Below are 230,686 nucleotides of genomic sequence, written 5' to 3'. Positions count from 1 at the left end.
TGTGGAAATAAGTTTTAGATAGGAGTTCTTATGGTCTGAAATGAAGTTGAAATTTTTATTCAACGTAGTTGTCTCAATCTGGAAACGTTTTATATAATAGGTTTTACTACCACCATCGAAGTATATAGCAGACAGCACTTTATCTGGATCAAACTTTTCGATCAACACGATATTTGGAGCATCATACCTATTAGTCAATTCAAAGGTGGTCAGCTCATAATCTCCATTTTTATAGCAAACCAAAATCCTGTCATCACCTAGGAAATTACCAATTAACTCTCCCCGCTCATCCGTATTCAATCTACCAACAACCGAATCATAGTAAATATTCAATCCACCCAAAGTAGAAACTCCTTCCATTTTCAACTGGATTTTCCGAATCGGGTATCGGGTGAGAATATTGCCTCCTGCTCCCCTTCCTTTTATATCTATGGTAGCAAAGTCAAAATCAAAAACCTTGACTCGGGCTTTGGCTCCCTGAGTCAAATAAACAGTAATGATCTCCGCCTCGCCGTTTGGATTTGCAGTAAGGTAAAGGTGCTTACTTCCTTTAGTTCCTTTGGTGAGCAAATATTCCTTATCGCGGGTAACAGCCAGAACCTGAAACCGCTTCACCATCGCACGACCGGTAGATCCATCTAGATAGATATAATTATAAACCATTCGCTCATCTCCTTTTCGGAATACAGCTACATGCAGAATATCCTTGCCCATAAAATTCTTCTCCTGGATTTTGGACACCATGCAAACACCATCTTTCCGAATCACGATGATATCATCCAGATCAGAACAGTCACATACAAATTCATCTTTTTTGAGCCCGTAGCCCACAAATCCGTCGGCCCGGTTCACATACAATTTGGCGTTGGATGCCGCAACAGTATTTGCTTGTATAGCATCAAATGTTCTGATCTCTGTCTTACGCTCACGTCCTTTGCCATATTTAGTCAATAGGTTTTCGTAATAAGCAATCGCATAATCAGTCAAATGCCTCAGGTGATGATTGACTTCCTTTAATTCATCTTGAAGACGCTTCATCAACTCATCAGCTTTGAAGGTATCAAATTTGGAAATACGCTTGATCTTAATCTCTGTGAGTCTAACCAAATCATCTGTTGTGATCTCTCTGTAAAAATCAGGTTTGTATGGGTCTAAACCCTCATCGATAGCCTTTAATACATCATCCCAAGTCGTACACTCTTCGATGTCTCTATATATCCTGTTTTCTATGAATATTTTTTCCAAAGAAGAGAAAAGAAGCTTCTCCATCAATTCGGCCTTACGGATTTCTAGTTCCCGCTTGAGAAGAGATTTGGTCTGTTTGGTATTATATTCCAGGATTTCATTAACTGTGAGAAAAACCGGAGTATCCTTGATAATCACACATGCATTTGGCGAAATGGATACCTCACAATCTGTGAAAGCATACAGAGCATCAATCGTCACATCAGGAGAAACTCCAGGTGCCAATTGAATTGCTATCTCTACATCCTTAGCTGTATTATCGACGACCTTCTTAATCTTGATCTTACCCTTATCGTTAGCTTTCAGAATAGAATCTATCAGAGAATCAGTAGTCACACCAAATGGTATATCCTTTATTAATAGAGTTTTACTATCCTCCTCTTCAATTCTTGCCCTAACTTTTACTTTTCCTCCTCGAAGACCTTCATTATATTCAGAAAAATCAGCAAATCCACCTGTGATAAAATCAGGGAGAACATTGGTCTTATTTCCCTTTAATACCTCAATAGATGCCAAAATCAACTCACAGAAGTTGTGTGGAAGAATCTTCGTGGAAAGCCCAACTGCTATACCTTCCACACCCTGAGCAAGCAAAAGTGGGAATTTGACAGGAAGAGTTACTGGTTCTCTTTTTCTCCCATCGTAAGAAAGTTGCCACTCTGTAGTCTGGGCATTAAATAACACTTCCAAAGCAAACTTTGACAGCCTCGCCTCAATATATCTGGCAGCTGCAGCACGATCCCCTGTCCGTACGTCTCCCCAGTTACCTTGAGTTTCTATCAAAAGGTCCTTTTGACCCATATTTACTATAGCATCGCCAATTGAAGCATCGCCATGCGGGTGAAATTGCATAGACTGACCGATGATGTTAGCAACCTTGTTAAATCGCCCATCATCCATCTCTTTCATGGCGTGCATGATTCTTCGCTGTACAGGTTTCAGACCATCTTCTACAGCAGGGACAGCACGCTCCAGTATTACATAAGAAGCATAATCCAGAAACCACTCCTTATACATTCCTGTCACCGGGACAGAATTGTGCAGGGAATCATCTCCATTCTTAGGTAAGTTGTTTTCTTCACTCATAGTATTGTCCAGTATTTATAAAGTTGAAAGCCTCAACAACTTTCCAAATCTTAATCAATCAGCTCAACTTTTTGCTTCATTAATCTATGCCGCTTCGTTTTCTTCGTCCTCAACTTCAGCCTTCTTAGGATCTTCCAGAGCCAAGTCTTTTTCGATTTTAAGGTTTTTGATGATAAAGTTTTGACGGTTAGGCGTGTTTTTGCCCATATAAAAAGTAAGCAAATCAACAATCTTGGTTTCCTTGTTGAGAATGATAGGTTCCAAGCGAATATCTTCGCCAATAAATCCTCCAAATTCGTCTGGAGAAATCTCCCCCAATCCCTTAAATCGGGTGATTTCAGGCTTGTTGCCAAGTTTATGAATAGCCCGCTGACGCTCCTCATCAGAGTAGCAATAGATCGTTTCTTTCTTGTTTCTTACCCTAAATAGTGGTGTCTCCAAAATAAATAGGTGTCCATTCTTAACCAAGTCAGGGAAAAACTGCAAGAAATAAGTCATAATTAACAGACGGATATGCATGCCATCGACATCTGCATCAGTCGCGATTACAATTTTCCGGTAGCGCAAACTTTCTATCCCATCTTCAATATTCAAGGCATGTTGAAGAAGATTGAATTCCTCATTTTCATAAACCACTTTTTTGGTCATCCCAAAACAATTTAGTGGCTTTCCGCGAAGAGAAAATACTGCTTGAGTCTGCACATCACGTGATTTGGTGATAGATCCTGAAGCTGAGTCACCTTCCGTTATAAACAACATGGTGTTGTTTTTAACTTCTTCATTTGCTTTAGGATCATCGTAATGCACTCTACAGTCCCTCAGCTTCTTATTATGAAGATTGGCTTTTTTCGCCCGATCATTCGCCAGCTTTTTAATGCCTGAAATCTCTTTCCTTTCACGCTCAGATTGAAGGATTCTTTTCAAAAGAGCATCCGCTACTGCAGGATTTTTATGGAGGTAATTATCCAGCTCAGTCTTCAGAAAATCATTAATAAAGGTTCGGACAGTCGGCCCATCCGGCCCTACGGACTGAGAGCCCAGTTTGGTTTTGGTCTGAGATTCAAATACAGGCTCCTGCACACGTATTGAAATCGCAGCCACCACACTCTGACGGATGTCAGATGCATCGTAATCCTTTTTGAAAAACTCTCGAACAGTCTTCACCACTGCCTCCCGGAAAGCTGCCAAATGCGTCCCTCCTTGCGTAGTGTATTGACCATTTACGAAAGAATAATATTCTTCACCGTACTGATTGGAATGAGTAAGCGCCATTTCAATATCATTCCCTTTTAAATGAATGATAGGATAGCGCTGACTTTCCTCATCTATTTTATTGGAAAGCAAGTCAAATAAACCCCTGTCAGAAAAGTATTTTTTACCATTATAATTAATCGTAAGACCGGCATTCAGATAAGCATAATTCCAGATTTGGTTTTCCAGATATTCAGGGATGAAGTGGTAATTTTTGAAAATCCCTCCATCAGGAATAAAAACTATCTTGGTGCCATTACGGTCCGAGGATTTAACAATAGGTGCATCATTTACAAGAATTCCTTTTTCGAATTCTGCGACTTTAGTCTCACCTTCTCTGTACGCCTGAACTTTAAAGAAATCCGACAAAGCATTCACCGCTTTGGTACCGACCCCATTTAATCCTACAGACTTTTGAAAAGCTCCGGAATCATACTTTCCCCCAGTATTTATCTTAGAGACACAGTCGATGACCTTTCCTAAAGGAATACCACGACCATAATCACGTACTTCCACCTTGTGCTCAGTAATCTTCACTTCGATCGTTCGACCATACCCCATCATATGCTCATCGATGGAGTTGTCAAGCACTTCCTTCACCAGTACATAGATACCGTCATCCTGCGCGCTTCCATCGCCAAGTTTACCTATATACATTCCCGGTCGGAGTCGGATATGCTCCCTCCAATCCAAGGATTTAATACTATCTTCTGTATATTTTACTTCTCCAGCCATGTTTTTAATTAATACTTAATGTGCTCAAGACTTATTTTTCACCTGATTAAATTTCCCCATAAGAATTGCTATCAAACCAACTCCCCAAACTACAAACAACCCTGGGAATAGATAAAGAAAGAAACTGTATTGACTTGCTGCTATTTCTTCCTGATTGTTGATGGCATGGATATAGAGAACTAGCATGCCCAAGCTCATATTGAGAATACCTCCGAATGAATAGAACCACCCCAAGAAATAATCCCGAAACTTATCCCCTAGCGGGAAAACCCGCGTTAGTCCTTGATGACTTTTAGTTTCAAGCAACTTTGGAGGAAGCAAAACAATCACATTCATTATAATAAAAATGGCAATCATTCCATAAAAAAAAGTGCCTTTACTTAGCTTTTCGGGCGATAAACCATTTTCGCTAAAATTGTAACTCACCTTCTCAGGCAGAGCAGAATAGAAATAAAGAAGAAAGAAAATGAATAGGGCAACACTGAGGAAATAAAAGGCTTTTCCGAATCGGTAATACATAATTGAGGGGAATTGAATGCGCTAATATAAAGGATTTGGTCAAACTGAATCCGACTTATCATTGTTCGTTTTATCTTTATCTTTGACAGATTGCTTCGCAAAAACGCCCAAAATAATGAACATCAGTCCAGTAGTGCTAGCGATTCCTATGTATTTCATTCTGATGGCTGTAGAAATGATTGCACTCAGATTCCAAAAACATCCCGGATATCGGCTAAATGATGCTATTACAAACATCAATTGTGGAGTAATCTCGCAAGTCACCGGTGTATTTATCAAAATCCTTTCAATTGGTATATACACACTGATCTATGAGCATCTTTCGTTTTTCACCATTTCCAACAACTTTTGGACTTTCCTACTGCTCTTTTTTCTATATGATTTCTGCTACTATTGGGCTCACAGGATGAGTCATGAGATTAATCTATTTTGGGGAGGCCATGTGGTGCATCATTCCAGTGAAGAATACAATTTGTCTGTGGCACTTCGCCAAAGCAGTACACAAACTATTTGGACGTTTTTCTTCTATTTCCCACTTGCACTTTTAGGTTTTGATCCAGTCATGCTGGTACTGGCTTCTGGCATTAATCTGCTTTATCAATTTTGGATTCATACAGAAGCTATTGACAGAATGGGGTTTTTGGAGAAATTTATGAATACCCCCTCCCATCATAGGGTTCACCACGGTCGAAATCCAAAGTATATCGACAAAAACCATGGAGGTACTTTTATCATATTTGACAAATGGTTTGGCACTTTTCAAAGGGAAGAGGAAAAGCCAACCTACGGAATCACTACTCCTGTGCGAAGCTGGAATCCTCTGTGGGTAAACCTAGCTCACTATGCCAGCATGAAAAATGAGCTGCAGCAAATCCCGCATTTGTCAGACAGAGTAAAATATCTTTTTAATAAACCTGGATGGTTGCCAGAATATTTAGGTGGTTACAGAGCTCCAAAAGAAATAGAATATGATTACCAAAAGTTTGACACTGTTGTTCCAGCATCACTGAATTGGTATGTTTTTGCTCAATATATTCTTGTTCTACTACTTACAGGTTTTTTCCTTTTCAAAGTTGACAGCTTCACGTGGCTACCGAAATTATTTGTGAGTTTGATTATAATTTGGAGTACGGTGAGTTTTTCTGGAGTTTTTGAAAAAAGAGGCTGGTATGTACCTCAGGAAGTAATAAGAATTCTGGCTTTTGTAGCCGTTGTCTTTTTCTTGGTCCAATCTCTCCTACCTTTGCAAATTCTAGTGGGAGTTTTAAGTTTTTATTCATTTGCCTCCTTCCTTTGGCTTTGGAAAAATCACCAAATCAACTCTCAAATCCCTACTGATTCTCTATAGAATGCGTCCAATTTCCCGAATTTTCACCTCCTTTTTTATCATCATTCTTGCATTTTCCTGTAGTCAAAAAAGGGATACCGGAAGCATGAATATGGAAAATTGGAAGTCTGACCATTATGGCTGCAAAGGATTGAGAATTCAGGACCTCGAAGAACTTGAAAGATTGAAACATTCTTATTTGGGAGTAGACAACCAAGCTTTGATCAAAACATTCGGTCGTCCGGACCGGGTAGAGTTGGTGGATAAGAGCCAGACTTTTTTCTTCTATTTTCTTGAACCCAGCGGTAATTGCGATGGTGTAAAAATAGAAAAAGAACCCCTGAGAGTTCTTTTTCGACTAAATGCTATAAGTAAAGTTTCCGAGGTGACTATTACAACCCAGAACCCATAAAACACAGCGCTGCTGCTCCGAGCGTTCCTGCGTTGTTCTCTAAAGTTGCTTTTTTCAAAACTAAGTCCTTACCATAATACTGGGAAAGGTATTGTTTGATCGTTCGATCTAGTGTAGGCATCATATACTCTAAACCTGCAGAAATGCCTCCTCCAAAGTATACATCCGTGACATCCAAGATGCGTATAGCTGATACAATCGCTTCTCCCAAAATCCTTGCAACCTCCTCAAAAACCATGAGTGATACGGGATTTCCAGCTTTCGCAGTATCGACAAGCAAGTGAGTTCCAAGTTCAGCTCCTACCAATACACCGGCTTTCTCTGGATAAGCATCGATGAGACGGGCCATAATATTTAATATCCCCTGTCTTCCGATCAACGTCTCCAATCTAGCAGCACCTTTAGAGAGCATATGTCCCATTTCCATTGCGTTTCCTCGGGAGCCTTTAAAAACTTCTCCATCCAGCACCAAGGCACTGCCAATTCCAGTTCCCATAGTGATAAAAAGGAAGTTTTGGGATGGGTCATCTTTTCCAAAATAAAACTCTCCGATAGCGGCTGCTGCTGCATCATTTTCTAGGGAAAATTCATGTTTTGGATATTTTGCTTCTAGATTCTTCTTTAGATTATACCCGTTCAACGTTGGGATGGCAGGAATTTCAATAGCAGTAGTTCTGTCTTTAGAAATCATGCCTGGGAGGCCTATTCCTACTTGTTTTACTGTAGGATATTTAGCTAGATATTTCTCCAAACCTGCTATAAATGCAGGTCCAAAACCTTCAGGATGATCACGATAAGAAGTGGTATCTTCTTTCACAAAGTCTAAAATATTGCCTTCTCTGTCTACAAGGCCGATTTTCAAGTGAGTTCCCCCCACATCCACTCCAAGGAAATGTGCTTCCTGATTTTGCATAGTATTATCAATAGGTTTACGGTTTCAAAAAAGCAAAAGAAAAGTATTACTTCCTATATTCCTTCCCAATCTGCTGGAAAATTTTGAAAACTGCTGGACAAACAAGTGTATTTTTAAGGGAAAGCTCTAAAATACCGTGCATTTTTTTACGATTGGTATGCGGATACTCCCGGCAGGCCTTTGGTCGGTCTTCATAGACCAAACACTTACTATCTTCTCCAAGAAAAGTACAGGGAGAAGAATTTAGCACAAAATCTCCCTCCTCATCACGATGTAAATATTCATCGATGAAAGCACTGCTTTTCATCCTAAAAACTTTTGCTAATCTATCAATATCTGTATTGAGAAATATGGGGCTTGTGGTTTTACAGCAATTTGCACAATCCAGACAGTCTATTTCCTCAAAAGCCTCTTCATGAAGCTTCTCGAATGTCTCGTCCAAAATTTTTGGCTTCACTTTTTTAAGTCTGGCCTTCAGTTTTTGGTTAGAAGAATATTCTGATTTGCTTTCTTTTCTGAAATTATTAAGGTCAATTTCCAATTTCTCTGGAAGTTAAATAAGGTACACTAATAATTATCGGTAAATAATTCTTTCATAAGCTATAGATATTCAGTATCTTAATAAACAATTAAACCCATATAGCTATGAAAACTCATCCTTCAGAATTGTATTTCTACCATTCTCCGTCGCAGCTTGTAGATAAGCAAACCCTAGCTTATGCCAAGTCAATTTCGCCATTCGTGAATAGAATAGATCTAAGCAAAGAGAGGCTCACTCCTACTCAATGGAATAGTCTTTTACTAAAACTCAACCTCAGAGCGAAAGATTTACTCAACAGAGCTCATCCGGATTATCAGCAATTTATTGCAGGAAAAAACTGGGATGACGAAAGTTGGCTGAATATCTTGATCAAATCACCAAACCTGATCAAGGCACCCATCGCCAGTCTCCGAAATAGAGCCATTCTCTGCATTACGCCTACGGATATTCTTAAGCTTAATTCGATGCATTTAGTCTGATTCCATCAGGTTCTATTTGGATCATTCTTGCTTTGTACAATTGTCCTATGCATTGTTTGAAATGCTTCTTGCTCATGCCAAGTTGCTGCTGGATTTCCTCAGGAGCGGATTTATCGTGCAAAGGTAAAAAGCCTTTAGCCTCTAATATGGTAAGTATTTTTTCCGATCCTTCGTCGTATTTCACACGACCAGGAGGCAATAATTGCAAATCCAATTTCCCGTCTTCACGGTTCTTTTTGATGTAAACCTTTCTTTTCTCACCAAGCTCCAGAGGTTGGAAAACTTCATTTTTAAAAAGTAAGCCTTCGAACTCATTATCGATTAGGACTTTGAAACCCAGATCAGTTTCTTCGAAAATCACTCCTTCGAGCTCCTTTCCTTCTTCCCAATCCATTGGAGCCAAGCGTAGAAAATCTCTATACTTATTGACTCCAATTAATCTATTGGTCTTAAAATCAACACAAACCTTAACCAAGTATTTTTGACCAACTTCCATGTTTTTACCCATTTCTGATTTGGGCACAAAAAGATCTTTTGGCAATCCCCAATCCACGAAGGCACCGAATGAGGTAACTTCCTTGGCTTCCAAAACTGCAAATTCATCCAATAGTGCCAGCGGCTTTTGTGTGACAGCCACAGGACGGTCTTCACTATCTGTGTATACAAACACCTCGATTAAGTCCCCTTCTTTTTCCTCTCCAAGAAGGTATCCTTTTGGTAGTAAAAGTTCTTCTCCGGAACTCAGAGCCAAGTAGGCCCCGAAGTCTGTAAATCTATTGATGGGTAGTTTTGAGATTAAACCGAGTTCTTTCATGCTCCAAAGGTAGCTATTAATCGCATTTTGAAACTGAAGTTTTGCGACAAACAAAGTCGGACATCGAAAGTTAAAAAATTGGATTTGCTGGCAGTCGGAATTAGCTTTGAACTCTTCAACTGGTAAAATCCGTTGATTTTAAACCCAAATCCTAACTTTACACATCATCACCCCAACATGAAAAATATCTCAGTAATAGGCTCCGGCACCATGGGAAATGGCATAGCTCATGTCTTCGCCCAGCATGGATACGCGGTTAGTTTGGTCGACATTAAGCAGGAATTTCTTGACAAAGCTGTTAGCACCATTGCTAAAAATCTGGATAGACAAGTTAGCAAAGAGCTCATATCGGAGGAAGATAAGAAAGCCACGTTAGCAAGAATAGAGGTCTTCACCGACCTTAAAGCTGGAATAAAATCCGCCGATTTGGTAGTGGAAGCTGCCACTGAGAATATGGAAATTAAACTAGATCTATTTCGACAAATTGATCAATACAGTCCTGATTCAGCTATTCTAGCTAGTAATACCTCCTCGATTTCTATTACGAAAATAGCCGCTGCTACCAAAAGACCTGAACAAGTTATTGGAATGCACTTCATGAACCCTGTTCCGGTGATGAAGTTGGTGGAAGTGATCCGTGGGTACGCAACTTCTGATGAGGTCACAGCCAAGATTATGACTTTATCCAGCAAACTTTCTAAAGATTCTGTGGAAGTCAATGATTATCCAGGCTTTGTGGCAAATAGAATTTTGATGCCAATGATCAATGAAGCGATCTATTCTTTATTTGAAGGTGTGGCGGGCGTAAGTGAAATTGATACCGTAATGAAACTTGGAATGGCGCATCCGATGGGGCCATTGCAGTTGGCTGATTTTATTGGATTGGACGTTTGTCTTTCTATCCTTAAAGTCCTTCATGAGGGTTTTGGAAACCCAAAATATGCTCCCTGTCCTTTATTGGTAAATATGGTGCAGGCTGGATACAAAGGAGTGAAATCCGGTGAAGGCTTCTATAAATACACGGCTGGAAGCAAAGATTCAATTGTGTCTCCTCGCTTTTCAAAATAAGAACTCATGCACATTGCTGTATCTGGAAATATAGGTAGCGGAAAGACTACGCTCACCGAAAAACTAGCCAAACACTATGGTTGGAAAGCTGAATTCGAAGCTGTAGATAATAACCCTTATCTTACTGATTTTTATGAAGATATGAAGAGGTGGTCCTTTCATCTTCAGGTTTATTTTCTCAATTCCCGATTCAATCAAATCAAGAAGATTCAAGAAAGTGACACGCCTACTATTCAGGATAGGACGATCTATGAAGACGCTTATATTTTCGCGGCTAATCTTTATAAAAGTCAGCTTATGGCTGAGCGTGATTATGCAAATTACCTCAGTTTATTTGACAGTATGATCGCTCACGTGAAAGCTCCGGATCTGCTGATTTACCTCAAAGCTGATATTCCCAAATTGGTAGGTCAGATCGAAAAAAGAGGTAGAACCTATGAGACAACTATGCGGATAGATTACCTGAAAAACCTGAATACACACTATGAAGAATGGATTGCTGGCTATAAGGAAGGTAAACTATTGATCATAGATGTGAATAACCTTGACTTCGTGGAGAATCCAGCCGATTTCTCATTCGTGGTGGAAAAAGTAAATCGGGAAATTTTTGGGTTGTTTTCTTAATTGGATTATCTATAAAACGAAAAAGAGTTGGTTTGAAAACCGACTCTTTTTCGTTTAGGATTGATATTTCCTATTAAACCAATTCAACAGCATCGCCCGTTGTTCCTCCTTAGGGTTAATGAGAAGTTGATCCAGTCGCTTTAAAGATCCTCCAGTCATTAGTGTTTCGAATGGTGTAATCCTAAAAAGTTTATATCCATGAATTCTGGTTTGCAAGTCAAATTGAGCATCATTATAAGCCGTAAGCTTCCATCCTATTGCTCCATTACCCGAAAAATCCCCTGGCTCACTTGCTTCACCAAAACAATGCTTAGCTATAGGAGCTCCATTCCAGATTCTTTGCTGTAATCCTACTTTCAGACAATCCTTTTCGTAAGTCCGGCAAAGACGTTTTTGCATTTCAGAAAAAGGGAAATTCAACTCCGTGTAAAGCTCTGACCTGAAAGTAACTAGTCGATATCTATTGAAGTGAAATTCCTCATCATACACGAACAAATTCCTTCCAATTTTGAAATCAAACTTTAATTTCTCCAGCAAAGGAATTTTCCCAACTCCTCCCAGATCTTCATAGATCTCGGCTAGCCAATTCTGACCTTTTTGATCCAAATATTTTGATACTATTTCTAATTCAAAATCCCGCTCAAAATCCACCTCCCCCTCACGTAAAATGAGGTCAAGTTGGCGGGTCATTAAGTTATCCATTGACTTGGTATTTTCTCGGCAGAACTGCCGATTGAGTGTATTCTATTTTACTTGAATAGCAGACGCTATTTTTTTACATCCTTTTCCAAGTCATCCTGTATCCGCTGTTCCAGATTTCTTTTGGAGCCAGGAAATGTCGTTCTCTGGGAAATATCGTATCCAATCCAACACATGATCAGCATGAAAATCACAAATAGGATCAAAAATATCTTCTTATTCCTGGGCATTTGGTAGTTAATTTCTGACTCGAGTTTGATGCAAAACTAATTAATCAAAATAAATGTCTCAGCAATAATCATGAATTATTGAAAGACCTTGTCTAAAAATTATACTTTTTCAAAATTGTGTTTAATTTTATGAACTTTGTTCCAAATGCAATTTTTATAATTTAAAACCTTTTCGTCCTACCATGTATCAATTCATAAGTGAGCAATCAATTTATCATTATTTTGGCGAAGACGAGCCTGATATGATCAGGGAGATGGTTCAGATTATCTTGGACACCAATATCAAGGATTTAAAAGAACTGGATATTTTTTACGATCAAAATGACTTTCAAACCGTCAAAAAAAGATGTCATAAAGCAAAACCAACTATGAGTTATATTGGAGCTCAGAAAACAAAAAAATTGTTGGAAGAAATAGAAAATAACCCGGATGATTATCATACCCTGTATGCAAGTCTTAAAACCCACCTTGCAGGCATAGAAACTGAGCTCGATCAGTTTATAGAGGCCCTAAATTGATTACAGAATAAACAAATCCTTAAAATTATGCAGAGAAAATTACTGTTTCTGCCATTGCTTTTTATTACCCTTATTCAAGCAAATGCGCAGTCAACTTTAAGTGTAGATTATATTATGCGCGACCCGAGTTGGATGGGAACCTTCCCTTCCAACGCCACATGGAGTGATGATTCGCAGACAATATATTTCCGGTACAATAAAGATTTAGACCCTGCTGATTCTCTTTATAAAATTAATCTTTCGGATAAGTCCACTGTCTCTAAAGTCGGCTGGGGAGAATTAAAGTCAAACGAGCGGAACGATTCAGATTTTAATTCGGATAAATCATTAAGTGTTTACCAGTTGGATAAAAAATTAATGCTGGAAAACATGAAAGATCATACTTCCGATGTGCTGATCGAGTGGCCCGAAAACTTCTCTGACCCGAAGTTCCTTGCCAACGATCAGGAAATAGCATTTGCCTCCAAAAGCAACATTTACATTTGGAACCGGGCTTCTAAAACTGTAAGAAAAGTCACTAACATTTCCACTGAATCTAAGCCAAAAGAAAAGTCCAAAGACGATGCTAAAGTAGAATGGCTAGAATCAGAAAATCTCGAACTCTTAAATGTGGTGAATGAGCGGAAAGAAAAGGATAAAATGAGAAGAGAATATCGGGAGGATTTTGCTAAATCAGATAAGGAAGAATTTGTCTACTATACTGAAGGCAAATCACCAGTTAACCTGCAATTATCACCTGACGGAAATTACGCTACATTTTCTATCTATAACTCAGCTAATAATAAAAACACCAAAGTTCCTGATTATGTAGATGCTTCAGGGTACACCACAGATCTCAACGCGCGCTCCAAAGTAGGAAACGATCCCACTAAAATTGAAATCGGAATTTACGATCTTAACCGCGACACTGTTTATTTTTTGACCACATCTGATCTTACTGGTATCACAGATTTACCTGATTATGTAAGAGATTATCCCGATAAGACCTGGGAGAAAAAAGAAAGAGATGTAATGTTGTCCTCACCATATTTTTCTCCTGATGGAAAAAAAGCAATTGTAAACATCAGTTCGGTAGACAACAAAGACCGTTGGATTGCTGCAGTGGATTTGGAAACCGGAAAGTTAAAAACTCTTGATCGTCAAAGAGATGAAGCTTGGATCTCGGGCCCAGGAATTGGTCGATCTTTTTATGGTGGAACTTTGGGCTGGCTTCCTGATAATAAGAATATTTATTTTCAGTCTGAAGAAACGGGATATTCTCACCTATATCTACTGGACGTAACTACCGGAGAAAAGAAAGCTCTGACTTCAGGTAACTACGAAGTATTTGACCCTTTTCTATCTAAAGATAAAAAATCATGGTACCTGACTACATCTGAAGTAGATCCCGGAGAGCGCCATTTCTATAAAATGCCTCTTATGGGAGGTAAAATGGAAAAGCTTACTTCAATGACTGGCAATAATGAAGTCACCCTTTCTCCAGATGAAAAAAAACTTGCAATCATTTATTCTTACAGTAATAAGCCTGCTGAACTTTATCTCCAAGATAATAAGTCAGGTGCACAAGCCGTCCAACTAACTGAAGGACAGAGCGAGGAGTTCAAAGCTTACAATTGGAGAGACCCACAGATAGTTAAGTTCACGGCTGAAGATGGAGCACAAGTACCTGCGAGGCTTTACTCCCCAGATCCAGCTAAAAAGAATGGGGCAGCTGTAGTTTTTGTACACGGAGCAGGATATCTGCAAAACGTTCACAAATGGTGGAGCAGCTATTTTAGAGAATACATGTTCCACAATCTATTAACTGATTTGGGATATACAGTCTTGGATATTGATTATCGTGGATCAGCTGGCTATGGACGTGACTGGAGAACTGGAATTTATCGTCACATGGGTGGAAAAGACCTTTCTGATCAAGTGGATGGCGTAAAATACCTAGTTGCTTCTCATGGGATAGATCCTGAACGAGTTGGTTTGTATGGAGGAAGCTACGGTGGATTCATTACGTTGATGGCACTTTTCAATGCTCCGGAAACATTTAAATCCGGAGCAGCACTTCGCTCAGTGACAGACTGGGCTCATTATAACCATGGCTATACAGCCAACATTTTAAATACTCCTGAAGAAGATCCAATTGCTTATAGACGCTCTTCCCCTATTTATTTTGCCGAAGGTTTGAAGGGAAATCTATTAATGGCTCATGGTATGGTAGATGTAAATGTGCATTTTCAAGATGTAGTGCGGCTTTCTCAACGATTAATAGAGCTAGGCAAAGACAATTGGGAAATGGCTATTTATCCGGTGGAAGATCACGGATTTGTAGAACCCAGCTCGTGGACGGATGAATACAAAAGAATTCTCAAACTATTCAATGAAACGCTGATTGAGGAATGAAAATAAGAATTAATAAAGTACTATGGCTGATCGCAGGATCAGCCATATTTGTTCAGGCCTGTACCAAGTCAAAAATTCTCTCTCCAAGGGTAGTTGGAGAAATCTCCGAGAATGCAATGGTGGTGTCTGCACGTGAAGAAGCTTCAGCTATTGGTCTCGGCATAATTCAGAAGGGAGGTAATGCTTTTGATGCGATGATGGCAACCGAAATGGCTTTGGCAGTTACCTATCCTTTTGCTGGTAATCTTGGTGGTGGTGGATTCATGGTTTATCGTTTGGCAGACGGTTCTACAGGCGGGCTTGATTATCGGGAAAAAGCTCCAAAAGTTGCGAGTAGAGATATGTATTTGGATGAGTCTGGGGAGGTGATTCCTGATATGAGTACCAAGGGTGCTATGGCTTCAGGAGTTCCTGGTACTATATCTGGCATATTTGCTGCCCAGGCAAAATTTGGAAAACTTACTCCTGCTGAGATTCTTCAACCTGTAATTGATCTGGCAGAAAGAGGTTTTGTAGTGACTCAAAATCAAGCTGATCGGCTCTCAAGAATCCGAACTACTCTTATTGAAGTAAATGGAGAGCAGACATTTTACGGGAAAGAATTCTCAGCCGGTGATACTATTAAAAATCTAGCCCTGGCCAAAACTCTCAGAAGAATAGCCACAAACGGATCTGAAGAATTTTATTCCGGAGAAACAGCAAAAATCATTTCTTCACACATACAAAATCTTGGTGGGATAATCACTGGAGAAGACTTGGCTGAATATGAAGCAGCATGGAGGGACCCGATTACCTTTACATACAAAGGATTGAATATTATTTCTATGTCACCGCCCAGTTCAGGAGGAATTACCATAGCTCAAATCATGAAAATGGCTGAGCCGTACAATTTTGAAAAATTTGGGCATCATAGTGAAAAACATATTCAAGTATTAGTAGAAGCTGAAAGAAGAGCTTATGCTGACAGGAATTTCTATCTGGGTGATCCTGACTTTGTCGATATTCCAGTGGCGAAACTTCTTGATTCTGTTTATTTACAAACACGGATGAAAAATTTTAGCTTTCAGCAAGCGACTAAGTCTGCGGATATAGCTGAAGGTCAATTTTCCTTTACAGAGAGTATGGAAACAACCCATTACTCTATTGTGGATGAAGAAGGAAATGCAGTTTCTGTCACCACCACTCTGAATGGTGCTTATGGTTCGAAAGTTTATATTGATGAACTTGGGTTCTTTATGAATAATGAAATGGACGATTTTAGCTCAAAAGCCGGAGTCCCTAATATGTTCGGCCTTATTGGTGCGGAGGCCAACAGTATCGCGCCAGGTAAAAGAATGCTGAGCTCTATGACTCCTACGCTAGTGGAGAAGGATGGGAAACTTTGGATGGTCGTAGGCACGCCTGGAGGTTCTACCATCATTACTTCTGTGGTTCAAACTATAATGAACGTGCACGAATTCGGAATGGGAATGCAGGAAGCCGTTAATGCACCACGATTTCATCATCAATGGCTGCCTGATATAGTTAGCTTTGAACCCGAATCTTTCAGCTCTACTCTGATAAAAGGATTAAAATCGAAAGGATATTTAATTCAGGAAAACAATAATCCTATCATCGGAAAAGTAGATGCTATTCTTGTACTGCCAGATGGAAAACTGGAGGGAGGAGCAGATCCAAGAGGAGACGATAAGGCCGTTGGATTTTAAAAAAGACGGACACTTTCCGTTTATCTTTAATTTCAACCAAAAATCACAAAAAAAGTTAAATCACGAACTTTTAAGTGGATAAAACGGTATGACCACAAGCAATGACAAGAAAAGGTCTTGCTGCTCATACGGAGAGTAAGGCTTTTCTCTTTTAGTTTAGTTGACTACGTCATTGTGAGGGAAGGTTTCTGTGGAAGCCTTCCCTTTCTTTTTTATGGGTTAAAACAAAAAAGAGTTCCGGACATCCAGAACTCTTTTCAAGGTTTGGGCGAAAGAGTTTTTCACCCTCACAAAATTAACTCATCAACAATTCTATAATCTGGGCGGGTGCTTGCACACCATCAACTTTGTCATCCTCGATCTGCTTTCTTAATTCATATTCTAATTCGAATATCAATCCGTCCACAAATACTTTATCCATTCTCAGGTCACTGCTAAAAGATGCGTATTTTCTTTTTCCTGTGAGGTCAATTCCATATTGATGGAAGACCTTTGATATTTTGCGTAAATCTGTATAATTCTTCATTGGGGATATAGTTTAAACCCTTGCTGATCTTGCAAATCAGCAAGGGCATTTAATTCAATTTTTGCTTAGACGTAAGCGGCAGCTTCGGATTCAAACTCTTCCACATTAGTATCTTCCAGTTCGATGTGCTTCTTATCTCCTTTTCCGATTTTCACCATAAATCTGTCAAACAAGTAATAGATCACCGGAACCACGACCAAGGTCAGGAACATCGATGAAAGCAAACCACCGATAATTACCCAAGCCAAGCTATTTTTCCATTCAGCACCTGCACCGGTAGCCAAAGCAATTGGCATCATACCAATCACCATCGCTATGGTAGTCATCAGGATTGGACGGAATCGGATCTTAACTGCTTTCTCCAAAGCTTCTCTCACTTCCACTCCAGCCTCTTTCAACTGATTGGTGAAATCCACCAAAAGGATTGCATTCTTAGCTACCAATCCCATTAGCATGATCAGACCCATGATAGAGAAGATACTCAATGTGCCTTTAGTCAGTGCCAAAGCAAGCAAGGAACCAATCAATGCCATAGGAAGTGAGAACATCACCACCAAAGGATATACATAAGAATCATACAAGGCCACCATGATCAGGTAGATCAAAATGATCGACGCCAACAAGGCGATTCCCAAGGATCCGAAACCTTCAGATTGGTTTTTCATATCACCGTCATAGTTGATCTGCACTTGCTGAGGAAGATCCATTTGATCAATTGCTGCAGTCAACTGTGCTCCCACTGTTCCTGAAGGGACACCAGCTACCTGAGAAGTGATTTTCACAGAAGAAACACGGTCTCTTCGCTCCAACTTAGTTGGACCCTCAGACTGGTTCACTTTTGCAAACTGCTCTAACTTTACCAGTTTTCCACTCCTGTTTAAGAAAGTAAGGTTCTGCACATCTGAGATTGACTTTCTGTCAAACTCATTCAGCTTCACAAGAATATCATACTCGTAGTCACCATCTGTATATTTAGAATCGTCGTTACCGTTGAAAGCAACTTGAAGCGCTCCACCCACCATATCCATGGAAAGTCCAAGCTCATTCATTTTATAGCGATCTACTTCTACCCGGATTTCAGGGTTACCGTCTTCCAGCGAACTTTCAATTTTTCTAGTACCAGTCAAACCAGCAAGAATTGCTTCGATCTTCTCTGATACTACGCGGATAGAATCTTTATCTGGACCGGAAACTATCACCTGAATCGGCGCATCATTCGCAGTACCCATGATAGAAATCGGAACTCCAGTATATTCAGCTCCCGTGATATTTTCCTCTAGGTAATTCTCAAGGTTTCTTGCATAATCAGGACCTGTCATAGATCTATGTTCCGGACCCACCAGTTTCACCAAAATCTCAGATGTAAATGGAGATGATTGTGATCCTGTAAACTGACCAGAAGCTACACCAACAGTGGTAAACACTTCAGTAACTTCAGGTAATGTTCTTAAGTAATCTTCGACTTCACGGGTTTTGAAGTTGGTCTGCTCAAGTGTCGCGTCTTTTGGAAGCTCTAATCTGAGTAGGAATTCTCCCCTATCTCCTTCAGAAACAAACTCGGAACCGATAAAACCTTGGATCACAAGAAAGAAAGAAGATATAAACAGTACGAAAGTGATTCCAAGCAAAGCGATTTTATGAGCAAATCCCCATCTCAATAAGTCAACAATCCAATCTACAAATCCATCTAGCCCAGCTTCAAAACCATAAATGATTTTCCCGAAGAAGGAATTCTTATCCAAATGCTCCAGCTTGGAGAATCTGGACGTGAGCAGCGGAATCAATGTAAATGCTACGAGTAATGAAATCAAAGTAGCGGTTGCTACAGTAATACTGAACTGAGCCAAAATACCTCCGATCAATCCACCTGTCATAGCCAATGGCACGAATACCACGATGATTACCAAAGTAATTGAAACAACTGTTGCGCCAATCTCACGGATACCGTCGTAGGAAGCCTGGGCTATTGTCTTACCCATTTCCAGGTGACGGTAGATGTTTTCAATCACCACAATCGCATCATCCACCAGGATACCTACCACGAGCGAAAGTGCCAGTAAAGACATCAAATTCAATGTAAAGCCTGCCAAGAACATCACCGTGAATGTTGCTACGATAGATGCCGGCACAGCCACCATTACGATGATTGCATTTCGAATACTGTGAAGGAATAATAGCATAATCAAAGCCACCAACACAATCGCAATAATCAAATCTTTGATCACATCATTGGCTGCCTCCAAAGTAAACTCGGAAGTGTTTTGGGAAATCTGGAAGGAAACGCCTTCTGCGCTGTAAGTTTGCTCCAAGTTGTGAAGCTCGTGCTCCAAAACCTCAGCAACTTCCACCGCATTAGCATCAGATTGCTTTTGAACAGTCAAACCAATCGCTGATTTACCGTTTAGTCTAGTGAGAATTTCCTCGTCCTTATAAGAATCTGCCACCTCGGCAACTTCTTTCAATTGAATAGGAGATTCATCATCCCGGTATGCAATAACCAAGTTTTCGATATCCTGAATGTTCTGGAATTTACCCGCAAGACGGATCAAAACCTGGCCTTCATTATCCTTCAATCGTCCAGTAGGAAAATCGAGATTACTAGCATTGATAGTCTGTGCTACCGAAAGCGGAGAAATCCCATATCCGTCCAGCTTGTTTCTATCCAAGTTTACTTTGATCTCCCGCTCAGTACCACCCAGCATATTAATTTGGGCAACACCTTTAATCTGAGCCATTGATGGTTGAATCTTGTTTTTCACCAGATCATAAAACTCCGAAGGCTTAAGATCAGAATAGACAGCCAATTGCATAATCGGTAAATCACCTAAGTCGAATTTGCCCAAACTTGGAGGATCGGCATCATCAGGGAGATCTCCCAAAATGGCATTGATTTTACGCTGTGCGTCCTGCATGGAGTAATCCACATCTTCGCCCGCATCAAGTTCTATCGTAATGATAGAAATACTCTCCTGAGAGATAGAATTCATAGATTTAATTCCTTCCAAAGAAGCTACTGCATCCTCAATTTTCTTCGTCACGGAAGTTTCCACTTCCGATGGAGCTGCACCAGGATAGATGGTAGAAATGGTTACCACATTGGATTCCATCTTTGGTAAAAGCTCGTAAGACAGTTGCGAGTAGGAAAAAATCCCAAGCAAAGTCAGTACGGTGAACAGTACGACCACCATGGTCGACCGTTGAATCGAAATTTTAGTGATTTGCATAGTTTACTGAACTTTGACTTTTGTTCCTTCTTTCACATTGATCAAACCGGAAGCGATCACTTCGTCACCTGCTTTCAAGCCGTCCAAAATTTCAACAGTACCATCATCTAAAGGATTGATTTTAACTGGCTGGTAAACTGCTACACCGTCTTTGATGAGGTAAACTCCAGGATCTTTCAAGCTTCCAGCGATAGATTTTCTGTCAATTTTCAGCACTTTCTCTTCCTGGGAAAATTCAAATTGTGCTGTCCCAAACATTCCTGGCTTGATTTGATCTTGATTTTTACTGTTCATGATCAGTTCCACTTCGTACTTGAAAGAAGCATCCGCCTTGTCCGAGATGAAATTTACTTTTCCTGTAAAATCCTGATTGGACATTGCATTCACTCTGACAGCGATCTCATCACCTTTGTTCACTTTGGCGATTTCGCTTTCAGTCACATTCACAGATAGTTTCAAAGGATTCTTATTGATGATATCTGCCAGAGGCATTCCCGGGCTCACCAAGGTTCCCATTTCATAGTAGTCTTCGTTAATGAAGCCTGCGATTGGAGCAGTCACCTGCGTATCGTCCAATCTCTTTTTCAAAGCGGACAATTGAGCATCTGCGATTTTGAAAGCATTTTCGTTTTCTTCCAATTGCTTTTTAGTAATTGCATCAGTAGCTGCTAGATTTTCAAAACGCTTCAAATCCTTCTCAGCCTGATCTCTATTAAGCTTAGCGATGGTGTAATCAGAGCGGATCAATCGATCATCAATCTGAACAATCAAATCACCTTTGCGCACGTAGTCTCCTTTTCTTCTTTGGATCTTAACAATCGCTCCGGAAGTCTCAGACATCAATTTCAATTCCTGAGAAGGTTCAAAAATGCCGTTTGCTTCAAAATTTCGGTTAACGGTCTTCTCCTCCACTTTTTCCACAGTCACAGAGATGTATTCACTGGACTTCATGGCTAGCGTGGCAGACTCATTCATTTCCTGCTTATTATTGTAAAGCGTGAATGCTACTGCTCCTACACCGACTAGAAGAAGTGCTATGATTATTATTTTTTTCATCGTTGGTATGAGTTTTCTATTACAGTAAAAGATTTTTGATTTTTCCAGTAGAGTTCAAAATCTCCAGTTGAGCGATTCGAACCTGTATGATCTGATTGTTGTATTTTGCTTGCGCTTCCCGCTGTGTAGTCTCCGAATCGAGTAAATCAGTTAGCGGGCTAAGCCCTTCTTTATATAGCAAAGTGGTTTCTTCAAAAACGTCATTTGCCAAATCCAGATTGCTATCCAACGAAGCAAGGGTATTCAAAGAATTGTAATATTTATTCAGTGCATTTTTGTATTCCAATTCTGCGGCATCTTCAGCCTGAAGACGATCCAAGTTTAATTGCTGAGCACTCACCTTAGATTGCGCAGCTTTGTATTTGGTCTGCATCCCATCGAAAATCGGTATCTGCAATTTCAATCCGATTAAAAAACCTTGATACCAGACTTTGTTTTGGCCTAAGAAATCAAAATCCTGAGAAAATGCATTTTTATTGAAATCCGCAAATCCGACTAACTGAGGCTGATGTCCTGCTTTTATATTTTTGTATTCATACTCATTCAATTGCTCCTGCACTCCCAAAACCTGGATATCTTTTCTGTCAAAAATGTTAAAATCCTGAACCTCAAAGTCTTTTACTTTCTGGTCCATATCGGCCACTGACTGATCCAGATTGATCTCAGTATCCACAGGAATTCCCATCAACAATTTCAAGTATCCTTCTTGTTGATAGATACCGATCTCTAAGTTTTCAAGCTCACTTTTTATTGAAGTTAGATTGACCTTCACTCGATTTAAATCGACTTTACGTGCCAGGTCATTGTCATATTGCGACTGAAGGATTTTTTCCAGACTCTCCAGCTGATCTATGTTTGCCAGCAAATTCTCCCTCTGAAGTTCCAGCTGAATCACTCCCAAAAAATTCATGGAAATCTCGTGGATTACATCTTCCTCGGATTGCTCCGCCAGAATGCGGTAAAACTCTTCTCCAGTTTTTGCAGCTTTCAAACCTATTAAATAGGAATTGCTGAAAATCAACTGATTCAATTCGAACCCAGCTTTCAGAGACTGAGGTACGCCAAGAGAAATCACCTGAATCTCATTTGGGTCTCCTCCAAAAATCCCTCCTGGCACCGCCTGAGGAAAAACATCCAGAAAATTGTTGTATTGACCATAAGCAGAGAACTGGGGAAGACCAGCGCCTCTGATCTCGTTTCTCTGATACTTAGCCTTTTCCTCGTCCAGAATAGCCTTCTTCAGCGTGCGGTTGTTTTCCAATCCAATCTGGATACTCTCCTTTAAAGTAAGTGTATCCGGAAGATCAAATTCCTGCGCCGCCTCTTGTCCCATGGCTACCACTGGAGCCAATAAGAAAAATGCATAGGTTAAATACTTCTTTAACATGTTATTGAATAATAGTTGGTTATAAAATTTATAGTTGGTTCTGTTTTTTCTAAACTTACTGAATAAATTTTTTTAGGCTTGTTGCCGTTTAAATCGTTCAAATAATGCAGGAATCTCCTTTTTGAAAAAACCCAAGAAATCAGAGAAGTCTTTCATTTTGCAATTGAATTCGTGATTCTTTTCTGTCCTCACTTCCAGCACCTCATCGATGAACTTTTGGATCTCAGCGATGTTCTCCAATTCTTTGGCAAAGTCCTCTCTCCAGTCACTTAGTTTCAATGCAAAATATCTTTTTCGATCACCAGGCCTTGTAGAATAAACACATCTGTCTTTTGCCTGAAGGAAAGTCAAAGCATTGCTAACTGCACTTTTACTAACGCCGAGTTGCTCCACGATTTCATCAAAAGAAACCTCTCCATCTTCATGAATCAAAAGCAGACCTATAATTCTACCTACTAGCGGTTGCATTCCTTTATGCTCATGGAAAACACCAATTCTTTCGATCAGCTCCTTATGTCTTTCAGTTAATATCATGCTTGATTTATTTGGGTTATGGGCTTGTAACGGGACAAATGTAATGAAAGTTCAGTTAGTTCTGCAAATACAGAACAAAAAAAATTATATTTCTTTATTCACTTTTTATTAATAGTACAATTCAACTTCCAAATCCTTTATACCAGAAAATACATTCCTATTATTTCCATTATAAACAATAGCATATATCTTACTTACTGAAACAGTAAACCTTTCCATAGAATATTCCATGCTGCAGCTAATAGAAAATTCAAAGCAGTACCACTCCAAAACTGCAATTATTGATTTCCATGACAATTATTCCTATCAAAATTTATTAGACAGAAGTCATGGTGTAAGTGATGTTTTATTGGGTGATAAACCAGACCTCCAAGAAGCAAGGGTAGCATTTATGATATCCCCAGGAATAGATTACGTAGCCGCGCAATGGGGAATATGGAGAGCCGGAGGAATTGCCGTTCCGCTTTGTATCACCTACCCTCTACCCTCCCTTGTTTATGTAATAGAAGATACTGAAGCGGAATATTTGATCGTAGGCCCTGAATATATTTCTATTCTAGAATCTTATAAATCAGATCCGAAGATACGTTTTATAGCAACCGAGTCTTTCAGCCAAAATGGAAATGCCGCTCTGCCAGAAATAAGTAAAGAACGTGGAGCAATGATTCTTTACACTTCTGGCACCACTTCTCTCCCAAAAGGAGTTTTAACAACTCATGCGATCATAGAATCGCAAATCAGCACACTAGTACAGGCTTGGCAGTGGTCATCTCAGGATCATATTCTTGAGATTCTCCCACTTCATCATGTGCATGGTATTATAAATGTGCTTTGTTGTGCCTTATGGTCTGGCGCGACAGTACAGTTCCTTAATCCCTTCAATGCCGCAGAAGTATTTAAGATATTCCTGGAAGGCAAACTCAATGTTTTCATGGCAGTCCCGACTATCTACTTCAAATTGATTTCTGAGTTTGAAAGCATGGAAAAAACTGAGCAGGAAGAACTCTCGATCGCTATGTCCCAATTTCGCTTGATGATCTCAGGCTCTGCAGCTCTGCCGGTTTCTGTAATGGAAAAATGGAAAGAAATATCGGGACACTATCTGCTGGAACGGTATGGAATGACCGAAATAGGTATGGCAATCAGTAATCCTTACGAGGGAGAACGACGGGCAGGACATATTGGTCAACCTCTGCCTCAAGTGGAAATCCGAACTGTAGACGAAAACAATGATACTGTTCAGGCTAATGAACCTGGCGAAATTCAAGTGAAAGGTCCTGGTGTGTTTAAGGAATATTGGGGCAAACCTGAGGCTACAGCAAAGAGCTTCACCAAGGACGGCTGGTTTAAAACCGGGGATATTGTGGTATTGGAAGATGGCTATTATAAAATTCTCGGAAGGGACTCCATAGATATAATCAAATCAGGCGGATACAAAATTTCGGCTTTGGAAATAGAAGAAGTATTGCGAAAACATATTCAGATAGATGACTGTGGTGTAGTAGGAATTCCTAATGATGAATGGGGTGAACTGGTAGGAGCTGCGCTGGTGAGTAAGGAGAAAATTAACCTTGAAGAACTTAACCAATGGATGCGGGAGCGCTTACCTTCTTACAAAACTCCCAGAAGTTACATTTTCATAGACGAACTACCACGAAATACCATGGGTAAAGTCACCAAGAATGATCTGAAAAAACTTTTCTGATGCTGATTTACGGCTTGGCACTTCTCTCCTTTTCTTATCTACTTGGTCAGTGGCTTGGGGAGCTTTTGGGGAAACTTATTGGAATCAACTCAAACGTGGGTGGAGTTGGCTTTTCAATGATCATACTAATGCTTCTAACAGAGCTTTATGAGCGAAAAGGCTGGTGGAAGCATGAAATGATTTCAGGAATTGATTTTTGGAACAAAATGTATATTCCTGTCGTGATCGCCATGGCGGCCAGTCTGAACGTCCAGGCTGCTATCTCGAGCGGCAAGTTGGCAATAGTTGCTGGTATTATTCCAGTCATTCTTGCCTTTGCACTTTTCCCAGTATTAATTAAAGCTTTTGATCGGAACTGATGGAAGAGCTGCTTAAAGTATTTGACAAGAATGCATTAATCGTAGGATTTCTTGTCATAGGAATTATCACCTATTCATCGGATTTATTTTCCAAGAAAGTATTGAAGAGTAGAATTCCTGGCTCTGCCATTGCAATTTTTATGGGATTGGTATTGGGTTATTTGGGAGGTGTAATTAATGGCGGTGAAAAAGGATTGTCAGATATTCCCATTTTTCGCGGAGTGGGAGTTTTGGGAGGCTCAATGTTTCGGGACTTTGCTATTGTTGCCACAGCTATTGGAGCAAGTTTTCTCCTCATCAAAAAATCAGGACTACTTGGATTAATTTCTTTGATTCTAGGAATCTTGATCTTCTTCATATCAGGAGTGGCAATGGCTTGGCTGTGGGGATACCGAGATGCGGTAAGCTTGGCAACCATTGGTGCTGGCGCATGTACCTACATCGTGGGTCCAGTTACTGGTGCAGCGTTGGGTGCCAGTTCGGAAGTGATTGCCTTGAGCATTGCAGCCGGTGTGGTAAAAACGATTGCTGTAACAATTTTCACCCCCGTTTTAGCCGAAAAAATAGGACTTAATGACCCTGGATCTGCCATGGCATTTGGCGGAATCATGGGAACATCCAGCGGAGTCGCGGCTGGATTAGCGGCTACCAACCCCAAACTTGTTCCTTATGGAGCTGTCACAGCAACTTTCTATACCGGGCTGGGATGCTTGCTTTGCCCTTCCCTCCTTTATTATTTGGTTGAAATCCTATTTTAGCCCAGATGGTCTTTATCAACAGGCTGCTTTAATAATTCATCTCCGAATATTTTTCTCCGATGATTTTCACCCCAGATGTGAAGCGCATTGATTACATCTTTGAGTGTCTCTCCATATTGAGTCATTGTGTACTCTACAGTTACAGGAAAAGTATCGTAGACCTTCCGCTTCACCAATTGATTTAATTCTAAATCACGTAGTTCCTTAGATAGCATGCGATCGGTAATGCCGGGCACCTGCCTGGAAATTTCCGAAAAACGCTTGTAGCCATGGAGCAAAGCCACGATGATTGGCAGCTTCCATTTTCCATTCAAAACATCCAGCGCATCTTGAACTGGACGAATTATACCTGTGCATTGGCTATGATTTGACTTATCTAGCTTCTCCATAAGACATTTAAATGAGCTTTAACTTAAACTATACCAAAGTATAGTACTATATGTTAGTATAGTACTTACAAATCTATAGTTAATTACGATAAGTTTGTAAAAAACTTTACAATCATGAAAAATAAAATCATCTATTGGACTTCCACAGCACTTGTATCATTAATGATGCTTTTCAGTGCTTATGCCTATTTTACTGATCCTAATATATCTGAGGCATTCATCTCCATGGGATTTAAGGATTTCTTTCGCATCGAATTAGGAATTGCAAAAATCCTTGGAGTGCTTGCACTGCTAATTCCATCCATTCCGTATGTTATTAAGGAGTGGGCTTATGCTGGATTTGGGATCACTTTTATCTCAGCGTTTATTGCGCACTCCGCAAATGGACATCCGACATCGGCTATAATTATTCCTTTAGTCGCACTGGCATTTTTGGCTGTTTCCAGAATATTTCTTACAAAAATCAGTTAATAAACCTCTATCACATAAAAGTATCCTATGATTTCTCATAGGATACTTTATGAATTGATTCTTATAGGGTTGAGAACTAAAATTGAATCGAATACATTTGATGATAAACTTACCATCTAAAACATGTCTCAGATTCACGTCAAAAATATGGTTTGCCCAAGATGCATCTCATCAGTGTCTGAGATCTTAAATAAGCTGGGGCTTGCCTATTCTTCAGTGGATTTAGGGAAGGTAGTGTTGAATCATTACCCTAGTGTTGCCCAGAAAAAGCAATTGGCAGAAGCACTTGATGCTGAAGGATTTGAGCTTTTGGAAGAAGGGAAATCCACATTGATTTCTCAGATCAAAAGTATATTGATAGAACAGATACAGCATTCTAGCGAAACGATTACAGAAAATTATTCCAGTTTTATTTCCGAAAAACTTCACCATGAATACACTTACTTGAGTAAGCTTTTTTCCCAAGTAGAGGGTATTACAATAGAGAAGTTTATCACCAAAGTGAAAATTGAGAGAGTTAAGGAATTGATTTTTTATAAGGAAAAAAGTCTTTCAGAAATTGCAGATCTGCTCGGATACAGCAGTGTTGCCTATCTTTCTTCACAGTTTAAAAGGGAAACCGGAATGACGCCGACAGCTTTTAAGAATCAGGTAAATCCTACACGGAGAAGTCTGGATGAAATTTGAAATCCTAGAAATTATTATTGAATTAAACTTCAAAAAGTTTTAATAACGGAACACTCTCAGACAACTTATTTAGATGACCTACTTCTGGAAAATTTCTACTTTTAACCCTTACAAATAGTATTTTTTTTCAGAATGTATGACCGTGTTACTAAATAATTTCTAAAGCCACTTATCACTATTTGTTTTTTTATGACGAAAGAAAATTCGTTACTTCGAAAATCAATAAAGTAACCCGAGCTAAATTGTCTTTATCTAATCCCGATAATTTACAAGAGCTATCATCCGAAAACTTATGGGAAGATCTCCGCTCCGGTGATAGGTATGCCCTGGAGGCAATATATAGGCTGTATATTAAAGACCTATTTAGTTTTGGCATGAGTCTTCATGCTGATGAGGCTATAGTAAAAGATGCAATCCAAGACATTTTTATTGATTTATGGAACTACCATGTAAATCTTGGTAGTGATGTAGTCGTGAAGCAATATTTATTTAAATCACTCTCTAACCGTATTCACAAAGAACTGGGAAAAAACTTCCGAAGATCAAGCATGAATTGGTTAACAGAACAGGAGTCGATTGTAATTTCTATAGAGGATCAACTGGTCCAGCATCAAACAGAAAACGAAATCACAAGTCAGATGTATGGTGCTATGAGAAGGTTGCCCATACGTCAGAAAGAAGTAATTCAGTATTTATTTTTTGAAAAGCTAAGTTACGAGGAAACGGCCAAGCTACTGGAGATTAACATCCGGTCAACATACACCCTTGCATGGAAAGCAATCAATGCGTTGAAAAAGGCAATCACTGTCGTTACAGCAATTTTTCTTCTCTCATAGCCTTAAGAAAATCACACAGAATTATTGATTTCATTGCGTTTTTCGCAATCGATTACGGGATTTTCTAAATGAAATGTAATTGTTAAAAAAAATTAAAATTTTGAAGGATAACTTTCCACACTTCGCTCCTTAATGTACTGAAACGGTTCATTATGGATAAATCAAATTTCTCGGTAGAAGATTTAGTATTAGACTGTGACTTCAGAGATTGGATACTGTCTCCAAACAAACAAAGAAATCTTCGTTGGGAGTCTTTTATTGAAAAGAACCCAGGAAAAATCCATGATATTGAGTTGGCCAGGGAACTGGTATTGAATTTTCCTAAGAAAGTTTACAAGATCAAAGAGGAGGACATCTCAGTACTCTGGAATAAAATTGATGACCGGTTAAATTCCGATTTTGCCAAAGAGCCAATAACGCCTTCTATTCCCCTAAATTCCCAATCCACAATTGAGCGATATGGAAGAATATCGAAAGAAAGAAAATTCAATTTTGCATTACTTAAGATAGCTGCCGTAATTCTCTTGACAGGATTTTTAGGTTTTCTTTACTTTTCGCTTCCTAAAGTAAAATCAACAGATAAAATCAACTGGCTTACTTACAGCACCAAACCAGGAATCAAATCTTCTGTAACATTAAGCGATGGCACTGTAGTCAAATTGAATGCTGGAAGTAGCATTCGTTACGTTCAGAATTTTGTTGGAGAAACCCGGGAAATTTTTCTTGAGGGCGAAGCATTTTTTGAAGTTGCCCACGATACTTTAAAACCCTTCATTGTCCATACACAGGATATAGCTACCAAAGCGCTGGGCACTTCCTTTAACATCAAAGCAAATAACTCCGAGAAAATCTCAATTTCCTTAATTACAGGAAAAGTAGAAGTCAAATCCCAGGATGTAAAAGAATTCCTGGATTACCTCAGTCCTGGAGAACAAGTTGTCACTTTACCAAAAGGGAATATGTGGGAAAAGGAATCTTTCGAAGAGGACCTAGTGCTAGCATGGCTAAATCAAACCATCATTTTTGATGACACTCCTCTACCTGAAGCGATCAAAATGCTAGAAAACTGGTTTGGTGTGCAAATCACATTGCTCAATTATACCGAGCAGAATCTGACCCTTTCGGGTAAATACAAAGGCGAAACGTTGAAGAATATATTGGATGGACTTAGCTACACAGCTCGGTTTAACTACGAAATAACCGGAAAGCAAATCAAAATAAATTTCAAACAATAACCCCCGCTTATCTATGCTGAAAAAAAAGAAGAATGTAAATGTGAAAATGACTGAAGATGCGTCAACATCTCCAGTCTGAGGTAGCTGAAAACTCAATGGTGAGCTTTCAGAATTTTAAGAATAAACCACACAATAGTTTAAACCAAATTGAAAGTAATGAAAAATGACAAAAGGTTACAGATAATTACTGTATCTAAGAGATTTTTCCAAATAATCTTAGTGCAATGCCTTACCATGACGGTTCTTTTTGCTAATACAGCAGAGATTCAGAACAAAAGAATGGATGAGGTCCCAGTGAGCATGCATCTTCGCGATGCCACTATCGAAGAAGCATTCAAGCAACTTGAATCCGCTTCTGGCTTTAACTTCGTTTACACTAATAAGGAAGTAAAAGGAATACCTAAGGTAGCCATGCAGGTTAATACCAACGTTTTTGATGCATTGGTATATCTATCTAGGCAAACAAGATTAGAATTCAAGCAGATCAACGAGAACATAATTGTGAGAAAAAGGGAAGTCTATGTTCCTGAAACTGCAGTAACAATAGAGGAAGCTGCAGCGATTACTGTGACCGGAGTTATAGTTGATGAATCAAATATGCCTCTTCCTGGTGTGACTGTGGTAGAAAAAGGCACAACAAACGGAACAGTAACTGACATTGACGGTAATTTCAGTCTTGATGTCGCATCGGCTGAATCAACCTTGAGCTTCTCATTCATTGGAATGGAGACTATCGAAATGGTAGTTGGGGAAAGGAGAACCTTCAACATTACATTGATGGATGATGTACAGTCATTAAATGAGGTAGTAGTAATTGGATACGGTACGCAGACTAAAAGAGAGATTACTTCCGCGGTGGCCAATGTATCAAGTGAGGAATTTGTACAGACAGGTGTGCGCTCTCCTATGGAACTAATCCAAGGTAAAGTAGCTGGTTTAAATATCGTAAGAACTCAAGGTAATAACCCAAATGCAGGCACTGGAATCCAACTGCGTGGTCTTACATCTGTTATAGGTACTACGCAACCATTAATCGTTATTGATGGTATCCCGGGTGGTAATCTCGATCTATTACAGCAAGATGATATAGCAACTTTCGATGTATTGAAAGATGGATCTGCAGCAGCTATTTACGGTACGCGAGGTAATGCAGGTGTGATTTTGATCACTACCAAAAAAGGTAAATCAGGCCAAGCTAGATTTGATTACTCTACTTATTTCCAGAGAGAATTTGTGGATAGAAGACCCGATAATCTAACTGCTTCTGAATACAGAGATCTTATCACTCAAGGTTTGATTAGCGAAAACAACGATCTAGGCGCATCTACAGATTTATATGATGAGCTTTTGAACAAAGAAAACCTTAGCCAGTATCATAATTTTTCTGCATCTGGTGGAAGCAATAATAGCAACTATCGCGTGTCGTTCTTCTTCAACGATGCTGAAGGTATTGCAAAAGAAAATAGCAGAAAGCAGTACGGAGGTAGAATGAGTTTTAGCCAGACGGGTCTTGAAGATCGTTTGACATTAGCAACCAACATGGCTGTCAACATGTTCGATGCTAATTTGCTAGGCGGTGGTGGTGGAGATTTTGAGCAAGCAATTCAAAGAAACCCTACTGCTCCTATCTTTAACGCCGATGGCTCCTTTGTAGAGACCGAGGCATACAATAATTACAATCCACTTTCTCGCTATGCAAATAGAATTAGTGAAAGAAAGCAGATGAATTTATCTGGTGATGTGAGATTGACTCTTGAAATTCTGGATGGTTTGACGGCTTCTGTATTCGGAGCACATCAGCGACTAAGCTACAATGACAGATATTATCAATCCATGAACGACTTTGCCAATAGACCATCTTCGGATTATCAAGGTACTGGCTACGCATCTAAAGCGAATCATGTGGATTGGAATAACACTTTGGAAGCAACTATTAACTACAAGACTAACTTCAACCAAGAACACAACCTAGATCTTATTGGAGGTTATAGCTACCAATATTTCACCACTGAAGAATTCAGTGTAAACAATAGCGGTTTCACTACGGATGGCTTCTTGGATTGGAACTTAGGAGCAGGTTCTGCGATCAATAATACTTTACTTCCTAGACCGGGAATGAGATCGTTCAAGGATGACAATACACTTATCGCCTTCTTTGGAAGAGCAAGTTATTCTTACAAAGACAAGTATTTTGCCCAAGCTACCTTAAGAAGAGAAGGTTCTTCGAAATTCGGAGAAAACCATAAATGGGGTAATTTCCCAGCTGTATCCGTTGGATGGTCATTGACCGAAGAAAGCTTCCTAAGCAGCAGTTCCGCTGTAAACAACCTTAAGATGCGTTTGGGATACGGTGTCACTGGTAACCAAGGTATCGGAAATTACCTATCCCTAGTAACTTTGGGTACTGGAGGTGTTTATCCTCAGGAAGGTGTTTACTACCAAACTTATGGTGCGGCTAGAAACCCTAATCCAGATCTAAGATGGGAGAAAAAGAAAGAGTGGAACCTTGGTTTTGACTTCTTACTTTTCTCTAACAAGCTAACTGGTTCATTAGACTTTTATACCAGAAATACGGTAGACTTGTTATATGATTATACTGCTCAGCAGCCGGCATTTGTGAAGGGATCATTGCTAACAAACGTGGGAAGTATAAACAATAAAGGGATTGAGCTTTACTTAAGCTCAATGATTATGGAGAAAGGTGATTTCTCTTGGCAGATGGATTTGACAGCAAATACGCAGATTAATGAAATCACTTCCCTTTCCAACGATGTATTTACAGTTTCTTGGCTTGAAACAGGAGGACTTCCTAGTCCGGGCAACTTGGGTAACGCAATCCGAGTGGAAGAAGGAGGAGCAGTAGGTAATTTCTACGGAAAGAAATTCGCTGGATTCAATGAGGATGGTAAGTGGTTATTTTACAAAGCTGACGGTTCTACTGGAACAGCTGGAGAAATGAGTCAGGAAGACTTGACTATTATCGGAAACGGAGTACCTAAGTACATGGCTTCCCTGAACAATGTATTTAGATATAAAGGATTTGACTTCACAGTATTCTTCAGAGGCAAGTTTGACTTTGACATCCTGAATACGAAAGAATTGTATTTCGGGAATAAAAGATGGTTGCCAAATAATTTGCTTTCTAGCGCAGTAAATAAAAATGCTCAGTTGGATGACGACCCTCAGTATTCCGATTATTATTTGGAAAACGGGTCTTTCGTAAAACTAGACAACATCACTTTGGGCTACACATTTAAGGTGGGTGGTAAATACGTGAAAAACCTTCGTGTTTATGCTTCCGGACGTAACATTGCCACTTTCTCTGGGTATTCTGGACTGGATCCTGAACTTCAGGATGTAGGTTTTGAAACAGGTATTGATGGTAGAGGATTCTATCCTCGTACCAAGAGCTTCACACTAGGTCTAAATGTTGGATTTTAATTAAGGAAAAATCATGAAATCGAGCATGACTCACAGATTGTGATAACAATTAATGTATGTAAGATTTTATGTGACCGTAAAAATTAAGTACAAAAACATGAAAAAATATTTCAATAAATTATCCGCTGCCCTCACCCCTGTTGCCTTGCTGGCTACGGTATCCTGTACCGACTTGGATGAGACGATCTACAGCGAACTATCAAAAGATAATTTCTACAATAGTAAAGTAGAAATAATGCAAGGTGTGCTGAGACCATTCACCCACATGCAAGCATGGCTTGCTCCTACAGGGCAAAGTGGCTATTATTACCATGGAGAGTCAGCTGCTGATCAGATAGCTTGGCCTCAAAAAGGTCGCCATGGATATGATGGTGGAGACCATGTAAGACTTCATAGACATGAATGGACGCCACAGGAGAATCGTCTGAGAGGCTCTTGGGGCTTAATGTGGGAAGGTTTGGGCTATGTAAATGCACTCTTGGAGGATTTTGAAGACGTGGATTTTGAAGCCGCAGGTCTTACCCAAGTAGAAAAGGAATCTATTATAGCTGAAGTAAAAGTCATGCGCGCATTCCATTACATGAAGATTATGGACATGTGGGGTAATGTGCCAATAGTGACTTCAGTAGGTCAACCAACAAATCCTGAAACACGTCCTAGTGCTGAAGTATTCCAGTTTGTGGAAGAGGAGCTTTTGGCAAATGTGGAAAAATTGCAACCACTTTCTCAAGCCTTAGTGGGAAGAGTAAGTAAAGCAGCGGGATATGCCATGCTTTCTGAACTCTACCTTAATGCTGAGGTTTGGTCTGGCACTCCTAGATATGATGAGTGCATCACTTACTCTGATAAAGTAATCAACGGAGAGGGCGGTAGCCTAATGGGCAATATGAGACTCGACCCATCTATTTTGGGGCCATTCTCTAATCAAAACCAATTCTCTCCTGAGAACATTTTCCAGTTCGCATTTAGCAGAGATGGAGGTTTTACTTTCAACTGGTCTGGATTTTTCTTTGGATACAGTAACATGTCCCGCGCACTGGATGTAACTTACAGTGGATGGAATGCTTTCGTGGTAATCCCTACTGCATTTGATGCATTTAAGGAGAATGACATGAGAAAACAAGAGTGGTTCCTATTTGGACCGCAGACAGATTATGATACTGGCGAACCGATTCTAGGAACTGAAGAGTGGGCTGACCAGCCATTAGTCTATGTAAATAACATAAGAAGAAATTCAGAAGGAGCTACGGGTGAAGGTTCAATGACTGAAGGCGAAGAAAATTCAGGTGCACGATTCAATAAGTACAGATCTGGAACTTCAGACGAAGAAGGCACATATTGGGAGAATGATTATGTGATCTATCGATTGACAGAAATCTATTTCAACAAGGCTGAAGCACTCATGAGAAAGAATGGGGGTGCTCCAACTGCCGAAGCTTTGGAACTGGTAAATGAATCAAGAAAAAGATCATTTGATGAGGCTGACTGGGCAACTGAAGCTTATACCGCTAGTACACTAACTATGGATGAACTACTTGCAGAAAGAGGAAGAGAGTTTATCTTTGAAGGTAAAAGAAGAACTGATTTGATCAGATTCGGTGAATTTACATCAGGAAACTGGTGGGATAAGGATGCTTCTGAACCGACTAGAACGCTATTCCCAATTCCTCATATTCATCTATCTTTGAATCCTAACTTGACTCAAAATCCAGGTTATTAAACTTATATAACCCGGCTTAAAGAAGAAGTTTTGTAGGAAAGCATTTGCTTTCCCGCAAAACTTCTTCTTTTGTAATATCCTTTGTAACCTATATGTATTTAATTAACCCCTCAAATTAACATGATTTTGAAAAAACATGTTTGCTTGATAGGTGCTGCTCTGGCCTTTCAGATCGGTTCCTTGCAAGCGCAGCAAAATCCTGTCAAGCTTGACCTTAATTCCTTTGAAGGAAATAAAGGCAGCTGGACAGAAGTAGGAAAAGTCTGGGCTGACCCGACAGTTCCTAATGAACTCCAATCCGCTAGTGGCACAGGAGTTATCGCAAATCTTCCAGAGAAGAAAAAACCAGGTGTAGACATCGTATCTAAAGAAAAGTACGGAGACGTTGATCTTTCTTTGGAATACATGGTAGCGCCAGGCTCTAACTCCGGTGTCTATCTCCAAGGAAATTACGAGATTCAAATACTGGATAGCTGGGCTAATTCCACTACCAAACCAGGCGATAACGGTGGAATCTACCAACGCTGGGACGAGAGCAAGCCTGATGGCCAAAAAGGTTACCAAGGTTATTCTCCCCGCCAAAACGCAAGCAAAGCTCCAGGCGTGTGGCAGAAATTGGAAGTATCTTTCCAAGCTGCAAAATTCGATGATTCCGGCAAGAAAATCGAAAATGCAAGATTCCTTTCAGTAAAACTCAACGGTGTAACAATCCACGAAAACCTAGAAGTCTTCGGCCCTACCCGTGGTTCAATGACAGGTGAAGATGTAGCTGAAGGCCCACTAAGAATCCAAGGTGATCATGGTGCTGTAGCTTTCAGAAACATTGAAGTCACTCCTTTCAATGCCCAGGCTCCTACTGTATCTAATGTGAGCTTTGAAACTTTCCAAGGTTCTATAAACAACTTGGAAGAACTAGCAGGAAAAACAGCAGTAGCGAAAGGAAATGTAGCTTCACTAAGTGAAGTTCCAGCTTCTGTATCTGATGTCAATTTGACAAAATACTCTGCAAATCTTAATGTAGCCGAAGCTGGAGAATACCAGATTACGCTACAAGTTCCAGGAGGATTGGCAGGATTTGCTTTGGGAAGTGAAAGTATTTCCAACCTTTCTGACAGAGGGGTAAGAGTCAATAAGCAATTGAAAGCAGGAGATAATCCTATTCAAATCATCGCTTCCAAAAATAGAAACTGGTCAGTGGATGGTTTCAACTTATCTATTTCCGGCCCAGGACTTAGAAACACTGATCTTTTAGTATCAGAGGCTGGTGCATACCAAGAAACAGATCCGATTTTAGTAGATGTAGATGCTACCCCTGTTTTGCGAAGCTTTAGAGACTATCCAGGCTCCAAAAGATTGGCTCACGTAGTTTCCGTTGCTAGCAAGGAAAAAGTAAACTATGCTTATGACATGGAAACAGGTACGCTGATCCAAGTTTGGAGAGGTGAATTCCTGGATGCCACTCCTATGTGGAATAGCAGAGGAAATGGTGTTTCCGTGCCTCGAGGAGTAGTTGTCAATCTAGCTGCTCCAGCTATCAATGCGCTAAGTAGCGATTACTCAGCTTCTGAAGAATTCAGAATTAAAGGTTACCAACTAATGAATGGTTCTGAGGACATTGTTTTCTCTTACCTCCTATCTGGTGACCCTGTGAAGGATGAAATCAAAGTAATGGAATCCGGAAAAGGAATCAGCAGAACTGTATCAGGTATTTCCAATGGATTTTACAAAGTAGCAGCAGGCGAAGAAATCCAAAAGATCAACAAGGGCTATTACTTACTGCCTGAAACCGGTGTATATCTGCAATACGATGAAGCTACCTACGGAGCTCCCGTGTCGCACTCAACTGATGGTACTGCCGGAATTTTCTTGCCTGCAAAGGGAAATATCGTTTACAATCTTCTCTTTTAATCCAGCGCGAAATGAACACATTACTTAAGAATAAATTTATAAAAATCGCCTTTGGAATAGCCGCTGTTTTTCAGCTGATGCCTGGGCAAGTAGATGCACAGGAATCCCCTAAAGAGGAGGATTTCTTTAAAATCATGCGGGTAACCGCTCCAGAAGGTACACTTTTGGAAGTTGGTGGTTTGACCGTTTTGCCAAATGGCGATCTAGGGGTAGCTACTCGTAGAGGCGACGTATTTATTGTAGAAAACCCTACTAGCTCTAAGCCTTTCTTCAGAAAATTTGCTTCAGGTCTTCACGAAATCCTAGGACTTCATTACGAAGACGGAGCATTTTATATGGCTCAAAGAGGCGAATTGACCAAATTGGTTGATACCGATCAAGACGGTACTGCCGATTTGTACGAGACAGTATACGCTTGGCCAATTTCTGCACATTACCACGAATATAGCTTCGGTCCTAAAGTAGGTCCTGACGGTTCTTTCTTCGTTTCTGCAAACGTCGCTTTTGGCGATCAGGAATGGTGGAGAGGCGAAAGCCGTGTACCAATGAGAGGCTGGATCATGAAAATCAACCGTGACGGAAGTATGGAACCTTATGCAACTGGAATGAGATCTCCAGCTGGTTTGGGAATGCTTGGAGACAAATTAGTTTATACTGAAAACCAGGGTGATTACATGGGTTCAGGTGGACTTTGGTTCATCGACAAAGGTGATTTTACTGGTCACCCGGCAGGCTTAGCTTGGACTGGACGTCCGGACTCTCCTTTGAAATTGACTACTGAAGAATTCAACAAAGTAGTTGATCCACAAAAAGTGCCTAATGGAACTGGTGGATTCGAAAAACCTGAGAATGTAATGGACGCTCCATACATCACCATGGCTCAAGCGAAGGAAAAACTTCCTGATTTGAAACTTCCAGCAGTTTGGTTGCCTCATGGTATTCAGGGAATTTCCAACTCTGAACCTATAGTAATTCCTGAAGGAAACTTCGGTCCTTTCGGAGGTCAGGTTTTGGTAGGTGACCAAGGTCAAAGTAAGATCATGCGACTTACACTTGAAGAAGTAAATGGCGTAATGCAAGGTGCTTCTATAGATTTCAGATCTGGTTTCCAGTCTGGTATTTTGAGAATGGCTTGGGCTCCGGATAAGTCTTTGTTTATCGGTGAGACCAACCGTGGCTGGGGGTCTGCAGGTGAGGCGAATGAAGGCCTTCAGCGTTTAGTTTGGAATCACAACATTCCTTTCGAGATGAGAACTGTTAAGGCTCAGCCTGATGGTTTCTTGATTGAATTCACTAAGCCAGTGAATAAAGCCACTGCTGAAGACTTGACTTCTTATGCTGTGGAAAGCTTTACTTATAAGTATCACCCAGTTTATGGTAGCCCACCAGTTGACAATAAAACGCTAAAAGTTTTGGGTGTAGAAGTTGCTGCCGATGGCATGTCAGCTAGAATTGCTGTTCAAGGATTGAGACCATATTACGTGCACAAGATCAGCCTTAACGGCGTGAGAGCTGTGGACGGAAGCTTCTCTTTGGTTCACCCTGATGCTTATTATACGTTGAACAGCATTCCTTCGGGAGCTAAAATGGTGATCAAAACGCCTGCTCCAGAGCCTAAGAAAGAGGTGGTAGCTGCTGCAAAGCCTGCACCAATTAAGGCTACTTCAATTCCTTCTGCGATTCCTTCAGATGCTGAGATCAAAACTCTTTTGGCTAAAAACACCTGTTCAGCATGTCATATGAAAGACAAAAAGGTAATTGGCCCAGCATATCAGGATGTGGCAAAAAGAAGATATTCTGACGAAAGAATCGTGGAATTGATCTATAATCCAGAACCTCAAAACTGGCCGGATTATGCGACTGAAATGCCTCCAATGGCTCAGGTGTCTAAGGAAGATGCAATGAAAATCGCTAAATGGATTAATTCCTTGAGATAATATTAGTCCACAGTCGACGGTCAACTGTTGACAGAAGTTTAGAAAAAGGTTTAGCGAAATACTTCGCTAAACCTTTTTTTTGTTTTTCAAACACCCTCCTATAAAATCCCTTAGACGGTTGTGGACTATGATCTGTTGACTTTTAACTACACAAAATCTTATAACTTTTCCACATAATTCCATAACACTTCCCGTCCTGAGTCTCCCTAAGTTTGTATTGTCAATCAAAGACAAAGAACTATGGCAGAATCAAATCAAGTAATACATAAAGAGACTTTCCCAGTAACTGGCATGACCTGCGCCGCTTGTGCATCCAGCGTGGAAACTATTTTGTCCTACACTGAAGGAGTAAAGTCCGCTCAGGTAAACTTTGCCAGTAATACAGTATTAGTAGAATACACAGACGAAATCAACCCGGAAGGCTTAAATGAAGCACTTACTGCAATTGGCTACGGGCTAATTACCGAGAAAGAGAATGTAGACGAAACGGTTTCAACCAATCAAAAAGAGCACTATGCCGAGCTAAAAAAACACACGATTGGTGCAGCTATTTTAACTCTTCCAATTTTTATCATTGGAATGTTTTTCATGCATTGGAAACCCGGAACATGGATTTCTTTGGCCTTGGCTATTCCAGTTCTTTCTGTTTTTGGAAGAAGATTCTTTATCAGCGCATGGAAGCAAGCCAAAAATAAAAGTGTCAATATGGACACACTTGTTGCTTTGAGTACTGGTATTGCATTTCTTTTCAGCTTTTTCAATACCGCTTTTCCAGAGTTTTGGTTAAACCGCGGTTTCAAACCTCATGTCTATTACGAGGCGGCAACGGTTATTATTACCTTCATTTTGTTTGGAAAAATGCTGGAGGAAAAAGCAAAGTCAAAAACTTCCTCGGCACTGAAAAACCTAATGGGTCTACAACCCAAGACTTTGAAAGCCTTGATTGATGGAGTTGAAAAAGAAATTCCCATTTCTGAAGTGCAAAAAGGTTTTGAAATCATCGTTCGTCCTGGGGAAAAAATACCTGTAGATGGAAAGGTAATTTCCGGAAATTCCTTTGTGAATGAAAGTATGATTAGTGGAGAACCTCTGGCTGTGGAGAAGTCTGAAAATGATAAGGTTTTTGCGGGCACTATCAATCAAAAGGGAAGCTTTCATTTCATAGCTGAGAAAGTTGGGAGTGAAACGCTACTTTCTCAAATCATCAAACGCGTACAGGAAGCTCAGGGAAGTAAGGCTCCAGTTCAGAAACTGGTAGATAAAATTGCTTCAATTTTTGTCCCTACAGTTATAGCAATTTCTATTCTGACCTTTGCAGTCTGGATGATCGTTGGTGGAGAAGATGCATTATCCCACGCGATTCTTAACTCAGTTGCAGTTTTGGTTATCGCATGTCCATGTGCTTTAGGTCTGGCCACTCCAACTGCCATCATGGTTGGAATCGGGAAAGGCGCTGAAAACAACATTCTAATTAAAGATGCGGAAAGCCTGGAAATTGCTCATAAAGTCAATGCAATCATCCTCGACAAAACCGGCACAATCACTGCCGGAAAACCAACTGTCTCCAATATTCGTTGGGAAACAGAAGAGTTAAAATCCAAATTTGCTCCTATCCTACTCGCGATTGAATCAAAGTCAGAGCATCCTTTGGCAGATGCAGTCAGTAAGAAATTGACAGAAGAAGGATTCAAAGCTGTGGAGATAAAAGACTTCCAAAGTCTAACTGGAAAAGGTGTAGAAGCAAAGGCAAATTCAGGCGAATCCTTTTATATCGGAAACTTAAATCTTATCCAATTGCATGGAATCAAAATAAATCCTGAATTGGAAACTGAAGCAGAAAAATGGAGTAATGAGGCCAAAACCGTGGTTTTCTTTGGTAATGAAGAATCTGTATTAGCAATAATTGCAATTTCTGATGAAATCAAACCTAGCTCAAAATCCGCAATTCAAAAGCTTAAAGAAAAAGGAATCGATGTATACATGCTTACCGGTGACAATCAACAGACTGCTACAGCTGTTGCCAAGCAAGTTGGTTTGACTGACTTCAAAGCTGAGGTGATGCCTTCTGACAAATCTGATTTCGTAAAAGAGCTTCAGGCCAAAGGCAAAATTGTAGCTATGGTTGGCGATGGAATCAACGATTCAGAGGCATTGGCTCAGGCAAATGTCAGCATAGCAATGGGGCACGGGTCAGATATTGCTATGGATGTAGCCAAAATGACCATCATTTCTTCAGACCTAGAGGTCATACCAAAAGCATTAAATTTATCCGATCTCACTGTGCGTGGAATAAAAGAAAACCTCTTTTGGGCATTCATTTACAACCTCATCGGGATCCCAATTGCAGCAGGAATTCTTTATCCAATCAATGGATTCTTACTCGATCCAATGATCGCAGGAGCAGCCATGGCTTTTAGTTCGGTGTCTGTAGTATTGAATAGCTTACGGTTGAAAGGGAAAAAAATATAGTTGTTGGAGTACTATGTCCAAAGTAGCAAGTACCAAAAATCATGGACAGAAAACTTTACACCCTTACCGCTATCAAACCTTCGAACTAATTTTCCAATATTTCCATTTTAAAATCTTACAATTCCATAAAAATGAAAACTCAAAAATTCAAAACCAACATCAACTGTGGCAACTGTCTCGCAAAGGTCACTCCTATTTTAAACGCTGAACCGAAGATCAATTCATGGTCAGTTGACTTACAAAGTGATGATAGAATTCTCACTGTAGAATCTGAAAATCTTACAGCTGATGACGTATTCAAGACAGTCTTAAAAGCCGGATTTATCGCAAAACCAGAATAATGCATTTTGGAGTTTATAATGATAGGCTAAACCGAATGGTTTCTTAAAGTTTCGAAACTGATAGTAAAAGGAGTATTAATTGGATACACCAGCTATTGCCTTTTCTACTTGATCTAAGAGATTAGTAAGAGGCTTTGATGAAATCACTAATGAAAGCTGATTCAGTAGTAATTTAAATTCTCTTCTTATCATTCGATCTTCCTTTCCATAATCCCAAATAGGACAAATCGCCCTTTCAAAAAGGTCATCAAAACTTAATTCATTTCGATAAATTTTAAATGGACCTCCCTTATCCGAAAGTACTGATGGAGGAAAGTGAACTGCTCTATATCCCAACAAATCTACTATGGCTCTAAAACTGATTATTGCTGTCCCAGGATCATTAATTCCCGGACTTAATGCTTTGAGAGCAATCTCAGAAAGTTGCCTAAATCCGTATTCATAATTCCGTTCTACTGACTCCTGATTACTGAGTATAATTCCCAATAAAGCCTCCTCCATTTGGTCATCCTCCAGCTTTCTACTACACTTGGCGATAGGCTGACCACGTAAGATATAAGTGCCAATGGGATGGACAGAAAGCATGCTACATTCATTTTCAGATAAGAATTTCAGCATTTCCTTATCGTCAAAACCTTCAAAAATTCCAGATTGGGAAGCTCTTACTATTGAATGAGCAGCAAAATCACGTTCTACACTATCTTCCAGAGATTCAATGCAAAAATGCTTCATTCCATCAAAAGTGGAAGTTTTAATCCGTTCAATAATGACGTCATATTTGACTGACTGCGTGATGTAATGAAGAAAATATATGAAAATGAAAATATCAATTACTGTGATTACAGTCAGCAAGAAAATGCTCAGCGAAGGAATCTGAAAAGCATCTTCAGTCTCTCTAATGGTACTGAAAAGAAAAAAAGTAAAAATGATAGTTCCGATATATATTCCAAGTACGATTTGCTGAAATCGGTTGCCTATGAGCTTGTCCAAAACCCGATTGCTCATCTGAGAAGCCGCCTGATTCAGCACAATCATCACCATGGAAAAGCTGAAAACAGTAAGCGAGATTATGCCTCCAGCTATAGCACCTAATATACTGCGGGCAGTGGAAGGATCTTTGATTGACAGCCATGGAATGTCCGATTTGATTTGCTGGCCAGTGTCAGTTAGATCAAAGGAAAAAATCAAAGCTGCAAGAACTAGAAAACCCAAGCTTATAAATCCAGGGATAAAGGCAATGCTTGAAACGAAAGTCTGATACTTAGAAATAAGCCAATGTCTTATTTTATCCATGTGTTTAAATTAGTAATAGCTGTTGAATTAATTCTAAAAAAGAAATGAATTTGAATCTGTGGATGTCGTGGCAAAGCAAACGAAAAAATTGCGCCTAAAAGGAAATAACTGTTTTTTTCTGCCGCTAAGAATGACTAATTATTTCATGAAAGTAAATAAATATGTTTCATTGAATTTAAAAATCCCTGAACTTCTTTTGATTCAATTTTCATCCTTAGCCACTATTTTCGAAATTCTATGAGGAATGAATACCTTTAATTCCTGAAAACTTATAAAAACTTCAACCAGCATAATGAAAGTCTTTCTCATTTTCTTTCTTTTCCTATTCACAGCACAGGCTTTTTCCCAACAGGCACCAATTCTCCCAATCGTGAAATCCAGTATAAAAGGAATAAATATCTACGGAAAAACAGTTGACAACCAAACCCGTTGCCAGCACTGGCATTCGGATCTTGATGTGATTGCCATCAAATTCAAATGCTGTGAGAAATATTACCCTTGCTTTTCCTGCCATGAAGAAGAATCTGATCACAAACCAGAAGTTTGGCCGAAAAATGAGTTTGATACAAAGGCGATTTTATGTGGAGTATGCGGGTCAGAATTGACCATCTCCGAATATCAAGCTAGCGGAAACACCTGTCCGAATTGCACGGCTGCTTTCAATCCCGGATGCAGCAAGCATTATCATCTTTACTTTGAAACTGACACAATTAAAAAGTGATTGGCTAAACCTCTCCAAGTATAATTCGTAACTTTAAACTGTTGAAAAAATTCATTTCCATAGCGCTATCCTTTCTGTTACTATTTTCCAGTATTGGTATAGCAAAAAGTTCTCATATCTGTATGGGTGAGGAAACTATGAATGAATTTGGCTTGGTCACCAAACATCTGAATTGCGGAATGGATAGTGAAATTTCCAAAATCCCTGAACATTCAGAACGAAGTTTTGACTCCACAGAATGTTGCCAAAATCAGTTTGAATTATTACAAAACGATGTGGAGCAAAGCCAAAAAGACGTTCAACTAACAGCTGCTTATCTTATTTTTATAACTGCATTTTCACAGTCTTTTATTTTCGGAGTTGGGCCCGTTCCTTCCGAAACCTTTCCCCGCAGCTTATCATCCCCACCCCTGATAAAACAGGACTTTACTATTCTGTATCAGACATTCTTGATTTAATCTTTTTTTGATCATCAGGTCTTAGACCTTGATCAAGCTGGGTGCCTAGTCGCACAGCTTAACTTCTGTTTTCACCTTACAGGATATAATTATTTCAATTCAAGTTCCCACTTGAAAAAACGTAAAAATCAACTTCTTATGAAAAGTAACAGCTACGTGAAATTCGCAGCGATGATGACCGTTTCCTTTGTCATCATGTACGCAGTAATGTTTTTAAACGCGGATATATTCGAGCATGTCATGCTCAGCACCACCAGAACCTACATGACCATTTTAATGGTCGCCCCTATGGCCATTTCCATGATACTTTTTATGTGGAAAATGTACGAGAATAAAAAAATCAATTACATCATCCTGACTAGTGCCGTAATCATCTTTATAGGTACACTGGCAATGCTGAGAAACCAAACTTTAATAGCTGATGTGCAATGGATGAAAGCGATGATTCCCCATCACTCTTCGGCCATAATGGTAAGTCAAAAAGCGCATCTTGCAGATCCAGAAGCTCAGAAACTTGCGGAAGATATCATTAAAGCGCAAAAGGAGGAAATCGCGCAGATGCAGGAAATGATCAAGAGATTAGAAGCGAAAAACTAAGATGATGAACATCAAACTATACTCATATATTGGAACATTCCTGCTCTTTATTTCAATTTTTGGAAGCGTACACTCTACCAAAGCAGAACAGATCCCGACGGATACAGCTACCTATACGCTGACATTAAAAAAAGACATGATGTCAAAAGCAGGAAAATCAGTGCCTGCGATGACTGTAAATGGGGGAATTCCGGGACCAACACTCACTTTTCAGGAAGGTGGCTATGCGGTAATCTATGTAAAAAACGAAATGGACGTTGAGACATCTGTTCATTGGCATGGAATACTATTGCCTAATTTCTATGACGGTGTTCCCTATTTGACTACACCTCCAATCATGCCTGGGGAAACACAGAAGTATGAGTTTCCGCTAAAGCAGGCAGGGACGTACTGGTATCATTCTCACACCATGCTTCAGGAGCAAAGTGGAGTTTATGGATCCATTGTAATTGAGCCGAAAGAAAATACCTTGGATTATGATGACGATTTGGTCATTCTGCTTTCCGATTGGACCAATCAAAAGCCCATGAATGTGATGAGGAATCTTAAGCGAGGTAACGAATGGTACAATATCAAAAAAGGAACAGCAACCCCATTAAATCAAGTGATTCGCAGAGGAGGATTTGGAGCGCAGCTGAACTTCTGGAAACAGAGGATGGAAGGTGCTGACATCGCTGATATTTATTACAATGCCTTTCTAAATAATGGCCAGGAAACGACTGAATATCCTGAGTTTAAACCTGGGGAAAAGGTCCGGGTTCGATTTATCAACGGTGCTGCTTCTTCACAATTTTGGTTGACCTTTGGAGGAAATGATCCTTTACTGGTAGCAGCGGATGGACTTGATGTGGAGCCTATCGAGCACAACAAAACCTTCATAGCGATTGCTGAAACATACGATTTTATAGTCACCATTCCTGATTCCGGTAAAATAGAAATAAGAGCCACTGTTCAAGATGGATCAGGCCAAACATCTACCTACTTGGGAACTGGAGAAGTACTTGCTGCCCCAAACGTAATGCGTCCCGACAAAATAGGTATGATGATGGAAATGGCTGAAATGGATATGAAGATGGGAGCCCCAGCTATGAAGTATAAGCCATCTGAAGAAGAACCAAAAGAAATGATGGACAAGTGGGGAATGAAGATGGATCATGACATGAATATGGATGAGATGGACCATTCGAAAATGGATCATACTGAAACGGAAATGGATCACTCTAAAATGGATCATTCTAAAATGAAAATGGAGGAGAAAAGCGCTGCAGATTCATCGGGTAAAAACACTATGGAAGGTATGGATCATTCCAAAATGGACCATAGTCAACCTATGGATCAGCCTATGGAAATGGAAGCTTCTATGGATCAAATGCCGGGAATGGACATGTTTGCTGAGTATAATTACGATTATCTGAAATCTCCCGAAAAAACCAGCTTTCCCGAAAATGAACCGGTCAATGAAGTTCTCCTGAATCTTACTGGGAATATGTGGAGATACATCTGGAGCATGAACGGGGTACCGCTCACTGAAGCGGACAAGATCAAGATCGAAGGAGGAAAGGTGACCCGAATCACATTGAATAACTTAACGATGATGCACCATCCCATGCACCTGCATGGTCATTTTTTCAGAGTGATCAATGACAAAGGTGAGTATTCCCCACTAAAGCATACGGTGAATGTACCACCGATGCAGAAAATTACCATAGAGTTCGAAGGGACAGAAGATGGCGATTGGTTTTTTCACTGTCACGTGCTGTATCATATGATGGGAGGAATGGCGCGAATATTCTCCTATGAGACCCCTAGAGATCCAAGGTTGAAAAATTTCCCACTCAAAAAACTCATCAATGAAAGTGATGAATATTTCAATTGGGGTACTGCCGAAATTGCTTCCCACATGACAGAGCTTAATTTGGTTTCATCCAATATTAGAAATCAGTTTAATTTGAATCTGGAATATGGATACAATCAGAATTTTGAAGGAGAAGTTACCTACGAACGTTATCTATATGACTATTTCAGGGTTTTCGCTGGTGTAAATGTAGAAAATGAGTTACCTGAGAGTTTGGATGAGATTAATACAACTGCGATAGTTGGGATTCGATTCCTTACTCCTTATTTGTTCAATCTGGACGTAAGACTGGACCACAAACTTCGTCCTGAATTTCGGATTGATAGGGAGATCATGATTTTCCCGAAGACAAGCATTTTCGGAAGTTATGAGTATCAAATGGATTTTGGATGGACTGATTCCCTTCCAGAATCTGGCGCAAACTCTAACTACCGCGGCGAAACCACGTGGTCAGCCGGTGTGGAATACATATTCTCAAGAAACTTCTCAGTGATGGGAAGCTATGACAACCGTTTTGGTGCCGGGGGTGGATTGACAATCTTATTCTAATTTTATAATTCAGAACCATAAACATCATATAAAATCAATTCTTAAATCAAATGAAAAACCTAAGAACTCCTTTTGCACTTTGTTTAGTCACTGCTCTATCGCTTGCCTGCTCAAGTAAATCGACTGAGGATCAGTCTAACCAAAATGCAGCTGAGAATTATGAAATTCAAGAAGCCACTCCAGTCGAAACTCCTCAAAGCAACATTTCCACTATCGCTTTTAAGGATGAATCAACTACCCAAATCTTCAACTCCTACTTAGCTTTGAAAGATGCTTTGGTAGAAACTGATGGTGAAAAAGTGAATGAGGAAGCAAAGAAGCTAAACCTATTACTAGCTGATGAAAAATACAATTCCATTAATTCTGATGTGCAGAAAATCATGGAAACCACTGATCCGAAAATTCAACGCGAATCCTTCGAAAGTCTTTCAGAGCAAATGATTTTATTGGCTAAAAGTAGTGAGCTAATTTCAGGAAACTTGTTCCTTCAGCATTGCCCAATGGCAAATGGAAACAAAGGAGCTAATTGGTTGAGTCTTTCTGAAGAAATCAGGAATCCATATTTCGGAGACAGAATGCTGAAATGTGGTTCTGTAACGGGGAAGATTTGATATTTCAGGGAATGTATGGGCGAAAGATTTTTCGCCCATCTTTTTTCATAAAAATGATCTAATAGCAAACATAATTGCAAAGAAGTAAGCTAACAAAAAAGTCCGCTCTCTGCGAAATCCTCTGTGCCCTTAGCGGTTAAAAGCTAATCTGAAACAGTAAATCTCACTCCCAAAAACCCTCGTACCCCCTGATTTGGTGCAAATACATAAGTTGGATCAAAGGTTAAGGCATTAGGATTATTTGGTGTCGGGACGACAGAACCATTCGGTGCAAACACTACATCTTTATCAAACGGATCAAAAGCCCGGGCAATACTATTATTCGGAGGAGTGAAGTTCAATAGGTTTTTAACTCCACCGTAAATCTCCCATTTCTTTCCAAGCGATTTGGTTAGTTGAATATTCTGAATGCTGTACCAAGGAGAAAAATCTGGTCTATCGTCTAAAGGTCCTAACAATGGCAAACGCATAGGGCTATATACATTTCCCGTATAATCCATAGTCAAACCCAATCTAAAGAATTCATAACCGACCGACCAAACACCAGAAAATCGCTCGGTAAGCAACTGTCTCGTTCTGACTCCTTCTTCCACAATGCTCACGTCCATGAGCGTTCCCCCAGTTGTGATTGTCAGCCCATTTGCCCAGGCAAGATCCATGTTCAGTGAAACTCCTTTTGATACCGCTGATCCATCCAGATTTGAATAAATTATCTGATTTGGATTCGTCTTATAGTCCGGGACAATTCGATTGGTGAAATAGGTATAAAAAGCTGATCCATCCATGCCAATAAAAGTCCCGTTATCTGAGTATATTTTTTTTACCAGGTTGGCATTTACATTCCAACTTTGCTCAGGCTTCAGTTCTTCTGTAAAGATAACCTCCCGAGCTCCGGTAAGCGCCGCATGATCCTCCGTGAATACATTTGCGACACGAAAGCCATTTCCCGCAGAAAGCCTAAAAACTGTGCTTTTGTCATCCGAGGACAATTTGTAATTCACCCGTGGAGAAAAAATAGAGCCATGAATAGAGTTGTAATCGTAACGTACTCCCAAAAGCAAACTTTGATTTGAAGTCAATTTGATTTCATCCTGAAGAAATGCACCCGGCAGGTGAATAACAGAAGGCTCATTACTATCTGAAATCAGATCAGAAGTTGCAGTGGTATTGTCATCATAAAACGTATAGCGATAAGCCAATCCAAGTAATAGACCGTGCCGCTCAGCTGCTTTTGACCATGTCAATTGTCCAAAACCTATGTATTGGTCAGCTTTAAATACAGTAGTTCCATAAACCGAGTTTTGATTGTGACCATTTACTGAGAACTGGAAATTCAAGGACTCTGAAGTTGGCAATTGCCATGTCCCAAAAGTTTCCCAACGACTAGTATAAATACTCTCTCCATAAACCTCATCTCCTCCCCGATTGGCACTACTCCAGCCCATCTGTCCACCCCAGCGATCCTCATACACATATCTTCCAGCCATGGTAAAAAGCCTATTGGCAGGTCTTTGAACATTGATTTTCTGGAAAAAAGATATTCGTTTAGAAAGGGTAACATCCGTAAATCCATCTTCATTTTTGTCGATAGGATTATCGTAGTAAAAAGCATTTACTCCTGTCAGGGACTGAATATTTTTTCCCCAATTTGATCTCATACCTAAGTCCAGATTCATTTCAGCCCACCCCGTCCCAAAGAAATCCGCAGAAACCAGGGGAGCTAATTCAGGTTTTTTGGTGATTACGTTAATCAGACCTCCAACAGCCTCCGAACCATATAGTGTGGAAGCAGGGCCTTTCACTACTTCTACTCTATCGATCAAAGCCTGAGGAATTCCAGTCAAGCCATAAACAGTAGCCAACCCACTCACTATCGGCATACCATCGATCAATACCATAGTATAAGGGCCTTCCAAACCATTGATATGAATATCTCCTGTGTTGCAAACATTACAATTAATCTGGGGCCGGACGCCATTTACGTTCTGCAAGGATTCAAATACTGAAGGTGTGGGATTTGCTTTGAAAAAGTTAGCTGAATACACTTCTACCGGTACTGGACTATCCAATTTAGATACTTCCTGCATGGTGCCGCTGACAACCACCTCATCCAATCCCCCATCCATTTCTTTTAAAATAAACACGAGTGAGGAGGTTTTTGAATTAGGGATTTTGATTACCTGCTGTGCCGTCTGAAAACCTACCATGGAAGCCTGAACGATGAAATTTCCAGTTTCAGGAATATTTATAGAAAAGCTTCCCGATGAATCTGTCACCGCCCCAATTGATAAGCCTTTCACGTAAACATTAGCAAATTCTACAGGCTCACCTTCAAACAGGACAGTGCCTTTGAGTAAATAATTTTGTGCAACTGAATCCAAAGAAAGCAGAGAAGTGATTAATAAAAAGATGTATTTATACTTCATAAACTGGCAGTTAATCTAGAATTAGATACGACAAATTTACATTGTTAGACTTATCTAACAAAATTGTTTTAAAAAATAATTCAGCATATTTGAATACTAAAGCAATAGAACATGGCATCACAAACTGAAGAGAACTATCTGAAATCCCTTTTTAATTTGGCAAATGATAATAATGAGGTCAATATCTCGGAACTAGCAGCCCAAATGCAAGTTAGCATGCCAACTGTAAACAGTATGGTGAAAACTCTTCAGAAAAATGGTTGGTTAATTTATGAAAAGTATAAGCCGGTTACTTTAACACAAAAGGGTAAAAAAGAAGCTGCTCTTATCATTCGAAAACATCGGTTGACTGAAATGTTTTTGGTAAATAAAATGGGTTTTGGATGGGAGGAAGTACACGAGATTGCTGAGCAGGTGGAGCATATACATGCACCAAAATTCTTTGAGCGAATGGATGAAATGATGGGATTCCCGACCATAGATCCACATGGATCTCCTATTCCCGATAAGCAAGGGAGAATTCAGGAGATCAATTACATCCCTCTGAGCAAGTGTACCAAAGGACAGCAAGTAAAACTGGCTGCTTTGACTAATTCATCCACCCACTTTCTGGAATTCCTGAATAGCAGAGACCTTCAATTAGGTACTGAACTCACAATCAAGTCCGTAGAGTCATATGATCAGAGTATGGTAGTTTCCTATCAAGATCATGATTCAGAAACTTTAAGCGAAAAGGTTTCGGAAAGACTTTTGGTTAAGGTTATTGGATAATTAATCTATTATAATTGATTCATTACTCAAAAATAAAGTCAGCTGATTCAGGTGCCATTGAACTCCATTTGATCGGTGATTCTTCCACTTTTTCCAATAAGCAAAACTTTATAGTGTTACCTACATCCTTCCTTTGGTCAAATATTTGGTACATTCTAGTCAAACCAATTTTTAAACCATGATCATTGACGTACATACCCATATTAATAATTACCATGAAGACCGGGTCGTTTCCCTGGAAGACTGCCTCAATAAATTGACTCACACAATGGAAGAAAATGAAGTGGATTATTCGCTCGTTCTCACTTCTTACAAAGTCAACGAACACCGGCCAAGTACACAAAAGGTGGTGGAGGCTATTGCAAACAGGAAAAACTTAGGAGTGGTCGCGGGAATTAGTTACTTGAACTACAATCATCACGACTTAAGGGAAATTGCCGAATACCTGGAATCCGGTTTGATCAAGGGGTTAAAACTTTATCCTGGATATGAACCGTTTTATCCTAATGATACACGCATGAAAGTGGTCTATGATATGGCTATCGAGTATGATGTTCCTGTTATGTTTCACTCGGGAGACACCTATGCGCCCACAGGGCGTGTAAAATATTCCCATCCTATTCACCATGATGATTTGGCGGTGGACTATCCGGAATTGAAAATTGTGATCTGTCATGTAGGTAACCCTTGGATCAAAGATTGCATGGAAGTCACGTACAAAAACAAAAATGTACATGCTGATTTTTCAGGACTTGTATTGGGAGATTTTTCAGAAAAGTTTGAGCGCTGGATGAAAAATGAACTCGAGCAAATGATCACATACGCTGGAAACCCAAAGTATCTTCTGTATGGTACAGATTGGCCTATTTCTTCGATGAAATCCTACCTGAATTTTATGAAGAACTTGGATTTACCTCAGGAAAAGAAGGAGTTAATCCTCTGGAAAAACGCTGCCGACTTATTCAAAATTGATGTGAATAACATCAAGTAGAATTGCAAATTGCTTTGGGTTCTTCTAGGTGACTTCTGGAAAAATTCAATTCTACTTCGAGTATGCAGACTTAAACTCAAAGAAATTCAGCCTCCAGACTTCCATACCTAATATTAATTAAAGCGAATTTCAACAAAAGAATTTCGATTTCTCCTATCCTGATAACCGAGACTTGTATGTCCCATTCCGCGAAGATCCCGGATAAAGAAAAAACCACCTGCCGAGAACTCAACAGGTGGTTTTTTAATACAATAAAGCCCCGTTTTAACGGACCTCTTTTTTATAATCAGTTACTAGGTGTTTAATAAAAAATTCCATCATTCTGTCTCTGTTCAAAGCCGTGTGACCTCCGTCAGGTGCAACCTGTACTTCGATGCTTTTTCCAGCATCCTGGAAAGCTTTGATCAGCATTAATGAATTGGATGGATGAACATTGTTATCAGCAGTTCCAAAGAAAATCAGCAATTCACCCTGAAGTTGATCTGCTTTGTTCATCAAGCTGAATCTATTATAACCCTCCTCATTGTTATCCAACGTGCTCATGAATCGCTCAGTGTAAATATTATCATACAATCTCCAGTCGGTTACCGATGAATTGGCCACTGCAGCATGGACTAACTCCGGGAATCTAAGCAGCATAGAAACGGCCGTTGTTCCTCCGTAAGACGTTCCATAAACTCCTACTCTATCTTTATCGAAATACGGTCTGTCATGAAGCGATTTGATGCCTTCAGCAAAATCATCCATTTCCACCAAACCCAGGTTTCCATACAACTGATCAAGCAATTCCTTTCCACGACCTCTTACGTTTCTTCCATCAATATTTAATACCAAGAAACCATATTCTGTCAAGGGATCCGGAAGTGTAAAATTCTCCCTGAATGCGTTGGTAGCAGGTCCACCATAGTTACTTAGGATCACTGGATATTTTTTGGTTGAGTCAAAATCAGAAGGATAATGAATCATGCCATGAAGTTCAGTCACTCCGTCTTTGGAAGTAAAGGTGAATACCTCCACTTTTTTCAAACCTAATTCTTCGAACTTACTCATATCGCTTTTTGCCAATTCAGCCACTACTTTTCCTTTGGCATCCAGTAAATTCGTAAATGGAGGAATGTCGTGAGTCTGTGCAACATCCACGAAATGTTTTCCGTCAGGAGAAATCGTTACAGAATGATTTAAAGACGGATCTGTCAAGCGAGTATCTTTCTTTCCATCCAATTGCACACGGTGAAGCTGCATTAACATGTGGTTTTCACCACTACGAGCCATATAGTAAAGCATTTTGGCATCCTCGTCTACCTTAACAATATTGGATACTTCGAAAGGATGGGAAGTGATCGCATTGACGAGTGTACCGTCAAAGTTGTACAGGTAATAATTATTAAAACCGGATCTTTCGGAAGCCCAGATGAAATGCTCACCATCCGCCAGGACTTCCATTTCCGGAGAATTCTCTACGAAACTTGGAAGCCATTCTTCGCGGATTACAGTTCTGCTTTTTCCTGTTTCAGGATTTGCCGCACGAAGTTCAAGAATATTCTGGCGTCTATTGGTACTGTGGAAAAGCAATTCTTCTCCATCAGGAGTCCAGGACACGTCATAAATATAAGTTCCCAAATCACCGTCACTGTATGGCTTTCCATCTCTGATATCCAGCTCAGTCACTTTTTTGGTAGCCACATCGTAGACCATCAGATCAACAGGGAGATTTGGTTCCCCTACTTTAGGATACGCTTCGATCTCAAGGGAATCATATAAACTCAGTTGATCCAAAAGCACATAATACTTTTTCACATCCTTCTCCACAAATTTGTAGAAGGCAATCTTGCTACCGTCCGGAGACCACCACATCGCCGTGTTTTGTCCCAGTTCTTCACCGTACACCCATGTAGCAATGCCATATTTCACCTGATTTTCCTCGTTACCATCAGTAGTGATCTCGACCACATTACTTCCATCAGCATTGCTTAGGTACATATTGCGATCCTTGGTATACGCTTTATACTTTCCGTCAGGAGACTCCGCTGAGTCAAACTGTCGACCGCGTGCAGGACGATTCCAAGCTCTTCGCTCAGGTGCCGGTGCATCTCCTATCTCAGTTACTTTTTTGGTCTTTAATGAATAAGACTGAAGTTTTCCGTCTTCCTCATATTCAAAGGATTTGCCGTCCTCAGCCCATTTTACGTTGAGGCTTCCTGGTTTTACTGCTGATCGAAGTTGAGGAGCTATAGTCTGATATTGCTCATAGCCAGGCATGCTTTTTAGCTTGTCCTGAGCCTGCGAAACAGAAATGGTTGTAGCCAAAGCTGCCGCCATCGTGAGGAGGAGCTTATTATTCATATACTATTTGGGTTAGATTTATTCGAGTTGCGATGATACTATTTTTAGCTGTAAAAAGCAGGGAAAAATACATGTAAGGCAATTAAACCCTCATTCAATAAGGTATATTTTCACCTTCTCCCGGAAAAATAGAATTATTGATGAAATCCACATCATCAAGAAATCACCTATAAAAATGCATCACATCTACCCTATTCCTAATTCTTAACTACTTTTTTTTGTATCACCCGGAAGTCCAGGATTTTCTTCAAGTTCTTTTATAGTCCAATATTCACTTCTGTCTTTGTAGGCTTCTCTTACATTCCCTACTACCCCTCTCCAGACTGTTCCAGAACTATTCAGCTCTGCCCGGATGTAGCTTAGGATATCTGAAATTTCCTCATTGTTATATTGGGCGACAGGTGCCATAGGCCCATTATATGTCTTTCCATCTACCGGACCTGTCAATCCATGCAATAAAATTTTGGTAGTCGTGATTACGTCTCCCTGCACTCGGGGAGAACCAACAAGTGACGGAGCTAACTGATCTTTTCCCTTTCCGTCTGCGCCATGGCAAGCAGAGCAAAAATCCTGGAATATCTTATACCCATTTGTAATCTGTATTGCACCTTCTCCTTTGAGTTTATGCTTTTCTTTTAAAGCTTCTAATTCATCAAAGGAAGGATTAAGGTTTTCTGCTGTTGTCAGTCGTAGAACTTCATTCTCAGCGTGATTATCGCTTATATACCTCACCATTTCCTGTGTGACGTCGTTGTCTTGTCTAGCACTCAAGACTAACTGCTGTAGCACTTCTGGATGTTCGTCAGTCTTTAATTCATCAAGAGCTTTTAAAATATCGGGATCTCCAGATTCCAAATAAGGTTCAGAAATCCGGATAGCAGCAACTCTTACTCTGTAATCCTCATCTTTCATAGCTTCCAGAAGGATCTCTTTATCTGCTGCATGCATGCCATCCAATGTCCAAAGTGCATGTAGCCTCTCTATGCCATAATTCAGCTTTGGATTGAAAAGCTTTCTTAAAAAATTTTCATTCCCCAATACAATATCTTTCAGAGTCTGTACTACGTATTGGTCATTTTTGATGACGAGCAATTTCTGCGCATTCATTCTCCACCAGCCATTCGGATGCCCTAGGTAATTAATAAGTTCCTTTGATGACTTTTCTAATAATCTAGGTTTTTCCCCGAGAGACATTTCTTCCTGATAAACCCGGTAGATTCTTCCTCTTTGGTAAAACTTATCATAGCCCCGCTCATCAACTATTCCTCTCAGATAACTTCCCTTGCCTACCCAAGTTCCTTCCTGGATTATCCCCCGGTACATATCTGCAATGTAAAGACTCCCATCAGGTCCGGTTGCAGTGAAAACGGGACGGAATAATGGATCGGTAGATGCCAAAAATTCAGTTTGTTCGTATTTATTTTCCAAGACTATTTTTCCGTCCACATGATTGACTTTTGCTCGTCTGATCAATCTTCCTACTGGTTCAGGAATAAATAAATCCCCATAGGCGCCTGGCATTTTATCTCCCAGATATACTTCCTGTCCAGAAACTCCAGTAAAGCGATTTAATGTATTGTCCTCAGGCCTCATTCTCTTCGATCCTCCTTGGGCATCAGGGTTGCCTACTATTGGCCATGGTTCCATAAAGCTCTCCTCGTATTTCCCTTTCAATTCCATTGGCCCATATTTTGGATGCTGTTGAAATCCCAGCGCCGGAACTTCAGCTCCTGCTCTGGAGAAAAACAGGCGCCCTACTTCGTCCTGTGTAAGCCCATACTGTCCGGGAAGAGGTGAAGAAAGTGTGTCTCTTATGATTTTGTCCCCTTCGAATTTATACCTAAAAGGCTTATTCGAAACATACATCCAGTTATCAATGCTCCAAAGTAAATTCGCATCCTGGTGCTCTAAATTTCTGTTGTCTCGAACAGTGTCCTCAAGCAAGAGTATTTTTTCATCAGCAACTCCATCTCCATTGGTATCTCTATAGCTATAAAGATTTCGGTTGTATGTCTCTCCTATAATGACGCGATCATCCAAAGGCAGAATAATCCTTGGAAGAACCAGACTATCCAAAAAAACTGAACTTTTATCCATCACACCATCTCCGTCGGTGTCATCCAGCAGCATTACCTTACTCCATGGCTCATTTTCATCCGTCGCATCAGCATCCTGCATGTAGGTATTCATTTGAGCCACATACATTCTCCCGTTGCCATCCCAAGCGAATGCAATGGGTTCAGCAATCATAGGTTCACTAGCTACTAGTTCTACTTTATATCCTTTAGGAACATGAATCCTGTCCCTCGAATCTTCGGGAGATAGAACTTTGAGTTCTGGATTGGCATCTATTTCGGGCTTCTCATAAATCTCATCCAAATAGACTTTATCGGAATTTTGGCAGGCATAAAAAATTAAAGAAAGCCCGAGCAGGTAGAGCAGTTTTTTCATCAGGATATTTTGGGTTTCAGGTATGGGTAATTAACCTATATCGTAAAACTTAGATTAATCACCTTCCAATATAAGATACTTTCAAACGTATTAAAAAGTCTTCTTAGGTCACATTCCTTGAAATGGAAGGATTTTTTTTTAGTGGTAAAAAATAAATATTTACTGACTTTTCCGCTTAGCCATAATTGAATTTCCCTCCTCACTAAATCTGCATATATTGGTTTGACAAATTTAAAAACCCGCAATAATCTAATTTATGGAATATAGAAAGTTAGGAAACACTGGATTGGACTTATCAATCCTTGGATTTGGAGCGTCACCTATGGGTGATGTTTTCAACGTTTCTGACGAAAAAGACGGATATCGTGCTGTCCACTATGCAATTGATCATGGTGTGAATTTTTTCGATGTTTCTCCCTTTTATGGCGTTACTCTAGCGGAAAAGCGACTGGGAAACGCACTCGAAGGAAAGCGCGATCAAGTTATTTTGGCTACAAAATGTGGGCGCTACGATTTACAGGAATTTGATTTTTCTGAAAAGCGCATCTTGAAAAGTGTGGACGAATCACTCTCCAGGTTAAAAACAGATTACGTCGATCTACTGCAATTACATGACATAGAGTTTGTAGACAAAGAGCAAATTCTAAATGAAGCCTGGCCGACTTTGATCAAACTCAAAGAATCCGGCAAAGCCCGATTTATAGGAATTACAGGTTTACCAGTTAACTATCTCGCAGAAATTACTAGAATTATAGCTGTAGATACAGTCTTGTCATGGGCACATTACAATTTGCTGGAAGATGAAATCAACCGCGAATTAGTACCACTTTCTAAAGAAAAAGGCTTTGGCTTGATGAATGCTGCTCCGCTAATGCAAAGAATACTTTCAGATGCACCGCTGCCTGAATGGCATAGATCTCCGCAAGCAATGAAGGATATGCAATCGCAGTTACTTTCTCTATGTGCTCAATATGGAGTGAAGCTCAGTGATGTGGCCATTCGTTATGCATTAGATCATCCCGATATTACTACCACAATTGTTGGGATGTGTGATCTGGACACCATCACCCAAAACGTAAGTGTACTTGATTTCCGAATTCCTGATGGGCTTTTAGAAGAAATCGAAACACTCGTCGCTCCTGTCAAAAACCAAATGTGGTACGAAGGAAAGACGGAGAATAATATTTAAGAAAAAAGACGGAGGACGGAAGACGGAAGTGGCGCTTATTCTCATTTTGCTACAAATAGAAGCATAAGCGACATAGAATCTGGTAAACTCTAGTGATGTGCTACTTCGGTCATCCGTCATCGGTCTTCCAGCCAGATAAGCAACGAAATAATCTTAATGGCATATTGAAAACTAACAAGCATCAATTAAACCTAAACCTCATGAAAGCATTAGTACTTACAGATATCGGAAAAACAGAACTACGGGAAGTAGCAAAACCCACCCCAAAGGCTGGACAAGTTCTCCTAAAAGTTGGAATGGTTGGCTTTTGCGGAGGAGATTTGAATTCTTACCGAGGCCTTTTTCCGCTACAGGAATATCCAAATGTTTTAGGCCATGAGGTTGGTGGAACCATCGAAGAACTGGGCGATGATGTGACTGAAAGCATAAAAGTCGGAATGAAAGTGACGGTTTATCCTTACTTGAATTGCGGAAAATGTATCGCTTGCCGCAAGGGTGCTAGAAATGCCTGCAAGGAAAATAAAACCATGGGCGTCCGCCGTCCAGGTGCCATGTGTAGATACATTGCTTTGCCTTGGCAAGATGTATTTCCTTCGGAAAAATTGTCCTTACGTGAGCTAGCTTTGGCTGAGCCATTAACTGTTGGCTTTCACTCCGTAAATCGTGCAAAGGTTACAGCTCAGGATCGCGTGGCAGTTATCGGATGCGGAATAGTAGGTTTAGGAGCTGTGGCATCTGCTGTCAATAAAGGCGCGGAAGTAATCGCAATTGATCTGGACGACGCCAAGCTAGCGATAGCAAAGAAAATCGGTGTAAAACATACCATCAATCCAAAGAAAGTAGACCTACATCAAACGCTCCAGGATATGACAACTAATGATGGTCCTGACGTGATCATCGAAGCGGTGGGAAGTCCCATTACCTACCGACAGGCTGTAGAAGAAGTTGCTTTTACTGGCAGAGTTGTCTGCATTGGCTATGCAAAAGCACCCGTGGAATTCAATACTTCCCTATTCGTTCAAAAAGAAATAGAAATTTTTGGTTCGAGAAACTGTACCACCGAATTCCCTGAAGTTATCAGCTATTTGGAACAAGGAAAATTCCCAGTGGATGAAGTAATCAGCAAAGTGGTGACCATCGACGAGTCTGAAAAAGCACTTGCAGATTGGGCGTTAGACCAGCAAGGGATAATTAAAATAATGATTGATTTTGACAAATAATAAAATGATAAAATCCTGCGTAACGATTGCCTTAGTACCACAAATCAAAACTGGACCTTGGATATTTTGGGAGGATCTCGAAGCTGGAATGGAAAAAGCGTCCAAACTTGGATTCGATGCAATTGAACTTTTCACTGCTTCTGCTGATGCAATTGAGAACCCAAAACTTCAAGAGTTACTGAAAAAACACAACCTTGAACTTGCTGCTGTTGGGACTGGTGCCGGAAAGGTAATTCATGGCTTAACTCTGACTGACCCGAATTCAGAAATTAGAGAAAAAGCCGTTTCCTTCATCTCAGATATGATTGACTTCGGAGCAGCTTTCGGAGCTCCAGCAATTATTGGCTCAATGCAGGGAAATATACTTCCTGGAAATGACCGGGAAGAAACCATGTCCTGGTTGGCTGAAGGTTTGAATCAATTGGGAAAGCATGCCGAATCAAGAGGAGTTACACTGATCTACGAACCATTAAACCGCTACGAAACCAACTTGCTTAACACAATTGAAGCTGGTTCTAAATTCCTGGACAGTTTGGAAACCAAATCTGTAAAACTTCTGGCTGATTTATTTCACATGAATATTGAAGAAGGAAACTTGGAAGAAAGCATCCTGAATTGGGGCAAATACATTGGACATGTTCACTTTGCAGATAGCAATAGAAGACCTATGGGTTTTGGTCACACATCTATGAAGGAAATAGCCGAGGCACTGCAAACAGTTAAATACAGTGGCTATGCTTCGGCAGAAGCTTTCCCCTACCCTAATCCTGATGCTGCTGCAGAGCAGACGATAGAGGAGTTCAGTAAATGGTTTGGATGATTTGAGATTTTGGAACCTCCATCCTACAAATTAAAAAATAGAATGAACTATAAATCAGCCTTTTTCACTATAACGAGGAGTTTGATTCCAAATAATTCAAGATGACCTTAACAAAGCCTTGATTTCAGTTTCAATCTCTAATCTCCTTTCTCAAATCTCTTAATTCGAGATTTTTGAACCTTATGTCTTATATCTAAAGTCTTGATACTATAAAGAAATGAAACGTTTCGCACTTACACTTGACCTCATCGATAATGAGGAATCCATCAAAGAATACGAGCAGCATCATGCTCCCGGCGCAGCTTGGCCAGAAGTGACCCAGCACGACATAGATGCTGGAATCCTCAATATTGAGATTTTCCGTACGGGAAACCGCATGTTTATGCTGCTGGAAACAGTGGATGAATTTGACTTTGAAGAAAAAGCCAAGTTTGATGCTACCAACCCTAAAATCGCTGAATGGGAGGCTTTCATGTGGAAATATCAGCAGCCTATTCCATGGGCGAAACCCGGAGAAAAGTGGGTGCTGATGAATAGAATATTCAAATCTGGCGCGTAATTAACAATTATTGATTAGCTGATTTCTCATTTTGTAGCCATTTTGCTGATTCACAAACTTTTATCCATATGAAAAAGCACTCTTTTTTATTCTCCTTGGTTTTGCTTAGTTCAACTTTGCTCTTTGGCCAAAACACGATGAATCCTCCAAAAGGATATGATCATGATACAGGAATAATGGTTTCTATGCTAGAAAACCTCAGAGCCAGAATTATTAATAGTACTCAGGAACTCAATCAAGAACAGACCGATTTCCTCTTAGATGATAAAGCCAACCGAATCGGAGCAATGATTATGCACTTAGCCGCTACCGAAGTTTACTATCAAGCTTACACATTTGAAGGACGAGGTTTTAATGAGGAGGAAAAAGAGAAATGGGAAACTGCTCTGAACCTAGGCAATAAGGCACGTGCAGAATTTGTTGGAAAACCAATTCAATACTACTTGGACGTATGGGCACAGGTTCGCCAAAAAACCTTGGAAACTCTTAAAGAGAAAGACGATAAATGGTTTGGGAAGCTTGCAAAAGGAGGACAGACAGATAATCATTGGGCTTGGTTTCATGTGATGGAACATCAGGCTAATCACATGGGCCAAATTAATATGCTCAGAAGTAGATTGCCTGAATAAGGTCTCCTTACTTCACCATTATCTCAAATGTCTTTTCAAAGGCCAAACCGTCTTTTGTCAATCCCTCAACTCTCAGATTCATTCGCTTGAGATTTTGAGGGATTTTCACTTTAAAGGAATAAATGCCCTTGTCTGTTTCGGCATTTGCATTCCAATACAGCGTAGGTCTGATTTCCAGTGCTTGATCACTTTCATAGCTATCAGGAAAAGGTATCTCGGGTGAAAAGCCACGGATTTTAAACTGTTGAAATTCGGAAGAGTTAAAAGCAGTTTTTTCAGAAGATTCAAGCCTGTTTCCTTTTTTGGTGGTGATCATAATCACTCCTCCAAATCCCGCCATTCCAAATGAAGTTGCATTAAAAGTGTAAACCTTTATTGACTCCAATTCTGGTAGTATAAAGGAGCTAATCATTCTATCAAACTGCTCATTATCCAAGAAAGGATACTGAGCTCCATCAATTATCAACAAGGGATTTGATGCCTTTATTCCAAAATTATAATTACCGATACTTTTGCCACCTCTTTTAAGACCTAAATAACCTGCTAAAGCTTCGGGGGAGATTGTTGACAGTTTATCCCCACTAAGCTCGCGATCGGGTGGTCCATACCCATAGTTCTGTTCTTCCTTCGTTTCCATTTTCGCATCCTCCCTCACAAACTCCTCCAATAGCACAAAATCCCCGATAACATCAAAACTACCTGCATCCCTACTCCTCAAATAAGTCTCGTATCTAAGTTTTGGAAAAGATCCCTTAAAAAGCGGTTTGCTCTTTTCATTTAAAGTTACAGATCCATAGTGTTTTTGCTTTAAATCAAGCGCCGCAATAGAGATAGTCGCAGTATCTGTGAAATACAGTCCTGTAGCACGGAAATATCCTGAGGAATCAGTGTTCACTATACCATAATCAGCCAGATCGTCCCTTACTATCGTGATTGGATTGACGAATGGATCACGCTTCTTTTCTCTGGTGAATTTGCCTGCTACGGTAATCCCATACTCGATTTGGTGATTGCCAATTTCAAAGTTTTCGCGAACCTGCATTTCATCCAGCCATTCCATTTCATTGATGATTGTGCTAGAATTTGCTACCGTCGATACCAAGTCAGCATCTGTCAGAGACGCAACAAACTGAACATCAATGAACTCTTCCGTTTCATCTACAAAGGACAATTCAATTTCCATTTCCTTGGAAGAATCCCCATAGTAAGTAGAGTCAGATAAATTTATCGTTAGATCTTCAAAAAGGTCCGGATTATTGATTGGGACAGCAGAGATGTTTTCTTGCTTTTTCAAAATGGGAAAGGGACGCAGATAAATATCCTTATTAGGATAATTACGCATCCATTCCGTATAACCTCTCAAAAAATAATCTCCCGATTCGAGCTCATTCGGGACAACAAAAGCACCTGATATCTTCCCCTCATCGATAAGAAAGGCATCTGATTGGATGACTTCCAAGTTTTTGTCCATGAGATCTACATAGAGCACTCTGCTTAAAGTATCCGACATTATGGAATTCTGATAGAGCATCTTCCCACTTAACCAGACAGTTTCTCCAGGATAATAATATGGCTTGTTGGTGTTGAAATAAGGCTTCTCTCTAAGATTATTCCAGCGATTGAATTTACTCTCGGTATAATCAACTTCAGCCAGATATTTTTCAAAATTCTCGGAAGGCACAAAATCATGAGGCAAGAATCTACCCATTCTCTGTCTGCCCATATATCCGGACAATACAACTTGGGAAGGCACAACAGGAATACCATTTCGATCAATATCGAAATACCCTAAGGGCGCTGAAATCCAGCTGATAGGATAATAAATATCTGAATAATAGTCATTTCTCCATACTTTCCCCCTGTAATGTATTTCTGCATCAAAAGGCCATATAACCCTATAATTACCATTTGGCAAAGGTATTCTCTGAATAGAATCTGCATTAACATGCTTTATGGATTGGTCCAACTCCAAATTATAAACATTCGTACGAGGTCGAATTAAATTGGTAGGCAGCATCTGGAAAATCTCAAAATCTTCGTGCGAAACTCTGTTTAACAGAATTGATTTCAATAAATGTCTAACAGAGCCTACGTATGTGGTCTCCTTATTGGCATCTATTGTGGCTATTTCGGCTGAATCTATCAGAACTTGTGGCTTGAAAAACACAAAACCAACATAACTAGACCGGTTTTTATAAAAACGGTAGTCTTTCAGATAGTAAGTGACATCATAGCCTAAAGCGTCATTCACCAGTTGCAAAGGTTCCTGAGTAGTCGCATGGACATAGTTTGGGCCCTTTTCGTCCTTTACTGTTTCGAAATCCAAAACCCAAGGATTCTTAATGTCGAGCTTAGAAACAAATGGATCATCGGGCAAAGCCAAAAAAACTTCTTTAAAGCGACGAAGATCACGCTCCCATTTCTTATCTCTCCTGCTTTTCAATTGCACTTCGGTAAGAACAGATTCCAGCGGATCCAATTCGAAATGCACAGTCATAGAGCCTTTGATATTCAAGGTCTTGGTAGCTGTCACAAATCCAACAAAGGATGCGACAAGCTCCACGTTTCTAGGTAGATCTCCTGAGATCAGGAAGTTACCTTTTTCATTGGTAGTGCTCCCCAATGTCGTATTATTGATAAAAACATTGGCAAAAGGCATTGCCTCGCCAGTTTTTGCATTTTTTACTGTTCCTGAAATGGTCTGACAATAAACCGAAAAGCTAAAAGAGTATACAGCAAGCAAAAAGCACAGTAATCTAGCTGCGAATGAAGTCATTAGGTTAAAATTGGGTTACTTCAGTAAGTTAAAATTTTTGGACAAAAAATAAGTATCCCTAACTAAATTCTTTCATTTAGAATTATGTCCTGTTCTCCGAAGTATAAGCCCTATCAGACTATATTTTTCAGTGTAATTCTAAAAAATGTGCGCATCACTAATACCTAATTTCGCCCCTAAACCTCCATTAGTTTCCATTTGCCTTTTCTGAAAAAGAATAAGGATACCAATGAGTGGAAACTATGGCTAAATGCAATGGAAATAAATATTCCTAAATGAGCCAGGCCAAACGTAAAAGCAAGGACATAAGCCAGCGGAATCTCGATAAACCAAAGCACTCCTATGTTGATCCACGCCGGAGTCCTGGTATCTCCTGCCCCATTAAATGCCTGAGTCAACACCATGCCCACCGCAAAGAACACATAACCTAAAACAACAACCCAAAGTCCCTGAGCAGCCACGGCTTGGACTTCTGGAATATCAGTAAAAAAGCCAGCCAGTTGCTGGTTAAAAAGCAAGTACACTCCTGTCACGGATGCCATAAAAGTCACGGTATATCTAGTCGTCAGCCACACAGCCTTCTCTGCACGATCGGGTTGCCTGGCTCCCAAGTTTTGGCCCACTAAAGTAGATGCAGCACCGGATAAACCCCAAGCAGGCAATAACGTGAAAATCAATACTCTAAAAGCTATGGTAAATCCAGCCAATGAGGCTGAACCAAACTCGGCATTCATGCGGGTTAGCGCAATCCAAGAAACAGAATCTATCAAAAACTGACCCATTCCACCCGCTGCTATTTCCATGATTTTCTTGATGATTTCCCAAGAGATAACGATGTTTTCTTTAAGGATTTTCAGCTTATGCTTTCCATTGAAAAGATGGTATAGCTGATATACCACGCCTACACCTCTGCCAAAAGTAGTGGCTATCGCAGCGCCTTCCAGTCCAAGTCCCTCTATATTCCCAACCCCAAAAATCAGAATTGGGTCTAAGACCATATTCAAGCCATTTGCAATCCAAAGTGATCTCATCGCATGATGTGCCTGACCAGCACCCCGGAATGCCCCATTCAAAAGAAATAAAAGCATAATCGCAGTATTTCCTGCGAAAATTATCCGGGTATAATTTACTCCTGTTTCGATCACCTTTGCCTCAGCTCCCATCAGTCCCAAAACATCAGGGGCGAAAACCCAGCCTAGGATTCCCAGAATAATTGATATCACACCACCTACGATAAGCAATTGAAATGCTGCTGCTCCGGCCTCCTTGTATTCTTTCTCACCAAATCTTCTAGCGATCAAAGCGGTGGCGGCCATACTGATTCCAAATCCCATCGCATATACAAGCACCACCACAGACTCGGTAAGTCCCACGGTAGCTATGGCATGCTCGCCAAGTTTGGCTACAAAGAAGATATCAACTACAGCAAAAGCTGATTCCATCATCATCTCCAGGATCATGGGAATTGCTAAAACGAAAATGGCTGTTTTTAAAGAGAGACTTGTAAAATCCTGCTCTTTACCCTGCAGGGCATCTTTGATTAATTGCCAGGTCATTTGGTGGTTGGAAAAATTTTGAAGAGCAAAAGAAAGAAATTTTCTGAGTATCAGGTAGCAGGCAGAGTTATTAAAGAGTTACTAATCGCATATTGGACACATTTTGTCGCTTTTAGCCCAAGTTTCACTTCTTAGAATCAACTTCTCTATTCTCATAATTTGTGTATCTGCTTTTCTGCAAGCGGAGAGACCGAAGCATTATTGGTATTGGTTAACACTATCGCTAAGGCCGATTCAGCCTGTCCCGCCAGTGCGGGAGTCACCCGTCTTCGGTCTCACAGCAGGGTGAGCAAAGGAATTTTGGCTAATTCCATCTTTTCGGGCTTCGAGATTTATCAATGCACCGAATTTCTATCCACAATTACATGCGCATTCGGGTGTAACCAAAGCAATGAAGCCGGCAAATCCGTTCTAATTTTTCCCTCCAGTAATAAATCCAAAGCTGGCTTTTTGCCTTTTCCAGTGATAAAGAGAATAACCATTTTCGAAGCCATGATATTCCCAATACCCAGCGTCATTCCTTCAGAAAGAGGAATTCCGACTTTCTCAATCATTCCACTTGCCAAAGTAACCGGATGTAGTTTAGCCACATGGCAATCAGGCTGAAGGAACTCGGCAGGTTCGTTTAAAGCAATATGTCCGTTTATACCAATGCCCAGAATGCAAATATCTATTCCTTCATGTTGTGAAATCTCATCTTGAATCCTGTCACACTCAGAAGCTGGATCATCGGTTTCTACATTGAACGAGATATATCGATCCTGACCAATCCTCAATTTTTTAAGCAATTTTTCCTGAATATCATACTCTGAAGTAAAGGTCGAATCATCTGTTAATCCTACCCATTCATCAAGTTTGATCACTTTCATCCAGTCAAAAAAACCATGAGAATCTGCATGCTTCTCTACCATTAATTCATACAATCCAGCAGGGGAATTCCCACTAGCTGCGCAAAAAAGCAAATCCGGATTTATCTCAACTTCTGCGTGCACAAGCTCACCTCCGAGCAGAGACATTTCTTCGTAGTTTTTGCAATAATGAATTTTCATAGTTCTGAGATGAAGTGTTAATTTTTAATCTACTAATCTGAAACGGGAAAATCACCCGATTCCTGCTCCCAGCCAATCTCCCCGATGGCGGATGGTTCTGATTTTCCAGTGCCCCGTTCTGTAGTAAATGTAGGCGACCAGTGCCGCGATGAAATTGGAAATAGGAAAAGCCCACCAGATGCCTTCATATGCTAAAGTAGTTTTTTGGGAAAGAACAAAAGCGGTAGGAAAGCGCACTATCCACAAACTGAAGATAGAAATCAATAAGGAAGCCTGGGTAAATCTGGCACCATTGAAAAGTCCATTCAGCACTTGGTTCACTCCCAACAGTCCAAAACTCGGAGCCATAATTCTAATAAAAGTAGCCCCATCCCTGATCACTTCCGGATCATTTGGCACAAAGAAAGCCGTGAGCGTCTCAGCAAATGCAAATAGCAGAAGCCCGATTCCAGTCAATCCAAAAAACGCTACTTTCACACTGAGATTTCCTATGCTTTCTGCACGTTTGATTCTGGACGCACCAATATTCTGGCCCACCATAGTAGTTGTAGCCATAGCCAAGCCCTGCGCCGGTACAATTACCAAACTGAGAATTCTAGCTCCGATTCCATAAGCTGCTACGATTTCACTTCCAAAACCTGTCACCAACATCACCAAAACAGTCAACACAGCTGATCTGGAAGATTGCTCCAAACTGGCCGGGATGCCCAATTCAAACATGCGCTTAATCCAGGAAAAGTCTGGCTTCATATCTGCCAAGCGGATTTTCACGCCCTTTTTACCTTTAAACAATATCCCTATCCCAACTACAGCCGATAGACCCTGAGTCATAATACTTGCGACTGCTGCTCCAGCCACTCCATATCCGTGGATGGGGCCAAAGCCAAAAATAAAAAGTGGATCCAAAACCAGATTTAGGAGGACAGTTCCCATCACGATGTACATAGGCATCAGTACATTCCCTATTCCACGCATGAGTGACTGGAAAGTGAAAAACATAAAGAGAAACACAAATCCGAAAGATGAAACTTGGAAATATTTGACAGAATCATCTAATGTTTCTGGACCAGCTCCCACCAGATTCATCAAAGGTGATGCACCTATATAGCCCAATACTGCAAGCATTGCAGAGACAAAGAAGATCACTAAAACAGTTTGGGAAGCGCTGTAATCAATCATTCGCTGATCTTTAGCGCCTTTGTACTGGGAAACGATTACTGTGCCGGCAAGTGTCAATCCCGCGCCTAAAGAAAGCACCAGAAACAATATAGGAAAACTGATACTTACAGCAGCCACAGCATTGGCCCCAAGCCTACCCAGCCAAAATGTATCAATTAACTGATATGCTGTCTGGAGAATATTGGCCATGATAATCGGCCACGCCAAGGTAAAAAGGCTTTTGATTAAATTCCCTTGTGACAAATCTGATTTTTTCCTCATGCAACTGACCTCTTACTTTTTACTTGAAATTCCAAGATGCCAGTAAAATTCTGGAATTAGAAATCTGGAGCTGCAGAAGAATAGATTTTGGACAGAATTTAAGTATTGCAGCCATTATATTTTCATCCTCCAAAATTTTCCAAATCTAATTCACACTTCCAAAGTCAGATTTTTTATTTACCCTGATTTAAAGAAAATGGATGATCATTTAACTGTGCTGCTAACCGTTGCATTTTATCCTAATAATCAGGAAATTAAGCTAAAGTTTTACTTAGGTTTTTCTTAAATTTTTAAGCCATGGCTAGAAAGTTTTCAGATTTGCATTGTCACAATCATATGCGGGCGCATCTCCACATGCAGGAGAAAAGGGAAGTGTTTGAAGGAAAGGAAGAATTCAGTCCCTGGACCGTAATTTCATCCAATAGAGCAGGATACGTCAAGGGAAAAATGGGAGCATCCTACAGCCAATGTGATCTGGTGAAAGCATGGAATGGCAATGTTCGCCTGACTTTCAACTCCCTCTATCCACTGGAGCGGCAGTTCGTGCTGGGATTGGATAAGATCAATTCTGTCGATCTACTTAATATCGCTGTGGGAATCAGCACACATGATAAACTTCCTCTTCGTGATCTGATCCAGATTTTTTACATGCGCATTCCGCTAGAGACAGTGAATTATGTGCAATCCAATTCTTATGACTATTGGGAATCTCTCAAGCGGGAATTTGAATTTGTGCTGATGGATTCGGGGAAGACCATTGAATCAAATAAAATCCATACTTCGGGTATTTTGAGGAGGATTTTTGAAAATGAAAAGAAGCGAAAAACCAAATTCAACAAGGAGCTCTGGGCAGAAAATGCCCGCTACCTAATTCCTGAATCAACGAAAGAACTGGAAGAATCTCTTCAAAATGATGATGAGATCACGATGATTCTCACTATTGAAGGTTCCCATGCCCTTGGAACTGACCTTTTGGAAAAGGGAAGAATCTCAATCGAAGAAATCTCAAAGCGAATTCAAGAGATTAAGCACGAATGGAAAGTACCGGTTTTCTTCATGACTTTTTCCCATCATTTCAACAACAACCTATGCGGCCACGCGCACTCTATTCCCGATAAGGGAAAAATCCTTTTAAATCAGGTTCATAATATGAATAAAGGGTTCACTGACTTTGGAAAAAGGATCGTGCTGGAGCTATTGGGATTGGACCAAAATCTCGAAAAAGACCCTAGGCTAGGTTATCGTATTTTGATAGACGTCAAGCACATGAGTGCCTGCGGGAGAATGGAATATTACCAAGAGATTATTCTACCCTGTCTAGCCAAAGGCGATAAAATCCCTGTCATCGCTTCCCATTGTGGATTTTCTGGAGTTCAGACCCTACAAAAACATATAGATTGCTTTGATCTGGAAAAGGATGATTTCTGTGATGAAAGTAAAAAATTCAATGCCTGGAACATCAACGTCTGTGAAGAAGATATAGAGATGATCGTAAAAACAGATGGACTTTTTGGGCTTTCCTTCGATCAGCGAATTCTTGGGATCACGAAGGAAAATAAGAAGTCTAGGCGAAATGGTATAGAACTGCTCTGGGACAATATAGAAGGAATAGCCAAGTCAGCTTATGCAAATCCTAAGCTTAGCGAAGCAGAGAAGGTAAAAGTCTGGAAGTGCATGACGCTGGGTACCGATTTCGAAGGACTAATCGATCCCATTGACCACTATCCAACTGTGCTGGAATTTCAGCTTTTTTCCAGCAACCTGATTTTTACTATAGAGCAAGCCAGAAAGGATCCGAACGCAACACATCTTGCTCACCTGAAAACACGTGAAGATACTGAAGCATTGGTTGATGACTTTTGCTATAATAATGCGGAGGCTTTTGTGAGGGCAAACTATCCTAAGTAAAAAGAAGGGATTTACGAAATATGAAATACGAATTATGTCATTACTAAACTGTGGATCTCATTTTATATCCTGCCATTTTGGATAGTTCGAATCTCTTTCCGACCCATAACCCAATTTGTTAGTAAGAATAATAAAATATGGAATTTACAATATAAAAATCAGGGTGTCAGGCTGAGCGAAGTCGAAGCCACTTTGGATGAAATGGTAAGTTCTGTCCTCGACTTCGCTCGGACTGACAGCCCTTATGGTTAATAGATCGAAGCAAAATAGCCATTATACTTATTCTAATATCTATCTACTTGTTTCCTTTGTCTTGATACTTATGCCTTAAATCTTCCTACTCCCAAAAACCTACTCTTCACCAAAAATCTCCTTTACTACCCAGCCTTTTCCCCAGTCTTCCCTCTCCTGCTCAGTCCAGAGTTCCGGATAAAACATAACTTTCTGAAAGCGCGGAGGAAGGTATTTTTGCCAGTTGGTGCCGCCGGTAGCCGCTATATCGACAGGATCTCTCTGAAGAAAACGAACAGCAGATTTATAGTGAGCCAACGGCCAGAATACATTAGCCTTCAGGTCAAACTGCTTCATGGTCTCCGTTAATTCATCTGAAGGATCAGGCAGATCTATATACTTTTGCCAAAGGTTTTTGCGTCTATAGGCATCAATCAGATCCATCAGTTTTTTACTGTATTTCGCCTCAAAATTCTTTAAGGTCAAGGTCTTCTCCCCAGTTGCCAATTCGACCGCTCCCTGCTGCCAATAAAGGTTTTCGAAGATAACATCGGTTGGCGTATGGAAATCCGGATCTGTTCGCTTATCCAAGGCCACTAGATTAAAAGCATCTGCAGCCATTAATTCTATTTCCCTGAATTGTGCGCTTTGAAAACCACTGGCAGGAAGCAAGGACATGCGGAATTTAAGAAATTGCTCCTGCTCCATCCCTTTCCACATCATCGCAAAAGACCCGATCAGTTGGTCAAAATACATGTTGATCCGCTCCAATCTCGCTTTGAAAAATCCCTCCGTAATCGGCTGCAATTCAGCAATCTGCTCCATCTCAGAGATAATCAACTTAAAGTATAACTCTGTGATCTGATGATAGATAATAAAGATCTTCTCGTCTTTGAATGAAGTCTTGGGCTGCTGCAGCGAGAGCAGCACGTCAAGATTAATATAGTCCCAGTAAGCCAGATAATCAGCATACTGCAAGCCTTCCAGGTAAGAGAGCATATCTTGCCCAGAAGCTTTGAATTTCTTCTGAAGAAGTTCAATTTTATCCAAAATCTTGGGATCAAATTGCGATTCCGCCATGAGTATTTTTTAATGGATTTGATAGTTTTTTAGCCCCTTTTGAAGTTACTTAGAATCGATTAAAGAGCATAAATTCCCGACAAAAATCACAGATTCATATTTATAAACCAAAAATAACATGGAGTCAGTAGAAATCCGAAAGTCAATGAAGCAGGACACTTTTGAAGGTGTTGATTTTTTAGATCTGGATGACCTGCTCACTGATGAGCATAAATTAATCCGAACCTCGATAAGGGATTTTGTAAAAAAAGAGATCTCTCCCTACATAGAAGACTGGGCTCAGAAGGCTCACTTCCCCACTGAAATCGTCAAGAAATTCGGTGATGTAGGCGCTTTTGGACCGCAGATTCCTGAGCAATATGGAGGCGGTGGATTGGACTATATCGCTTATGGATTGATCATGCAAGAAATCGAACGCGGTGACTCCGGCATGCGCTCTACCGCATCTGTGCAAGGTTCGCTGGTGATGTATCCTATCTATAAATTCGGTTCGGAAGAACAGCGAAACAAATACCTACCAAAACTGGCTTCAGGAGAAATGCTGGGCTGCTTCGGTCTTACTGAGTCAGATCACGGTTCCAACCCATCTGGCATGGTCACCAACTTCAAAGATATGGGCGATCATTACTTGCTGAATGGTGCCAAAATGTGGATTTCAAATTCTCCCAAAGCGGATATTGCCGTGGTCTGGGCAAAAAATGAAGAAGGCCGAATTCACGGTTTAATCGTGGAACGGGGAATGGAAGGATTCACCACGCCGGAAACTCATGGCAAATGGTCGCTTCGGGCTTCCTGCACTGGGGAATTGGTTTTTGATAACGTGAAAGTGCCAAAGGAAAATCTCCTTCCTGGCAAATCAGGTTTGGGTGCTCCACTAATGTGCTTAGATTCTGCACGATTTGGAATCGCCTGGGGAGCGATCGGCGCTGCGATGGACTGTTATGAGTCTGCGAGAAAGTACGCCGCTGAGCGCATCCAATTCGGTAAACCCATCGCAGGTTTTCAATTGGTGCAGAAGAAACTTTCCGAAATGCTTACTGAAATCACCAAAGCCCAACTCCTAGCCTGGAAAGTCGGTAAGATGATGAATACCGGAAAAGCCAAAACTGTCCATATCTCCATGGCAAAACGAAACAATGTGGAAATGGCGCTCAACATCGCCCGGGAAGCAAGACAAATCCATGGTGGAATGGGAATCACAGGAGAATATCCGATTATGCGTCATATGATGAATCTGGAATCGGTGATTACCTATGAGGGAACACATGATATCCACTTGCTGATATTGGGCCAGGAGATTACTGGGATTCCTGCTTTTGTGTGAGGTTTTTAACCACTAAAGCAAAGAATAGCGAAATTATGAGACAATAAACTATTGATTTAAATCTGATTATTTGATTCTTATCAATTATAAATCATATCTTTCTATAAAATTTCCTTTAAAGTCAAAATATAGAACTAAAGAATAAATTTACGTATACAATACAATTTTATGAATAAAAAGAAATCTAATGGATCTAAAGTCCTACCCAAGCACACAGTTGTTGAACAAACATTCAGAGAAGTAGAAGTTGTACTTGATTATGGTAAATATCAAAATTGTAAATTTTATGATTGTATTATGACTTATTATGCTTCAGGTCCGATAAGTATAACTGGATGTCAATTTTTAGGGTGCAAATGGAACTTTTCAGGCTCTGCTAGTTTAACTTTAGATTTTTTAATGAATATATATACTCAAGAGGGGTCAGGGAGAGAGTTAGTAGAGTCGACCTTTGAAAACATAAGGAAGGGTAGGAAAAATGTCCTTTGACTGGAATAACTATGTTAAGTTAGGAAACTCTCTCTCAAAGCAGAATGGGGAGGAGTATAAAAGAACTGCAATTAGTCGGATATATTATGGGGTTTTGAATTTGTCAAGGGAGGTGATTAAACCAGTTTCTACTGAAAAATTCAATAGAAAACATATTTGGACTCAAGAACAGTTCAGTAAATATGGAAAGCCAGAGTCTAACCAAATTGCCGCTATTCTCCGCAGGTTAAAAAAAAAGAGAGAAAAAGCAGACTATGAAAATTTTGCTGCTGATCTGGATAAAGAACTTCTATTTACCCAAATCGAAGCCAAACGACTTCAGCAATTGATAGAAAAATTTAAAAATAATTACTTAGACAAACTCAATGTCTAAAACAACGAAATCATACTCAAATATCTCTGGACATTCACTTTCCAATAAACACAATTGTAACGAAGCCTCATCAGGATTGCCATCAAACAATATAGTTAAAAGCAGCTGAGTATTAACACTATCTTCGGGATCTTCGTAATATTCAAGTTTCAGTGGACATTTTGGAAAAAACCGGCTAATGGCATTTTTAAATGCTAAAAGAGCATTATAAGAATTTCCATGTTGATTGATATAATCGATTAAAGGATCTAAATCTTCAATTAAATAGCTACTCGTAACTTCTGGATATTTATATCCCACATAAATCTGAGAGATGTTTATAAGTTCTTTTATCTCAATATTATTCTTTTCAAATAATTCATCTAGTGAAAAGGATAAAGTCCCATCGATTTGGCCATCAAATTCGATCTTGTGACCAAATTCTTCTTTTTCTATTTCAAAATCTGTTGAATTCATTTCTTCAGAAAATTTCATTTATTGACAATATACTTCAAATATAATGTTATTATTAAATCGCCTTGTAATTTGAATTATCTTCTTAGCAATTTCTTATTACAAAGATACAGCTAATAAAAGTATGTGCGAAAAGAGATGATAATTTTTCTTATCTAAATTGATTGTGGATGTCAGTCAATAAAGCCTCATAAAATTAAATGCCCTCCCCCAAATCCAAACAAATCCTTCGAATCCTATTTATCCTTGCAAGCATAGGTTCGTTGTATTTTGTTCCTTGGACTTTGGTGAAGGCATGGATTTTACCCCTACCCGATTCGGTTCAGGAGCAGTTGGAAGAGGGAGTTGAGCAGGGCTTTGACGGAATGATTGTTTATGTGGATCAAGGCGGGAAGCCTCCAGAGTTCTATGCCGCTGGCTGGCATGATCGGGAAAAGAAAATACCTGCTTACCCAGAAGCTTTGTTTAAGATCGCCAGTATTAGCAAGCTTTACGTAGCTGTGGCTGTCGCTAAACTGGTAAAAGATGGCCAACTGTCTTTGGACAAAACTCTGGCTGAGTACTTTCCGGAATTGGATGGCAGAATTGAGAATGCGGATAAAATCACCCTTAGAATGCTGGTGCAGCATAGATCCGGCATTCCCGATTATTCCCGCACCCCTAACTATTGGGTAGATCCTCCGATAGCCAATAGTGATAATCTTGAATTGGTATTAGACACCCCTGCTGACTTTGCTCCTGATAAGAGCTATGAATATTCCAATACCAATTACTTATTGATCGGGGAGCTCCTTGATAATGCACTGGGATATAGCCATCATCGGTATATCAAAGAGGAAATTTTGAACCCGCTTGGACTCAATAATACGTACAGCTTGGTTAGTGATGTGGATGATTTGCATGAGGTGATGAGCGGATATTATGTGGGGTATGATGAGGATTTGAAATACAATGAATTCATCAACGCCGCTGGATCCATGGTTGCTACCGCCGAAGATGTGGGCGTTTTCCTTCGGGCATTAAATGATGGTTCGGTGTTCAAGGAAGGCGAGCAGCAGATCTATTCGGATATTTATGTCTATGAACATACTGGTTTGCTTCCAGGGTATCAGAGTATCGCCAAGTACCACAAAGACATTGATACAGTCATTATCCAGTTTAATAATACTACAAACTTTGATGGCTATGATTGGAGCTTGGCAGAAATCATCTACAATCGTGTGCTGAAGATTGTGAAGAAAAATATAGAGGGGTAAATCAATTTTTGAGAAAATTCTCTTGTTACAATTACCCCCTTGAAAATTTCTGAAGTAGTAATGACTACATTCCATTAGACAAAATTCAGGAAAGTCATAGCATAAGAACAACTGGAGCGATCCTTAATTTCAACTTTAGACTATCCTACTCCACCCTACTTTTCAGCAGGAATAACTGCACCGGATTGAGCGGATCATTACTGAATATATAGATGTTGCGTTGATCTATTCCCTTTCTACCTTTTGGATCGAAAACCACTTTAAGTTCAATCGATTCTCCCGGATCAAGAGTAAGCTTCGGGATTTCCAGTTTTAGGCAATCACAATTCCCCTGAACTTTCTTGATTTCCAACACTTGCTTTCCCCTATTGCTCAATACCACATTCTCTACCTGGATTTGAGTTGATTTGATCGTCCTTAAATCTCTCTCTTTTGGATCAATGACCAGTTGAGGCACTATATTCAAGTTATCCTTGGCAAAGGGCGCATAATATTCAAACACATCTGCCATCACCTCCAGCTGGATAAACGTGGTGCTATCCTTCCAGTTAATCGATACCTGATCCTCAAAAAATCCCAGATCATTTTTCAAAGCACCATCGTAAAGAATCTGAAGTAATCCTCTGTCATTTGGCAAAATAGCCTCTGTTAGCTGTGACACCTGTATGTACTCCGGACCTATAAATTCAAGGCTATCTTTCATCAAGATATTAGAGCCAAAATTATAAACCTCCACTTGCTTCAGTTTTGGTTCATTGTTGAAAACCTCCCCGACATTGACCTTCGAAAGTCTAAATCCTAAATCTCCCTTTCTGGTTTTATAAGTAGCCTCAGGATCACTGGCACGTGGCAGAGCAGTTCCTTCTATGTAAAGTGTGTCCTGCACACCCATAAGATTGCCTTTTACCACGATCATTCGGGAAAAATAACCAGCTCCTGATGAAGGATCAAAAGAAACTCTCAAGGTCCCACTTTCCCCAACAACTAAAGTATCCTTGGTATAATCTACAGTTGTGCATCCGCAATCCGTCCAGACTTTTTCTATGAAAAAAATAGAATCCTGTGTGTGGGCAAACTCGAACTCAGCTATCTGCGGACCCTGCTCCTCGAGGACAGTTCCCAGATCCACTTTGTTCACAGTCCAGATCAACTTAGGAGTGATAGTATCTTGAGCCAGTGTGAGTTGGGAGAAAAAAGAAAGGATTAAGAGAGTATATAGGGTCTTTTCTATTCTGATCATGACCGCAATTAACGCATAATTTCAAACGTATTCAGGTCTGTTTTACTTAATTTGCAACAAAATCAGACCAATGGCAAGAGTATTAACAGGCATTCAAAGTAGCGGCAGACCACACTTGGGAAATATCCTGGGAGCAATCGTCCCTGCTATTGAATTGATAAAAGAGAACAAGGAAGAATCCTTTATTTTCATAGCTGATCTGCACTCCCTTACTACGTCCAAGGATGGGGAGGTAAGAAAGCAAAACACACTTGCTGTGGCTGCGGCATGGCTAGCGTTCGGGTTGGATATAGAGCACACGACTTTTTATAGACAGTCCAGAAGACCTGAAGTAGCTGAATTGAATTGGTATCTGAACTGCTTCACTCCTTTTCCCATGCTGGCAAATTCACACAGTTTTAAGGACAAGGCTGAAAAACTTTCAGATGTAAATGCTGGACTATTCACTTATCCTGTGCTCATGGCTTCGGATATATTACTGTATTCCGCGGACCTCGTGCCTGTAGGAAAAGATCAGATGCAACATTTGGAAATGACGAGAGATATAGCTTCGACATTTAATAGAATTGTGGGTGAGGATATCCTCACAATACCCGAAGCCAGAATCGACGAGGCGGTAAAGACTATTCCAGGCACAGATGGTCAAAAGATGAGCAAGTCGTATAATAACTTCATTGATATTTTCCTACCAGAAAAAGCCCTGAAGAAAAATATTAACAGCATCGTCACAGACAGTAAGGAATTGGAAGAGCCAAAAGATCCAGATTCTGACAATGTATTTAAGCTTTACAGCCTCATAGCCTCAGAAGAGCAAACTAAGCAGATGCGGGCAAATTACGAAGCTGGAAACTACGGCTATGGCCATGCTAAGAAAGAATTTCTTCAACTGATTTTGGAAAAATATAAGAAGGAGCGAGAATTATTTGATTTCTATATGAATCATCCTGAGGAAATCGAAATGAAGCTTGCCGCAGGCGAGGAAAAGGCCAAAGCAGTTGGCGCTGAATTGCTTGATAAAGTAAGAGTAAAGCTGGGATTTAAGTGATCTCTCGTAAAGACGCTATTTTTAAAAATTCGATAATTACACCCGAAGACAATTCAAAGGGTGCCTCGAAGGATTGATATACTAATTTTTAAAAAATGGCTCCTTCATATTTTGAAGGAGCCATTTTCGATAATAGAGCAGTATGCCATATGTTGACAGAAATATATTGATCAGGTTGAAGTTCTAAACAAATTCTTTAAAAACCACCGTAGCATTATGTCCACCAAAACCGAATGTGTTGCTCAAAGCAACTTTTACCTTTTTCTTTAGCGCAGTCTTAGTGACGATTTGTATTCCATCAGGAATTGCAGCATCAAGTTTTTCAGTATTGATAGTTGGTGGCACTACACCATCAGTGATCGCTTTTACGGAGAAAACTGCCTCTATTGCTCCCGCAGCTCCCAGCAGATGACCTGTCATGGATTTGGTAGCTGAGATATGCAAGTTCTCATAGTTCCCATCAAGTAATTTTGAAATAGCCTTGATTTCACTTAAGTCTCCTGTAGGGGTGGAAGTCGCATGTGCATTCAGGTAATCTACATCCTGAATAGTCAATCCTGCTTCCTCCAAAGCAAACTTCATACAGTGATAAGCTCCTGCTCCGTCAGGATGCGTGGCGGTAAGATGATATGCATCGGCTGTCATGGCCGCTCCTACAACCTCGCCGTATATTTTAGCTCCTCGGTTTTTGGCATGCTCATACTCTTCAAGAACTAAGGCAGCAGCTCCTTCTCCCATTACGAAGCCATCGCGACCACCGTCAAATGGTCTTGCTGCCACGGTAGGATTTTCATTTCGTGTGGAAAGTGCTTTCAAGGCATTGAAGCCGCCCATTGAGGCTTCAGTAATTGGAGCATCCGAACCACCGGTTATAATCACTTTGGCCTTTCCCCACTTGATATAATTAAAAGCGTCCATTATGGCACTGTTTGAAGATGCGCAGGCGGTGACAGCCGTGTAGTTGATTCCCATCAGTCCAAACTTCATAGAGATCACACCGGAAGCCATGTTCACCAAATACTTTGGGATAAAGAAAGGGTTGAATCTAGGGCTGAGGTCGTTGCCTACAAACTCCTTCATTTCATACTCCAAGGTGTTCATTCCTCCCTGGCTTGTGCCCCAGATCACACCGGCATCGAAGGGGGAATTCAATTTGGAAACATCCAAATCTGAGTCTTCCATTGCTTCTGCAGCTGCATAAAGAGCATATTGGGTATATAAATCAGATCTCTTGATCTCGTTTCTATCAAGCTTTAGTGTGGGATCAAAATTCTTGATTTCACATGCAAATCTGGTCTTGAATTTTTCAGCATTGAAATAAGTAATTGGGCCGGCACCACTTTTCCCTTCTTTAGCATTTGCCCAATTGGTCTTCACATCATTCCCTAGAGCAGATAAAGCTCCTAGACCCGTGATAACTACTCTTTTTGAATTCATTGGTTTATATTTTCATACTCCAAGGCATGCTCATCAGAACTGAACAAGCTTTTCAATTTAAATAAATTTAGTTGTGGGTTTCACCTAAATTGAAAATACTTATATAACTGGATTAAACAACCTTTGAACAGTACAAAACCTGGCTATTCACCAGGCAATCTTAGTGTATAGTTTATGTCAAATTGAAATCACAAATCTGATGTCCTGAATATATCTTATCTACTTCTCCAAAGGTCTTTCAACTGACGACCATTGATCAGCATCACAAAGCGGGCTGGATTCGGAATCAGTACGATGCGAACGTCCTGCTTATCGAATTGCTCCGACTCGATAGGCACGCCCTGCTGGCCAGACACTTCATAACTGATAACTCCATTAGCATCCGGAAGCAAAGGTTTGTAGGCGTTGGCAATATATGCCGTAGGCAAAAGTATATCAGTATCAGACTTCAACTTATCCTGAATTTTCTCGATTTCAGCTTCAAGTCTGTCCTCATAGTTTTCGTTAAAATCATCTTCCAGGTCATGAAGCTCTTCTTCCAGATCATCATAGCTTTCGTCGCTATAATCCATAGCTGCCAGTTGATTTCTTTTTTCTACTATTTCGGTAAGCTCCTTATCCAGCGTATCCCAATTCATTCTGTTAGTTTTTTTTGATTTGAAGTGCAAAGATGGGGAATCCCTTTTTTTATGAAGAACTATTTTCAAGAAATTAACTCACCAAAAGTATTTTTCCATTTCTTCCCGGCTTATGGTAAGCCTTAATGGCAGCTTTAACCTCCGTAAGCGGATATTTACCCTCTATTTCTACCCTAAAATCTTCCTGCATAAGAAATGCTCGGGTTTCTTGGTAGAGTTCCGCTCTTTCCTCATCACTTATTCTTTGCAAAATACTACTCAGCCAAAATCCTTCTATCGTTATTTCTTTGAAAATCATCATTCCTGTATTTACAGGCATATTCTGCAAGCTCAGAACACCAAAGACATACATCTTTCCAAACTGCTTGATGCATGACAAGGCTTTGGCTCCAAGTTCTCCACCTACGGCATCAAAAACCGCAGCTATACCTTCAGGAACCTCATTTGAAATGGATTTTTTCAGATCTTCTTTTTCAGTATTTATTGCCAAGTCAGCGCCTAGTTCGGCTAAATAGTTCTTCTGCTCATCGTGCCGAACTGTGCAGGCTACTTTAATGCCTCTGGCTTTTGCGATCTGAATGGCAAATTTCCCGAAAGCCGAAGCTCCTGCGGTCAGCAAAAGCCATTCTCCAGCTTTAAGTTTAGATTTATTTACCAAGGCTACTGCAGTGACTGGATTTACGAAAGCTTGGCAGGCGACGTCAAAAGTCATACCCTCAGGTATGGGAATTACCTGCTTTACAGGAAGGGTGATATATTCTCTCCAAGTCCCCTTATTCGTACCCTGTGCCGTGAACATCACTCTGGTACCTACCGGAACTTTACCCTCCGCGTCAGCTTTGCTTACTATTCCTGCAGCTTCAAATCCTGCGCTACTCGGTAAGTCTGGCTGTATGCCATATTTTCCATGAATAAACATCAGATCAGAAGGATTGATATTTCTGGCCTTCACTTGAATCTGAACCTCGTGGGATTTCGGCTCAGGGGCCTCTGATTCTCTTACTTGCAGCACATCCTCTGGCTTTCCTGTCTTTTCAAAAATTACTTCCACCATGACTAGTTGTATTTAAGTTTTTCTGAGCGATAGAATAAAACTATCGATATATTCTGTGATGCATCCCCTCGCCCATCCATTTTTTTCTAACTTGAAAGAAGAAAAAGGTGGTTAGTTCCTTTCTTGCCAATTAGCTGACCCAAGTATTTTGGGTATAAAACCACTGAACAAGACCATTCCTGCCAACTTAATCATTTTATCAATCATGGGTAGTTGGGACTAGAAATGCAAAAACATAAAATATTCAAACTATGGATTTATCTACACTTTTTTCACTGAATGGAAAAGTAGCTTTAATCACCGGAGCTAGCAAAGGAATCGGTTTTTGTATAGCTGAGATTTTTGCGGCTGCCGGAGCAAAAGTAGTCTTATGCAGTAGAAAGCAGGAGTCTGTAGATGAAATGGCATCCAAGCTAAAAGAAAAAGGATACGAAGCTATGGGTATTGCCTGCAATGTGGGACATATCGAGAGTTTGCCTGAATTAGTAGATAAGACAGTAGAAAAATATGGGCAGCTGGACATATTAGTGAACAATGCAGCTACCAATCCTGTATTTGGTCCCGTGCATGAAACTAGCACAGAAGCATTTGACAAAATCATGAATGTAAACCTGAAAGCGCCATTTGAACTATCCAAATTATGCTGGCCACATCTCAGAAAATCCTCAAATGCCTCGGTAATCAACATCAGTTCCATTGGAGCGATTTCCCCGGAGCACGGATTGGGAATCTATAGTGTGAGCAAAGCAGCATTGATCTCAATGACCAAAGTTTTGGCCAAGGAATGGGGAGAATCCAAAATCCGCGTCAATGCTATTTGTCCGGGATTGATCGAAACCAAATTTTCCGAACCACTCTGGTCCAATGATAAAATAATGGAAATGGTAATGAAAAAACTCCCAATAAAGCGCGCGGGTACTGCCGAGGAAATTGGCGCGATGGCTTTATTTTTAGCTTCATCGGCCACATCTTATACCACGGGATCTGTCTTCACCGCTGACGGAGGCTTTACCATTTAAGTTTTTAGACATAGCAAATCGACTTACAAAACTGATTCAGCAAGAGTAAATTATGAATATTTCCAACATTTGCATTCTTGGAGCGGGTATCCTTGGTTCTAAAATAGGTCTTCAGGCTGCACTTTCTGGCTTTCATGTCACAGTATATGATCTACATGAAAATAGCCTGAAAAGCTCCCTGGCATCGATGCAAAAAATAGTAACCCATCTCATCAAATCCGGGGAAATAACAAATTCCCAAGGACAGGAGGCAATACAAAAAATCTCTTTCACTCTAGATCCTATTGCTGCGGTGGAAAACGCAGATCTTATCAGCGAAAGCGTCACGGAAGATCTAGAGATAAAAAAAGAGGTATGGAGGAAGTTTGGAAAATTGGCTCCGGACAAAACCATTTTTACTACCAACACAAGCTACTTAATCCCTTCAATGCTGGCGGAGGATAGCGGAAGACCTGAAAAATTTTGCGCATTTCACTTCCATGACGTTTTTAATTCCAGAGTAGTAGACATCATGCCACACTTAGGAACTTCGGCGGAGATAGTTACTGTACTGAAAGATGTAGGAAGAAAGCTAAATCAAATTCCGATCTTGGTGAATAAAGAGCATTCTGGCTATATTTTCAATACGCTGTTAATAGCCTGGATCGATGCTGCAGGAAGATTACTAACTGGAGAAATAGCTGAAATTGAAGCTATTGACAAATCCTGGATGGTGAATTTTGGTGTTTCTGCCGGTCCCTTTGGAATCTTGGACAATGTAGGGTTGGATACTGCGTGGCATATTACCAACTCTAAAAGAAACCCTTCTTCAAAAGCTTTTGCAGCACTACTTAAAACATACATCGACCAGGGAAAACTAGGAACAAAATCGGGAGAAGGCTTCTATTCTTATCCTCATCCGAAGTATAAAGACCCTGATTTTCTGAAATAGCAAAGTCCTCGCAAAAAAAAGAATCCCAACATCACTCTTTTGGCTGATAATCAATAGGCAACAAATCTCCTATCCGCTCCCAAGCTATATAGCCTTCTACCAACATACCAAAAGGATCTGCATAGCTTCCATTCGAATAAATTTCCAGCGAATCGGTTTGTAAGTAAATCGTTGAGACTTGATTTCCAACATCCCCTGCACCCATAGATCCTTTAAACTCGGGACTTTCCAGCTCCTTTGTATAAGTAACATGCAGAAAATCACTGAAGCTGAGATACACTCTTCCAACGGAATCCTTTTTAATAAGCTCCTGCGAGGAAATCGGATTGGAATTTAATTGATTGATATACTTACCTGGATGAGCTGGATCAGCAGTTCGATATAACATTCTGATTACAAAGCCTTCCTCCTCATCGCTGCCCTCATAGACTGATCTAACAAAATGCTGTAAACTGCCTCTATAAGCCTTTTCACGCTGTTTTTCGACTTTTCTCTGTGCGCTTCTTGATAAAGTAGAATCAGGAATAAAAAGAGGGTATCCGGAATAAAAAACATAGCCATCTTTAGCCTCATACCTGAATTCCTGCAGCAAGTAATCAATTCTATATCCAAGATTAGGATTATTGATCTGTAAAATATCTGTAGCGGAAACTTTAAGCGTGCCTGCTTCACTTTGATCATCTAGTCTTAAAACCGTCTCATTGAGAAAATCACAACGAAGTCCGTTGATCGATGTGCCGAGAAAAAACACTTTAAAATCCTCCAAATTTTTATACCATGCAGGATCTCTAGTCCTTTTGACTTCTACGAGATCTAGCTCCTCTTCAACTTCGCTGAGTAAAAATTTGTAGCCCTGTGGCTTAAATTCTTCATTTAGCAAACTGAAAACTATACCACTATATCCTAGTTTTCGGATGATTACTTCATAGTTTCCGTCTGGAATGGACAAGGAAAATTTTCCATTTTCATCTGCAGAAACTCCAAATGTAGTATTGGTAAAAAATACTGAAGCATAAGGAATTGCCTCTCCAGTCTCCAAATCTGAGACAGTTCCTTTAAAAATTTTCTGCCCGAAGCAATCGCTTCCGCTTACAAACAAAAACAAGCCTAAAACAATCTTTAACAGCATTGAATTAGGCTTGCTCATAAGAATCTCAAATTATAATTGAGGCACAGATTTTTGCTTATTTTTTCTTGGCAAATCTACCACCTTTTTTCTTTGGTTCTGGCTGATTTTCAATAATATGAAGAGTCTCTTCATAAGTTAAGGTTTCAGCTTCCTTATCCTTTGGGATTTTGTAATTATTCTTACCCATCTTGATGTAAGGTCCCCATCTACCATTCAAAACCTGAATCTCTGGATTCTCATCGAATGATTTGATGTGCTTCTTAGCATCCGCTTCACGTTTATCTTTGATCAGCTGAATCGCTTCCTCTTCAGTGATACTCAAAGGATCCATTTCCTTAGGCAAGGAAAAAAATGAACCGTCATGTCGGACATATGGGCCAAATCTACCGATCGCAGCTACCATCTTTTTGTCCTCAAACATTCCGATATCACGTGGCAATTTGAATAATTCCAGCGCATCTTCCATCGTAAGGTTTTCGATGAATTGACCTTTTTTCAAGCTCGCAAACTGCTTTTCCTCATCCTCAGAATCACCGATTTGCACCAACGGACCAAATTTTCCAAGTCGGGCAATCATCGGCTTTCCACTTACTGGATGGTTACCTAGTTCACGGCTGGTGTTAAGATCCTGTCTTGCGATTTGCTCTGTGTCTTCTACATTCTTATGGAAATTGCCATAAAAAGAATCCAACATATCCTGCCAAACTTGACCTCCGGAAGCAATATCATCAAACTCCTTCTCTACTCTAGCAGTAAAGCTAAAGTCAATTACATTAGGAAAATGCTCTACCAGGAAGTCATTCACTACCATAGCAATATTGGTAGGAAAAAGCTTTTGCTTTTCGGCACCAGTATTTTCAGTTTTGGTGGCGTCCTTAAACTTTCCCTTTGCGATGACCATTTCTACATAATCTCTAGGAGTACCATCCCTGGATTCCTTGATCACATATTCACGTCTCTGAATAGTGGAAATAGTAGGTGCATACGTAGATGGACGACCAATTCCCAACTCTTCAAGTTTCTTCACCAAGGATGCTTCAGTATATCTTGGAGAAGCACGAGAAAATGTCTCGCGACCTTTCATCTCCTGAAGATTAAGTGCCTGGCCAATCGTCAAAGGAGGCAAAAGTGCTTTGCCTTCGTTAACATCCTCATCTTCCGGCTCATCATCTGTATCCTCTAGGTAAACTTTAAGAAACCCATCAAACTTGATAATCTCACCAGTGGCAACGAGATTCTGGGGTTGATTAGAAATGTCAACCGTAATAATAGTTTTCTCCAACTCAGCGTCTGCCATCTGCGAAGCAATAGCACGCTTCCAGATCAGCTCATAGAGACGCTGCTCGTTGCGTTCTCCCGATACATGGGCATTTCCAAAGTCCGTTGGTCGAATGGCTTCGTGAGCCTCCTGAGCGCCTTCAGATTTGGTAGTGAATTTTCTGGATTTATGATATTTATCTCCATATGAACCTTGGATTGCTTTTTTGGCAGAAGCCATCGCATCATCCGAGAGATTCACACTATCTGTTCTCATATAGGTAATCTTACCAGCTTCATACAGTTTCTGCGCTACAGACATAGTCTGGGCTACTGAAAAGTAAAGCTTCCTGCTTGCCTCCTGCTGAAGAGTAGATGTAGTAAAAGGTGCAGCTGGGGATTTCTTGCCTGGTTTTTTCTCAAGATTAGCTACCGAAAAATCAGAGTCAAGACATTTCTTGAGGAATTCTTCAGCTTCAGCTTTAGTATCAAATTTCTTTGGTAGCTCAGCCTGAAAGGTTTTTCCTTCCACTTCGAAAATGGCAGTAATCCTGAAACTTGACTTTGCTTTGTGCTGCTCTATTTCTCTTTCCCTGTCTACAATAAGTCTTACAGCTACAGATTGTACTCGCCCTGCAGATAGACCGGTTTTGATTTTCTTCCAAAGAATTGGAGACAATTCAAAACCTACCAATCGATCCAAAATACGTCTGGCTTGCTGTGCATTAACCAGATCGATGTCTATACCCCGTGGGTTTTCTATAGCCTTAGTGATGGCATTTTTGGTGATTTCCCGAAATACAATTCTTCTTGTATTTTCATCTTTCAGCTTCAGAACTTCTTTGAGATGCCAGGAAATGGCTTCTCCCTCGCGGTCATCATCACTCGCTAGGTAGACAGTCTCGGCATCTTTTACTAACGCTTTTAGATTTTTGATCACTTCCTTTTTATCGGCAGTGACTTCATAAGTAGGACTAAATCTATTTTTAATATCGATTGCTTTATCGCCTTTTGGTAGATCCCGAACGTGACCGTAGCTGGACGCTACTTTATAGTCCTTGCCCAAGTATCCCTCAATGGTTTTGGCTTTGGCAGGTGACTCGACGATAACAAGGTTTTTTGACATAGAAAGGCAGTTTTTCCGGGTTATCAAACCCGATAAGAAAAGCTAAAAATAGACGGCATTGTATTCTCGTCCAAATAATTAAAATTATGAAAGCTCTAATTGGTGGGATTTTTGAATAAAGTAAAGAATACTTTTGTGTACTTAAAGCACTTATCATGAAGCAATTGTTTTTACTAAGACATGGGGAGGCAGGATTTTCAGAAGGGTCAGATTTTCAACGGCATCTCACCCAAAAAGGCAGAGAAAACTTAATCCGCTTGGGTGAAAACCTTAAACAAGAGCTTAAATCTACGGATATAATGTATTGCTCTTCCTCTGAACGTACGATGGAGACAGCAGATTTGATAGGTAAGTATATATCCATTAATGAGTCAATTTTCACCAAGACAATTTATCAGGGAGATCTTGGAAACCTGATCAAGTTGCTTGAAAAAACTCCGCCTTCGGTGGAAACCTGCCTTTTGGTAGGACACAACCCTACTTTAAGCCTCCTTCTTTCCAAAATATGCGATGAAGATTATGTAGGACTACAACCTGGGATGATGGCGGTCATTGAGCTACATATTACTGACTGGAAAATGATAGGGCTGGGCACAGGAACGTTGAAAGAACTAATTCAATAAGTATAAATCACAATTTCACTATTCAACACCAAAAAGAACCACTACTCTAATTTTTAGGTAGAATATCTGTAATAACATTGATTATAAAAACATCTCTACAGTATATTTGTCTACTATTTACAGAAAGCGGGAAGATTTTAAACTGATTATTGAAGTCTTCTCCATTCTATGAGAATCATCCCATCTACCTTCTCATTATAAGGAATCTATCCTCCGGACAAAACCCAAAGTATTCTGAAAAATCCATAGACTCGGAAACAATTTTTGATTTCTGATTATATGGTTAAAAATGAGTACCCTTTAAAGAATATATACACCCAAATTAAAGTTGCACTGATTAAAGTTCATCGTTATTAGACTCAAAAATTCGCGAGGAATATAAGTTGCTTTACTCACCCAGCATCTAGGTTTAGAATGGCTTTGAAAGCAAAAAAGCATTGCAAAAACTAAATGCAAAAGCCCTGAAAATCAAAATTTCAGGGCTTTTTTAATGAAATTAAGAATTTTAGAAATCTGTCCCCTTACCATCAAGATCTAGTTTTTTAATCCAGATATTTCTGAAAAAAACATCATGTCCTTCACCTTGGAGCTTTAGCCCACCAGGTCTATCGGTAATGCCTTTCCCCCCGTCATTTCCACCATCGAGACCTGAGTTTGGCCCACCCCACACTTGTTGAATTTCTTTGTCCTCGTGTATTTTCACTCCGTTAAGATAAACTGTCGCCCGAGGTTTGGCCACAAGTTTACCATCTTCGAAGCGAGCGGCCTTAAACTCAATATCATATGCATTCCACTTTCCTATACCATAATATTCCTCTGAAGTTGGGACGTGTTCATTAATCAAAGCACCCAAGCCATGGTCGCCATAGTCCCCATCAAGAATCTGAATCTCATATCGGTTTTGAAGGTAGACGCCAGAATTGCCGCCTTCGTCCTTGATAAAAAACTCCACGTGTGCCCGAAAATCTTCGAATTTCTCTTTGGTTACAATATCAGCTGCTCCATATAGTCCTCCAGCTGCTGCAGGATCATTACTACTAATCACTTTTCCACCATCCACTGGATCTGTCACTTCTTCCCATTTTATGGGCATTTCTGCTTTGAATCGAGGACCTTCCCAGTACTCCCAGTTTTTAATCAAGGATTTCTTTGAGCCGTCTAGGTAGATTTTAGCGCCTTTTTCAGGTTTTGCCCCTACTCCAGTTTGCGCTTGCGCAAAAGCAAAAGCACCACAAAAAGCAAGGCTGAATAAAACGCGTAGAGATATTTTAGTATTCATAAGAATTGGGATTAGGTTATTTTTTCAATATTAAATGCGGCACAATGTCCAATTGTTGAATTTGGTTAATTTTAAACAAATTCAAACTTTTTTTTACATCAAATCGAGCATGACAATTGTATTCGCAATAAACAGAATTATATGTAGTGCAAAATTTTATAGTTCCGCTAACTAAACAATTATAATCATATGAAATGGGAAGGAAGAAGACGAAGTTCAAATGTAGAGGATAGAAGGGGTCAAAGAGCTGGTGGAATGGGTGGCGGTGGCTTCAATCCTATGCTAATCGGGCCACTGATCAGAATACTGTTTTCCAAAACAGGATTAATTATCGTCGGAATTATAATCGTAATATCAGTTATCACTGGTACTAATCCCTTGGCCTTCTTGGGTAATTTCATGGGCGGAAGTGGGCAGGGATTCACCACGGAGACCAATTATACTCCTACCGCAGAGGAAGATCGTCTAGCTGCATTCAGCGAAACTATTCTGGCAGATACCGAAGATGTCTGGAATCAGCTTCTGGAAAACTACAGAGAACCAACCTTAGTGCTTTTTAGTGGACAGGTTTCTTCAGCCTGTGGATTAGCTTCCAGTGCAACGGGACCTTTTTACTGCCCAGGTGATGAAAAACTTTACATTGATCTTTCCTTCTTCAAAGAAATGGAATTAAAACTACAAGCTCCTGGGGACTTTGCCCAAGCCTATGTCATCGCTCATGAAGTGGGGCATCATATTCAAAAGATCACGGGAATTACATCAGAAATGGATAGGTTACGCGGTACAGTTAGTGAAAAAGAATACAATCAGTATTCAGTAATGCTCGAGCTTCAGGCAGATTTCTTAGCCGGAGTCTGGGCAAATCATAGTCAAAAATCCGCGGGGTGGATGGAAAAAGGAGATTTGGACGAAGCATTGAATGCTGCAAATGCTATTGGTGATGATCGCCTTCAAAAACAGTCCACAGGCCGTGTGACACCTGATTCGTTTACCCACGGTACGTCCGCACAACGAATGAAATGGTTTAAGAAGGGTTTTGAAACCGGTGATATCAATCAGGGAGATACATTCAACACAAACGATTTATAAGCTTGGTTAACTCGTTTGCAAAACTGAGATTTGCTCTGGGTTAAGCTGATGGATAAACTGTCTTAGCAGATAATACGTTTCCGGAACTTGGGCTACAGGAGTAAGCATAGAAGGAATATCCTCAAAAATCTGATCGTTTTGTAAATAAGCAAATCGGCTTAGCATCCCACTTTCAAACGTGCAGTAGGCTGTTTCATCGGAGGTTCTTCCTTCCAATTTGATGAGAATTTCCTTATGGCTTTCTTTGATCTTTTGCATAAACTCAGCAACCCGTAGATTATAATCGCTTGGTTTTTCGATACAATCACAGGCACCCTCACACCTTAGCGCCTCTTCAGGTTCGCAGTTAACCTTTCTAAGTCCGCATAACTTCGGGCATAAGCCGTAAGTAGTTATTCCCGTTTTGATAAATGTATTTGCCTCTTCCAGAGAGAAAAATGATTCAATTGGCTTGAAAAACTTGGTAATCTTTGACACTTGAAATCTGCCATAACCTGAATTATCTTCGTAATGAAACAAGCCAAACATTCTCTTGGGGAGTTTTGAAGCTGAATTATACTTTGGCCATAATCTCTTGATTTCCAATGTCTCAAATAGAAGAGCCATAAATTCACTTCCTGTCAATTCCCATTTCAAATCGTAAACTTCCGTCTTTAGTTTCTGCTTAAGATTTGGAAGCAATTGACCTGAAAAGTGATTTTTAAAACGTTCTCTAATGTTGATTGCTTTACCCACATAAATCACTTTCCCCCGCTCATCTAACATGTAATAAACGCCACAAGCGGTCGGTATTTCTTTGAATTTGAAGTGAGGAAAATTAGGAGGAAGGTAGGCCTCTCCGGTATTCTTCTTTAGTGACTGATTGATGATCTGGTAGTCAGACTTGATCATACGGTCAAACAATATTGCCGTCGCTTTCGCATCCCCCATGGCTCGGTGCCTCGCCTCGATCTGTATTTTTTGACTTTCACAAAGTCTTCCCAAGCTATAAGAACTCATGCCAGGATACACTTTTCTGCTAAGACGAACGGTGCAAAGTTTCGGGGTTTTAAGCTCTCTACCCACTTTCAAAAATGCTTCACGGATAAAGCCATAATCAAAGCTCACATTATGCGCCACGAAAACTCTGTTATTGAGCAAATCCCAAAGTTCATCCTGAATTGCTTCAAAAGTCGGCTTGTGACGGACCATGAAATTATCAATTCCAGTCAGTCCTGTAATGTAAGTCGGGATTGCTTGTTCAGGATTGATCAGCGTCTGATACTCCCGGATGATTGATTCTCCATCATGAATCAATACAGCAATCTCTGTAATACCACCATGCTTAGCAGCGCCGCCCGTGGTCTCAATATCTACTATGGCAAATTCCATTACCTAAAAGTAAGAATTTGAAATTTCAGTTATGAATAGATGCCAAAGAATGACATGGATTGACCGGGAATTTTGAAATTCTAAACGGATTAACCAGCGATTCTCACTCTAAACATCAGTTCCACTTCTGAAATATTTAAACCCAAAAAGTGGATGAATAATAGAATGACGAAGAATCGAGGATCTATTTTAGTCACTTCCACTTTTCAAAGCATGAGATTAATCATGCAAGCGATAAAATTAAACCACTTTCCTTTACTTCAAATAATCTTTCAGGCACGGTAATTCACCATTTATCCCATAAATGCAACTTTGTTTCAAAAATGCTAGTTAATAATTCCAACGCCATCTATTTTTGCATTGTGAATTTGAAAACAGGACTACTTCTATTATTTATTCTGACGCTCGGTCTAGATATCCAAGCCCAGAATTGCAATCTCTCGATACGTGGAAAAATCATCCACCTGGAAAACAATGACCCTATTGAAGCTGCATATGTGCGGGTGAAAGAGGCCGGAGAAGGTGCTGTAAGTGATCAAAATGGGAATTTTACAGTCAAAAATCTTTGCAGTGGCACCTACACAATCACCATCCAATACCTAGGGCATAAAACTGTTACAGATACTTTAATAGTAGAAAATAACTCATTAAGCAAGACCTTCAGGCTTGAGGAAGAAGCTGTGGGTTTGCAGGGAGTCGAAGTACATGGACACCGGGATGCAGTGACTACCACGACAGCCGTTTCTGCCCTGTACGGGGAAAATCTATTGGAATCAAGGGGAGAGAACCTTGGAGAAAGCTTAAAAAGAATATCGGGAGTATCCACTTTTTCCACGGGGAATAGTATCGCAAAACCTGTTATTCACGGAATGCACAGTAATCGGATTATGATTATGAACAATGGCATTCGTCTGGAAGGACAACAATGGGGAGCTGAACATGCCCCTGAAATCGATCCTTTCCTAGCTGATGAAATTACCGTGGTGAAGGGCGCTGAAACGGTAAGGTATGGTCCTGAAGCGATGGGTGGAGTGATTTTGGTAAACCCGGCTCCTCTCCCAACTAAAAAAACAAGCAAAACTAGTCTAAATCTGGTTGGTGGTACAAATGGCAGAATGGGTAATATCAATTTGGTGCACGTGGGTGGTTCTGATAAAATCAAAGGATTAGGCTACCGAATCCAAGGCTCCGCCAAAAGATCAGGAAATGTGAAGTCACCAGATTATTTTCAAGTAAACACCGGAGTGAGCGAGCTAAATCTTAGTAGTTCAATTGGATATAGCAGTTCCAAACTTGGAGTGGAAGCCTATTACAGTCTTTTCCATACAGAATTGGGAATCCTTAATGATTCCCACACAGGTAATCTTTCCGATCTGGAAAATATTATCGAAAATGGCCGACCTTTTTCAGATGGGAAATTCAGCTACGAAATCGTCAATCCAAAACAACGTGTAACACATCAATTAGCCAAACTGAAATCCCATTATCATATATCTGAAAGCTGGAAATTAAATTTTCAATATGGATTCCAGCTAAATCACAGACAGGAATATGATAAGAGACGGGGGAGCTTAAATGAAAGAGCAAGCCTGGACCTTGAGCTTTATACCAACACGGTTGATCTCTATGTAAATCATACACATAAGAATGAACTTAGTGGAACCTGGGGGATCAATTTTATACAGCAGGCCAATACAAATGTACCGGGAACAGGTGTTACGCCTTTAATCCCAAACTATGACATGGCTAATGTAGGGCTATATGCTATGGAAAAATATTCCAAAGGACCTCTGGAAGTGGAAGCTGGTGTAAGATATGACTTCAGAAACGTCAGCACAGCAAGGTACGTGGATCAACAGTTGAGAATTGCAGATCTAAATTATCAAAATTTCTCAGCATTCCTGGGCGGTCTTTATCATATTACTCCTGAACTAACTTTCAACTCAAATCTAGGTTCAGCATGGAGACCTCCCAACGTCAACGAACTATTCAGCGAAGGTCTTCATCACGGCGCAGCAGCAGTTGAAATCGGGGATCCTAATTTGGAATCTGAAAAATCCCTTAAATGGATCAATGAACTTCAGTACGACGGTAAAAGAACCCATCTGGAATTTACAGCTTACCTGAACCCTATCTCCAATTACATTTATCTAAACCCTACTGGCGAAACCTATGTCAGCCTCCGAGGCACCTTCAATGTATATGAGTATTTGCAGGCAAACGCTTTTTTCTACGGGTTTGATTTTGCGGGCAGCTATGAATTCAGCGACAAAATAAGTGGATACTTAAAAGGCTCCATAGTCCAGGCAAAGAACACAGACGAAGACAACTACTTTCCATTTATTCCAACAAACAGGATGGATTGGGGAGTTTCTTATGACTTTGCAAAGGACACGGATTCCCGAACCAATAAAATTACTTTGAGCAACGTGCTGGTAGCTAAGCAATCCAGACAACCTGACTTTGACATTGCACCACCTCCTCCTGCCTATGCGCTCTTTAATATTGCCTATAGCAAGCAACTTAACATAGGAGATGATAAGCTAAATCTAGGGCTTCAGGTGCAAAACGTTTTCAATACCGAATACAAAGATTATATGAACCGCTTCCGATACTTCACTTACGATATGGGAAGAAATATCCTTTTAAAAATTAATTATGAATTCTAACCAACAACTCATGAACAGAACAAACAAACTTTACCTCATCGCAATCGCTTTGGTTTTATTTGCCTTTTCTAGCTGCTCCAGTGAGGATCCAGTACCTGAAAACGACGGCGAACTGATCACAGATGTTACATTGACATTCCAGGAATTGGATGAAAGCGGAAATGCCGTTGGCGACTCTTTTGATTTCACTGCATCCGACTCTGAAGGTATAGAAGTTGGAGGCACTCCTACTGTTGAGACAGTGATGCTAGAAAAAGGCAAAACATATGAGATGACAATTGACGTCTACAATTCACTTGCAGAAGAAGATATTACTGAGGAAATCCAAGCAGAAGGAGACGAACATCAGTTTTATTTCTTAGGGTCAGCATTCACTAGCTCTCCTTTCCTATCCTACGAATACAATGACGATGGAACAGAGTTGATAGGCCTGAAAGGGATAGTAAGAGTACAGCAAAGTCCAGGATTTAACAACGCAAATATTCAGATCTTACTTCGTCATGCGCTTGATAAAAATTATCCAGGAGCTGAAAATCCTAATTTTCAGGAGTATGCACAAGCAGGCGGGGAATCAGACTTGGACATCACTTTCCCTGTAGTATTGAATTGATCAAAAGTTTAATAAAACAGAAAAAGCAGCTAGATGGCTGCTTTTTCTGTTTATATACTAACTAATATTTGTTTAGAAATCAGGTGAGCAAAGTGTCATTTGTGCACTATCAAATTCCATTGTTTCATCGACATTTGATCCAATATTTCCAGCCACCAAAATTACTGAGTAATCAGGTCCTTCACTGGCCAAATGAACTTTGATATGTCCATCGAAAGTTTTCATTTCCTCAAAGCTTAAAAGCGCTCCATCCATCAGTGGTCCCAATACAGTTTTGCTTTCAAGATCAGAACTGCTAATAGGACTGAGCATATAAGCCATAGGAGCTTCTGGGTTTGAATAATCACCATAATGCAGATGTGCAGGAAACATGGTAGAGGAAGCACTTTTTTCTCCCGACAATTGCAGCGACAATTCTAAATTACCATCAGTAAGTTCTCTGACAGTTGCCGTCCCACTGTAGTCAAAATCGCTAGCTTTATAAAGCTGATATTCCAATTTTTGACCGGTATAAATTTCCGGATCGCTTTCATTGCAAGAGGAAATAAAGATTAAAATAAGAAGACTCAATATTATTTTTCTCATAGATAAAAGTTTGTTATGCAAACGGGAAAGAAGTATTTCTGTTACCTTTTTCCTAAAATTATAAATTCATTTGAATTGCTTGAAAATCTTTTTTGTACTGGATGAGTTTAATAACTGCAAATAAATCTATTGGCTAAAATCAACCTATGAAAGATACGCGTCTGGCAATTGGACTAGATTATTTTAATAAAAAAGGCTGGACGCTTTTTCCCTTCCAAAAACAAACCTGGAATGATTATTTAGATGGAAAGTCTGGATTGCTAAATGCTCCCACAGGATCTGGGAAGACTTTCGCGCTTTGGTTTCCAGTTATTTTGGAATATATATACAACAATCCTGACACTTGGCAAAAACCCAAAAAGAACGGAATTCAGCTGATATGGGTAACACCTCTTAGAGCATTGGCGCAGGATATTCAAAAAGCAATGCAGGAAGTTTGTGAATCCATAGGACTCCCTTGGCAAGTAGTTGTTAGAAATGGAGATACAGATGCAAAAACCCGAGCAGCGATAAAAAGAAGACCACCTGAATGCCTAATTACCACTCCGGAGACGTTGCATGTTTTGATTTCCCAGAAAGATCATGCTGACCTTTTCCAGACAGTTCAAGCGGTGGTAATAGATGAATGGCATGAGCTGGTCGGAAACAAGCGTGGTGTGCAAGTTCAGCTAGCACTGGAATATATACAATCCATCTGCCCTGGCACTTTTCGAAGGTGGGCTGTTTCAGCCACTATAGGTAATCTTGAAGTTGCAGCAAAAATATTGTTGGGAGAGAATTTGCCTGTTCACATCGTAAAAGCAGCAATTAAAAAACAGATTATTTTACATTCTGTCATTCCGGAAGAAGTAGAAAAATATCCATGGCATGGGTATTTAGGCATTAGAATGCTCGATCAGGTACTTCCCATTATTGAAGCTGGTCAGACAGTGTTGCTATTCACCAACACACGTTCACAAACAGAAATCTGGTATCAAAAAATTATTGAAGTGAGACCTGACTGGGCAGGTTGGATCGCCATGCATCATGGATCACTGGATATGACTGTCCGTGGATGGGTTGAAAATGCCTTGCATGAAGGCAAATTAAAACTGGTAGTCTGCACATCGAGTCTGGATCTAGGCGTTGATTTTAGGCCAGTTGACCGTGTCATCCAAGTAGGAAGCCCAAAGGGAGTTTCCCGGTTTATGCAGCGGGCAGGTCGTGCTTCCCATCAGCCTGGATTGCCTTCGGAGATATTCTTTGTCCCTACCAATTCATTGGAATTAATCGAAGCCGCTGCACTGAGGGATGCCATAGACAAAGAGGAAATGGAATCACAGTATCCTCCCGTCCTTGCTTACGATGTCCTAATTCAATTCTTAGTCACTCTGGCAGTTGGCGTGGGTTTTCATGAGGAGGCTATTTATCAAGTGGTGAAAAAATGCCATTCATATAAAGACCTTTCGGTGGCGGAGATGTCTTGGATTATCGACTTTATCACCAAAGGTGGAGCTTCATTGGGAAGCTACGAGGATTTTTTGAAAGTGATCCAAACAGAGGATGGTCTTTACCGAGTCACCAATAAAAGGATTGCTATGAAGCATAGATTGTCTATGGGGACAATCGTTTCGGATGCCATGATCAAAGTGAAATTCAAAAATGGAGCTTACTTGGGAACAGTCGAAGAATCTTTCATGGCTAAGATGAAAATTGGAGATCTCTTTTTCTTTACCGGAAGGAGTTTGGAATTGCTTAGGGTAAATGGATTGACAGCCACTGTAAAGGTTTCTGAAAAAAAGACCCGGAACGTGGTAAGCTGGATGGGGGCACGCATGTCTCTTTCATCAAGACTATCGGATAAAATCAGGGAAATCTTTGAACTCTACAATCAAGGAATCCATATCTCAGAAGAAATTGTTCAAGTCTCCCCTATTTTAGAACTGCAAAACAAGCTTTCCATTGTCCCAAACCGGGATACATTTTTGATCGAATCCCATCAGACAAACCAGGGATTTCACATTTTCTTTTACCCATTTGAAGGCAGAGCGATTCATGAGTTGATGAGTGCTTTGATCGCTTACAGAATCAGCGTTAGCTATCCGGTGACTTTCAGTATGGCAATGAATGATTATGGTTTTGAATTGCTTTGCGACAGCTATGTAAATATTGAAGAAATACTGGAGGAAGATCTTTTTTCACTTAAAAATCTGCGTGAGGATATACTTCGTTGTGTTAATGAGACTGAGATGACCCGTCGAAAATTTAGGGAAATCGCAAGTATTGCTGGATTAGTTTTTCAGGGATATCCAGGCAAGCCAACTACTTTCAAACATATTCAAGCTAACTCCAGCTTGCTTTTTCAGGTATTTGAGCAATATGATCCAGAGAATCTACTTTTGAAGCAGGCTCATGGAGAAGCTATAGATCAGCAGATGGAAGAAGACAAAATGATTCACGCGTTACAAAAAATCAATCAACAGCAAATCATCGTAAAGCATCCGGTTCAGTTTACTCCTTTCTCATTCCCCATCATGGTAGATAGATTGAGCAGAACATCGATCAGTTCTGAATCAATTGAAGATCGAATTGCCAAAATCCAGGCACAATTTAAAATAGCTGATTAATTAGCTCTCCAAAAGAATGGAGTGAACAAAATCAACAGGGTAAATAGCTCAAGTCGTCCCAATAGCATAATAACCGAAAGAAATATTTTTGCGGTCGGTGAGAAAAACGCAAAATTATCCACTGGGCCAACGCTTCCTATACCTGGACCTACGTTCGCCAATGAGGTCGCAACGGCACCAAGCGATGTTGCCAAATCATACCCCATCAGGGATAAAGCAAAAGCTCCCAAAACGAAAGTCAGTAGATAGATAAGAAGGAAATTCATTATGTGAGTAATGATTCTACCTGTCACTCGGTCACCATTGATGATGAGAGGAACTATTGCCCTTGGATGAACAAGTCGTTTAAATTCTAGCCAGGAATTCTTGATGAAAGTGAGGTGCCTTACAAACTTGATTCCGCCTGCAGTAGAGCCTGCGCATCCACCTAAAAACAATAGCATAAAACAAATGTAAGTTACTCCTTGGCTGTATTGTGTGTAATCATCCGTGACAAATCCAGTAGTTGTTACAATAGAAACTACCTGAAAAAGTGATTTTCTAAATGCCAATTCATGGCTCACGCCACCGTTTGCAAAAATAGGATAATATAAAACTATGGAAATACCTAGCAGTGCCAAGCCATACGTTTTGAACTCATCACTATTAAATACACGTCTGAATTTACCCATCAAACCAAAGTATATAACTGTGAAGTTAGTCCCGGCTAAAAACATAAATAGTATGGCGACATATTGAATGAAAGCTGAGTCATAATAAGCCATGCTCGCATTTTTGGTGGAGAATCCTCCCGTTGCCAAGGTAGTAAGTGCGTGGTTTATCGCATCAAAGAATGTCATTCCTCCAGCCCAATACAATAGGGTAGCTGTCACGGTGAGGCCAACATAGACATACCATAGTCTTTTTGCAGTTTCAGATATTCTTGGGTGAACTTTATCCGAAGTAGGTCCCGGAGACTCAGCTACAAAAAGCTCAATCCCTCCTATTCCCAATAGAGGAAAAATAGCGACCGTCAAAACAATTATACCTAATCCACCAATCCACTGAGTCATACTTCTCCAGAAAAGCAAACCCTTTGGCATTGCTTCAATATCTGTCAGAATAGAAGCCCCGGTAGTCGTAAGCCCTGACATCGTCTCGAAGAGAGCATCAGAAAAGCCACTTATTTGGTTACTTAACACATAAGGCAGCATTCCAAAACCAGCCATAAAAACCCAACTTAAGGCGACGATAAGGTAACCTTCCCGTTTTCGAATATTCTGATCTTGCTTGGAAAAGGAAAAAAAAAGTGTCACTCCAATTATCATGGTGATTACAGCCGAACTCAATATAGGCCAAGGATCCTCATTAAAATGAAGCGAAAAAATAACTCCAGGAAGCATCAGTAAGGATATTAGCACCAAGAGTGCGCCCATGATCTTCCCTATTTCTTTAAAATGAATCATGACTTAATGAAACAGTTTTTCCAGTGCACTTTTTGCCTCTGGCAAAGCCAAAACAATAGCTTTATCATTTAAATCCAACTGGAAATCACCATCTGGAATAAATACTTTTTCTCCTCTTATTACACCTGCTACAATTGCTGCATCTGGAAAATGAAGCTCCCGTAATGATTTTTTTATTAATCTGTTATTCTTACAGACAGAATACTGGATGAATTCTGCATCCACACCATAAATTCCGGAAACAGCTTCCACAGTACCCTTTTTCAAGAATCGGGAAATCTCATTTGCAGCTACAAGCTTCTTATTGATCAAAGAATCTACCCCTATACTATGTGAAATATGGATGTACTCCCGAGTATCAACGTGTGCAATGGTCTTGTAAACTCCATGATTTTTAGCCGTCAAACTTGCAATAATATTGGTTTCGGAAGATTCCGTTAAAGCAAGGAATGCATCCATCTGCTCTAAACCTTCTTCCATAAGCAGCTCTACATTCTTATAATCTCCATTGATCACGAGTGAGCTTTTGAGGTTTTCAGCAAGCCATTTGCATCGTTCCTTGTCTTTATTGATCAGGGTCACACGGAAATGGTCTTCAAGTCTCAGGGCTGTAGTAAGCGCCATATCATCGCCACCGATGATCATCACATTCTTGATCGTATGCTTCTCCTGACCTAGAACTTCCATGATGGTCTGCGTATTTTTCTTATTGGAAATGAAAAACACGTGATCGTTATTACGGATAATGGTGCTGCCTCTAGGAATGATGGTTTTTTGATCTCTTAGGATTGCAATAATTCTGATGTCATCAAAAATCGGGTTGGACTTTGTGTCCATAATTCGCTGGTTTACCAAAGGGTTACTTTGATCCAGCGTAATTCCAACAATATTCAGCTTACCACCTTCAAAGTCAAAGACTTCAGTAAAACTGGAGTTCTCGATCATATTGAAGATATGCTTGCTACATAGCATGGTCGGCGAGATAAGATTATCTATCCCAAGGTTTTGGAAATAGGATAAATTCTCGGCTTCCATATAAGAGTGGTTTCTCACACGTGCCATTACGCGTTTAGCGCCAAGCTGCTTAGCCAGAACTGCGGTTACAATATTCGTTTTTTCCGAAGTAGTAACACACAAAACCATACTTGCTTTGTTAGCATTAGCTCGCTTGAGAACTTCAAAAGATGTAGCATCTCCTTGAACAGTCAACACGTCTAACTTGGAAGAGACATAATCCAGGACTTCTCTGTCGGTATCGATGAGTGTAATGTCCTTATTGTCGTAACTTAATTGCTCAGCGAGGTGGTATCCCATGTCTCCAGCACCGGCAATCACTATATTCATACCCATAGAGGTAAATCAGGTGATTTTTGAATTGGCAAAAATAAGAGCTTTCTAAATGGTAATCAGCTATTAAGCTATTTCTTTTATGCCTTACAGGCCAAAGTAACAAAGCTCCTAGGTAAAAATTCAGTTTTATTGAAGTTTTTTCACGACCCAAAAAAACTGGACCACTATTCATCCAACAACTTATTGCTTTCTGCCTCAGGTAATTCCTGAATATCTTTAAGTTTTCGCTGGATTACTCTTGTCCTGGCTCCTACCAGTTTATCCAATTCGGAATTGGCTTCGCTGAGTTTTTTCTGAGTTTTCTCAATTAAGTGCCCAAACTTCCCAAACTCAGTCTTGATTGCGCCTAGAATCTGCCACACCTCGGAACTCCTTTTTTGGATGGCCAAAGTTCTGAAACCCATTTGCAAACTGTTTAAGATCGCTGATAGTGTGGTAGGCCCAGTCACAAGCACCTTATAATCCTGTTGGATTTGTTGCGTTAGTCCGGGTTCACGAAGTATTTCGGCATATAAGCTTTCTACCGGAAGAAAAAGTATCGCAAAGTCCGTGGTAAAAGGTGCGTTAATGTATTTGTTCTGTATATCCAGGGCAGCTTTTTTAACAGCTTTAAAGAGTTCATTACGATTCATTTCTATCTCAGGCTTAGATGCTAATTCATACGCATCTACTAGTCTCAGATAAGATTCCTGAGGAAATTTGGAATCTATGGGAAGTAGAATTGATTCCATTTGGCCCGGCATTTTCACTGCAAATTCAACCCGCTCACGATTACCCTTTCCTACCTCGGCATTTAGCAGGTATTGATCAGGAGAAAGTAAATTTTCCAAAATCGCCTGCAGCTGGTATTCACCCAGGACTCCACGGCTTTTCACATTGGTAAGAACCCGTTTTAGATCTCCTACTCCAGTTGCCAGGTTTTGCATCTCTCCCAATCCCTTTTGAACCGCCTGTAGCTGATTGCTTACCATCTCAAATGACTGTCCCAAGCGGGTTTCCAATGTTTTTTGGAGTTTTTCATCTACTGTCTCACGGATCTTTTCCAATCTCACTTCAGTTGTCTTCATCAGCTCTTCCTGCCTGCGATTTAGCTCAGTAAACTTCTCTCGCTGGAGCGTGTTAAATTCCTGGACATTCTGACGAAAAACTTCTCCAAAGGATTTTAGTGCTTCGTTTTGATCTTTGGAATTAGCACGAATACTATTGAATACCAATTGAAATTGGTTGGTTAGATTCTCACTTGCCTCACGTCTGGACTGCGCCAGAGCAACTTCTAGCTCCTTGCTCATTTTGGAAAGTTCGGTTTGCAAAAAAGCTTTTTCCTGATCAGTACTCTTTCGTAGGAAAAACACGAAGAGAATAATCACTTGAAGAATAAGTACTAAAATGGTCAAATAGTCAGTTGGCATAGTTTAAGGGTTGCAGACATGAAAGTAGTTCTTTGAAAATTCTGTCACTAAAAACGGCTTGTTTTTAGTGACAGATAGCGTCGGTATAATTTCAACATGTTGATTGAGAAAAGTAAACTTTTATAATTGGTTTGATACAATCCTTAAAATTGGCTTTTTTGAGTCTGCGCAAAATTCTTTCAAAATTGATATTGCACAAAGAGAATTCCTTTTTTCAATGTTTATAGCTATGCTTTGAGTCTTAAATCAATCTTCAAAAATCTAGGGCCTGGGCCCATTATCGCTGCAGCTTTCATTGGTCCAGGAACTGTGACAGTTTGCACACTTGCTGGTGTGAATTTTGGCTTTTCCTTACTTTGGGCTTTAGGATTGTCCATTATATCTACTGTTGTACTTCAGGAGATTTCCGGAAGATTTGGGTTAGTGACCGGACTGGATTTAAGCCAATTGATTCGCAGACAAAAAGGGAATCAAATCTTTCGGTACTTTTCTATGGGATTGGTATTAATCGCTATAGGAATAGGAAATGCTGCCTATGAATCCGGGAATATCTCTGGGACAAATTTGGGGTTGCAGATATTCTGGGAAGCTCCTACACTCAATTTTGCAAGATTAGAAATTCATACAGGAAATATGATTTTGGGAGTTCTTGCTTTCATTCTGTTGTGGATTGGCAATTATAAAGTTCTTGAGCGTCTTTTGGTCGGTTTGGTGATTCTCATGTCAATCGCATTTTCAGTCACAGCAATCCTTACTAAACCTGATTGGTCGAATGTACTTGCTGGCTTTATTCCAACATGGAATATAGAAGAATTGCCAACGCTAGTAGCTTTGATAGGAACTACCGTGGTTCCTTATAATCTATTTCTCTATGCAAGTTTGGCGAAATCAAGGTGGTCTGGATCAGATGCTATTCCTTGGATGAGAAGAGATATCTGTATTTCTATCATTCTGGGAGGACTGGTTTCCATGGCTATTTTGATAGTAGGAGCAGCAAATTCTAGTAGCGAAATCACCAGCGCTATAGACGTTTCCAAAGGTTTGGAAAGCGTTTTTGGAAGCTTCGCAAAATACCTAATGGGGTTTGGATTGATGGCAGCGGGGCTTACTTCCAGCATTACGGCTCCTCTTGCTGCGGCATTGGTGATATGCGGAATATTAGGCTGGAGTCAGGAAATCCACTCCCTATCTATGAGAATATCCATGGGCATAATCGTCGGTCTGGGTTTGCTTTTCGCGTCACTTGGAATCAAGCCCGTGCAACTAATCACTTTAGCACAGCTGGCTAATGGTGTGCTTTTACCTTTAATCAGTGGATGGATTATCTATATTGCTTCCCAAAAAGGTGTTTTAGGAAACTATAGAAATAAAACAGGACATACGATCGTAGCTGTTGTGATCTGGCTAGTTACCTTAATCTTGGGATTAAAAAGTATTGTTGCTGTTCTAGGAATCTGATCACTCCTAAAAGAATATTCTTTTAAGAGACAGGTTCAATTTGAATTACTATTATTACAATAAACTTTTTGAAGAGATCCTACTCCACTCATTCTCCAGCACACTGTAATAAATGGTATCCCTGCGTCGTCCAAGTGTAAGTAACGTGTGACTTCTCAAAATTCCTTCTTCCACCGCGCCAAACTTTAAAAGTGCATTTCGGGCGGGTATATTAAGCACATCAGTTTTAATTTCTACACGTTTCAGCTTTAGTGTTTCAAAGCAATATTTTAGCATTAAAAGCTTCATTGCTTGATTTATTCCGGCACCATGAAACTCCCTTCCCAGCCAAGTCCAGCCAATCTCTATTCTTTCGTCCCTTTCAGAATAATTCCCAAAAGCAGTGCTTCCTACTACTTGGTTTACATTTTTATCCCAAACTAAAAATTGTAGTCTTTCACCTTTGAGTGCTGGCCTGGCCCATTCATTAAACTCCTCAGGAATGCTCAAGTCATAGGTGAAATAAGTCCAGAGACTAGGGTCATTTGCCAAAGGCATTAAACTAGGAAAGTCTTCCTCCGACAGCGGCCGAAGCTTTACTCTTTCATTTTCTAAAACCAGCTTCTTATCTATCATCCAAGTAGTACAAAAACGTAAACGAAATTAAGATTTAACTCCAAATAACCCTTGGAAATAGCTTCAATTTTGAAATTTCAAATCTTACAAATCCTGAGACTATTTCTCTCTTTATTTAACAAAAAGGTAAGCTTTCAACAGTTGTCTTGCCAAAACAGCATTTTTATGAACACTTTATTAAAAATAGATTTTCCTAACATAATTCGCTTAAAATAAAATTTTCTCTCTTAAATAAGGATATCAACAAAATATTTTTTTAAATTATACCAAAGCGCAATAAACCCTAAACCCTAATATTAATGAAAAAGCTATTACTTTTCTTGATTTGTGGGATGCTTTGGGTAAGTAGTCTCAAGGCTCAACAACCGCAGTACATGGTATTCGAATTCGTCAAGGTGGAAAATGACCAACTTTTCGATTATATCGAGTTTAAAGATTTAATGGAGAAGGTGTACAGGCAGGCACTTAACGACAAACGAATCAAAGGATGGGACTTTTGGTCCATGCAATCCGGAGGTGATCACTCCGACTTCCAGTATATCATGGTGACTTATTACAGCGATCCTGTACAGATGATGAATGGATTGGATGATCAAGCTATGATGGAATATACCAGGATTGCCTACCCGCACCTAAGTAGTATTCAGATTGGCAAATTATTTCAGGAGTCTTTGAACATGCGGGATATGCCGATGAGGCTATACATGAAGGAAATCTCAGAGACCAATGATAAATTTCAGATGAAGCCTGGCGTGTTGGCATCCTTTGATTTGATGAAAGCAAATGAAGGTCAGTTCGATGTCTATGAAAAAGCTGAATCAGAGGTATTCCGACCTATTCATCAAAAGTTTGTAGATCAAGGAATGATGGGTCATTGGAGCCTGATGAGAACTGCTCTACCGCTAGGATCTGAAGCAAAATCCACTCATCTGACAATGAATGTTTACAAGGATTATATGCAATTCTTCAACGCTCAATCCTATGAGGATATGAATCAAACTGCAGCGCAGCGCGAAGCGGTAAACGAAGGGCTAAACTCAAGAGATCAAAAATGGGTTTATCTGGCAACATTAGAAAACGTAGTTCGATAGTCCGGTTGCAACTTACGTGAAGAGGTCTTGAAAGAGACCTCTTTTTTTTACAGTAGTATGAAATCATAAAAAACATTTGAATCACAAGATCCTAATTCATAGTCAGGTTTGTGAAGTAATTTGAATGATTTTCCTACGATCATATACACGAAAAAACAGTATCCCTAAAAGTGGTCCAGCAAAAAGCAACCCCAAGACCTGGTCAATTGTGAGCCAATTCAAAAGATATTGTGCGAACTGAATACTGACAATAGAGATAGCGAATCCAATACAATTTACAAGGGTCAATGCCGTTCCACGATACTCTGGAGGCACACTTTGCGCTACTAAGGTAGAGAACTGTGGAGAGTCTGCTGTTACTAAAATACCCCAAAGTAGTAGTAATCCTATCCAAACCCAATCTGGTAATCCAGCAGCAAACACGACTGAAACACAGCATATTCCTGAGCCAGCTAGTGCCAATTGAGCTACTTTTTTACTACCAATTCGATTTGCAAAAATTCCTCCCAAAGCACAGGAAATTCCACCAATAGCTATTACAAAGAATGAAAGTAAACTATCACTGGAATCCATCACTTCATTTCCTTTGAACAAAACAATAATCATAGGCACGAATGCCCAAAAAGTATATCCTTCCCACATATGTCCAAAATAGCCCGAAGCTGCGCTTTTTAGTGCGTTTATTTTGGCCAATTTTGGTAATAGGCCAAAGTCAAATTTTGAGTTGACAGTGCGAAATGGGCCATCCGGAACAAAAAAACCAACAATAAATCCTCCTAGCAAGGCAAGTCCCGAAGTACACCAAAGCACTAACTTCCAAGAATAGTTTAAGTCTAATCCTTTTAAAAGATGTGGAAAGGCTGTTCCCAAAACTAATGCGCCTACCAAATACCCTAGCGCTGATCCCAACCCCTTCTGAAAATAGTCAGCGGCGATCTTCATCCCTACTGGATATATTCCAGCCAGAAAAAAACCTACCATAAACCGACAGGTAAGTACTTGGGCTAGAGACATTGGAAGAATTACGATCAGCAGATTGAAACTTGCAGCTAAAACGGAACTGAAGAAAAAAACATCACTGGGAGAAAATCGATCGGGAATTGAAAAAATTGCAAATACTAACGTTCCTAGAATAAATCCCAACTGTACTGCAGTAGTAACAGTAGCTAAAATGCCAGGCCTAGTTAGAATCTGGCTGATTTCTGGAGCTACAGCATTGCCCGCAAACCAGAGCGAGGTGCCAAGAAATTGAGCCAAAACAATCAAGATCAAGGCACCCCGAGATGTCAATGATGATTTCAAGCTCCCAGAATTTCCCTGATAGTTTTTACTTCCTCAGAACTGAAAGTAGAATTTTTCACAGAAGCAACATTATCATCTAATTGCTCAGGCTTGGAAACCCCTACCAAAACAGAAGTAATACGCTCATCCTTTAGTAACCAAGCGATAGCCATTTGTGCCAAAGTTTGTCCCCTACCAATAGCTATATCATTCAACTTAGAAATCATATTGATTTTTTCATGAGAAATTTGCTCAGCTTTCAAGTATCGCCCATCCTTGGCAGCTCGGGAATCTGCAGGAATTCCTTTAAGATACTTGTCAGTAAGAAGCCCTTGCTCCAATGGTGAAAATGCAATACTTCCTACTCCCTTTTCTCCTAACACATCCATCAATCCATTTTCTACCCATCTGTCGATCATAGAATATCTGGGCTGATGAATCAGCAAAGGAGTTCCAAGTTTCTCAAGAATGCCATAAGCTTTTGCAGTATCTTCTGCTGAATACTGAGAAATACCCACATAAAGCGCTTTTCCTTGTCGTACCAAAAGATCAAGAGCTCCCATAGTTTCCTCTAATGGCGTATCTGGATCTGGTCTATGATGATAGAAAATATCTACATAATCAAGCCCCATACGCTTCAAGCTTTGATCGCAGCTTGCTACCAAATATTTTTTAGAACCATAATTACCATAAGGTCCAGGCCACATATCCCAACCTGCTTTTGAAGAAATAATCAGTTCATCTCTTAAAGTTGAGAAATCTTTTTTCAGTATTCTACCAAAATTTTCCTCAGCAGAACCAAATGGGGGACCGTAGTTATTTGCCAAATCAAAGTGGCAAATTCCCAAGTCAAATGCTCTACGAAGAATAGATCGGCCTAAAGTGAAATCAGCATTGTGGCCGAAATTATGCCATAAGCCAAGGCTGATTTCAGGAAGAACCAAACCGCTGTTCCCGCACCTGCGATACTTCATTTGATGGTATCGATCAGCTGCCGGCTGATAAGGTAAAAGTGGTGAATGATCGTTGATGTCCATTATTTAAGGTTTGAGTATTAAGATTGAGGCAACCAAAATAGAGTGATTAAAACTCATATCAAATTTAACCCTATAAGAAGTAATCAACTTTTCCATGAGCAGCCAACAAATGATATTTAGATTATTCCTAGGTTGTATATACCTCAACACCTTAAAACCACACTATCAGGCTTAAAGTCCATTATCTGATTAGTTTATGGATAAGGCAAGAGTAATTTAATGGCAAAATACCTCTTATGGAGAAATGTAAAGTATTGCCTGCCTAGCGATCTCAATTCTAAAATCTTCCTTATCACGGGAATTTGCAAATAGAAATATACCCGTATCAGCTTTTTTGGAATAAAACAATAGGCTAGAATAACCAGCCTGCCCGCCAAAGTGACCTATCCACTCATCACCATTTATCTGAGTTTTCTGAAAGCCTAAAGGGGCACTTTCACCTTCAGGTGTGAGCCAGTTAAGTGATTTTTGAAAAAAACCCATTTCTCCCCTTAACAAGTGAATCAAAGCCAAGCTCATATCTTTCGTAGTGGTAATCAACCCTGAAGATGGAGAAGGAAGAATTGGGAAGCTAATTCTTTTTGGCTCTATTCTTTTCCAAAGAAAGGTTTTTTGATACCCTGTAATCTTATTGTCTTCAATTGGCCAGCTGGTAATAAACTCAGAATTCAACATGCCGGAAGGAATCAAAACCTTGCTTTTCATAAGTGAATCAAAGTCCATTTTTGCAGACACGCTAATTAAGTAGCCCAATAAATCGAAGTTCGCATCCGCATAAGAGTAAACAATAGAATCTGAATCGTAGGTGGAAGGCTTATCCAAAAACTCTTCTCCCCATTCATAGAGATCCTGTGAATTTGAAAAAGAAAAAATCATCTCTGAGAAATTTTTATCGCGGATGCGCGATTCATGGGATAAGAAGTCCAGGGGTCGGAGATTGGAAATATTTGAGGAATTGACTTTAATTCCCATTCCCATTGAATTTAATAGGGTATTTGGCAGATGACCTTTCTGTTCTTGGATGATTGCCAAGCCTAATGCAGTAAAAAGTTTTGAGACTGAAGCTACGACTATTTTGCTTTCTACAGTAAGCGGATCTTTGGTGTCCAAATTCTCATACCCAAAAGCATTCAAATAGGTAACTTTTCCATTTTTCACTATGGCTAGCGAAATACCCGGTAAAAGGTAAGTCGACATGGCTTGATTTAATATAGAATCAAGTCCTTCATTTTGGGAAGTTGTATTTAAAGGAGGGGAAAAGCGTACCTTCGGATAACTTTGCCACCACTCCCACGCGACAAACAGAGCCACCCAGAAAACCAAAAAAGCAAATAATATTTTGATTTTCTTGCTCATTAAAAAGCTGGATTTAAATTAAAAAGGTTTAAAATTCATTATTGAATCATCGATAACAAGACTTTTTCAATCTTAAAATTGATTCATAATTAGCGATTTACTTTTTTTCTAAATAGGATAAATCACAATCAAGTTTTTTTCTATCCCAGTCCCCGGATTTTGCAGCCGCTTCATAACAGCTCTGTAAAAATTCAAGAAGCGTCTCCTGTGGAGCCGAAGATTTCCTTACCTCATCGTAACTGAGCATAAATTCACCCATGTCTTTATTCCAGTATGCTTTATCAGGAGAAATTACCGCATGCTGAAAATCAGGGTAATTAGGATAGCAATAGGCATAGAAAACCGGAGTCTTAAAAGCTTCACTACCTGGCCAAAAGCCAACGCTAAATACCTCATGGGAATAAGCTTCATGCATCACTGAGGCTGGAATATTAGGAACTTGACCTGAAAACGCAGGAGCTTCATTTCCCGAAAACCTGGTATACGCCAAATCAAAAGATCCCCAAAAGAAATGAATTGGGCTACTTTTTCCAGTAAATCTTGTTCTGAAAATCCCAAATACATTCTGAATATGTACCAAAGTTTTCCATAGGCTTTGCGCTGCATTTGCCTGGTACATAATGCGCTTCTTATTCTTTAAGAAGGGAATTGGATCTGGTACTTCATTTGGGCTATCATGAATTTTTACTTCAACTCCCAAAAACTTAAGTTTTTCCATCAGTTGCTCATAAAAGCTTGCAACTGTCTGACCACCTAAAGCAAATCTATCCCTAGTTCCATTACTTGTTTTTATCTTCAACTCATGATGAATGAAATCAAATCTGATGTCAAACACACCATTCTCGTAGGGAATTAAGCCAGTGGTAAGCCCTTCTGCATCCACATAAAGTGAGACATGCCAGGAATGGTTTTGCCAAGGAGATTTTTTAAGACGTACTTTTCCTACTATTTGCGACCATTGGTGTAGCAGATAAATAGTGTCTTTATTCTCTTCAAACTGAAATACTGGCCAAGAATTCTTTTTAGCTACCATAGGTAAAAGTTTATCTGTCAATTTATAGGATTTCCTTCCTGAACAAAAATTATATTTCTGACTTTATTATTTTTTCAAGAGTCTTCATGCCCTTGGTTGCGTTATCCAAGATATAATGCACTTTTCTTCGAAAACTTACTTCCGGATTTTTGTTATCAATAAGGTAAATCTCACTTGCATCCGGGACGTAATTTACTAAACCAGCTGCCGGATATACTTGTAGAGATGTTCCTATGACCACAAATATATCAGCAGAAGTAGCAATTTCTATAGCTTCTTCCATCTTTGGAACCTGCTCACCAAACCAAACTATATAAGGCCGAAGCTGGCTTCCTTTTTCACATTTATCTCCTTCTTTGATTTCCCAGTGATCTAGATCATAGACCAAGCTTGAATCCAAGGTACTTTCGGCCTTCTTCAGCTCGCCATGTAGGTGCACAACGGTGGTAGAACCTGCCCGCTCATGCAAGTCATCGACGTTTTGAGTGATTATGGAAACCTTGAAATCCTTCTCTAGCTTAGCCAAAATCAGATGAGCTTGATTTGGCTCACATTCAAGTAACTGCTTACGACGAAGATTATAAAAATTCTGAACTAGTTGCCGATTACGTCTCCATCCTTCGGGGGAAGCAACTTCCATCACATCGTGCCCTTCCCAAAGTCCACCCGAATCTCTGAAAGTTTTGATTCCACTTTCTGCAGAAATTCCGGCACCACTGAGTACAACCAAATGCTTCTTTTTGCTCATGATATAGTGATGATTTTATCCAGCAGATTCATTCATATAAATTATATATCCGGCTTTATACTCAACTTTATTTAACATGTGAATACTTCAAAATCTAGGCAATCAGCGGATATGTACGGAAATGTATTCAGAGAGTCTTAAACAAACCTTGATTTAAGGTATTTAATTTTCTCTCCTTTGTCGGAGAACATCTTTTCGTAGCGTGTCTGAATGCCAAAGTGGTCATCTTTCCACTCAGACTGATAGAAATCATGCGTGAAACCAATTACCTCTATATCTTCTCTTGTTTGGAAAAGCTCCAATGAGTAATTAAATAGATCCGTGTTGTCAGTTTTGAAGTGCAAAAAGCCATCCTTCTTTACCATAGGCTTATACATATCCAAAAAACGTGGTGATGTCAATCTACGCTTTTCATCTCCATCCCGAGGAAATGGATCTGGGAAAGTAATCCAAAGCTCAGAAATCTCATCTGCAGCGAAGTACTTTTCGAGAAGTTCAATTTGGGTTCTCAGAAATGCCACATTGTGAATTCCCTCTTTGGTAGCTGTCGAGCTACCTTTCCAGATTCTACTTCCTTTGATATCTACACCAATAAAGTTTTGATTTGGGAAATTACGGGCTAACCCTACTGTAAACTCACCCCTACCGCAAGCGAGCTCTACAACGATTGGGTTAGTATTTTGGAACTGTACTTCATTCCAGTTTCCTTTGATTGTTTCAAAAATTGGCTTTCCAGCCTGGATTACATTTGGATTCTCCTCGTTTTCTTGGAAGCGAACCAGTTTTTTTCTACTCATCTAAAGCTCTTCAATTTCTGCAACCACAAAAGTACTCCCTCCTACAAAAATCAAGTCATCTTCCGCTGCATTTTTTCTGGCAAATGCTAAAGCTTCATTTATGTCAGGAATAACTTCACCCTTCAAACCCGCAGAAACTGCCTTTTCAGCCAATTGATCTGCAGGTAAAGCTCTTGGGAGTTTTGCTTCGCAAAAAACATAGTTTGCCGATTTTGGAAGCATGGATAGCACTTTGGAGATGTCTTTATCCTGAACCATGCCCAAAACAAGCCATAGTTTTTCAAAACTATATGTCTCTAATTGGGAAAGGATTTCTCGAAATCCAGCTTCATTATGTCCTGTATCACAAATCACTGTCGGGTTGGAGGATAACGTCTGCCATCTTCCCTTCAAGCCAGTTAATTCTGTCACATTTTTCATACCTTCCAAAACTGCCTCAGTTGGCAAATTCCAGCCCATTTGCCTCATTTGAGCTACGGATTCTAGAATTCCCGGAAGATTGTACTTCTGATAATTCCCATTAAGCCCAAAAATCAGATCAATCGTTTCCTTTCCCTGTGCCTTGGTCTGTGTCTTCACGGAGTATGCAGTGGTTTGTGTCCTCACAGACCACTTTAATCCATCTGATTGCTTGAATGATTGGATACTAAAATTCGCCTTGCCGTCCACTTCCGATTCTTTATTAGCTTTCCAATTTTGATCTGCAAAAGTGATGGGTGCGTTCATCGTCTTGGCTTTTTCCAAGAAAACAGCTTGCGTCTCTTCATGTGTTTCGCTGATCACCACAGGAACTTCTTTTTTAATGATTCCAGCTTTCTCCCCTGCAATCAAAGGCAACGTATCTCCGAGAAACTGCATATGATCAAAACCTATATTGGTAATCAGAGAAAGCTCGGGGGTGATAATATTCGTACTGTCAAAATTGCCGCCCATGCCCACTTCGATGATTGCAATATCTACTTCCTGCTCTGCAAAATGCCAGAATGCCATTCCAACTGTCATTTCGAAAAAGCTTGGCTTGAGTTCATCTAGAAAGCTCTTGTTTTCTTCCACAAACTGAACAACCAGCTCAGGGCTTATTTCCTGTCCATTGATTCTAATTCGCTCTGTAAAAGACTTAAGATGCGGTGAAGTGTAAAGTCCAGTTTTATAACCAGCGCTTTGAAAAATAGCAGCTAAACTATGAGAAGAACTTCCTTTCCCATTCGTACCGGCTACGTGAATTGATTTGAATTTATTTTCGGGATTTCCTAGGTGATTGCAAAGTACAATTGTACTTCTAAGATCCTTTCTGAAAGCAGATGCTCCCACTCTCTGAAACATAGGAAGGGAGTTAAACAAGTAATCCAGCGTCTCCTGGTAATTCATTGCTTAATCAACCTTAATAACAAACGTGATTTTCCCAGTGGAAAATTCAGCAGCAGCTCCACCTTGTTTTTTAAAAGAAATCTGATTCACTACCTGACGGTAATAAGCAAGTACATCATTGGATACATTGTATTCCAAGGGAACTGCCTGGACAACCCTTCCCAAATCGTCAATGGTGATTTTAAAAACAATTCTACCATTTCGAGTAGATACTCTATCATTGATATTAGGTCGCTGTGCGAAATCCCATCCTGCAAGATCTAAGCTGTAACCATCACCTGAGTTAGCTCCTTTTCCAGACCCAACACCCATGATCGCTCTTCCGTCAACAGTTCCTTTCGGATCGCCCTCATCTCCTTTTTCGTTAGAAGTTCCCTGAGCTCCGCCAGATGCTGGTGTAGTTCCTTTTCCTGAAGTCCCTCCTGCGCCAAAGATTGCTCTTTGGTCAATTTTTGGTTTTTCAGGAGCTTTTTGCACGGTTTCTTTCTCCTCAGCTTTTGCTGGAGTTTCTACCGGCTTTGCCACTTCTTTCTTAACTGGCTCTGGTTTTTTGGTCTGTTCTGTAGCTTTTTCCTCTCCTCTGATCGGAGAAGGTTTTGTGGTCACAGCCTTATTAACAGAAGGTTTTGGCTGAGCCACAGGTTTAGCAGTCTCAGTTTTTGGACTTGGAGGAGGTATAGCTGGTTGAGTTACCACTTCAGCGACTTGGCCAGGAGCAGCATCTTCTACTACTGGAGTTGGAGTTTCTGATGGAGGTGCAGGGCTATTTCTTTCACCTGAGCCAGTCGGGGTAAACCCAAGGTTCAATTCCAAGCCGAAAGTTGGTAAAGGTGGAACGGGCTGCTTCCAGACCACAATAAAATAGAGCGCAATCAAGAGCAACACGTTGAAGATAATAGTGATTATCCACGATTTCTTTTTGCTTTCGCTCTCTATTTTATCTGCATTCCAGTATTCCATTGCTTTAGAATGGTTTTGTTGCGATTGAAACATTTGCTTCTAATCCTGCTGCGATTCCTCCGATCTCCACTAGATACTCTACTGGTACATCTTTGTCAATATGCAGCACGACCTGACCTTTCTTATCTTTAAGTAAAGAAGTCAATTCTCCCTTGATTTGTTCCCTTGGAACAATCTTGTCATTTACGGAGTATTTCAAATCCTTCGTAACTGTAACGGTAACTTCCTGCATTACGATGTCTGAAGTCTCACTCGAAGGCAAGTTTACAGGTAATCCAGAAGGTGTGATGAAGGAAGATGTAAGCATAAAGAAGATCAACAACAGAAAAATAATGTCTGTCATTGATGACATGCTGAATGCTGGATCTACTTTATTTTTAGCTTGAAGTCCCATAGTGATTAGTCTTGAAGCAAATCGATAAATTCTATCGAAGAATACTCCATGTTGTGAACAAGCTTCGATACTTTTGATACTAAGTAGTTATATCCCAAATAGGCTATAATACCTACCACCAAACCTGCAGCAGTAGTAATCATCGCCTCATAGATACCTTCGGAAAGAAGCTTTGGAGAAACCATTCCTTCTTCCTGAGCTATAGCAATAAATGCCTGAATCATACCCGCTACCGTTCCCAAGAATCCAATCATAGGGGCTGCACCAGATACAGTTGCTAAGAGATTCAAATTTTTCTCCAACTTATAAATCTCGATTTTACCTACATTCTCAATAGCCACCTCGATATTTTTCAATGGGGAGCCAATACGCTCTACACCCTTAGCAATCATATTTGCAACAGGAGTATGTTCTCCGGCGCAAAGAATTTTCGCTTTCTCAGTCTGACCACTTTGCACCAGCACTTTGACTTGATCCATCAAATGAGAAGAAGTTTTAGAAGCCTTATTTAATGTAATCAACCGTTCTACAAAAATAAAAATGGCAAGAATGAACAAAAGGTAGAGCGGAACCATCATGTAACCGCCTTTGATCAAAAGATCAAGAAGACCAATATCTGTTTTGGTGGCACCCATCGCCAGGCTATCTGCTGCAGAAAGAGTATCTGTAGAGAGCGTTTGAAGTAGAATCATATTAATATTTCAAAATCCATAAATCCTCTGTGTATTGGTCTTTGACCCGAGCAAGTTCTTCATTGATTGCTGACCATCCTATCGAAGTTCCTATTGCCAAACGATAATTCGTCACATCTTCGTATGGCATAATTAGATAAATAGTCTCTGCCCTGTCCTTGTATTGCTCAGCCTCTTTCAAAGCCATGGCTTCATTAGGAAGGCTGCCAACAATAATATAGAATTGAGCCCTATCCGCCTTCTCTGTAACCCGAATCAAAGTTCCAGACACCTCAGACGCAATAGTTGTACCAGTTTGGCCCGATTCTACGGGTGGAGCTTCAGAACTTATAGAATCTGAAATAGAGGACTGATTTTCAATGATTTGAGTTTCTTCACTTGGGGTGGAATTGATTGCAACTTCATCATTTTCTTCACTTGCAACTGCTTCTGTGGACTGTGACACTAGCACTTCGGGACTTTGATCAGACACTACAGACTTATTCATCTGCCAAATAATCACAATCACCACTGCCAAAGCCAATAAAGCAGCAATCCAAATCCACGAATTACTGGATTTCTTATCCTCAACCTTGAATTCTGATTTAGAAACAGTATCAATTTTAGAACTGGTAGGTTTAATACCTTGAATCGTCTTCTTCTTGACTTCAGCTATATCGATAGGTGCATCGGGTTCCTCGTCTTTCTTAGGGATTTCAGCCTGTGCTAAGGGAACAACAGCTACATACGGAAGTCCATAGTCTTTTGCATCAGTCCAATGCTTTTTATCTGTATCTGTACCAATCATTATTTTAAGGGAATGTTACGAAACTAATTGAATTGAGTGTAACCCAAACATAAAGCCGCTAACAATCTTAGAACTTAAAGGATGCACCTCCAATAAACTGAATTCCTCTGGTCGGATAATTTAACCAACGCATATTTTGACCATTTAGAATGTTATTGCCTTCAGCAAAAACCGAAATTCTTTCTGTAATGCCATAATCAGCTTTCAGTTGCAGATCAGCGATGGTCTTCAGTTTCACTACTTCATAAGGGCCTGTTTCTTCAAAAATATCACTCAAATCATTACCTCTAGCTTTTATTCCACCCATCAAGTTTAAATTTGCTTGTACTATTAATCGCTGAATTGGAGTTATCTGATTGTTTACTCTCAATTCCCAGATAGGTCTGTTCCATGCTTCTGCCTGAGTGCTAAGGTCGTATTGATACAAATCCAATCTACTATTGAGCGAATACATATCTGAGAATTTATACCCTAATTCTGCATTGATGTTAAAAACAGTCGTTTTCTCATCATATACTAAGCTAAACCTTGCCGAATCACTGGTCACCAAATTATTTGTGTAATTATTCACAAAGAAGTGCATCTGATTGTAACGACTCATGTTGATAGAGCCACGATAGCTAAATGCTCCGCCAAACTGACCTTCTATCCCGCCTTCTACCTTGTAATTCTGAATCGTATTAAGCAACTGGTCACTTGGTCCCAAATATGGGTTTTCATTTACAAAACTATAGTAGGTGTTGCGCTGAACATCCCCAGAAAATTCTGCAAAAAAGCCAAATTCCTCAGCAAACTGATAGTTCGCTTTCAACACTGGAAACACATGAAAATCGCTTGACTTATTCTCTAAAGAATCGTTTTCTGCAATAAGATTCAAACCAGCTGTAAAATTGAATGCCTCATATTTATATGAAACCGTAGGTCTAATAGCAAAATATGTTCTATTCAAAGAGTAATTCAAATCTTCTGGATTGGTGGTAAAGTAAGACAAGCCTACCCTTCCAGCCCAGTCTTCAGTAGGTCTGAAAGTACCACTAGCTTCTATACCTATCTGGTTCTCCTTCACCATGTAGCTATCTGTGAAGTTTCTAAAGCTCAGTTGACCTTCATAAGAAAAAGGGCCGACTTTCTCAAGTTCACGAATTCCAGCCTTAACTTCTACGGCGTGCAACACGTTTCCGCTAAAGCCCACAAAGCTTCCATTCTCATCCAGAAGATAGTTAGGGTCCAAACCATAGAATTGATAACTGTCCTGATTCCAGTTGATCCCGCCGAAGACTTCGAACAGATCTGTAAAATAACTTCCATCAAACCCCAAATTCGTATGGGACTCCTTTGATTCCTCAGCCAGCACAGGACCTTTGCCGAAGCTTTGATGATTCAACTGAAGGGAGTAATTGAAATCTGCAATATCAGTTCCCATGTATCTAGCTTCCAAAAGCGGAGAGTCAAAATTTCCATAGCCTGCACGGATATATCCCTGATATAGATCCAATCGGTCAGGTGTATAGACTTTTTGGGATGGTTCAGCTTTCAAATCCAAGGGTTTCAGATTTAAAGGATAGCTTGTTACCAAATAATTATATTCATTCAAACCAGTTGGCTTAGGCAAAACTGGAAGTTTCTCATACATCCTAGGCTGCACAGGCACTGTTAAAACACGGTCTTTTCTGATCACAAACTCTTGATCAGTCACAGCTCCACGTTGTTGTGTTTGGGCCATTACCAATCCGGATGTCAAACCGATTATTCCTGTCAAAAGGATAGTTTTCGCTAGCTTCATCATGGTTTAATTAAGAGTTTGAAGTTTGGATTGAGCCATTTGTTTAATTTCTGGATTGGTAGAATTCTCCACGATAGATTCGAGTGTAGCTTTTGCCTGAAAGTCTTCGCCACTTTTTACATAGTTATCCGCGAGCAGCAAGAAGATTCTGCCATACCAATAATCATAATTCACGAATGGACCCGATTGGTCAAAGATCAATTCATTGGATTGTGTGATCTCTCCTTTTTCCTGTGAAGCAAGAGCTAATAAATAAAGTGCTTCTGCTCCTTGCTCCGTTTTATAATCAGCTACCAAAGCAGTCAGCGTTAACTCTGCTTGAGATTTCTGATTCAATGCATTCTGTGATTTCGCTTTGGTTAGTAATGCCTTTGGAGAAGATTCAGGAATGACTCCATCCAAAGTAGCCAAACGCTCGGCTTGTGTGATTGCCTGCTGATATTTCTTAGTCTCAAAGTTAGCAATCATCAAAGCCTGTACTGCTTCAGCCTCCTCAGGTTTGCTTCGGGCATTTTGGACGGAAGTCTCTAGATATGGTATTGCTTGCGCAAAGTTCCCTCTTTCCAATTCTATTACGCCAATCTTCTGCATTGCGCGAATTCTCTGCGGAGAAGCAGGTTCTCTTTCAAGAGTTTTAAATTGAGCTAATGCTTGATCTATATCACCTACCTGCATGTAGCTATCTCCAAGGAAATATAATGCATCTGCACGCTGTGCGGACTGAGGATAATTTTTCAAGTAGCTTTCAAAACCTCGAATAGCTTGGGCGTAGTTCTTATCGAAAAATGTCCCCTTCGCGGCTTCAAATTCCAGTGACTGCACACTTCCATTGCTAGGATTAGCTCCTTTATACTTTGTCAAATAATCAGAAAACTCACCTGATCTACCTTGAAGAGCCAATGTTTCCTGAAGGCCTTTCAGAGCAGTTTCAGCATTTTCGGCATTTGGATGATTATTTAAGATCGTGCTGTAGTCCTTCACCGTCTGATCGTAATTCTGCAGCGAGAAATTTGCAACTGCTCTTCCTTCCAAAGCATATGGGACGAAAGGGCTGTTTGGCTTACTACTCAACAAATCAGAAAATGAAACGGAAGCAGCTTGGTAGCTTGTCTCTTCCATATAGATTTGCCCACGCTGATAAAGCGCATCTTCGAGATACAAACTATTAGGATAGCGGGATATTAGTGCGTCCAGTTGCCCCAAAGCTTCCTGGTTTCTGGACTGGAAATTTTGAACAACGGCTAATCTAAAATAAGCATAATCTACTCCTGAACTGCCCTCATTTATTGCCCGCTGGAAAGTGGATGAAGCTTCACCGAATCTCTTCTGAACATAATAACAATCACCTAATCTCAGCAATGCATCGTCGTATTGCTGCTTATTTGCTATGATCTGGCGGTTTTCAGTGAATTTTCTAAACTGCTCTTCTGCTTTCGAGTATTGTTGGGTGTTGAAAAAAGCATAACCAAGACCATAATACGTTTTGGCTACGGTACCATTACTTCCAGAAGGCCGGTTGCTAAGCACTTGTTCGTATGATTTGATCGCCTGTGGCAAATTACCCGCGGCTGAACTTATTTCTCCTTTCCAAAAATACGAATCCAAAACCATGGCTTTATCTACTGGATATTTGAGAGATTTGTCTAGGTAAGCTAAAGCAGGATTCCATTTTTGGTCGCGGTAATAAACCATCGCCTGGTAGAATGCCACCTTTTGATAAGCTTCCTGAATTCTTGGAGATTTATTGGAAATTTTATCCATCTGATCGATTGCCCGAAGGTAATCATTCGTATTCACCAACGCTTCTGAAAGCAAATTCTCAGCTTCTCCCCTGTACTTTCCAGAAGGATAAGCTTCGACATATTCATCCAAAGCAGTGATCGCATCCTGGAAACTGCCCTTTTGCAGATTCACTTTAGCATAATTGAAAATAGACTCTTCCTTAATGGCTGGATTAAAGTCAGATTTGGCAGCAGATTGAAAACTGGTAGAGGCAAACTGATAATTCTCCAATTTTAAATATGCCTGAGCCAAATAATAACTGGAAGCTTGGCCTATTTCATCGGATGCTGAGGCAGATACCTTCAGGTAATCTGTAGCACGTTTGTAATTTTTGATTTCAAACTGAGAAATCCCTGCTTTATAGATTTCATTTCTTCCAAGCTCCTCTCCAGAACGCGAATTGATAAATGCGTCATAATTTTCGGCTGCCTTCGGAAAATTTTTCTTCGCGTAATAAGCTTCGGCCAAGTACAAATAAATCACATCCTTTTTCTCCAGGTTTTGACCATTTGTCAATTTTGGCTCAGCAAAAGAAATCAGCTGATCATAGCTTCCTTGCTTGTAGTATAATGCTGCCAAAAGGTATGGCACCTTGTTGGCATAATAAGGTGATTGAGAAGCTGTCTGAAGATCAGCGATGGCTTTAGTAGTGTTGCCTTGGTCCATGGCGATGAAGCCGCTATAATAATAGGAATCAAAACTTGCTTGCTGATTAAGTGCTTTGCCTTGATCAAAATATGGAGTGGCTTCAGCATATTGATTCAACTGAAAATGTGAATAGCCCTGTTTGAAAAGTACTTCAGCTTGACTTTCTACAGGTAATTTTTCTACCTCCACTAATTTATAGCTATCAATAGCTTCAGCGAAATTCTTTTTGAAGAAAAAGTGGTCTCCCAAATACAATCCAGCAGTGGTAACCGAAGGGTCATTCCCGTGATCGTAAATGTATTTTTTCATTAGGCCTGCCCCATCCGGACTTTCAATCTGAAGCGAAGCCATAGCTCTGTTCAGTTCGGCAGCTTTTGCCTGACCTGAGTTGATGGGTTTTTCCAGAAGCCTTGTGTTATCATAAATACTTGCAGAAAAAAGCTGCTTATCAAAAAGCTCCAGATTATGATCTAACTTTTGTTGAGGACTTGTCTGATAGAGGCTCGACTGCGAATACGCCTCAACACTAAGTCCTAGGGTCGCAAGGAGCACAAGGTGATATTTCATATGATTATAATTTGTCCTTTTAGGTAAAGGCCATATGGAATCTCGTATTGGTGATAATCATTTCACCTTGTAAGGATTACGAAATACTTGATTTCATACAGTGGCTTAGGTAATCAGTGTAAAATCTTGTAAACAAGCTCGCGGAGGTTTTCAGCCTCGCTCAAACTTCCGGAATCAACTCCCTTGTAACGAAGATCAGCTTCTTTAATGTATGCGAACACATCAATTACCTTGCCCAAATTATAGTTTCTTGATGCTACTAAATATTCCTTAACTACAAAAGGAGGCAATCCCAGAATACTGGCAAGCTGCTGTTCATTGGCTCCTGTTTTCTTTGCTTGGTGGATTAAGGCGATTCTGGTGAAGTAGTTGAACATCAACGAAAACATTGGAATCACGGGATTCGCCTTAGGATTTTGGATGAAATAGTGGATGATTTTATTGGCTTTTACCACATCCTTAAATCCTATCGCCTTAAGAAATTCAAAATTGTTGTAGTCCTTATTAATACCTATATACTTGGAAATGTGCTCGTTGGTTATTTTCGTAGGTTCACGGAAATTGATCAACATCTTCCCTATCTCATTGGAAAGAACTTCCAGGTTGTTGCCGATAGAATCCGCCAAAAGTTGAGCTGCACGATTGTCAATGGAGTGTTTTGTCTCTTTAATGAAGTCTTCAATCCAGTCAGTCAACTTATAATCTTTGACTTTGTCCGATCGCACATAGACAGTTTTCTTATCCAGCTCCTTATATAATGCGGATCTGCCATCAAGCTTTTTGTACTTATGGGCGAAAACTAAAATGGTACTTGGCAGCGGATTCTGCACGTAATTAACCAGTAATTTTTGAGAATCTTCCTTTGTGAGATCCGATAAGCTTTGTGCCTCCTTCACGATCACCACTTGGCGATCCGCCATCATCGGAAATTTCCGTGCATTATTAATAATCAATCCAACATTCGCATCTTTTCCATAGAGCACTACCTGATTAAATCCACGCTCATGTTCTGCAATGGCATTCTTTTCAATGTAGTCGGAAATCTGATCAATAAAGAATGGCTCCTCTCCATCTAAAAAGTAAATGGGGGCAAACTTTTTCGCTTTCAGATCTTTAAGTACAGCTTGTGGTGTTTGGGGCATAAATTAGGAGTAATCTCAAGCCTTAAAGATAACAGGCCTAATCATTTGCCTGCAAAAAGCCTAGAAAGATTATTTGGTAAACTATTCCAGGCTTAACTTTGTCTTTGTAAGAGTAACAACTTTCAATGAGCAGTCAGGAGACTGCATTAGGATAAGTCCAAGTCTTTCTGCAGCAGGTCTGAAAACTAGCCCTAAGAAAAAATTTGCGACCTCTGCGTTAACCTCCGTGCACTTTGCGGTAAAAAATGAAAAGAATATGAGCTTCGAAAAAGGAATAGAATTATATAAATCAGGAAAATTTGAAGAGGCGCTTGCCATTTTTGATGGGTTGGTAAAAGCTAATCCAAACCAGCCACAGTTGCATCTGAGTCGGGGAAGAATTCTATCTAGACTGGGAAGAACTGAAGAAGCACTGGCAGAATTTGATATAATCACTTCTTTGGAGCCTTATAATACGGATTACATTTCAGACCGCGCAGTGGTTTTACACCTGCTCAAAAGAAATGAGGAAGCTCTATCTGAACTTGATCGGGCAGCCAATCTCGACCCAAAAAACCCTTATCGGTACAGTAGCCGAGCCTATCTTAAGGACAGAATCGGTGACTTAGAAGGAGCGATAGCCGATTATGAGAAGGCAATTGAATTGGATCCTGAGGATGCTGTTTCCCACAACAATAAGGGGATGGTAGAAGAGAAATTAGGCTATCAGGCTAAATCAAAAAAGAGTTTTGAAAAAGCGGATGATTTGGTAGGATATAAGCCAGCAGAAGGTCCAAGTCTAAAGTCAAAAGAGGAAAGCTCTGAACTTCCTGAAATTGGATCAAAACCAAGTGAAAAAGCTATTGTCCCAGTTCAAATGAAAGAAATGACTTTCAACCACTTCATCAATACATTGGGCTCTGTTTTCAATAATGCACATACCCGAAAAGAATTCGGCAACTACTTAAAGGGACTTTTTGGAGGAAAAAAGGGTGACTAATAACGTATACTTTATATGAAAATTAAAAAGTGGTAGTCTGCAGCAAACTGAAGACAGAATTAATTTGGGCTTAAGTCTAAAGGCTTAAATCAAGTAAGCTAAGGAGGTTCGTTTCTATACAGCTTCATCAGCTTCCTCCCTAGTTAAGAAAACCACTCAAAAAGATTTGATTACCCAAAGTGGCTTATTAATGAAATATGCCATTTTTTTGGACAGACTTTTCGAAAAAATCTGATCAAAAAATGACTTCTTTTCGCTCAATGTCACCAGTATATCCCCTTTGGCAGTTTGAAGATAATTTTCCAACCCCAAAGCAATATCATCCCGAAAGGATTTCAGTATGAAGTTGACCTTATCGTATTTGATAAACGGCTCTATTTCTTCTATCATAGTCATGTGAAGTGATTTATCCAGCGCTTTATGCGTGGTACTTACATGAACCATGTCAATCTCAGAATCATAAAACTTTGCAACTTCCACAATCTTCTGAATGGCAATTTTATCTTCCTCCAAATAGTCACTCGCGTATACAAGCTTTCGTGGAGCTTTAAAGTAAACCTTTCGCGGTACGACAAAAATATCCCGATCTGATAGCTCCACGATCCTACTTGCTCTGGAACCAATCATATTCTCTCTGAAATCATTCACCCCTTCAGTTCCTACGACGATCAGATCAGCATTCATTTCCTTTGAATAAGCCAGAGTTAGCTTGACAATATTCCCTTCTCTAATCACAGAAATACAGCTTCGCAGACCATTCCTCGCCCCCTCTTTAATTATCGCATCTTCCAAGCTCTGTAGCTTTTCTCGCACAAAATCCATTTGGTATTTTCCATTGACATCAGCAGGCGAGAGTTTTTCATAGTCCTCTCTATTTAGCACATGAAAAAGCACAAGATCTGCTTGGTATTTTTCTCCCAATCTGGTAGCATACTCAATCGCATTTAGGGAGCATTCAGAAAAATCTGTGGGACATAATATTTTAAAAACCTCTGCCATGTTAGTATTCAATAGCCTCTCGTTCGGTTAACGACATTGATCAATTCCCTGTTTTCTTTTATGCGCTTTATATTCTCTATCACTTGCGGTGCAGCAGCCTGAGGGTTTGTCACACTGGCGATATGTGGAGTCATGGTTATTTTCCAATTTTCCCAGAAAGGATGGTCTTTTGGCAGAGGCTCTTCCCTATACACATCCAGCATAGCTCCTGAAAGGTGTCCATCATCCAAAGCTTTGATTAAATCATCCTCGACCAAATGCTTGCCACGTGCAACATTGATCAGATAAGTATTCGGATTGCATTTTTCGAACAACGATGAATTAAGAATATTTTCCGTATCCGGCGTAAGTGGAAGTAAGCATACCAACACATTCACCTGCTTTAAAAATTCATCTAACTTGTCTTTAGTATAATAGGGATATTCAAATTCCGGTTTTTCTGAAAAGCCAAAACCAACGACTGGAAATCCCATGTAATTCAATTTATCCATAACATCCTTTCCCAATGCCCCCACTCCCATCACTCCTATCGTCACATCCAACTCCGGCATACTCATGTCCCAAATTTTCCGGGTCTGGTTCATCTGATAGCGAGCGGACTGTCGATGAAAATTCAACACTGCCATTACCACATAATTGGTCATAGAGAATGTAAGTTTTTCATCTACAATTCTGACTATAGGAATACTGGATGGAATTGATTTGTCCCGCAGAATGTGATCCACTCCAGCTCCCATTGAACTGATAAGTTTAAGATTTGGGAAATCTGAAAGTATCCCCTGTGGGTGCTGCCAAAGGAATACATATTCTACTTTTTCAGGTTCGGTGATCTCTGGATATACTTCAATACTCAAATCATGAGCAAGAGCTCTAAATTCTTTTATCCATACTTCCGGATTCTTACCGGGACTTATAATTGCTAAACTCATAACTATCTATACGTGGTATATAAAATGTGGGTAAAAAACGTTCTAGTTTATGCTGAAAAATGAGAATTTAACTTTTCGATATTGTCTTAAAAAGCATCAAATTGCGTAGCTTTTTAAAACATCATTTCACGTTTTCCGCTTAAGTAACTTTAAACCAAATTATAACTTCAATTTTAATGAAACAAAAAATTGCTTTCTCTTTAACATTAATGTTGTGCAGCTTTTTTTCTTTTGCGCAGCAAATCCAAATGCCTCAAGCCTCTCCTGCTGCCAAGATCGCACAAAAGGTTGGCCTAACTGATGTGACAGTGGACTATAGCAGACCAAGTACCAAAGGCAGAAAAATCTTTGGAGAATTGGTTCCTTTTGGACAAGTCTGGAGAACTGGTGCTAATGGAGCAACTGTTCTTTCTTTTTCTACAGATGTAATCATCGGGGGCCAAACAGTTCCTGCTGGCCAATATGCACTTTATTCCATTCCTGAAAAATCAGATTGGACAATGATTCTTTCCAAAAACATCAAGTTATGGGGTGCAATTGATTACGAGCAAAGTGATGATCTAATCAGATTTAAAGCAAAGCCAGAAAAATTGAACAAGAAAGCAGAAACCTTTGAAATCAGCTTTGCAAACATGACAGATACAGGATCTGACCTTTCTTTGAAATGGGAAAATACCAGAGTAGATTTTAGAATAGAAACTCAGGTAGATCCCCTCGTGATGGCCCAGATCAAAGAGTATGTAATTGATGCAAACACAGCTGATCCAAGCCTGCTTTATTCAGCAGCCAGCTATTATTACACGAATAGCAAGGACATGAATCAAGCGTATGATTGGATAAATGAGTCTGTAGAAGCTGATCCAAAGTACTGGACTATGCACCTAAAGGCAAAAATAGAAGCGGCTTTAGGCAAAAAAACTGAAGCAGTAGAATCTGCTGAGGAAGCAATCGATCTTGCAGAGGAGGCAGGTAATCAGGATTATGTAGGTCTGAATGAAAGGCTAATCAAATCACTTAAATGATTTTGAGTAACCAATCTCTGGTTTTTCAAACTCAACAATTTAGATTGTGGTGATAATCAAGGTGTGAGAACTAATACACTTAATAGATTAGAGTTAGAAAATTGAATATTCATCTACAACTTAAAGATAGAAACAAAGAAGCCTCCTAATTAGGGAGGCTTCTTTGCTTACATCATTGATCGGTTTGCTTCTTTGGAATCACCAGCTGAATCAGCGCTGCTAATAGCATGACAGCTAAGCAGCCAATAGGATTATACCAAAGAAATCCAATGCCCCAAAGATTTCCTTCCATTACATCTCCATTGCTGAAGTGTACAAATAATACAATTGCCTGGGAAAGCACCGCCGCAATAAAGACGGCTTGACCTTTTACCCACTTCATAAAAAAAGCTACCAGGAATATCCCAAGAATTGTCCCATAAAAGAGTGAACCAAGAAGATTAACAGCCTGAATTAAATTTTCAAACAAAGATGCGTAAGTAGCAAAGAGAATAGCTCCCAGACCCCAAAAGGCTGTAAATAACTTGGAAGATCTTAAATAATGCTTGTCGCTCGCTTTCTGATTAATTGAGCGCTTATACAAATCCACCGTGGTAGTAGATCCCAATGCATTCAACTCAGAGGCGGTGGATGACATGGCAGCAGAGAAGATTACAGCGAAAAGTAAACCCACAATGCCCTTGGGAAGATTATCCATGACAAAGCGCATAAAAACATAATCAGTATCTCTAGTCTCAGCAACTGGGTCGTTGCTAACTATCATTTCTTTTACTTCGGTTCGAATTTCTTGCTGTTCGGATTTCAGAACAGAAATTTTCTGTCGAATTTCCTGTTCTTTTACCTCATCCTTTTTTTCAATTGCTTCTAGCATTTCCAGATAGGAAGCTTTACTAAGTTCAAAATTCTCAGCATACTTTGCTTCCAGTCCTTCAAACTCTCCAGCATACTCGCTTTCCCGGAGTTTATCAGTCTGAACTTGGTTGAATACCACCGGGGGTAAAAAGAACTGATAAAACACGAATACCATTACCCCGATAAATAGAATAATGAATTGCATCGGGATCTTCAAAAAGCCATTCATGATCAATCCCATCCGGCTTTGCGAGAGTGTCTGCCCAGAAAGGTAGCGCTGAACCTGACTTTGGTCTGTTCCAAAATAAGATAGAAATAGAAAGACTGCAGCAGTCATTCCTGACCAGACATTGTATCGGTCAGAGATATCAAACTCAAAGTTGATCATATTCAACTTATCCATCTTACCCGCTACATGCATTGCTTCCTGAAAGGAAATTGGAAGCATCTGAATCACTATAATTCCTGCCAAAATCATCCCTCCCATCATCACAGCCATTTGTTGTTTCTGGGTGATAGATACCGCTTCCGTACCCCCAGAAACCGTATAGAGAATAACTACTGAGCCGATCAGAACATTTGTTATGGTAAGATTCCATCCCAATAAGGTGGAGAGAATAATTGCGGGTGCATAGATCGTAATGCCCGCCGCCAATCCTCTTTGTACTATAAAAAGTAATGCTGCAAGTGTTCTGGTTTTTAGATCGAAACGATTTTCCAGGAACTCATAGGCTGTGTAGACCTTCAGGCGATAATAAATGGGGATAAAAACCACCGAAATTATAATCATGGCCAGAGGCAATCCAAAGTAAAATTGAATGAACCTCATCCCATCTTCATATGCTTGCCCCGGAGTGCTTAAAAAGGTGATCGCAGATGCCTGAGTAGCCATAATGGATAAACCAATCGACCACCAGTTCATAGAATTTTCACCACGGAGATAAGAATCTAAGCTTTTTGGTCCATAGGTTTTATAGACGCCATAAGTAGCAATAAGTGCCAACGTTCCGAAGAGCACTACCCAATCTACCGTGCTCATGCGTAGGCTACTTTAAGCCAATAAAAAATAGCCATCAAAATAAAAAGGCATGCAATCAACCCAGCATAAAGGTATTTCCAACGTATTTGCTTTTCCTCCAAAATTATTGCTCGATCAGGTTGATGAATAATTTAGTAGCACCAGGAACACCAGCTGGTAATTCTCTGAAGAATGAGAGCCCCGTGTAAATAAAAGTCCCCTTGCCATATTTAGTATAGATCAAAGAACCATTCAACGGATCTTCTCCTGGATCCTGAAAGGTGAGCGGAGTAGAATATTCAGGAGCAATGTCAGCTTCAAAATAGAGTCCTCTTTCCTGAATCCAACCGTCAAAATCAGCAGGAGTTATCTTATTGGGTCCAGCTAAAACCGGATGATTCCAATCCGCCTCGAAAGGAGAATTCTCCACTGTTACTCTATCCCTACTTATGGTAAATGGATACGGTCCCAGATTTTCAATCAATAACGGCCGACTGACATTGTACTGAGCTACCACAGTTCCTCCATTCTCTACATACGACATAAGATTTTGTTGGTTCGCTGCCAGTGCCGCATTTGTATTATAAGCTCTGATTCCAACTACTATACTCTTGTACTGAGAAAGATTAGTAAGAGAATAATCTGTAATTTCAGAGACCTTATATCCAAGAGAGGAAAGCACTGCCGGCACATCGTCCCCAGCTCCCATAATATAACCGATTTTAGCTCCAGACACCTTCCATTCTTCCTGAATCAGATTAATAGATGCCGGCGAAAAATAAGTCAGGTTTGGTATATGCTTATAAGAAATCCGATGGGTGACCTGATCATACAATTTTCCTTCCTTAGTAGTGAAAAGAGAAACCACTTCTCTCTTTTCGTTTTTATCCAGTTTGAAAGAAACCTGATAAGTTTTCTTCTTCTGAGTTGGATTATTTTCTACGCCAATAATTTCAAATTCTGAATTCTTCAGGTTTTTAAAAGTGAGATCACCCTCCTTTATATCTCCATTGAAATTAACTGTCACAGTTATCACAGGGCTTACTCCAGGAATTAAAAAGACATTTTGATCGGATACATTTAGGTTAATTTCCGGAACAATGGTAAATGGCTGCTTCGATTCACCATCCACCTGATCATTGTATTTATATTCTAGAGGAATTGTTACTTGGAAATCCTGACTGTCAATCTTAAACATCAAATACGCGCCAACTTTGACTTCGTTAAAAGGTTTTCCAATCATGAGTTGATCACTGACATCATAAATTGCATCCTTTATTGGGTTGACTAGCCAGTAAGGCTGCGAAAGAGGTGCATTTTCGTTTACTTTGAATTCAACAGGAATTTGAACTGGCTGATTATTTACTGAAGTGCCATTCATATCCGAATAACTCTTATCGTGCATTTGTAGAGAAATATCCTCAACCAAAACTGCAGATGGATTATTCACCACCAAACTTGCTTTGATTTCTTCTCCAGCATATCCAAGCTCTTGGTTGGTCACAAACTCCATTTTTAATCCAAGTACTTCAAAAATTAATTCATCTAAATTCTTTCTCTTTTCCACGATCCAAGGATACTTCAATTCAGTTTCTAATAGTTTAGATCGAATTTCCATCAGCGCTTTTAAGTTATTTACCGGCTCAGTAAAATTGAATTTCTCAATAACGCTTTGAATCAAAGTCTCGATTTCCTTGCCTCCTTGTATTTCTTGCCATCGATCAGGTATTCCTTCAAAAGCAGACGTTATGAATGGTTCTCCTTTTATGAATTGCAAGTGATCTTCAGCTGCTCCTATCCTTGGTGTAGCACCAAAGCCTTGAGATTTATGCATTGTACGACTATCCGCTGCTATTTTACTGTGAGTTTCTCCGAGTAAACTATTGAATTCCCCAACCTGAAAAACTGCATATTGTTCTGATTCGATTGGCTTAAACTCTCCACCGAAATTATATGAGTTCCAAAAGATTCTTCTTGGCTGCCAAGTTTCAACATATTCAAGCTGCTCTGGGTAGGCTTTTGGGTCAGCTGCTAGATCGAAAGCTTCCCCTGCTAAAATAGCGGAAGTGGTGTGATGCCCATGATTTTCTCCCGGCACCGTGTTAAATCTAGTAATAATAATATCTGGCCTAAACTTCCTTACTACCCAGACTACATCAGAAAGAACCTTTTCTTTATCCCAATTCTGTAAGGTTTCATAAGGATTTTTGGAATAGCCAAAATCCATGGCGCGGGTAAAAAACTGCCTGCCTCCATCGGTTTCTCTCGCTTTCAATAACTCTTGAGTCCTGATCTGACCAAGTTCTATTCCCAGTTCTTTTCCTAATAAATTCTGCCCTCCATCTCCACGAGTCAAACTAAGGTAAGCTACTTGCACATGCTCTCCATTTCTGAGTGATGCGATCAACTGTGTATTTTCATCATCAGGATGAGCTGCAACATAAAGTACCCGCTTAGTTTCTTTGAGTTGGAGTAACTTGTGATAAATCTCAGAAGAAGGAACGGTTTGGGAATTACAGATCAGACTTGTTAGCAGAAAGGAAATAAATGCTAAAGATCTGAACAAGATGGACTTGGTCATGGATGGGCGTAATTTATCGCTACAAGCTAGAATAAGCCAATTGGAAATAAAAATATTATTTGATTAAATGAGCTGGAATTGCCTAGGGAGTAACAATTTTTCGCACTTTGCCCGGAATTGTATAACCTAGGGTAAACTCAAAAAAATCAGCTTTCACCCTATGTGCTTTAATCTGTACACCGGCAAAGACATTATTGTTCATGCGATAGCGGACACCAATTCGCTCATAGAAATTGGTAGTTTCCTGATTGTAATGAGCCTTGTTTAAGTAGACTCCAATTCCTATTGGCATGTATAAGTTTCTTGTTAGCTTCCATTCCCATGATCCCACCACAGCCAGAGAATTGGAATCATCAAAGGTGATTTCATCATTTGGAAAACGATCCTTGGCTCCTGCTCCATAAAACCAATCTAAACCTATTCCTCCGCGATATTTATAGGAGATTTCCCATAGGTAATTTACTCCTAACCCGCCCCTGAAGTAAGCTTTCTCACCAATTTCATAACTTTTCAATCCTGTGTAAGCTGAAATATTCCAAAATCCTCTCTTTTCCAAAGGAGGAAAAACTGGTTTCTCACCAGGATGGAATTGCTCTTGATCTAAATTTAGGCGAACTCCTAAAGCGATGGGAATAAAATTTATTCCGGCATTAGGCTTTTTGATGGATCCATTTGAATAGTGTTTTGTACCTATAGAGGAAAATGCTTCAATGGACTTTGTGATTTGATAGGATGCTTTTAACCCAAAATGTACATGTACATTAACAGCTGATCCAACAAAACCATTAGTTGGATTAGTCTCAGCGTCATAGGGATTCATATTGAATCCTAGACCTATTTGGGCATAGTAACTGAAATTAAGCTTTCTATCAAAATTATTCTTCCCAAAAGGAAATTCTCCAAAGCCATATATGCCCATAGGACGGCCTATTTCATAATAATAGTTCAAAGCTGAAGTGAACCCAACTCCATAGCTCGGAAATCTATTAATGTAATTATAATAAGTATTGTTGCTGCTTCTCCAGCCAAATCTTACATCAACACCTGCATAAGCTGTTTTATCTATAATTTCATCAGCCCAATCCTTATGATTACCAATGATAGGTCCTTGATCGTAAGATAGTTCAATGAATTTTTTCGACTGCGCTCTTACTTGAAAAGAAATTAAAACAAAAAATTTTAAAGCTAAAAACAGAGTAATGTGCAATCGCATCGCTAGATAGAATTTCCGAAGGCAAAGATAAAAATATTGGAAAAAACTACCTACCTAATTCTATAAATCAAATCACGATGCTCAATGAAAGAATTACAAGAATTCTAACCACAAAAAAAAGCCCCCGAAAGTAAATTCAGAGGCTTTTAATGTGGTTTTTAATTAATTATCAACCGTTTTCTTGCCAGTTTGCACCTTTAAGCTCGATCAACATTTTGTTGTATTTTTCTGCTTCCTCAGTATTTTTCAAGCGTGTATGAACTTGGAAAAGGATAGCCATTACGTCTGTATTTTCAGGTCTAATTTCCAATGCTTTTTCAAAATATGGAATAGCCTCTTTGTAATGAAGATTTGCCTCATCAGTCATCTCTTTCGATTTTGCTTCCCACTCCTCATCTGAAAGTGCATTCAATTCAGCTAGAATTTCTCTGGATTTCTCCAACAATAATGCTCCAGCATAATAGTTTCCATCATAGAATTCTGGATCTGCCACAACTGACTTTTTGTAATCTTCAAGAGCACCGTCCATATCGCCTGCTTGTTCTTTAAGATATCCTGATCTTAATAGAATTCCAGCATTGTTTGGATCATTTTTCAACGCATCCTGAATGGAAGCCATAGCCTCATCCATTTTGTTCAACTGAAGTAGCAATTGAATCTCGTATTCCGCAAGTACCTTATCTTCAGGATAATCTTCACGGCCTTGCATGATCATTTCGTATGCTGCTTCTGGATTTTTATCTTCTCCACTTAGAATCTGAACCATTAAATAATAAACAGTCAATTTATTATAATCTTCGATGTCTAATAGGTATCCAAAGTGCTTCTTAGCTTCTTCAAATTTACCAAGGTCATTTGCTATGAAACCAGCATTGTAGTGAACTGTTGTGTCATTTAGGTCAATAGCACCGGCCAAGTCAAAGAACTCATAAGCCATTTCCTGATCTTCTGCATTATATCTTTCTAATGCTTTGTCAAAAGACATGTTTTTAAGAGTATAAATAGAATATGGTCGAAGGTTATCAGGAACACCTGGCATGTCCTCTGTATAGATATCCTTACCAACTCCGCTCTCCTTATCTCCTCCGCCCATTTCAAAAGCTTTGTTGTAAGTCTCTAATGCTGCTTGACCAGTTTCCACAGTGGAAGCGGAATTGGAAGAATCAGATCCAAACATTTTGGTCTCAATCTGAGCTTTTAAAAGATATGTTGCAGGATCTTCCGAAGTTTCTGGATCAGCACTTGCAGCTTCTATATCAGTCATAGCAGCTGTCAAATCACCAGATTTAAAGTTCTTCTCTGCTGAGCGAACCACTTTTTTTTGTGCAAAAGCCAGAGTCGTTGCACCGATCAAGGCCATTGATAGAATTAGCTTCTTCATTTTAGCTTATTTTTCTTGTTTGGTTGGTTATTCGTTAATTTCATCTGATTCATCAGAAGTATCCTCAGGCTCTTCCGGTGAAGCATTATCAGTTGGTACTTCAGAGTTTTCGTCCGACACTACTACTGCATCATCTATCACCTCAGCCTCTTCTTCTTTTGATATTTTCTCTACGGAGGAAATTTCATCATTTTCTCCTATTTTAATCAATCTTACTCCTTGAGTGGCTCTGCCCATCACTCGAAGTCCATCCACAGAAATACGGATGGTGATTCCTGATTTATTGATGATCATCAGGTCATCTGTTTCAACGACTTCTTTGATGGCAACTAGAGTACCAGTCTTCTCAGTGACACTCATTGCTTTCACTCCTTTTCCTCCTCTGTTGGTGATTCTATACTCGTCAAGCTTAGAGCGTTTACCGTATCCCTTTTCAGAGACTACAAGCAATGTTGCATTTTCTTCGGACGCACATACCATGCCAATCACATAATCCTTATCATCATTTAACTTAATAGCTTTTACGCCTGTAGCTGTACGTCCCATAGGACGAACTGCAGTTTCGTTAAAGTGAATTGCACGACCAGACTTAGCAGCGATGACTATATGTTGACTGCCATTCGTCATCTCTACCTTCACCAGTTGATCATCCTCACGGATATTCAATGCAATGATTCCGTTAGTTCTTGGGCGACTGTATTGTTCAAGTGTGGTTTTCTTAATGATACCATTCTTGGTCACCATGACCAGGAAGTGATTGTTCAGATAATCCTGATCATTCAAATCCGCCACTTGTATGATTGACCGGATTTTATCGTCCTGCTCGATGCTAATCAAATTCTGAATAGGTCTGCCTTTGGAAGTTTTAGATCCTTCTGGAATTGCATAGGTCTTCAACCAGAACAATTTAGCCTTATCAGTAAAAATCAATAAGTAATTGTGTGTAGATGCAGTAAACAAATACTCAGTAAAGTCATCTTGCTTGGTGCTTACCCCACGTGAACCTACCCCACCTCTACCTTGAGTTCTATATTCTGAAAGAGCGGTACGCTTTACATATCCCTCATGAGAGACAGTGATAATCACTTCCTCATTTGGGATCATATCTTCATAGCTGAAATCTTCTGCATTGTGCTCAATTTCAGTTCTACGGTCATCAGCATATCGGGTTTTCATTTCTGAAAGCTCCTCTTTGATGATTTCCATCCTTTTGTCTTCGTTGGCGAGAATTTCTTTGAGTTCTTCGATCAAAGCCATGATCTCGTTGTACTCATTGATGATCTTCTCTCGCTCCATTCCTGTCAATCGCTGCAATCTCATGTCGAGAATAGCTCTTGCCTGAATTTCGCTTAAATCAAACCTTTCGATCAAACCATTTCTTGCTGTCTCAGGATCTGCAGAGTTTCTGATCAAGGTAATTACTTCATCCAAATGATCTAAAGCGATCAAATAACCTTGAAGTATATGTGCTCTTTTCTCAGCTTCTCTAAGTTCATATTCCGTTCTGCGGATCACTACCTCATGACGGTGATTCACATAATGAACAATCATGTCTTTCAAATTCAGCGTCTGTGGTCTACCTTTTACTAAGGCAACGTTATTCACTGAGAATGAAGTCTGTAATTGTGTATGCTTGTATAGATTGTTTAAAACAACACTTGAAATCGCATCGCGCTTCAGCTCATATACGATTCGCATTCCTGAGCGATCTGACTCATCACGAATTGCTGAAATTCCATCAATTTTCTTTTCATTGATTAGCGCAGCAGTTTTCTCTACCATGCTGGCCTTATTCACCATGTATGGAATCTCCGTGATGACGATCATCTCTTTGCTTCCTCCATCCTTGATTTCCACGTTGGCTTTGCCGCGCATTACCACTCGTCCACGGCCAGTTTCGAAAGCAGCTTTTACTCCATTGTAACCATAGATAATTCCACCAGTTGGAAAATCAGGTGCAATGATATGCTCCATCAGTTCAGCAACGGTGATCTCATTATTGTCAATATATGCTACAATACCATCTATGACTTCTCCCAAATTGTGAGGAGCCATATTCGTGGCCATACCTACCGCAATACCCGAAGCACCATTTAATAAAAGGGCTGGCACTTTAGCAGGCAAAACGATTGGCTCCTTCAGGGAGTCATCGAAGTTGAATTGAAAATCTACTGTTTCTTTATTGATATCCACCAAAAGCTCCTCAGCTATACGCTTGAGTCTTGCCTCGGTATAACGCATCGCTGCAGGATTATCTCCATCGACGGAACCAAAGTTACCTTGACCATCCACCATAGGATATCTAAGAGACCAAGGCTGCGCCATACGAACCATCGTTTCGTACACAGCAGAATCACCATGAGGGTGATACTTTCCTAGTACCTCCCCGACAATTCTGGCAGATTTTTTATAAGGTTTGTTATGTAATACTCCCAGTTCCTGCATCCCGAAAAGGATTCTGCGGTGTACTGGTTTTAGTCCGTCACGGACATCAGGAAGTGCTCTTGAAACAATAACCGACATCGAATAATCGATGTAGGCACCACGCATTTCCTCTTCAATGTTAATGGGTATGATATTCTCGTTTTCTCCTTGAGCCATATAATGCTATTCACGGGGTCGATTAAGGCTGCAAGATAGTAAAAACAGACTGGTTTTGAAAAGAGATTGCAAAGACCAATCAGGATAATCAGGACTTTAGTACCACTGCCCGACTTTCCTGTTCTGAAAATTGAAAATTCCGCTTCCTCTATACTCTATACCGTTGTGCATATGCTTCATCACTACACCACATCCTGCGATTTTACAACGCTTAGTACCAGGAAAACTCACGGCAAGCCCAACTTGCATAGCGTAAACCTTTTGATCTAAATCTTGAAACTCTGAGAAATCAGCTGATGAGTAGGTGAATTTGCGAAAGTCTGCTCCTCCTTTTACGAATACCTTAGTATAATCTGACAAATCCCTCTCTATTCTGAGCCCCAATCCATAATAGTTTTTGTCAGAAACTGCTAGATGTGGGACATATGGTTCCGTTCCACCATCCAATGCTGCATCATAAGCTTTATTGAGTGTCAACTTCCCAAATTCTGCTTCCAAAATAAATCGCCACGGATAAATCTGACGTGCACGCTGTCTTAATTCAGATTGCATGTAGAGGTTAGATGATGAATAATTTCTATATCTCCAATTGAGAAAAGCACGTCTTCTGTTGGCATCGTATAACACCAATCCTACAGTACCATAAAGTTTGTTAGCTTGATAAGTAGCTCCCTCAAAATCAAACTGATAGTCTCCGCCTTGCATAGGAGCTAAGTTTCCCCACTCTTGTCCAAAACCACCTCCAACGGTTAAAAGATTAAATAAATTGATCCGGACACCGCCATTCCAGTTTGGAAACACCATGTCTCCGCCTTTCATATTCAGTGGGTTTTCCTCGGAAATGTCCAACGGATCTCCCTCAAGATTCTGGTATCTATTGAACGGGTAAAGGCTTGGGTTAGGAGAATAGAAAGCTGTCCCAAATTGTTGATAAGCACCTCCTCCAGAAAGCTCCAAGCTGAACATCTCTAAGAGATTCCTGGTGACATTACCTAGGCCTGATTCACTTTTTGGACTTTTTGCTTTATCAGATATTCCGAATATATCTTCCTCCTGCGCCATCAAGGAAGTCATGGCAAAACAAAGGATAATAGAAATGGGTAACTTTTTAAAATTCATATTTTTCTAAACGAATACTTTGGGATCTTGGTGTGAAATTAAAAAAAAGATGCCTCCCATATGGGAGGCATCTTCATAATATCTGAAATAAATACTTATTTTCCATCTGTAGGTTTTGCAGCATCTTCTTTTTCAGCATCCTGCTTTGCCTTGATTTCAGCAATCATTCCATCCAATTTTTCTTTTATAGCCGGATCTTCTTTAGTAGCGGCAAGCACTTTATTATAAGTACCGGCTCCAAGGACTTCCTCATCCATGATCAGATCGGTTTTAAATTCCTTCATTACATCCTGTTGAGAATCCTGAAAAGCTTGAACCTCTTCGTAGGCTGCTTTTTCTTCATCCGTTACTTTGGCTTCAGTCATTTTAGCTTCATCTCCCCAAACAGCTTTGATTTCATTATATCTCGCTCCTCCTTGAAAAATTTCATTTTCCAATATCATAGATTTCAACGAATCAGTTCTAGAATTGACGAAATTGCTAAATTCTACTTCCATGTTGGCGTATTTTGCCAAGTCCTCATCTGTGACTTTCTCTTCATCTTGTGCGTAGGCAGCAAGCCCTAGGAACGCGAATAACGCTCCGAAAAGCAATACTTTTTTCATAAACATTCTGATTTTGATTTCTTTATAGTATTCAATAAAATAACCAAAAGCTAGAAATTCAAGAAATAAAGGCACTTTTTAAGTTTTTTTATGATAGATGGTCATTATAAAAATCAAACTAAAGTAATTCCTTTAAGCTCTCGTATCATGGCTAGAGGGTCAGTTGAGTTAAATACAAAACTCCCTGCTACAAATACATCTGCCCCAGCAGAAAGCAATTGAGAGGCATTTTTAACAGTAACTCCGCCATCTATTTCGATTTTTGTTTTTGCCCCTTTAGCTAAAATCAAATGCTTTAACCTGGAAATTTTTGAATAAGTATTCTCAATAAATTTTTGCCCGCCAAATCCCGGATTTACAGACATCATACAGACCAGATCAATATCCTGGATAACATCGGTCAAAAATTCCACAGGTGTATGGGGATTTATTGCCACACCTGTCTTTGCTCCTAGATTTCTAATAGCTTGTAAAGTTCTATGCAGATGGGTACATGCTTCATAATGAACGGAGATTATATCAGCACCAGCATTTCTAAAAGACTCCAGATAGTTATCAGGATTCACTATCATCAAGTGTACATCTAGTGGCTTTTTCGCATGACGGTAGATTGCTTCTGTAACAGGAATACCAAATGAAATATTTGGTACAAAAACACCATCCATGATATCTACGTGAATATAATCTGCTTCAGAAACATTCAGCATTTCTACTTCTTTTTGAAGATTTGCAAAATCTGCAGCAAGTATAGACGGAGCAACTAAGGGTGACATGAGTTATTCTTTTGGTTATGTAAAAAAACTAAATTAAAACACAGCCCCCAAATTCTCACCTTTTTATCAATTTGCTATGCTTGATCTGCGATCCGTCCTGCATCTGGATCAGATAGAATCCTGGTTTTACATTCTGCAAGATTATCTGGAAAGGATCTTTCACAGTTGATCTATTCAAGATTTTGTTAGTTATAGTTCGTCCATTAAGGTCAATCAGTCTGAATTCAGCACTTAAGCTATTTCCAAAAAATATGTACAACTCATCTTCTATAATCGGATTTGGATAAACCTTCCAATCCAAAAACTCTCCCCTATCATCGACGCCAAGAATATCGCCATACAAGGCACTTATAAAATTAGGGATTCCATAACCTATCAAATTATCAGGATTGTCGGATTGCGTCCCACTATTTAAAAGGTTTTCTATCAATTCATCCTTTGTCCATTCTGGCTTTGCTTCCCAAAGTCCTGCTGCCAATGCTGCAATCTGAGGAGCAGAAAATGAAGTGCCATTTGAAAAGCCAACTTCTCCATTTGACCGAATGAGAGTTGCTCCTTCTCCAAAAGCTGTCAAATCCGGTTTGATTCTACCATCTCCTGTGGGTCCACGAGAACTGAAGCCTGAAACATTCAGCTCTCTATCCACTGAACCTATAGCTAAAATCCCTATAGCATCGGAAGGGGAATTTAATGTCGCTTCAGATGGACCAGTATTTCCTGCACTGTTTACTACAAGGATTCCTTTGCTCGCGGCGATACTTGCTCCCCTGGCAATAATGGTAGTTTCCCCATCCAAACCCTCCAAAGAATAATTCATCTCAGGATCATCAAAATCCCAATATCCGAGTGAACTGCTGATAATGTCAGCACCCAAACTGTCTGCAAATTCAGCTGCACGAACCCAGTTATATTCCTCAACCCAATATTCTGTAGCTATTTCCTCCGTTATGGCCAAAATGTATGTAGCATCAGGAGCTCCCGCTACCATTTTTCCAGGCTCTTTTGAAGCTATAAGTGAAAGAACATTAGTCCCATGCTGATTTTCCGAATAAACATCCTGATTCCAAGGTCTGACAAAATCCTTGCTTGCTATTATTTGACCGTTGCTTTGTAAATGAGCTAAAGAGCTGGCAGTATTGGCGCCGGGAAAGCCTGCATCAAATACTGCAATCGTTACTCCTTTTCCAGTAAACCCTTCTTCATGCATTTTATCTATTCCCAGTAAAGCATTCTGGAAGTCGTAAGTTTCTTCATTGACTTCTAATTCCCGTGTACTTTTTGCAACTGGAGCAACAAATTTTTTCGGAATTCTTGAATTAAAATCTCTCTCAATTCTTTCATTAGGATTGGTAATAAAGCCTCTGCCTATTAATATCACACTATCCACGAAAGGTAATGCCTCCAATTCCCGTACTCCTTCTTCATCACTCACCAAAACGGTTGCATTGAACCATTTGCTTGAATAGAGAATATAAGTTGACTTTTCCTCAACTGCAGCTATGTATTTCTGGGAAACAGGCAGATCCAAACTATCAATTGACAAGCCTTCTTTACTCCGTCTATCTAATGCTTTTTGAGTTAGGAATTCATTCGGTTGAGAAAGCGAAAAACCTTCTTGGGGCTTGTATTTATAAAACACAGCGTATCTGTCCTGAGCAATAGCATTTCCAAAGAATGCTATAGAAAATAATAACCACACGAAGATTTTAATCCTTCCCATAGTCAGTCAATTTCATGAACGTCTTGGATCCCGAATCAATCAGCATATCACCCAGGCAATCATTTCTGGAACAGTAAGTCAGCACCTCTTCGTACTTCTCCACCAAACCTACATTCCTATCATAAACTTCATAGCGAATATCTCTATATGTCACCAAGTCGTCACTATCTTCTTGATTGACTCGTATTGATGTGCTGGAACTGACGATTTCAAAATCATCCTGTGCTACATTTCTATACGCATTACCATTCCATACAACTCCATTTTTTGGAGGGAAAACCAAAGCGACTACCGGCTGATTTTCAAATGTCCTTATAAGAGATTGGCCACGCTGTATTAGTGTGTACTCAACTTCATATTCCCAGCTCAATTTGTCGGAAGATCGTGACCGCTCTACAATATATACTTGATCACCTTCCTGATTGGGATAGAATCCCGTAATGCTATCCCTATAAAAAAATTGCTCTTGCTCCGAATCGTTTTCTCCATAGTAAATAGTCTGATCGACCTCATATGTCCAGAACAATCCAACTCCTAAAGGTTGAAAATCAAAACCATAATCTACTTGACCATCCTCTATTTCTCTTTCACACGAAGAGAAAAGTGCAAACACAATTATTACTAGAAGATTTAACTGTTTATTCATAGTGCCAGTGGATGACTAAAAATACTAGTATTTTCTTACAATATGGCAGATGAAATTTCATACACTTTGGAAAAGCTTTTTTCAACCCGATCATCCTAGTTAACTTAGCCACTCCAAATTTAGAATCATGGCTTTAAGCACTTTTGTAAAAATAAGCGGTATCACCAATCTTTCTGATGCCAGATATTGCGCCGGTATGTATGTAGACTTACTAGGTTTTTCACTTGAAGAAAACTCTGATAAATTCATCAGTCATACACGATTTGATGAAATAACAGGTTGGGTTTCAGGACTCGAGTTTGTCGGTGAGTTTTTGACTTATCATGGAAACGAGGTCTTGGAATCTCTGACTAATTATCCATCCATAAAATGGATAGAGCACGACAGAATCGAACCATTGACTGAGGTTGAGGGTAAAGGATACGGACTAATCTATAAGATGGATCTGGAAGAAGTGCGCCACATAGAATTAGAAGTGGCGGAAAAACTTAATGAGTCTGGAATTATTTTCCACGTCACCTCTGCGCATGAAGAACTTGATGAATTTGACAAGGACGCTATCAAAATAATTAGCGAAAACTGTAAGGTGATACTAGGTGTTGGAATAACCGCAGCAAATGTTCAAGCATTAATCAATGAGCTGAACCTGTACGGAATTTCACTTACTGGTGGGGAGGAAATTAAGCCAGGATTGAAAGACTTTGATGAAATGGCCAGTATTTTGGAAGCACTGGAAATAGATGATTAATTTCCACTAAAAATGAAAAAAGGCAACTGGAATGATCCAATTGCCTTTTTTGCTATTGTGGTGGCATTAATATCAGTCAAACAAATCTGAACTTTCGTAGGGACTATTATCTCCTGTGAAAAAAGATCCGTCTATAAATCTATGGCTGATCCCAATATCCCTGAGCTCCATCATATCATGATCATCCAGAAGTATATTGGCAGAGGCTAGATTTCTGATGATTCTCTCCTGATGAACCGATTTTGGAATTACAGCAATATCTCTTGCAATTGACCAAGCTATAAGGATTTGTCCTGGTCCCACTTTATGTTTATCTGCTATTTCCTTGACAACAGGGTCGACTAGCAATTTTGGATCATTTGCATGCTTTTCAGCTCGGGAGTCCGGCGATCCTAATGGCGAATATGCAGTCATTAAAATGCCATGCTCTAAGCAAAACTGCACCAAACTTTCCTGAGGAAGATAGGGTTGCATTTCTACCTGATTCATTTCAGGCTTTTGACCACCTACTTCGAACAATTCATTCAGTTTATTTTGGTTAAAGTTAGAAACGCCAATGTGTTTTGCGAGTCCTTTTTCTTTCAATTCCTGCATCGCTTTCCATGTCTCTCCGATGGAAACTTCATCATAGGTGTAGAAGTCTTCTCTACTTTTTGGAAATCCTACTTCCGCCTTAAGGGCAATTGGCCAGTGAATAAGATAAAGATCCACATAATCCAGTTGCAGATCAGCAAGTGATTTTTGCAAGGCCGGAAGTACCTGATCTTTCTTGTGGGAATTATTCCAGAGCTTGGAAGTTACAAATAGCTCTTCTCTGGTGACCAATCCTTCCGAAATCGCCTTAAAGATTCCTTCCCCAACTTCAGTTTCATTTTGATAAACTGCAGCACAATCAATGTGACGATATCCTGCCTGGATGGCCCAATAGACTGCCTGACTTACTTCGCCTGGCTTACTCTTCCAAGTGCCGAGGCCTATAATTGGGATTTGATCTCCATTTTTAAAGCTTAAATAGTTCATGGTTGTAAAAGTTTATACACTTTATATATTTGGTTACTTTAAAAGTATAAATCCTAAAATTTAATTCAGCCGATTTTCCAAATATTTCTTAAAACTATTCATCACCCATAGATGAATTTTGGCCTGGGTATTTACATAAATTATCCATGGCAACCTTGGAACAAACTCATGGATGGCTGATATAATGTAGCGATTGTCCAGGACTCCTCTAAACTCCAACCAGCCATGGTCAAATCGCTTTACTAGCCATCCTCCTGAGATATAAAACAACTTTCGGTTTTCCTCACTTCGATCAGGTATCATAGTCAAGTGCAACATTGGCTTTTTGCTCCACAGAAGATAAAAGACAATTTCCCCACTTTCAAGCATCTCCCCATTGATCCAGAATTTGAGATATGTGGGTAACCAGATATTATAACGATGCGCTACCCAAGTTGCTGAATTGCCATGAGGATTAGCCATCCGTTGTATACTTCGAACTGTGTTCTTTATTTTCTCCTGCGGAAAAAAGCTAGGAGTCTCAGGCTGTACTTCTGAATCCAACGCTTCCCTTACGGACTCCTCATAGGTCAGATAATCAATATGCTTTTCCTTAAACTTTAGTTCATCTGATACCCTCAGCGTATGTTTTAGACTTTCCACCAACGGAGACACAAGCTGAGGAGGAGATTCACCAAAGAAACCTACCCACAATTTGGAAAGTCCTAGTGAAAACACTGGAACTGAAAACACCCAGCGCTTCTTCCCAAGTTGTTTTGCTGTCAACTCCAACATTTTCCGGTAAGAAATCACTTCTGGATTACCTATTTCTATAGCCTCTCCGAAAACATTCTCATTGGCAACGCATGTGTCAAGTATATCTAAAGTATCTCTTAGGGAAATTGGCTGTGTGAGGGATTCTGTCCATTTTGGGCACATTAAAACCGGGAGGTTTTTGACTAGATTTTTGATCATATCAAAGGATGATCCTCCAGGTCCAACTATAATAGAAGCTCGTATAGCCGTAAGTTTGGCAGATCTGGAGCCCAAAGTATGCTCCACTTCCAAGCGGCTCTTCAAATGTCTTGAGAGATTTTCGCCAGTTTCCTTTGGTAGAAGGCCTCCCAAATAAATGATTTGTTTTACCTTGTTGATATCTGCTGCACGGCTAAAATTATCCGCCAAAAGCAAATCCGTATCTTCAAAGCTACCCTGATTTAATCGTGTAGAGGCATTCATCGAATGCACCAGGTAGATTGCAACATCAACGCCTTTTAAAACTTCTGTAGTACTGGATATGGAATATAATTCCACCTGCTTCCAGGTCACTTCAGGATAAGGATTATCCTTTATTTTCTTACGGCTGAGCGCAATGATGTTGTACTTATGCCGAAAATGATAAATAAACCATCGTCCGACATATCCTCCGGCACCCGCTATGGCCACTGTGGGTTTGGGTGCAGAAATAGGTTGATCGGTTAATTCCATAAGTAAGAGCTTGACTAATCAACCTATTTATTGGTCATCCTGTTTAGAAAATTTTTATTTTACCTCCGCTTTTTTTAAAGCTTCCGTTGTGGTAAAGTACTTGACAATCATATTTGGCACTTCCCACGAAGGGATATTTCCTTTGGTGAAATACTCAAGGTACTTTTCTGTCACCTGTGCAAAGTGTGCCTCATGACCATTGTGATACTTTTCAGGAATAATCATCTTGTATTTACCATCACTTACTTTCTCCAGATCAATTCCAGGGAAACGTTCTTGCAAAGTGGTTTTCACTTCAGTTGACAAAGCCTCATCCTGTCCATCCAATAACTCTATATACAAAGTGGCGACGTAATTCTCCGCTTCCCCTTGTTGGATTATGAGATTGGCCTTGCTACCACGCATCATGCTATAGTGAGTATCGGCCGCTCCTTCCGGAGCTTGAAAATTCCAGATCACACTTACCTTAGCATGAACGTCTTTCAGGGTGTAATTCATCTCCCCGTTACTGTTCACGCTAAGATGATTGTCCGAAACATTTTTCTGTAAAAAATCAGGGAATTCTTCTTTACCCGTGACTAGTTTGAATTGCTCTAAGTCAAGATCCGTGGACCAGAGTTTAGCTGACAGCATCTTCACATCTGAGGTGTCTAGCGTAACTTCAGGAAAAGCTTCCCACTGAACCAAGTCGACCAAATGAGTGGTCACATCCACTATTCCAGTACCTTCTATTGCTGTATCAAAAAACCAATCTGGTCTGATAAGAGGATTACCCGATACATATTTAAAGAAATGATGGACTGATTCTTTTGTAATAGCAGGATTATCAGGTGTTCCTTTTTCCAATTGCCCGAAAATCTCAGGAACCATGGAAAGCTCTTTTTGCAAAATGGTGCTGATCTCAAATCGCTCAGTCATGATATCGTAGAGTAGCAGATCCTTTTGTGCAGCTTCATCAAATGTCTTAACCAATTTTTGAAAACCAGCTTTATCAATTACCAAAGGTTTATCGGCATAGACATTAATACCATTGGAAATAGCCTTAGAGATATAATCTATCTTGCGATCATTCTTACCGGCCACCATCATCACATTCCCAGGCTTTGTTGAGATCATTTGCTCCAGGTAATCATCTCCCGAACTTACTTGTAAGTTCCATGCTGTAGGATTTTCTGTCCGGTTGTTATAACCAGCCAAACGATTTATGTAATCCTTCAGCTCATCTCCATTGGGGGCAAAAACATACACCGTAGAATCCACCTGAGAATACATTGATTTGTGAATCAAACCTGCGTGAAAATGCCCAGGATCAAGGGACATAATCGTAATTTCAGCATTGGATGTAGGTGCCTGAGTCACACTTTCTTTGTTTTCGCAGGATAGCATTAATCCCGCCGCTATAGCTACTAGAGCAGTATTTTTCAAAATATTCACTTATTAAATTTTCACGTAATTAGTACCATACGGAGCTCTCTGTGGTCTTTCCAACATAGCGTTCGCTTCCGGGTCATTAATAAATTGTTCAGCTTTGGCATCCCATTCCAGCTTTCGTCCAAGCTTCATAGAAATATGGGTAATCAAGCAAACTGAGCAAGATCGGTGACCGATTTCTACAGGAGAAAGTAATTCATTATTACCCTGTATTGCTCCAAGCCAGTTGCCATGATGCTCATCACTTCTGATCAGCTGAATCTCATCAGGACCGATTACTGATTGGAGTATTTTAGGATCTGACGCATCCAATGCTTTTGCACTGTTGCCCTGAGCTACCGGGTCAGAAGCAGAAGCCACGTAACTTCCTCTGGAAACCCAAATCCATCCTTCAGTGCCTTCATACCGGATTCCGTTCGTATATCCGCCACTAGTGTACATAGTGATACCATTATCATATTCTGCTTTTGCCATGAAATCTCCATGTACATCCCAAAGACCTGATTTCGGGAACTCCGCTACTGCCTGAATATATCTTGGCCCAGTCAACTCAGTGTCCATTCCCCAAGCTGCAGAATCGAAGTGATGCTGACCCCATCCTGTAATCATTCCTGCTCCGAATTGCTCAAGTCTAAGCCATCCTGGCCTGTCATATCCTTGCTGGGGATGGACCCCAATTTCAGTGTAAGGAATCTCTGGGGTAGAGCCCAACCACATATCGTAATTTAAATTTGAAGGAACTGGCATGGGATCGGCCTCGGGGCCGGCAGGATCGCCTGGCAAGCCGATTTTCACCGTGTGAAGTTTGCCTATTCTACCATTCCTGACCAGCTCAGCTGCAATCCTAAACTGCTCGCTTGAGCGTTGTTGAGTGCCTAACTGAAGAACCATACCTGATTTTTTCACCGCATCTACCAACTGCCGCCCTTCACGAATGGTAAGTGAAGTGGGTTTTTGAACGTAGACATGTTTACCTGCAAGCACTGCTTCCATTGCAGGCTGTGAGTGCCAGTGATCGGGAGTACTTATGACCACAGCGTCGATATCTTTATTTTGAAGCATATCTTTGTAATCTCCGTACTGCTTTACATCAAGATATGCTTTGCCCATTTTCTTTGTGTAATATTCTTCGACACGTTTTTTACCATCAGCCATCCTATTACTATCCAAGTCAGAAACGGCAACAATACGTGCTACATCATGCTGCCAAACTCCGGGCAAATCATGATCACGAGCTATCCTTCCACAACCAATCTGACCTATATTTATTTTATTACTTGGGGCATTTTTACCAAAAACGGAAGATGGCACAATGGTAGGAAAGCCTATCGCTGCACTTGCCAATGCGCTATTTTTTATAAATTCTCTTCTTTTCATAATGTGTTAAGGTTATTTTCTCATGGGTTATATTACTGTTATTTAATCTTCACATCTGCTTTAAAACCTATTTCACAAAAGCTTTCCAGTAGGCATCTGCTTCTTCTGCACTCATCTCTCCATCAAACACAATCATTCTGTATTTCAGTGTATATCTTTCGTATGGCAAAAGCTCCCAAGAATCATGTCTGATTGGAGTGAATTCTACGAATACATTCCCTTCACCATTATACTGATCTTCCGGCCAGACCCGGAGTGGTTCAGGGTGAGATTTATTAGTATTGTGGCTCATGAATAGAATGCCGCTTTTTCCTGATTTATCTGATGTTTCACCTTGGGCAATAACCCATTTGGCATTGGTACCATCAGCCGTCTTTCTACCATCACCTTCGGAAGTGAGAATAGTGCTATTTACTTTTCCCCATTTCTCGGTGGCACGGAATCCTATTCCACCACCATATCGGTAATCATCCAATAAAATCCCTCCGGAAATAGTTGTCTCAATTGTACTAGTATAGTCCACCATGTAACGCCCTTTATCAGCAGGTTTTACTTTGATGCGGAGATCTTCTGAAATAGCCAAGCGCTCCGATTCTGGAGCTTTCAAGTCCAAATGATTCTGTCTTACATTCAGCTCGGCAGCTCCGCCAGCCTCTTTCTTGGATAGTATATGATCGAAGTCCACTCTTCCCTTTCCATCTCCCAAATTCCAGAAATCCACCTCTCTACCACTGATGGTAGCGCGGGTCCATGGCCCCCAGATTCCGTAGTGATGGTAGTGGTCTTTGGGTTGGATTCTTGTCAGAACTTGACCGGATGGTGATTTTAACGGATGAATAAATCCTGATTTTGCGTAATCTTTTTTTATTCCCTCTGGCACATCTTCTACAGCCGTTTGGTAAGTCAAAACCGTCTGATTATCAATCACGAAATCAATTCCGCTGGTAGTTTCTTTTAAGGTTACTTTTTGTGCATACACTGACCCCATAATACATAGGTATAGAGCTGGCACACAGAAAATTCTTTTGAATATCATATTTATTTCAGGTTATTGGGATCGAATTTTAAAGATATAGAATTCTAAATTATCGAATAACCCACTCATCCAAATAGCCCATGAAGAGGATTGTAATCTACGGAATCGTTTTCCTAACCTGTATCAATTTCGCTCTAGCACAAAATCCTAAGGAGATTCCGCTGGATCAAGCCTGGAAAGATAAAATCTCAGAACTAGCACCTGAAAAGGCAACTTTCCCATTCAAGGCAAAAAAGAAAGTACTTGTGTTTTCACTGCATACAGGCTTTGTGCATTGGGTAAATCCCCATACAGAAGCCATGTTTGAAATATTAGGCGAAAAGAGTGGCGCCTTTGACGTGACTTCCAGCACTGATATCGATATGATGGAAAAAGACAAGCTTAAAGAGTATGATCTTCTTGTGCTCAATAACACTAACTCTATAGGAACATATAGGAATTTGTTCGTGGACAAACTCAGTGAAACTCCTGATGCAGATAGCGTAACTGTTTGGAAAAAAGCTGCCGAATTGGAAAATAACATTATCAATTTTGTGAAAAAAGGCGGGGGGTTATTTGTGATCCACGGAGGAAATACCACACTCAACAACTCGATGGAATTTTCAAAATTATTGGGAGGAAGCTTTGATTATCATCCTAAGCAGCAAGCTATCCAAGTTCGGTTAGTTGACCCGGAACATCCATTGGTTCAGGCATTTCCATCCGAAGGTTTTAATCATGTAGATGAGCCATACTTTTATAAAAATGCATACGAATTAATGGACTTTAAACCGCTTCTATATTTCAATAATGCAGAAATCGAAGGACAAAAAAAAGGTCAGGAATTAACCGAAGGGGTCACTTATGCGGCTTGGATTAGACAAGAAGGTAAAGGTCATGTGCTGTATTGCTCTCCATCCCATAATGCGCAAAGTTTTGAGAATCCTGACCTACTTCAGTTTATTTTGGACGGAATGCAATACTTGGTTGGCGATGTAGAAGTGGATGAAACTCCTATCGGTAGATAAAAAATTGAAATAAATAATTTAAAATTTTGAAAAGGTCAGTAGTCGAAGCATGATTACTGGCTTTTTTAATTCCTACATGCTTAAGCTTTCTTCACAAACTCACTTTTCAGCGCCATAGAGCCAAAGCCGTCGATTTTGCAGTCAATATTATGATCGCCTTCCACTAGTCGGATACTCTTTACTTTCGTACCAGCTTTGATAGGCTTCGGAGCACCTTTCACAGGAAGGTCTTTCACTATTGTCACCGAGTCCCCGTCTGCCAATATCGTCCCATTGGAGTCTATGACTACCAATCCTTCTTCAGCTTCTTCTTGAATATCCTCGAATTCCCACTCGAAACTGCACTCAGGGCAAATCAGTTTTTCATCCATTTCATAGCCGTATGGCGAATTACAGGCAGGGCAAGGAGGCATGTTTTTCATGTCGCGAAGTTAATGTAAAATATAAAATATGTGATGGATGGAGCATAAGGATGCAAGAACTCCAATCGATAAATATTTATTAATGGTGGAAAGAATGAGGGATTATTTAGTAAACTCGACCAAATTTCTAAACCATGTCAAAACAAGTCTTTTCCCTCCTTCTATTGATTTTTCTGGCTCCTTCACTACATGCCCAAACCTATTTCCCTCCAAAAAACAGTTGGGAATCAAAGAGCCCAGAATCCATGGGACTAAATGCTGCAAAACTCCAAGAAGCCATTGATTTTGCTATTGCTCATGAAAGCCAGGAAGACCCCAATCTGAAAATTGCCCATTATGAGGGTGGATTCGGAAGAGAACCATTTGGGTATCCCGTCGGCCCTATGAAAACTCGCGGGCCAGCTACCGGTCTTATTATTTATAAAGGATACGTAGTTGGTCAATGGGGAGATCCTAATCACGTGGATCTGACTTTTTCTGTTGCAAAAAGTTTCCTTTCCACCACAGCTGGATTGGCCGTGGATGCAGGTTTGATCAAGTCTGAAAAAGATCTGGTGTATCCTTATATGGCCCCAATCTATCCGTATGATCCCAATAAACTTAGCATCAACAAAGCAGATCATTTTGAGGAAGAGGACACTTTCGAACTTTTTTCAACTGAACATAACCGTACCATTACTTGGGATCATCTCCTTCGTCAAACTTCAGACTGGGAAGGATCGCTCTGGGGCAAACCAGATTGGGCAGATCGGCCACGTGAAGGGGTGAAAGAGAAAAGAGCAAGGCCACAGACCGCTCCGGGATCAGTATATGAATACAACGATACCCGCGTGAATGTGCTTGCTCTGGCCTTGATGAATGTATGGAGAAGACCATTGCCCTCTGTCCTGAAAGAAAAAATCATGGATCCGATTGGCGCAAGCGATACTTGGAGATGGACAGGATACGAAAATTCTTTCGTTATCATAGACGGGCAGATCATGCAGTCTGTCTCTGGAGGATCTCACTGGGGAGGAGGAATGATGCTTTCTGCTTGGGATCAGGCAAGATTTGGTTATTTGACACTGAATAACGGTAAATGGCACGATCAGCAACTTATTCCTACGACTTGGTTAGATAAATCCAAAACCTCCACCCCTGCCAATGAAGGTTATGGATTTATGAATTACTTCCTAAACTACGATCAGAAAGATATTCCGGCAGCTCCCAAAACTGCATACTCCCATATCGGAGCCGGAACTAATATGATTTATGTAGATCAGGAAAATGACTTGGTAATCGTGGCCAGGTGGATACCCGGCGGAGATAAAAATGAGTTGGTGAGACTTGTATTGGAAAGTTTAAAGTAGAATTTTAAAAGAATTTTTACCTCTGATTACTATCTAAATCTTTCTATCATGGAAAAAGACTCAGCTAAGATTGAAAAAGAAAAACAATTAGCTGCGCTGGCGGCTGTCACGTATATCCAAGATGGTCAAGTGATTGGACTTGGTTCAGGGTCTACTGTTTATTACGCCATTCAAGAAATCGGCAAACTTGTACAAAATGGGTTGCAGATAAAAGCTATTCCTACTTCTCACAAAACGCAGTTTCTCGCAGAGTCTCTTAATATTCCTCTTATCGACAGCAATAGCGTAGATTCTATTGATGTGACCATAGATGGAGCAGATGAGTTCAATGAAGATTTAGTTTTGATCAAAGGTGGCGGAGGTGCTTTGCTGAGAGAAAAGATTGTGGCATCTATGACAAGGAAAAAGATAATCATTGCTGATTCAAGCAAAAAGACAGATAAGCTAGGATTGAAATTTAAATTACCGATCGAAGTTATTCCATTTGCCAGCAATCTTGTGATTAACCAACTAAAAGAACTTGGTGGTATTCCCAAAATACGTCAGCAAACAGGAAAAGAATTTTTGACAGATCAGGGCAACTGGATCCTGGATACAGACTTCGGACACATTGAGGATCCATATTCGCTTTCAACATCCCTAAATGAAATCGTAGGATTGGTATGTCACGGAATCTTCATAAATCTTGCCGATATTATAGTTCTTGGTAAAGATGAGACCACTCAGACTATTACGGCGAGCAAAATTGTATAAACTTCAGGGGAGAAATTCGATGAAGAGTTAAAGGAAATAGTGAGGTAGATGAGTTTAAACCTGTTAATTTAATTAGCAATTGATTGAGAAAACTAATTGTTATCACATTTCGTATCCAAAAAAAGATCTGAAAATCAACTCCAGCACTTACTTTTTACTTAACTAATTAAGATATGAAAAAGCTACTATTATTTTCTGTATTCACCTTAGCTACCAGCATAGCAGTTTTCTCACAAACTAGTTTTTCTCAAAAGGAATTCACTCAAAAGAAATTCTCATTTGAAAATAGCTTGGACATAGCTAACTCAACTCAACCTTTTGACACGCTACAATACTTCAGTCCCAAAGGATTTAATATTGACACAATGTTTCTTGAACAATTTGATAGCCTGGAAAAATATATAGATGATAACCAGGCTGAAAAAAATCTTTTCCAAAATCAAGATCATATTCAAATCGTAGAGAATACTGAGACTATTTATTCCATGCGAATTGTAAAGCCTATAGGTAATTTCCCACTTCAAATCCATCAACCTGACTCTACAAAAAATTATACACTTCGAATAAAAGAATTTTAATAGTTAATCTTATTACTTCTACTACTCTTTCCAGCTTCGATTGGCTTTTTTTTCGGACTGATTCTTTTTGGCTTTTAGCCGTTTTTCTATTGCTCCTTTTTTAGGTTTGGTAGCTTTTCGTACGCGTTTCTTATGGAAAGCTTTACGCAGCAAATCCTCAAACTTGCGAATTACCAACTCCTTATTCTGAATCTGCGAACGCTTTTCTTGCGATTGTAATTGCAGCACTCCTGCCTGATCGGTTTTAGTTGATAATTTATCCAAAACCATTGCTTTCTCCTCGTCCGTCAGCTGAAGAGAATTAGGAATATCAAATTTCAACTGAACTTTGGTCTCCACTTTATTAACATTCTGGCCTCCAGCACCTCCGCTCCTCGATGTGATAAACTGGAGCTCATTGAGAAAGTCTCCCCTTGCAATCCTCACTTCTATATTTTCCTCTTTGCTATTCATTAGGTAAATTTTTAATTCTACTAATATTCACATGAGTATTTGACAAATCAGCCTGAAAATAAAATTATGGGTAAACTTTTCAGGAAAAAAGGGAAAGTAAATACTAATTTGATGTCTGACAATAACTCAACCCATCATAACATGAAAAACAGAAGAGAATTTCTTATAAAATCAGCCTTAGGATTAAGCGGGATTGCCATGGCTCCATCTTGGTTGCAAGGTGCTCCGGCGATTATCAAATCGCTCAATAAACCAAATTCGCTAATTAACGGCGTGCAAATAGGTTGCATCACTTACTCTTTCAGATCCATGCCTGATCAGAGCGCTGAAGCTACTCTTCAATATGTACTTGATTCTGGTCTCTCAGCTATAGAACTGATGGGGGATCCAGCGGAATCTTTTGCAGGAATGCCGGCGAATCCTGTAAATATGAGGGAAATGTATCCCCTAATGTCAAAGCAGAGAAAAGGTGAAGAACTTACTTCTGAAGAGAAATTAAAGCTTGCGGATTTGAGTGCACAGGCGGAATCCTATGGCAAAGAAGCAGCTGCCTGGAGAAGTAAAGTAGGCACAGCTCCATTTGAGAAAATGAGGAAAATGTACAATGATGCGGGTGTGAGTATCTATGCCTTCAAGCCAAATGCATTTGGTATAAATGCCTCCGACGAAGAAATAGCTTACGGTATGACTGCAGCAAAAGCATTAGGCGCTTCCCATGTCACTCTTGAGCATCCCTCAAACGATGAGCATACACTCCGCTTGGGAAAATTGGGTGAAAAACATAAGATGTCAATCGGATATCATGGTCATGAGCAGGAAACATTTACTTTCTGGGACACTGCCCTTGAGCAAAGTAAAAGAAATGGGTTAAACCTGGATGCAGGCCATTACATAGCCGCTGGGAATACCGATCTGATTCCACTAATCGAGAAGCAGCATAGTCGTATTCTAAGTATGCATACGAAGGATCGTCAAACACCGGCAAACGGGAAAGGAAATTTAGCATGGGGATCAGGCAATACTCCCATCCCGGAATTGCTTAATCTCATTTCAAAAAATAAGTACAAGTTCCCGGCAACCATTGAATTAGAATATCAAATACCCGAAGGTTCAGATGCCGTAAAAGAAGTTCAGAAGTGTGTTGAATTTTGTGAAAAAACACTAGCTTAGTCTAGAATTAAGATTTTCCAAACTAAACTTTTATATCTATTTTTTGAAGCGGCAGACTAAAATCTGCCGCTTATATTTTTTGGAAATGTGTAGTATAACACTTGGTTTTTTTAGATATAAATTTTCAGTTGCTCCATGGCAATTTTATCCTACAAAATCGAAAAATCAACTTTTAACGTTTTAAAAGCTTAAAAAAGATGATTTGAAGGATAGCTTTAGGACAGAATTATCTTAAGAAAAGTAGTTGAGAATAATATCAGTCAACATTTAGTCCTTCTGCACTAGTGACGCCAAATAAGTTAAAAAAATCCGGGTCTTAGAGTGTTGCAAACCTCCTACTTGACAAGATTTGAGCTGCCTATTAACCGCAAACTTCCACTGTTATCCTGACTCTTTCGAATCGAGGCCCCGATAGTTATCGGGGTGAGGCCTGTTTTTGGTAAGAGCTTCACTCGGTAAATTTGTAATTTGTGAAGTTTGAACATGTCGGCGACCCGGACAGTGCAAATATACGATTTATTACACGGCAGGTTGGTAAATTTGAGGGATGATTCCGATAATTAGTTATATAATTGACGATCTAAGCATTATTTAAAACTTTGGTTTCAGAATAATATTCCAATAAAATAGTTAATTCAAATCATGCAAAGAGTCATTAGAAAGGATTTTATTAAAAGTCGAAATTTTATTTCACTTAAGTCTTAACGTTTTTCTTCTTTTACTCGTAAATTTGTACTCTCAAAACCTACGGCATTTATATGTATTTGATTAAAAAATTGGTCGTTTGCCTGGATCAGACATCTCTGGATCAAACCCTGATTCAGCACGCTGCCTTTATAGCTCAGGTCAATCAAACCAAAAAAATCTATTTCGTAAATGTGATTAAGAACCTCAGCATCCCAAAGGAAGTTCTAGAGGAATTCCCAAATTTGGTTGAAAATATGGTCAACGAAAGGCAGGAAGCTATGGAGTCCATGGTGAATGAACATTTCAAAAATCCCAAAGGGATTTCATTAAACTACATTGTAAAAGAAGGATCCCTTTCAAAGAAAATACTAAAACTAGCAGAAGAAAAATCTGCTGACATGATTCTAATTGGTAGAAAAGTAGAACTTCCGGGTACCGGAGTCGCTTCCACGAGATTAGCAAGAAGAGCAAGTTGTTCCCTTCTAATAGTACCGGAAGGATCTCAAACGAAAATGAAAAGATTGCTAGTTCCAAGTGATTTCTCGGACTATTCCAAAGACGCACTGGAAGAAGCTATAATGATTGGAGAAAAGCATGGTGGGCTAGAAATTGTTTGCCAAAATGTTTTTACTGTCCCTTCAGGTTATCACTACACTGGAAAAAGCTACGAGGAGTTCACTCAAATCATGCGGATGCATGCAGAAATTAATTACAAAAAGTTCATCCGTAAAATAGATATAAAAGGAAATAAGATCACCCCAGTGTACACTCAGGATACTAATGATGATCCTGTGGAAGAAATCGTAGCTAAGGCGAAGGAAATAGATGCTGATGCTATAATCATAGGTGCAAAAGGCAGAACCGCAGCCACGGCACTCTTCATTGGAAGTATGGCAGAACGATTGATACAGTATAACGACAGCATACCGCTAATGGTAACTCGACCTAAAGGCAAAAACGCCGGTATTCTTGATTACATACTTGAAATTTAAATTCCATAGGTGACGGAATCAGTTCTTGGCACTGTTGCTTATTTGATGTTAAGATTTCAGATTTGAATACAAACGATAATTTTTTGATCTGAAAATCAATATTTAACGTCTCTCTTTTTAATTCCCTTAAACCCTTTTCTATTAATTGGATCTAAAAGAGGAATGAATAAAAACGGTGATCAGGAAATCCTTCTACTTATCCAAGACCATGAAACCAGGGAAATGGGTTTTAGGCAGCTAATCCTGACTTACCAGAAGCGTGTCTATCATGTGATCAGACGAATGGTATTAATTCATGAAGATGCTGATGACATTACTCAAAACACCTTTATCAAGGCTCATCAGCATATAGAAAAGTTTCAGGGCCAATCGAGTCTATTCACCTGGTTATACCGGATTGCTACGAATGAATCTTTAAGTTTTCTTGAAAAGAAGAGGAAACGATTCTTTTTCTCCATCGATGACCATCAGGAGAAAATGGAATCTTATATTGATCAACAAGGCAATATGGACGGGGATGAGATACAACGCTTACTTCAAAAGGCCCTACTCAAACTTCCTGATAAACAGCGTTTAGTATTTCATCTTAAATATCAGGAAGATCTCACTTATGAGGAAATAGCTGATATCACAGGCACCAGCATTGGGGCTCTAAAGGCAAGTTATCATCATGCCGTCAAAAAAATCGAACATTCCCTAACAAGAGAATAAACTATTGGACTTCAACCAAGTCTAAACTCATACGATGCAAAAATTTCCGAAAATTAAAGATTTCAAGGCTCCAGGAGGGTATTTCGATACTCTTCCTGATAAAATCATAGACAGACTACAACCACAAAGATCCATTGGCTGGATGAAATATGCCGCCGCCGCAGCACTACTTGTTATAAGCTTGGGAGTATGGCAATTGAACACCCCGAGTTCCCAGTCTGTAACTTTATCTATGGAAGAAGAAGTTAGTCTTTATATTGAAAGTCAGTATTGGACAGCTGAGGATGTATTGGGAGTAGTGGATAATCCTGAAGAAATACTGGATCAGATCTTGGCTGAAGAAATGGTTTACGAAGTTGATTTCATTGAAGAAGAAGAAAATCAAAATTGGTTTTAACAATTATGAGAAAATATACAATACTAGTTATCCTGTTTTTTATTGTGATCGGGACTTCACTTGCACAGCGACCTGGAGACAGATATGACAGGGAAAAGCTGGAAGCTGCCAGAGTAGCTTTTATCACTACACGATTAGATCTGAAGCCAGAGCAAGCAGAGAGATTCTGGCCAATTTTTAATGTATTTAATGATGCCAGAGAAAAGAATCTCAAAGAGATGTCTGAATTGGGCAGGGTGAAAGACATTGAAATATCTGAAAGTGAAGCTAAGGCAAGAATTTCAAAAAAATTCGAGATCCAGAGAAAAATGATACTTGATGAGGAAAAGTTCGTAAGGGATTTGTCTAGCGTCTTGACCTATAATCAAATCATTCAGCTAAATGGACTTTCCAGAGAATTCGCCAGACACATTTATCAAAGAAGAAAAGGTGAGTCTCAAAAATAAAAAAAGCGGTTGAACCGCTTTTTTTATTTGATATCCTTTTTCAGTAGGTCTCTAATTTCTTCAAGAAGAACCTCAGATTTTGGAGGAGCAGGTGGTGCCGATGGAGCAGCTTCTTCTTTTTTCTTCAAACTGTTGATTCCCTTCACCGCTAGAAAGATCACAATAGCAATGATTAGAAAATCCACGACATTTTGAATAAATATACCGTAGGTCAAAAGCACTGGTTCCGTCACGACTTCCCCCTCAGCATTGGTCACCCCTTCTTTCAGCACTATTGATAGATCGGTAAAATTTACTCCACCTAGCAATAATCCTATAGGAGGCATCACTACATCTTTTACAAAGGAGGAAACAATCTTTCCGAATGCTCCACCTATAATCACAGCTACCGCCAGATCAATTACATTGCCTTTGACAGCAAACTCTTTAAACTCTTTCAGAAATCCCATAGGTATTTGGTTAATGGTTGAAATATTTATTGAATATTTTAAAAATTATCATTCTATCCAAGGCTTAGGGTATTTAGTAGACATTTTAATTGATAAAAAGTGCAGTTTGAAGAGGATATTCAACCAAAAAACAGAACTCTATAGCTTATTTTTTCCTTAACATTGCAAGCTTAAATTCACAAAATAATGCAGGCACCCAAAGCCAAAAAAATAGCTCAGCTCCTGGAGACCCATGGACATCAACGTACTGATAATTATTATTGGATGCGAGATAGGGATAATCCTGAGGTTATAGATTATCTGAATGCTGAAAACGAGTATCTTAAAACTACTCTTCAATCGACGGAAGAATTTCAGGAAAAATTATTTCAGGAAATGAAGGGTAGAATTAAAGAAGATGATGAAAGCGTACCCTACCTAAAATCCGGTTATTACTGGTATGTTAAATATGAAACGGGAGGCGAATATCCTCTCTATTGCCGCAAAAAAGGAAATTTAGATGCTACCGAGGATATATTTCTGGATGTCAATTTACTTGCCGAGGGCAAAGCGTATTACCAGGTAGGTGGCACAGCAGCTACTTCTGATCTGAAGACCCTTGCTTTTGCTACTGACGACGTAGGAAGAAGAATATATGAGATTCAATTCAAAGATCTTGAAACAGGAGAAATTCTTCCAGATCGTATTCCTGACATTACAGGAAATTTCGCCTGGGCTGCGGACAACCAAACTCTTTTCTATTCCAAACAGGATCCAGAAACACTGCGATCCTATCAGATCTACTCGCATAAGCTAGGTACTCCTACAGCAAGTGATAAGCTGATTTATGAGGAAAAGGACGAGGAATTTTCTTGCGTAGTTCATAAGACTAAGTCTGAAAAGTTCATCTTAATTCACTCAGAAAGTACTATCTCTTCCGAATTAAGATTTTTGAATGCCTCTACCCCATTAGGAGAATTCCAGGTGTTGCAGTCACGAATTCCTTTCTTGGAATATGCTGCAGATCATTATGAGGATCATTTTTGGATCAGAACCAACCATGAAGCTCAAAACTTTAAGCTAGTCAAAGCACCTATAAGTAACCCATCACTAGAAAATTGGGAAGATGTTATTCCACATCGTGAATCAGTTTTATTGGAAGACTTTGATATATTTTCCCATTTCTTAGTTGTACAGGAAAGAACTAAGGGACTGTGTAACATCAATATTAGACCATGGGACGGTACCTCTGGACACTATCTGCAATTTGATGATGAAACATATACTGCTTGGATAAGTACAAATCCAGAGTTTGAAACCGATATCCTTCGATTTGGATATAATTCACTGGTCACTCCTGCCAGCACGTTTGATTACCATATGGTTACAAAGGAGAAAACGCTTCTGAAGCAGCAGGAAATAGTTGGAGGATATGATTCTGCCGATTACAACTCTGCCAGAATATGGGCTAAAGCTTCAGACGATGTCATGGTTCCGATTTCGCTGGTATACAAAATCGACAAATTTAAACCTGGAGGATCAAATCCTCTCCTGCTCTACTCCTATGGATCCTATGGATACAGTATGGATGCATATTTCTCCAGTAGTCGATTAAGTTTGCTAGACAGAGGATTTGTATTTGCTATAGCTCACATACGAGGTGGTGAAGATCTAGGCCGCGCGTGGTACGAGGATGGAAAAATGCTCAAAAAACGAAACACATTCACTGATTACATTAGCTGCGCTGAGCACTTGATAGCTGAAAAATACACTTCGCCAGAGCACTTATATGCTATGGGAGGAAGCGCTGGGGGATTGCTGATGGGAGCTGTGATGAATATGAGACCAGATCTATTCAACGGACTGATAGCTTCTGTGCCCTTCGTCGATGTGGTGACCACCATGCTCGATGAAAGCATACCACTGACTACTGGAGAATTTCAGGAATGGGGAAACCCTAAGAATTCTGAGTATTATCAGTACATGCTTTCCTATTCCCCGTATGATAATGTCGAGGCCAAGGATTATCCTAATTTGCTGATCACATCCGGGCTTCACGACAGTCAAGTTCAATATTGGGAGCCTACCAAATGGGTAGCAAAACTTAGAGAATTGAAAACTGACACAAAACTTCTCCTACTCCACACCAATATGGAAGCTGGACATGGAGGAGCTTCAGGCAGATTTAATTCACTTAAGGAACTGGCATTGGAATATACTTTCTTGCTTTATTTGGAAAAATTGACCTGAAAATACCATTTGATAGCCTTTAAATAACATTAACCAAAGGATCAGGGAAAGATTTTTCCTAACTTTGGGCTAAACCTATTTGACCTAGCTTAATGAAAATAGCCCTAATTGCCCATGATGGTAAAAAAGCCGACATGGTTCATTTTTTAAGTGGATTTAAGGAAAGACTCCATCAGGCAGATGTAGACCTTGTTGCTACAGGAACAACTGGGTCACACATCGAAAAATCAGGATTTGAAGTACAGAAACTTCTTTCCGGACCATACGGAGGTGATGCTCAGATTGCTGCTATGGCCGCACAAAAAGAACTGGCGATGGTAGTATTCTTCAGAGACCCACTAGATAAGCATCCGCACGAACCTGACGTTCAAATGTTGATGAGGATATGTGATGTACATAATATTCCATTAGCCACCAATCCGGCTTCTGCCGATCTAATGTTTAAAGCCCTAACTCAAACCTTATAATGGAACCTAAAACCATCAAAAAAATAGGCGTACTTACTTCCGGAGGCGATTCTCCTGGGATGAACGCTGCAATCCGCGCTGTCATAAGAACCGGTTTGTATTATGATCTTGAAATGTATGGAATCTACCGAGGCTATGAAGGTATGATTCATAATGATATTAAAAAGATGGAATCTAAGAATATCACTCACGTACTAGAGCGTGGTGGTACCTTTTTGAAATCTGCCAGAAGTGCTGAATTCCGTACTCCGGAAGGCCGAAAAATTGCCTATGACAATCTTGTAAGCCATGGTATTGATGCTTTGGTAGTGATCGGAGGGGACGGCTCTTTGACCGGAGCACATTTATTCTATAAGGAATTTGGTATTCCTGCAATAGGACTTCCAGGCACGATTGACAATGATCTTTCAGGCACAGATTCTACCATTGGATTTGATACTGCATGTAACACTGCTATAGAAGCTATAGATAAGATCCGTGATACTGCCACATCTCACGACAGACTTTTCTTCGTAGAAGTAATGGGAAGAGATGCAGGCTTCATAGCTATCAACGCCGGTATTGGAAGCGCAGCGGCAGCCATTCTTATTCCTGAGAAAAAGATGCCGATTGAACACCTGGTAGACAAACTGAAGATAAGAACCAAAGCGAAGAAAGCATCCAATATTGTAATTGTGGCGGAAGGTGGTAAAAGTGGCGGAGCTACAGAAATAGCTGCTCTAGTAAGCAAACACCTACCTTACTACGATATCAAAGTAACTATCCTGGGTCACTTACAGCGTGGAGGTTCTCCAAGTTCATATGATCGTCTACTGGCTTCTAAGCTTGGAGTTGCTGCTGTAGAAGGTTTGCTTCAAGGTAAATACGATGTGATGGCTGGTCTGATCAACAACAAAGTGGTCTACACGCCTATCAAAAAAGCCATAGTGGATGACAAGTCTGTAGACGAAGATGATTTCAGAGTAGCTAAGATTTTATCTACTTAATTGTCTTTTGCTCGCGAATCTTTTAAAACCTAAATGGCTTCAATTATTGACCTTTGAGTCCTGATGTTTCAGAATTCAAAGGTCTTTTTATTTTATACCATTTTGAAAACGGAATAAAAAACTTCAGTACAACCGTTTTGATCTATTCAATGCCCCAGCTTAAAACAAAAAAAGTCACCTTAGCAGGTGACTTTTAATTATTTGATGGTAGAGAAAATTAATTTCGATTTACCGCATTAAGCATATCAAAAGCAAGCTCAAGACGCTTCACGAAATTCTCTTCTCCCTTGCGCAACCAGTTTCTTGGATCGTAGAATTTCTTATTAGGACTATCTGCTCCTTCTGGATTACCCAGCTGAGTCTGAAGATACGCCTCATTTTTCTTATAATTATTCAAAATACCTTCCCAGAATGCCCACTGCATATCTGTATCGATATTCATTTTGATAGAACCATAGCTGTTTGCTTCTCTGATTTCCTCAACCGTAGATCCAGATCCACCATGGAATACAAAGTTCAAAGGTTTACCTGTCAATCCATGCTTCTCTTTGATGAAGTCCTGAGAGTTTTTCAAGATAATAGGTTTCAAGCTGACATTTCCTGGCTTGTAAACTCCGTGGACGTTACCGAAAGCCGCAGCAATAGTGAATAGATCTCCGATTTCCTTCAGATGTTCATAAGCATAGGCTACTTCTTCAGGCTGAGTGTAAAGCTTAGATGAATCTATATCAGAATTATCTACACCATCTTCTTCTCCACCAGTAACACCAAGTTCAATTTCGATAGCCATTTCCAACTTCTCAAATTCCTTGAAGTATTCACAGGAAATCTCGACGTTTTCTTCCAGAGGCTCTTCGGAAAGATCCAACATGTGAGAGCTATACAAAGGTTTTTTGTGGGTAGCATAGTAAGCTTTACCTGCATCCAAAAGGCCGTCTATCCAAGGCAGCAACTTCTTAGCTGCATGATCGGTATGCAAAACAACTGGAACACCGTATGCCTCAGCCATCAAATGCACGTGGTGCGCACCGGAGATACCACCGGCAATGCTCGCCTGCTGCTTATCATTTGCTAGGGATTTACCCGCAAAAAACTGTGCTCCACCATTAGAAAACTGGATGATTACAGGAGAATTTAGCTTTTTAGCTGTCTCCAAAACTGCATTCACAGAGTTCGTATTGATTACATTTACCGCAGGCATCGCAAACTCGTTCTCTTTTGCGTAAGCATAAAGATCTCTAAGTTCTTCACCGTATTTTACTCCAGGTTTAAATTTCATGTCTTATTAGGTTTGTTTATTTCAAGATTTATTGGCCAAAAAAAGGTCACTTCTGTAACATAAGCTTCAAAGATATAAATCCCTAACTTATAATTCCCCACATCTAAATCTAAAATCGCCCCCCAAAAAACAATTCTTTTCCCGCAATCGATTACAAACCGTGGAATTTTCAAATTTTCTCATTTGACCCTGATTTTTTTAGAACAATCTCATTCCATATCAACTTCTATAATGGTTTCTGATAATTTCAGTCACAAATTTCTTCCAAATATTTATAGGTTGACAATAAGTCGAGTTAATCTCTAATCTATTTTTTATACTTGTAAGACATGAAACTAGGTCAAGCTACAATTAAGGACATTGCACGCGAGTTAAATTTATCTGCCTCTACAATCTCCAGAGCGCTGAAGGATTATCCGGGAATCAATGATGAAACTAAGCGAAAAGTAAAAGAAGTCGCAGAGAAACTTAATTACAGGCCAAATGCTATCGCGTTATCCCTTCGACAAAGTAGGTCATTTACCATAGGTGTAATCATTCCAGAAGTAGTGCATTTTTTCTTTTCCACGGTAGTAAGTGGAATTGAGGAAGTTGCAAATTCGCGCGGATACAATGTGATTCTTACACAATCCAACGAGAAACTTGACCGCGAGATTTCAAGCATGGAAACTATGCTCTCCAATCAGATTGATGGAGTATTGGTAAGTTATTCGAAGGAAACCAAGACTTTTGAGCACTTCACTAAATTGCTTGATCATAACTTTCCCATTGTATTTTTTGACCGTGCTCCGGCTATTCCAGGCGCTATCAATGTCATGGTGGACGATTACCAAGGCTCCTTTGATGCTACGTCACATCTGATCAGCCAAGGCTATAAAAAAATTGTTCATCTAGCAGGCCCTAAGACTCTGAAGATAAGTAAAGACAGAGAAAAAGGCTATATGGATGCTTTGGAGCAAAACGGATTAAAATTTAATCCTGATTACATTATACCATGTCCTATGGGGACACTTGAAGAAAGTAGGGGTCTGGTTGGAAACCTTATTAATTCCTTTCCGGAAAGGCCGGATGCCTATTTCTCCTGTCATGACATAGGAGCCGTAGGTGCAATGATGGCTTGCAGAGACGCAGGTTTGAAAGTCCCTCTTGAAGTAGGAATCGTGGGTTTTAGTGATTGGCAATTTTGCTCGATGCTGGAGCCGCAACTTTCTTCTGTGTCGCAGCCAGGATTTACGATGGGAGCAAAAGCAACCGAAATTCTTATAGATATCATTGAGAAAAAGCTTGACCCCAAAACGATGGAACAAACCCTCATTTTGGAGACAAAACTCATGGTGAGGGATTCATCGAAAAGATTTTAGAAAAAAAATCATTTTTTTCTATCACAGATTGCAAACGTTTGAATAGGGCTAATTCCTAAATCTACGCGTATTCCATTTTCATATTAGACAATATTCATGGCCGGTGGTACCTTTCAGGATTTTTATGATTCATAATTGGTTCTAAATTAGTTGCACTGCTACATCTAAAGAGCAATAAATCCATGACCAAGGTACTTACCGATTCTCTTCATCAATCCTCTTCTTCACGATATATTCCCATTGGCAAAATAGACAAGTGGGATAAAACCAACGATGGATTTGTTGCCCATAGTCCAACGGCACAGATCAAAATAACGCTTTTTAGCGAAGGGATCATACGGATTCAGTGTAGCCGAAATCCTAATTTCGACCCCAACCCCTACTCCATTGTAGCTGATCAAGAAACCGTTGATTTCAATTTTGAAGAATTGGATAATTCACTTTATCTAAAAACTGCCTCAATTACCCTACAGTTTGATTTGGTGAATGGTATTTGTTCTTTCTTCGATTCGGAAGGTACTTTACTGAACAAGGATCATTCTCTTGGTATATCTTGGATAGGGACAGAAGTCACTTGCTACAAAGAGTTGCAGCAAAATGAGAAATTTATAGGTCTTGGGGAGAAGACCGGTAATCTCAATCGTATTGGCCGAGCATTTACCAATTGGAATACGGACTATTTTGGTTATGGTATAAATGATGATCCGCTTTATGCCAGCATTCCTTTTTACATGGGATTACTAGGTGATAAAGCATACGGAATATACTTTGACAATACACATAAGAGCGTGTTTAACTTTGGTGCTTCAAATGACCGTTTCACTTATTTCAATGCTGAGGATGGGGATATGGACTATTATTTCATACATAAACCAAACGTAGCTGAGATCATTAAGAGTTACAGTAATTTGACTGGCACAATGAAAATGCCACCTAAATGGGCTCTTGGTTTTCAACAATGTAGATATTCCTATTATCCAGACAAGGAAGTTTTGACCTTGGCCAATACCTTCCGGGACAAGGAAATGCCTGCCGACGTAATCTACCTTGATATACATCACATGGAAGAGTACAAGGTTTTCACGTTTGATGGCGAGAAATTTTCTGATCCAAAAGGACTTATCACAAGACTCAAGGAAAAAGGTTTTAGGGTAATTGTGATTTTGGACCCTGGTATAAAATCTGAAGATGAATACTTGCCATACCAAGAAGGGAAAGAACAGAATCTTTTCGTAAGCTATCCTGATGGCACAGAATACTTAGGCCAGGTTTGGCCTGGCTGGTGTGCTTTCCCTGATTTCACCAATCCAGCTACCAGAAATTGGTGGATGGAGAAAATGGCTTTTTACACTGAAGCAGGAGTAGATGGATTCTGGACCGATATGAATGAGCCTGCTTCTTGGGGACAGTTCACACCAAACCTTATCGAATTTAATTACGATGGTAATACCTCATCTCACCGCAAAGCCCGGAATATTTACGGTATGCAGATGGCTAAAAGCACTCAGCAAGGTTCTATTAAAAACTATCCCAACCAACGTCCTTTTGTGCTGACAAGATCTGGTTTCTCAGGAGTACAGCGCTACGCCGCTATATGGACGGGAGATAATATCTCCACAGAAGAACATATGCTCGCTGGCATTCGCCTGGTAAATAGTCTTGGCATGAGCGGGATACCATTTTCGGGATATGATGTAGGTGGCTTTGCCGGTGAAGCGACCAAGTCACTTTATGCCCGTTGGATGAGCATAGGAGCTTTTTCCCCACTTTTCCGAGCACATTCCATGATCAATAGCAATGATGCGGAACCTTGGGCATTTGGTGAAGAAGTAGAGGAAATATCCAGAAGCTATATGAAGCTTCGATACAAATTACTTCCAACAATATACAGTAGTTTTCGCAAGAGTAGCCAAAGTGGATTACCCGTCGCGGCAAGCTTGGCTATAGATTACTCAAATGATCCCCTAGTTTTCCTTTCAGCCTATCAAAATCAATATTTGTTTTGTGATAATCTCATGATAGCTCCGGTGGAAAGCTATCGGGAAATCATGAAAGTATATTTGCCTAAGGGAAATTGGTACTACCTTTTCACCGATCAATCCATCAAAGGCGGACAGGTCATTTATCAGGATTGTCCCCTGAACAACTTGCCGGTTTACGTGAAAGAAGGAAGCATTCTTGTCATGCAGTCTGACATACCTCACACAGCCTCCAAAAATGATGGTACGCTCTATATTCACCTTTATGCCGGAAGTAAAGGTTCTACATACGAGCATTATGAAGATGATGGGATAAGTTTTTACTTTGAATCGGGAAATTATCTGGAACGTGAAATGACTTTTTTACCAGAGGAAGAGATGCTGATTATCGATAGTTGCACAGGCGATTTTCCTAGCGAATATTCCTCCTTACGTTTCTATCTTCATGGATTTCAAACTGAATCAGTCATGATAGACAATCAAACTTTCGAATTGAAATATGAGAGTTATGCATTTTTGGATAAATTGAGTGAGTTTGACCCTTTACCGGACTTGAGCTACCCACATCTTTCTATCCCAAAGTTGAAGTTCTTCGAGATAAAAAACACCTCAGAAAAGCTGCAGATTCATGGATTAGCTTAGCCCAGCAACGAGAACCAATTCTTTAATAAAACCCAAATGACCCACTTCAAAAAGAAGTTAGATTTCTGGCAAATCTGGAACATGAGTTTCGGTATGATTGGGATTCAATTTGGCTTTGCACTGCAAGGAGGATTTATGTCTAGAATCTTCCAGACTCTTGGTGCAGATAAAGATGCAATCCCCATACTCTGGATCGCAGCTCCTCTTACAGGTCTTCTTATTCAGCCGATAGTGGGATACCTTAGCGATCGCACTTGGCATAAGAAGTTTGGACGTAGAAAACCTTATTTCTTTGTGGGTGCATTGCTAAGTTCCATTGCATTGTTTTTTACACCGTATTCCTCTGCACTATGGATGGCAGCTGGCGCATTGTGGATTTTGGATGCTTCTATCAACATCAGCATGGAACCTTTTCGTGCATTGGTAGCTGACAAACTCCCAGATTCTCAGCGGTCTTATGGATTTGTTGTCCAGACATTAATTATTGGAATAGGAACTTGGGTAGCTTCCAATCTTCCTTGGTTGATGACAAAATTGGGGGTGCCAAACACTGCTCCAGAAGGTGTAGTTCCTGATTCAGTCAAGTATGCTTTTGCAGTTGGCTCTCTTGTACTCTTTACTTCTATCCTCTATACCATTCTTAAAACTGAAGAGTATCCTCCTGAGGATTTGGAAAAGTTCGAAGCGGAAAAAGCTAAAACAAAAGGGATATTAACGGGATTCAAGGAAGTGACCGGAAGTATTGCAGGCATGCCTACTGTAATGAAACAGCTCGGAGTAGTCCAGTTTTTCTCTTGGTTTGCCTTCTTTACCATGTGGAGCTTCGCAACTCCCGCAATAACGGAACACGTGTTTGGTGCTACCGATCCTAGCTCCGCAGCGTATAACAATGCTGCCGATAGCGTAGGAAATTATCTTGGCACTTACGGGTTGGTTTCTATGTTTGCTGCTTTGATTCTATCGCTATTCACGAGCAAATATCTCATCAATAGAAAATTACTACACTTAGCCAGCTTGATTGCCGGTGGCTTAGGTTTTATACTTATCTATTTTATCACAGAACCATGGATGTTGCACATCTGCTTTGCTCTGGTAGGCATAGCTTGGGCAAGCATTCTCTCCATGCCTTATGCCATGCTTTCCAGCTCAGTAGATCCTAACAAAATGGGGATTTACATGGGTATTTTCAATATGTTCATTGTCATTCCCCAGATCATCGCTGCGATTGGCGGGGTTAATTTCCTATACAAATTGCTATTCGGCGAAGCCGTAATTAACACTATGCTACTGGCAGGAACTCTTTTAATACTAGCAGGACTCAGCAATCTATTGATTACTGACAGAAAAGCTGCCCACGACTAATAAAATCAAAATTTCTCTAAACGGGAATTTGTTTTACCTGCCGGTTCTTACCTTTGGCGGAAGAAAAAAACGAACTATGAAAATCCTTAGAATCACCGGAGTTCCTGAGCATTTTAATTTCCCTTGGAAAAAGGTTGTGGCTACACAACCTTTCGAAAAAGAAGGTATAAGATTGCTCTGGACTGACGAATCCAGAGGATCTGGTCAAATGAACAAGGATCTTAGGGAAGATAATACAGACATAGCACTTGTTCTAACAGAAAGTTTCTTGAAAGATTTTGAAGCTGGAAATCCATCCAGAATGATTGGTCTTCATGTAAAGTCTCCACTGACATGGGGAATCCATATTTCGGGTGATTCCCCAGTAAACTCACTCGAAGAAATAAATCATCCTACTTTTTTGATTAGCAGAGAAGGCTCAGGATCGCAGCTGATGAGCTATGTGCTTGCAGAGAGAGAAGGCTGGGATGCGGAAAAATTGAATTTTAAAATTGTAAATAATCTCTCAGGAGCATTAGAAGTAATGACTCCAGAGAAGCCAGAAATGTTTCTTTGGGAAAAATATACCACCAAACCTTGGGTAGATTCTCAGGAAATGAAAAGAATAGGAGAAGTGTCAAGCCCTTGGCCTTGTTTCGCTATTATCGTTACAGAAAAAGCCCTGTCGGAATTTGGTGATACTATCTATCAACTAAGAGATTTAGTGTATCAAGAAGCCCTGAACCTTCAAAGTAGTGCCTCCGCTATTGAAGATATTTCCAAAAATTACGAGTTAAATACCAACGATGTGAAGGAATGGTTATCTCAAACAACTTGGGCTACAGACGCGAAGATCTTAGGAAGTCAGCTGATGAATTCGATGAAAACCATGAAAAGCTTGGAGATAATTTCTAAAGGAATTCCATTTGATGAATTCCTTACTACAGGGAATGTGCTAATTGTTGACTAAAACTTTGCTGCCTGGAACTTTAATACACACTTTAGTACCCTGTCCCTCTTCACTTCTAATCAGTAATTCCCCACCATTCATACGGGTGAATTCCTTACAGATCTGTAAGCCTAAACCAGAACCTTTCTCCCTGTTGGTACCTAATTTTGAATTAGTGATCACATAATCCTCTGTGAGTAACTCATTAATTTGAATTTCACTCATACCAATTCCTTGGTCTTCTATACAGAAAACAACCATGTCATTTTCCAAATCTGCGGAAAGCATGATTACGTCTCCAGGCTTAGAGAATTTCACTGCATTGTTCAATATATTTCTGATCACCACCTCAATCAGATCCCTGTCAGCAAAAATATCCAAATCATCGTAATATGAGGAATATTCAATATCAAGAGATTTTTCCTTGAGCTTAGGCTTAATTAGTCTAACATTGGCCCCTACTAGATCGGCAAGATTAAAATTCACTTTATTCAGTTTAAATCCTTCCATCTGGGCCATTGACCATTTCAGTGTATTATTTAAAGTGAAATAAACGGAATCAACATCTTTCTTTAGATTTTGAACAAGATCTTCAAACTCATCCTTTTCCAATTGTCCTGAAATAAGCAAATCAACCAAAGATTTTACCTGCCCTACTGGGCCTCTCAGATCATGTCCAACTATAGAGAAAAGCTTATTCTTAGTCTGATTTATTTCTTGAAGTTGGCTTGACTTGGCCTCGAGATCTTCATTTTGCTTGAAAATCTGTTTCTTTTGGGACACCAGATGACGATTGTATTTTTTGATATTTCGGTTAAGCAAAAAGAGCCAAATCAAAAGCCCTAAAATCAAAAGTGATGCAACTCCAATCAAGACCATCACTCTTCTATTCATTTCCAATCTTGTCTGTTGATGCTCATTCTGAGCAACCAGCAAGTCTAATTCGGACTGATCCAAATCATCCTGAAACATGCCTTGCATTAGTGCCAGTCTATCTTTGCTGGCTTGATTTACGAGGGAATCATTTAAAACCACAAATTTTGATTGTTCCTCGAATGCTTTCTGGTAATCGCCATTTATCCGGTAATAATCAGCAAGGTATTTATGGCTTTTTGCAAGTTCATCCAGAAGGTTATTATTGCTCGACAATTCTATTCCCTCGAGCAGAATGCTCTTAGCGTTTTCTAGTTTGCCATTCAAAAGGTAGGTTTTCCCCAACCGATGGAGTACACTAGCTTGGAAAGTAGTCAGATTCTGGATTCTTCCATTTTCCAATGCTTTTAAGTAAATTATTTCAGCGGAATCAAGTTGATTTCTTTGTAAAAAAATATCTCCTAATACACGGTTAGAAAATGAAAGTAAGTAAGGTGACCCAGCATTTACATTCGTTTCAATAGCCTTCAGCGCATAGTATTTGGAAGAATCCAATTCATTTTTAGCTAAGAAGTTAAATGCAACATTATTCAGACTTCTAATCATAGTGTAGAGATCGCCAGTCTTCATACTTATTGCATACGCATTCTTAAACTGCTCAATCGCCTGGGAATAACTTTGTTGCTCATAGTAAAGAGCTCCCATGCTATTCATGACCTTTGCTGCCTGTTCCAAGTTATTAGCCTCCATAGAAAGGACATAGGCAGATTTTGAATAGTCAAAAGATTTTTGCCACTTTCCTCTGCGGTAATATATCCAGCCAAGATTTTCCTTAGCTTTTGCTTCTTCTGACTTGTTCTCAAGTTTTTGAGCAAGTTTTTCAGCTTCTAAGGCATAATTAAAGGCTGCATGCTGTTCGATTTCACGAAGGTAAAATGACAACTCATTAAGAGTGCTCAACCTTTCTTCCCCGTTGGAGTCAGGGAGAATGTTTTTAAGACTATCTACGTTAGGGATCTGTGCAAACGTACCTGTAGATGCAAAAGCAACAAAATACAGGACAAAAAACAGAAAAGAGTATGATTTCGAATTCAAGCGGTATTTATCATTTTACAACGGTGAAAATAAGCAAAATAAGCTAATCTCAATAAATAAAATTGAAAGTCCGCAGGCTATCTACTTTTTAAGTTCTTCCCAATTCCAATCTTTGTTTATCTGGGTAATTGCATGATGAGCAGTCAAATCATATTGACAGGGAACTATGGAAACATAGTTGTTAGCGATCGCCCATTCATCATTATCCTCACCCTTATCAAAATTCACAAAATTACCAGCCAGCCAAAAATACTTTCGCCCATTAGGATCAAATCGCTCATCAAATTCTTCCTGCCATTTGGCTTCTGCCTGACGACAAACTTTTATCCCTTTGATTTCCTCGTTTTGTTTCGGTGGAAAATTTACATTTAGCGCTATCCCTTTTGGAATTCCCCCTTCCAATACTTGCTTTGCAATCTTCTCCACCCACTCTTCCACATGAGAAAATTCTGCATTTGAAGAGAAATCGCATAAACTAAACCCAATTGATGGGTAACCTTCCATAGCGCCTTCAATTGCTGCGGACATAGTACCGGAGTAAAGAACTGAAATGGACGTATTAGAACCATGATTGATCCCACTAACTATTAGATCAGGACTTTTATCCTTCATCACATAGTGCTTTGCCAGTTTCACACAATCTGCAGGAGTACCACTAGATTTGTAGGCTTTTACTCCCTCAAAAATCTCCACCTCTTCTAAACGTAAAGTTTCTCCTATTGTAATGGCATGCCCCATTCCAGACTGTGGACTATCAGGAGCTACCACGACCACATCCCCAAGTTTTTTCATAGCAGATACTAGAACACGTATCCCTTTGGAGGTGATCCCGTCGTCATTTGAGACGAGAATTAAAGGCTTGGACATTTAGTTTTGATTCAATTCGTTGTAATAGGCTGTTATGCGAAGAAGATCTCCCCTCTTGTCATAATCTAAGCGGTTTTTGCGCATAAAAAGTGAAATCTGATCATCATGACCGGGTAGCATTTCAAAAAGATCTTTTTTCTTCATGCTGTACTGTTCAATTTTGCCGTTCTTCAAAAAATAGTATTTGAATGCTAATCTGTAACCCATCATAGATTGCGGACTATAAAATGGATTCATCCCATAGCCTCCCATCATTCCGTAGGAATTCATTCCTCGCGAGTCGGTTGCTACATATTCCCTACAAAGCAACGCCAAATCGTCTCCTTCGGTAAGCACCTCAAAGAACATGGGAGTTTCGTAATCACTATTCAAGGAATAAGGCAAGCTGAAAAACTTCCGAATTCCGCCATAAACTTCATCGAATAGCTCAAAATAAGTAACATTTGCGGCTGTAAAGGTATTCACAGTTTTATCCTGCAATTGGACTACGTTGTTTTCTAAGTCATATTTGATCTGACCTCCGTACACCTGTCCATCTGCTGAATAAATATTCCCCTTATGCCAAATTTGGGAAGGGAATTGATTCTGCGCAAAAGACGACCCGATGCTCAGATATAGCACACTAAGAGAGAAAATTAATTTTTTTACAGTTTCCATCATGGTTCTATTTACGCAATAATGAATTTTCAGGTTGAAATCATTAAATATTATTGACAAATTTCAAGATTACAACAGGATTTTATTTCAATATATTGTGTCCCATTTTATCTCTTTTTGTTTGGAGATACTTTTCATTGTGCACATTAGGGGCGATTTCAATAGGAACTTGTTCTACGATTTCGAGGCCATAGCCAAGCAATCCTACTCGCTTCTGAGGATTGTTAGAGATCAGTCGTAATTTTCTAACTTCCAGATCTCTTAAAATCTGGGCACCTACACCATAATCCCTACTGTCCGAAGGAAGTCCAAGAGCGAGATTAGCCTGTACAGTGTCCATTCCCTCTTCCTGAAGTTTATAAGCTTTGAGTTTGTTGATTAGCCCAATTCCTCTACCCTCTTGATTCATGTACAGAATGACTCCCTTACCTTCTTTCTGCACCATCTGCATAGCACCATGGAGCTGAGGTCCACAGTCACATCTGCAAGATCCGAATATATCGCCAGTCATGCATGAAGAATGTACCCGAACCAAAATAGGCTCGTCTTTCTCCCATTTACCTTTAAGCAAGGCTAAATGCAGTTCCTGGGTGTTTGTCTGACGAAAGGCTATTAACTCAAAATCACCAAAATCAGTAGGTAAATCTACTCCGATTTCCCGCTTAATAAGTGACTCGTGCTTCAGTCGATAAGCAATCAAATCTTTAATAGAAATCAACTTCAGATTAAATTTCTTTGCTACCTCAACCAAATCCGGAAGACGAGCCATTGTTCCATCTTCGTTCATTATTTCCACCAAAACTCCTGCAGGAGAAAATCCAGCTAAGCGGGACAAATCGATCGCTGCTTCTGTGTGTCCAGCTCTTCTGAGCACGCCACCTCTTTTAGCTTTAAGCGGGAAGATATGACCTGGTTTGCCGAGTTCGTTTGGGTCAATAGAATCATCGACAAGTGCTTTTATTGTCTTAGCTCTATCTGAAGCTGAAATACCAGTCGTACAACCATGGCCAATCAAATCAACAGATACGGTAAAAGGCGTTTCAAACGCTGCCGTATTGTTACCCACCATCATCTCCAGACCTAGTTTTTCACAACGGTCTTCTATCAAAGGAGCACAGATCAAACCTCGCCCATGCGTAGCCATGAAATTGATGATCTCAGGTGTCACTGTCTCTGCTGCGCAGACGAAATCACCTTCATTTTCTCTGTCTTCATCATCCACTACGATGATCACTTCACCATTTTTGATAGCTTCAATAGCATCTTCTATGGGATCCAGAATATATTTTTCCACGAAATTTGTGTTTGGATTAGTTCTTTGAAAAGCAAATTTACACGCTTTCGAATCTTAAACAGGATGAAGCCAAATAAAGTTTGGTTTTAGCCAATGACTATTCCTAGCTCCTTATCGATCTCCAGCTGTACTTTCTTCAGTTCGAAATAGATTACCTGAAACTCATTTACTTTATCCTCTGAAAGATGCTCCGACTCTGCGTTTTTTATTTTCTCCTTGGCCTCTTCCATCAGCTTCTGCACCATCTTTTTCTTCAACCTTAATATGGATTTAAACCCTGTGACCGTGAGATCATCCGATTCGGTTCCTATTATTATCTGGTGGGTATCAGTCCAATGGTGTGAAACTTCGTGACGCACTGTCACCAAGTCAATTACTTCTTTTTGAAGCTCTTGGTCCCCAAGTCCAATAAAGTACTCAGAGGTAGGTATTTCCCCTTGCGCCAAACTATTTCTGTACAGATTTAGAATTCTACTATATATTGGAATGGTAAACTCCAGATCTTCTGTCTCTGAAAGCAAATATTGGCACAAGTGCGTTTCCTCATCACTCAGCTTTTGCCAACCGTAATTGACGAGAATCCTGATCATCTCCCTCTCCTGAATTTTAAGAATTTCAGAGAATGAAGTAGCAGTCTCCTCCGGAATCAGTTCATGTACTGCCTGCTCGGCAAAGATGTCATCCTTTTGTTTGTTAAAATTCTCCTTTTGCCCTTTGAGCAAAATCTTATTCAGCTCGGCATGGATTATATCCTCCTCTATCCCTAAAAGCCCTGAAGCTTCTTTCGCATAAACAGAACGAATAATCGGATCAGGAATTTTTCCGATGCTTTGAACTACCTCCCGGATTACTTCCGCTTTCCGAATTGGGTTTTTGGTAAACTCCTCTTTGTATAATCCGATTTTAAAGCCAATGAAATCTCGGCTATTGTTTTCCAGGTAATCATGAAATGCCTGAGAACCGACTTTTCTTGAATAACTATCCGGATCTTCCCCATCAGGAAAAACGACAGCTTTCACATTCAGCCCACCCTCCAGCAATAAATCTATCCCACGAAGGGAAGCTTTGATACCCGCGGTGTCTCCATCATAAAGCACGGTAACCTGATCTGTAAAGCGCTTGATTAGTTTAATCTGACCATCGGTAAGCGATGTACCTGAAGATGCCACCACATTTTCAATTCCAGAAAGATGAAGACTTACCACATCAGTGTAGCCTTCTACTAGATAGCAATTGTCTTTCTCCCTGATTGCCTTTTTCGCCTGAAACATGCCGTATAACACATCGCTTTTGTGATAGACAGGCGTCTCCGGAGAATTTATATACTTGGGTTGACTCTTATCCTTGGTGAGAATTCGCGCACCAAAACCCAGTGGCTTGCCGGAAATATTGTGAATTGCAAAAATTACCCGATTTCTGAACCGATCGTAGACACGGGATGCATCCCCTTCCTTTTGAAGGATTAATCCAGCTTTCAATAAAACATCCTCTTTGAATCCTGCAGATTTTGCAGCATTCAGCAAATTATCCCAACCATCTAGGGCATATCCCAAGTCAAACTTTTCAATAATCGACGAAGTAAAACCCCGCTCCTTGAAATAGCTTAAGCCTATTGATTTCCCTTCAGCAGTTTGGAGGTTTTTGACAAAAAAATCACGGGCAAAACCTAAAGCAATCAATAAGCTTTCCCGTTCATTCTGGGCTTCATTCTGCTCAGGAGTGCGGGTCTCGTCCTCTTCTACTTCTATTCCATACCTACCAGCAATGTGTTTTATCGCTTCTTGAAAGCCTATCCCCTCAATATCCATCACAAACTGTATAGGATCTCCAGCTTTCCCACAGCCAAAGCATTTATAGATTTGCTTAGCAGGGGAAATTGAGAATGAAGGCGTTTTTTCCCCATGGAACGGACAGTTGGCCCAAAGATTCTGGCCTTTCTTTTTCATAGGTAAATAATCGCCGATCACCTCTTCGATGTCCATGCGTTCTTTGACCCTGTCCGTAGTAAGTTTGCTGATGCCCATAGGAAAATGAATGAGGCAAAGTTAAGCGCTCATTCTAAAAAATGAGAACTATTTAGCTTTTCATCAAGTTCAGAAATACAATAGATTTAATTCGTTCTTTATTTAGAAGTCATTAAGCTCTAAATTGCGAAAAATTACAACATTCACCCCATGCAGTTAACGAAGGAGAATATCCTCAGAACACTTTCCAGAGTACAAGACCCGGATCTAAAAAAGGATCTGGTGACTCTGGGTATGATACAGAAAATTGAAATCAACGGTAATAAAATAAGCTTCAACGTAGTTCTCACTACTCCCGCTTGTCCTCTTAAGGAGGTGATCAAGAATAATTGCCTGGAAGTGCTGGAAGAAGATTTTGGCAAAGAGCCTGAATGGGATCTTTTCATGACTTCACAGGTAACTACAGTGAGAAATGCAGCTCCAATTTTACCTCAGGTGAAAAACATCATTGCCATTGCATCCGGTAAAGGAGGAGTTGGTAAATCAACAACAGCTGCAAATCTTGCCGTTTCGTTGGCTAAGCTTGGCGCTAAAGTGGGTTTGATTGATGCAGATATTTCAGGCCCTTCTATTCCTACCATGTTCAATGTGGAAGCAGAGCAACCAGCTGTTAAAAAAGTTGGTGATAAAAACATCATCGTTCCTATTGAGCAATATGGAGTGAAGCTAATGTCAATAGGTTTTCTTACTCCTGTAGACAGTGCAGTGGTGTGGAGAGGTCCCATGGCCAGTTCCGCATTAAAGCAGTTTATCTCTGATGTAGAGTGGGGTGAACTGGATTATTTACTAATTGATTTGCCACCAGGAACTTCCGATATTCACCTGACTATGGTGCAAACTGTACCTGTGACGGGTGCCGTAATCGTCACTACACCACAGAAAGTCGCCTTGGCAGATGCGAACAAGGGTTTGTCCATGTTTCGCCAGCCCCAAATTAACGTACCTATCTTAGGTGTTATTGAAAATATGGCTTATTTTACGCCCGAAGAATTGCCTAATAATAAGTATTATTTATTCGGAAAAGAAGGTGGAAGAAGATTGGCCGAAAAATACTCCGTACCATTCTTAGGTGAAATTCCAATAGTACAAAGTATTAGGGAAAGTGGGGATTCAGGCTATCCAGCAGTATTGAAAACCGGCATTACCCAAGAATCATACATGAATTTGGCAGAAGAAATCGCCAGACAAATTGCCATAAGAAATGCCTCTTCGGAAAAAACTGAAGTGGTGGAAATTAAAGCTTAATGAATATGCAACCAGAACTAAGAGAACAAATAGAATTTGCACTAGACACAATTCGACCATATCTGGAAGCAGATGGAGGTAATGTGAGGATAGTAGAGCTTACTGATGACATGGTATTGAAACTTGAATTATTAGGTTCATGTGGCTCTTGCCCTATGTCGACCATGACATTAAAAGCTGGCGTAGAAGAAGCCATTAAGCGGGCTATTCCTGAAATCACCCGTGTGGAAGCCGTCAACCTAACTATCGCCTAATTAGATTTTGAATGAAAAAAGGTTTACGGGTAATTGACAAAGCCAGTATGCTCCTGCTGGGAGCGCTTTTCGTGTTTTCATCAGGCTTTGCTCAGCAATCCCAGACCTTTGAACTCACAAATCAGCTAAATCAGACCAACTCCCACACACACAGGGAACAATGTGGTCATGTGATTATTGAACAAAAAATGGAAAAGGAATTAGGCTATTTTGGCTCAAAACCCTTTTTCGAGAAATGGATAAATGATAAGATAGAAGACGATACCTTTCAATCTCAAATCCTATCAAGAACAAACGCAGATTTAATCCAGATTCCGGTTGTAGTACACGTGATCCACACGGGAGCATCCGAAGGAGTAGGTACAAATGTTCCAGAATCACAAATCCTGGAACAGATCCGAATCTTGAATGAAGATTTTCAGCGTCTCAATGCTGATGCTGTCAACACTCCGGCAGAATTCCTTCCCTTTGCCGGACAAATTAATATAGAATTTGTTCTTGCCAAGCAAGACCCTTCAGGACTGCCTAGTGATGGAATCACCAGAACTCAAGGCTCAAAATCCTCCTACGATCCCAATAATGATGCGACGTTGCTCGCCCAACTTATACAGTGGGATCCAAATGAATACATGAACATGTATGTGGCTCCATTATTAAGCCCATATATTGGTTATTCTTCATTCCCTGTCTCTGACTTGCCTGGTCTGGAAGGAGCTCCATCTTCAGCTCTTACTGACGGAGTGGTAATAGATTATAGATATTTTGGCAGAGGTGGAAGTGCGGTTGCAGCATCTTTAGGACGTACAGCAACTCATGAAGTTGGTCATTTCTTTGGCTTAAGACACATTTGGGGTGATGGTGGATGTGGTGTCGATGACTTTGTAGAAGACACTCCTCTTCAGGACAATTCCAACAATGCCTGTAGTTCTAATGTCTCTAGATTCAGCTGTGATTCCAATGATATGATCCAGAATTATATGGATTATACACCTGATGCCTGTATGAATTTGTTTACCCAAGGTCAGGTAGAAAGGTTTGAAGTGGTGCTTGCAAATAGTCCAAGAAGAGTGACTTTGATTAACAACAGAGCTACCCAAGAACCAATACTCGCTCAAAACGATTTGGCTATAGCCAGAATAATTGAGCCAGGTGATTTTGTCTGTGATGCGGTAATCAACCCATCTATAGAAATTCTCAATGCAGGAGAAAATGTATTGACTTCCGGCAGAGTAGAATTGAGAAGAAATGGAGTCTTGGTAGAATCCAAAAGGGTTACTTTTAACCTTACGACTGGAGAAAGTGAAATTGTAAATTTCAACCAGTTGACACTTGTAGGACCTACCAATAACCTTGAATTCAGAATCACACAGGTAAATAATGTGACCGATGAGGTCACTACAAATAACAGCCTAACTGTATCTCCTGTACTTGAACAACCCATAACCCTTCCTTATTCGGCTGATCTAAGCACCTTCCCTTCTCCTTGGTCAATCTCTAATCCGGACGAACTGATGACTTGGGAAAAGAATAGCCTGACTATTTCAGGGACTGTTCAGGACTTGGCATACGTGAGACATTACGAATATGATGCTCAAGGACAGCTAGACTATTACATATCCCCTATCATCAACTTGGCTCAATATCCAAATGCCCAATTGATATTTGAAATGGCGTATGCCCAGTATGACCAGGATGGATTTACGGATAGGCTGCTAGTGGCGATTTCTCAAGACTGTGGCAATACCTTTGATATTGCAAATGCTCCTTATAATAAAAGTGGACAGCTTTTGGAGACTTCACCTGCCACTCTAGATGAATTTATACCGACGGATGACAGCCAGTTCAGAACGGAACTAGTGAATCTTTCAGAATATTCCGATCTGGGATCAATTCGACTGGCATTTATCACTGAAAACTCTTACGGTAATAATATCTACATTAAGAACATCAGAATTCTTCCAAATGAAGAATTCAACTACGATATCAGTATAGATTCTATAGTTTCTCCAACTCCTATTTCTGACGGAAAAAATGAAGCTGAAGTAGTCACATTAACAAACAGAGGTAATCTACCTTTTTCAAGTTTCCTATATTCTACGAGCACTAATGATGCTGGCACACAAACTTATGTGGCTAGTGGGATCACAGTACAGCCTGGTGAAAGCTTTGACGTGAGTACGCCAAACTCTACATCGACAGGAAAGAACAAGTTGGAATTTGTGGCCTCGCTTCCAAATTTCGATCAGAATGGGAATAATTCCGACAGTATAGAGGAATTTGTAATAGTTAATGAAGATTCTATTCAAGCTCCATGGAGGCAAAATTTCAATAATTCAACTGCGTTAACTCCTTGGCAAACAATTAATCCTGAATCTGACGACCAATCATGGACGGTATCATCAGTGTCTATGGGCGAAGGTCCTAATAACGTAGCCAGACTTTCAACAGTCAAAAATGGCGAATCCTATTGGTTAGGAACTCCAATTTTTGACCTGTCAGTGAGTCGGCAGGCCAGCATTTTCTTCGATTTGTCAGTTGGGCAAGTGGGACCTAATACTACTTTAAAAGTATTGGCAAGTGATAATGGAGGAAATGACTATACCGAAGTTTGGGCGGCCAGCGGAGCAGATCTTTCTACTGTCTCAGTCGGTGAATCCAATCCTAACAGCACGGGAGATTACGTTCGCAAATTCATTAATCTAACTGAATTTGCCGGATCTGGAAAAACCGCTGTAAGGTTGGCCTTTGTAGTTGAAAATGGTAGTACATCGGACTCTCCTATTTATTTGGACAACATTGAGCTCTTTTTAAACGCAAACCCAGAACCGGTGATACCTGCAGTAGGAATGTCATTGATCTATCCTAACCCGGCACGTGATGTATTTAATGTTGCTTTCAACTTACAGGATTTTGAAGATGTTACTATTCAGGTCATCTCGAGTACAGGTGCTCTAGTCCAGGAAATTGAATATCCAGGCACACTAAACCAGACTTATTCATTCAGTACACAGTTGTTTTCCAAAGGGGTGTTTATTGTAAAAATATCCAGCAATACGATAAGGGAAACAAAAAGGCTCATCATTAATTAATCAAAAATAAGCCGAAGAAATCCTCTTCGGCTTATTTTTTGCCTTAAGATTTCACCAGTTTTAGGGGAAACCTTCGTTGTAAGGATTGAATTTCCCACTTATCTTTAACTATTAAAGTTTCTCAGGCATTTCATTCAACCTCTCTTTTGAAAAAGATATTAATCAACCTTCTAGCGATCATCGGAATATCCATTTTACTGGGTTACCTTTTTTTGAAAATCTACCTTCCCATGTACACTAACCATGGCGAATCCGTCTCAGTACCTGATTTGTCAGGGTACACTTATGATGAAGGAGTGGATATGTTAGATCGCGCAGGGCTTCACTATGAAGTATCCCTTGACTCGGGCTTCAATACTGACTTAAAGACCTTTGCTATTTTGAAACAGATTCCAGAGGCAAATTCTCAGGTGAAAACTGGCAAAACCGTGTATATCACATTGAATGCTAAAAATCCACCCATGCTGAAAATGCCAAACTTGGTAAATACTCACCTCAAGAATGTGCAGGATATTTTAGCAAACATGGGGTTGGAAAGAGGAGACATAGTCTACGTTCCGGATATTGCTACCAATGTAGTATTGGAACAAAAGTACCGTGGAGTAGATGTATCTGAAGGATTTGAAATTCCGAAAGGTGCAAGAATTGACTTGGTAGTTGGTGATGGTCTGGGAAATCAAATTCTCGCTGTCCCTAATTTAAAAGGAATGGACGAAGTGGACGCTGAGTTTCTGATTTTGGGTTCCAGCCTTAGAGTGGGTAATAAATACTATCTTGATACTGATTCTATAGCTCCTGGCAAGGTCCTACGACAAGCTCCTTCTGCATCCGTGCAAGTGAAAACAGGGGAATTAATAGATCTATGGATCGCCAAGGATAATCTCTAAGCTTAATGCTAAACACAAGCCATATATTTCGAGTGAGTGGACTAATTTTTAGTCTCTTCATTTCGACTTGGGCCCATGGCCAATTGGTAGAGTTTGCCCCAGTCCAACATCAAAAAATTAAAAATCAATCCGAGGCTGAATTAAGCATGCGGATCCTGCAAGGGAATACGCTTCCTTTCTGGGATGATTTTTCCCAGGGAATTGACACCCTCAAATGGACATTAGATGGAGCATCTTATACTGAAACCATAGGTTTGAATGCGCCTTCAATTGGTATGATTCTACTTGACGGCGCCGATGAAAATGGCAACCCTTACTCTTTAACCCAGCGGGATCAGGGAGTATCAGATTACATTACTTCAAAGCCCTTTAATTTAAGTAGCTTAAATAATATAGAGCGCGAAAGTCTTTATTTAAGCTTCTTTTGGCAAGCTGCTGGAAGAGCTGAATTACCAGATGAAGGTGATCAGCTTTCACTTCAGATTCTGAATGCGGAAGGAAGCTGGTCGACCATTTGGAGTCAGGTAGGCGGAGTAGCACTCGACCGGGAAGTTTTTACACAGGAAATAATTAAAATTTTACCGGAGTGGCAGCATGCTGATTTTCAATTCCGCTTTATTTCAGAGGGAAGACAATCAGGACCCTTTGACAGTTGGATCATTGACTACATTTATTTCAATGATGGAAGGAATGCGAATGATCTAAACTATAGAGACCGGAGCTTCACACAAATTAATGGTCTTAGAATCGGAGACTATGGAGCTTATCCTTTTGCATTAGTAGAGAATAATCAAAACGGACTTTGGAGCACCGTCCAAAATGAATTTTATAATCTGGAAGATCGGTTTCGCGCAATGGAATATTCTATAGTTGCCATTGATTCTTCATCCATGAGTACCACTCCTATTAATTTGAATACACCTTTTAATCCAGTACCTAATGCGCAAGAGAGAAGGGCCTTTGAAAGTAGGGAATTTGAAGAAATGCCAGTTCCGGTTAGCGAAACTAATTTGAACATCATTACTTCATTAACTTCAGGGGATGGACTGTTTTACGAAGTTTCTTCTGGGGATACTACCTTCTTCTCCGGTGTTGATTATACGGTGAATGACACTGTCAGTACTTTATTTCCATTGTTGGATTACTTTGCATATGATAATGGCTCGGCTGATTATGCTGCCGGGATCAATCAAAGATCAGGACAGCTGGCGGTACGCTACACCACTCCGCAGGAAGTATATATCAAAGGAATTTCTATCAACTTTACCAACCCTAGACAAGCGAATCAAGCGATAGATATCAAAGTCTGGAAAGACCTTGATGAGGAACCTATATTTACCAGGGAAGATTTGATAGCTGAAACAGAGGCTGGACAAGAGTTTCTATATTATTCCTTGGATACAAATATCAGGGTTAATGGAGATTTTTATGTAGGCTTTGCGCAATTTACAGACGACTTTATCCACGTAGGCCTGGACAAAGTGAATGATCAAGGTGACAAACTATTTTACAACGTAGTGGGAGCTTGGGCTCAAAACAATGACGTCCGAGGCTCACTGATGATCAGGCCACATATAAGTATTAGCTCTCCATTTGAAGAGTCCGTCGCTCCGGATCAAGACCTACTTATTTATCCCAATCCTGTAGAAACACTCCTAAATCTCGAAGGAAAGTTTAGCGAAGTAAGGGTGTATGATTCCTTCGGAAGAGAGATTTTTCTTGAGCATCAACTTTCTTCCAAAGGAGAAATTGTTAATTTTATAGGCCAGCGGCCAGGCGTCTATGTAGTCAATTTGACCACAGATGCTGGTATGAAATCGTATAGAATTTTAGTTAAATAATAATATGGAAGATATAACCGTAGAAGACCTTAAATCCAGACTGGATAATAAAGAAAAATTCGTGTTTCTTGATGTTCGTGAAGAATGGGAATACGATGATGACAACTTGGGAGCTATAAATATCCCATTGGCAGATTTACCGACAAGACTTGACGAGTTGGAAGCCTATAAAGACGAAGAGATTGTAGTTCACTGCCGGTCCGGTGCCAGAAGTATGAACGCAAAGAAATTCCTAGAGACCAAAGGGTTTTCAAAAGTAAGAAATACCACCGGAGGAATTTTAGCTTATAGAAATCTTTAATATGACTCCCTTCGGGGAGTTTTTTATGCGAAAATAAAAGGCTTCGGTGAAAAACAGAGAATGAAAATCACGATTGCCAATATTCCCAATACTTTTCTTTTTCCATCCAATTCCTTATAGCCTGAAACCTCCGGATGCCTTAAACCCATTACTCTCCCTAGCAAAAAGCCATAAAACAACCACCCTTGATATCCTTCAATATTGGGAATCGCAAAGGCCAAAGCATATTGGAAAGCAGCAATGGATAATGCCAAGGTGATCCTATTCTGGAAACTTAGCCCTGACTTTGTGAAGCAAACAAAGAGGAACCCAACATATAATGGAATCCAAAGTAATAAATCTTCTATTGCCGAATACGGACTGATTATGCCTATCCCTGCATAGCCTATGAAGAGGATATACGCCACCATGGATATCTCTCTGTGACGTTTTGGGAAAATACCAAAAATCACATGGCCACCATCCAGCTGACCAATTGGCAAAAGATTCAGGGCAGTAAAAAACAAAGCCAGGAAACCCGCGAATAAATACGGATAGTGTATTATTTCCGCCATGTTAGGCATTCTCTCCGGATCCGCAAAAAGCTCTCCGAGGCTCCAAAAAAGCAGATTATTTCCCAATTCGAAATCAAAAGCTTCTTCATCAAATCCTGCAAAATCCGGATCTGCATATTCTGGATGAATGGAATAAATATAATCAAGCTCAGGAAGTGTAGAAAAACCATAAATAAGTACAAACAATGCGATTACAAATCCTGCTATTGGACCAGCTACTCCAATGTCAAAGAATTTCTTACGACTGTTTACAAATCCTTTCATTTGAATCACCGCTCCGAAAGTTCCTATAGTGGGAATGCCTATGAATCCTAGCCAGCCCGGAATGAAGAATGGTAGCGTGCACTTTACCTTATGGTATATCGATGTGAAGAAATGACCAAGTTCATGGATCAATAAAATCCCTATAAACGGGATAGAGAAAGCTGTGGACCTTAAGAAATAGTCCCAGGAAAGAAATGTATCTCCTTCTCCTAATACAGATTTTCCATAAACCCACTCTCCTCCAGCCAAGGTGGTTGCGATAAGTGTGGCAAGAAAGAGTAGACCGTGACGCAGGTATTCTTTGTTGCTATACATTTTTAAAATAATCGAAGATAACTTCAGGCCCTGTCACATGTACCCCCTGAATACCTACAGCTTTAGCCCCCTCAATATTTGCGTGTAAATCATCAAAAAATATCACACGGTCTCCTGATGTACCCAGGTCAACCAGCATTTTTTCGTAAATCTCCGGTGAAGGTTTAGCCACTCCCATTTCATGACTTAGAAATACCCAATCAAACATAGGATCGAAACTTTCTAAGCCATGATCTGATTTTAAAATTTTATTGACAGCTTCGATGTGTATCGAATTTGTGTTACTTAAGATCCCCATCTGAAATTTTTCCTTCAGTTTAGAAATTAATTCCAATCTTTCTGCAGGAATTTTTAGCAACAAACTATTCCAAAATCCATCCACTTTTTCGTCATGCCAGTCCTGCTGAAAGTAGTCTCTTATCTCCTGCCGAAACCTACTTGAATCTATCTTTCCTACCTCATAATCCTTGTGGAAATCAGTAAGATAAAAGCTGTCTACCTTGCCATGAAACTCAGTGGGAATTTCCTGTTTGATAAGCTGAAGAACCTTCTTGGAATCAATATCTATGATGACATTGCCGAGATCAAAAATCAAAAAGTCTGCGTCGATAGCATTTTTCATTTGAAATATGGGTTGTGTATTTGCATTCAAATATGTAACATTGCACTCCGAAAACCAAGGTTTAAGGCAAATACAAGCCAAAACTGACAGTTTTTATAGTAAAGGGCCTATAGCTCATTCGGTTAGAGCAACTGACTCATAATCAGTAGGTGCCTGGTTCGATTCCAGGTGGGCCCACTTCAATATCAAGCACTTACAAATCTAGTTGTGAGTGCTTTTTTTTGTCTGCATCAAAGGCAATCATCTTTTAAAAACAGGATGTAAAAAAATATTACTTTTGCTATTGATTAAAAATGCTTTAAAACTATTCACAAACACTCCCCTAGAAACTTAAATCTACAGGGGGAGATCGTCGATGTTAACATTATCCCTTATTGGATTAAAAACTCTTGCTTACTTTAAAGGTAAAGTATTGGAATTTATAGCCCGTTCCTGACGATGCGGCCACGTTGCTGAACTGACCTTTAATTCCTACATCAAAACCTTCATATCTGTAATTGAATTCTGCCTCTGCTCTAAAGGAAGGATCCCATCCTTGCTTTTCTATCTGCTGATAACCTCCAGCTGCCTGCATTTTCAACGCCAATTTTGATATCAAAGGCATAGGTGTACTATAATCCACAAATATCTCTGTGCTCATAAACTGCCCTGGAGCAAAATAAAGAGTGGTCTCGGTATCAGAGAAACTTAAAGCTGAAAAATTAATCCCGGTCTTTAAAGTGGGCTCTGTACGTAATAATCTATAAACAGATCCAAAAAACTGAAGTCTGGTATTGTGGTCGTTCAAAATACCATAGCTGCCTTGAGAATAAAAACCTGTTTTCCCATCAAACATAAGATGAGTCGTATATCCCAAATTATGGCTTCTGATGTCTTTACCCAATAGGTCTGCTGTAAAATTGAGGATATCAGAACTGTAATTCAACCCAAAAGTCCTTCTATCATTAGGTTGAAATTTAGTTTCAAAATTTCCTGTCAGTCCTGTAAATGATTCTGCCGATGAAGGAGAAATCCTCTGTACTATAACAACCGCACTACTTTGCCACGCTTGGCTCCATATTCGACCTAATGAGGCTGACATAAACGTGCTTTTTGTCACTTGGCTTTCAGCATCTCTTACCTGGTGTGCTCCTACCCTTACTCCTACTTGAATAGGTGCATTTAATTCATTCTGCCAAAAAACAGACTGTTCAGTTCTTGTGTTTTTTGCAACATCTGCAAAATAACCAACTATCAATCCTGCCGACTGGTTATTTCCCTGACTAAGCAAACCTTTTAGCCGTTGCTTTTGTGAATCAGATAAAAATGAATCATATTCCCTTAAGGCCTCCTCGGATTTTTCCCATTGTTTTTTACCAATCAAAACTTCCACATATTCCTGGATATAGGGAGCTGTAGGGAATTGTTGCACTAAGGAGTCGTAATAAGCTAAACCTTTTGAATAATTTCCAGCTGTGGTAAATAGCCTAGCTTTCATTACCAAAGCTTGATCTGCATCAACAACAGGCAAATTTTTTTCCAGGTAAATTCCAGCATCTTTGGTCTTCACATTCCATAGCATAGCATTGAAGTAGTTTACTACTGCACTTTTGCTTTCCTTATCTTGATTCCAAGCGCTATATGCTGCCTCTAATGCTTTTGAAGGTTTTTTGCTCATAAACAGTGCGTAGGAAAGATTTACTTGCGCTACTGTGCGCTCGTATTCCAACGGTACAAGTCTGGTATATACATTCACCGCCTGATCATAATCCTGTTTTTGTAGACATAGGTCTCCTTTGAAAAGTAAGATCTGGGCATCTACCTCATTATAATTAAGAATACTATCCAATTGAGCTATTGCACCTGCAAAGTTCTCCTCTGCCCTCAACTGTATAGCTTGCTGGATATACTGTTCTCTTAGAACAGGATCTATTTCTGATTCCTGAGCATTGGATAGCATTGGATTAAAAATAAATACACAAAAACCTATAAGTTTAAAAGTAGTATTGATATATTTCTTCAAACACTTAAGACCATGGAAATAAAGATCAGCGATTTTTTGATAAAAGGAGAAAATAAACCTGCCCTGAAAGTTGAAATTACGGGTGAAGCAAAAGGAAGCAATACAGAACTTTTGAGAAACAGACTGGATGATATTGCCAAAAGGGAAGCAGATTTGGTTTACTTGGATATCAGAGGGGTTTCGGACAATGACTTGGGTTTCGTCAATGAAATTATTCACATACACTATACCCTTGCCGAACAATCCAAAAAACTCATCCTGCTTTACGAAAAGGGCTCTACTTTTGAACCGTGGATCAGTACATCCGGAATTGATAAATTCATTTCCCTGGCCATTACCGTTTAAGGAGCGAGAAATTAGTGTTTCGATCACCGACGCAAGTAATATCCCATAGAAAAACGCTCCCACTACCATCATAAAGCCATCCCAAAAGGAAATAAAAAGCGGAAAAAAGACCAGTCTAATTGCTATTGCTGAGGTAGTTCCTATCAAAACCAAAGTCCAGAATTTGAAGTTAACCAGGTTTAATGTTACTGAATCCTTTGTAGGCTTAAGCTGTAAAAAGAAGACACTAATCCAATACAATCCCACAACACTGAAACCATATTGCAGAATATCATAATATGGGGTAACATAAGAAGCAATTGTTAAAGTGCTGTTTAACAGCGGAAATAGCCCTACCACCCAACCATCGTGATGGGTCATACCATCAAAAAGCAAATGGGTGAAAATTCCCAAGACAACAGATAACAACAGCAATCCCATGTTTTTTCGGGAGCTTTTAATCCAGTCAAAATGTAAATAGCTAACCATCCGAGTTTTTATCCATAGTGGACTTGCCTCAAACAATGGAGCTTTAATGACAGCATGAAAAATAAATGCCACTAATAATGCTACTGGCAAATCAAACAAAAAGATACCGGTGAGTGTATGTCCTATATTTTCACCCAACTTCAACTTAAGGTAGAATTCCAGATCAGGCACAATACTTCCTAAAATCAATCCAGTTTGTGAAAGCCGGGTGGATTTGGAAAACGGCAGAATAGCTGCTGGGTGTGAAAATGTAAAAGGCATGGCAGTTGGGATTATACTACTTGACTGGATTCAAAATTGGAAACTAAATCTTTGACAGATTGCTCAGTAACATTACTCTTCAGTAAGTATTCCACCGATCCATATTCTATTGCAGCTAGAGCTACTTCCAGATTTTCCAGGGCAGTGCAAAAAACCACTTCTATACCTGGATAGTATGCTTTGATTTGCTTAAGGATATCCAACCCATCTGTATTCTCCATCTGATAGTCCAAAAAAACTAAGCCGGGATTAAGATGAATATGCTCTATACAAGTTTCACCGTCTCCAAAAGTGTGGATTTTATCAAACCCTATACCTGTGAGGATTTGCTTTAATATGGCAGTCCAGAACGGATCATCATCTACAATAAAGGCTGGTAATTTTTTTATATTTTTCATAGCTGTATATTTTACATAGCTATTTTCCAATCTTGGGCCAAAAACAAAAAGTGCCTCTATTGCGATTAGAGGCACTTTCGGAATTACTACTTTCCATTATATGGAATGCAATTCTATTATGTAGAAACTGAATTTGATTTAAATCTACAATATACTTTGCTTTTAATTAGAGTTATATTCCTTTGGATTTGACATCCTGGGCAACCCAGTCCAGTACTTCTATAATATGGGAAATCAAATAGGTCATTCTATCTGAGTTCATTTGATTGACCACCTCGTTTTCCAATTCACTGATCTCATCAGAAATTTCATGAATATTTAACATTTTAACGGAAGGTTTTATCCTATGAACCAGCTTTCGCACTTCATCGTATTCTCCTTTATCAAAAGCCACTTTAGCCTCCCTCATCGTAGATGGAGTGGTGTCCTGAAAAAGTTTCATCATATTATGGATGAAATCCGAATTTCCATTTGCAATATTCTCAAGGCTTTTCAGACTATACCGTGATTTAGGTAAGATTTTGATTTCATCTACTTCCCTTTCCTGCGTTTTTTCAGCTCTCTCATTTCCTCCAAGTAATTTAGATATTTCATGAAGAAGGTCATCCTCCTGAAATGGCTTGGCTAGAAAAGCATTCATCCCTTTAGCCATATACTTTTCCTGATCATCCTTCATTGCAAATGCTGTAAGAGCAATGATTGGCACATTGGAATTTAATTCCTCCCGTATAATTTTAGTAGCTAACACGCCGTCCATTACTGGCATTTGCATATCCATCAATACCAAATCATACCGGGAATTCCTTAATTCCTCTACCGCTTCTTTCCCATTATTGGCCGTTCCAATTACTACCTCGTGTTGTTCAAGTATAGTGGATGCCACTAGGCGGTTAAATTCGTTATCATCCACAACAAGTATCTTCTTCCCTTTAATCAAATTAAGATCTATATACTTGTTAACGTCCATAGGCAAGTCTTTCAAATAACCTTTCGGCAACGTTAAGAGTATGGAAATTGTGGTTCCTACATTTTTTTGAGATTCAATAAGCATATCTCCTCCCATCAAGTCCACAAGTTCTTTGGTGATACTTAAACCTAGCCCAGTGCCTCCATATTTTCTTGTTATTGTAGAATCTTCCTGAACATATTTTTCAAATCCCCTACTAACGAATGCTTCATCCATACCTATTCCCGTGTCTTTCACACGTATAGCAATCTTTTGATATGTCTCGGCATCCTCAATAAGCTCGCTCTGTATAGTGACCTTTCCTATTTCAGTAAACTTAATTGCATTTGATAACAGATTAAGAAGTATCTGGCTAATCCGAATAGGATCACCTATCAGCACCTCATTTATTCCGGAGTCTTTTGCTTCCAAGCAAAAATCCAATCCTTTACTTTCTGCCCGAGCGACCATCATCCCGACGATGTGATCCAATAGCTCATGTGGTTTAAATCCTATAGAATCTATGTTCAGCTTACCAGCTTCCAATTTGGAGAGATCCAGGATATCCTTAATAATCACCATGAGATGACTTGCGGAATTTTGGATGGCAGAAATATATTTCTCCTGCTGGCTATTCAGAGTAGTTTTGGCTAGCTGCTCTCCCATTCCGACTATCGCATTCATAGGAGTTCTAATCTCATGACTCATATTAGCAAAGAAAATCTCTTTAGCCCTCTTTGATTTCTCTGCATCTTCACGCTGGCGGATTAGCTCTTCCTCCAACCCTTTTTGGGCGGTAATATCCAAATGAATACCTATAGATCCGATAAGTTCATTTTTATCATTGTAATTGGGTGCTCCACTAATTAGCCACCATTTATATTCCCCGTTAGGCAATCTATATCTCAATTCGTAAGAATCAGACACACCTGATTTCCTACTATTTGATTTATTATGCAATACTTTTTTAGAATCTTCATCCAATAAGAGATCTGTGGCTTTTCGTCCAATCAAATCCTCCATGCTTCTGCCAGCCATAAGACAAAAAGTCTGGTTGGCATGCAGTATATTTTCATTTAAGTCGACCTCCAACAAACCTAAATTCATGTTGGTAATGATATTCCTAAATTTCTCTTCCTGCTTTACTATCCTAGCTTTGGTTTGCTTTCTACGCTGTACATTCACTAGCATTTGTGCAAAAACCAACAATAAATCAATTTCCTTCTGGGAATAAGTATGCTGCAGCTTTACCGAATCAAATCCGACAAATCCCAATAATCCGTCATTGGACATCATGGGAATTGCAATCAGACTTTTAATTCCTTGCGGTTCCAGTATTTCATAGAGGCCATCCATTCCCATCTCCAAAAGTGACGAGGTGTCCTCTACAATGAAGGGATTTCCCTCAATATGTGATTCTAGCCATTGAGGAACATATTCCAACGGAACATTTTGTGTGTTTTCTATTTCTCTGGATATCCCATCCGCACACCATTCGTGCGTACAACTACAGGTAAATTCCTTAAGATTGTAGCTAAAAATATATGCCCGGTCTGCATTTACAAAATCTCCTATTTTTTTGAGTGAGTTATTGATCTTTTCATCTACTTCCTGCAGATCAATATTGATGTAGGTAGAAGATATCTCTATTAAAATATTCTTGAGTTTCTCCTTCGATTCAAGAAGGGCCTCCGTATTTTTTTGCTCGGTGATATCCACCAATATCCCATTAATCCGTACAGGAATTCCGTCTTCAAAGATAAACTTTCCCTTATTCTGTACCCATTTGACCTTTCCGGAAGGAGTTATTATTCTGTATTCTTTAATGAAATCATTTTTAATTTCTATTTCCCCAAAAATTTCAGCTATTACCTGGACGTCATCAGGATGAATTATATCTCTCCACAATGATTTGTCCTTCATCATGGACTCCATGTCAATTTCAAATAATTCCTTAACTGAAGGTGTGAAAAATATTCCTTCCAACTCAGGATAAGTGACAGACCAAATCACATCCCGAAGTTCATTAAGAACACTTCCCAATTTCTTGTTCAGGTCGACAAGTTCTTTCTCCGAATTTTTCTGCTCTGTAATATCAGAATGTGTTCCGATAATCCTCACAGGCAATCCGTTGCTATCCCATTTGACAACAATACCCCGGTCCTTGACCCATTTCTCTTCACCTTCCTCACTTAGTACCCTATACTCAAGTTGATGTGAGGATATTTTACCGCTTTTATAGTTAAGGTCATTTTCAATAAGAAGATACTGATCATCTTGATGAAGCTGGGAAAACCATTTCTTGCCGGAATTCTCCAGTTCATTAAATTTCAATCCCCGAAAATTCTCCGCTTTGTATGAAAAGTTTGTTTTGCCATCTACAAATTCTAATTCCCAAACATTATCACCTGAGAATTCCAGCACTTTTCTATACACCTGTTCAAATTCCTGAATTTTGTTCTGAGTTTTTTTCTCTTCTGTGACATCTTCCACCTGAGTAAAGTAGTGAATGAAGCCACCTGATTTGTCGTGAATTGCCTGACCGTTTATTCTAGCCCAGAACCAAGATCCATCCTTTCTGTAATGCTTTAATTCTATCTTGAACTGCTCCTTATTAAAAAAAGAATTGAGCATGGATTCTAGCTCCTTCTTTTGAGTTTCTTCACCACGACCGATATCCAGAGGGAATTTTCCGATGATTTCATTTGCCTCGTAGCCAGTCTGCTTTAGGTAGCCATCGTTGACATAGATAATAACCCCTTTTTCATCCATGAAAAGAATTCCGTCAGAATTCGCGCTGGCCACGTACGATAATTCCTCCAGACGTTCCTTCTGTTCCTGCATGGTTCCTATTAACTCTTTCAGGTCTGAAGTGACTAATTCTTGATTCTTCACTAAATGAAGAAGATCAACCAAGGGATCCATGGGAGCAAAATCGGATATAGAGAGATCATTAGAAGCCACCTCCTCGATAGAGCTAAACCAGGGAGTGCCAAAAAATACGAGCATGTCTGAGTCCTCAAAATGCTCAAACTGTCCTCTGAAAAGTGGAGCTTTTGGGCTTTTGGCTTTTAAAAGAAAAGTTCTACCAACAGTCTTAGAAAGAATAGTAAAGTCAAATTGAGTTTCTTTAGGGCGTTCAATTTCAAACAGTTTATCAAAATGTAATCCCTTGAGATTGCCCATCATTTTGAAAAAGCTTGGCCCATAAAACTCAACCAATCCTTCTCTATTCATCGCAAAATGAAAAGGAAATGTGCGGTCGATATGACTTTTCGTAATTTCTATATGAAAATTTTCTGTGCTCACCAACTCACTTTAAATGCTTCGTGCGAATGACCTGATTCTTTACTCATTATATGACTAATTGTAACTGGGGATTCAAACAGTTTTCCCAATCCTGAGATTAAACCTTTCATAAACCCAGCAAGACCCTCCCTGACTGAAAAATAATGCAGAACCAAAGACCTGTCTTCAATATCCTCAATTTTGAATTCCGGGGGCATCAACTTAGGATAGATCAACATAATCCTATCATGAAATAAAGGAAGATTTATCAAAAATTCCTTAAGATTACTCCCCCCTGCTTTCATCAACCCGCCGTACTTTTCATTTCCTGTTTTCAATATCCACCACTCTCCAAAAACAAACAGAACTTCTTCCACTGAAATACCTAACTCCTCCGAGGCAGCCTGGGCCAACTGGTAAGTAACCTGGTCATCATAGGGCTCTGTGCTTATGAAATATGCGATATCCACCCCACTTTTCTCCTTTATTGAGACCCACTTATCTATTCCAAAATTGACAGTGATTAGGTCCTGAATTGATTTATTTACTAATCCATACATAGTCTAGTGTTTAATTTACGCTAGCTGATGCAAAATCAAGCCATAAAAAAACACCCCTTAAGCATTATAATTTAAGGTTTTTGAACTACTGTATCCTTTTATTTTCCAGAAAATGGAAAGTTTATCCAGATTATAGATTTACTTCAACACAATTTCTCCTTCCTTAATCATTTTATAAATTGTACTCTTTCCTATATCTAATATTCTAGCTGTCTCAATCACATCCCCATTATATTTTTGGAGGTTATGATTAACTATGTCACAGATATGCTGCCTCAGTGTCTTCTTTTCCATCAAAAATGAGTTCTCCTTCTGTAATGAGAAAAAAGTAATATCCCCAGCAGTTATTTCATTGGAGTCAGCCATCACCGCAGCTAAATCCATTACTGCTTTAAGTTCGCGAATATTTCCGGGGAAGTGATAGTTCATCAATTTTTCCTTTGCATCTGCGCTGAGCGATAATTGGGTAATCTTATTACTTTTTGCAAATTCTCCCATAAAGTGCTTGGCGAGTATTAGCACATCGGACCCTCTTTCACGCAGTGGTGGCAATTCTATAGGTAAACCCATTATCCTGAAAAACAAATCTTCCCTGAAGGTGCCATTGCGTACTTCTTCTGATAGATTTTTATGGGTAGCAGTGATCACACGCACATCCAATTTTACGGATTCATTGCCCCCAACTCTGTTTACTTCCCTTTCTTGCAACACTCGCAATAATTTGGACTGTAAATTCAAATCCATCTCCGCTATTTCATCCAAAAAAATAGTTCCGCCATTAGCTTCTTCGAACTTACCAGTCTTGCGGCTTATGGCCCCAGTAAATGCCCCTTTTTCGTAACCGAATAATTCACTTTCGATCAAATCCTTTGGGATAGCAGCCATATTAACTGCTATGAAATTCTTCTTTTTACGGTCGCTGTTATAGTGAATTGCCTTTGCTACTACTTCTTTCCCAGTACCGGTTTCACCTGTTATTGATACATTGATATTAGTGCGGATGGATTTTTCAATAAGGGAAAATATCTTTTTCAGTGCGGGACTATTACCTAGAATTGTCTTCTCAAAAGAAAATTTCTGTCCCAGTTCTTCCTTAAGTGTTTCCACTTCCTTTTTCAGGGACTGATTTTCGCGAATTTTAATTACGCTATTCCAGAGAAGATCTTTTGTAGCCTCATCTTTCACCAAGTAATCACTCACTCCGGCTTTAAGTAAATTAACAGCCACGCTAATATCTTCCTGCGAACTGATTACTACCACCGGAATGCCCGGGTTGAAATCTTTGATCTTGAGAAACAGCTTATCACCTGTCATGTCAGGTAGAGAAAAATCCACTGTAACCAAATCCGGCTTTTCCTGCATTCTGGCTAAGCAATCCTTGGCAGTTGGAAAAAGAAATACTTCATAATCCGGATTTAGACTCATGTGATAATGCAGTATCTGCCCATACCATGGATCGTCTTCAACGATGAATATTTTAAACTGACTCATAGCTAGTTAATCTTTCTTTAAGATATAAAAAGTATAACGAATGAATTCATTTTCTGGAATATATTCCAAAATATGGAATGAAACGAGTTTGCATATAGGCATTATCTACTGATTTTCAATTAATTACAATTTTGGACAGTTATTTGAAAAAGAACTGGCACACTGAAAATCAAGTTATTATGACAAACATTTCCCCCTCCAAAAATAGAGTTTCACAGTTAAGGCAAACTGTCCTTGACCATACTCCCGTAATCCAGCATCAATACGCGATGGTGGTACCATGTTACAATGAGGAAAAGCGGTTTGCCTATCAAGAATTCAAAAACTTTGCACAGCTTCATCCAGAAGTACTCCTTTGTCTGGTCAATGATGGAAGCAAGGATAAAACACTTGCAGTACTTAGAGGAATTCAAACTGAAAGTCCAAACAACATCGTAGTATTCGATATGCCAAAAAATGGAGGCAAATCCGAGGCAGTAAGACAGGGAATGTTGTTTGTTCATAAGAACTACAATTCCAAATTGATTGGCTTTTTGGATGCTGATTTGGCTACCACTCCTGAAGAATGGCTGATGATGGCCAAATACAAAGAAGACTATCCCAAATTCGGAGCTATTGTCGGTAGTAGAATTCAGCGTTTAGGTGCAGAAATCAACCGGGATGACAGCCGGTCTTTGGCAAGTACCGTAATCAAAAAAATCATCAAAACCATTTTAAGAACAAACTTCCAGGATACTCAGTGCGGCGCTAAAATTTTTCAGAGAAATCTTGTTCCATTTTTATTCAAAAATCAATTTCAGACTCCATGGCTTTTTGATGTGGAGATCTTCTTGAGACTTCAGGGGAAATTCGGGAAGTCCACTTTACAACGTGGAGTATTGGAATATCCACTTTTGCATTGGTCCGAAATAGGTGATTCGCGACTAAAGCTGAAAGACACCATTAAAATACCCCTGCAACTTCTTGGACTTTATTATCACTATCAGCTAAAGAGTAAGCCTAAAAGTATATTGAAGAACAAACAACCTCAATTTTCACTTCAGCCAAACTGAAATACATCCTCGGCTTTCGAATCTTTGCAATGCAGGAAGTCATTCTCCTAACCAACCGGTCAAAGAATACGAAGCAATGTGAAAAAAGTAAAACTAGAACTTTATATTTAGTAAAAGCAAAATCCGGTGAAAAACCAAGATCAAGTCTTATGGAGTGAATTTCTGGGGAAAAGGTTGCTTTTGGTAGCCTTATCTCTGGGATTGATCACCCATGGCATTATTGTGCATTTCACATTGCCACAGACTTACGATGCTTATGTGCATATGTTTTTTGCGGATCACTATTCCAGATTTTGGTTTGAGCCATGGGAATACCGCTGGTATACAGGCTTTTTGACAATCAGTTATCCTCCCCTTGTCCATCAGATCATTGCGCTTATCAGCAAGATTTTCCCGCTGAAAATTGCTTTCAGCATCTACGCAATTGCGATTTTCGAAGCTTTGATATTAGGCATTTACCGTTTTACCAAGATGTTCTATTCCAAGCAGACGGCAGGAGTAGCAGCTATCCTGGCGGTGGTTTTGAGTTCATTGGTTGAGACACTTCATGTATATGGCCAAGTGCCAACCTTAACGGGTCTTGCATTTTTGTTAAATGCTCTGCCATTTCTATATCAATACATCAAAACTTCTGACTGGCGATATTTACTCATGTCACTTGCATTTATTTCGGTGACGGTAAGTTCACATCATGTGACGGCTATATTCGGAATGGTTTTTTTTATAGCTCCTGCGATGGTCATGGCTATAATAGACGGCAAACCTGAATTAGGCAAAAAGAAATTGATTGGAAGGTTTCTTCCCGACTTAGTGGTAGCAGTCTGGCAGAAGAAGAAGGAAATTCTGCTATTTGTAGTTAGCACGATAGTGCTCACGATCACACTTATTTTTCCATATTGGTATTGGAGCCGAACTGATCCTATCAGTCAGGTTTCCATCCCACATGGATCCAGGGATAATTTCTTTGTAGAAACCAGCTCAGGATTGGTTTTTTACATCATTCCTCTCTTATTGATCTTTGCGCTTTTACCAGCAATTTCATACCTGATCACTCGCAGGAAAAGACATATTGGCTGGGCAGTCTGTTTCTATGTATGCCTATTACTGGGTAGCGGTGGTACCACCCCCCTTCCTAAATTAATGCTGGGAGAAAATGCATTCAATATTCTTACATTAGACCGGTTTGGGTTTTGGGCTTCCATCATTGCCATTCCCTACATCAGCCATTTTCTGGTAGCCTTTATTGGTGGTCCTATAAAAAAATATTGGGCTGAGAAATATGGTGAAACATCACATTTCCTGATCTCGGGATTGAGCGGATTTTCTTATCTACTGTTCATAATATACATTTTTCACCTGGCTAGTTTCAGACCGTTGCAACCAAAAGCTGTGGAAATTGAACCGATTATAAATTTCCTAAATCGGGATGATCACATGCGCTGGAGGTTTCTTACACTGGGCTTTGGCGATCAGATGGCTTGGCTTTCTTCTAACACGCTGGCCGCTACGATCGACGGCAATTACCATTCTGCGAGAAGACTTCCTGAGATGACTTCACGTGCAGTAGAGCGGCTGGAAAACGCCAAATACCTTAAGGAAGAAGGTATGGCTAGCTTGGATGATTTTCTCACCAAGGCAGAAAAGTACCAGCTTAAATACGTTTTTAGCAATGACCGATATTACGATCCGCTATTGTTCTATTCAGGATGGAACAGGACTATCCGATTGGAAAATGGTATCATGGTATGGGAAAAAGGAAATATTTCCACTATACAACCTATCAAACCTACTGAGCTAAATCCCCTACTTAAAAAAGCGTGGGGAATACTTCCGGTTACCACATTGCTAACCGCATTTACCTTGGTGATGGTTTACCTATTTCATTTTAAAAAATCACAGCAGGAATTAATATCTGAGGAAGAAGTTAACTTTTATCCAAAACTCATTATTTATCCATCAGCCTGGCTTCCTTTTGTCCTTTTCAGCAGTTTTCTGATATATCAGATATACCAACTTTTGCTAATAGACGAACAAAAAGATCCTGCAACAACCATTTATTCCCATTACAATGAACTGGATTTCCAACGCTTTGATGAGGCATTCCAGTTTTTCACTCCTGGGCCAGCATATAGCCTGGATCAATACCTACTTGAAAAATCAGTAAGTGACGGTGGCTTGCTTCCATCTTTTGCCAAACTTGACCATCTGCAAATCGATACGCTGAAGCTTAGCGATAATAGTGCGCAAATGAATGTGCGAAGTATATGGAGAACTTCCTTGGGTGCTCGGGAAAAAGAAGAGGTAATGAACTTGCAAAGAATAAATCAAAAATGGTTTATCAATCCACCGAAAATGGAACTGGAAATCCCTGAGGAGCAGGTGATCAGTTACACCTACACGCTTTTCAAAAAAATGGGGAAACGTAAAGTCAGCAGCTTTCCAACCGTAAAGGATGATAGAATCAAAAAACCCTTTGCAGGATTTTATCAAGCGAATTTGGTGCAACTGGATGGAGAGTTGAGCTTAACAGGTGAGCTGATCAATGCAGACAATATCCCGATCACTTTAGCGCTGAAGGCAGTGATCAGTTATGAAAATGACAGTACAGCAACGTTTTTTCCAAAAAAGAATTTCCACTTCAATCTTGCCCCAAAGGCAAGCACTTGGTTTCAGCTTCCTTTGGGTTCGCAGGAAATGGAAGGTGAAAAGAAGATTATTTCCATTTCTCTAGAATTGGAAACAGATATATCTGAGCGAGGATATATAAGGGGTGGGGAACTCAGCTATGAGCTTAGTGCAGAAAACGCAACTCAGGCAATATTCCAGGCATCTATGAAGAATCCATTCACAGGTGAGATCACGATTCCAGGAGTGCTAATTTCTGAAAAAGACAGTTTGGGCAGGATTGTGCAAGTAGATCTCTGGACCTATCCCAAATCTATCAGACCAGGACTGGAAAATAGCTTCCAAATCCCAGTTCGTAAAATCTCCTCCACTGCGAAGGTTCTGGATCAACTTCCCATCAATCTTCGGATAAACGGTCAGCATCGAGAATTATTAATAAAATCAGTTGCGGAATCTGCTCATTTTCAAGAGAAAATCAGCTTTCTGCCTCACTGCTTTTTGGCACAAGAAATTTACCTCCAATGATCAGAGTCATCCTTTATTTATTCACTGGGCTGCTAGCTATAGGCTGTGGCGAAAATACCATGGAAAAGCCAATTTGGTTAAACCCAAAATCAACTCTACTGGTAAATCAGGACACATTGGTATTTGAAACGAAAGTTCAGGATTGGAAAGCTTCTATAAGCACGGCTGTTCAAGTGATTTATCCCGAACTTTTACAAACGGAAGAAAAATTACTAGTCATTATCCATCCCGAAAAAGGAGTAATTGAAGGCAGTGCCTTTCTAACATTGGAGTCCGGTACTTATCAGTTTGTCTACCCTATCACACTTAAAAACCAGAAAGGAAAAAGTCAAATAGCGGATTTGCGCTCACCCAAAACCCTCACTGCAGACTCTTCAATGGTGCAGCAACAGATTCTTTACAGCTATGACTCATTTGGAAATCTCACTCAGGTGGAGCAGGACGTATATTTTGTAGAGCGTAATGTAGAAATGCTTCCAAAAACAGGAACTTTTAAAAGTGAAGCTGCCTCTCCCAGATCAAGTTTCTATGTGGATGCAGGTACCGTAAAGGAAATCCCTATCTCCTATTCAAAAGACAGCTATAATCAGCGAATAACTATTAAGGCTGGTCCCTTGGTTGATCGTTTTGAAAACAAAATAGCTAATGGTACACAGATCCTTTTCTACTTTCAAAAAGAAAAACAACATAAAAAGATTGAGGCGGTAGTACTTGATGCTTTTGCTGTCCTCACCCTTCCACTAGATGAGGCAGAAGGTAGAACTCTCGTCGCCCAGATAGCTCAGATTTATTCTCAACCTTTAACCTTAGAAAAACAATGACCCGATGGATATTTCTTGGCTTTCTATTCATTGTGGGCTTCTTGCTGATTACGATGGCAAGAATTAAAAATACTAATGATCAGGTGCCCTATTTTCTCAGATATGATAGCCTTGCAATCAATTCAGACCCCGCGGTGGACCTAAAAGTAAAATCTAACTATATCCCTACTGAACAGCAACTGGAGAAACTTCAAAATGACTATGCTGCTATATGGGCACATCTAAACTATCTCTATCAGCATCCTAACCCTGAACCAAGCAAGGAGAGATTCACAGAGCACTTTTATCTAAACCTAGCAAACAACTATAAAGAAGGCCAACTAGGAGCTATAGAAAGAAAAGACCTTAGCCATTCATTAATTATAAAAACTTGGTCCAGAGATGGGCTATCCTGTAATCTAGTAGATAGCCTTGCCAAATTCAGTTACAGGTTTCCTGATGGTTCTATTGAGACTTCCTCCGCAACAATCGCTGTTAGCCTGCTTTTTCAGGGCGACAATTGGCGACTGGATGCCATCCGATTTATTGACGAAACTATAAAAAATAACAGCTTATGAAGTTAGCGTTCATCACCCCTTACCCTCCTAGTCAGGTTACCCTCAATGAATATGGTTACCACCTAAGTCGAAGCTTTATCGGTAAGAAAGGAGTAGATCAGATCTATATTCTTACTAATAATCTTAAAGACAATAGTCAGTACTCCAGATATGCTACAGATGGCCTGGAAATAATCCCTTGCTGGGATTTTAACAGTTGGACAACAGTGTTGGATTTACGCAAAAAACTCAAGGAGCTCAAGCCTGATGCAGTGATTTTAAATCTTCAGTTTATGACTTTCGGAGAGGGAAAAGTACCTGCGGCGCTTGGCCTTCTCACTCCATGGATGTGCAAACTTTTGAATATTCCTTCAGTGGTAATCCTTCACAACATCACTGAAACAGTAAAATTGGACACTATAGGGATGGCAGACAGCAAGTTGAAAGGGAACATCTTTCTCTGGATAGGTGAGCAGCTCACCAAATTCATCCTAAAAGCTGATCTTATCGGTGTGACAATATCTCAATACGTCACTATTCTCAAAGAAAAATACCATGCAGAGAATGTCATATTGCTTCCCCATGGCAATTTTGAACTTCCTGAACGGAACTATGTGCCCGAGAATTCCAACAAAATAAATCTGATGGCATTCGGGAAATTTGGTACCTACAAAAAAGCTGAAGTTATGCTGGACTCCATGGAGATTCTCCAGAAAAAATATCCTCATTTAGAATTCACAGCTACGGTAGCCGGCACTGACAATCCAAATGTTAAAGGCTACATCGACGGGTTGAAAAAAAACTATGCACACTTACCTAATGTGGAATACACCGGATACATTCCTGAAGAGAAAGTTTCTCAGATTTTTTGGGATAGCACATTCGTGATTTTCCCTTATACCACTACAACTGGCAGTTCGGGTATTCTGCATCAAGCCGGGAGTTATGGTAGAGCTTGTATACTTCCAAAAATTGATGATCTAGAGCGGGTGGTAGAAGAAGAAGGTTATGGTGGAGCATACTTTGAAACAGACAATGCAGAAAGTTTAGCAGAAGCTGTTTCTAGGCTAATTGAAAATCCTGAAGAAAGGAAAAATATTGAGGATCAAAACTACAAGGCCGCCAAAGGTTTGCCGATGGGCGAACTTGCACAGTGGTATTTAAGTCATATTCACACACTTTTGAAGCTTAAGAAATGATCCGGATACTTACCAATTGGATTGAAGGATTTCTCAAGTTGCTTTATCCTTTGTTTAAAAAATGGTTGCCATACGAAGTATATGCATACTTGGCTGTAGGCGCTATTAATACAGCTTTAAATATTATTTTATTTGCTTTGCTCTATGAATTCATACTTCCAAGGGAAGGGTTCAATATTCAGGGATTTAATATCGCTTCTTACACCATTGCTCTTCTGATTGCATTCTTTGTCACCATACCCACAGGTTTTTGGCTCAGCAAAAATTTTGCATTCAAAGATGCCACCTCGGGGACTAAAAGAACCACCAATCAACTTTTCAAATACATTCTTGTCGTTGGTCAGGGGCTCGGTAGTGATTACCTTATTCTCAAGGCCTTAATCCTATTTCTTTCCATGCAGCCAACGATCGCTAAAATCTTCTCCACCGTAATTGTATTGACTGTCAATTTTCTACTTCAGAAATACTTTACTTTCAGAAAAAATTAATTCTTAAAAACCCTCCACTTAATTTAAAACTGAATAGATCCTCTCTGAATTACTTCCAAAAAACTTCACCATGTCCTACTTATAGTTCGAATGTATACGGTAATCATTTAGGACAAGCCTTATTTAATAACGCACGACTAGCCCCTGCTGCTGATGTATGTGTGCTATTATTTGTATACATTTCAACCGGTACCATACCTTCATTTTATATCATTTACAATTATGACATAAAATATCAGTTTCCTTCGGTATGTACTTGACACAAATGTGTCAAAGTGTTTGTTGGGCTATTTTCTTCCTTATACGTGTCATTGATTGTCTATCTATTCCTAAAAATATGCAAAGGTCTGACAAGGACACCCGGTTGTATAAGTCAGAATATAACGATCTGAAATTAAGGTAACGAGTTTCTGCGTTATCAAACAAAAAACCCTCTATTCTAATGACATATTGCGGTGAATATCTTCTACAGCAATTCGGATGCAACGTTTCAATTCGGGAAATCTATTTATAAAAAAATCCCAAGGTCAGTCATCATTTGGTCCTGCCGCGGAGATGAAGGCTGAAAAGCATCCCATCCATGTTTGATACTCAAGAATGCAGCGGTAAATAAGAGTATAATGCTGATAATTTTCATTTTTTTATCGTTAGAATATATTTTTTACATAAATGTTGGAAAAGTAATTAGAGTGGTGATAAACAAACTTTTGATAATTCCATTTCCCATTGATAAGCGTTACAAATTTTTTGATACTTCATTCATTTGGATTAGCCAAATCCACTTATTTAGTAGCCAAAACTTCTTTAATCATTCTTTTAGTCAATCCAATTCAACAAAGAAGTGCTGTGGATCCACCAGTAAGCATTTTTGCCTTAAGGAATAAGGATCAATTCAATACTATACAGCATTCTATTTTATGATATTACAGATACTATCCTTTTTGTAAGTACTATTCTTTTTGTAACAGATAACAATTCCATAGTGTATGTGCCTAATTTTGGGAAACCAACAAACACTACTAATATGAAGATATTACACATAGTTACCAGCCTTCGGGGAGAGGAATCTGTCAGTAACAAACTCGGAAATTCTATCATTGGAAAAATTAAGGAGCAATTGCCACAAAGCGAAGTAATCGTTTCCAATATTGCCAAAACTCCTTTTCCGCATCTTGAACAAGTACATTTAGCATCCTTTTTTACTCCTGAAGATGAGCGCACGGAAGAAATGATTAATTCTGTATCCCAGTCTGATGACGCAATTGAAAAGCTACTTGCAGCGGATATAATAGTTATGGACGTTCCTATGTATAATTTTACTATTCCCTCTACCCTCAAGGCATGGATTGACCACATTACAAGAGCAGGTGTCACTTTCCAGTATACTGCAAATGGTGTAGAAGGCTTGGTTAAAAACAAAAAAGTTTACCTAGCTATAGCCTCAGGAGGAATCTATTCGGAGGGAGCAATGAAGAACATTGATTTCACAGAAAATTATTTAAGAAATATTCTTGGGTTTATAGGTATTGATGATATTACGGCATACCGGGTAGAAGGACTAGCCATTCCAGAGATCAAAGAAAATGCACTACCAAAAGCCCTGAAAACTGTTGATGAGTTGGTTATTTATGAATAAATAATAATTCTTTTATCTCTTGGAATTACAACGGTAAGATCTAAACTTATTCAAGAATTACCTGTCATCAATATAACCCTACGGTAATACAATTTATCATTAATCCATAAGTAGCCTAAAAACCCTGGAAACAGGGTTTTTTATGTTTTATTAGAATTTCTACTTAAAGCTCAAATCAACCTGAATAAAATATATCAAGCTTTTTAAATCTTTTCCGCACTTCTTTATTTTTTATAGGATCAAAACGGAAAACTTCCACCCCGCCCTTCATTATACTAATCTGATAAGGTTGGTTTAGTTTCTTCGATAGATGATAAATTGTGACTAATTCGGCCAAATCCTCAAACCAAGAAGCCATTCCATAAAGGGAAACAAATGGGGTTTGTAAAAGATTTTTGTAAACTTCAGGCGCCAAGTTAATTGGTATAGGCCCTCCTCCTCGAAACCGGGTAGTCTCCAGCAAAGTCGTTCTGAACTCTTCCCTAGGCATATTAATAGATGTCCAAATATTATGGGTAAACCCAGAGTGTTCTATTAATGTGTCCGATTCAGTAAGTTTAGGAGAGATTCCAAGAGCGGCATCCAAAACATGGGTAGCTTCGTGAAGCAATACATAGACAATCGCATTCAATTCACCTGCTTCTACAAATAGACTATAACCAGAAGATGATTCGTAAAGGGATTTTTCCTTCCAGGTTGCCCACTCGGAAATTGTCTGATGAAGAATTTCAGAGCGAAAGGTGATGGTAAACATCTTCTCATCCGATTCATCTACAGGTGAAGTGAGTGCAGTATTAGGCATATTATCTAGGAAGCTAATGCTGTAGAGATGCTCTTTAAGTAATTTTTGATGCAAAGGAGGAAGTAAGTCAAATGCCTGCTCAACTATTTCCTGCTCAGTTTTTGTGAGTATATGATTTACAGGATCCATTCCCATTTCCTGAAATTGCAAAATGATATCCTTAGGAGTTAAACCGACTCTTTCATTCAGGTTAAAATCATAGTGATGTATTACTTTTTGAGCTCGGGACTGCCCTAGAAAAGTTATTAATACTAATATAGTTAATATGACTTTGTTGCTATTCTTAATTCGCATATGCATTGATTAATTAAAAAAAATAATAGTAGAAAGTAAAGCGTTATTGACTTTAACTAGCTCATCAAATACTTTAACATCATCGACTATCTTATAAGAAACATTTGAACTCCTCAATTCATTTATAGCAATACCTATAGCTAGATACATTTGGTTATTTTGCCACCTAATCAAATCATCTTTTTCTATAGTCTTATTTAATCTCTCTATTAAGAACTGTTCTTTCAGACCATCAGAAATCTGAAGATATTCTTTGCTATTTTTGATAAAATCCTTGTAATCCTCCAAAGTATAATCTTCCCATATAAAAAAGGCAAGTCCTTGTTTAAACGCATCAAGAGAATCTGTCCTGGTCAAAGAAATCAATTCATCGTTAACTTCAACAGGTACAATTGTATAGGGTGAATTGCCTGAAGAAACAACAGTATTACATATTTTTATTTGAATTTCGCAAATTGACATATATTATTAATTAAAATTGAAATTCTGTGGCGATAGCTATATATATCACCATTTATTTAAACATTGATCGCCAGTATTGTTAACCTTTTCCATATTTCCTGTTGAGAGTAAGTGATAGCAGATCGAATAAAAATAAAATTGCATTAGTTATCGAACAATTCTGGCAGACAAACAACTGGAATAAACTCAAAATTACCGCAGGAAGAAGCATTTATTATTCAGAATTTTTTCCTAAAAGCAGTAGGTGAAAAACCCGTACTTTTTGAAAAAAAACGGATGAAGTATGCAACGTCATCGTAATTTAACTGATAGGCTATTTCTTTAACCGTGAGCGTAGTATGCACCAAAAGCCTCTTGCCTTCATGTATAATTCGATTTTTGATTATGTTATTTGGACTCTCATTACTTAATAACTTTATTTTCTTACTGAGATTTTTTGGCGTGATAAAAAGCATATCTGCATATTCAGAAACCGAGTGATGGGTCTTAAAGTTATGCTCAACCAACTGACTGAATTTGCGAAGAAACTGTACGTCCGCGTCCTGATCAATTTCGGTAAAATCATGAACCTCTTTCCAGATTCGGGTAGCTTTCAGGATCACCATTTTCAATAAAATTCTCAACATTTCTTCTGTATTGCTATCCTGACCTGCCATTTCTAATTTTATTTCCTTCAGGACATTTTGTACCGCAAAAGATTGGTCTGCTGTCAATTCTACAAAAGGAACTTCAAATACATTATTATATAAAATACCGTCACAGGCAACTTCCTGATCGTGCATTTCAACACAATAAAAATCTCTGTTGAAATATATCATTTCGCCCCCTTGGATATGATCGTTTAAGGCTTGGATAATTACTTTAGGATTAAGGAATAGAAGAGAATCACGTTTTAAATGAAACTCCTGAAAGTCCACTTTCAATTGTGACCCCTGAGGTAAAAAAAACATTTTAATATGGTCGTGAAAAGGCTCAAATTCATTTCCGCTTTTGGCCAGATCAGTAAGCTTCAGATGGCCAAATTTTTTAAAGTTAAATTCTTTAAGCATTTCAAAATTTTTATAAACTGGAATAGTTATGTAGATAATTAAGAGGAATTTGAGTAAATAGAATTCCGGAATTTCATTTATGAATAGTCAGTTTCCAGAGGATATATCCTCCGTAAAATCAATCACTCCCATCAATAATCATTAAACAATTCTCAAACTATGGATGTGGTCATCTTTTATATCAAACTGATAAATCAAGATTAGTGGACTACCTGGGAAATTTCCAGATATTTCCGCTTTGAGTTTTTTACTGTCCTCCAGATATTCAACAGGTTGCATCATAGTTTTATAGGTATCATTGGCTCCCTAAATCCATGCTTTTATTTCTTTTTTTCCTTGATACTTCTGTTCTTCATCATATACAATTGCTGTTTCAGCGAAACAATTCGAGAATGAAACACTATCATAATTGTTTTGTGCTTCTATCAAGGTTGCAATTACATTGGGCAGCTTATTCATGGTTTTAGAATTTATAATTAATTAAAACTAACTATTCACTAATAATTTTTCTTGAAATATTAAAGTATCCTGCAAATTCATCTTAGCATAAACTACTACGTCAAGTTATATATGTATGTGATTGAGCATACTAAGCGATATACATATATTAGATTTGAACACGATGCAATGCTTTCCGTTATGAAAATAAAAGCCTAAGCTGATCTTTAGGCGCCTTTCGTGCCACTTGTTAACAAGGGGATTTGCATGATTAATTTCATTTGAAATTAGCTAGCCATTCACTACGTTTCTTAATGCAAATTTCAGGCTTATGTACTGGCATTACAAGTACGGGTTACATATTCATATAGTGATAACTTATTCCCTATGTTATATTTTAGAACATTATCTTTTAAACAATTTATTGTGGCAGAAAATAATATGATACATTAATTATACTGTTGGATTAGAATTCAAACTTGAGCTTTATTCCGTGTGGTCTTGTTAAATAGCATTCAAAGATTCAAATAATTACTATAAATTTGATATCAGTTACCAAAAGGAAAGTAGTTACAATTAGGATAGTTATGAAAAACAAGCTGGATGATAAAGAAATAAAACATACTTCAGATTCTTGTTCAAAAGCCAGATTGCCTATCAGAGATACTCTGGATGTGGTCGGTGGAAAATGGAAGCTGGTTTTACTCACCGTATTGCAAGCTGGCAAAATGGGTTTTAATGAACTAGCCAGAGAAGCAGGAATTTCCCCTAGAATCCTTTCCAAAGAATTACAGGATTTGGAAATGAATGGATTGGTAAGCAGGAAAGTATGTGACACCAAACCGGTAACAGTTCAATATGAGCTTACCGAATACAGCAAAACACTTCATGATGTCTTAATTGCGATGGAGAAATGGGGAAATCAACACAGAAATAAAATCTTTTTTGGTGTTGAGTAAATTTCAAAATTCATCAGATTTTTTTTTATTATCCTGAGCGCTACGAATTCTTATACAAATTTTAAAGAGCTGTTCCAGTCTTAGGTTTCCTTTCCTGTAGTTGGATGAAAGATGAATACATCCAAACCAGCTTTTCTTGCTCACGGATGTAATCGCTCATAAGTGCAATTGTACCTTCATCACCTGCTTCAGCTGAGAGATTTAACAACTCTCTTTGTTTGCCAATCAAAATTCCCAATGAATCCAAGATGCTCTCTACACCAGCGATTCCGTCAGAAACGTTTTTTACACTCTTGATTTTTGCGGTGTTTTTATAGTCATCAAAGGTATGCAAAGGAGTTCCACCCAATGTTAAAATTCGCTCCGCTACTTCATCCACCTTCAAGAGAAAATTGGAGTAGAGTTCTTCAAACTTTACATGCAATTTGAAAAACTTTTCCCCTTTTATGTTCCAGTGCAAGCCTCTGGTATTCTGGTAGCTCATCATATAGTCAGCCAGTAATTTATTTAAACCTTCAGCAAGTAATTTGCTTTTTGATTTGTCTAAACCAATTTGGTTTTTAGTTGCCATTTGCAAATGAATTTTAATGTAAAGTGACATGGAGCTGTTTAGAAGCAGCTCCATGTTTACTGATGTTATTATTTAAGGGCAAACTTCTCAAGCTCAGTATTGAATTTTTCAGCTTCTTCGACAAATAGTGCATGACCACTATTCTCAAACTTTACGATAAATGAATCTTTAATTCCTTTATTCAACTCTTCAGCAAAAGGGTATGGACATAATTTGTCTAGCGTACCTTGGAATATGGCGGTAGGAATTTTAATTTTTGAAAGCTCTGGACGCAAATCCAGGTCTCTTAAGGCTGTGATTGATTCGGTTACAGCAAAGGGCGAAGCTTCTAAATTCATGCTCTCCAACCATTTTTCAACATTTTTAGAAATATTTCCTTCTTTTCCCACAAACGCACTTCCAAGTCCGAAAATCAAATCTTCCCTTGCAGTCATTGTTTGGTTAATCAAACCATTTGCATCTGCTTCGGATATACCGGAGGGCGATCCTTCCCTCTGTTTCCATGAAGGAGCTGCCGCGCCAAAGAGCGCAAGTTTACTCACATGTGCCGCATCATACTTGGTCACATAATGAATTACCACAGCTCCACCCATCGAAAACCCACCTAAAACTGCATTTTGGATATTTAGTTTCTCCAAAACGACTTTTATGTCATCCGAAAAAACGTCAAAATCATATCTTCCATAAGGCTTGTCTGATTTCCCAAATCCTCTCAAGGTAATGCCAATCACTCTGAATCCCTTGCGACTCAAGTATTGGTATTGATACTGGTACATCTCATCACTTAATGGCCAACCATGAATCAAAACTATGGGTTGCCCTTCACCAAGGTCTGTAACGTGAAGTTTTACATTTTTTCCAACTTCAATATATTCTGCTCTTCCCGCTGAACCATTGACTCTTTTGCTTTGCGCCATTAGGCTATTAGTGAAAAGAGAAACTAAAATTGCTAGTGCTAAAATTGATTTTTTCATCGCTATAGTAGTTGAAAATGAATGCTAAGAGGAGGCGAAATAGTTTCGCTTTCAAGGCTTCGTCTCACCCCCACCTTACACATTGGTGTTTAGGAGTTAATAAATTCAAGAATATCCTTATTTATTGTCGCTGCTTCGGTAGTCGGCATACCGTGAGAGAAGCCGGGATACAGGATCAATTTTCCGTTTTGTAACAATTCTGCAGCTTTTACCGCAGTGGTTTTATAAGGTACTATTTGATCATCCTCACCATGAAGAACCAAAACCGGGAATTCTACACTTTTTAGATCTTCCGTAAAATCAGTTTCAGAAAAAACCTGAATACAATCGTATTGTGCTTTGATACCACCCATCATTCCCTGACGCCACCAATTATCCTGGATGCCTTTTTTAATCTCTACCCCTTCACGGTTATAACCGAAGAAAGGAAAAGTGATGTCCTGATAAAATTGAGCTCTATTGTGCTGGGTGTTGTGACGAATATCATCGAACACAGCTAATGGAACACCGTTAGGATTTCGCTCATCAGCAATCATGTAAGGCGTAATAGCACTGATTAAAACCACCTTGGCAACTCTACCATTTCCATATTTTGCGGCATATCTAATGGCTTCACCACCTCCTGTTGAATGCCCTACATGAATTGCATTTTTTAGGTCCAGATGCTCAACCAATTCTGCAACATCTGCAGCATAGGTATCCATATCATTGCCATGGTAAGTTTGAGTGGAGCGACCGTGACCGCGTCTATCGTGCGCAATTACTCTAAAACCTTGCTCCAGGAAGAACATCATTTGAGCATCCCAGTCATCAGATGATAAAGGCCATCCGTGGTGAAAGAAAATAGGTTGTCCTTGACCCAAATCCTTGAAATAAATTTCTGTTCCGTCTTTTACTGTTAGTCTGTTCATAAAAGTTAAAGTTGTTTATTTGTTCAATTTGATAATGCAAAGTTGCAGTAGATATAGAGGTCCAACAATGGACAAGATTCTCCTTCAATTGCACATTTTTCCTTTTGCTTTTCATACGACTAGACCCATTTCCCTTCACATCCTATTCTGATTTTACAGTTGGAATATTCCTACTTATGCAAAAATTAGAATAGCGCTTTCGGAGTAATATCTATGCGAGATGATTATGGCTACAGATTAGGCTTTATGAAAAATGAACTTTCTAATGATTCGCCAGAGTCATAATCAAGGAACTTTTCACTCAATCTGAGTTCAAAAATAAAAGTGGCCTCAGCTAAAAATTGATGATAAATGACGAAAAAAAACGTAGACAAATGTCGACGACAACTACTGTTAAAAATATTGATTTATCTATTTCAACAGTATAGCTATTGCTTATTTTTCAAGCATTCAGTAAAGTAATGTGGCTAAACAAGTAGTAAAAGTGGTGAAAAAATCCTGCTGAATTAATAGTCTTTACAGAAGGTCTCTATAATAAACTATTAAACTGATCAGCTCAATCAATTGAAGCTTAGAAGAAAATACTAAAAGATTATTTCCGACTGGCTTTCTTCCTAATTCTACTTAAAGTGTCTTTGGTAATTCCTATGTAGGATGCAATGACATGCTGAGGAAAACGCTTCACTATATCTGGATATTCAGTGCTAAAATCGGTATAACGTCTTTCCGAAGTGTAGCTTATAGTAGATGTAATACGCTTTAGTGTTGCAATATTATTTCTCTCATCCATTTTTCTCATCACTTCCATAACAGCCGGAACTAGCTGAATCAACTTCAATAAATCTGCATTACTTATAAGCAGAAGCTCCGAATCTTCCCAAGCGTCAATAGTAAATTTGGATGGTGAAAGAGTCACCCAACTTTCCCTGTCACCTACCCACCAATTTTCTATAGCCAATTGCACAAAATGCTCTATTCCCTTCTCATCGACATAATATTGTCTCATGGCACCCTTGACAATAAATGCAAAATATTTGCATACTTCTCCTTCTTGTAAGAAATATTGCTTTTTCCTCAATCTTTTAGAAATAAAACAACTCTTTATAACCTCTATATCTGCATCGGAAATTAAAGTTGAGGCATTTTTTTGTACGTAATTGATTAATGAATCCATTTGATTCAAAGATAGCTGTCGGGCTAATAAAATGCTAAGTCCAAGTTGGGTATTCGATGAAGACATTTAGCTCATCTTGAAAATGCAATTGCTTATTTAAAGCAAAAGATAAGTATTAATAAATAAGGCCATTAACCATCTACATGATCTATTTTGCGAAGATTTATCCACAATTTCTAAGTGATAATTACTAAGTTTTAGAATTTGAAATTTTTCGTTTTATAAAAAAACCAACAGTCAGAAAACTGTTGGTTTAGTAAATAATAAACCAGCTATATTGTATTTAAATCAGCTACTAAGGAATGTTATGATGAGAGGAACGATTTACGATAGCATCCATATAAATCTTATTTGGAATATTCACTTATCCCTTTCCCAAATCTCCTTTATCACTTCTTCCTGACTATAACCGAATGGACACTTTTCGCTTTTAGCATTTGCTCTATAGCTTCCTTGACTGTTGTTTGGGCTAGAGATCATTCTGTTTCCAGGCACCTGTAAATGGCCGTTTGCATCGACACTTTTGATCCATTGTTGCGCGTAGCGCAACCAATCATTTCTTTCCGGTTCGGATTGAAGCGAAAACCAGGTGATTTCATCATATCCCCAAACAAAATGGGAAGTGGTATCAGCGACACCAACCTCTTTCGATCTTCCATAATTATCAAATTCAACCAGATATGGTAAGTTTTCACTTTCCCAACCAGAAGGGCTAACACCACCTAGACTTTTGTTATAAATTGCATCTAAATATCCCTGTTCTAGTTCCCCTTTTAATGGACTGCCAACAACTTCCTTAATGCGCAGTGGGAAGGAATTAAAATCAATTAAACTGACACCATTTTTAAGTAATCCTCCGTAAGGGACGTGGGCATCCAAAATCACCCAACCTCTTCTAGAAGAACTTTTGGCTTTCTTTCTGATTTTATCTATGATTTCACTCCAATGCTCATGCTCTGGATCGTTCATTCCAATAAGTTCTACTTGGCCTAGATGAAATGCTTCCGCACCAATTTCCATATAAGAACCAGCCAAGTAATAGAACCATAATTTGGTCTCTAACCTGCTGATATCAGGTACACTTTTGCCACTTCCCCAATGATCAACAAAGACTCCTTTTTCATTGAGCATCGCCTGATAGGAAAAATTTCTATCAGTCGCCGGCAAACCAAATTCGGTAAGAACCCAGGCTGGGATTGAAATTTTATTTACCTCCTCTGTGACGATTTCAAATAAACAGCCTTGAATGACTATAGTAGAATCAAACTGATGAAGGTCTGCCGCAATTGAACGGGCAGTCTGCCAATATTTAGGGGAATTCAATACAGACTCCCCACCCCATCTATAAATAGCTCTTCCAAGGAATTTGGCTCCGATCTCTTTGACCATTCGTATATCATCTTCATGATATAAATATTCTCTACCACCTTCAGGTTTGTCCGGTGTTAATAGATAAACCATGGTGATAGCTCTATCCAGGTAATTTTCAAGAACAGTTTTGCTAATTCCTACAGAATCAAAATGATAGCTTTTGCTAGGGTTTTGTTGAGCATCTACCTTGTTTACTATCAGAAAAAGCAGGGGTAATAAGCATATAAGAAAGACTTCTCTTCGTACGCAACTTTCAAAATCCATTACATCAACTGATTAAGTTTCCGTCTTCATCCCATTGCGCAACTACACCACGCTCCTCAGGTTTTAAGTAAAGTGGGATGTATTGTTCCTCCAGAGAGAAACCGTGTTTATCCATCACTTCCTGCGGAACTCCATCCCAGACATTTGGCTGATTCCCTTTGTAATCCAGGTATTTCCATCCAGCTTCTGTAGAAAAATACCCGGAGCAGGTCAAGTTCCTCATCATATTAAACCAGCGAACTCCACCCTCAAATTCCGATAAGGCAGTTTCCGGCCAAGCTACGAGATCTATTATCTGTATTACTTGATCTGAGCTGAGGTCCAGAAATGCTTTTCCAAACTTCTCTTCAGATTCAAAATCCAACCACATCAATCCACCTCTCATTGGTGTTTGATGTGCAGGCTGATCCTTCATCATAAACTCAATGAAATCAGGCACTCCTATTTCCGTAGCTGCCGGAGAAGTAGCATCCTTGGGCATAATTACATCCACCAGAATCCTAATCTTTTGCTTCTCATTCTCAGTAAAAAAACCTTCAGCTAGCAATGCCTGATCTCTACGGATTTCCTCCTGTATCCTCCCACCTCTAGTGCCACCATCTAATAAAGGTTGATGTTTTACCTCAGTATTATCTGCTTCACAGCTAGTCATGAACAGACCAGTTCCAATTGATCCTGTGAAAAGTAATTTTAGATTTTCCCTTCTGTTCATCTCTTAAATGTTTTTCCTTTTCAACTGTTCGACGATGTAATCTGAAGTTCTCCAGCTCAGTGCCAAAATCGTCCAGGTTGGGTTTTTGTCAGCCTGCGAAACAAAGGAACCGGCATCAACTACAAATAGGTTATCGCAATCATGCGCCTGACAATTAGAGTTAAGGACAGAAGTTTTGGGATTATTTCCCATTCTGGCTGTTCCCACTTCATGAATGATTCTACCCGGTGCCTCAAGTCCATAATTGGTTTCAGGGCCTTGCTTTTTACCCAAAGGAATAGCACCGGCATTTGTCAGAATTTCTTCAAAAGTGTCCTGCATATGCTTGGCCTGAAGTATCTCCTGATCAGTCCACTTATAATGAAAGCGCAGCACAGGTATTCCATATTTATCGACTACGTCTGGATCAATCTCACAATAATTGTCAAAGCGGGGAACACTCTCTCCACGGCCAGCCAAACCAATCGATGCCCCATAAAGTTGATGTATATCTTTCTTCAGACCTTCACCATAACCTCCGTTTGGACTTGGTTTTCCAAATTCATCTATGATATATTTTCTCATGGACTCCATTCCTGAACCAGCCCCATATCCTGGCTGTCCCATTCCTCCACCGTATTCAATGTGGTAACCTCGTGCAAAATCCAACTTCTTATTATCTCCCCACCAAGGCGTATACATGTGCATTCCTCCTACACCATCTTCATTGTATCTTTCCCTTCCCATCAGGGATGGAACAATTCCTGAACGACTAGCTCCTGTAGAGTCATGCAGGTAATGTCCCAATACTCCTGAGCTGTTACCTATGCCGTCAGGATGGGATTTGGATTTTGAGTTTAGCATTATCCTGCTCGTCTCACAGGCTGAAGCACCTAATACAACTACCCTTGATTTGAGTTTGTACTCCTTCATATCCTCTTTGCTGACGAAAGAAACTCCAGTTGCTTTTCCCTGATCATTCGTAGTCACTTTTCTGACCATCGAGTTGGTAAACAAATCCACCTTACCTTTTTTCATGGCGGGATGAAGCAGACATGTTCCCGCCGAAAAATCTGCATATACCTGACAGGCTCGGTTACATTGACTGCAGAAAAAGCACACTCCCCGTTCATTATTTATAGGTCGGGTGAGCATGGATAGCCGGGCTGGAATCATCGGAACGTTAGCAGCATTGGCTCCTTTCTTTAGATATAACTCATGAAGTCTCGGTTTTGGAGGAGGCAGAAAAAAACCATCCGGCTCATTATAGATCCCTTCCTTGGTGCCAAAAACTCCTATCAGCTTATCTACTTTATCGTAGTAAGGCTTTACGTCCTCATAGCCAATAGGCCAATCATCACCCAATCCATCAATGCTTGCCCTTTTGAAATCATTCGGACCAAATCGCAGGGAAATCCTACCCCAGTGGTTAGTGCGACCACCGACCATTCTGGATCTGAACCAGTCAAATTGGGTTCCATTCTTTCGGGTATAAGGTTCACCTTCAATATCCCAACCACCTATGGCGGCATCGAAATCACCGAAGGGTCTTATTCGGGTGCTGGCTCCTCTTCTTGGTGACTCCCAAGGCGGCCGAAGCTGGGTACGATCAGCATCATTTGCAGGGTCAAAATCTCCTCCTGCCTCTATCACAGCTACCGTAAGCCCCGCTTCCGAAAGCACCTTGGAAGCCATACCTCCTCCTGCTCCGGAACCAACAATGATGACATCATACGGCTCCCCGGATGTTTTAATCTGAAAACTCATGTATTATTCTTGAATTGTATTGGTGATTAAACTCATAAGTAAAACTGAACTTCAGTTTATCTACTGGGCTGTGTGGCGGAAAATGTCCCTTCCCCTTTAACCCATTTTCCCGCTTGTCCAGTTAGGAATAAATAATGATCTGTTTGCAATTCAGGATCAATGCCTATGAATTTGCCATCTGCGTTCAATGGAGTTGTCCCCTCATGCATCACCTTAAAAATGGCCGTCCCTTCATCAATTTCATCGAACATGGCTACGTACAACGACTTTGCTCCGGACTTCACGGCGCCATTAATTTGCTGCCAAAAGAAGTTTCCTTTCAGTCTTGGGATAGCGTTGTACTCTGATTCCTGATTCATATTTCCCCAGCTAAATCCAGGAAAAACAAGTGGAATATACTTCACATTATTTGAGTTGCACCACTGTAAATCAGACACTAATGTCTGAGAAGAAACCTCTCCATAATTCGTAGAATTATATCTCCCTACTGCCCAAGGCATGATTACATCAGATTTTTTGATCAGCTCATGTAGTTTGGGATTGTTCTCTGTATCATTCCCTAAGGATCTCCACCAATAAGGAACACCCAGCATTACGGATACCCGATTTTGCGTTCCTTTCAACTGATCGACAAGTATGGAAGCATCCTCTATTGAATACTTTCTATTGTCATTAAAACCAACTCCCCAAACCGCTACCAGAGGCTTACCATTTTCTCTCAGATAAGTCGGATTTTCCTGATTGTCAAACAGCTTGTACTTATTGACCAATTCAAAATAGTCCTTCTCTACAAATTCCCTTACATCCTCACCTGTAGCCCCGCTGAGGTCATACATGATGCAAACTGCCCTGCCGTATTTCTTGGCTGCTGCCAATGCATTCTCCAATACTTTGTCAAAATGTCTCTTCCCCGCCGGATTGGAGTCTTTTACTTCAGCGACAAAACGTTGAAGGTAAACTCCATCAATTCCGTATTCCTTCATCCACTTAAAGTGTAAATCCGTAGTCTCAGCATCATAAGAGCTAAAAAGATGCGCAGTTTCCCCATTTTCAAATTTGAAATCTGTTGGGTAAGTTTTAGCATATTCACTTACATCTGCCCACATATCTATAGTAGAACATCCAGGTTGAAACCCACATCCCGACTGATAATGATACCAGCCACGGTTAGAATCATCACCTTCTGCGGCAAACCATCCCTGATAACCAGCCATAACCAACCCATCGATATTGGTATACAATAACCCCGTCTCATCGTATTCTATTTCAGTAGTAGGTTTTGTGGGTGGATCAGGATCGGGGGTTGAATCAGGTTCAGTTGATTCTGAGCACCCGAAGGTGCTCAGAAGTATTATAGATAGCCAATAGGTCAAAAACATAGTGTTATAATTTTTCATTGCTTAGAGAGTAATTCGCTCCGCTGGTACATAGTTATATTTTGATTCAGCCGCATTGGCTATCGCTCCTATTCTGAAAAAGAAATCATCTGCTTTTCCAAAAATGGTACTGTTTGCCGCCACATCCATTTCAAGTGTAAAGACTTCATCCGGTGACACATCCCGATTGATATCATTTTCTACAGAAAAGGATTGAACAGGCTGGCCAACTACCGAATTCGGATGGGCAAAGAATCCGATCTTGCGAACATTACTCGCCCCGGTTTGCTCTATACTAAAGGTGGCAGTTACCTTACCATTTAGGTAGGAGATCTGAGGATTGACAATTCTCAGGTACGGAGTTACCATAAAATCCATAGTAGTACCTGATCCGATTTCCAGATCCTGCGCATCAACCGGATAAAAGTTTCCTCTTACCGGCTGCACGGTATACGTATTTTCGAAAAGAAGCTTGTTCTCGAATGTGCCGTCATTTTTGACTACCAAGTATTGTAATCCTACCGGATCATACCCGTGCTCCGCCAATTGAATGACCGTTCCATTGATCAAATCCTGCTCTACCAATGCACCTGTCTGAGCATCAATAAACTGCCCTGCAAAACTGGCGGTGGGAGCATCATAATTGTCCAGCTCACAGGAGAAAAGACCAACTGCAAATAGACAAAGGATATAGAATGAAGATTTCATATTCATATTCATAAGATTAATAAGATGGATTTTGAGTCAGCCCATTTCCACCTATGCCTGGAATAGGTCTATAGTAGAATCTAGGTTGAAAATTCTGAGCTTCCATGGAAGGCACATTTTCCCGAACAAAAATGTAAACCGGATCAGATTCCCGCAGGTCAAGAATCGGAAATAAGGAATGTCTTCTTCTGTTGGTGAATTCCTCTTCGTATTCCCTTCTTCGGATAAGGTCCCAGTATCGCTTGTTTTCAAAAGCCAACTCCACGGTTCTTTCACGCATCACATTTTCTAAAGTGAGCGGTACATCTACCGTATGTGCAGCTCTCTTACGGATGTCATTGATCGCTTTTTCTGCCAAAGCAGGATTACCTAAACCACTTTCAACTACTGCTTCGGCATAGTTAAGCAACACCTCTGCGTAGCGCATATCCATAAAATCTGAGGTACTTTGATTCCAGCCAGGAACCACAGCCTTATCTTCATTCAAGAATTTTTTGAATGAGAATCCAGTTCGGGTATTGTTACCACCATAGGTGTCGAAACCTGAGTATTGGGAAACATTCTCAGCTCCATAAGAATAAAACATTTTACCATTGACTTCTACCTGATCTTTGGTTCGAATCACAGGAGTGCCATCTGGTTTTATAAAACCTGCCTGAATTATAATTTCCCTATCCTTCCAGGTGGAGCGAGGTACAATTACAGTAGCGTGCAGTCTAGCATCCCTATTGGCAAATAAGGTTTCAGGATCAATAAACTCGATGTAAGGGACAGATGGATTGAAGCCATTGTAATCAGTCACTATTCCGTCAGATCGGGTCTGAAAAGGAGTAATTTCCCCTGGATTGTCATAGGTTTCATATAGCTCAACAAAATCCAATGTAGGGTTCATTCTGCCAGGGTGTGGCCATCCATTGGCAAGCTGTGCCGGGCCAAACCAAATATCGTAGTTATGTCCACGGTCATTGCCCGGTATTGCATAACCTTTGATAAAAATGGCTTCGATAGTTGCCACATTGGCATTCTGAAACATCCCTTGGATATTGCTTGCGGCCTCGGCTGGATTGGCCGGATTTGGCTGGTACAAACCAAAAGCTCCGCTGTTTATAACTTCCTCAGAGGATTCTATCACTTTTTGATAATATGCATTAGCATCGCCTGTGTTCAGTCCAACTAAACTAGCATCAGCTGCATTTCCTGAAAGCGGCGCTTTATCCGAAAATTTAGCTATCGAAGCAGCGTGTAAGGATGCTCTTGAAATTAGCGCAAGTGCGGCCCATTTGGTAGCCCTACGCTCTCCTCCTGACCATTGCTGAGGAAGTGTAGTACTCGCCATCTGCAAATCATCCAGCAGAAAATCCCAGGTTTCCTTCTCCGTAGATCTAGGCACTTTCAGCGACTCAATATCGCCAGTATAAGCCTGGGCTTCATCAATCAGCGGAACTCCCCCATATCTTTTGACTAAGCCGAAATAGGCATACCCACGAATAAATAATGCTTCTCCCAGTATCTGATTTCGATCAGACTCAGTCACATCAATGTCAGGTATTATGGCAATTAATTGATTTACATCCCTGATCAATTTGTAGGCTGGTTCCCACCAGGCGATGTCTTCATTTCGAAAGAAATCTCCAAATTCAGAATGTACTGCCTCATCCGTAAGCATTGTTACAGCAAACCCACCATTATTGGGATCACCTCCGTTGATATTAAATCCATTTCGGAAGTAGGCAAAATCCTCTACCGGAAGTTGAGAATATAGATTTGCCATGTAAAGTCTCACTCCTTCAGGATCAGAGAAGAGTTGCTCTCCCTGAATCCTATCTAAAGGTTCTTTATCCAGCACATCACTGCATGAAGTCTGAATTAAGAGGGCAAGAAGTATAAGTATAGAATAATGTATCTTTTTCATGATAGAATGATTAGAAGTTTGCGCTTATACCAAAGTTGAAACTGCGCTGAAGCGGGTAGGTAAATCCAGCGTTGAACAGACCTTCCAGTTTCTCCGGATCAAATGCCTTTACAAATGGATCTGTGATCGTGAAGATGTTATGCGCATTACTGAACACTCTCAAACTTGACAGTCCAATTGTATTAAGAGCGTTGGAATTAAATGTATATCCGATCTCCGCACTCTTGAACCTGACATAGGAAGCGTCTCTTCTCCACACTTCACTCTCCGCATAGATCATCCCCATATTTTCGATCAAACGGGATGCTGGCCAGGTACCTGGAACCCACTCGCTATCTGCATTGTAAGGGTCTTCTTTTCTCCATCGATCAAAGAAATAGGCTGGCGTATTCGATCCTTTGAATGCTAAAATCTCTGCATATACTTCATTGAATCTCACCGAATACTTGGCTGCACCCTGGAATAGGAAGTTGAAATCAAATCCCTTGTAAGATCCATTCAATGTTAGCCCAAAAAACATTTTAGGAGTACCATTCCAGAATGTAGGAAGCATATCATTTCCATCGATGATCCCATCTCCATTAACATCTTCGTATTTGAAGTCTCCAGGGAGTTCGCGAATATTCCCCAAGCTTCCGTTTTGAATAGGTGAGTTTAGAATTTCTTCCTGATTCGCAAACTGACCCTGATATTGGAAACCCCAAACTGCATCGTTGTTACGATCCAGGTTCCCGTTTCTCCAGCGGTCCATGCTGTTCAAAAATTCACCTCTTTCTACATAAATGTTTTTCGTCCTTGCATAATTGAAATTACCACTGATTCCATATCGGAAACCATTGACTTCATTCTTATAGCCTACCATAAAGTCCAGGCCACGTACCTGATCGCTATTCAGGTTTTCCTGAGGAAGGTTACCACCAAAAGTGTTTGGTAAGGACTGATTTCTATAGGCAAGTAAGCCCTCTCTATTCCTTTGGTACACGTCAAATTCCATATTGAATCTTCCGTCCCAAAGCCCAAGGTTAAAACCCAAATCAAGAATTTCAGAGGTAAACCACGTGAGTTGTTCATTCACAATAGATGGTGATCCAGCTCCTACTGTATAGGTTCCATCTATAAATTCGTATCCTCCGCCCCCAGTGGTTGTGTATCCGCTGACAAATTGGAAAGGGTTACCGGCGTCTTCTCCAACTATCCCGTATGAACCACGGATTTTCAAATCTGAAAGCCAGGAGGAAGTACCACTCATAAAGCCTTCGTCAGAAATTCTCCATCCTAAGGATCCTACCGGGAAAAAACCCCAGCGTGCATCCGGGTGATATCGGTACGATCCATCTTCACGGAAAGAGAACTCAACAAGGTATTTATCCTTAAAGTCGTAATTAAATCTTCCCACAAATGAAACCCGTGCGGTCTGTTCCTCCAGACCTCCAGCCTGCTGATTATTCAAGCCAGCGAAGTTGATCTGGTCTGTGGTATAAAAATCATAATACCGAAGTGCTGACACCCATCTGGACCATGTTTGTTGCTGCTCGAACACCAAAACACCACCTAGATTATGATCTTCATTAATTTTGGTATTGTAGGCTGCCTGGGCCTGTAAAGTGATCCTGTTAAAATCAGAGCTTCTATTGGAAATGTTTGAGTTTCCGTCGCGCTGCTTCTGCACTACATAACTATCCTCATTAGAATCATAATTATACAGATTGTATCCTTTTGATAGATTCTTGTTCAGATTGGAAGTGAAATCATAGGCTACTAGGCCTTTGAATGCTAAACCCTCCAAGAAAGGAGCTTTATAATTTAAAGAAACTGAAGATTGGATATTCTTATCCGTAGTCTCATTGTATCCGGTTAAATCTCTGTTTGCCAGAGCAACAGGATTTTGGCCTGAACCTACACTTGATGGATATTGGGGATTCCCGTTTGCAAAAGGCTGCTCAATAGGCAAAGTCGTCCGTGTACCTTTGAATATGTTGAAGAAATTCTCTCCCGGATCAGATCGCTTGTCTATTTTCCCGGCGATAAAAACCTGCGTCTCCAGATTTTGTGAAAGCTTAGCAGTGATGTTTGATCTCAACGTATAGCGCTTGTACTTGATATCATTGGATTGCAAAAGCCCTTGCTCGTTATAGTATCCACCACTGAGAAAATAATTTACATTTTCATTTCCGCCGCTTGCACTCAAATTCTGTTGATACTGCCAAGCCTTATCCTTCAGTGTTTCATCATACCAATTCGTAGATTCATAGCCTGGGGCTCCTGTAATATAATTATTCAGGATTTCCTGGGAATAGAATGGTGCACCAGTTCCTAGCAGTGCTGCATCATTTCTCATTTGAGCCCACTGGGAAGCTGAGGCCATTTCCGGCACACCTGTAGGAGTCTGGAAACCTACAGTTCCACTGTAATTGAATTTTGTAACTCCGGCAGTACCTTTTTTGGTAGTGACGATAATTACACCATTTGCTGCACGCACTCCATAGATAGCTGCGGATGCATCCTTAAGCACTGAGATGCTTTCTATATCATCAGGATTCAAACGCTGAAACTCACTTCCTCCATCCCTTGGAATCCCATCAATCACATAGAGCGGAGCTCCTCCGAAACCACGGATATTAATTGAAGTATTAAATTCCCCTGGTTGTCCAGAGTTTTGACGGATTTGAAGACCAGGGACTTTACCCTGAAGTTTTTGCGCTAAACTTGAACTAGTGGTCGTCTGAATTTCCTCAGCGCCTATATTACTAATTGCGCTGGTAAGCGATTCCTTCTTTTGAGTACCGTATCCGATAACGACGACTTCTTCCAGCCCGGCTATATCTTCTTCGATTGTGACAGTCAGCTGACTTTGGTTACCAACCAATATGCTTTGTTTCTTATACCCTATAAAGCTGAAGTCAAGTACGGCGCCTTCGACTGGAACCAAAAGTTGAAAGGATCCATCAATGTCAGTCACCGTACCAGTGGTAGTACCTTGAAGGAGAACTGTCACTCCGGGAATCGGCTCTTGTTTGGCATCCAAAACTTTTCCTGACACTTGTTTTTTCTGAACAGGATCAGTTTGTGCATTCACTAAGAAGGGTATCATCAAGGTTAAGACTACTGCCAGGTAGTACTGGATGAACACCCTCCTGATAAGAGGTCTGTTTTTTTTCATGTTGTTTAGATTAGGATTGGGAATTGTTAAAGATTAATCACTCAGAGAAGAGCGTTTGATCGGGAAAAGTCAGGTAGAATCATGTTTCATCGTCATTAAATTTTGGGTTATGGATAGGTAAATAAGTGCTAGACCTGTTCGAAATTCGAGCAGAGAAAAGCGGGAATTAGCTGAATCTTATATTTTGGAAATACATAAGGCTGCACATGTGGCGCGAAAAAATAAAGCAGTAGAAATGCGAAAAAGCGTGGAGTTGATTCTCCAAATAATTCATTAGGTAAGAATTCTTCATTTTGGGTTCAGTTAATGGATTGATCAAAAACTGTCCTAAATGAAGCGCAGGGCACTTAATTTGAAATTAATAATCACTTAACGGAGCAGAAAAATTGGAACAAACTCAAAAAAAAGTGAAAAGTCTGATAATAATCTCTGTATTTGAGAGGTAGAATTTCCTGTATTTGTAAATTCCTACAATCAGCTTATTAGATTTGGATTTTGGGTTTGGAAAAAATTCACCCAACACCTAAAATTCCATTGACAAATAATAGCTCTGCCTTTAAATCTTTTCTAGGTTTATATTGGCATTCTGCAGTAAAGACAATAACCCAAATTTCTCCAACGGAGAACGATTAATAGTTTAAATGTACGTGGACAAAATCAGGTTCCTTTTAGTAATACTTTTTATTCCGCTTTTCTGGATAAAAGCTGATGCACAGGTCGGATTAAATTCAGGGCTGTATTTTAATTCCCACGAAGTAATTCAGGATGAAAGAACCTCCCTAAACTTAACACCAACAACCCCTCTTTCTATCCAGGAAAAGCTAGTGATGGATTTTGATATCCGCTTTAGACCTGGTGATGGGTACTATGGCTACATTTTTAAGATGCTAGGCAATGAATCTGTCCCAATAGACTTAGTTTCCAATTTAGCTTCCGAAACCGAAAATTTTTGGCTGGTGGTAGGAGACCAATCTGTGCTTTCATTTTATTGGAAAGACCTGGGTGGGGTTATTTATAACGAATGGGCTAAGATCAAACTTACCTATACTCCTTCCTCAGGAGAATTCACTTTAAGTATTAATGGAATTGAGAAAAAAGTAATTCTGGAAGATTTCACCAATATAGAGGACTTTCAGATTGTGTTCGGAGCTAGTAAAGTCACTGAGATGCTCAATAGTGATGTATGTCCGATGACCTTGAAAAATATTAGGCTACATGACTCAGATATCCTTTTAAGAAATTGGGAGTTAAAAAAACATAGTAAAGGCTTTGTGTATGATGAAGTCAAGTCTCACGCAGCTGAAGTAAAATTTCCCAACTGGGAAATAGATAAGCATGTCAACTGGCGTAAAAGTCAAAAGATCGTCATGCCCGGATTACTGGGAATTACCAGTAACCCTTCGTCGGATTCTATTTTTATCGTGGGGTTAGACCAACTTAAATTATACAATACCAGTAGCGGGGAAATATCAACTTACTCCTATCAATTTGGAAATCCTTTCCCCTGCTTAGACAACAATTTTATTTATAATCCGCTGACTAAAGAGATCTGGTCCTACTCTTTTGATACTGTGGCAATAAATAAGTTGGATCTAAAATCCTTTAGATGGACTTCAGCTCCAGACACCTGCCCAGAACCCGATTTATGGCATCATGTCCGGCTATTTAATGCACCTGAGAATGAAATCATCACTTTTGGAGGATATGGCCATTATACATACAAGTCAAATTTGATGATTTTAAAAGATGGCTCTCTTGCTTGGGATTCGATCAATAAAAGCAACCAAATTCCACCCAGATATCTAAGCAGCATGGGCTGGCTTGACGACCAAAAAGTCCTATTGTTTGGAGGATATGGTAGTCCTACGGGAAACCAAGGGATAAACCCACAACATTATTACGATCTATATACGCTGGATCTGGCAACCAAAAACGTAGAGAAAATCCGTGAACTGGTGGAAGGTAGAACTCCGTTTACACCGATAGCAAACGCTGTACTAGCTGAGGATAAGTCAAGCTTTTACACATTGATCTATAACAACATCAACTATAATACACACTTGCAGCTCGCAGAGATTGGCATTGAAAAGGAGGAATTTAAAGTGTATGAAGATTCAATTCCTTATAATTTTCTTGATACCAAAAGTTGGGCAGGGTTATTTTTAAATGCTTCAGAATCAAAGCTCATTGCAATTACTCAAACAGATAGCTTGGTGGAAATATACCAACAGGCGTATCCCCCTCTTTTAAAAGATCAAGCAGCTCAACCCGAAAAAAGCAGCACAGGAAATATTAAGCTATTCGCTTTTTTTGCTGGAGCATTTGTACTTACTGCCTTAATTATAGCATACCTGAAGTATAGAAAACATCCTGCTCCAGTGGAGTTTGTTAAAGAGAATCAGGATGATTCAATAACTCATGTATCTCCTGTAGAAAACAGGAAAAGTGCCTCCGTTATTCTGATGGGGGGATTTCAGATATTTGACAGCAGTGGTACTGATATCACGGGCCAATTTACACCTACGATCAAACAACTTTTTCTCTTGATTTACCTTTCAAGCATTTTGGACAAAAAAGGTATTTCATCAGAATTGCTAACAGAACTGTTGTGGAGTGACAAATCGGCAACGAGTGCCAGAAACAACAGGAATGTCAATATCAGTAAGATTCGATTGATCCTCGAAAAAGTATCTCCGCAACTAACCTTGACGCATGATAATACCTTTTGGAAAATTGAACACGATCAAAGCGTTTATTCTGATGTTTTGGATTCGCTTCAGCTTATTCAGAAGGTAAAATCCAATCATAGACTGACGGAATTGGAAGTGGAAAGATTACTCAATAATTCTGCAAAAGGGGGAATCTGCCCGAGCGTTCAAGCAGATTGGGTTGATCAGTTTAAGGCTGACTTTACAGCCCAATTATTGGATGGATTGTTTGAGATGATGCGCCAAACACAAGATCATCAGTTGATAGCCAAACTATCTGATTCTATTCTCAAACTTGATCCACTGAATGATGATGCGCTGAAAAAACGCTGTTACTCACTTTTTAAATTAGGTAAGAAAGGACAGGCGCTGACAACCTATAATCAGTTTTGCAAAGACTACTTGAATCTGCTTGGACAGGAATTTGAATTAGAATTCAATGATTTAGTAAGCGAGAATGGAAGTAGTGATAAATAGAAGCACTAATCAACTTAAGTGAAACAATCAATCAGCAAATTCTGCCATTTAACCAGTCATTGAAGCGATATATTACTTAGTATAATATTTGATTTTTTACCGCGAGACCTACTATCGGTCCGATTACTATAGAAGGTATGAGGGCTATTAATCCATTGATAAGCAAAAAATTCAATGATACATCATCGAAGCCTGAAATTAGTGCTATTAATAGCCAAGGTGCAGACCAGCAAATCAAAAGGCTTTTAATGCCTACATAGATTCCATTTTGACCTTTCACAAGAGCCTTTGCGGCAGCAGATCCTAAGAGATACGCTATTATAAATGATAATAAGAATTGAGTTGCAAATAGCCATTTTATTTCATGACTTATACCCAGTGCATACCCAGTGTTACTTTTGCCCATGTTCCCCAAAATGACATATGTAATCAAAACAATGATTAAAAAAGCTAAGACAACCGCAATCAGATAATATTTAGAAATAGGTGTTTCATATTCCAAGTTCCCATTAGAAGCATAGATGAATCTTTTTTATCGACAAAACATCAATATATCTGACTAAAAATACAACATGAATTATATATAATCAATTGATCAGATTATTTCTCACCTATTTTAATTCTGAAGATTAGCGTGCAAAAGCCTATTATTTGCCATACTCCACTGTTGCATTTTTCTTTAAAAAATCATGTAATCTTAATAAAGAGTTGCTAGCATGTAGGGACATTTGTTCAAGAAACTCTTTGTCATAAAAGACTGATCCGTTTAACTCATTGAACTCTATATTTGAAACACTATTGTCGTTTTTAATAATTTCAAAAATATAAGCAGCAGCAATCTTGGAGAAGATTTGTATCCCTTCATTTTCTTTATAATAATCTTCCGTTTTTAGAAAATGATAAAAAAAACTTTTATTAGAATTCATTAACGGAACGGCACATTTTAACAAATGGAAATAATCTTGCAGGCCAGCTTCAATGCTATTTTTCAACACTTCAAAAGAAGATTTTGAAATAATTTTTTCTTGACTAAAATCTGTAAATACAATATCAAGAGGATAGTGATTTTCAAAAAGTACATTTTGAAATTGTTTTACTGACAATTCGTCCTCAAAATCACATTCATATATTTTAGCATAATTTGATTCATCCGCATTTTGGAATAGCGCAATATTACTTTCCAAACTTGGCTTACCACAAGCAAGAATAACATTGAAATTTAAACTAATAAAACTTTGTATTAACTGGTGATGAAGTTCACTTATTTCTTTAAAAGAAAATAGGATTGACGCGGTCCTTATATTATTCGCCATTTTTGGGAATTTTACTGCAGAATTTCAGATTATAGGGTGTTTAAAAACAATTAAATATCAAATAAAATTGGATTTGGACTCCATAAGATTAAAAACCAAGCCAAAGTTCCATGGTAAGGAAATTTTTGATCTGATTAAGATCAATTGAAATCAAATCAAATTGAGTAACTAAATGAAACGATATTCGCACACTCAATTCGTTCTAAAATCAATCTTTTAAACCATAAATTGTATGCTATTGAACCGTAAACACTTATGCAATAAGAATTGTTTTTTATAATAATTACTATAGCCTCGTGAGATCAATTTTAATAAAAACTAATTTTATCTTATACAGTATAAAAAATGATGCATTAAATTTTAAATAGATTGCTACAAACTCTATTACTTAAAATTATCAAGTCAAAAAATAACTCACTATTTAAAACTAAATACGTTTTTTAAAATTATGAATAATGGAAACTTCACAAGAATCAAAAAATCAATGAGTTACATTATATTCTTTAATGTTACCCATATTTTAACTAAACTCTATTGATATAAACTTCTTGAAATAAGATTTTTCCACCTTCAAAAAGTGGGCAAAACATACCCCACTTTACTCTTAGTATGCTATAATTTTAAACTCTGTTCTTCTGTTCTCCTGATGCTGCTCTTCAGTACATTCTATTCCGTTAGCGCATTCGTTTAATAACTTTTCTTCACCAAATCCTATCCCCTCAAGTCTATTTATGTCTATTCCGGACTCAACTAAATAGGCAATAGCAGATTTTGCCCGTTTATCGGATAGCTTAAGATTGTATGGATCACTGCCTCTGGAATCTGTATGGGAGTATAGTTCAATTTTCAGAGTAGGATTCTCCTTCAAAATCCTTATCAAATTACCTAGCTCTTCTTTTGCGTCTTCCCTAATTTCCCACTTGTCAAAATCATAATAAATATTATCCAACCTATAGGTTTTTCCTACTGTGATTTTGTTCAAGTATATATTTCTCACAATCGATGAATCACTGAAATTATCGCTTGCAGGAATATTGATGTCATCTGTTTTCCCAGATAAATAGGATGTTTTTTTGCCTTCCAAATAGACGGTTTGATCAAAATTCACCTTGATCCTGAAAGATCCATCAGCTTCGGTTACATAGGTATTAATAAGTTCGTTTTGCTGATTATAAAGGCTTACTATAGCATCCTCCAGCTCTGCGGAGGTTTCCTTATCAAGCACTTTACCTTTAAGAATTAAGTCTTTTTTCACGATAAGATCAGCATAATATATATCATCCAAACCTTTTCCACCTTTTCGATCTGATGAGAATACTGCCTTTGAATCGCTGCCTGGGACCATTGATAGCCCAAAGTCGTCACGATTGGAATTTACCGGACTCCCCAAATTCTCAGGTGTTTCATAGGAAGTATTGCTAATTTTTGCTTTGAAAATATCCAAGCCACCTAAACCTGCGTGTCCTGAGCTGGCAAAATACAGTATTCCATTCCTGTCCAGAAATGGAGTACGCTCATCACCTGACGTATTTATTTCAGGTCCCAGGTTAACAGGGGAAGACCAAGTGCCATTATTCCATTCTACATAGTATAGATCTGCATTGCCCTGACCACCCGGCATATCCGATGAAAAATACAGCCTTGAATTCTCAGTATCGTAATATGGATCAGATACCGTGTAGGAAAAAGGGGCATTGAATGGTAAAGGATTAAAAGAATCCATACTTGGATTAGAGATGTTCTGGGTAAAGAAAATCTCAGGAAATAAGGTGTAATTACGGGAAGAGCCCTTTTCGGACTTCTTATATTTCTGTCCTTGAGTCAAAGTCAAAAATATATTTTCACCAGTCTGAAACATTGGACCCACATGCAAGTCACTTTGAAGCGATTTCATTTCTTCCAGATTTCCGACAATGTTTTGCTCGCTCGAATTCCATGGAACTTCGTACATTTTCAGAAAGCCATTTCCAGTCCAACCATAAACTTCGCTCTTCAGCGCATTATTAGGATCAACCCGATCTTTCTTAGATTCAATTAATCTATCAGAAGTGAAATAGAGAACTGTATCATCACCTATCATTGGCCCAAATTCTGAAAAAGAGGAATTGACTTCGGCAATTGGATAGATTGCTGACTCAGAAGATTTATTCAAAAATGCTTTTCCCCCATTGGATGTTTTCCAGATCAACTCCAAATCTGGATTACTCTGGTCCGGATCTATTCTTGAAAGAACAGCTGAAGCTTCTGAATATTTAGAGTTGGCTATAAGTGCTTCTGCATAAGGTTTGATATCCTCATCTTTCAGCTCACCCTCTCTATCCAATTTGGTGTACCATTCTTCTGCCTGTTCAAAATTGCGGATTTTAAAATAAGCCTGAGCCAGCCCGCGGGCCGTCTCAGGCAGAGGTGATTTGTTCCAACTTTCCAAGAACAACTCAATTCCAGATGAATAATTCAAGTTCTCTGATTGCTTTTTCCCTTCCTGATAATATTGATAAGACAATGGCTTACATCCTACAAAGAAAAGTATCAAAAGGGGGATAAGATAGGGGGTAGTTTTCATCAACATTTTTATAATTAAAAGAACCTCGGTGAAACCAATCGCACCCTCTTAGGAGGAAATAAGAATGCAATTGATATATCATGCGTAGTAAAACTTCCGACTGAAAATCCAGAAATAGTATGGTCATATGCATACCCTAATCTCAAGCCTTCACGAAGTTGAATTTGAACCATACCAAGCACAGCGGTAGATTTCTTTAGTCCGTCATCAAACTTTCTTCCGGGCATATCAATACCAAACCTATACCCTGCTCCCAGCCAAAACATATCATTCAAAATCAAGGCGGCATTTATATCCATTCTGGCCGGTGCTTTAAAATCATCCATATACATAATGGAAGGCACAAGTGAGAAATTATAGTTTATATCCAAATGATATCCAGCAGTCAAATAAAGGTGAGGATCGGGTTTTACCATCACATCTCCCTTATCAAAATCCACTACTGAGGAAAGCATCTGATCGGCAGCAATTCCGATGTAATAACTTTCATCATAGAGAAATAACCCGGCCTTTAAATCAGGATAAGTCATCCTTTCCTTGGAAGCAGGGATCGAAGGATCATCATCCAAATCTGGGTTTAGCATGGATCCGTCCAATTGAGAATTGACCACCCCTGCCCCTACTCCAAAACTCAGATATTTAGTGTCCCCCAACCTTAGGTGATAAGCGATATTTCCATAGGCCGCTACAGTTCTTTGGGCTCCTAGCTTGTCAGTCAAAACCTGGCCTCCTATTCCCAATTGGGATTCTGCCAAGTAGGTATCTCCAGCTATTGCAAAGGTCTCTGGACTTCCAGTTACCCCAGTCCACTGCTTTCTATAATACGATTGTAGATAAAGCTGTTGTTTATATCCCGTGTAAGCTGGGTTTACAAAAACAGGGTTAAAAATGTATTGGCTATACTGAGGGACCTGCTGTCCATAGCTATGGCTATGGATCAAAAGCAGGAATCCAGCAAGTAGAGTAATTAATTTAAATAGTTTCATCTTGCTTACTTAATTATAGTTACGTAACCTGTCATTGTATGATTTTTACCCTGTCCGTCCATCAATTGGATTTGGTAGAAATAGGTGCCACCATGTAGATTATCCCCATTCCAATCATTTTCATAATTGTCAGTTTTAAAGACTTCTACACCCCATCTGTTAACTACCAGCAGTTTATTATTCTGAAACAACTCCTTCAGGCCTCTGATCACCCAAGTATCATTTATCCCGTCCCCATTTGGTGTAAAGACGTTTGGTATTTCGAATAGCAACTGTTCATGGCTGACGTTATCGGAATTGTCCGATGGGAAAAGCTCTGTATCACCCGAAATTACAGTAGCAGTATTGGACACAGTTCCTTCTGAGATTGCCTTAACTCTCACAGTCATAGTTTCCACAGCTTTAGAATTAACTGATGGCAAGTTCCAGAGTAGAGTTCGTGATGCTAAATCGTAAGAAATTGTACCTGAGGATATGTCTGCACCGATATATTCCACTGCGGCAGGTAGCACGTCTGTTACAATCACGTTGTTGCTGGTAATTCCCGAATTGTTGGTCACTGAAATTTTGTACTCAAAGTTTGAATTCAGCTCAATGAGAGTTGAAGAAACTTCCTTATCCAGCACCAGATCAACTTCGCTTATTAAAGCAATTGGGTCAGTTCCATAGGATTCGTCAGGGAAATTTTGTCCTGAAACGTAAACCCAGTTGATTAATGATCCCTCATTTGATGTCACCATAAGGGTAACTTTAATATCCAAAGAAGTACCTACATCCAAATCACCAATCATCCAAACTACTGACGTTTCAGATATCTCACCTGACGGACTTGCACTTACAGCCATGGTGCCTGCTGGAAGTGAGTCAACTACCATAATATCGTAGGCCATTGCATCACCTGTGTTTTCCACATGTATAGTATATTCTATCATCTGACCTACTACAACTGATGTCTCATCCGCAAACTTGGTGATTGATATAACTGTCTCCTCTTCCTCAGGCTCTTCTTCCTCATCCTCTATGATTAATACCCCATCCCCAGGATCAGATTCAATAGGTTCTTCTACAGATGTTTGCGAATCCACAACAGCCACATTATAGATCACATCACCAGGAATTGCTTCATTATTCACCTTAACAATCAATTGGAAATCAATACTCTCATTCGGGTCAAGAGACTGAACTGTCCATTTAACTGCACCGTTTTCTAATACGCCTCCGGAATTTGAGCTACTGTAAGTAAGACCTTCAGGAAGTAAATCTGAAACTGATATTCCTTGTTGAATGATTGTTGAGACATTCATCACTGAAATCGTATAGGTAATTTCATCACCCACATATGCTTCTTCAACATTTGCTGTTTTCACAATTGTGAAAGAAGTTTCATCTGTTATTTCAACCACTTCAGGATCAGATTCTTTTGGAGAATCAGGATCGTCTGGACTGGAGACAATTGCCACGTTGGAGATTTGGGTTCCAGCGGCCACATCTGCATTTACCATTACAGTAAGGGTCAGGTCGATGCTCGCTCCAGCCGCTAAGGTTGGAATAGTCCAGCTAAGTGTTCCTGCATTATTAACTCCGCCATTGTCAGCTGAGATAAAGCTTAAACCTGTAGGCAATGCATCGGTGATTGTCAGATCAGCCGCATCACTTTGACCGGTATTCGTTACAGAGATCGTGTAGCTGAATTCACCTCCAGCAAGAACTGTCGAAGCACTTGCAGTTTTGGTGATAGTCAGATCAACATCTTTCTCTACTGTCACCACTTCAGGATCAGATTCTTTCGGAGAATCAGGATCATCAGGAATTGAGACAATTGCCACGTTGGAGATTTGGGTTCCAGTAGCCACATCTGTATTTACCATTACAGTAACCATCAGATCGATGCTTGCTCCTGCAGCCAAGGTTGGAATTGTCCAGCTTATAGTGCCAGCGTTATTTACTCCGCCATTGTCAGCTGAGATAAAGCTCAGACCAGAAGGCAATGCATCTGTGATTGTCAGATCAGTCGCATCACTTTGACCGGTATTCATTACAGAGATCGTGTAGCTGAATTCACCTCCAGCAAGAACTGTCGAAGCACTTGCAGTTTTGGTGATTTCCAAGTCTACATCTTTCTCTACTGTCACCACTTCAGGATCAGATTCCTTCGGAGAATCAGGATCGTCTGGGCTGGAGACAATTACCACGTTGGAAATCTGAGTTCCAGCGGCCACATCTGCATTTACCATTACAGTAAGGGTCAGATCGATGCTCGCTCCAGCCGCTAAGGTTTGAATAGTCCAGCTAATCGTTCCTGCATTATTAACTCCGCCATTGTCAGCTGAGATAAAGCTCAGACCAACAGGCAATG

General features: G+C 39.7%; 186 protein-coding genes and 1 tRNA gene (2 of these 187 running past the window's edge). 83 read left to right on the top strand and 104 right to left on the bottom strand.

Translation table 11 applies throughout. From position 1 onward, the window contains the following. The 3 genes from AACZ73_RS07745 to AACZ73_RS07735 form a co-directional block, all read right to left on the bottom strand. Window positions 1–2,331, bottom strand: the 5' portion of a protein-coding gene (locus AACZ73_RS07745; RefSeq protein WP_339876895.1) for a DNA gyrase/topoisomerase IV subunit A. Its footprint begins 294 nt before the window's first position; only the first 2,331 of its 2,625 coding nucleotides appear in the window; the start codon lies at window positions 2,329–2,331; the stop codon falls past the left edge of the window. An 84-nt stretch (window positions 2,332–2,415) separates the two neighbouring features. Next, window positions 2,416–4,317, bottom strand: a complete 1,902-nt coding sequence (locus tag AACZ73_RS07740) for a DNA topoisomerase IV subunit B (protein ID WP_339876893.1) — start codon at window positions 4,315–4,317, stop codon at window positions 2,416–2,418. Between the two features lie 24 nt (window positions 4,318–4,341). Continuing rightward, window positions 4,342–4,836 carry a DNA topoisomerase IV gene (locus tag AACZ73_RS07735; protein WP_339876891.1) on the bottom strand — a complete coding sequence of 165 codons (495 nt, stop codon included), beginning with the start codon at window positions 4,834–4,836 and terminating at the stop codon, window positions 4,342–4,344. Between the two features lie 115 nt (window positions 4,837–4,951). Between AACZ73_RS07735 and AACZ73_RS07730 the strand changes: the two genes are divergently transcribed. Together AACZ73_RS07730 and AACZ73_RS07725 are read left to right on the top strand one after the other, a co-directional pair. Further along, the gene (locus AACZ73_RS07730) at window positions 4,952–6,184 is read left to right on the top strand and encodes a sterol desaturase family protein (protein ID WP_339876890.1); all 1,233 of its coding nucleotides are present in this window, start codon (window positions 4,952–4,954) and stop codon (window positions 6,182–6,184) included. 1 nt (window position 6,185) lies between these two features. Beyond that, window positions 6,186–6,575 (top strand): hypothetical protein, encoded by a 390-nt coding sequence (locus AACZ73_RS07725; protein ID WP_339876888.1) that lies wholly within the window; start codon window positions 6,186–6,188, stop codon window positions 6,573–6,575. On the opposite strand, the gene AACZ73_RS07720 is transcribed toward AACZ73_RS07725, so the two are convergent. Together AACZ73_RS07720 and AACZ73_RS07715 are read right to left on the bottom strand one after the other, a co-directional pair. Then, complete coding sequence (locus AACZ73_RS07720) at window positions 6,556–7,488, bottom strand: ROK family protein (RefSeq protein ID WP_339876886.1); 933 nt, start codon at window positions 7,486–7,488, stop codon at window positions 6,556–6,558. The genes AACZ73_RS07725 and AACZ73_RS07720 overlap by 20 nt on opposite strands. A 46-nt stretch (window positions 7,489–7,534) precedes the next feature. Then, on the bottom strand, window positions 7,535–8,023 hold the full coding sequence (locus tag AACZ73_RS07715) for a YkgJ family cysteine cluster protein (protein WP_339876976.1): 489 nt from the start codon (window positions 8,021–8,023) through the stop codon (window positions 7,535–7,537). A gap of 110 nt (window positions 8,024–8,133) precedes the next feature. Here AACZ73_RS07715 and AACZ73_RS07710 point away from each other — a divergent pair, with 110 nt between their 5' ends. Continuing rightward, complete coding sequence (locus AACZ73_RS07710) at window positions 8,134–8,508, top strand: glutaredoxin (protein WP_339876884.1); 375 nt, start codon at window positions 8,134–8,136, stop codon at window positions 8,506–8,508. Here AACZ73_RS07710 and AACZ73_RS07705 read toward each other — a convergent pair. Then, a complete protein-coding gene (locus AACZ73_RS07705) occupies window positions 8,486–9,322 on the bottom strand; it encodes a S1-like domain-containing RNA-binding protein (RefSeq protein WP_339876883.1) in 837 nt (278 codons plus the stop codon). The two genes, AACZ73_RS07710 and AACZ73_RS07705, sit on opposite strands and share 23 nt — an antisense overlap. Window positions 9,323–9,499: 177 nt before the next feature. Between AACZ73_RS07705 and AACZ73_RS07700 the strand changes: the two genes are divergently transcribed. Both AACZ73_RS07700 and AACZ73_RS07695 read left to right on the top strand, forming a co-directional pair. Then, window positions 9,500–10,390 (top strand): 3-hydroxybutyryl-CoA dehydrogenase, encoded by an 891-nt coding sequence (locus AACZ73_RS07700; protein WP_339876882.1) that lies wholly within the window; start codon window positions 9,500–9,502, stop codon window positions 10,388–10,390. Window positions 10,391–10,396: 6 nt separating this feature from the next. Beyond that, complete coding sequence (locus AACZ73_RS07695) at window positions 10,397–11,014, top strand: deoxynucleoside kinase (RefSeq protein WP_339876881.1); 618 nt, start codon at window positions 10,397–10,399, stop codon at window positions 11,012–11,014. Between the two features lie 54 nt (window positions 11,015–11,068). Here the strand turns inward: AACZ73_RS07695 and AACZ73_RS07690 are convergent, their stop codons facing one another. Next, window positions 11,069–11,716, bottom strand: coding sequence for a hypothetical protein (locus AACZ73_RS07690; protein ID WP_339876879.1), 648 nt, complete (start codon window positions 11,714–11,716; stop codon window positions 11,069–11,071). A 65-nt stretch (window positions 11,717–11,781) separates the two neighbouring features. Then, entirely contained in the window at window positions 11,782–11,943 is a 162-nt protein-coding gene (locus AACZ73_RS07685; RefSeq protein WP_339876877.1) for a hypothetical protein, read from the bottom strand. 182 nt (window positions 11,944–12,125) lie between these two features. On the opposite strand from AACZ73_RS07685, the gene AACZ73_RS07680 reads away from it, so the two are divergent. From AACZ73_RS07680 to ggt, 3 genes are read left to right on the top strand one after another with little or no spacing between them, the layout of a single operon-like run. Further along, entirely contained in the window at window positions 12,126–12,461 is a 336-nt protein-coding gene (locus AACZ73_RS07680) for an Hpt domain-containing protein (RefSeq protein WP_339876875.1), read from the top strand. Between the two features lie 27 nt (window positions 12,462–12,488). Continuing rightward, window positions 12,489–14,855 carry a S9 family peptidase gene (locus AACZ73_RS07675; protein ID WP_339876873.1) on the top strand — a complete coding sequence of 789 codons (2,367 nt, stop codon included), beginning with the start codon at window positions 12,489–12,491 and terminating at the stop codon, window positions 14,853–14,855. Continuing rightward, a complete protein-coding gene (gene ggt / locus AACZ73_RS07670) occupies window positions 14,852–16,561 on the top strand; it encodes a gamma-glutamyltransferase (protein ID WP_339876871.1) in 1,710 nt (569 codons plus the stop codon). Before AACZ73_RS07675 ends, ggt begins: the two co-directional genes overlap by 4 nt. 295 nt (window positions 16,562–16,856) lie before the next feature. Here the strand turns inward: ggt and AACZ73_RS07665 are convergent, their stop codons facing one another. The 5 genes from AACZ73_RS07665 to AACZ73_RS07645 form a co-directional block, all read right to left on the bottom strand. After that, on the bottom strand, window positions 16,857–17,087 hold the full coding sequence (locus tag AACZ73_RS07665; protein WP_339876869.1) for an acyl carrier protein: 231 nt from the start codon (window positions 17,085–17,087) through the stop codon (window positions 16,857–16,859). Between the two features lie 65 nt (window positions 17,088–17,152). Continuing rightward, window positions 17,153–20,311, bottom strand: coding sequence for an efflux RND transporter permease subunit (locus tag AACZ73_RS07660; RefSeq protein ID WP_339876867.1), 3,159 nt, complete (start codon window positions 20,309–20,311; stop codon window positions 17,153–17,155). Window positions 20,312–20,314: 3 nt separating this feature from the next. Continuing rightward, complete coding sequence (locus AACZ73_RS07655; protein ID WP_339876865.1) at window positions 20,315–21,367, bottom strand: efflux RND transporter periplasmic adaptor subunit; 1,053 nt, start codon at window positions 21,365–21,367, stop codon at window positions 20,315–20,317. Between the two features lie 19 nt (window positions 21,368–21,386). Further along, window positions 21,387–22,754 carry a TolC family protein gene (locus AACZ73_RS07650; protein ID WP_339876863.1) on the bottom strand — a complete coding sequence of 456 codons (1,368 nt, stop codon included), beginning with the start codon at window positions 22,752–22,754 and terminating at the stop codon, window positions 21,387–21,389. Between the two features lie 72 nt (window positions 22,755–22,826). Continuing rightward, window positions 22,827–23,288 carry a MarR family transcriptional regulator gene (locus AACZ73_RS07645; protein ID WP_339876862.1) on the bottom strand — a complete coding sequence of 154 codons (462 nt, stop codon included), beginning with the start codon at window positions 23,286–23,288 and terminating at the stop codon, window positions 22,827–22,829. A 229-nt stretch (window positions 23,289–23,517) separates the two neighbouring features. Between AACZ73_RS07645 and AACZ73_RS07640 the strand changes: the two genes are divergently transcribed. The 3 genes from AACZ73_RS07640 to madM are packed head-to-tail and all read left to right on the top strand — an operon-like array spanning window position 23,518 to window position 26,110. Continuing rightward, on the top strand, window positions 23,518–24,993 hold the full coding sequence (locus AACZ73_RS07640) for an acyl-CoA synthetase (RefSeq protein WP_339876861.1): 1,476 nt from the start codon (window positions 23,518–23,520) through the stop codon (window positions 24,991–24,993). Then, window positions 24,993–25,352, top strand: a complete 360-nt coding sequence (gene madL / locus AACZ73_RS07635; RefSeq protein ID WP_339876859.1) for a malonate transporter subunit MadL — start codon at window positions 24,993–24,995, stop codon at window positions 25,350–25,352. The genes AACZ73_RS07640 and madL overlap by 1 nt, the downstream gene beginning before the upstream one ends. Further along, window positions 25,352–26,110, top strand: a complete 759-nt coding sequence (gene madM, locus AACZ73_RS07630) for a malonate transporter subunit MadM (protein ID WP_339876858.1) — start codon at window positions 25,352–25,354, stop codon at window positions 26,108–26,110. Before madL ends, madM begins: the two co-directional genes overlap by 1 nt. On the opposite strand, the gene AACZ73_RS07625 is transcribed toward madM, so the two are convergent. After that, on the bottom strand, window positions 26,107–26,499 hold the full coding sequence (locus tag AACZ73_RS07625) for a helix-turn-helix domain-containing protein (RefSeq protein ID WP_339876857.1): 393 nt from the start codon (window positions 26,497–26,499) through the stop codon (window positions 26,107–26,109). The two genes, madM and AACZ73_RS07625, sit on opposite strands and share 4 nt — an antisense overlap. Window positions 26,500–26,613: 114 nt before the next feature. Here AACZ73_RS07625 and AACZ73_RS07620 point away from each other — a divergent pair, with 114 nt between their 5' ends. From AACZ73_RS07620 to AACZ73_RS07575, 10 genes are all read left to right on the top strand, one after another. Continuing rightward, window positions 26,614–26,970: a DoxX family protein gene (locus AACZ73_RS07620; protein WP_339876856.1), complete on the top strand. Its 357-nt coding sequence runs from the start codon at window positions 26,614–26,616 to the stop codon at window positions 26,968–26,970. A 123-nt stretch (window positions 26,971–27,093) separates the two neighbouring features. Further along, window positions 27,094–27,657 carry a helix-turn-helix domain-containing protein gene (locus tag AACZ73_RS07615; protein WP_339876854.1) on the top strand — a complete coding sequence of 188 codons (564 nt, stop codon included), beginning with the start codon at window positions 27,094–27,096 and terminating at the stop codon, window positions 27,655–27,657. Between the two features lie 242 nt (window positions 27,658–27,899). Further along, window positions 27,900–28,493 carry a sigma-70 family RNA polymerase sigma factor gene (locus AACZ73_RS07610; protein ID WP_339876852.1) on the top strand — a complete coding sequence of 198 codons (594 nt, stop codon included), beginning with the start codon at window positions 27,900–27,902 and terminating at the stop codon, window positions 28,491–28,493. A gap of 152 nt (window positions 28,494–28,645) precedes the next feature. Further along, the gene (locus AACZ73_RS07605; protein ID WP_339876851.1) at window positions 28,646–29,728 is read left to right on the top strand and encodes a FecR domain-containing protein; all 1,083 of its coding nucleotides are present in this window, start codon (window positions 28,646–28,648) and stop codon (window positions 29,726–29,728) included. A gap of 156 nt (window positions 29,729–29,884) precedes the next feature. Then, complete coding sequence (locus AACZ73_RS07600) at window positions 29,885–33,169, top strand: TonB-dependent receptor (protein ID WP_339876849.1); 3,285 nt, start codon at window positions 29,885–29,887, stop codon at window positions 33,167–33,169. 97 nt (window positions 33,170–33,266) lie between these two features. Beyond that, the gene (locus AACZ73_RS07595; protein WP_339876848.1) at window positions 33,267–34,889 is read left to right on the top strand and encodes a RagB/SusD family nutrient uptake outer membrane protein; all 1,623 of its coding nucleotides are present in this window, start codon (window positions 33,267–33,269) and stop codon (window positions 34,887–34,889) included. A gap of 120 nt (window positions 34,890–35,009) precedes the next feature. Beyond that, complete coding sequence (locus AACZ73_RS07590; protein WP_339876847.1) at window positions 35,010–36,797, top strand: DUF1080 domain-containing protein; 1,788 nt, start codon at window positions 35,010–35,012, stop codon at window positions 36,795–36,797. Between the two features lie 11 nt (window positions 36,798–36,808). Continuing rightward, window positions 36,809–38,734 (top strand): c-type cytochrome, encoded by a 1,926-nt coding sequence (locus AACZ73_RS07585; RefSeq protein WP_339876846.1) that lies wholly within the window; start codon window positions 36,809–36,811, stop codon window positions 38,732–38,734. A gap of 240 nt (window positions 38,735–38,974) precedes the next feature. Then, window positions 38,975–41,203, top strand: coding sequence for a heavy metal translocating P-type ATPase (locus AACZ73_RS07580; RefSeq protein WP_339876845.1), 2,229 nt, complete (start codon window positions 38,975–38,977; stop codon window positions 41,201–41,203). Window positions 41,204–41,334: 131 nt separating this feature from the next. Beyond that, window positions 41,335–41,544, top strand: a complete 210-nt coding sequence (locus AACZ73_RS07575; protein ID WP_339876843.1) for a heavy-metal-associated domain-containing protein — start codon at window positions 41,335–41,337, stop codon at window positions 41,542–41,544. Between the two features lie 75 nt (window positions 41,545–41,619). Here AACZ73_RS07575 and AACZ73_RS07570 read toward each other — a convergent pair whose 3' ends face one another. Further along, the gene (locus AACZ73_RS07570) at window positions 41,620–42,837 is read right to left on the bottom strand and encodes a DUF2254 domain-containing protein (protein WP_339876842.1); all 1,218 of its coding nucleotides are present in this window, start codon (window positions 42,835–42,837) and stop codon (window positions 41,620–41,622) included. Window positions 42,838–43,129: 292 nt separating this feature from the next. On the opposite strand from AACZ73_RS07570, the gene AACZ73_RS07565 reads away from it, so the two are divergent. The 5 genes from AACZ73_RS07565 (at window position 43,130) to AACZ73_RS07545 (ending at window position 47,628) form a co-directional block, all read left to right on the top strand. Continuing rightward, window positions 43,130–43,558, top strand: a complete 429-nt coding sequence (locus tag AACZ73_RS07565) for a CHY zinc finger protein (protein WP_339876841.1) — start codon at window positions 43,130–43,132, stop codon at window positions 43,556–43,558. A gap of 41 nt (window positions 43,559–43,599) precedes the next feature. After that, complete coding sequence (locus AACZ73_RS07560; protein WP_339876839.1) at window positions 43,600–44,016, top strand: hypothetical protein; 417 nt, start codon at window positions 43,600–43,602, stop codon at window positions 44,014–44,016. A gap of 138 nt (window positions 44,017–44,154) precedes the next feature. After that, entirely contained in the window at window positions 44,155–44,613 is a 459-nt protein-coding gene (locus AACZ73_RS07555; protein WP_339876837.1) for a DUF305 domain-containing protein, read from the top strand. Between the two features lie 4 nt (window positions 44,614–44,617). Then, window positions 44,618–47,017: a multicopper oxidase domain-containing protein gene (locus tag AACZ73_RS07550; protein WP_339876835.1), complete on the top strand. Its 2,400-nt coding sequence runs from the start codon at window positions 44,618–44,620 to the stop codon at window positions 47,015–47,017. A 50-nt stretch (window positions 47,018–47,067) separates the two neighbouring features. Beyond that, window positions 47,068–47,628 carry a DUF3347 domain-containing protein gene (locus AACZ73_RS07545; protein ID WP_339876834.1) on the top strand — a complete coding sequence of 187 codons (561 nt, stop codon included), beginning with the start codon at window positions 47,068–47,070 and terminating at the stop codon, window positions 47,626–47,628. Between the two features lie 143 nt (window positions 47,629–47,771). Here the strand turns inward: AACZ73_RS07545 and AACZ73_RS07540 are convergent, their stop codons facing one another. Continuing rightward, entirely contained in the window at window positions 47,772–50,054 is a 2,283-nt protein-coding gene (locus AACZ73_RS07540; protein WP_339876832.1) for a TonB-dependent receptor, read from the bottom strand. 111 nt (window positions 50,055–50,165) lie between these two features. Here AACZ73_RS07540 and AACZ73_RS07535 point away from each other — a divergent pair, with 111 nt between their 5' ends. Both AACZ73_RS07535 and AACZ73_RS07530 read left to right on the top strand, forming a co-directional pair. Continuing rightward, window positions 50,166–50,825, top strand: coding sequence for a metal-dependent transcriptional regulator (locus AACZ73_RS07535; protein ID WP_339876830.1), 660 nt, complete (start codon window positions 50,166–50,168; stop codon window positions 50,823–50,825). A 178-nt stretch (window positions 50,826–51,003) separates the two neighbouring features. Beyond that, window positions 51,004–51,816 carry an amidohydrolase family protein gene (locus tag AACZ73_RS07530; RefSeq protein WP_339876829.1) on the top strand — a complete coding sequence of 271 codons (813 nt, stop codon included), beginning with the start codon at window positions 51,004–51,006 and terminating at the stop codon, window positions 51,814–51,816. Between the two features lie 264 nt (window positions 51,817–52,080). Here the strand turns inward: AACZ73_RS07530 and AACZ73_RS07525 are convergent, their stop codons facing one another. Together AACZ73_RS07525 and AACZ73_RS07520 are read right to left on the bottom strand one after the other, a co-directional pair. Continuing rightward, window positions 52,081–54,159 (bottom strand): DPP IV N-terminal domain-containing protein, encoded by a 2,079-nt coding sequence (locus AACZ73_RS07525; protein WP_339876827.1) that lies wholly within the window; start codon window positions 54,157–54,159, stop codon window positions 52,081–52,083. Window positions 54,160–54,363: 204 nt separating this feature from the next. Next, complete coding sequence (locus AACZ73_RS07520; RefSeq protein ID WP_339876825.1) at window positions 54,364–56,610, bottom strand: c-type cytochrome; 2,247 nt, start codon at window positions 56,608–56,610, stop codon at window positions 54,364–54,366. 256 nt (window positions 56,611–56,866) lie between these two features. Between AACZ73_RS07520 and AACZ73_RS07515 the strand changes: the two genes are divergently transcribed. The 5 genes from AACZ73_RS07515 (at window position 56,867) to AACZ73_RS07495 (ending at window position 61,027) form a co-directional block, all read left to right on the top strand. Then, window positions 56,867–57,799, top strand: coding sequence for an aldo/keto reductase (locus tag AACZ73_RS07515; RefSeq protein WP_339876823.1), 933 nt, complete (start codon window positions 56,867–56,869; stop codon window positions 57,797–57,799). A gap of 200 nt (window positions 57,800–57,999) precedes the next feature. Continuing rightward, a complete protein-coding gene (locus tag AACZ73_RS07510; protein WP_339876822.1) occupies window positions 58,000–59,019 on the top strand; it encodes a zinc-binding alcohol dehydrogenase family protein in 1,020 nt (339 codons plus the stop codon). A 4-nt stretch (window positions 59,020–59,023) separates the two neighbouring features. Beyond that, window positions 59,024–59,839: a sugar phosphate isomerase/epimerase family protein gene (locus AACZ73_RS07505; protein WP_339876821.1), complete on the top strand. Its 816-nt coding sequence runs from the start codon at window positions 59,024–59,026 to the stop codon at window positions 59,837–59,839. A gap of 217 nt (window positions 59,840–60,056) precedes the next feature. Further along, window positions 60,057–60,398 (top strand): L-rhamnose mutarotase, encoded by a 342-nt coding sequence (locus AACZ73_RS07500; RefSeq protein WP_339876819.1) that lies wholly within the window; start codon window positions 60,057–60,059, stop codon window positions 60,396–60,398. A gap of 68 nt (window positions 60,399–60,466) precedes the next feature. Then, window positions 60,467–61,027 (top strand): DUF664 domain-containing protein, encoded by a 561-nt coding sequence (locus tag AACZ73_RS07495; RefSeq protein ID WP_339876817.1) that lies wholly within the window; start codon window positions 60,467–60,469, stop codon window positions 61,025–61,027. Window positions 61,028–61,034: 7 nt separating this feature from the next. On the opposite strand, the gene AACZ73_RS07490 is transcribed toward AACZ73_RS07495, so the two are convergent. From AACZ73_RS07490 to AACZ73_RS07475, 4 genes are all read right to left on the bottom strand, one after another. Continuing rightward, a complete protein-coding gene (locus AACZ73_RS07490; RefSeq protein WP_339876815.1) occupies window positions 61,035–63,803 on the bottom strand; it encodes a carboxypeptidase-like regulatory domain-containing protein in 2,769 nt (922 codons plus the stop codon). A gap of 176 nt (window positions 63,804–63,979) precedes the next feature. Then, entirely contained in the window at window positions 63,980–65,359 is a 1,380-nt protein-coding gene (locus AACZ73_RS07485; RefSeq protein ID WP_339876813.1) for an MATE family efflux transporter, read from the bottom strand. Between the two features lie 335 nt (window positions 65,360–65,694). Beyond that, window positions 65,695–66,408, bottom strand: coding sequence for a 6-phosphogluconolactonase (locus AACZ73_RS07480; protein ID WP_339876811.1), 714 nt, complete (start codon window positions 66,406–66,408; stop codon window positions 65,695–65,697). Between the two features lie 51 nt (window positions 66,409–66,459). Next, window positions 66,460–67,848 (bottom strand): MATE family efflux transporter, encoded by a 1,389-nt coding sequence (locus tag AACZ73_RS07475; protein ID WP_339876810.1) that lies wholly within the window; start codon window positions 67,846–67,848, stop codon window positions 66,460–66,462. Between the two features lie 297 nt (window positions 67,849–68,145). Here AACZ73_RS07475 and AACZ73_RS07470 point away from each other — a divergent pair, with 297 nt between their 5' ends. Next, window positions 68,146–69,756 carry a hypothetical protein gene (locus AACZ73_RS07470; RefSeq protein WP_339876808.1) on the top strand — a complete coding sequence of 537 codons (1,611 nt, stop codon included), beginning with the start codon at window positions 68,146–68,148 and terminating at the stop codon, window positions 69,754–69,756. 351 nt (window positions 69,757–70,107) lie between these two features. Here AACZ73_RS07470 and AACZ73_RS07465 read toward each other — a convergent pair whose 3' ends face one another. Next, on the bottom strand, window positions 70,108–71,067 hold the full coding sequence (locus tag AACZ73_RS07465) for a tryptophan 2,3-dioxygenase family protein (RefSeq protein WP_339876806.1): 960 nt from the start codon (window positions 71,065–71,067) through the stop codon (window positions 70,108–70,110). A 118-nt stretch (window positions 71,068–71,185) separates the two neighbouring features. On the opposite strand from AACZ73_RS07465, the gene AACZ73_RS07460 reads away from it, so the two are divergent. From AACZ73_RS07460 to AACZ73_RS07450, 3 genes are all read left to right on the top strand, one after another. Beyond that, window positions 71,186–72,391, top strand: a complete 1,206-nt coding sequence (locus AACZ73_RS07460) for an acyl-CoA dehydrogenase family protein (protein WP_339876804.1) — start codon at window positions 71,186–71,188, stop codon at window positions 72,389–72,391. Between the two features lie 168 nt (window positions 72,392–72,559). Continuing rightward, window positions 72,560–72,880, top strand: coding sequence for a hypothetical protein (locus AACZ73_RS07455; protein ID WP_339876802.1), 321 nt, complete (start codon window positions 72,560–72,562; stop codon window positions 72,878–72,880). Further along, window positions 72,870–73,253, top strand: coding sequence for a hypothetical protein (locus AACZ73_RS07450; protein WP_339876800.1), 384 nt, complete (start codon window positions 72,870–72,872; stop codon window positions 73,251–73,253). The genes AACZ73_RS07455 and AACZ73_RS07450 overlap by 11 nt, the downstream gene beginning before the upstream one ends. Here the strand turns inward: AACZ73_RS07450 and AACZ73_RS07445 are convergent. Next, window positions 73,233–73,727, bottom strand: coding sequence for a hypothetical protein (locus tag AACZ73_RS07445; protein WP_339876798.1), 495 nt, complete (start codon window positions 73,725–73,727; stop codon window positions 73,233–73,235). The two genes, AACZ73_RS07450 and AACZ73_RS07445, sit on opposite strands and share 21 nt — an antisense overlap. A 179-nt stretch (window positions 73,728–73,906) precedes the next feature. On the opposite strand from AACZ73_RS07445, the gene AACZ73_RS07440 reads away from it, so the two are divergent. Next, window positions 73,907–74,962 (top strand): serine hydrolase domain-containing protein, encoded by a 1,056-nt coding sequence (locus AACZ73_RS07440; protein ID WP_339876796.1) that lies wholly within the window; start codon window positions 73,907–73,909, stop codon window positions 74,960–74,962. Between the two features lie 145 nt (window positions 74,963–75,107). Here AACZ73_RS07440 and AACZ73_RS07435 read toward each other — a convergent pair whose 3' ends face one another. Next, window positions 75,108–76,202 carry a DUF1573 domain-containing protein gene (locus tag AACZ73_RS07435; RefSeq protein ID WP_339876794.1) on the bottom strand — a complete coding sequence of 365 codons (1,095 nt, stop codon included), beginning with the start codon at window positions 76,200–76,202 and terminating at the stop codon, window positions 75,108–75,110. A gap of 70 nt (window positions 76,203–76,272) precedes the next feature. Between AACZ73_RS07435 and trpS the strand changes: the two genes are divergently transcribed. Beyond that, window positions 76,273–77,247 (top strand): tryptophan--tRNA ligase, encoded by a 975-nt coding sequence (trpS, locus tag AACZ73_RS07430; protein ID WP_339876792.1) that lies wholly within the window; start codon window positions 76,273–76,275, stop codon window positions 77,245–77,247. Between the two features lie 183 nt (window positions 77,248–77,430). Here trpS and fabF read toward each other — a convergent pair whose 3' ends face one another. From fabF to AACZ73_RS07415, 3 genes are all read right to left on the bottom strand, one after another. Then, complete coding sequence (gene fabF / locus AACZ73_RS07425; protein WP_339876790.1) at window positions 77,431–78,684, bottom strand: beta-ketoacyl-ACP synthase II; 1,254 nt, start codon at window positions 78,682–78,684, stop codon at window positions 77,431–77,433. A 215-nt stretch (window positions 78,685–78,899) separates the two neighbouring features. Then, complete coding sequence (locus tag AACZ73_RS07420; protein WP_339876789.1) at window positions 78,900–79,322, bottom strand: hypothetical protein; 423 nt, start codon at window positions 79,320–79,322, stop codon at window positions 78,900–78,902. 73 nt (window positions 79,323–79,395) lie between these two features. Further along, a complete protein-coding gene (locus tag AACZ73_RS07415; protein ID WP_339876788.1) occupies window positions 79,396–80,376 on the bottom strand; it encodes a zinc-dependent alcohol dehydrogenase family protein in 981 nt (326 codons plus the stop codon). Between the two features lie 251 nt (window positions 80,377–80,627). Between AACZ73_RS07415 and AACZ73_RS07410 the strand changes: the two genes are divergently transcribed. Together AACZ73_RS07410 and AACZ73_RS07405 are read left to right on the top strand one after the other, a co-directional pair. Next, entirely contained in the window at window positions 80,628–81,395 is a 768-nt protein-coding gene (locus AACZ73_RS07410) for a glucose 1-dehydrogenase (protein ID WP_339876786.1), read from the top strand. Window positions 81,396–81,447: 52 nt separating this feature from the next. Next, a complete protein-coding gene (locus tag AACZ73_RS07405) occupies window positions 81,448–82,326 on the top strand; it encodes a 3-hydroxyacyl-CoA dehydrogenase (protein ID WP_339876785.1) in 879 nt (292 codons plus the stop codon). Between the two features lie 31 nt (window positions 82,327–82,357). Here the strand turns inward: AACZ73_RS07405 and AACZ73_RS07400 are convergent, their stop codons facing one another. Together AACZ73_RS07400 and topA are read right to left on the bottom strand one after the other, a co-directional pair. Further along, window positions 82,358–83,455 carry a carboxypeptidase-like regulatory domain-containing protein gene (locus AACZ73_RS07400; protein WP_339876783.1) on the bottom strand — a complete coding sequence of 366 codons (1,098 nt, stop codon included), beginning with the start codon at window positions 83,453–83,455 and terminating at the stop codon, window positions 82,358–82,360. A gap of 55 nt (window positions 83,456–83,510) precedes the next feature. Then, window positions 83,511–85,838 (bottom strand): type I DNA topoisomerase, encoded by a 2,328-nt coding sequence (gene topA / locus AACZ73_RS07395; protein WP_339876782.1) that lies wholly within the window; start codon window positions 85,836–85,838, stop codon window positions 83,511–83,513. Between the two features lie 155 nt (window positions 85,839–85,993). On the opposite strand from topA, the gene AACZ73_RS07390 reads away from it, so the two are divergent. Next, complete coding sequence (locus tag AACZ73_RS07390) at window positions 85,994–86,461, top strand: histidine phosphatase family protein (RefSeq protein WP_339876780.1); 468 nt, start codon at window positions 85,994–85,996, stop codon at window positions 86,459–86,461. Between the two features lie 505 nt (window positions 86,462–86,966). Here AACZ73_RS07390 and AACZ73_RS07385 read toward each other — a convergent pair. Then, window positions 86,967–87,740, bottom strand: a complete 774-nt coding sequence (locus tag AACZ73_RS07385) for a DUF1080 domain-containing protein (RefSeq protein WP_339876778.1) — start codon at window positions 87,738–87,740, stop codon at window positions 86,967–86,969. A gap of 189 nt (window positions 87,741–87,929) precedes the next feature. On the opposite strand from AACZ73_RS07385, the gene AACZ73_RS07380 reads away from it, so the two are divergent. Beyond that, window positions 87,930–88,829 (top strand): neutral zinc metallopeptidase, encoded by a 900-nt coding sequence (locus AACZ73_RS07380; RefSeq protein ID WP_339876776.1) that lies wholly within the window; start codon window positions 87,930–87,932, stop codon window positions 88,827–88,829. Between the two features lie 6 nt (window positions 88,830–88,835). Here the strand turns inward: AACZ73_RS07380 and AACZ73_RS07375 are convergent, their stop codons facing one another. Continuing rightward, a complete protein-coding gene (locus AACZ73_RS07375; RefSeq protein WP_339876775.1) occupies window positions 88,836–90,200 on the bottom strand; it encodes an exonuclease domain-containing protein in 1,365 nt (454 codons plus the stop codon). 323 nt (window positions 90,201–90,523) lie between these two features. Here AACZ73_RS07375 and AACZ73_RS07370 point away from each other — a divergent pair, with 323 nt between their 5' ends. After that, window positions 90,524–92,869, top strand: a complete 2,346-nt coding sequence (locus tag AACZ73_RS07370) for a TonB-dependent receptor (RefSeq protein ID WP_339876774.1) — start codon at window positions 90,524–90,526, stop codon at window positions 92,867–92,869. 10 nt (window positions 92,870–92,879) lie between these two features. Then, on the top strand, window positions 92,880–93,479 hold the full coding sequence (locus AACZ73_RS07365) for a hypothetical protein (protein WP_339876772.1): 600 nt from the start codon (window positions 92,880–92,882) through the stop codon (window positions 93,477–93,479). 72 nt (window positions 93,480–93,551) lie between these two features. Here AACZ73_RS07365 and AACZ73_RS07360 read toward each other — a convergent pair whose 3' ends face one another. Next, on the bottom strand, window positions 93,552–94,064 hold the full coding sequence (locus tag AACZ73_RS07360; RefSeq protein WP_339876770.1) for a hypothetical protein: 513 nt from the start codon (window positions 94,062–94,064) through the stop codon (window positions 93,552–93,554). 146 nt (window positions 94,065–94,210) lie between these two features. Here AACZ73_RS07360 and AACZ73_RS07355 point away from each other — a divergent pair, with 146 nt between their 5' ends. Beyond that, window positions 94,211–96,670, top strand: coding sequence for a ligase-associated DNA damage response DEXH box helicase (locus AACZ73_RS07355; RefSeq protein WP_339876768.1), 2,460 nt, complete (start codon window positions 94,211–94,213; stop codon window positions 96,668–96,670). Here the strand turns inward: AACZ73_RS07355 and AACZ73_RS07350 are convergent. The 3 genes from AACZ73_RS07350 to rmuC form a co-directional block, all read right to left on the bottom strand. After that, window positions 96,667–98,115, bottom strand: coding sequence for a potassium transporter TrkG (locus AACZ73_RS07350; RefSeq protein ID WP_339876767.1), 1,449 nt, complete (start codon window positions 98,113–98,115; stop codon window positions 96,667–96,669). The two genes, AACZ73_RS07355 and AACZ73_RS07350, sit on opposite strands and share 4 nt — an antisense overlap. 3 nt (window positions 98,116–98,118) lie before the next feature. Next, window positions 98,119–99,465, bottom strand: coding sequence for a Trk system potassium transporter TrkA (trkA, locus tag AACZ73_RS07345; protein ID WP_339876765.1), 1,347 nt, complete (start codon window positions 99,463–99,465; stop codon window positions 98,119–98,121). Between the two features lie 164 nt (window positions 99,466–99,629). Continuing rightward, on the bottom strand, window positions 99,630–100,874 hold the full coding sequence (gene rmuC / locus AACZ73_RS07340; protein ID WP_339876764.1) for a DNA recombination protein RmuC: 1,245 nt from the start codon (window positions 100,872–100,874) through the stop codon (window positions 99,630–99,632). Between the two features lie 234 nt (window positions 100,875–101,108). Here rmuC and AACZ73_RS07335 point away from each other — a divergent pair, with 234 nt between their 5' ends. Continuing rightward, on the top strand, window positions 101,109–102,332 hold the full coding sequence (locus AACZ73_RS07335) for an Nramp family divalent metal transporter (RefSeq protein ID WP_339876762.1): 1,224 nt from the start codon (window positions 101,109–101,111) through the stop codon (window positions 102,330–102,332). A gap of 54 nt (window positions 102,333–102,386) precedes the next feature. On the opposite strand, the gene AACZ73_RS07330 is transcribed toward AACZ73_RS07335, so the two are convergent. Further along, on the bottom strand, window positions 102,387–102,947 hold the full coding sequence (locus AACZ73_RS07330; protein WP_339876760.1) for a GNAT family protein: 561 nt from the start codon (window positions 102,945–102,947) through the stop codon (window positions 102,387–102,389). A gap of 299 nt (window positions 102,948–103,246) precedes the next feature. Between AACZ73_RS07330 and AACZ73_RS07325 the strand changes: the two genes are divergently transcribed. Further along, window positions 103,247–104,038 (top strand): hypothetical protein, encoded by a 792-nt coding sequence (locus AACZ73_RS07325; RefSeq protein WP_339876758.1) that lies wholly within the window; start codon window positions 103,247–103,249, stop codon window positions 104,036–104,038. 102 nt (window positions 104,039–104,140) lie between these two features. Here the strand turns inward: AACZ73_RS07325 and AACZ73_RS07320 are convergent, their stop codons facing one another. The 14 genes from AACZ73_RS07320 to holA form a co-directional block, all read right to left on the bottom strand. Beyond that, window positions 104,141–105,340, bottom strand: coding sequence for an MFS transporter (locus AACZ73_RS07320; RefSeq protein ID WP_339876757.1), 1,200 nt, complete (start codon window positions 105,338–105,340; stop codon window positions 104,141–104,143). Then, a complete protein-coding gene (gene mgrA, locus AACZ73_RS07315) occupies window positions 105,337–106,356 on the bottom strand; it encodes an L-glyceraldehyde 3-phosphate reductase (RefSeq protein ID WP_339876755.1) in 1,020 nt (339 codons plus the stop codon). Before mgrA ends, AACZ73_RS07320 begins: the two co-directional genes overlap by 4 nt. 234 nt (window positions 106,357–106,590) lie before the next feature. Next, the gene (locus AACZ73_RS07310; RefSeq protein ID WP_339876753.1) at window positions 106,591–107,712 is read right to left on the bottom strand and encodes a serine hydrolase domain-containing protein; all 1,122 of its coding nucleotides are present in this window, start codon (window positions 107,710–107,712) and stop codon (window positions 106,591–106,593) included. Window positions 107,713–107,809: 97 nt separating this feature from the next. Then, on the bottom strand, window positions 107,810–108,745 hold the full coding sequence (locus AACZ73_RS07305) for a DUF5996 family protein (protein WP_339876751.1): 936 nt from the start codon (window positions 108,743–108,745) through the stop codon (window positions 107,810–107,812). A 49-nt stretch (window positions 108,746–108,794) separates the two neighbouring features. After that, window positions 108,795–109,493 carry an NAD-dependent deacylase gene (locus AACZ73_RS07300; protein WP_339876749.1) on the bottom strand — a complete coding sequence of 233 codons (699 nt, stop codon included), beginning with the start codon at window positions 109,491–109,493 and terminating at the stop codon, window positions 108,795–108,797. Window positions 109,494–109,630: 137 nt separating this feature from the next. Further along, window positions 109,631–110,290, bottom strand: coding sequence for a tRNA (guanosine(46)-N7)-methyltransferase TrmB (gene trmB, locus AACZ73_RS07295; protein ID WP_339876747.1), 660 nt, complete (start codon window positions 110,288–110,290; stop codon window positions 109,631–109,633). After that, window positions 110,291–111,658: a folylpolyglutamate synthase/dihydrofolate synthase family protein gene (locus AACZ73_RS07290; RefSeq protein ID WP_339876746.1), complete on the bottom strand. Its 1,368-nt coding sequence runs from the start codon at window positions 111,656–111,658 to the stop codon at window positions 110,291–110,293. Window positions 111,659–111,661: 3 nt separating this feature from the next. Further along, window positions 111,662–112,618, bottom strand: coding sequence for an energy transducer TonB (locus AACZ73_RS07285; RefSeq protein ID WP_339876744.1), 957 nt, complete (start codon window positions 112,616–112,618; stop codon window positions 111,662–111,664). Window positions 112,619–112,622: 4 nt separating this feature from the next. Further along, window positions 112,623–113,012 carry a biopolymer transporter ExbD gene (locus AACZ73_RS07280; protein ID WP_057937742.1) on the bottom strand — a complete coding sequence of 130 codons (390 nt, stop codon included), beginning with the start codon at window positions 113,010–113,012 and terminating at the stop codon, window positions 112,623–112,625. A gap of 5 nt (window positions 113,013–113,017) precedes the next feature. Further along, complete coding sequence (locus AACZ73_RS07275; RefSeq protein WP_339876742.1) at window positions 113,018–113,704, bottom strand: MotA/TolQ/ExbB proton channel family protein; 687 nt, start codon at window positions 113,702–113,704, stop codon at window positions 113,018–113,020. A 1-nt stretch (window position 113,705) separates the two neighbouring features. Beyond that, window positions 113,706–114,491 carry a hypothetical protein gene (locus tag AACZ73_RS07270; protein ID WP_339876740.1) on the bottom strand — a complete coding sequence of 262 codons (786 nt, stop codon included), beginning with the start codon at window positions 114,489–114,491 and terminating at the stop codon, window positions 113,706–113,708. Window positions 114,492–114,558: 67 nt separating this feature from the next. Further along, a complete protein-coding gene (locus AACZ73_RS07265) occupies window positions 114,559–116,277 on the bottom strand; it encodes a TonB-dependent receptor (protein ID WP_339876738.1) in 1,719 nt (572 codons plus the stop codon). A 3-nt stretch (window positions 116,278–116,280) separates the two neighbouring features. Beyond that, window positions 116,281–119,271: a tetratricopeptide repeat protein gene (locus AACZ73_RS07260; RefSeq protein ID WP_339876736.1), complete on the bottom strand. Its 2,991-nt coding sequence runs from the start codon at window positions 119,269–119,271 to the stop codon at window positions 116,281–116,283. Window positions 119,272–119,384: 113 nt separating this feature from the next. Then, window positions 119,385–120,413, bottom strand: a complete 1,029-nt coding sequence (holA, locus tag AACZ73_RS07255; RefSeq protein WP_339876734.1) for a DNA polymerase III subunit delta — start codon at window positions 120,411–120,413, stop codon at window positions 119,385–119,387. A 256-nt stretch (window positions 120,414–120,669) separates the two neighbouring features. Here holA and AACZ73_RS07250 point away from each other — a divergent pair, with 256 nt between their 5' ends. Beyond that, entirely contained in the window at window positions 120,670–121,392 is a 723-nt protein-coding gene (locus AACZ73_RS07250; protein WP_339876732.1) for a tetratricopeptide repeat protein, read from the top strand. Window positions 121,393–121,548: 156 nt separating this feature from the next. On the opposite strand, the gene AACZ73_RS07245 is transcribed toward AACZ73_RS07250, so the two are convergent. Then, window positions 121,549–122,391: a universal stress protein gene (locus tag AACZ73_RS07245; RefSeq protein ID WP_339876974.1), complete on the bottom strand. Its 843-nt coding sequence runs from the start codon at window positions 122,389–122,391 to the stop codon at window positions 121,549–121,551. 8 nt (window positions 122,392–122,399) lie between these two features. Beyond that, on the bottom strand, window positions 122,400–123,320 hold the full coding sequence (locus AACZ73_RS07240) for a glyoxylate/hydroxypyruvate reductase A (RefSeq protein ID WP_339876730.1): 921 nt from the start codon (window positions 123,318–123,320) through the stop codon (window positions 122,400–122,402). Window positions 123,321–123,496: 176 nt separating this feature from the next. On the opposite strand from AACZ73_RS07240, the gene AACZ73_RS07235 reads away from it, so the two are divergent. Beyond that, the gene (locus AACZ73_RS07235; RefSeq protein WP_339876729.1) at window positions 123,497–124,342 is read left to right on the top strand and encodes a DUF2911 domain-containing protein; all 846 of its coding nucleotides are present in this window, start codon (window positions 123,497–123,499) and stop codon (window positions 124,340–124,342) included. Between the two features lie 172 nt (window positions 124,343–124,514). Here the strand turns inward: AACZ73_RS07235 and AACZ73_RS07230 are convergent, their stop codons facing one another. From AACZ73_RS07230 to AACZ73_RS07185, 10 genes are all read right to left on the bottom strand, one after another. Beyond that, window positions 124,515–126,233: a sodium:solute symporter gene (locus AACZ73_RS07230; RefSeq protein ID WP_339876728.1), complete on the bottom strand. Its 1,719-nt coding sequence runs from the start codon at window positions 126,231–126,233 to the stop codon at window positions 124,515–124,517. 103 nt (window positions 126,234–126,336) lie between these two features. Continuing rightward, on the bottom strand, window positions 126,337–128,793 hold the full coding sequence (locus tag AACZ73_RS07225) for a PIG-L family deacetylase (protein WP_339876727.1): 2,457 nt from the start codon (window positions 128,791–128,793) through the stop codon (window positions 126,337–126,339). An 82-nt stretch (window positions 128,794–128,875) separates the two neighbouring features. Then, window positions 128,876–130,006, bottom strand: a complete 1,131-nt coding sequence (locus AACZ73_RS07220) for an acyloxyacyl hydrolase (RefSeq protein ID WP_339876726.1) — start codon at window positions 130,004–130,006, stop codon at window positions 128,876–128,878. Window positions 130,007–130,175: 169 nt separating this feature from the next. Beyond that, a complete protein-coding gene (locus AACZ73_RS07215) occupies window positions 130,176–131,387 on the bottom strand; it encodes a tetratricopeptide repeat protein (RefSeq protein WP_339876725.1) in 1,212 nt (403 codons plus the stop codon). A 27-nt stretch (window positions 131,388–131,414) separates the two neighbouring features. After that, window positions 131,415–133,988 carry a DNA gyrase subunit A gene (gene gyrA / locus AACZ73_RS07210; RefSeq protein ID WP_339876724.1) on the bottom strand — a complete coding sequence of 858 codons (2,574 nt, stop codon included), beginning with the start codon at window positions 133,986–133,988 and terminating at the stop codon, window positions 131,415–131,417. A 96-nt stretch (window positions 133,989–134,084) separates the two neighbouring features. Next, window positions 134,085–135,107: a hypothetical protein gene (locus AACZ73_RS07205; protein ID WP_339876723.1), complete on the bottom strand. Its 1,023-nt coding sequence runs from the start codon at window positions 135,105–135,107 to the stop codon at window positions 134,085–134,087. 95 nt (window positions 135,108–135,202) lie between these two features. Then, window positions 135,203–135,712, bottom strand: a complete 510-nt coding sequence (locus AACZ73_RS07200) for a hypothetical protein (RefSeq protein ID WP_339876722.1) — start codon at window positions 135,710–135,712, stop codon at window positions 135,203–135,205. Window positions 135,713–135,825: 113 nt separating this feature from the next. Continuing rightward, a complete protein-coding gene (gene rpe, locus AACZ73_RS07195) occupies window positions 135,826–136,485 on the bottom strand; it encodes a ribulose-phosphate 3-epimerase (RefSeq protein WP_339876720.1) in 660 nt (219 codons plus the stop codon). A gap of 55 nt (window positions 136,486–136,540) precedes the next feature. Continuing rightward, entirely contained in the window at window positions 136,541–138,205 is a 1,665-nt protein-coding gene (locus tag AACZ73_RS07190) for a S8 family serine peptidase (RefSeq protein WP_339876719.1), read from the bottom strand. Continuing rightward, a complete protein-coding gene (locus AACZ73_RS07185; RefSeq protein ID WP_339876717.1) occupies window positions 138,192–138,851 on the bottom strand; it encodes a hypothetical protein in 660 nt (219 codons plus the stop codon). Before AACZ73_RS07185 ends, AACZ73_RS07190 begins: the two co-directional genes overlap by 14 nt. A gap of 127 nt (window positions 138,852–138,978) precedes the next feature. Between AACZ73_RS07185 and AACZ73_RS07180 the strand changes: the two genes are divergently transcribed. Next, window positions 138,979–139,599, top strand: coding sequence for a phosphoribosylanthranilate isomerase (locus tag AACZ73_RS07180; RefSeq protein WP_339876715.1), 621 nt, complete (start codon window positions 138,979–138,981; stop codon window positions 139,597–139,599). Between the two features lie 72 nt (window positions 139,600–139,671). Here the strand turns inward: AACZ73_RS07180 and AACZ73_RS07175 are convergent, their stop codons facing one another. From AACZ73_RS07175 to AACZ73_RS07155, 5 genes are all read right to left on the bottom strand, one after another. After that, complete coding sequence (locus tag AACZ73_RS07175; RefSeq protein ID WP_339876713.1) at window positions 139,672–140,619, bottom strand: aldo/keto reductase; 948 nt, start codon at window positions 140,617–140,619, stop codon at window positions 139,672–139,674. Between the two features lie 60 nt (window positions 140,620–140,679). Then, entirely contained in the window at window positions 140,680–142,086 is a 1,407-nt protein-coding gene (locus AACZ73_RS07170) for an epimerase (protein WP_339876711.1), read from the bottom strand. 54 nt (window positions 142,087–142,140) lie between these two features. Further along, window positions 142,141–143,511: a putative oxidoreductase C-terminal domain-containing protein gene (locus tag AACZ73_RS07165; protein ID WP_339876710.1), complete on the bottom strand. Its 1,371-nt coding sequence runs from the start codon at window positions 143,509–143,511 to the stop codon at window positions 142,141–142,143. A gap of 12 nt (window positions 143,512–143,523) precedes the next feature. Then, window positions 143,524–144,894: a Gfo/Idh/MocA family oxidoreductase gene (locus AACZ73_RS07160; protein WP_339876709.1), complete on the bottom strand. Its 1,371-nt coding sequence runs from the start codon at window positions 144,892–144,894 to the stop codon at window positions 143,524–143,526. A 67-nt stretch (window positions 144,895–144,961) separates the two neighbouring features. Continuing rightward, on the bottom strand, window positions 144,962–145,930 hold the full coding sequence (locus AACZ73_RS07155) for a PmoA family protein (RefSeq protein ID WP_339876707.1): 969 nt from the start codon (window positions 145,928–145,930) through the stop codon (window positions 144,962–144,964). Between the two features lie 80 nt (window positions 145,931–146,010). On the opposite strand from AACZ73_RS07155, the gene AACZ73_RS07150 reads away from it, so the two are divergent. Beyond that, on the top strand, window positions 146,011–146,937 hold the full coding sequence (locus AACZ73_RS07150; RefSeq protein WP_339876705.1) for a ThuA domain-containing protein: 927 nt from the start codon (window positions 146,011–146,013) through the stop codon (window positions 146,935–146,937). Between the two features lie 80 nt (window positions 146,938–147,017). On the opposite strand, the gene AACZ73_RS07145 is transcribed toward AACZ73_RS07150, so the two are convergent. Next, on the bottom strand, window positions 147,018–147,359 hold the full coding sequence (locus tag AACZ73_RS07145; protein ID WP_339876703.1) for a zinc ribbon domain-containing protein YjdM: 342 nt from the start codon (window positions 147,357–147,359) through the stop codon (window positions 147,018–147,020). A 134-nt stretch (window positions 147,360–147,493) separates the two neighbouring features. Here AACZ73_RS07145 and AACZ73_RS07140 point away from each other — a divergent pair, with 134 nt between their 5' ends. The 3 genes from AACZ73_RS07140 to AACZ73_RS07130 all read left to right on the top strand — a co-directional run bounded on the left by AACZ73_RS07140 (window position 147,494) and on the right by AACZ73_RS07130 (window position 150,039). Next, window positions 147,494–148,708 carry a serine hydrolase gene (locus AACZ73_RS07140; RefSeq protein ID WP_339876701.1) on the top strand — a complete coding sequence of 405 codons (1,215 nt, stop codon included), beginning with the start codon at window positions 147,494–147,496 and terminating at the stop codon, window positions 148,706–148,708. Between the two features lie 48 nt (window positions 148,709–148,756). Then, window positions 148,757–149,461 (top strand): ribose-5-phosphate isomerase RpiA, encoded by a 705-nt coding sequence (gene rpiA, locus AACZ73_RS07135; RefSeq protein WP_339876699.1) that lies wholly within the window; start codon window positions 148,757–148,759, stop codon window positions 149,459–149,461. Between the two features lie 173 nt (window positions 149,462–149,634). Further along, window positions 149,635–150,039 carry a hypothetical protein gene (locus AACZ73_RS07130; protein ID WP_339876697.1) on the top strand — a complete coding sequence of 135 codons (405 nt, stop codon included), beginning with the start codon at window positions 149,635–149,637 and terminating at the stop codon, window positions 150,037–150,039. Between the two features lie 21 nt (window positions 150,040–150,060). Here AACZ73_RS07130 and arfB read toward each other — a convergent pair whose 3' ends face one another. After that, window positions 150,061–150,492 carry an alternative ribosome rescue aminoacyl-tRNA hydrolase ArfB gene (gene arfB, locus AACZ73_RS07125; RefSeq protein ID WP_339876695.1) on the bottom strand — a complete coding sequence of 144 codons (432 nt, stop codon included), beginning with the start codon at window positions 150,490–150,492 and terminating at the stop codon, window positions 150,061–150,063. 141 nt (window positions 150,493–150,633) lie between these two features. On the opposite strand from arfB, the gene AACZ73_RS07120 reads away from it, so the two are divergent. The 5 genes from AACZ73_RS07120 (at window position 150,634) to AACZ73_RS07100 (ending at window position 154,895) form a co-directional block, all read left to right on the top strand. Further along, window positions 150,634–151,662: a sugar phosphate isomerase/epimerase gene (locus AACZ73_RS07120; protein ID WP_339876694.1), complete on the top strand. Its 1,029-nt coding sequence runs from the start codon at window positions 150,634–150,636 to the stop codon at window positions 151,660–151,662. 758 nt (window positions 151,663–152,420) lie between these two features. Continuing rightward, the gene (locus AACZ73_RS07115; protein WP_339876692.1) at window positions 152,421–153,341 is read left to right on the top strand and encodes a universal stress protein; all 921 of its coding nucleotides are present in this window, start codon (window positions 152,421–152,423) and stop codon (window positions 153,339–153,341) included. Window positions 153,342–153,503: 162 nt separating this feature from the next. Further along, window positions 153,504–154,052: an RNA polymerase sigma factor gene (locus AACZ73_RS07110; protein WP_339876691.1), complete on the top strand. Its 549-nt coding sequence runs from the start codon at window positions 153,504–153,506 to the stop codon at window positions 154,050–154,052. Between the two features lie 34 nt (window positions 154,053–154,086). Beyond that, window positions 154,087–154,449, top strand: coding sequence for a hypothetical protein (locus tag AACZ73_RS07105; protein ID WP_339876689.1), 363 nt, complete (start codon window positions 154,087–154,089; stop codon window positions 154,447–154,449). A gap of 5 nt (window positions 154,450–154,454) precedes the next feature. Then, window positions 154,455–154,895 carry a hypothetical protein gene (locus AACZ73_RS07100; RefSeq protein ID WP_339876687.1) on the top strand — a complete coding sequence of 147 codons (441 nt, stop codon included), beginning with the start codon at window positions 154,455–154,457 and terminating at the stop codon, window positions 154,893–154,895. A gap of 23 nt (window positions 154,896–154,918) precedes the next feature. On the opposite strand, the gene mscL is transcribed toward AACZ73_RS07100, so the two are convergent. Next, window positions 154,919–155,344 carry a large-conductance mechanosensitive channel protein MscL gene (mscL, locus tag AACZ73_RS07095; protein WP_339876686.1) on the bottom strand — a complete coding sequence of 142 codons (426 nt, stop codon included), beginning with the start codon at window positions 155,342–155,344 and terminating at the stop codon, window positions 154,919–154,921. Window positions 155,345–155,530: 186 nt separating this feature from the next. Between mscL and AACZ73_RS07090 the strand changes: the two genes are divergently transcribed. From AACZ73_RS07090 to pfkA, 3 genes are all read left to right on the top strand, one after another. Continuing rightward, window positions 155,531–157,573, top strand: a complete 2,043-nt coding sequence (locus AACZ73_RS07090; protein ID WP_339876684.1) for a S9 family peptidase — start codon at window positions 155,531–155,533, stop codon at window positions 157,571–157,573. A gap of 92 nt (window positions 157,574–157,665) precedes the next feature. Then, on the top strand, window positions 157,666–158,040 hold the full coding sequence (locus AACZ73_RS07085) for a methylglyoxal synthase (RefSeq protein WP_339876682.1): 375 nt from the start codon (window positions 157,666–157,668) through the stop codon (window positions 158,038–158,040). Beyond that, window positions 158,040–159,026 (top strand): 6-phosphofructokinase, encoded by a 987-nt coding sequence (gene pfkA / locus AACZ73_RS07080; protein WP_339876680.1) that lies wholly within the window; start codon window positions 158,040–158,042, stop codon window positions 159,024–159,026. The genes AACZ73_RS07085 and pfkA overlap by 1 nt, the downstream gene beginning before the upstream one ends. Before the next feature lie 217 nt (window positions 159,027–159,243). Here pfkA and fbaA read toward each other — a convergent pair whose 3' ends face one another. Continuing rightward, window positions 159,244–160,305 carry a class II fructose-bisphosphate aldolase gene (gene fbaA / locus AACZ73_RS07075; protein ID WP_339876678.1) on the bottom strand — a complete coding sequence of 354 codons (1,062 nt, stop codon included), beginning with the start codon at window positions 160,303–160,305 and terminating at the stop codon, window positions 159,244–159,246. 329 nt (window positions 160,306–160,634) lie between these two features. Here fbaA and AACZ73_RS07070 point away from each other — a divergent pair, with 329 nt between their 5' ends. The 4 genes from AACZ73_RS07070 to AACZ73_RS07055 all read left to right on the top strand — a co-directional run bounded on the left by AACZ73_RS07070 (window position 160,635) and on the right by AACZ73_RS07055 (window position 166,598). Then, window positions 160,635–161,666, top strand: coding sequence for a LacI family DNA-binding transcriptional regulator (locus tag AACZ73_RS07070; protein ID WP_339876676.1), 1,032 nt, complete (start codon window positions 160,635–160,637; stop codon window positions 161,664–161,666). Between the two features lie 182 nt (window positions 161,667–161,848). Beyond that, entirely contained in the window at window positions 161,849–164,287 is a 2,439-nt protein-coding gene (locus AACZ73_RS07065; RefSeq protein WP_339876675.1) for a glycoside hydrolase family 31 protein, read from the top strand. Window positions 164,288–164,323: 36 nt separating this feature from the next. Then, on the top strand, window positions 164,324–165,649 hold the full coding sequence (locus AACZ73_RS07060) for an MFS transporter (protein ID WP_339876673.1): 1,326 nt from the start codon (window positions 164,324–164,326) through the stop codon (window positions 165,647–165,649). Between the two features lie 76 nt (window positions 165,650–165,725). Continuing rightward, a complete protein-coding gene (locus AACZ73_RS07055; protein WP_339876672.1) occupies window positions 165,726–166,598 on the top strand; it encodes an ABC transporter substrate-binding protein in 873 nt (290 codons plus the stop codon). Here AACZ73_RS07055 and AACZ73_RS07050 read toward each other — a convergent pair. The 5 genes from AACZ73_RS07050 to dnaG all read right to left on the bottom strand — a co-directional run bounded on the left by AACZ73_RS07050 (window position 166,584) and on the right by dnaG (window position 173,387). Beyond that, window positions 166,584–168,545, bottom strand: coding sequence for an ATP-binding protein (locus AACZ73_RS07050; protein WP_339876670.1), 1,962 nt, complete (start codon window positions 168,543–168,545; stop codon window positions 166,584–166,586). The genes AACZ73_RS07055 and AACZ73_RS07050 overlap by 15 nt on opposite strands. An 81-nt stretch (window positions 168,546–168,626) precedes the next feature. Continuing rightward, window positions 168,627–169,412 (bottom strand): 5'/3'-nucleotidase SurE, encoded by a 786-nt coding sequence (surE, locus tag AACZ73_RS07045; RefSeq protein ID WP_339876668.1) that lies wholly within the window; start codon window positions 169,410–169,412, stop codon window positions 168,627–168,629. Beyond that, complete coding sequence (locus AACZ73_RS07040) at window positions 169,413–170,069, bottom strand: hypothetical protein (RefSeq protein WP_339876667.1); 657 nt, start codon at window positions 170,067–170,069, stop codon at window positions 169,413–169,415. Between the two features lie 82 nt (window positions 170,070–170,151). Then, the gene (locus tag AACZ73_RS07035; protein ID WP_339876665.1) at window positions 170,152–171,363 is read right to left on the bottom strand and encodes a bifunctional 3,4-dihydroxy-2-butanone-4-phosphate synthase/GTP cyclohydrolase II; all 1,212 of its coding nucleotides are present in this window, start codon (window positions 171,361–171,363) and stop codon (window positions 170,152–170,154) included. 86 nt (window positions 171,364–171,449) lie between these two features. Then, window positions 171,450–173,387: a DNA primase gene (gene dnaG, locus AACZ73_RS07030; RefSeq protein ID WP_339876664.1), complete on the bottom strand. Its 1,938-nt coding sequence runs from the start codon at window positions 173,385–173,387 to the stop codon at window positions 171,450–171,452. A 150-nt stretch (window positions 173,388–173,537) separates the two neighbouring features. Here dnaG and AACZ73_RS07025 point away from each other — a divergent pair, with 150 nt between their 5' ends. The 6 genes from AACZ73_RS07025 to AACZ73_RS07000 all read left to right on the top strand — a co-directional run bounded on the left by AACZ73_RS07025 (window position 173,538) and on the right by AACZ73_RS07000 (window position 181,004). Beyond that, window positions 173,538–174,632, top strand: coding sequence for an Mrp/NBP35 family ATP-binding protein (locus AACZ73_RS07025; protein WP_339876662.1), 1,095 nt, complete (start codon window positions 173,538–173,540; stop codon window positions 174,630–174,632). Window positions 174,633–174,637: 5 nt separating this feature from the next. Further along, window positions 174,638–174,886 carry a NifU family protein gene (locus AACZ73_RS07020; protein WP_339876660.1) on the top strand — a complete coding sequence of 83 codons (249 nt, stop codon included), beginning with the start codon at window positions 174,638–174,640 and terminating at the stop codon, window positions 174,884–174,886. Window positions 174,887–174,897: 11 nt separating this feature from the next. Then, entirely contained in the window at window positions 174,898–177,975 is a 3,078-nt protein-coding gene (locus AACZ73_RS07015) for a M43 family zinc metalloprotease (protein WP_339876658.1), read from the top strand. A gap of 146 nt (window positions 177,976–178,121) precedes the next feature. Next, on the top strand, window positions 178,122–178,862 hold the full coding sequence (locus AACZ73_RS07010) for a PASTA domain-containing protein (RefSeq protein ID WP_339876656.1): 741 nt from the start codon (window positions 178,122–178,124) through the stop codon (window positions 178,860–178,862). Between the two features lie 146 nt (window positions 178,863–179,008). After that, a complete protein-coding gene (locus tag AACZ73_RS07005; RefSeq protein WP_339876655.1) occupies window positions 179,009–180,703 on the top strand; it encodes a T9SS type A sorting domain-containing protein in 1,695 nt (564 codons plus the stop codon). Window positions 180,704–180,707: 4 nt separating this feature from the next. Beyond that, complete coding sequence (locus tag AACZ73_RS07000) at window positions 180,708–181,004, top strand: rhodanese-like domain-containing protein (protein WP_339876652.1); 297 nt, start codon at window positions 180,708–180,710, stop codon at window positions 181,002–181,004. Window positions 181,005–181,027: 23 nt separating this feature from the next. On the opposite strand, the gene AACZ73_RS06995 is transcribed toward AACZ73_RS07000, so the two are convergent. Together AACZ73_RS06995 and AACZ73_RS06990 are read right to left on the bottom strand one after the other, a co-directional pair. After that, on the bottom strand, window positions 181,028–182,137 hold the full coding sequence (locus tag AACZ73_RS06995) for a site-2 protease family protein (RefSeq protein WP_339876650.1): 1,110 nt from the start codon (window positions 182,135–182,137) through the stop codon (window positions 181,028–181,030). Then, on the bottom strand, window positions 182,130–182,759 hold the full coding sequence (locus AACZ73_RS06990; RefSeq protein WP_339876648.1) for an HAD family phosphatase: 630 nt from the start codon (window positions 182,757–182,759) through the stop codon (window positions 182,130–182,132). Before AACZ73_RS06990 ends, AACZ73_RS06995 begins: the two co-directional genes overlap by 8 nt. Before the next feature lie 103 nt (window positions 182,760–182,862). Between AACZ73_RS06990 and AACZ73_RS06985 the strand changes: the two genes are divergently transcribed. Further along, window positions 182,863–182,936 (top strand) — tRNA-Ile (locus AACZ73_RS06985). Window positions 182,937–183,138: 202 nt separating this feature from the next. Here the strand turns inward: AACZ73_RS06985 and AACZ73_RS06980 are convergent. The 5 genes from AACZ73_RS06980 to AACZ73_RS06960 form a co-directional block, all read right to left on the bottom strand. Beyond that, window positions 183,139–185,835 carry a DUF4184 family protein gene (locus tag AACZ73_RS06980; RefSeq protein ID WP_339876646.1) on the bottom strand — a complete coding sequence of 899 codons (2,697 nt, stop codon included), beginning with the start codon at window positions 185,833–185,835 and terminating at the stop codon, window positions 183,139–183,141. 11 nt (window positions 185,836–185,846) lie between these two features. Next, window positions 185,847–186,233: a response regulator gene (locus AACZ73_RS06975; protein WP_339876644.1), complete on the bottom strand. Its 387-nt coding sequence runs from the start codon at window positions 186,231–186,233 to the stop codon at window positions 185,847–185,849. 172 nt (window positions 186,234–186,405) lie between these two features. After that, window positions 186,406–190,488 carry a PAS domain S-box protein gene (locus AACZ73_RS06970; protein ID WP_339876642.1) on the bottom strand — a complete coding sequence of 1,361 codons (4,083 nt, stop codon included), beginning with the start codon at window positions 190,486–190,488 and terminating at the stop codon, window positions 186,406–186,408. Further along, window positions 190,485–191,027, bottom strand: a complete 543-nt coding sequence (locus AACZ73_RS06965) for a heme NO-binding domain-containing protein (protein WP_339876640.1) — start codon at window positions 191,025–191,027, stop codon at window positions 190,485–190,487. The genes AACZ73_RS06970 and AACZ73_RS06965 overlap by 4 nt, the downstream gene beginning before the upstream one ends. A 138-nt stretch (window positions 191,028–191,165) precedes the next feature. After that, entirely contained in the window at window positions 191,166–192,518 is a 1,353-nt protein-coding gene (locus AACZ73_RS06960; RefSeq protein ID WP_339876638.1) for a sigma-54 dependent transcriptional regulator, read from the bottom strand. A 179-nt stretch (window positions 192,519–192,697) separates the two neighbouring features. Between AACZ73_RS06960 and AACZ73_RS06955 the strand changes: the two genes are divergently transcribed. The 7 genes from AACZ73_RS06955 (at window position 192,698) to AACZ73_RS06925 (ending at window position 201,400) form a co-directional block, all read left to right on the top strand. Continuing rightward, window positions 192,698–193,570 carry a glycosyltransferase gene (locus AACZ73_RS06955; protein WP_339876636.1) on the top strand — a complete coding sequence of 291 codons (873 nt, stop codon included), beginning with the start codon at window positions 192,698–192,700 and terminating at the stop codon, window positions 193,568–193,570. 126 nt (window positions 193,571–193,696) lie between these two features. Continuing rightward, window positions 193,697–196,720: a hypothetical protein gene (locus AACZ73_RS06950; RefSeq protein WP_339876634.1), complete on the top strand. Its 3,024-nt coding sequence runs from the start codon at window positions 193,697–193,699 to the stop codon at window positions 196,718–196,720. Further along, window positions 196,717–197,541 (top strand): hypothetical protein, encoded by an 825-nt coding sequence (locus AACZ73_RS06945; RefSeq protein WP_339876632.1) that lies wholly within the window; start codon window positions 196,717–196,719, stop codon window positions 197,539–197,541. Before AACZ73_RS06950 ends, AACZ73_RS06945 begins: the two co-directional genes overlap by 4 nt. Continuing rightward, entirely contained in the window at window positions 197,538–198,098 is a 561-nt protein-coding gene (locus AACZ73_RS06940) for a hypothetical protein (RefSeq protein WP_339876630.1), read from the top strand. The genes AACZ73_RS06945 and AACZ73_RS06940 overlap by 4 nt, the downstream gene beginning before the upstream one ends. After that, complete coding sequence (locus AACZ73_RS06935; RefSeq protein WP_339876628.1) at window positions 198,095–199,276, top strand: glycosyltransferase; 1,182 nt, start codon at window positions 198,095–198,097, stop codon at window positions 199,274–199,276. Before AACZ73_RS06940 ends, AACZ73_RS06935 begins: the two co-directional genes overlap by 4 nt. Continuing rightward, window positions 199,273–199,764: a GtrA family protein gene (locus tag AACZ73_RS06930; protein ID WP_339876627.1), complete on the top strand. Its 492-nt coding sequence runs from the start codon at window positions 199,273–199,275 to the stop codon at window positions 199,762–199,764. The genes AACZ73_RS06935 and AACZ73_RS06930 overlap by 4 nt, the downstream gene beginning before the upstream one ends. Before the next feature lie 1,024 nt (window positions 199,765–200,788). After that, window positions 200,789–201,400: an NAD(P)H-dependent oxidoreductase gene (locus tag AACZ73_RS06925; protein ID WP_339876626.1), complete on the top strand. Its 612-nt coding sequence runs from the start codon at window positions 200,789–200,791 to the stop codon at window positions 201,398–201,400. A 175-nt stretch (window positions 201,401–201,575) separates the two neighbouring features. Here AACZ73_RS06925 and AACZ73_RS06920 read toward each other — a convergent pair whose 3' ends face one another. The 4 genes from AACZ73_RS06920 to AACZ73_RS06905 all read right to left on the bottom strand — a co-directional run bounded on the left by AACZ73_RS06920 (window position 201,576) and on the right by AACZ73_RS06905 (window position 204,466). After that, window positions 201,576–202,496, bottom strand: a complete 921-nt coding sequence (locus tag AACZ73_RS06920) for a hypothetical protein (RefSeq protein WP_339876624.1) — start codon at window positions 202,494–202,496, stop codon at window positions 201,576–201,578. 9 nt (window positions 202,497–202,505) lie between these two features. Further along, window positions 202,506–202,958 carry a hypothetical protein gene (locus AACZ73_RS06915; protein WP_339876622.1) on the bottom strand — a complete coding sequence of 151 codons (453 nt, stop codon included), beginning with the start codon at window positions 202,956–202,958 and terminating at the stop codon, window positions 202,506–202,508. A gap of 218 nt (window positions 202,959–203,176) precedes the next feature. After that, window positions 203,177–204,007, bottom strand: a complete 831-nt coding sequence (locus AACZ73_RS06910) for a helix-turn-helix domain-containing protein (protein WP_339876620.1) — start codon at window positions 204,005–204,007, stop codon at window positions 203,177–203,179. A gap of 306 nt (window positions 204,008–204,313) precedes the next feature. After that, a complete protein-coding gene (locus AACZ73_RS06905; RefSeq protein WP_339876618.1) occupies window positions 204,314–204,466 on the bottom strand; it encodes a hypothetical protein in 153 nt (50 codons plus the stop codon). A gap of 566 nt (window positions 204,467–205,032) precedes the next feature. Between AACZ73_RS06905 and AACZ73_RS06900 the strand changes: the two genes are divergently transcribed. Further along, complete coding sequence (locus tag AACZ73_RS06900; RefSeq protein ID WP_339876616.1) at window positions 205,033–205,404, top strand: helix-turn-helix domain-containing protein; 372 nt, start codon at window positions 205,033–205,035, stop codon at window positions 205,402–205,404. 61 nt (window positions 205,405–205,465) lie between these two features. On the opposite strand, the gene AACZ73_RS06895 is transcribed toward AACZ73_RS06900, so the two are convergent. The 11 genes from AACZ73_RS06895 to AACZ73_RS06845 form a co-directional block, all read right to left on the bottom strand. Further along, a complete protein-coding gene (locus AACZ73_RS06895; RefSeq protein WP_339876614.1) occupies window positions 205,466–205,975 on the bottom strand; it encodes a Dps family protein in 510 nt (169 codons plus the stop codon). A 68-nt stretch (window positions 205,976–206,043) separates the two neighbouring features. Continuing rightward, the gene (locus AACZ73_RS06890; protein WP_339876613.1) at window positions 206,044–206,949 is read right to left on the bottom strand and encodes an alpha/beta hydrolase; all 906 of its coding nucleotides are present in this window, start codon (window positions 206,947–206,949) and stop codon (window positions 206,044–206,046) included. A gap of 89 nt (window positions 206,950–207,038) precedes the next feature. After that, window positions 207,039–207,860, bottom strand: a complete 822-nt coding sequence (locus AACZ73_RS06885) for an alpha/beta hydrolase (RefSeq protein ID WP_339876612.1) — start codon at window positions 207,858–207,860, stop codon at window positions 207,039–207,041. A 592-nt stretch (window positions 207,861–208,452) separates the two neighbouring features. After that, the gene (locus AACZ73_RS06880; RefSeq protein ID WP_339876610.1) at window positions 208,453–209,034 is read right to left on the bottom strand and encodes a Crp/Fnr family transcriptional regulator; all 582 of its coding nucleotides are present in this window, start codon (window positions 209,032–209,034) and stop codon (window positions 208,453–208,455) included. A gap of 360 nt (window positions 209,035–209,394) precedes the next feature. After that, window positions 209,395–210,669: a hypothetical protein gene (locus AACZ73_RS06875; RefSeq protein ID WP_339876608.1), complete on the bottom strand. Its 1,275-nt coding sequence runs from the start codon at window positions 210,667–210,669 to the stop codon at window positions 209,395–209,397. 4 nt (window positions 210,670–210,673) lie between these two features. After that, complete coding sequence (locus AACZ73_RS06870) at window positions 210,674–211,381, bottom strand: gluconate 2-dehydrogenase subunit 3 family protein (RefSeq protein WP_339876606.1); 708 nt, start codon at window positions 211,379–211,381, stop codon at window positions 210,674–210,676. A gap of 3 nt (window positions 211,382–211,384) precedes the next feature. Beyond that, a complete protein-coding gene (locus AACZ73_RS06865; protein WP_339876605.1) occupies window positions 211,385–213,127 on the bottom strand; it encodes a GMC family oxidoreductase in 1,743 nt (580 codons plus the stop codon). Window positions 213,128–213,183: 56 nt separating this feature from the next. Next, on the bottom strand, window positions 213,184–214,524 hold the full coding sequence (locus AACZ73_RS06860) for a glycoside hydrolase family 71/99-like protein (RefSeq protein ID WP_339876604.1): 1,341 nt from the start codon (window positions 214,522–214,524) through the stop codon (window positions 213,184–213,186). Window positions 214,525–214,527: 3 nt separating this feature from the next. Continuing rightward, window positions 214,528–215,217 (bottom strand): DUF3823 domain-containing protein, encoded by a 690-nt coding sequence (locus AACZ73_RS06855; RefSeq protein WP_339876602.1) that lies wholly within the window; start codon window positions 215,215–215,217, stop codon window positions 214,528–214,530. 10 nt (window positions 215,218–215,227) lie between these two features. After that, complete coding sequence (locus tag AACZ73_RS06850) at window positions 215,228–217,123, bottom strand: RagB/SusD family nutrient uptake outer membrane protein (protein WP_339876601.1); 1,896 nt, start codon at window positions 217,121–217,123, stop codon at window positions 215,228–215,230. A 10-nt stretch (window positions 217,124–217,133) separates the two neighbouring features. Beyond that, window positions 217,134–220,283, bottom strand: a complete 3,150-nt coding sequence (locus AACZ73_RS06845; protein ID WP_339876599.1) for a TonB-dependent receptor — start codon at window positions 220,281–220,283, stop codon at window positions 217,134–217,136. Window positions 220,284–220,924: 641 nt separating this feature from the next. Here AACZ73_RS06845 and AACZ73_RS06840 point away from each other — a divergent pair. Continuing rightward, the gene (locus AACZ73_RS06840; RefSeq protein WP_339876597.1) at window positions 220,925–223,468 is read left to right on the top strand and encodes a hypothetical protein; all 2,544 of its coding nucleotides are present in this window, start codon (window positions 220,925–220,927) and stop codon (window positions 223,466–223,468) included. 76 nt (window positions 223,469–223,544) lie between these two features. Here AACZ73_RS06840 and AACZ73_RS06835 read toward each other — a convergent pair whose 3' ends face one another. From AACZ73_RS06835 to AACZ73_RS06815, 5 genes are all read right to left on the bottom strand, one after another. Continuing rightward, a complete protein-coding gene (locus AACZ73_RS06835; RefSeq protein ID WP_339876595.1) occupies window positions 223,545–223,874 on the bottom strand; it encodes a hypothetical protein in 330 nt (109 codons plus the stop codon). A 241-nt stretch (window positions 223,875–224,115) separates the two neighbouring features. After that, the gene (locus AACZ73_RS06830) at window positions 224,116–224,781 is read right to left on the bottom strand and encodes a hypothetical protein (RefSeq protein ID WP_339876593.1); all 666 of its coding nucleotides are present in this window, start codon (window positions 224,779–224,781) and stop codon (window positions 224,116–224,118) included. A gap of 604 nt (window positions 224,782–225,385) precedes the next feature. Then, entirely contained in the window at window positions 225,386–227,344 is a 1,959-nt protein-coding gene (locus AACZ73_RS06825; protein ID WP_339876592.1) for an OmpA family protein, read from the bottom strand. 14 nt (window positions 227,345–227,358) lie between these two features. After that, window positions 227,359–228,330: a type IX secretion system membrane protein PorP/SprF gene (locus AACZ73_RS06820; protein ID WP_339876591.1), complete on the bottom strand. Its 972-nt coding sequence runs from the start codon at window positions 228,328–228,330 to the stop codon at window positions 227,359–227,361. 5 nt (window positions 228,331–228,335) lie between these two features. Continuing rightward, window positions 228,336–230,686: the 3' end of a gliding motility-associated C-terminal domain-containing protein gene (locus AACZ73_RS06815; RefSeq protein WP_339876589.1), read on the bottom strand. It continues 11,458 nt past the right edge of the window; 2,351 of the gene's 13,809 nt are visible here — the last part of the coding sequence; its start codon lies beyond the right edge, outside the window; the stop codon is at window positions 228,336–228,338.

Source organism: uncultured Algoriphagus sp. (assembly GCF_963974835.1).
Classification (GTDB): Bacteria; Bacteroidota; Bacteroidia; order Cytophagales; family Cyclobacteriaceae; genus Algoriphagus.
Note: the sequence above shows the minus strand (reverse complement) of the source record. Positions and strands in the feature narration are given on the sequence as shown.

Bases quoted from the DNA above. Each gene is read 5' to 3' on its own strand.
- AACZ73_RS07705 (WP_339876883.1), bottom strand. From the start codon at position 9,322: ATGAAAGAACTCGGTTTAATCTCAAAACTACCCATCAATAGATTTACA.
- AACZ73_RS06860 (WP_339876604.1), bottom strand. From the start codon at position 214,524: ATGAAAAATTATAACACTATGTTTTTGACCTATTGGCTATCTATAATA.
- AACZ73_RS07730 (WP_339876890.1), top strand. From the start codon at position 4,952: ATGAACATCAGTCCAGTAGTGCTAGCGATTCCTATGTATTTCATTCTG.
- AACZ73_RS07400 (WP_339876783.1), bottom strand. From the start codon at position 83,455: ATGCTGTTAAAGATTGTTTTAGGCTTGTTTTTGTTTGTAAGCGGAAGC.
- AACZ73_RS07585 (WP_339876846.1), top strand. From the start codon at position 36,809: ATGAACACATTACTTAAGAATAAATTTATAAAAATCGCCTTTGGAATA.
- AACZ73_RS07325 (WP_339876758.1), top strand. From the start codon at position 103,247: ATGAAAAAGCTATTACTTTTCTTGATTTGTGGGATGCTTTGGGTAAGT.
- AACZ73_RS07020 (WP_339876660.1), top strand. From the start codon at position 174,638: ATGCAACCAGAACTAAGAGAACAAATAGAATTTGCACTAGACACAATT.
- AACZ73_RS07130 (WP_339876697.1), top strand. From the start codon at position 149,635: ATGAAAAAGCTACTATTATTTTCTGTATTCACCTTAGCTACCAGCATA.
- AACZ73_RS07410 (WP_339876786.1), top strand. From the start codon at position 80,628: ATGGATTTATCTACACTTTTTTCACTGAATGGAAAAGTAGCTTTAATC.
- AACZ73_RS07145 (WP_339876703.1), bottom strand. From the start codon at position 147,359: ATGAAAAACATGCCTCCTTGCCCTGCCTGTAATTCGCCATACGGCTAT.
- AACZ73_RS06920 (WP_339876624.1), bottom strand. From the start codon at position 202,496: ATGCGAATTAAGAATAGCAACAAAGTCATATTAACTATATTAGTATTA.
- AACZ73_RS07140 (WP_339876701.1), top strand. From the start codon at position 147,494: ATGTCAAAACAAGTCTTTTCCCTCCTTCTATTGATTTTTCTGGCTCCT.
- AACZ73_RS07310 (WP_339876753.1), bottom strand. From the start codon at position 107,712: ATGAGCAAGAAAATCAAAATATTATTTGCTTTTTTGGTTTTCTGGGTG.
- AACZ73_RS07265 (WP_339876738.1), bottom strand. From the start codon at position 116,277: ATGATGAAGCTAGCGAAAACTATCCTTTTGACAGGAATAATCGGTTTG.
- AACZ73_RS06880 (WP_339876610.1), bottom strand. From the start codon at position 209,034: ATGGATTCATTAATCAATTACGTACAAAAAAATGCCTCAACTTTAATT.
- AACZ73_RS07000 (WP_339876652.1), top strand. From the start codon at position 180,708: ATGGAAGATATAACCGTAGAAGACCTTAAATCCAGACTGGATAATAAA.
- AACZ73_RS06905 (WP_339876618.1), bottom strand. From the start codon at position 204,466: ATGAATAAGCTGCCCAATGTAATTGCAACCTTGATAGAAGCACAAAAC.
- madM (WP_339876858.1), top strand. From the start codon at position 25,352: ATGGAAGAGCTGCTTAAAGTATTTGACAAGAATGCATTAATCGTAGGA.
- AACZ73_RS07660 (WP_339876867.1), bottom strand. From the start codon at position 20,311: ATGCAAATCACTAAAATTTCGATTCAACGGTCGACCATGGTGGTCGTA.
- AACZ73_RS07740 (WP_339876893.1), bottom strand. From the start codon at position 4,317: ATGGCTGGAGAAGTAAAATATACAGAAGATAGTATTAAATCCTTGGAT.
- AACZ73_RS07205 (WP_339876723.1), bottom strand. From the start codon at position 135,107: ATGAATTTTAAAAAGTTACCCATTTCTATTATCCTTTGTTTTGCCATG.
- rmuC (WP_339876764.1), bottom strand. From the start codon at position 100,874: ATGCCAACTGACTATTTGACCATTTTAGTACTTATTCTTCAAGTGATT.
- AACZ73_RS07110 (WP_339876691.1), top strand. From the start codon at position 153,504: ATGAATAAAAACGGTGATCAGGAAATCCTTCTACTTATCCAAGACCAT.
- AACZ73_RS07200 (WP_339876722.1), bottom strand. From the start codon at position 135,712: ATGAAAAAAGTATTGCTTTTCGGAGCGTTATTCGCGTTCCTAGGGCTT.
- AACZ73_RS07235 (WP_339876729.1), top strand. From the start codon at position 123,497: ATGAAACAAAAAATTGCTTTCTCTTTAACATTAATGTTGTGCAGCTTT.
- AACZ73_RS07580 (WP_339876845.1), top strand. From the start codon at position 38,975: ATGGCAGAATCAAATCAAGTAATACATAAAGAGACTTTCCCAGTAACT.
- AACZ73_RS06945 (WP_339876632.1), top strand. From the start codon at position 196,717: ATGATCAGAGTCATCCTTTATTTATTCACTGGGCTGCTAGCTATAGGC.
- AACZ73_RS07555 (WP_339876837.1), top strand. From the start codon at position 44,155: ATGAAAAGTAACAGCTACGTGAAATTCGCAGCGATGATGACCGTTTCC.
- AACZ73_RS07105 (WP_339876689.1), top strand. From the start codon at position 154,087: ATGCAAAAATTTCCGAAAATTAAAGATTTCAAGGCTCCAGGAGGGTAT.
- AACZ73_RS07370 (WP_339876774.1), top strand. From the start codon at position 90,524: ATGCTAGTTAATAATTCCAACGCCATCTATTTTTGCATTGTGAATTTG.
- AACZ73_RS07665 (WP_339876869.1), bottom strand. From the start codon at position 17,087: ATGAAGAATTATACAGATTTACGCAAAATATCAAAGGTCTTCCATCAA.
- AACZ73_RS07260 (WP_339876736.1), bottom strand. From the start codon at position 119,271: ATGAAATATCACCTTGTGCTCCTTGCGACCCTAGGACTTAGTGTTGAG.
- AACZ73_RS07175 (WP_339876713.1), bottom strand. From the start codon at position 140,619: ATGAACTATTTAAGCTTTAAAAATGGAGATCAAATCCCAATTATAGGC.
- AACZ73_RS07600 (WP_339876849.1), top strand. From the start codon at position 29,885: ATGAAAAATGACAAAAGGTTACAGATAATTACTGTATCTAAGAGATTT.
- AACZ73_RS06995 (WP_339876650.1), bottom strand. From the start codon at position 182,137: ATGTATAGCAACAAAGAATACCTGCGTCACGGTCTACTCTTTCTTGCC.
- AACZ73_RS07215 (WP_339876725.1), bottom strand. From the start codon at position 131,387: ATGAAGAAGCTAATTCTATCAATGGCCTTGATCGGTGCAACGACTCTG.
- AACZ73_RS07025 (WP_339876662.1), top strand. From the start codon at position 173,538: ATGCAGTTAACGAAGGAGAATATCCTCAGAACACTTTCCAGAGTACAA.
- AACZ73_RS07640 (WP_339876861.1), top strand. From the start codon at position 23,518: ATGCTGCAGCTAATAGAAAATTCAAAGCAGTACCACTCCAAAACTGCA.
- AACZ73_RS07190 (WP_339876719.1), bottom strand. From the start codon at position 138,205: ATGGGAAGGATTAAAATCTTCGTGTGGTTATTATTTTCTATAGCATTC.
- AACZ73_RS07290 (WP_339876746.1), bottom strand. From the start codon at position 111,658: ATGAATTACCAGGAGACGCTGGATTACTTGTTTAACTCCCTTCCTATG.
- ggt (WP_339876871.1), top strand. From the start codon at position 14,852: ATGAAAATAAGAATTAATAAAGTACTATGGCTGATCGCAGGATCAGCC.
- madL (WP_339876859.1), top strand. From the start codon at position 24,993: ATGCTGATTTACGGCTTGGCACTTCTCTCCTTTTCTTATCTACTTGGT.
- AACZ73_RS07420 (WP_339876789.1), bottom strand. From the start codon at position 79,322: ATGAATTGGGATACGCTGGATAAGGAGCTTACCGAAATAGTAGAAAAA.
- AACZ73_RS07625 (WP_339876857.1), bottom strand. From the start codon at position 26,499: ATGGAGAAGCTAGATAAGTCAAATCATAGCCAATGCACAGGTATAATT.
- AACZ73_RS07645 (WP_339876862.1), bottom strand. From the start codon at position 23,288: ATGATATTAACTGAAAGACATAAGGAGCTGATCGAAAGAATTGGTGTT.
- AACZ73_RS07460 (WP_339876804.1), top strand. From the start codon at position 71,186: ATGGAGTCAGTAGAAATCCGAAAGTCAATGAAGCAGGACACTTTTGAA.
- AACZ73_RS07520 (WP_339876825.1), bottom strand. From the start codon at position 56,610: ATGAAAAAACTGCTCTACCTGCTCGGGCTTTCTTTAATTTTTTATGCC.
- AACZ73_RS06925 (WP_339876626.1), top strand. From the start codon at position 200,789: ATGAAGATATTACACATAGTTACCAGCCTTCGGGGAGAGGAATCTGTC.
- AACZ73_RS07620 (WP_339876856.1), top strand. From the start codon at position 26,614: ATGAAAAATAAAATCATCTATTGGACTTCCACAGCACTTGTATCATTA.
- AACZ73_RS06875 (WP_339876608.1), bottom strand. From the start codon at position 210,669: ATGGATTTTGAAAGTTGCGTACGAAGAGAAGTCTTTCTTATATGCTTA.
- dnaG (WP_339876664.1), bottom strand. From the start codon at position 173,387: ATGGGCATCAGCAAACTTACTACGGACAGGGTCAAAGAACGCATGGAC.
- AACZ73_RS07510 (WP_339876822.1), top strand. From the start codon at position 58,000: ATGAAAGCATTAGTACTTACAGATATCGGAAAAACAGAACTACGGGAA.
- AACZ73_RS07650 (WP_339876863.1), bottom strand. From the start codon at position 22,754: ATGTTAAAGAAGTATTTAACCTATGCATTTTTCTTATTGGCTCCAGTG.
- AACZ73_RS07090 (WP_339876684.1), top strand. From the start codon at position 155,531: ATGCAGGCACCCAAAGCCAAAAAAATAGCTCAGCTCCTGGAGACCCAT.
- AACZ73_RS07040 (WP_339876667.1), bottom strand. From the start codon at position 170,069: ATGGAAACTGTAAAAAAATTAATTTTCTCTCTTAGTGTGCTATATCTG.
- AACZ73_RS07180 (WP_339876715.1), top strand. From the start codon at position 138,979: ATGGCTTTAAGCACTTTTGTAAAAATAAGCGGTATCACCAATCTTTCT.
- AACZ73_RS07285 (WP_339876744.1), bottom strand. From the start codon at position 112,618: ATGGAATACTGGAATGCAGATAAAATAGAGAGCGAAAGCAAAAAGAAA.
- AACZ73_RS07390 (WP_339876780.1), top strand. From the start codon at position 85,994: ATGAAGCAATTGTTTTTACTAAGACATGGGGAGGCAGGATTTTCAGAA.
- AACZ73_RS06940 (WP_339876630.1), top strand. From the start codon at position 197,538: ATGACCCGATGGATATTTCTTGGCTTTCTATTCATTGTGGGCTTCTTG.
- AACZ73_RS06910 (WP_339876620.1), bottom strand. From the start codon at position 204,007: ATGCTTAAAGAATTTAACTTTAAAAAATTTGGCCATCTGAAGCTTACT.
- AACZ73_RS07350 (WP_339876767.1), bottom strand. From the start codon at position 98,115: ATGATTCATTTTAAAGAAATAGGGAAGATCATGGGCGCACTCTTGGTG.
- AACZ73_RS06855 (WP_339876602.1), bottom strand. From the start codon at position 215,217: ATGAATATGAAATCTTCATTCTATATCCTTTGTCTATTTGCAGTTGGT.
- gyrA (WP_339876724.1), bottom strand. From the start codon at position 133,988: ATGGCTCAAGGAGAAAACGAGAATATCATACCCATTAACATTGAAGAG.
- AACZ73_RS07590 (WP_339876847.1), top strand. From the start codon at position 35,010: ATGATTTTGAAAAAACATGTTTGCTTGATAGGTGCTGCTCTGGCCTTT.
- AACZ73_RS07525 (WP_339876827.1), bottom strand. From the start codon at position 54,159: ATGAATAATAAGCTCCTCCTCACGATGGCGGCAGCTTTGGCTACAACC.
- AACZ73_RS07565 (WP_339876841.1), top strand. From the start codon at position 43,130: ATGAAAGTCTTTCTCATTTTCTTTCTTTTCCTATTCACAGCACAGGCT.
- AACZ73_RS07365 (WP_339876772.1), top strand. From the start codon at position 92,880: ATGAACAGAACAAACAAACTTTACCTCATCGCAATCGCTTTGGTTTTA.
- AACZ73_RS07495 (WP_339876817.1), top strand. From the start codon at position 60,467: ATGAAAAAGCACTCTTTTTTATTCTCCTTGGTTTTGCTTAGTTCAACT.
- AACZ73_RS06850 (WP_339876601.1), bottom strand. From the start codon at position 217,123: ATGAAAAAGATACATTATTCTATACTTATACTTCTTGCCCTCTTAATT.
- AACZ73_RS07480 (WP_339876811.1), bottom strand. From the start codon at position 66,408: ATGAAAATTCATTATTGCAAAAACTACGAAGAAATGTCTCTGCTCGGA.
- AACZ73_RS07690 (WP_339876879.1), bottom strand. From the start codon at position 11,716: ATGGATAACTTAATGACCCGCCAACTTGACCTCATTTTACGTGAGGGG.
- AACZ73_RS07275 (WP_339876742.1), bottom strand. From the start codon at position 113,704: ATGATTCTACTTCAAACGCTCTCTACAGATACTCTTTCTGCAGCAGAT.
- AACZ73_RS07115 (WP_339876692.1), top strand. From the start codon at position 152,421: ATGTATTTGATTAAAAAATTGGTCGTTTGCCTGGATCAGACATCTCTG.
- AACZ73_RS07450 (WP_339876800.1), top strand. From the start codon at position 72,870: ATGTCCTTTGACTGGAATAACTATGTTAAGTTAGGAAACTCTCTCTCA.
- AACZ73_RS06890 (WP_339876613.1), bottom strand. From the start codon at position 206,949: ATGAAAAAATCAATTTTAGCACTAGCAATTTTAGTTTCTCTTTTCACT.
- AACZ73_RS07540 (WP_339876832.1), bottom strand. From the start codon at position 50,054: ATGAAGTATAAATACATCTTTTTATTAATCACTTCTCTGCTTTCTTTG.
- AACZ73_RS07250 (WP_339876732.1), top strand. From the start codon at position 120,670: ATGAGCTTCGAAAAAGGAATAGAATTATATAAATCAGGAAAATTTGAA.
- AACZ73_RS07435 (WP_339876794.1), bottom strand. From the start codon at position 76,202: ATGATCAGAATAGAAAAGACCCTATATACTCTCTTAATCCTTTCTTTT.
- AACZ73_RS07465 (WP_339876806.1), bottom strand. From the start codon at position 71,067: ATGGCGGAATCGCAATTTGATCCCAAGATTTTGGATAAAATTGAACTT.
- AACZ73_RS06885 (WP_339876612.1), bottom strand. From the start codon at position 207,860: ATGAACAGACTAACAGTAAAAGACGGAACAGAAATTTATTTCAAGGAT.
- AACZ73_RS07570 (WP_339876842.1), bottom strand. From the start codon at position 42,837: ATGGATAAAATAAGACATTGGCTTATTTCTAAGTATCAGACTTTCGTT.
- AACZ73_RS07700 (WP_339876882.1), top strand. From the start codon at position 9,500: ATGAAAAATATCTCAGTAATAGGCTCCGGCACCATGGGAAATGGCATA.
- AACZ73_RS07615 (WP_339876854.1), top strand. From the start codon at position 27,094: ATGTCTCAGATTCACGTCAAAAATATGGTTTGCCCAAGATGCATCTCA.
- mgrA (WP_339876755.1), bottom strand. From the start codon at position 106,356: ATGGACATCAACGATCATTCACCACTTTTACCTTATCAGCCGGCAGCT.
- AACZ73_RS07280 (WP_057937742.1), bottom strand. From the start codon at position 113,012: ATGGGACTTCAAGCTAAAAATAAAGTAGATCCAGCATTCAGCATGTCA.
- AACZ73_RS07070 (WP_339876676.1), top strand. From the start codon at position 160,635: ATGAAACTAGGTCAAGCTACAATTAAGGACATTGCACGCGAGTTAAAT.
- AACZ73_RS06990 (WP_339876648.1), bottom strand. From the start codon at position 182,759: ATGAAAAATGCTATCGACGCAGACTTTTTGATTTTTGATCTCGGCAAT.
- holA (WP_339876734.1), bottom strand. From the start codon at position 120,413: ATGCCCCAAACACCACAAGCTGTACTTAAAGATCTGAAAGCGAAAAAG.
- AACZ73_RS06845 (WP_339876599.1), bottom strand. From the start codon at position 220,283: ATGAAAAAAAACAGACCTCTTATCAGGAGGGTGTTCATCCAGTACTAC.
- AACZ73_RS06870 (WP_339876606.1), bottom strand. From the start codon at position 211,381: ATGAACAGAAGGGAAAATCTAAAATTACTTTTCACAGGATCAATTGGA.
- AACZ73_RS06830 (WP_339876593.1), bottom strand. From the start codon at position 224,781: ATGGCGAATAATATAAGGACCGCGTCAATCCTATTTTCTTTTAAAGAA.
- pfkA (WP_339876680.1), top strand. From the start codon at position 158,040: ATGGAACCTAAAACCATCAAAAAAATAGGCGTACTTACTTCCGGAGGC.
- AACZ73_RS07185 (WP_339876717.1), bottom strand. From the start codon at position 138,851: ATGAATAAACAGTTAAATCTTCTAGTAATAATTGTGTTTGCACTTTTC.
- AACZ73_RS07005 (WP_339876655.1), top strand. From the start codon at position 179,009: ATGCGGATCCTGCAAGGGAATACGCTTCCTTTCTGGGATGATTTTTCC.
- AACZ73_RS07375 (WP_339876775.1), bottom strand. From the start codon at position 90,200: ATGGAATTTGCCATAGTAGATATTGAGACCACGGGCGGCGCTGCTAAG.
- AACZ73_RS06975 (WP_339876644.1), bottom strand. From the start codon at position 186,233: ATGAAAAATATAAAAAAATTACCAGCCTTTATTGTAGATGATGATCCG.
- AACZ73_RS07300 (WP_339876749.1), bottom strand. From the start codon at position 109,493: ATGAGCAAAAAGAAGCATTTGGTTGTACTCAGTGGTGCCGGAATTTCT.
- AACZ73_RS07505 (WP_339876821.1), top strand. From the start codon at position 59,024: ATGATAAAATCCTGCGTAACGATTGCCTTAGTACCACAAATCAAAACT.
- AACZ73_RS07475 (WP_339876810.1), bottom strand. From the start codon at position 67,848: ATGAGGAAAAAATCAGATTTGTCACAAGGGAATTTAATCAAAAGCCTT.
- trmB (WP_339876747.1), bottom strand. From the start codon at position 110,290: ATGAGTAGAAAAAAACTGGTTCGCTTCCAAGAAAACGAGGAGAATCCA.
- AACZ73_RS07060 (WP_339876673.1), top strand. From the start codon at position 164,324: ATGACCCACTTCAAAAAGAAGTTAGATTTCTGGCAAATCTGGAACATG.
- AACZ73_RS06840 (WP_339876597.1), top strand. From the start codon at position 220,925: ATGTACGTGGACAAAATCAGGTTCCTTTTAGTAATACTTTTTATTCCG.
- AACZ73_RS06865 (WP_339876605.1), bottom strand. From the start codon at position 213,127: ATGAGTTTTCAGATTAAAACATCCGGGGAGCCGTATGATGTCATCATT.
- AACZ73_RS07230 (WP_339876728.1), bottom strand. From the start codon at position 126,233: ATGAGCACGGTAGATTGGGTAGTGCTCTTCGGAACGTTGGCACTTATT.
- AACZ73_RS07545 (WP_339876834.1), top strand. From the start codon at position 47,068: ATGAAAAACCTAAGAACTCCTTTTGCACTTTGTTTAGTCACTGCTCTA.
- AACZ73_RS07385 (WP_339876778.1), bottom strand. From the start codon at position 87,740: ATGAATACTAAAATATCTCTACGCGTTTTATTCAGCCTTGCTTTTTGT.
- AACZ73_RS07515 (WP_339876823.1), top strand. From the start codon at position 56,867: ATGGAATATAGAAAGTTAGGAAACACTGGATTGGACTTATCAATCCTT.
- AACZ73_RS07120 (WP_339876694.1), top strand. From the start codon at position 150,634: ATGAAAAACAGAAGAGAATTTCTTATAAAATCAGCCTTAGGATTAAGC.
- AACZ73_RS07455 (WP_339876802.1), top strand. From the start codon at position 72,560: ATGAATAAAAAGAAATCTAATGGATCTAAAGTCCTACCCAAGCACACA.
- arfB (WP_339876695.1), bottom strand. From the start codon at position 150,492: ATGAATAGCAAAGAGGAAAATATAGAAGTGAGGATTGCAAGGGGAGAC.
- AACZ73_RS07155 (WP_339876707.1), bottom strand. From the start codon at position 145,930: ATGATATTCAAAAGAATTTTCTGTGTGCCAGCTCTATACCTATGTATT.
- AACZ73_RS06915 (WP_339876622.1), bottom strand. From the start codon at position 202,958: ATGTCAATTTGCGAAATTCAAATAAAAATATGTAATACTGTTGTTTCT.
- fabF (WP_339876790.1), bottom strand. From the start codon at position 78,684: ATGAATTCAAAAAGAGTAGTTATCACGGGTCTAGGAGCTTTATCTGCT.
- AACZ73_RS07680 (WP_339876875.1), top strand. From the start codon at position 12,126: ATGTATCAATTCATAAGTGAGCAATCAATTTATCATTATTTTGGCGAA.
- AACZ73_RS07605 (WP_339876851.1), top strand. From the start codon at position 28,646: ATGGATAAATCAAATTTCTCGGTAGAAGATTTAGTATTAGACTGTGAC.
- AACZ73_RS07055 (WP_339876672.1), top strand. From the start codon at position 165,726: ATGAAAATCCTTAGAATCACCGGAGTTCCTGAGCATTTTAATTTCCCT.
- AACZ73_RS07415 (WP_339876788.1), bottom strand. From the start codon at position 80,376: ATGGTGGAAGTAATTTTTGAAAAGACAGGAAAGCCAGAGGATGTGCTG.
- AACZ73_RS06825 (WP_339876592.1), bottom strand. From the start codon at position 227,344: ATGAAAACTACCCCCTATCTTATCCCCCTTTTGATACTTTTCTTTGTA.
- AACZ73_RS07675 (WP_339876873.1), top strand. From the start codon at position 12,489: ATGCAGAGAAAATTACTGTTTCTGCCATTGCTTTTTATTACCCTTATT.
- AACZ73_RS07440 (WP_339876796.1), top strand. From the start codon at position 73,907: ATGCCCTCCCCCAAATCCAAACAAATCCTTCGAATCCTATTTATCCTT.
- AACZ73_RS07160 (WP_339876709.1), bottom strand. From the start codon at position 144,894: ATGAAAAGAAGAGAATTTATAAAAAATAGCGCATTGGCAAGTGCAGCG.
- AACZ73_RS07355 (WP_339876768.1), top strand. From the start codon at position 94,211: ATGAAAGATACGCGTCTGGCAATTGGACTAGATTATTTTAATAAAAAA.
- AACZ73_RS06955 (WP_339876636.1), top strand. From the start codon at position 192,698: ATGACAAACATTTCCCCCTCCAAAAATAGAGTTTCACAGTTAAGGCAA.
- AACZ73_RS07490 (WP_339876815.1), bottom strand. From the start codon at position 63,803: ATGACTTCATTCGCAGCTAGATTACTGTGCTTTTTGCTTGCTGTATAC.
- AACZ73_RS07220 (WP_339876726.1), bottom strand. From the start codon at position 130,006: ATGCGATTGCACATTACTCTGTTTTTAGCTTTAAAATTTTTTGTTTTA.
- topA (WP_339876782.1), bottom strand. From the start codon at position 85,838: ATGTCAAAAAACCTTGTTATCGTCGAGTCACCTGCCAAAGCCAAAACC.
- AACZ73_RS06835 (WP_339876595.1), bottom strand. From the start codon at position 223,874: ATGGGCAAAAGTAACACTGGGTATGCACTGGGTATAAGTCATGAAATA.
- AACZ73_RS06930 (WP_339876627.1), top strand. From the start codon at position 199,273: ATGATCCGGATACTTACCAATTGGATTGAAGGATTTCTCAAGTTGCTT.
- AACZ73_RS07330 (WP_339876760.1), bottom strand. From the start codon at position 102,947: ATGATAGATAAGAAGCTGGTTTTAGAAAATGAAAGAGTAAAGCTTCGG.
- AACZ73_RS07655 (WP_339876865.1), bottom strand. From the start codon at position 21,367: ATGAAAAAAATAATAATCATAGCACTTCTTCTAGTCGGTGTAGGAGCA.
- AACZ73_RS06935 (WP_339876628.1), top strand. From the start codon at position 198,095: ATGAAGTTAGCGTTCATCACCCCTTACCCTCCTAGTCAGGTTACCCTC.
- AACZ73_RS07240 (WP_339876730.1), bottom strand. From the start codon at position 123,320: ATGAGTTTAGCAATTATAAGTCCCGGTAAGAATCCGGAAGTATGGATA.
- AACZ73_RS07535 (WP_339876830.1), top strand. From the start codon at position 50,166: ATGGCATCACAAACTGAAGAGAACTATCTGAAATCCCTTTTTAATTTG.
- trkA (WP_339876765.1), bottom strand. From the start codon at position 99,465: ATGGGTATGAATATAGTGATTGCCGGTGCTGGAGACATGGGATACCAC.
- AACZ73_RS06900 (WP_339876616.1), top strand. From the start codon at position 205,033: ATGAAAAACAAGCTGGATGATAAAGAAATAAAACATACTTCAGATTCT.
- fbaA (WP_339876678.1), bottom strand. From the start codon at position 160,305: ATGAAATTTAAACCTGGAGTAAAATACGGTGAAGAACTTAGAGATCTT.
- AACZ73_RS07445 (WP_339876798.1), bottom strand. From the start codon at position 73,727: ATGAAATTTTCTGAAGAAATGAATTCAACAGATTTTGAAATAGAAAAA.
- AACZ73_RS07150 (WP_339876705.1), top strand. From the start codon at position 146,011: ATGAAGAGGATTGTAATCTACGGAATCGTTTTCCTAACCTGTATCAAT.
- AACZ73_RS07485 (WP_339876813.1), bottom strand. From the start codon at position 65,359: ATGACCTGGCAATTAATCAAAGATGCCCTGCAGGGTAAAGAGCAGGAT.
- AACZ73_RS07065 (WP_339876675.1), top strand. From the start codon at position 161,849: ATGACCAAGGTACTTACCGATTCTCTTCATCAATCCTCTTCTTCACGA.
- AACZ73_RS07360 (WP_339876770.1), bottom strand. From the start codon at position 94,064: ATGAGAAAAATAATATTGAGTCTTCTTATTTTAATCTTTATTTCCTCT.
- AACZ73_RS07725 (WP_339876888.1), top strand. From the start codon at position 6,186: ATGCGTCCAATTTCCCGAATTTTCACCTCCTTTTTTATCATCATTCTT.
- AACZ73_RS07710 (WP_339876884.1), top strand. From the start codon at position 8,134: ATGAAAACTCATCCTTCAGAATTGTATTTCTACCATTCTCCGTCGCAG.
- AACZ73_RS06895 (WP_339876614.1), bottom strand. From the start codon at position 205,975: ATGGCAACTAAAAACCAAATTGGTTTAGACAAATCAAAAAGCAAATTA.
- AACZ73_RS07015 (WP_339876658.1), top strand. From the start codon at position 174,898: ATGAAAAAAGGTTTACGGGTAATTGACAAAGCCAGTATGCTCCTGCTG.
- trpS (WP_339876792.1), top strand. From the start codon at position 76,273: ATGGCAAGAGTATTAACAGGCATTCAAAGTAGCGGCAGACCACACTTG.
- AACZ73_RS07695 (WP_339876881.1), top strand. From the start codon at position 10,397: ATGCACATTGCTGTATCTGGAAATATAGGTAGCGGAAAGACTACGCTC.
- AACZ73_RS06965 (WP_339876640.1), bottom strand. From the start codon at position 191,027: ATGTATGGATTAGTAAATAAATCAATTCAGGACCTAATCACTGTCAAT.
- AACZ73_RS07100 (WP_339876687.1), top strand. From the start codon at position 154,455: ATGAGAAAATATACAATACTAGTTATCCTGTTTTTTATTGTGATCGGG.
- rpe (WP_339876720.1), bottom strand. From the start codon at position 136,485: ATGTCACCCTTAGTTGCTCCGTCTATACTTGCTGCAGATTTTGCAAAT.
- AACZ73_RS07470 (WP_339876808.1), top strand. From the start codon at position 68,146: ATGGCTAGAAAGTTTTCAGATTTGCATTGTCACAATCATATGCGGGCG.
- AACZ73_RS07530 (WP_339876829.1), top strand. From the start codon at position 51,004: ATGATCATTGACGTACATACCCATATTAATAATTACCATGAAGACCGG.
- AACZ73_RS07575 (WP_339876843.1), top strand. From the start codon at position 41,335: ATGAAAACTCAAAAATTCAAAACCAACATCAACTGTGGCAACTGTCTC.
- AACZ73_RS07500 (WP_339876819.1), top strand. From the start codon at position 60,057: ATGAAACGTTTCGCACTTACACTTGACCTCATCGATAATGAGGAATCC.
- AACZ73_RS06960 (WP_339876638.1), bottom strand. From the start codon at position 192,518: ATGAGTCAGTTTAAAATATTCATCGTTGAAGACGATCCATGGTATGGG.
- AACZ73_RS07085 (WP_339876682.1), top strand. From the start codon at position 157,666: ATGAAAATAGCCCTAATTGCCCATGATGGTAAAAAAGCCGACATGGTT.
- AACZ73_RS07405 (WP_339876785.1), top strand. From the start codon at position 81,448: ATGAATATTTCCAACATTTGCATTCTTGGAGCGGGTATCCTTGGTTCT.
- AACZ73_RS07720 (WP_339876886.1), bottom strand. From the start codon at position 7,488: ATGCAAAATCAGGAAGCACATTTCCTTGGAGTGGATGTGGGGGGAACT.
- AACZ73_RS07685 (WP_339876877.1), bottom strand. From the start codon at position 11,943: ATGCCCAGGAATAAGAAGATATTTTTGATCCTATTTGTGATTTTCATG.
- mscL (WP_339876686.1), bottom strand. From the start codon at position 155,344: ATGGGATTTCTGAAAGAGTTTAAAGAGTTTGCTGTCAAAGGCAATGTA.
- AACZ73_RS07225 (WP_339876727.1), bottom strand. From the start codon at position 128,793: ATGACCAAGTCCATCTTGTTCAGATCTTTAGCATTTATTTCCTTTCTG.
- AACZ73_RS06980 (WP_339876646.1), bottom strand. From the start codon at position 185,835: ATGCCTTTTACATTTTCACACCCAGCAGCTATTCTGCCGTTTTCCAAA.
- AACZ73_RS07245 (WP_339876974.1), bottom strand. From the start codon at position 122,391: ATGGCAGAGGTTTTTAAAATATTATGTCCCACAGATTTTTCTGAATGC.
- surE (WP_339876668.1), bottom strand. From the start codon at position 169,412: ATGTCCAAGCCTTTAATTCTCGTCTCAAATGACGACGGGATCACCTCC.
- AACZ73_RS07305 (WP_339876751.1), bottom strand. From the start codon at position 108,745: ATGGTAGCTAAAAAGAATTCTTGGCCAGTATTTCAGTTTGAAGAGAAT.
- AACZ73_RS07170 (WP_339876711.1), bottom strand. From the start codon at position 142,086: ATGGAATTAACCGATCAACCTATTTCTGCACCCAAACCCACAGTGGCC.
- AACZ73_RS07270 (WP_339876740.1), bottom strand. From the start codon at position 114,491: ATGATTGGTACAGATACAGATAAAAAGCATTGGACTGATGCAAAAGAC.
- rpiA (WP_339876699.1), top strand. From the start codon at position 148,757: ATGGAAAAAGACTCAGCTAAGATTGAAAAAGAAAAACAATTAGCTGCG.
- AACZ73_RS07380 (WP_339876776.1), top strand. From the start codon at position 87,930: ATGAAATGGGAAGGAAGAAGACGAAGTTCAAATGTAGAGGATAGAAGG.
- AACZ73_RS06820 (WP_339876591.1), bottom strand. From the start codon at position 228,330: ATGAAACTATTTAAATTAATTACTCTACTTGCTGGATTCCTGCTTTTG.
- AACZ73_RS07550 (WP_339876835.1), top strand. From the start codon at position 44,618: ATGAACATCAAACTATACTCATATATTGGAACATTCCTGCTCTTTATT.
- AACZ73_RS07595 (WP_339876848.1), top strand. From the start codon at position 33,267: ATGAAAAAATATTTCAATAAATTATCCGCTGCCCTCACCCCTGTTGCC.
- AACZ73_RS07735 (WP_339876891.1), bottom strand. From the start codon at position 4,836: ATGTATTACCGATTCGGAAAAGCCTTTTATTTCCTCAGTGTTGCCCTA.